This is a genomic window from Vibrio sp. 10N.222.55.C7, from assembly GCF_041473335.1.
Lineage (GTDB): Bacteria > Pseudomonadota > Gammaproteobacteria > Enterobacterales > Vibrionaceae > Vibrio > Vibrio crassostreae_C.
This window is the reverse complement of the sequence record NZ_JBFRSC010000028.1, coordinates 40,334-231,346: the sequence shown is the minus strand read 5'-3', so window position 1 is coordinate 231,346 and position 191,013 is coordinate 40,334. Positions and strand designations below refer to the sequence as shown.

185 protein-coding genes are annotated in these 191,013 nt (G+C 44.7%); 107 read left to right on the top strand and 78 right to left on the bottom strand.

Annotation, left to right across the window (positions count from 1 at the left end; all coding sequences use genetic code 11):
- Positions 1 to 48: 48 nt before the first annotated feature.
- Positions 49 to 1,047 (bottom strand): substrate-binding domain-containing protein, encoded by a 999-nt coding sequence (locus AB4482_RS11215; protein WP_372128840.1) that lies wholly within the window; start codon positions 1,045 to 1,047, stop codon positions 49 to 51.
- Positions 1,048 to 1,244: 197 nt separating this feature from the next.
- On the opposite strand from AB4482_RS11215, the gene AB4482_RS11210 reads away from it, so the two are divergent.
- Positions 1,245 to 1,577, top strand: coding sequence for a tRNA-binding protein (locus AB4482_RS11210; RefSeq protein WP_017060796.1), 333 nt, complete (start codon positions 1,245 to 1,247; stop codon positions 1,575 to 1,577).
- Positions 1,578 to 1,623: 46 nt separating this feature from the next.
- On the opposite strand, the gene AB4482_RS11205 is transcribed toward AB4482_RS11210, so the two are convergent.
- The gene (locus AB4482_RS11205; protein WP_372180935.1) at positions 1,624 to 2,178 is read right to left on the bottom strand and encodes a gamma-glutamylcyclotransferase family protein; all 555 of its coding nucleotides are present in this window, start codon (positions 2,176 to 2,178) and stop codon (positions 1,624 to 1,626) included.
- A 287-nt stretch (positions 2,179 to 2,465) separates the two neighbouring features.
- Here AB4482_RS11205 and AB4482_RS11200 point away from each other — a divergent pair, with 287 nt between their 5' ends.
- Positions 2,466 to 3,650: an NnrS family protein gene (locus AB4482_RS11200; protein WP_372180933.1), complete on the top strand. Its 1,185-nt coding sequence runs from the start codon at positions 2,466 to 2,468 to the stop codon at positions 3,648 to 3,650.
- A gap of 67 nt (positions 3,651 to 3,717) precedes the next feature.
- Here AB4482_RS11200 and AB4482_RS11195 read toward each other — a convergent pair whose 3' ends face one another.
- A complete protein-coding gene (locus AB4482_RS11195) occupies positions 3,718 to 4,725 on the bottom strand; it encodes an adenosine deaminase (RefSeq protein WP_017069510.1) in 1,008 nt (335 codons plus the stop codon).
- A gap of 354 nt (positions 4,726 to 5,079) precedes the next feature.
- Here AB4482_RS11195 and AB4482_RS11190 point away from each other — a divergent pair, with 354 nt between their 5' ends.
- Positions 5,080 to 5,397 (top strand): DUF3622 domain-containing protein, encoded by a 318-nt coding sequence (locus AB4482_RS11190; protein ID WP_017069509.1) that lies wholly within the window; start codon positions 5,080 to 5,082, stop codon positions 5,395 to 5,397.
- A gap of 202 nt (positions 5,398 to 5,599) precedes the next feature.
- Here AB4482_RS11190 and AB4482_RS11185 read toward each other — a convergent pair whose 3' ends face one another.
- On the bottom strand, positions 5,600 to 6,646 hold the full coding sequence (locus tag AB4482_RS11185; protein ID WP_017060792.1) for a succinylglutamate desuccinylase/aspartoacylase family protein: 1,047 nt from the start codon (positions 6,644 to 6,646) through the stop codon (positions 5,600 to 5,602).
- Between the two features lie 271 nt (positions 6,647 to 6,917).
- Here AB4482_RS11185 and AB4482_RS11180 point away from each other — a divergent pair, with 271 nt between their 5' ends.
- Positions 6,918 to 7,457 (top strand): DUF3332 family protein, encoded by a 540-nt coding sequence (locus AB4482_RS11180; RefSeq protein ID WP_017069508.1) that lies wholly within the window; start codon positions 6,918 to 6,920, stop codon positions 7,455 to 7,457.
- 138 nt (positions 7,458 to 7,595) lie between these two features.
- Here AB4482_RS11180 and AB4482_RS11175 read toward each other — a convergent pair whose 3' ends face one another.
- Positions 7,596 to 9,068: an aminoacyl-histidine dipeptidase gene (locus AB4482_RS11175; protein WP_372180931.1), complete on the bottom strand. Its 1,473-nt coding sequence runs from the start codon at positions 9,066 to 9,068 to the stop codon at positions 7,596 to 7,598.
- Positions 9,069 to 10,131: 1,063 nt separating this feature from the next.
- Between AB4482_RS11175 and AB4482_RS11170 the strand changes: the two genes are divergently transcribed.
- From AB4482_RS11170 to pgpA, 14 genes are all read left to right on the top strand, one after another.
- Entirely contained in the window at positions 10,132 to 11,421 is a 1,290-nt protein-coding gene (locus tag AB4482_RS11170; RefSeq protein ID WP_017060789.1) for an NCS2 family permease, read from the top strand.
- Positions 11,422 to 11,505: 84 nt separating this feature from the next.
- On the top strand, positions 11,506 to 11,970 hold the full coding sequence (tet(34), locus tag AB4482_RS11165) for an oxytetracycline resistance phosphoribosyltransferase domain-containing protein Tet(34) (protein WP_009847475.1): 465 nt from the start codon (positions 11,506 to 11,508) through the stop codon (positions 11,968 to 11,970).
- 89 nt (positions 11,971 to 12,059) lie between these two features.
- Complete coding sequence (gene frsA / locus AB4482_RS11160; RefSeq protein WP_017060788.1) at positions 12,060 to 13,313, top strand: esterase FrsA; 1,254 nt, start codon at positions 12,060 to 12,062, stop codon at positions 13,311 to 13,313.
- 144 nt (positions 13,314 to 13,457) lie between these two features.
- Positions 13,458 to 13,847: a sigma factor-binding protein Crl gene (gene crl, locus AB4482_RS11155; protein ID WP_017060787.1), complete on the top strand. Its 390-nt coding sequence runs from the start codon at positions 13,458 to 13,460 to the stop codon at positions 13,845 to 13,847.
- 76 nt (positions 13,848 to 13,923) lie between these two features.
- Positions 13,924 to 15,108 carry a glutamate 5-kinase gene (proB, locus tag AB4482_RS11150; RefSeq protein WP_012604650.1) on the top strand — a complete coding sequence of 395 codons (1,185 nt, stop codon included), beginning with the start codon at positions 13,924 to 13,926 and terminating at the stop codon, positions 15,106 to 15,108.
- A 66-nt stretch (positions 15,109 to 15,174) separates the two neighbouring features.
- Entirely contained in the window at positions 15,175 to 16,425 is a 1,251-nt protein-coding gene (locus tag AB4482_RS11145) for a glutamate-5-semialdehyde dehydrogenase (protein ID WP_017060786.1), read from the top strand.
- Positions 16,426 to 16,581: 156 nt separating this feature from the next.
- Positions 16,582 to 17,031, top strand: a complete 450-nt coding sequence (gene nrdR, locus AB4482_RS11140; protein ID WP_004734394.1) for a transcriptional regulator NrdR — start codon at positions 16,582 to 16,584, stop codon at positions 17,029 to 17,031.
- 40 nt (positions 17,032 to 17,071) lie between these two features.
- The gene (ribD, locus tag AB4482_RS11135; RefSeq protein WP_017060785.1) at positions 17,072 to 18,151 is read left to right on the top strand and encodes a bifunctional diaminohydroxyphosphoribosylaminopyrimidine deaminase/5-amino-6-(5-phosphoribosylamino)uracil reductase RibD; all 1,080 of its coding nucleotides are present in this window, start codon (positions 17,072 to 17,074) and stop codon (positions 18,149 to 18,151) included.
- A gap of 69 nt (positions 18,152 to 18,220) precedes the next feature.
- Complete coding sequence (locus AB4482_RS11130; RefSeq protein ID WP_010436361.1) at positions 18,221 to 18,877, top strand: riboflavin synthase; 657 nt, start codon at positions 18,221 to 18,223, stop codon at positions 18,875 to 18,877.
- Positions 18,878 to 18,985: 108 nt separating this feature from the next.
- Positions 18,986 to 20,095: a bifunctional 3,4-dihydroxy-2-butanone-4-phosphate synthase/GTP cyclohydrolase II gene (gene ribBA / locus AB4482_RS11125; protein ID WP_017060784.1), complete on the top strand. Its 1,110-nt coding sequence runs from the start codon at positions 18,986 to 18,988 to the stop codon at positions 20,093 to 20,095.
- A 295-nt stretch (positions 20,096 to 20,390) separates the two neighbouring features.
- Positions 20,391 to 20,861 (top strand): 6,7-dimethyl-8-ribityllumazine synthase, encoded by a 471-nt coding sequence (gene ribE / locus AB4482_RS11120; RefSeq protein ID WP_004741508.1) that lies wholly within the window; start codon positions 20,391 to 20,393, stop codon positions 20,859 to 20,861.
- Positions 20,861 to 21,328: a transcription antitermination factor NusB gene (gene nusB, locus AB4482_RS11115; protein WP_004734399.1), complete on the top strand. Its 468-nt coding sequence runs from the start codon at positions 20,861 to 20,863 to the stop codon at positions 21,326 to 21,328. The genes ribE and nusB overlap by 1 nt, the downstream gene beginning before the upstream one ends.
- A 114-nt stretch (positions 21,329 to 21,442) precedes the next feature.
- Positions 21,443 to 22,417, top strand: a complete 975-nt coding sequence (thiL, locus tag AB4482_RS11110; RefSeq protein WP_017066823.1) for a thiamine-phosphate kinase — start codon at positions 21,443 to 21,445, stop codon at positions 22,415 to 22,417.
- Positions 22,417 to 22,923, top strand: a complete 507-nt coding sequence (gene pgpA, locus AB4482_RS11105) for a phosphatidylglycerophosphatase A (RefSeq protein ID WP_017060782.1) — start codon at positions 22,417 to 22,419, stop codon at positions 22,921 to 22,923. Before thiL ends, pgpA begins: the two co-directional genes overlap by 1 nt.
- Before the next feature lie 119 nt (positions 22,924 to 23,042).
- Here the strand turns inward: pgpA and dxs are convergent, their stop codons facing one another.
- Genes dxs through xseB form a run of 3 tightly spaced genes read right to left on the bottom strand, consistent with a single transcriptional unit; the run spans position 23,043 to position 26,095 of the window.
- On the bottom strand, positions 23,043 to 24,926 hold the full coding sequence (dxs, locus tag AB4482_RS11100; protein ID WP_017060781.1) for a 1-deoxy-D-xylulose-5-phosphate synthase: 1,884 nt from the start codon (positions 24,924 to 24,926) through the stop codon (positions 23,043 to 23,045).
- 21 nt (positions 24,927 to 24,947) lie between these two features.
- On the bottom strand, positions 24,948 to 25,832 hold the full coding sequence (ispA, locus tag AB4482_RS11095) for a (2E,6E)-farnesyl diphosphate synthase (protein ID WP_372180929.1): 885 nt from the start codon (positions 25,830 to 25,832) through the stop codon (positions 24,948 to 24,950).
- A gap of 20 nt (positions 25,833 to 25,852) precedes the next feature.
- On the bottom strand, positions 25,853 to 26,095 hold the full coding sequence (gene xseB, locus AB4482_RS11090) for an exodeoxyribonuclease VII small subunit (RefSeq protein ID WP_004734405.1): 243 nt from the start codon (positions 26,093 to 26,095) through the stop codon (positions 25,853 to 25,855).
- A gap of 298 nt (positions 26,096 to 26,393) precedes the next feature.
- Here xseB and pomA point away from each other — a divergent pair, with 298 nt between their 5' ends.
- From pomA to rlmM, 7 genes are all read left to right on the top strand, one after another.
- A complete protein-coding gene (gene pomA / locus AB4482_RS11085) occupies positions 26,394 to 27,158 on the top strand; it encodes a flagellar motor protein PomA (RefSeq protein WP_017060778.1) in 765 nt (254 codons plus the stop codon).
- Positions 27,159 to 27,170: 12 nt separating this feature from the next.
- Entirely contained in the window at positions 27,171 to 28,118 is a 948-nt protein-coding gene (locus AB4482_RS11080; protein ID WP_017060777.1) for a flagellar motor protein MotB, read from the top strand.
- A 318-nt stretch (positions 28,119 to 28,436) separates the two neighbouring features.
- The gene (thiI, locus tag AB4482_RS11075) at positions 28,437 to 29,885 is read left to right on the top strand and encodes a tRNA uracil 4-sulfurtransferase ThiI (protein ID WP_372083587.1); all 1,449 of its coding nucleotides are present in this window, start codon (positions 28,437 to 28,439) and stop codon (positions 29,883 to 29,885) included.
- Positions 29,886 to 30,556: 671 nt separating this feature from the next.
- A complete protein-coding gene (locus AB4482_RS11070) occupies positions 30,557 to 31,465 on the top strand; it encodes a transcriptional regulator GcvA (RefSeq protein ID WP_012604639.1) in 909 nt (302 codons plus the stop codon).
- Positions 31,458 to 32,081 (top strand): alpha/beta fold hydrolase, encoded by a 624-nt coding sequence (locus AB4482_RS11065; RefSeq protein WP_372180926.1) that lies wholly within the window; start codon positions 31,458 to 31,460, stop codon positions 32,079 to 32,081. Before AB4482_RS11070 ends, AB4482_RS11065 begins: the two co-directional genes overlap by 8 nt.
- The gene (locus AB4482_RS11060) at positions 32,071 to 32,469 is read left to right on the top strand and encodes a DUF423 domain-containing protein (protein WP_017069500.1); all 399 of its coding nucleotides are present in this window, start codon (positions 32,071 to 32,073) and stop codon (positions 32,467 to 32,469) included. Before AB4482_RS11065 ends, AB4482_RS11060 begins: the two co-directional genes overlap by 11 nt.
- Entirely contained in the window at positions 32,466 to 33,557 is a 1,092-nt protein-coding gene (gene rlmM, locus AB4482_RS11055) for a 23S rRNA (cytidine(2498)-2'-O)-methyltransferase RlmM (protein ID WP_136981665.1), read from the top strand. The genes AB4482_RS11060 and rlmM overlap by 4 nt, the downstream gene beginning before the upstream one ends.
- Positions 33,558 to 33,634: 77 nt before the next feature.
- On the opposite strand, the gene xni is transcribed toward rlmM, so the two are convergent.
- The 5 genes from xni to queF all read right to left on the bottom strand — a co-directional run bounded on the left by xni (position 33,635) and on the right by queF (position 40,956).
- A complete protein-coding gene (gene xni, locus AB4482_RS11050) occupies positions 33,635 to 34,408 on the bottom strand; it encodes a flap endonuclease Xni (RefSeq protein ID WP_017063342.1) in 774 nt (257 codons plus the stop codon).
- A gap of 93 nt (positions 34,409 to 34,501) precedes the next feature.
- Positions 34,502 to 35,866, bottom strand: coding sequence for a nucleotide 5'-monophosphate nucleosidase PpnN (ppnN, locus tag AB4482_RS11045; protein ID WP_017060771.1), 1,365 nt, complete (start codon positions 35,864 to 35,866; stop codon positions 34,502 to 34,504).
- Positions 35,867 to 36,109: 243 nt separating this feature from the next.
- Entirely contained in the window at positions 36,110 to 37,675 is a 1,566-nt protein-coding gene (locus tag AB4482_RS11040) for a GGDEF domain-containing protein (protein ID WP_017069497.1), read from the bottom strand.
- A gap of 118 nt (positions 37,676 to 37,793) precedes the next feature.
- Entirely contained in the window at positions 37,794 to 40,052 is a 2,259-nt protein-coding gene (locus tag AB4482_RS11035) for a tetratricopeptide repeat protein (RefSeq protein ID WP_017071997.1), read from the bottom strand.
- A gap of 58 nt (positions 40,053 to 40,110) precedes the next feature.
- Positions 40,111 to 40,956 (bottom strand): NADPH-dependent 7-cyano-7-deazaguanine reductase QueF, encoded by an 846-nt coding sequence (gene queF, locus AB4482_RS11030; protein ID WP_017060768.1) that lies wholly within the window; start codon positions 40,954 to 40,956, stop codon positions 40,111 to 40,113.
- A 131-nt stretch (positions 40,957 to 41,087) separates the two neighbouring features.
- Between queF and syd the strand changes: the two genes are divergently transcribed.
- Together syd and AB4482_RS11020 are read left to right on the top strand one after the other, a co-directional pair.
- Entirely contained in the window at positions 41,088 to 41,633 is a 546-nt protein-coding gene (gene syd / locus AB4482_RS11025) for a SecY-interacting protein (protein WP_372180925.1), read from the top strand.
- A gap of 4 nt (positions 41,634 to 41,637) precedes the next feature.
- On the top strand, positions 41,638 to 42,414 hold the full coding sequence (locus tag AB4482_RS11020) for a Zn-ribbon-containing protein (protein WP_017060766.1): 777 nt from the start codon (positions 41,638 to 41,640) through the stop codon (positions 42,412 to 42,414).
- 120 nt (positions 42,415 to 42,534) lie between these two features.
- Here the strand turns inward: AB4482_RS11020 and AB4482_RS11015 are convergent, their stop codons facing one another.
- The 3 genes from AB4482_RS11015 to metN all read right to left on the bottom strand — a co-directional run bounded on the left by AB4482_RS11015 (position 42,535) and on the right by metN (position 45,118).
- On the bottom strand, positions 42,535 to 43,344 hold the full coding sequence (locus AB4482_RS11015) for a MetQ/NlpA family lipoprotein (RefSeq protein WP_017060765.1): 810 nt from the start codon (positions 43,342 to 43,344) through the stop codon (positions 42,535 to 42,537).
- A 66-nt stretch (positions 43,345 to 43,410) separates the two neighbouring features.
- On the bottom strand, positions 43,411 to 44,094 hold the full coding sequence (locus tag AB4482_RS11010) for a methionine ABC transporter permease (RefSeq protein WP_017060764.1): 684 nt from the start codon (positions 44,092 to 44,094) through the stop codon (positions 43,411 to 43,413).
- A complete protein-coding gene (metN, locus tag AB4482_RS11005; protein ID WP_017060763.1) occupies positions 44,084 to 45,118 on the bottom strand; it encodes a methionine ABC transporter ATP-binding protein MetN in 1,035 nt (344 codons plus the stop codon). Before metN ends, AB4482_RS11010 begins: the two co-directional genes overlap by 11 nt.
- Before the next feature lie 207 nt (positions 45,119 to 45,325).
- Here metN and gmhB point away from each other — a divergent pair, with 207 nt between their 5' ends.
- The 5 genes from gmhB (at position 45,326) to treC (ending at position 50,856) form a co-directional block, all read left to right on the top strand.
- A complete protein-coding gene (gmhB, locus tag AB4482_RS11000) occupies positions 45,326 to 45,910 on the top strand; it encodes a D-glycero-beta-D-manno-heptose 1,7-bisphosphate 7-phosphatase (protein WP_017060762.1) in 585 nt (194 codons plus the stop codon).
- Between the two features lie 112 nt (positions 45,911 to 46,022).
- Entirely contained in the window at positions 46,023 to 46,364 is a 342-nt protein-coding gene (locus AB4482_RS10995) for an MliC family protein (RefSeq protein ID WP_017060761.1), read from the top strand.
- A 91-nt stretch (positions 46,365 to 46,455) separates the two neighbouring features.
- Positions 46,456 to 47,400 carry a trehalose operon repressor TreR gene (gene treR / locus AB4482_RS10990; RefSeq protein WP_017060760.1) on the top strand — a complete coding sequence of 315 codons (945 nt, stop codon included), beginning with the start codon at positions 46,456 to 46,458 and terminating at the stop codon, positions 47,398 to 47,400.
- A 204-nt stretch (positions 47,401 to 47,604) separates the two neighbouring features.
- Positions 47,605 to 49,029, top strand: a complete 1,425-nt coding sequence (gene treB, locus AB4482_RS10985; RefSeq protein WP_206208212.1) for a PTS trehalose transporter subunit IIBC — start codon at positions 47,605 to 47,607, stop codon at positions 49,027 to 49,029.
- A gap of 141 nt (positions 49,030 to 49,170) precedes the next feature.
- Positions 49,171 to 50,856 carry an alpha,alpha-phosphotrehalase gene (gene treC, locus AB4482_RS10980; protein ID WP_372180923.1) on the top strand — a complete coding sequence of 562 codons (1,686 nt, stop codon included), beginning with the start codon at positions 49,171 to 49,173 and terminating at the stop codon, positions 50,854 to 50,856.
- A gap of 181 nt (positions 50,857 to 51,037) precedes the next feature.
- Here the strand turns inward: treC and AB4482_RS10975 are convergent, their stop codons facing one another.
- Positions 51,038 to 51,640 (bottom strand): YitT family protein, encoded by a 603-nt coding sequence (locus tag AB4482_RS10975; RefSeq protein WP_017060757.1) that lies wholly within the window; start codon positions 51,638 to 51,640, stop codon positions 51,038 to 51,040.
- Positions 51,641 to 51,987: 347 nt separating this feature from the next.
- Between AB4482_RS10975 and glyA the strand changes: the two genes are divergently transcribed.
- Positions 51,988 to 53,238 carry a serine hydroxymethyltransferase gene (gene glyA, locus AB4482_RS10970; protein WP_017066387.1) on the top strand — a complete coding sequence of 417 codons (1,251 nt, stop codon included), beginning with the start codon at positions 51,988 to 51,990 and terminating at the stop codon, positions 53,236 to 53,238.
- Positions 53,239 to 53,737: 499 nt separating this feature from the next.
- Here the strand turns inward: glyA and AB4482_RS10965 are convergent, their stop codons facing one another.
- The 6 genes from AB4482_RS10965 to tsaA form a co-directional block, all read right to left on the bottom strand.
- Positions 53,738 to 54,064 (bottom strand): hypothetical protein, encoded by a 327-nt coding sequence (locus AB4482_RS10965; protein ID WP_102320137.1) that lies wholly within the window; start codon positions 54,062 to 54,064, stop codon positions 53,738 to 53,740.
- A gap of 230 nt (positions 54,065 to 54,294) precedes the next feature.
- Positions 54,295 to 54,486, bottom strand: a complete 192-nt coding sequence (locus tag AB4482_RS10960) for a DUF4250 domain-containing protein (RefSeq protein WP_004738555.1) — start codon at positions 54,484 to 54,486, stop codon at positions 54,295 to 54,297.
- A 1-nt stretch (position 54,487) separates the two neighbouring features.
- On the bottom strand, positions 54,488 to 54,691 hold the full coding sequence (locus AB4482_RS10955) for a YaeP family protein (protein ID WP_008222923.1): 204 nt from the start codon (positions 54,689 to 54,691) through the stop codon (positions 54,488 to 54,490).
- A 164-nt stretch (positions 54,692 to 54,855) separates the two neighbouring features.
- Positions 54,856 to 55,545: a tellurite resistance TerB family protein gene (locus tag AB4482_RS10950; protein WP_372180922.1), complete on the bottom strand. Its 690-nt coding sequence runs from the start codon at positions 55,543 to 55,545 to the stop codon at positions 54,856 to 54,858.
- A 190-nt stretch (positions 55,546 to 55,735) separates the two neighbouring features.
- A complete protein-coding gene (locus AB4482_RS10945) occupies positions 55,736 to 57,451 on the bottom strand; it encodes a proline--tRNA ligase (protein ID WP_010436451.1) in 1,716 nt (571 codons plus the stop codon).
- 101 nt (positions 57,452 to 57,552) lie between these two features.
- Positions 57,553 to 58,248, bottom strand: a complete 696-nt coding sequence (tsaA, locus tag AB4482_RS10940) for a tRNA (N6-threonylcarbamoyladenosine(37)-N6)-methyltransferase TrmO (protein WP_017063354.1) — start codon at positions 58,246 to 58,248, stop codon at positions 57,553 to 57,555.
- 124 nt (positions 58,249 to 58,372) lie between these two features.
- Here tsaA and AB4482_RS10935 point away from each other — a divergent pair, with 124 nt between their 5' ends.
- From AB4482_RS10935 to AB4482_RS10925, 3 genes are all read left to right on the top strand, one after another.
- The gene (locus AB4482_RS10935) at positions 58,373 to 58,633 is read left to right on the top strand and encodes a type B 50S ribosomal protein L31 (RefSeq protein ID WP_136982694.1); all 261 of its coding nucleotides are present in this window, start codon (positions 58,373 to 58,375) and stop codon (positions 58,631 to 58,633) included.
- Positions 58,633 to 58,758: a type B 50S ribosomal protein L36 gene (gene ykgO, locus AB4482_RS10930; RefSeq protein WP_010436457.1), complete on the top strand. Its 126-nt coding sequence runs from the start codon at positions 58,633 to 58,635 to the stop codon at positions 58,756 to 58,758. Before AB4482_RS10935 ends, ykgO begins: the two co-directional genes overlap by 1 nt.
- A 388-nt stretch (positions 58,759 to 59,146) precedes the next feature.
- Positions 59,147 to 60,733, top strand: a complete 1,587-nt coding sequence (locus AB4482_RS10925) for an AbgT family transporter (RefSeq protein ID WP_010436458.1) — start codon at positions 59,147 to 59,149, stop codon at positions 60,731 to 60,733.
- A gap of 112 nt (positions 60,734 to 60,845) precedes the next feature.
- Here AB4482_RS10925 and AB4482_RS10920 read toward each other — a convergent pair whose 3' ends face one another.
- Positions 60,846 to 61,289: a YaiI/YqxD family protein gene (locus AB4482_RS10920; RefSeq protein ID WP_017063355.1), complete on the bottom strand. Its 444-nt coding sequence runs from the start codon at positions 61,287 to 61,289 to the stop codon at positions 60,846 to 60,848.
- Positions 61,290 to 61,343: 54 nt separating this feature from the next.
- Positions 61,344 to 61,631 carry a hypothetical protein gene (locus AB4482_RS10915; protein ID WP_017069390.1) on the bottom strand — a complete coding sequence of 96 codons (288 nt, stop codon included), beginning with the start codon at positions 61,629 to 61,631 and terminating at the stop codon, positions 61,344 to 61,346.
- 768 nt (positions 61,632 to 62,399) lie between these two features.
- Between AB4482_RS10915 and AB4482_RS10910 the strand changes: the two genes are divergently transcribed.
- A complete protein-coding gene (locus tag AB4482_RS10910) occupies positions 62,400 to 62,918 on the top strand; it encodes a GNAT family N-acetyltransferase (protein WP_017060749.1) in 519 nt (172 codons plus the stop codon).
- Here AB4482_RS10910 and AB4482_RS10905 read toward each other — a convergent pair.
- Positions 62,884 to 63,192 (bottom strand): DUF3301 domain-containing protein, encoded by a 309-nt coding sequence (locus tag AB4482_RS10905; RefSeq protein ID WP_017060748.1) that lies wholly within the window; start codon positions 63,190 to 63,192, stop codon positions 62,884 to 62,886. The genes AB4482_RS10910 and AB4482_RS10905 overlap by 35 nt on opposite strands.
- An 84-nt stretch (positions 63,193 to 63,276) precedes the next feature.
- A complete protein-coding gene (locus AB4482_RS10900; RefSeq protein ID WP_017060747.1) occupies positions 63,277 to 64,317 on the bottom strand; it encodes a DUF3549 family protein in 1,041 nt (346 codons plus the stop codon).
- Positions 64,318 to 64,404: 87 nt separating this feature from the next.
- Here AB4482_RS10900 and AB4482_RS10895 point away from each other — a divergent pair, with 87 nt between their 5' ends.
- Positions 64,405 to 64,719, top strand: coding sequence for a YqcC family protein (locus AB4482_RS10895; protein WP_372131161.1), 315 nt, complete (start codon positions 64,405 to 64,407; stop codon positions 64,717 to 64,719).
- A complete protein-coding gene (truC, locus tag AB4482_RS10890; protein WP_017060745.1) occupies positions 64,719 to 65,468 on the top strand; it encodes a tRNA pseudouridine(65) synthase TruC in 750 nt (249 codons plus the stop codon). The genes AB4482_RS10895 and truC overlap by 1 nt, the downstream gene beginning before the upstream one ends.
- A gap of 154 nt (positions 65,469 to 65,622) precedes the next feature.
- On the opposite strand, the gene AB4482_RS10885 is transcribed toward truC, so the two are convergent.
- The 3 genes from AB4482_RS10885 to map form a co-directional block, all read right to left on the bottom strand.
- On the bottom strand, positions 65,623 to 66,006 hold the full coding sequence (locus AB4482_RS10885) for a DUF3461 family protein (protein ID WP_004734354.1): 384 nt from the start codon (positions 66,004 to 66,006) through the stop codon (positions 65,623 to 65,625).
- 181 nt (positions 66,007 to 66,187) lie between these two features.
- On the bottom strand, positions 66,188 to 68,809 hold the full coding sequence (glnD, locus tag AB4482_RS10880) for a bifunctional uridylyltransferase/uridylyl-removing protein GlnD (protein WP_017060744.1): 2,622 nt from the start codon (positions 68,807 to 68,809) through the stop codon (positions 66,188 to 66,190).
- Positions 68,810 to 68,947: 138 nt separating this feature from the next.
- Positions 68,948 to 69,826, bottom strand: a complete 879-nt coding sequence (map, locus tag AB4482_RS10875) for a type I methionyl aminopeptidase (protein ID WP_017060743.1) — start codon at positions 69,824 to 69,826, stop codon at positions 68,948 to 68,950.
- Between the two features lie 464 nt (positions 69,827 to 70,290).
- Here map and rpsB point away from each other — a divergent pair, with 464 nt between their 5' ends.
- The 21 genes from rpsB (at position 70,291) to AB4482_RS10770 (ending at position 93,023) form a co-directional block, all read left to right on the top strand.
- On the top strand, positions 70,291 to 71,022 hold the full coding sequence (gene rpsB / locus AB4482_RS10870) for a 30S ribosomal protein S2 (protein ID WP_032546326.1): 732 nt from the start codon (positions 70,291 to 70,293) through the stop codon (positions 71,020 to 71,022).
- Positions 71,023 to 71,163: 141 nt separating this feature from the next.
- Complete coding sequence (tsf, locus tag AB4482_RS10865; RefSeq protein ID WP_017063361.1) at positions 71,164 to 72,009, top strand: translation elongation factor Ts; 846 nt, start codon at positions 71,164 to 71,166, stop codon at positions 72,007 to 72,009.
- Between the two features lie 161 nt (positions 72,010 to 72,170).
- Positions 72,171 to 72,902, top strand: coding sequence for a UMP kinase (gene pyrH, locus AB4482_RS10860; RefSeq protein ID WP_017060742.1), 732 nt, complete (start codon positions 72,171 to 72,173; stop codon positions 72,900 to 72,902).
- Between the two features lie 98 nt (positions 72,903 to 73,000).
- A complete protein-coding gene (frr, locus tag AB4482_RS10855; protein WP_017060741.1) occupies positions 73,001 to 73,558 on the top strand; it encodes a ribosome recycling factor in 558 nt (185 codons plus the stop codon).
- Positions 73,559 to 73,656: 98 nt separating this feature from the next.
- Positions 73,657 to 74,409: an isoprenyl transferase gene (locus tag AB4482_RS10850; RefSeq protein WP_017063364.1), complete on the top strand. Its 753-nt coding sequence runs from the start codon at positions 73,657 to 73,659 to the stop codon at positions 74,407 to 74,409.
- Positions 74,410 to 74,424: 15 nt separating this feature from the next.
- Entirely contained in the window at positions 74,425 to 75,267 is an 843-nt protein-coding gene (locus AB4482_RS10845; RefSeq protein ID WP_017063365.1) for a phosphatidate cytidylyltransferase, read from the top strand.
- A gap of 51 nt (positions 75,268 to 75,318) precedes the next feature.
- Positions 75,319 to 76,527 (top strand): 1-deoxy-D-xylulose-5-phosphate reductoisomerase, encoded by a 1,209-nt coding sequence (gene ispC, locus AB4482_RS10840; RefSeq protein ID WP_017060737.1) that lies wholly within the window; start codon positions 75,319 to 75,321, stop codon positions 76,525 to 76,527.
- A complete protein-coding gene (rseP, locus tag AB4482_RS10835; RefSeq protein ID WP_372180920.1) occupies positions 76,524 to 77,882 on the top strand; it encodes a sigma E protease regulator RseP in 1,359 nt (452 codons plus the stop codon). The genes ispC and rseP overlap by 4 nt, the downstream gene beginning before the upstream one ends.
- A gap of 48 nt (positions 77,883 to 77,930) precedes the next feature.
- A complete protein-coding gene (gene bamA / locus AB4482_RS10830; protein WP_372180919.1) occupies positions 77,931 to 80,336 on the top strand; it encodes an outer membrane protein assembly factor BamA in 2,406 nt (801 codons plus the stop codon).
- A 27-nt stretch (positions 80,337 to 80,363) separates the two neighbouring features.
- The gene (locus tag AB4482_RS10825; RefSeq protein ID WP_017063367.1) at positions 80,364 to 80,864 is read left to right on the top strand and encodes an OmpH family outer membrane protein; all 501 of its coding nucleotides are present in this window, start codon (positions 80,364 to 80,366) and stop codon (positions 80,862 to 80,864) included.
- 5 nt (positions 80,865 to 80,869) lie between these two features.
- Positions 80,870 to 81,901, top strand: coding sequence for a UDP-3-O-(3-hydroxymyristoyl)glucosamine N-acyltransferase (lpxD, locus tag AB4482_RS10820; protein WP_017066404.1), 1,032 nt, complete (start codon positions 80,870 to 80,872; stop codon positions 81,899 to 81,901).
- 93 nt (positions 81,902 to 81,994) lie between these two features.
- Complete coding sequence (gene fabZ / locus AB4482_RS10815) at positions 81,995 to 82,447, top strand: 3-hydroxyacyl-ACP dehydratase FabZ (protein ID WP_009847408.1); 453 nt, start codon at positions 81,995 to 81,997, stop codon at positions 82,445 to 82,447.
- A 1-nt stretch (position 82,448) separates the two neighbouring features.
- A complete protein-coding gene (gene lpxA, locus AB4482_RS10810) occupies positions 82,449 to 83,237 on the top strand; it encodes an acyl-ACP--UDP-N-acetylglucosamine O-acyltransferase (RefSeq protein ID WP_017069381.1) in 789 nt (262 codons plus the stop codon).
- A 129-nt stretch (positions 83,238 to 83,366) separates the two neighbouring features.
- Positions 83,367 to 84,563, top strand: coding sequence for a lipid-A-disaccharide synthase (gene lpxB, locus AB4482_RS10805; protein ID WP_017069380.1), 1,197 nt, complete (start codon positions 83,367 to 83,369; stop codon positions 84,561 to 84,563).
- Between the two features lie 33 nt (positions 84,564 to 84,596).
- Positions 84,597 to 85,217, top strand: a complete 621-nt coding sequence (rnhB, locus tag AB4482_RS10800) for a ribonuclease HII (protein ID WP_017063371.1) — start codon at positions 84,597 to 84,599, stop codon at positions 85,215 to 85,217.
- 113 nt (positions 85,218 to 85,330) lie between these two features.
- A complete protein-coding gene (gene dnaE, locus AB4482_RS10795; RefSeq protein ID WP_372180918.1) occupies positions 85,331 to 88,810 on the top strand; it encodes a DNA polymerase III subunit alpha in 3,480 nt (1,159 codons plus the stop codon).
- 45 nt (positions 88,811 to 88,855) lie between these two features.
- Positions 88,856 to 89,815: an acetyl-CoA carboxylase carboxyl transferase subunit alpha gene (gene accA, locus AB4482_RS10790; RefSeq protein WP_017060731.1), complete on the top strand. Its 960-nt coding sequence runs from the start codon at positions 88,856 to 88,858 to the stop codon at positions 89,813 to 89,815.
- 124 nt (positions 89,816 to 89,939) lie between these two features.
- Positions 89,940 to 91,280, top strand: a complete 1,341-nt coding sequence (gene tilS, locus AB4482_RS10785; RefSeq protein WP_372180916.1) for a tRNA lysidine(34) synthetase TilS — start codon at positions 89,940 to 89,942, stop codon at positions 91,278 to 91,280.
- 46 nt (positions 91,281 to 91,326) lie between these two features.
- Positions 91,327 to 91,650: a cytochrome c gene (locus AB4482_RS10780; protein ID WP_170791809.1), complete on the top strand. Its 324-nt coding sequence runs from the start codon at positions 91,327 to 91,329 to the stop codon at positions 91,648 to 91,650.
- Positions 91,651 to 91,780: 130 nt separating this feature from the next.
- On the top strand, positions 91,781 to 92,119 hold the full coding sequence (gene glnB, locus AB4482_RS10775; RefSeq protein ID WP_017063373.1) for a nitrogen regulatory protein P-II: 339 nt from the start codon (positions 91,781 to 91,783) through the stop codon (positions 92,117 to 92,119).
- Positions 92,120 to 92,180: 61 nt separating this feature from the next.
- The gene (locus tag AB4482_RS10770; protein WP_372180915.1) at positions 92,181 to 93,023 is read left to right on the top strand and encodes an endonuclease/exonuclease/phosphatase family protein; all 843 of its coding nucleotides are present in this window, start codon (positions 92,181 to 92,183) and stop codon (positions 93,021 to 93,023) included.
- A gap of 106 nt (positions 93,024 to 93,129) precedes the next feature.
- Here the strand turns inward: AB4482_RS10770 and AB4482_RS10765 are convergent, their stop codons facing one another.
- The 3 genes from AB4482_RS10765 to gloB all read right to left on the bottom strand — a co-directional run bounded on the left by AB4482_RS10765 (position 93,130) and on the right by gloB (position 96,213).
- Complete coding sequence (locus AB4482_RS10765; RefSeq protein ID WP_017060727.1) at positions 93,130 to 93,816, bottom strand: YIP1 family protein; 687 nt, start codon at positions 93,814 to 93,816, stop codon at positions 93,130 to 93,132.
- Positions 93,813 to 95,384, bottom strand: coding sequence for a LysM peptidoglycan-binding domain-containing protein (locus tag AB4482_RS10760; RefSeq protein WP_372051870.1), 1,572 nt, complete (start codon positions 95,382 to 95,384; stop codon positions 93,813 to 93,815). The genes AB4482_RS10765 and AB4482_RS10760 overlap by 4 nt, the downstream gene beginning before the upstream one ends.
- A gap of 70 nt (positions 95,385 to 95,454) precedes the next feature.
- Positions 95,455 to 96,213: a hydroxyacylglutathione hydrolase gene (gene gloB, locus AB4482_RS10755; RefSeq protein WP_372180914.1), complete on the bottom strand. Its 759-nt coding sequence runs from the start codon at positions 96,211 to 96,213 to the stop codon at positions 95,455 to 95,457.
- Between the two features lie 53 nt (positions 96,214 to 96,266).
- On the opposite strand from gloB, the gene AB4482_RS10750 reads away from it, so the two are divergent.
- Positions 96,267 to 97,049 carry a class I SAM-dependent methyltransferase gene (locus AB4482_RS10750; protein ID WP_017060724.1) on the top strand — a complete coding sequence of 261 codons (783 nt, stop codon included), beginning with the start codon at positions 96,267 to 96,269 and terminating at the stop codon, positions 97,047 to 97,049.
- Positions 97,050 to 97,147: 98 nt separating this feature from the next.
- Here AB4482_RS10750 and rnhA read toward each other — a convergent pair whose 3' ends face one another.
- Positions 97,148 to 97,612 (bottom strand): ribonuclease HI, encoded by a 465-nt coding sequence (gene rnhA / locus AB4482_RS10745; RefSeq protein WP_017063376.1) that lies wholly within the window; start codon positions 97,610 to 97,612, stop codon positions 97,148 to 97,150.
- Positions 97,613 to 97,668: 56 nt separating this feature from the next.
- On the opposite strand from rnhA, the gene dnaQ reads away from it, so the two are divergent.
- Entirely contained in the window at positions 97,669 to 98,436 is a 768-nt protein-coding gene (dnaQ, locus tag AB4482_RS10740) for a DNA polymerase III subunit epsilon (protein ID WP_017060722.1), read from the top strand.
- 9 nt (positions 98,437 to 98,445) lie between these two features.
- Complete coding sequence (locus AB4482_RS10735) at positions 98,446 to 99,693, top strand: TIGR03503 family protein (protein ID WP_017069371.1); 1,248 nt, start codon at positions 98,446 to 98,448, stop codon at positions 99,691 to 99,693.
- A 128-nt stretch (positions 99,694 to 99,821) separates the two neighbouring features.
- Here AB4482_RS10735 and fadE read toward each other — a convergent pair whose 3' ends face one another.
- Positions 99,822 to 102,287 carry an acyl-CoA dehydrogenase FadE gene (gene fadE / locus AB4482_RS10730; RefSeq protein ID WP_029235127.1) on the bottom strand — a complete coding sequence of 822 codons (2,466 nt, stop codon included), beginning with the start codon at positions 102,285 to 102,287 and terminating at the stop codon, positions 99,822 to 99,824.
- Between the two features lie 329 nt (positions 102,288 to 102,616).
- On the opposite strand from fadE, the gene lpcA reads away from it, so the two are divergent.
- Both lpcA and AB4482_RS10720 read left to right on the top strand, forming a co-directional pair.
- Entirely contained in the window at positions 102,617 to 103,192 is a 576-nt protein-coding gene (gene lpcA, locus AB4482_RS10725; RefSeq protein WP_017063379.1) for a D-sedoheptulose 7-phosphate isomerase, read from the top strand.
- Between the two features lie 67 nt (positions 103,193 to 103,259).
- Positions 103,260 to 104,105, top strand: coding sequence for a class II glutamine amidotransferase (locus AB4482_RS10720; RefSeq protein WP_017063380.1), 846 nt, complete (start codon positions 103,260 to 103,262; stop codon positions 104,103 to 104,105).
- Positions 104,106 to 104,221: 116 nt separating this feature from the next.
- Here the strand turns inward: AB4482_RS10720 and purN are convergent, their stop codons facing one another.
- Both purN and purM read right to left on the bottom strand, forming a co-directional pair.
- Entirely contained in the window at positions 104,222 to 104,896 is a 675-nt protein-coding gene (gene purN / locus AB4482_RS10715) for a phosphoribosylglycinamide formyltransferase (RefSeq protein WP_372180912.1), read from the bottom strand.
- 132 nt (positions 104,897 to 105,028) lie between these two features.
- Positions 105,029 to 106,069, bottom strand: a complete 1,041-nt coding sequence (gene purM / locus AB4482_RS10710) for a phosphoribosylformylglycinamidine cyclo-ligase (RefSeq protein WP_008222945.1) — start codon at positions 106,067 to 106,069, stop codon at positions 105,029 to 105,031.
- 169 nt (positions 106,070 to 106,238) lie between these two features.
- On the opposite strand from purM, the gene upp reads away from it, so the two are divergent.
- Positions 106,239 to 106,865 carry a uracil phosphoribosyltransferase gene (gene upp, locus AB4482_RS10705; protein ID WP_017060716.1) on the top strand — a complete coding sequence of 209 codons (627 nt, stop codon included), beginning with the start codon at positions 106,239 to 106,241 and terminating at the stop codon, positions 106,863 to 106,865.
- 141 nt (positions 106,866 to 107,006) lie between these two features.
- On the opposite strand, the gene AB4482_RS10700 is transcribed toward upp, so the two are convergent.
- On the bottom strand, positions 107,007 to 108,245 hold the full coding sequence (locus tag AB4482_RS10700; RefSeq protein WP_137001215.1) for a uracil-xanthine permease family protein: 1,239 nt from the start codon (positions 108,243 to 108,245) through the stop codon (positions 107,007 to 107,009).
- A 277-nt stretch (positions 108,246 to 108,522) separates the two neighbouring features.
- Here AB4482_RS10700 and AB4482_RS10695 point away from each other — a divergent pair, with 277 nt between their 5' ends.
- Positions 108,523 to 109,782 carry a DUF2066 domain-containing protein gene (locus AB4482_RS10695; protein WP_017060714.1) on the top strand — a complete coding sequence of 420 codons (1,260 nt, stop codon included), beginning with the start codon at positions 108,523 to 108,525 and terminating at the stop codon, positions 109,780 to 109,782.
- A 110-nt stretch (positions 109,783 to 109,892) separates the two neighbouring features.
- Here the strand turns inward: AB4482_RS10695 and AB4482_RS10690 are convergent, their stop codons facing one another.
- From AB4482_RS10690 to AB4482_RS10675, 4 genes are all read right to left on the bottom strand, one after another.
- Entirely contained in the window at positions 109,893 to 110,330 is a 438-nt protein-coding gene (locus AB4482_RS10690) for a DUF2069 domain-containing protein (protein WP_017060713.1), read from the bottom strand.
- Positions 110,327 to 110,920, bottom strand: coding sequence for an NAD(P)H:quinone oxidoreductase (gene wrbA / locus AB4482_RS10685; RefSeq protein WP_017066556.1), 594 nt, complete (start codon positions 110,918 to 110,920; stop codon positions 110,327 to 110,329). The genes AB4482_RS10690 and wrbA overlap by 4 nt, the downstream gene beginning before the upstream one ends.
- A 6-nt stretch (positions 110,921 to 110,926) precedes the next feature.
- Positions 110,927 to 111,277, bottom strand: a complete 351-nt coding sequence (gene arsC, locus AB4482_RS10680; protein WP_017060711.1) for an arsenate reductase (glutaredoxin) — start codon at positions 111,275 to 111,277, stop codon at positions 110,927 to 110,929.
- A gap of 122 nt (positions 111,278 to 111,399) precedes the next feature.
- Positions 111,400 to 112,854 (bottom strand): M48 family metalloprotease, encoded by a 1,455-nt coding sequence (locus tag AB4482_RS10675; protein ID WP_372180911.1) that lies wholly within the window; start codon positions 112,852 to 112,854, stop codon positions 111,400 to 111,402.
- A 178-nt stretch (positions 112,855 to 113,032) separates the two neighbouring features.
- On the opposite strand from AB4482_RS10675, the gene AB4482_RS10670 reads away from it, so the two are divergent.
- Positions 113,033 to 113,272 (top strand): sulfurtransferase TusA family protein, encoded by a 240-nt coding sequence (locus AB4482_RS10670; protein WP_004738640.1) that lies wholly within the window; start codon positions 113,033 to 113,035, stop codon positions 113,270 to 113,272.
- Positions 113,265 to 114,341, top strand: a complete 1,077-nt coding sequence (locus AB4482_RS10665; RefSeq protein WP_061032628.1) for an AI-2E family transporter — start codon at positions 113,265 to 113,267, stop codon at positions 114,339 to 114,341. Before AB4482_RS10670 ends, AB4482_RS10665 begins: the two co-directional genes overlap by 8 nt.
- Positions 114,342 to 114,438: 97 nt before the next feature.
- Here the strand turns inward: AB4482_RS10665 and bcp are convergent, their stop codons facing one another.
- Together bcp and AB4482_RS10655 are read right to left on the bottom strand one after the other, a co-directional pair.
- Positions 114,439 to 114,909, bottom strand: a complete 471-nt coding sequence (bcp, locus tag AB4482_RS10660) for a thioredoxin-dependent thiol peroxidase (protein WP_372180909.1) — start codon at positions 114,907 to 114,909, stop codon at positions 114,439 to 114,441.
- A 12-nt stretch (positions 114,910 to 114,921) separates the two neighbouring features.
- Positions 114,922 to 115,464 (bottom strand): glycine cleavage system protein R, encoded by a 543-nt coding sequence (locus AB4482_RS10655; RefSeq protein ID WP_017060705.1) that lies wholly within the window; start codon positions 115,462 to 115,464, stop codon positions 114,922 to 114,924.
- A gap of 374 nt (positions 115,465 to 115,838) precedes the next feature.
- Between AB4482_RS10655 and dapA the strand changes: the two genes are divergently transcribed.
- Positions 115,839 to 116,717, top strand: a complete 879-nt coding sequence (gene dapA / locus AB4482_RS10650; RefSeq protein WP_017060704.1) for a 4-hydroxy-tetrahydrodipicolinate synthase — start codon at positions 115,839 to 115,841, stop codon at positions 116,715 to 116,717.
- A 48-nt stretch (positions 116,718 to 116,765) separates the two neighbouring features.
- Positions 116,766 to 117,812 (top strand): outer membrane protein assembly factor BamC, encoded by a 1,047-nt coding sequence (gene bamC, locus AB4482_RS10645; RefSeq protein WP_372180907.1) that lies wholly within the window; start codon positions 116,766 to 116,768, stop codon positions 117,810 to 117,812.
- A gap of 161 nt (positions 117,813 to 117,973) precedes the next feature.
- On the opposite strand, the gene AB4482_RS10640 is transcribed toward bamC, so the two are convergent.
- From AB4482_RS10640 to AB4482_RS10625, 4 genes are all read right to left on the bottom strand, one after another.
- Positions 117,974 to 118,183, bottom strand: coding sequence for a DUF2897 family protein (locus AB4482_RS10640; RefSeq protein ID WP_017060702.1), 210 nt, complete (start codon positions 118,181 to 118,183; stop codon positions 117,974 to 117,976).
- 8 nt (positions 118,184 to 118,191) lie between these two features.
- Complete coding sequence (locus AB4482_RS10635; protein ID WP_017063385.1) at positions 118,192 to 118,866, bottom strand: M15 family metallopeptidase; 675 nt, start codon at positions 118,864 to 118,866, stop codon at positions 118,192 to 118,194.
- Positions 118,867 to 118,911: 45 nt separating this feature from the next.
- On the bottom strand, positions 118,912 to 120,048 hold the full coding sequence (gene dapE / locus AB4482_RS10630; protein ID WP_017060700.1) for a succinyl-diaminopimelate desuccinylase: 1,137 nt from the start codon (positions 120,046 to 120,048) through the stop codon (positions 118,912 to 118,914).
- 98 nt (positions 120,049 to 120,146) lie between these two features.
- Positions 120,147 to 120,494, bottom strand: coding sequence for an ArsC family reductase (locus AB4482_RS10625; protein WP_017060699.1), 348 nt, complete (start codon positions 120,492 to 120,494; stop codon positions 120,147 to 120,149).
- Between the two features lie 205 nt (positions 120,495 to 120,699).
- On the opposite strand from AB4482_RS10625, the gene AB4482_RS10620 reads away from it, so the two are divergent.
- Positions 120,700 to 120,987, top strand: coding sequence for a helix-turn-helix domain-containing protein (locus tag AB4482_RS10620; RefSeq protein WP_004734273.1), 288 nt, complete (start codon positions 120,700 to 120,702; stop codon positions 120,985 to 120,987).
- 68 nt (positions 120,988 to 121,055) lie between these two features.
- On the opposite strand, the gene AB4482_RS10615 is transcribed toward AB4482_RS10620, so the two are convergent.
- Together AB4482_RS10615 and AB4482_RS10610 are read right to left on the bottom strand one after the other, a co-directional pair.
- Positions 121,056 to 121,388 (bottom strand): DUF4156 domain-containing protein, encoded by a 333-nt coding sequence (locus tag AB4482_RS10615; protein ID WP_371722180.1) that lies wholly within the window; start codon positions 121,386 to 121,388, stop codon positions 121,056 to 121,058.
- A gap of 12 nt (positions 121,389 to 121,400) precedes the next feature.
- Positions 121,401 to 121,745 (bottom strand): DUF2956 domain-containing protein, encoded by a 345-nt coding sequence (locus AB4482_RS10610; protein WP_017060697.1) that lies wholly within the window; start codon positions 121,743 to 121,745, stop codon positions 121,401 to 121,403.
- Between the two features lie 109 nt (positions 121,746 to 121,854).
- On the opposite strand from AB4482_RS10610, the gene AB4482_RS10605 reads away from it, so the two are divergent.
- The 4 genes from AB4482_RS10605 to AB4482_RS10590 all read left to right on the top strand — a co-directional run bounded on the left by AB4482_RS10605 (position 121,855) and on the right by AB4482_RS10590 (position 125,991).
- Positions 121,855 to 122,316, top strand: coding sequence for a DUF2919 domain-containing protein (locus tag AB4482_RS10605; protein WP_372180905.1), 462 nt, complete (start codon positions 121,855 to 121,857; stop codon positions 122,314 to 122,316).
- Positions 122,317 to 122,381: 65 nt separating this feature from the next.
- Positions 122,382 to 123,305, top strand: a complete 924-nt coding sequence (locus AB4482_RS10600) for a Dyp-type peroxidase (RefSeq protein ID WP_102394434.1) — start codon at positions 122,382 to 122,384, stop codon at positions 123,303 to 123,305.
- Between the two features lie 121 nt (positions 123,306 to 123,426).
- A complete protein-coding gene (locus AB4482_RS10595) occupies positions 123,427 to 124,560 on the top strand; it encodes a flagellin (protein ID WP_017063389.1) in 1,134 nt (377 codons plus the stop codon).
- A gap of 297 nt (positions 124,561 to 124,857) precedes the next feature.
- The gene (locus tag AB4482_RS10590; RefSeq protein ID WP_102300543.1) at positions 124,858 to 125,991 is read left to right on the top strand and encodes a flagellin; all 1,134 of its coding nucleotides are present in this window, start codon (positions 124,858 to 124,860) and stop codon (positions 125,989 to 125,991) included.
- A 565-nt stretch (positions 125,992 to 126,556) separates the two neighbouring features.
- On the opposite strand, the gene crr is transcribed toward AB4482_RS10590, so the two are convergent.
- The 5 genes from crr to cysZ form a co-directional block, all read right to left on the bottom strand.
- The gene (gene crr, locus AB4482_RS10585; protein ID WP_004737851.1) at positions 126,557 to 127,066 is read right to left on the bottom strand and encodes a PTS glucose transporter subunit IIA; all 510 of its coding nucleotides are present in this window, start codon (positions 127,064 to 127,066) and stop codon (positions 126,557 to 126,559) included.
- A 106-nt stretch (positions 127,067 to 127,172) separates the two neighbouring features.
- Entirely contained in the window at positions 127,173 to 128,897 is a 1,725-nt protein-coding gene (gene ptsI, locus AB4482_RS10580; RefSeq protein WP_048660880.1) for a phosphoenolpyruvate-protein phosphotransferase PtsI, read from the bottom strand.
- Between the two features lie 136 nt (positions 128,898 to 129,033).
- Entirely contained in the window at positions 129,034 to 129,291 is a 258-nt protein-coding gene (locus AB4482_RS10575; protein ID WP_004734263.1) for an HPr family phosphocarrier protein, read from the bottom strand.
- Between the two features lie 302 nt (positions 129,292 to 129,593).
- Positions 129,594 to 130,562 carry a cysteine synthase A gene (cysK, locus tag AB4482_RS10570; RefSeq protein WP_017061934.1) on the bottom strand — a complete coding sequence of 323 codons (969 nt, stop codon included), beginning with the start codon at positions 130,560 to 130,562 and terminating at the stop codon, positions 129,594 to 129,596.
- A 237-nt stretch (positions 130,563 to 130,799) separates the two neighbouring features.
- Positions 130,800 to 131,558 (bottom strand): sulfate transporter CysZ, encoded by a 759-nt coding sequence (cysZ, locus tag AB4482_RS10565; RefSeq protein ID WP_029235129.1) that lies wholly within the window; start codon positions 131,556 to 131,558, stop codon positions 130,800 to 130,802.
- Between the two features lie 229 nt (positions 131,559 to 131,787).
- Between cysZ and zipA the strand changes: the two genes are divergently transcribed.
- From zipA to cueR, 6 genes are all read left to right on the top strand, one after another.
- Complete coding sequence (gene zipA, locus AB4482_RS10560) at positions 131,788 to 132,831, top strand: cell division protein ZipA (RefSeq protein ID WP_017061932.1); 1,044 nt, start codon at positions 131,788 to 131,790, stop codon at positions 132,829 to 132,831.
- Positions 132,832 to 132,923: 92 nt separating this feature from the next.
- Positions 132,924 to 134,936 (top strand): NAD-dependent DNA ligase LigA, encoded by a 2,013-nt coding sequence (gene ligA, locus AB4482_RS10555; protein ID WP_371721450.1) that lies wholly within the window; start codon positions 132,924 to 132,926, stop codon positions 134,934 to 134,936.
- Positions 134,937 to 135,325: 389 nt separating this feature from the next.
- Positions 135,326 to 135,481, top strand: coding sequence for a hypothetical protein (locus AB4482_RS10550; RefSeq protein WP_004734257.1), 156 nt, complete (start codon positions 135,326 to 135,328; stop codon positions 135,479 to 135,481).
- On the top strand, positions 135,462 to 136,607 hold the full coding sequence (locus AB4482_RS10545) for a porin (protein WP_136973710.1): 1,146 nt from the start codon (positions 135,462 to 135,464) through the stop codon (positions 136,605 to 136,607). The genes AB4482_RS10550 and AB4482_RS10545 overlap by 20 nt, the downstream gene beginning before the upstream one ends.
- A gap of 98 nt (positions 136,608 to 136,705) precedes the next feature.
- On the top strand, positions 136,706 to 137,512 hold the full coding sequence (locus AB4482_RS10540; protein ID WP_102320158.1) for a DUF2057 family protein: 807 nt from the start codon (positions 136,706 to 136,708) through the stop codon (positions 137,510 to 137,512).
- A gap of 93 nt (positions 137,513 to 137,605) precedes the next feature.
- Positions 137,606 to 137,998 (top strand): Cu(I)-responsive transcriptional regulator, encoded by a 393-nt coding sequence (cueR, locus tag AB4482_RS10535; RefSeq protein ID WP_017061928.1) that lies wholly within the window; start codon positions 137,606 to 137,608, stop codon positions 137,996 to 137,998.
- Between the two features lie 76 nt (positions 137,999 to 138,074).
- Here the strand turns inward: cueR and AB4482_RS10530 are convergent, their stop codons facing one another.
- From AB4482_RS10530 to AB4482_RS10505, 6 genes are all read right to left on the bottom strand, one after another.
- Positions 138,075 to 138,254 (bottom strand): hypothetical protein, encoded by a 180-nt coding sequence (locus tag AB4482_RS10530; protein ID WP_017061927.1) that lies wholly within the window; start codon positions 138,252 to 138,254, stop codon positions 138,075 to 138,077.
- Between the two features lie 319 nt (positions 138,255 to 138,573).
- On the bottom strand, positions 138,574 to 139,023 hold the full coding sequence (locus AB4482_RS10525) for an NfeD family protein (protein ID WP_017061926.1): 450 nt from the start codon (positions 139,021 to 139,023) through the stop codon (positions 138,574 to 138,576).
- A gap of 3 nt (positions 139,024 to 139,026) precedes the next feature.
- A complete protein-coding gene (locus tag AB4482_RS10520; protein WP_017063395.1) occupies positions 139,027 to 139,956 on the bottom strand; it encodes an SPFH domain-containing protein in 930 nt (309 codons plus the stop codon).
- A 197-nt stretch (positions 139,957 to 140,153) separates the two neighbouring features.
- Positions 140,154 to 141,008 carry a co-chaperone YbbN gene (locus tag AB4482_RS10515; protein ID WP_017061924.1) on the bottom strand — a complete coding sequence of 285 codons (855 nt, stop codon included), beginning with the start codon at positions 141,006 to 141,008 and terminating at the stop codon, positions 140,154 to 140,156.
- A gap of 396 nt (positions 141,009 to 141,404) precedes the next feature.
- On the bottom strand, positions 141,405 to 142,232 hold the full coding sequence (locus tag AB4482_RS10510; protein WP_372148813.1) for an SDR family oxidoreductase: 828 nt from the start codon (positions 142,230 to 142,232) through the stop codon (positions 141,405 to 141,407).
- Positions 142,233 to 142,275: 43 nt separating this feature from the next.
- A complete protein-coding gene (locus AB4482_RS10505; RefSeq protein ID WP_017061922.1) occupies positions 142,276 to 143,190 on the bottom strand; it encodes a TIGR01777 family oxidoreductase in 915 nt (304 codons plus the stop codon).
- A 289-nt stretch (positions 143,191 to 143,479) separates the two neighbouring features.
- On the opposite strand from AB4482_RS10505, the gene AB4482_RS10500 reads away from it, so the two are divergent.
- The 5 genes from AB4482_RS10500 to yfcE are packed head-to-tail and all read left to right on the top strand — an operon-like array spanning position 143,480 to position 146,342.
- Positions 143,480 to 144,214 (top strand): DUF1538 domain-containing protein, encoded by a 735-nt coding sequence (locus tag AB4482_RS10500; protein ID WP_017072437.1) that lies wholly within the window; start codon positions 143,480 to 143,482, stop codon positions 144,212 to 144,214.
- Positions 144,211 to 145,005, top strand: coding sequence for a DUF1538 domain-containing protein (locus tag AB4482_RS10495; RefSeq protein ID WP_017062208.1), 795 nt, complete (start codon positions 144,211 to 144,213; stop codon positions 145,003 to 145,005). Before AB4482_RS10500 ends, AB4482_RS10495 begins: the two co-directional genes overlap by 4 nt.
- The gene (locus tag AB4482_RS10490; RefSeq protein ID WP_017062207.1) at positions 144,995 to 145,345 is read left to right on the top strand and encodes a P-II family nitrogen regulator; all 351 of its coding nucleotides are present in this window, start codon (positions 144,995 to 144,997) and stop codon (positions 145,343 to 145,345) included. Before AB4482_RS10495 ends, AB4482_RS10490 begins: the two co-directional genes overlap by 11 nt.
- Positions 145,342 to 145,749 carry a CBS domain-containing protein gene (locus AB4482_RS10485; protein WP_017062206.1) on the top strand — a complete coding sequence of 136 codons (408 nt, stop codon included), beginning with the start codon at positions 145,342 to 145,344 and terminating at the stop codon, positions 145,747 to 145,749. The genes AB4482_RS10490 and AB4482_RS10485 overlap by 4 nt, the downstream gene beginning before the upstream one ends.
- A gap of 47 nt (positions 145,750 to 145,796) precedes the next feature.
- On the top strand, positions 145,797 to 146,342 hold the full coding sequence (gene yfcE, locus AB4482_RS10480) for a phosphodiesterase (protein WP_017068995.1): 546 nt from the start codon (positions 145,797 to 145,799) through the stop codon (positions 146,340 to 146,342).
- A 24-nt stretch (positions 146,343 to 146,366) separates the two neighbouring features.
- On the opposite strand, the gene AB4482_RS10475 is transcribed toward yfcE, so the two are convergent.
- The 3 genes from AB4482_RS10475 to AB4482_RS10465 all read right to left on the bottom strand — a co-directional run bounded on the left by AB4482_RS10475 (position 146,367) and on the right by AB4482_RS10465 (position 148,251).
- Complete coding sequence (locus AB4482_RS10475) at positions 146,367 to 146,687, bottom strand: SelT/SelW/SelH family protein (protein WP_017062204.1); 321 nt, start codon at positions 146,685 to 146,687, stop codon at positions 146,367 to 146,369.
- Between the two features lie 135 nt (positions 146,688 to 146,822).
- The gene (locus AB4482_RS10470) at positions 146,823 to 147,338 is read right to left on the bottom strand and encodes a regulatory protein ToxS (RefSeq protein ID WP_372074680.1); all 516 of its coding nucleotides are present in this window, start codon (positions 147,336 to 147,338) and stop codon (positions 146,823 to 146,825) included.
- A gap of 1 nt (position 147,339) precedes the next feature.
- Entirely contained in the window at positions 147,340 to 148,251 is a 912-nt protein-coding gene (locus AB4482_RS10465) for a transcriptional regulator (protein WP_017063403.1), read from the bottom strand.
- 271 nt (positions 148,252 to 148,522) lie between these two features.
- Between AB4482_RS10465 and htpG the strand changes: the two genes are divergently transcribed.
- The 3 genes from htpG to hemH all read left to right on the top strand — a co-directional run bounded on the left by htpG (position 148,523) and on the right by hemH (position 152,702).
- Entirely contained in the window at positions 148,523 to 150,427 is a 1,905-nt protein-coding gene (gene htpG / locus AB4482_RS10460; RefSeq protein ID WP_017062201.1) for a molecular chaperone HtpG, read from the top strand.
- A 388-nt stretch (positions 150,428 to 150,815) separates the two neighbouring features.
- Entirely contained in the window at positions 150,816 to 151,460 is a 645-nt protein-coding gene (gene adk / locus AB4482_RS10455) for an adenylate kinase (RefSeq protein ID WP_060982203.1), read from the top strand.
- A gap of 279 nt (positions 151,461 to 151,739) precedes the next feature.
- Positions 151,740 to 152,702, top strand: a complete 963-nt coding sequence (hemH, locus tag AB4482_RS10450; protein WP_372174644.1) for a ferrochelatase — start codon at positions 151,740 to 151,742, stop codon at positions 152,700 to 152,702.
- A gap of 90 nt (positions 152,703 to 152,792) precedes the next feature.
- Here the strand turns inward: hemH and AB4482_RS10445 are convergent, their stop codons facing one another.
- Positions 152,793 to 154,178: a peptide MFS transporter gene (locus AB4482_RS10445; protein ID WP_372154957.1), complete on the bottom strand. Its 1,386-nt coding sequence runs from the start codon at positions 154,176 to 154,178 to the stop codon at positions 152,793 to 152,795.
- 501 nt (positions 154,179 to 154,679) lie between these two features.
- Here AB4482_RS10445 and rfaH point away from each other — a divergent pair.
- On the top strand, positions 154,680 to 155,186 hold the full coding sequence (gene rfaH, locus AB4482_RS10440) for a transcription/translation regulatory transformer protein RfaH (protein ID WP_017062197.1): 507 nt from the start codon (positions 154,680 to 154,682) through the stop codon (positions 155,184 to 155,186).
- Positions 155,187 to 155,264: 78 nt separating this feature from the next.
- Here rfaH and asnB read toward each other — a convergent pair whose 3' ends face one another.
- From asnB to nagA, 4 genes are all read right to left on the bottom strand, one after another.
- Positions 155,265 to 156,935 (bottom strand): asparagine synthase B, encoded by a 1,671-nt coding sequence (asnB, locus tag AB4482_RS10435; protein ID WP_017062196.1) that lies wholly within the window; start codon positions 156,933 to 156,935, stop codon positions 155,265 to 155,267.
- 235 nt (positions 156,936 to 157,170) lie between these two features.
- On the bottom strand, positions 157,171 to 158,757 hold the full coding sequence (locus AB4482_RS10430) for a cation:proton antiporter family protein (protein ID WP_017062195.1): 1,587 nt from the start codon (positions 158,755 to 158,757) through the stop codon (positions 157,171 to 157,173).
- Positions 158,758 to 158,840: 83 nt separating this feature from the next.
- The gene (locus AB4482_RS10425; RefSeq protein WP_017062194.1) at positions 158,841 to 160,055 is read right to left on the bottom strand and encodes an ROK family protein; all 1,215 of its coding nucleotides are present in this window, start codon (positions 160,053 to 160,055) and stop codon (positions 158,841 to 158,843) included.
- 2 nt (positions 160,056 to 160,057) lie between these two features.
- Positions 160,058 to 161,194 carry an N-acetylglucosamine-6-phosphate deacetylase gene (gene nagA, locus AB4482_RS10420; protein WP_371724300.1) on the bottom strand — a complete coding sequence of 379 codons (1,137 nt, stop codon included), beginning with the start codon at positions 161,192 to 161,194 and terminating at the stop codon, positions 160,058 to 160,060.
- 475 nt (positions 161,195 to 161,669) lie between these two features.
- Here nagA and nagE point away from each other — a divergent pair, with 475 nt between their 5' ends.
- Both nagE and glnS read left to right on the top strand, forming a co-directional pair.
- A complete protein-coding gene (nagE, locus tag AB4482_RS10415) occupies positions 161,670 to 163,220 on the top strand; it encodes an N-acetylglucosamine-specific PTS transporter subunit IIBC (RefSeq protein WP_032546287.1) in 1,551 nt (516 codons plus the stop codon).
- A gap of 299 nt (positions 163,221 to 163,519) precedes the next feature.
- Entirely contained in the window at positions 163,520 to 165,187 is a 1,668-nt protein-coding gene (gene glnS / locus AB4482_RS10410; protein WP_017063407.1) for a glutamine--tRNA ligase, read from the top strand.
- A gap of 132 nt (positions 165,188 to 165,319) precedes the next feature.
- Here glnS and AB4482_RS10405 read toward each other — a convergent pair whose 3' ends face one another.
- Both AB4482_RS10405 and fcrX read right to left on the bottom strand, forming a co-directional pair.
- The gene (locus tag AB4482_RS10405) at positions 165,320 to 165,937 is read right to left on the bottom strand and encodes a prepilin-type N-terminal cleavage/methylation domain-containing protein (RefSeq protein WP_372180903.1); all 618 of its coding nucleotides are present in this window, start codon (positions 165,935 to 165,937) and stop codon (positions 165,320 to 165,322) included.
- A 57-nt stretch (positions 165,938 to 165,994) separates the two neighbouring features.
- Positions 165,995 to 166,441, bottom strand: a complete 447-nt coding sequence (gene fcrX, locus AB4482_RS10400) for a ferric iron uptake transcriptional regulator FcrX (RefSeq protein WP_017061956.1) — start codon at positions 166,439 to 166,441, stop codon at positions 165,995 to 165,997.
- Positions 166,442 to 166,648: 207 nt separating this feature from the next.
- Between fcrX and AB4482_RS10395 the strand changes: the two genes are divergently transcribed.
- Positions 166,649 to 167,155: a DUF4442 domain-containing protein gene (locus AB4482_RS10395; RefSeq protein ID WP_017061955.1), complete on the top strand. Its 507-nt coding sequence runs from the start codon at positions 166,649 to 166,651 to the stop codon at positions 167,153 to 167,155.
- A gap of 96 nt (positions 167,156 to 167,251) precedes the next feature.
- Here the strand turns inward: AB4482_RS10395 and fldA are convergent, their stop codons facing one another.
- From fldA to AB4482_RS10380, 3 genes are all read right to left on the bottom strand, one after another.
- Positions 167,252 to 167,785: a flavodoxin FldA gene (gene fldA, locus AB4482_RS10390; protein WP_010436745.1), complete on the bottom strand. Its 534-nt coding sequence runs from the start codon at positions 167,783 to 167,785 to the stop codon at positions 167,252 to 167,254.
- 58 nt (positions 167,786 to 167,843) lie between these two features.
- Entirely contained in the window at positions 167,844 to 168,062 is a 219-nt protein-coding gene (locus AB4482_RS10385) for a DUF2788 domain-containing protein (protein WP_004737900.1), read from the bottom strand.
- A gap of 108 nt (positions 168,063 to 168,170) precedes the next feature.
- Complete coding sequence (locus AB4482_RS10380) at positions 168,171 to 168,932, bottom strand: alpha/beta fold hydrolase (RefSeq protein ID WP_017061954.1); 762 nt, start codon at positions 168,930 to 168,932, stop codon at positions 168,171 to 168,173.
- 93 nt (positions 168,933 to 169,025) lie between these two features.
- Between AB4482_RS10380 and seqA the strand changes: the two genes are divergently transcribed.
- Both seqA and pgm read left to right on the top strand, forming a co-directional pair.
- On the top strand, positions 169,026 to 169,565 hold the full coding sequence (gene seqA / locus AB4482_RS10375) for a replication initiation negative regulator SeqA (protein WP_017061953.1): 540 nt from the start codon (positions 169,026 to 169,028) through the stop codon (positions 169,563 to 169,565).
- 92 nt (positions 169,566 to 169,657) lie between these two features.
- Complete coding sequence (gene pgm, locus AB4482_RS10370; protein WP_017061952.1) at positions 169,658 to 171,304, top strand: phosphoglucomutase (alpha-D-glucose-1,6-bisphosphate-dependent); 1,647 nt, start codon at positions 169,658 to 169,660, stop codon at positions 171,302 to 171,304.
- 122 nt (positions 171,305 to 171,426) lie between these two features.
- Here pgm and AB4482_RS10365 read toward each other — a convergent pair whose 3' ends face one another.
- The gene (locus AB4482_RS10365; RefSeq protein ID WP_372180936.1) at positions 171,427 to 172,185 is read right to left on the bottom strand and encodes a DUF1853 family protein; all 759 of its coding nucleotides are present in this window, start codon (positions 172,183 to 172,185) and stop codon (positions 171,427 to 171,429) included.
- A gap of 115 nt (positions 172,186 to 172,300) precedes the next feature.
- Here AB4482_RS10365 and AB4482_RS10360 point away from each other — a divergent pair, with 115 nt between their 5' ends.
- The gene (locus AB4482_RS10360) at positions 172,301 to 173,059 is read left to right on the top strand and encodes a Nif3-like dinuclear metal center hexameric protein (protein ID WP_137001202.1); all 759 of its coding nucleotides are present in this window, start codon (positions 172,301 to 172,303) and stop codon (positions 173,057 to 173,059) included.
- A gap of 248 nt (positions 173,060 to 173,307) precedes the next feature.
- Here AB4482_RS10360 and AB4482_RS10355 read toward each other — a convergent pair whose 3' ends face one another.
- Complete coding sequence (locus AB4482_RS10355) at positions 173,308 to 174,597, bottom strand: citrate synthase (RefSeq protein ID WP_017061949.1); 1,290 nt, start codon at positions 174,595 to 174,597, stop codon at positions 173,308 to 173,310.
- A gap of 417 nt (positions 174,598 to 175,014) precedes the next feature.
- Between AB4482_RS10355 and sdhC the strand changes: the two genes are divergently transcribed.
- The 8 genes from sdhC (at position 175,015) to sucD (ending at position 184,630) form a co-directional block, all read left to right on the top strand.
- On the top strand, positions 175,015 to 175,407 hold the full coding sequence (sdhC, locus tag AB4482_RS10350; protein WP_017061948.1) for a succinate dehydrogenase cytochrome b556 subunit: 393 nt from the start codon (positions 175,015 to 175,017) through the stop codon (positions 175,405 to 175,407).
- Positions 175,401 to 175,748 (top strand): succinate dehydrogenase, hydrophobic membrane anchor protein, encoded by a 348-nt coding sequence (sdhD, locus tag AB4482_RS10345; RefSeq protein ID WP_010436768.1) that lies wholly within the window; start codon positions 175,401 to 175,403, stop codon positions 175,746 to 175,748. The genes sdhC and sdhD overlap by 7 nt, the downstream gene beginning before the upstream one ends.
- Positions 175,749 to 177,515, top strand: coding sequence for a succinate dehydrogenase flavoprotein subunit (sdhA, locus tag AB4482_RS10340; protein ID WP_017061947.1), 1,767 nt, complete (start codon positions 175,749 to 175,751; stop codon positions 177,513 to 177,515). It abuts the gene before it with no gap.
- A gap of 12 nt (positions 177,516 to 177,527) precedes the next feature.
- Positions 177,528 to 178,241 (top strand): succinate dehydrogenase iron-sulfur subunit, encoded by a 714-nt coding sequence (locus AB4482_RS10335; RefSeq protein ID WP_010436773.1) that lies wholly within the window; start codon positions 177,528 to 177,530, stop codon positions 178,239 to 178,241.
- Between the two features lie 97 nt (positions 178,242 to 178,338).
- Positions 178,339 to 181,155 carry a 2-oxoglutarate dehydrogenase E1 component gene (gene sucA, locus AB4482_RS10330; RefSeq protein ID WP_017061946.1) on the top strand — a complete coding sequence of 939 codons (2,817 nt, stop codon included), beginning with the start codon at positions 178,339 to 178,341 and terminating at the stop codon, positions 181,153 to 181,155.
- Between the two features lie 21 nt (positions 181,156 to 181,176).
- Positions 181,177 to 182,385, top strand: a complete 1,209-nt coding sequence (odhB, locus tag AB4482_RS10325) for a 2-oxoglutarate dehydrogenase complex dihydrolipoyllysine-residue succinyltransferase (RefSeq protein ID WP_017056410.1) — start codon at positions 181,177 to 181,179, stop codon at positions 182,383 to 182,385.
- 206 nt (positions 182,386 to 182,591) lie between these two features.
- Positions 182,592 to 183,758, top strand: a complete 1,167-nt coding sequence (gene sucC / locus AB4482_RS10320; RefSeq protein ID WP_372180901.1) for an ADP-forming succinate--CoA ligase subunit beta — start codon at positions 182,592 to 182,594, stop codon at positions 183,756 to 183,758.
- Entirely contained in the window at positions 183,758 to 184,630 is an 873-nt protein-coding gene (sucD, locus tag AB4482_RS10315; protein ID WP_004734209.1) for a succinate--CoA ligase subunit alpha, read from the top strand. Before sucC ends, sucD begins: the two co-directional genes overlap by 1 nt.
- A gap of 114 nt (positions 184,631 to 184,744) precedes the next feature.
- Here the strand turns inward: sucD and znuB are convergent, their stop codons facing one another.
- Positions 184,745 to 185,530: a zinc ABC transporter permease subunit ZnuB gene (gene znuB / locus AB4482_RS10310; RefSeq protein WP_017061944.1), complete on the bottom strand. Its 786-nt coding sequence runs from the start codon at positions 185,528 to 185,530 to the stop codon at positions 184,745 to 184,747.
- Positions 185,530 to 186,309: a zinc ABC transporter ATP-binding protein ZnuC gene (gene znuC, locus AB4482_RS10305; RefSeq protein ID WP_017061943.1), complete on the bottom strand. Its 780-nt coding sequence runs from the start codon at positions 186,307 to 186,309 to the stop codon at positions 185,530 to 185,532. Before znuC ends, znuB begins: the two co-directional genes overlap by 1 nt.
- A gap of 83 nt (positions 186,310 to 186,392) precedes the next feature.
- Between znuC and znuA the strand changes: the two genes are divergently transcribed.
- Both znuA and AB4482_RS10295 read left to right on the top strand, forming a co-directional pair.
- Positions 186,393 to 187,283 (top strand): zinc ABC transporter substrate-binding protein ZnuA, encoded by an 891-nt coding sequence (gene znuA, locus AB4482_RS10300; protein WP_017067380.1) that lies wholly within the window; start codon positions 186,393 to 186,395, stop codon positions 187,281 to 187,283.
- 269 nt (positions 187,284 to 187,552) lie between these two features.
- Positions 187,553 to 190,915, top strand: a complete 3,363-nt coding sequence (locus AB4482_RS10295) for a helix-turn-helix domain-containing protein (RefSeq protein ID WP_017067379.1) — start codon at positions 187,553 to 187,555, stop codon at positions 190,913 to 190,915.
- Positions 190,916 to 191,013 lie beyond the last annotated feature (98 nt).

Below are 191,013 nucleotides of genomic sequence, written 5' to 3'. Positions count from 1 at the left end.
CCGCGATGAACCTTTTTTTTGATTATTGCTTGATGAGTCGACCAGAACTTAGACTTTCTCTACCGAATTACGGCGTACCAGAGTTGGAGAGAACATCATTGGTTCAGTAGAGGTGTTTTCACCTTTGGCTAAGTGCAGCGCGAGTCGTGTCGCTTTCTCTGCCATCATCTGAATCGGGTAGCGGATAGTGGTGAGCTTTGGATGAACATAGCGTGCAATCAAGCCATCATCGAAGCCGATGATCGACATTTTGTCCGGCGCTTGAATACCGTTTTCATCTAGGACAGACAAAGCTCCTGCCGCCATGTAATCGTTGTACGCAACAATGCCTGTGATCGGCAGAGACTTGGTTAATAGGTTAGTCATGGCGTATTCACCCCCTTCACTGGTCGGCGCTGAGTACTCAATATAGCTGTCAGATAACGCTATTTTGTAATCTGAGAGTGCCGCTAAGTAACCTTGGACACGCTCATCGGCATCTTCAATGCTATGCGATGAGGCGATACAGGCAATGTTCTTATGGCCATGGCGGATCAGATATTCCGTCGCAAGATACGCACCTTTTTTGTTGTCTAAGAAAATACAGTGGTTGGCAATCTCAGCAATATAACGGTTGATCAGTACTAAGCCTTTGACCTCTTTTGCATAGGCAATCAGTTCTTCGTCGGTGAGGCCTTTAGAGTGGATCACCAGGGCGTCACAACGGCTGTTAATCAGCAATTCAATCGCTTGTCTCTCTTCTTCACGATCGTGCGAGCCATTACCGACAAGGATATGTTTTCCGTTCTCACGAGCGACATTGTCGACAGCCTTAACCAGCGTGCCAAAAAAGGGATCGGAGATGTCACCGACCAATACACCAACAGTGTTCGTGCTTTGGCTTACCAGCGCTCGAGCATTGGCATTCGGTCGATAGCCAAGTTTAGACATCGCTTTAGTTACAGACTCTACCGAGCTTGCACTCGCCTTGGGAGACTTGTTGATCACTCGAGATACGGTTGCAACAGAAACACCAGCTTCCTTTGCTACATCTTTAATTGTTGCCATTTTTAACCTCTATACATTGCTTCATCTATTTAACACCGACAATGATAGTAAGGCAACGAAACTCTCATTTTACTTCCAGTAATGAGATCTTTACCGCTTGTAATTATTAGGCTTAATGCTAGTGTAAACATTTACATTTTACTTAATTTTAGTAAACGATTTAATGAGTGAAAATAAACCAATATAGGAAGTGAGAAATGGATACTGTCTCTTATGGTGACTTTGCTAAGTTAGAAATGCGTGTGGGTAAGATCATTGAGGTTGTGCGTCATGAAAACGCCGACAAGCTTTACATAGTGCAAGTGGATGTTGGTGACAAGACACTGCAAACGGTGACCAGCCTAGTCCCTTACTACACAGAAGAAGAGTTGATGGGTAAGCAGGTTGTTGTTTTGTGCAATCTAGCGAAGGCGAAGATGAGAGGCCACACTTCTGAGTGCATGTTGCTTTGTGCAGAAACGGAAGATGAATCTGAAAGTGTATTGCTAACACCTGAACGTGCGATGCCAGCAGGTATTCGTGTCGTTTAAGCTCATTTTAGGTTGGTGAGTCAATGTGTTCACCAACCTAAATCAACTAGCTGCGTACAGTTAGTATCAAGCCATCAATCACACTGTGATGGTGATCGGAAACCCCAGCAAGGTTGCCGTATTTAGGCTGGTGGCGATCATTTTCTAATGGTTGATGCCAACCTTGTGTGTGTTTAACGAAGTGCGCCGCAAAGCTTTCAGACACCTCTAAACATCCTGCTAATACCGTATCGACGTAGGTTTGAACGATAGGGCTGTTTTCGCAAGGTGCTTCAATCTCGTCTTTGATGTAAACCCAGATCGGTTGATCCTGTTTGAATTCATCTTGGCTTTCTATCTGAGAGGCCTTTAATTCGATACGGTGATAACCACGCTCACGGCGATCAAACTCAGCCAGTGCAATATCATCCACCTCAAGCAACACACCATTCACTTGTCCTTCGCCAAGATTGACGATCAAAGGTGATAACACATAGCTGTCATCGATCTTGCTCCAATGGCGAATTAAGCCATGAACAATCGCAGGGATCGCTTGCCCTGTCTGACCGGTAAGCTGGCGTGAAGATGAGTTGATTAAGCTGCCATAACCAAAAATATACATCGCATTCCTTGTCTGAGTTGTTCCATTTAAGTCTAGTCTTACTATATGTGGCGAGATACCAAAAGTCAGTAAGTTTCTATTTATACATCTATATGTCTTTATGACTCTTTTGGTTGTGTTTTTTTGACTTGTTATTGGTTGGTGAATCTCGTGAGTCGCTGTTTTTACTGGTTTTATCTAATTGGCGCGTTTCATGCAATATGATCTGCATATTGCATCGGATTTGATGCACACTAAATATGGTTTAGGTAATACCTTGGCCGCTTATCTGAGAATTAGGAGCGAGTTTGTTAAATATCACAGATAAAAGTGTAGAAGACGCGATTCCAGCCTACCTGCGTTTAGGCTTTCGACCTTTCTTCTTTTTAGGTAGTCTCTATGCCGTGATTGCGATTGTAGCTTGGGTCATCATGTTCCAAAACGGTCAGCCTGAAATGCTAAAAGTACCGGCGCTTTGGTGGCATGTACATGAGATGCTGTTTGGTTTCTCAATGGCGATAGTGGTCGGTTTTGTGTTAACGGCAGTACAAACGTGGACGGGTGTCAATGGCACCAAGCATTATCGATTAGCTGCGCTAGTCGGTTTGTGGCTCGCACCTCGTATTCTGTTTTGGACACCCGCACCGTTATGGCTGATCTCATCTGTTGAGGCGTTGTTCTTAATCTTCGCCGCTTACGAAATTGGTTTCCGAGTTGTTAAATCGAAAGGCTGGAAGAATCTATTCTTTGTGCCGCTGTTTATATTGGCTATCGTGGCGAACTTTGCTAGTTACGCAACCATTAAGGGGATGCCTCCATTCCCGTCGTCTGCGGTATGGCACGCAATGTTATGGTGGTTTACCTTGCTGCTATCAGTGATGGGTGGGCGAGTTATTCCATTCTTCACTGCGCGTCGCTTTGATTTTGAAAAAGCACAACCACTAGTTTGGTTAGAATGGTTAGCCAATCTACCTTGGGTTGGCTTATTTGTGTTGAGCTTCTTCCCATTGACCTTTGCTCAAGTCGGCAATGAGTTGATGGTATTTGCAGGTGTGACACAGTTGGTGCGCTTTATCCGCTGGAAGCCTTGGACAACACTATCAGAACCCTTGGTGTGGTCGCTGCATGCGGCTTACCTATGTATCCCTCTCAGCTTGCTGTTACGCGGTTTGCTAGATAACCCGTTCGCGAGCCATAACATGCTGCACCTGTTTGCGATTGGCGGTTTGAGTGGGTTAATTCTGGCGATGATCACGCGCGTGACAATGGGACATACTGGCCGTGCTATCTATAAAGGGCCAAGTATGGCTTTGGCGTTCTCGGCTATATTTATCGCGGCACTCGTTCGTAGTTTAGGTGTGACATTCTTCCCTGCGTATTTATTTGAGATGGTCAATATCAGCGCGGGTTTATGGACGTTAGCGTTCGGTCTATTTATCTGGAAATTTGGGATGATGCTGTTAACGCCAAGAGTGGATGGTCACCCGGGCTAAGCCAATTAGTTATCTATTGATATAGATAGGGAAGCTCAGAGCTTCCCTTTTTGATCTTGATAACTCATTAAGTACTCGCAGCAAGGTATTGGCGTACCTGTGTGATGAGATCTTCCTTGGCGTGAGGCGAGATAAAACTGGCTTCGATGGCATTAATACTGAACTGCGCCAATTCGTTTTTGGTCACTGGGTGAGCATTGGCGACGGCGAGGAAGTTATCATTCATATAGCCGCCGAAGTAAGCCGGATCATCGGAATTGATGGTGACGCACAGCCCTTTTCTCAGCAACTCGACGATGTTGTGCTCTTGCATGGTCTCAAACACCTTGAGCTTGGTATTCGACAGCGGGCAGACGGTCAGTGGTGTACGTTTTGCTATTAGCTGTTCCATCAACTCTTCATCTTCTACACAGCGAACGCCATGATCAATTCGGGTAATGCCTAGCAAGCTCAGTGCGTCGCTAATATTTTGTGCTGGGCCTTCTTCTCCGGCGTGCGCGACAGTCAGAAAGCCTTGGTTGATCGCTTCTTGGAATACATGTTTAAACTTCTCTGGTGGATTGCCCTGTTCTGATGAATCTAACCCAACGGCAATGATCTTATCTTTATAAGGAAGGGCTTGTTTGAGTGTTTCAAAAGCGCTGTCTTCATCGAGATGACGCAGAAAGCACATGATCAGTTGGCTGCTGATACCAAGCTCTTGCTCCACTTGATTCAAAGCTCGAGTAATCCCGCCAACGATGACTTCAAAGTCAATGCCGCGTTCAGTGTGAGTCTGAGGGTCGAAGAAGATCTCAGTATGAACCACATTATCTTGCTGACACTTCAACAGATAAGCCCACGTCAGGTCGTAGAAATCTTGTTCATGAATCAGTACGTTTGCACCTTGGTAATAGATATCGAGAAAGGATTGAAGATTGTGGAACTGGTACGCGTCTCGAACTTGGTCTGGGGTCTCAAAGGGAATCGACAGGTTATTACGCTTGGCGAGTTGGAACATCAGCTCTGGCTCTAATGTGCCTTCTATATGTAAGTGCAGCTCAACTTTGGGTAAATTTTTGATGAAGCTATCCATAGCAACTCCTTAGCTATTTTAATTATGAGCGGAGTAGGTGAGACAGTAGAGTCTATAAACCTGAGCAAGCAGGTATCTCTTTCATTTATCTCTGTTTGAGCATAGTTCATTTCATTGTTATCGATAAAATAGGATAGAAGTTGATGGTGAACCGAGAGTTATGAACCGATTGAAATTAGGCGCAAACGATTTGCAGCATTGGAGTGTGATCCGCTGCAAATATTTGCAGCAATATTCATTGATTTGTGCTCTAATACCGCGCTTACCAAGGGATGGTGTTAAAAGATGCTCACTTAGATGGAGTTATCAAAGTTGACCGATCCCTTAATGATCTCCCTTAGGAAAAAATAGAACATGTCTAAGAACAAAAAATTTGATATCCGCCTTACAGAAAAACGCAACGGTTGGTGTGCAGAGATTACTCGTCAAGTAACGTCTCGCAGCACTACAGTATCTAAGCGTGAGTCTGGTTTCGAAACTGAAGCTCTAGCACAAGAGTGGGCAGAGAAAGAGCTAGCATCTTTCATCGCTAACCAAGCTGAACGTAACGAGCGTAAATCAGAGCAACGTAAAGAGCGTGACGAACTACGTCACACTAAAGAGCTTAAAGCTGAGCAAGCACGTGAAGCGCGCGCTAAAGCTCGTGCAGAAGAGCAACAAGACGCTGAATAATTCAGTGCATGACTAATTTATAGATCCCTTAATTTTAAGATAAGGGATTTGTGAAAAAAAAGCCCCGATACAACTTTTTTCTTTCGAGTTAAAAGTGTTTTGGGGCTTTTTAGTTTGTGGAGTTCTGTTTTATTGTGTTTAAGAGCTCGGTTTGGCTTCTCGCTTTTAACGTCGAGCTCTTAAACTGTTAAGCATTGTCTGATCAGTTATTCAGTGCAGTTAGCCAATCGTCTTCTGCCACTTCTTCAATGTAGCTTTCTACTGATTGTCCTACTTCTTCATCGTCTTGCTTGAAGTAAGCGATGTGGAACACAGCATCACCTTCGTTGACCAAAGGCAGAGTTTGCTGACCAATCACGATACCGCCTTTGGTTGTGATCACTTGGCCTTCTTGGTGACCCAATGGAGAGCTGATGTAAGCAAGGGTTTGTCCTGCTTCAACCTGTTCGCCAAGTCTTACCATGTTACGCAAAATACCGTCTGATTCAGCGCGGATCCAGCTGGTGGATTTACTCAATACTGGCTCTGGTAACTTCTTACGGTTAGGGCGCAGCATGCCGATTTCTTTCATCACTTGATGCACGCCAAGGTAACCCGCACGAATCGCGAGGTGATCAAAACGCAGCGCTTCACCACCTTCGTAAGTTAATACAGGAATACCCAGTTTTTCCGCTTCGCTACGCAGTGAACCGTCGCGCAGTGGAGAATCAATAATCACGGGTGTTGCGAACGCTTTTGCGATGCGCAGTGTCTCAGGGTTCGATAGGTTTGCACGAATCTGTGGCAGATTGGTACGGTGAATCGCGCCCGTGTGTAGATCCAGAATGTAATCACAGTGCTTTGCCACGTTCTCAAAGAAGGTGTAAGCGATACGTGATGTTAACGATCCTTTCTCACTGCCAGGGAAGCAACGGTTTAGGTCACGACGGTCTGGTAGGTAACGAGATTTATGGATAAAGCCAAATACGTTAACGATAGGCACAACAATTAATGTCCCTTTCAGTTTCTTTGGATCAATCGCATTGGTCAGTTGTCGTGCAATCTCAACACCGTTTAGCTCATCGCCGTGGATAGCCGCATTTACCATCAGTGTTGGGCCTGCTTGGCGACCGTGAATAATTTCAATCGGGATCGAAAGTGGAGAATGCGTGTAAAGCTGAGCCGCTTGCAGTTCAATCTCCATTCGCTGTCCTGGCTGAACAGTATAACCAAGTAATTCGAATGGTTGATTAGGTTTTAGTCTTGCCATTTAGGTTGTTCTCAACATGGTGATAATTCGTTAACACGGAATGTAGCAATCGTTGATTTTTAGTACGAATCAATCGCTTTACGGTGACGACAAAAGTTTTTTATGAAGGGGCTTCTGAATTGGTTTCAGTTTTTTATCTGGCTAATTGAAGGGTGTTTAAAATTTTGAATTTTATGACAATACATTAACTTAGAGCTGATATTTGTCATTCAGTTCGTTGGTATTATCCACCGCCATTTTTTGGCGGCCAAATTCAAATATTGAGATCAAAATGAAAAAAACAATTTCAAAAGTTGTAGCACTAGCGGTGGTATCTGTTGCTTTATCTGGCTGTGTTGGTAGCAACGCAGTAACGGGTTACCTAATGAAGTTCAACATCAAGGCTGTTGATAACCGTTACGCTCGTGGTGGTTTGAACATTCTACTTGCACCTGCATACGGTCTAACAGTTGCTGCCGATTACATAGTATTCAACTCACTAGAGTTCTGGACTGGTAGCAACCCACTAACAGGTGCTCCGCACATCTTTGATACTAAGACTGATACTTACCTAGACATCAACCACCAACTTGATCCGTCTCTAACGGAAGCGCCAGTGGGTCCTATCACGAGTGCAGATGTGATCGAAAAAGGTCAAATGCAGCAGATTGATGAAAACACGATCCAAATGGACATTACTTACCAGTCTGGTGAGCGTGCGACGTTAATCGGTGTTCGTGATGGCGAGATGGTGACGTACTTCATCGATGGCGAAGTTGTGGCACAAACTTCAATTGATGAGCTAGAAAGCTACGCGGCTTCACGCGCTTAATTGTTTATTTAGTCACAAGTAGTAGCTACAAAGATTAGATACAAAAACAGGTACTCATTGAGTACCTGTTTTATTTTGTCTCAGATAAACGGTGTTTACTGTAAAACACCATTTACTGAACAAACATAGCTTATCGAATTAAGCTTTTTCTGGGATCGCTTCAAGCAATGCAACCATTTGGTTCCAGAATAGCTCAACGGTGTCGATCTTCACTTTCTCATCAGGAGAGTGCGGAAACTTGATGGTTGGGCCGAAAGAAACCATATCCATGTTCGGGTAAGGTTCTTTGAATAGACCACACTCAAGACCAGCATGGATAACCATGATGTTTGGCTTGTGACCGTAGATACCTTCGTACATGTCACGGAAGATATGCATGATTTCTGAATCTGCGTCTGGTTTCCAACCTGGGTAAGCACCAGAGAACGCGATGTTAGCGCCTGCTAGTTCAGCAACAGAGTGAAGCATGCTTTCTACTTGGCTACGACCTGAATCGATAAGAGAGCGGATCAGGCAAAGTACTGTGATTGAGTTCTCTTCTGTTGTGATAACACCTACGTTTAGAGACGTTTCCACAACACCTTCAATCTCGTCACTCATACGAATCACGCCGTTTGGACATGCGTTAAGTGCCGCGATAAAGCGAGCTTGGTCTGCTGACGCAAGTGCGCCCATTTCTACAGAAGCTTCTTCATTGAAAGTCACGATGCTGTCTTCTACTTTACCTAGCTCTGTTGAAAGCAGCTCAGTGTAGTAGTTGTATAGTGAAGCCAGTTTTTCTTGGTTTGCCGCAGGAACAGCAACCGTTACGAAACCTTCACGAGGGATCGCGTTACGAAGGCTACCACCTTTGAATTCGACGATGCGAAGGTCTAGCTCTTTTGCGTGACCCGCTAGGAAGCGAGCAAGCAGTTTGTTTGCGTTTGCACGACCTGTGTGGATGTCACAACCAGAGTGACCGCCTTTTAGGCCTTTTAGCGTTAGCTTACGTGTTACGAAGTCAGCTGGAATCGCATTACGAGCAATTTCAAATGTCATTGCGCCGTCGATACCGCCAGCACAACCCATGTACACTTCGCCTTCTTGCTCTGAATCGGTGTTAAGAAGGATATCGCCTTCTAACCAACCCGCTTCAAGACCGAAAGCACCAGTCATGCCTGCTTCTTCATCTACTGTTAGTAGAACTTCGATAGGGCCGTGCTGGATTTCGTTTGAAGCAAGAACCGCTAGGCAAGAAGCCATGCCCATGCCGTTATCAGCGCCAAGCGTTGTGCCTTTAGCTGTAACCCATTCGCCATCGATGTATGGCTGGATTGGATCTTTTGCAAAGTCGTGATCAGTGTCTTCGTTCTTTTGTGGAACCATATCGATGTGAGCTTGTAGCACGACACCTTTTTTGTTTTCCATACCCGGCGTTGCTGGCTTTTTGATGAATACGTTGCCCGTTGGGTCGCGACGTACATCTAGGCCTTGCTCTGTTGCCCACGCAATAATGTATTGAGCAAGCTCCTCTTCATGTTTCGAAGGGTGCGGGATTGAACAAATTTTATCGAAAAACTGCCAAATAGGGGCAGGGGACAATTTACTGATCTCAGAATGGAATTCAGACACGGATGACTCCTTTTTTATTTGATAACCATATATTTAGGATTTCTATAGGTAAAAACTTAGAATAAAAATCTAAAATATGGGTCTGTTTTGATGGCAACAGCATACCACTTGAGCGTTTTGACGAGTAGCGGTTCTAAACCTCAAATAGCTCAAATTTTGAAAGCGATCTTGTCCATCTGATCACAGCTAAGCGCCTTGATGCTTATAAATGGAGCAGGCAAACGTTTGTTTAATTCTATTTTGTAATTTTATTACAAAATAAGTTTGCAAAATAACCGCAAATGGCCAAAAATGTGACGTATAGCAAAAAATACTTGTAATCTTTTTTCTTTAGGGTATATTAATAACCAACTTCTGAGATGAAGAGTAAATGCTCAAAGGATGAGTCCGTTTTATCGCCTCCAAGGAACCGAGAAATCAAATTCGTTTTTTATTGATTTATTAAGGTGATAGTTATGAAAGGTTTACCATCTGCAATGTTCTGGATTAACAGCTCTGTTTACACTAGCAACTTTGCATACCCTACAAGCTTTGGTTACTAATACCGTAAGCATGTAACTCGAACAGTTTTGTTCACCCCTATATATTGGAATTCTTTTACAGCCCTTTTGGTTGACAGATTCTACCGCCACTCAGTTTTGAGTGGCGTTTTTTTTGCCTGCTACTTTTCCAAACCGCTTTCGCTTGTCACTTTCCTTGCTGTTCTGCGTGGTTGTTTTTTAAACGCCGAAATATCAATTTGCGCCTTATTACTGATCCTGTTGAAAAATACATAACTATTGTGAGTTTGAATTCAGAATTTACTGGCTAGATTATCAATGAAAATAACCGATGGTAGAAAAAACAACCAACTAGTTTTAGTGAGTCTATTGTTGTTAATTGTTTGTTTTTAATGGTTATTTATCGATGATATCTTCATTTTTAATCGCTTTGTTTCATACGGCATTCTGATAAATATCGATTAGAGCCTTAATTCTATCTGGAATTTGTTATTTGATAACTTTATAATCCACAGCCAATCGATTACGCAACCGTTTACTTTTTACCCTTATAGGATTCGATAATGTTCGAAAAGCTATTCAAACTCAGTGAAAATGGCACCAATGTGCGCACTGAAATCATCGCAGGTCTAACAACCTTCCTAACAATGGCTTACATCATTTTTGTAAACCCAATGATTCTAGCTGATGCTGGTATGGACCATGGCGCTGTATTTGTAGCAACCTGTTTAGCGGCTGCTATTGGCTGTTTCATCATGGGCTTTGTTGCTAACTACCCAATTGCTCAAGCTCCAGGCATGGGTTTGAACGCATTCTTTACCTACGCTGTTGTAATGGGTATGGGTTATACGTGGCAAGTTGCTCTGGCAGCGGTTTTCGTATCAGGCGTAATCTTCATCTTCTTAAGCATCTTTAAGATCCGTGAATGGATTATCAACTCGATCCCTATGTCTCTGCGTGTTGGTATCTCTGCAGGTATCGGTCTTTTCCTAGCGTTTATTGCGCTTAGCAATGCAGGCATCGTTGTTTCTAACCCAGCAACTAAAGTTTCACTGGGCGACATTACCGCGATTGCTCCTATCCTAGGCTCACTTGGTTTCTTCCTAACGATTGCTCTTGTTCACCGTGGCGTGAAAGGGGCAGTAATGATTGCGATTCTAGCTATCACAGCTCTTGGCATTGTTATTGGTGACGTTCAATACGGCGGCATCATGTCTACACCACCAAGCCTTGCTCCTACATTCATGCAGCTTGATTTCTCTGCTGTATTTGAAATCGGTATGATTTCAGTGGTATTCGCATTCTTGTTCGTCGATTTGTTCGATACAGCGGGTACTCTGGTTGGTGTTGCAACGAAAGCAAACCTAATCAAAGAAGACGGCAAACTACCTCGCTTGAACAAAGCACTGCTTGCTGACTCTACAGCAACATCTATTGGTGCACTGCTAGGTACATCAAATACTACTTCTTATGTTGAGAGTGTTGCGGGTGTTGCTGAAGGCGGCCGTACCGGTCTAACGGCTGTTGTTGTTGGTATCTTATTCCTACTGGCTCTTTTCTTCTCGCCACTTGCAGGTATGATTCCGGCTTACGCAACATCAGGTGCACTTTTCTATGTAGCAATTCTGATGATGTCTGGCCTAGTTGGCATTGATTGGCGTGATCTTACGGAAGCAGCACCAGTCGTGGTAACATGTCTGCTTATGCCGCTGACGTACTCTATCGCTGAGGGTATCTCACTAGGTTTCATCGCTTACGCTGCAATTAAGCTGCTAAGTGGTAAAGGTCGCGACGTTTCACCTGCTGTGTGGGTAATGTCGGCTATCTTTATTCTTAAATACATTTTCGCTTAATCGTCTAGATTTCTGCTTAATCGCTGAAGAGGCTATGTTTGAAATAGCCTCTAATAACATGACAAAATTATTAGGTTTTATACTATGAGCAACAAATTCGTTATCACTTGGGACAACATGCAGACTTACTGCCGTCAACTTGCTGAAAAGCAAATGCCAGCAGAGCAGTGGAAAGGCATCTGGGCAGTAAGCCGTGGTGGTTTGGTTCCTGGTGCAATCTTGGCTCGTGAGCTAGGTATTCGTCACGTAGATACGATTTGTATTTCTAGCTACGACCACGATCACCAACGTGATATGACAGTAGTTAAAGCACCTGAAGGTGACGGTGAAGGCTTCCTAATCGTTGAAGACTTGGTTGATAGTGGTGACACTGCACGTAAGCTTCGCGAAATGTACCCTAAAGCGAAACTGATCGCTGTATGTGCAAAACCATCTGGCGCTGATTTGCTAGACGAGTACATTGTTGATATCGCTCAAGACACATGGATTGAGCAACCTTGGGATACTAGCCTAAGCTACGTAGAGCCAGTAAATCGCAAGTCAAAATAAGCGTAAACTTAGTTTTTTGAGAAATGACCCTTTATAGGGTCATTTTTTTTTATATTATTAGTGACAACCATTTCTTATTAAGTATCCCAATGTCTGAACCAGAAGAAACGAGCTCGAACCTTTCGGAAACTTTGTTTGTAAAGCACAAGCAAGCGAAAGAGACCTCAATGTTGACACAATACATGCCAAGCTCTGAAGCGCTATTGGATGAGAAACGTGAACAGCAAAACTCATCATGGTATCGAAACCTAAGACGTCTTCAGTGGGTATGGCAAGGCGTTAATCCAATAGAGCAGGAAGCGGTATTGGCTCGCATCGCGTCATCAGATAACTCTCGTACAACCGATGAGTGGCTTGATACGGTCATGGGTTACCGAAGTGGTAACTGGGCATACGAATGGACCAAGCTGGGTATGCAGCATCAAAATCGTTCTAATGAGAAGAATGGTGAAGAGATGGCTGAAGAGCTATTTTCCGCATCGTTGTGCTTCAGTATTGCGGGTTACCCACACCTCAAGAACGACAACTTGGCAGCTCAGGCTCAAGTGTTGGCCAACGCAGCGTATTCTGAAGCGATCAAGCACACTAAGTTGATCGTCAAGCAGATTGATATTCCATACCAAAACAAGAAGATCAAAGCGAACTTGCATCTAACCAAGACAGATAAACCACAACCGGTTGTGATTGTCAGCGCGGGTCTAGATAGCTTGCAAACCGATATGTGGCGCCTGTTTAGGGATTATTTAGCACCTAAGAACATTGCTATGTTAACGGTAGACATGCCATCAATAGGGCACAGTGCACATTGGCCGTTAACAGAAGACTCATCTTGTCTTCACCAAGCAGTGCTGAATGAATTGCCTAACATCCCATGGGTCGATCACCACAAAGTCGGCTTGTTTGGTTTCCGCTTCGGTGGCAATGCGATGGTGAGATTATCTTTCCTCGAGCAACATAAGATTAAAGCGTGTATTTCTTTAGGCGCGCCAATTCACGATATCTTTGTTCATGCAGACAAACTTAAGCAGATGCCTAAAATGCATCTAGATGTGTTGGCTTCGCGCCTTGGTAAAGGGGCGGTCGATATCAATAGCCTTTCTGGGCAGTTGATGGCGTGGTCACTCAAGGTACAAGGTTTGCTGTCAAACAGTAAAACCAGTGTTCCTATCTTGGCATTGGCTCTGGAAGGCGACCCGGTTTCACCGCCAATGGATAATCAACTGGTTGCTATTTACAGTGATTACGGAAAAGCGAAGAAAATCAAAGCTAAGTCAATTACACAAGGTTATGAGCAATCCCTCGAATTGGCGATAAAGTGGCTTGAGGATGAATTATTTAGATGACATTTCTCCTAAATTAGTTAAGCATGAAAAATGTACAAACTAAGTACCTGATACTCAGAGGTCATTTATAAAATCCAAATGCGTAGTTTCTACGTATAACAGTCTGAGTAACGTCATTCTTAACATTGAAAATGGAGATTCAATATGTCAGAAGTGACACAACAACCTACGCATTACCGCTTGTTGAATGTTTTAAAGGCGATCGGGCCTTACTTAAGGGAACCGCAATCAGAAGAAGGCCACTATATCTTTGATTGCTTGTCTGTATGTGTGAACGATAAAAAATCACCAGAAGAACGCGAGTTCTGGGGCTGGTGGCTGGAATTGGATAAGTCGGAAGAGGGATATTCGGCGAAGTACAATATCGGCAAGTACAACATCGATGGTAACTGGGATTCTTTGCCGTTACCTAAAAAGGCGGTCGCTGAGGTCTCTCGAACTCAAGAAGCCTTCCACAAGAAACTGGTTGATGAACTTCAAAGTAAGTTTGAAATCAGTATCCAATTAGACGAAGAGTCTGTCGAATTCGTCTAATTTTAAAGGTTACTCTTCTATATAAAGCAAAAAGGTGCGATTTCGCACCTTTTCTGCTTGTGAATTCCCCTTTTGATTGCTAAAACATCACCTCTTATTTGTTTTATCCATAAAAGACTTCATGACAACAAATCATCAAAGCGGGACAACAACACAGCGTAAAACTGTCGTTGTTAAACTGGGTACCAGTGTCTTAACTGGTGGAACATTGGCATTAGACCGCGCTCATATGGTTGAGCTGGTTCGTCAATGTGCTGAATTAAAAAAACAAGGCCACTCTGTGGTTATGGTTTCGTCTGGTGCAATTGCAGCAGGACGTGAGCACCTTGGTTACCCCGCACTTCCCAACTCAATGGCGAGCAAACAGTTGCTTGCGGCAGTTGGGCAAAGTCAGTTGATTCAAGTTTGGGAGTCTTTGTTTGCTATCTATGGCCTTAAGATTGGCCAGATGCTACTGACTCGTGCTGATCTCGATGATCGCGAGCGTTTTCTTAATGCACGTGACACGATCAACGCACTGGTTGAGCACGATATTATTCCGGTAGTAAACGAAAACGACGCAGTAGCAACCAACGAAATTAAAGTGGGCGACAATGATAACTTGTCGGCCTTAGTGGGTATTTTGTGCGGTGCTGATAAGCTTTTGCTACTAACAGACCAAAAAGGCCTGTTTACGGCTGACCCTCGTAAAGATCCAAATGCTGAGCTCATCAAAGAAGTGAAAACCATTGATGACACGCTGCGTAAGATCGCAGGTGGCAGCGGTACTACGTTGGGTACTGGCGGCATGGCGACAAAACTGCAGGCGGCTGACATTGCTCGTCGCGCAGGCATCGAAGTGATTATTGCTGCGGGCAGTGCTGAAAATGTGGTGTTTGATTCACTGAGTGATAACCCACAAGGCACACGTTTCTTGCCTTTAGCGGAAGCGCTTGAAAACCGTAAACGCTGGATTTTAGCGGGCCCTGCTTCAGCAGGTGACATCGTGGTTGACGACGGCGCAGTAAACGCAGTCAACACCAAAGGCAGCAGCTTGTTGGCGAAAGGGGTTGTTCGAGTTAAAGGCGAATTCTCTCGTGGTGAAGTTACCCAAGTCACAGACAGCAAAGGCAAAGTAATTGCGCGTGGTATCGCCAGTTATTCAAGCCAAGACCTAGCAAAAATTGCAGGCAAGCACAGTAAAGATATTGGCGACATCCTTGGATACGATTATGGGTCAGAAGTCATTCACCGTGACGACCTAGTTGTAATCCAAGAGTAGCTCGTGATGATAAGGTGAATCACCTTTTTGCATCCAAAGACAGACAGAATTTAGGGAGAGTTAAACGTGGATTTAACTAACATGGGTATCGCAGCAAAAGACGCTGCTTTCCACCTAGCGACCGCATCTACGGCGCAAAAGAATAAAGCATTGGCGATTATCGCTGATGAGCTAGAAGCAAACGCAACAACGATTTTAGAAGCGAACGCGAAAGACATCGAACTGGGTCGTGAAGCGGGTTTAACTGACGCACTGCTCGATCGTCTACTTCTTAACGAAGAGCGCTTAACCGGTATCGCTAACGATGTTCGTAACGTGATTAGCCTGAATGACCCAGTTGGCAGCGAAATTGACAGCAAAGTACTAGAAAACGGTATGTCACTGTCTCGCCGCCGCGTGCCACTTGGTGTGGTGGGTGTTATCTATGAAGCGCGTCCGAACGTAACCATCGATATTGCAGCTCTGTGTCTGAAGACAGGTAACGCAAGCATTCTACGTGGTGGTAAAGAGACGTTTTTCTCGAACATGGAACTGGTTAAGGTTATCCAGTCTGCATTAGAGAAAGCGGAGCTACCAGCCGCTTCTGTTCAGTACATCGAGAAGCCTGATCGTGAACTCGTTTCTCAACTGCTTAAACTGGACGACTACGTGGATATGATCATTCCTCGTGGCGGCGCTGGTCTGCACAAGATGTGTAAAGAGAACAGCACCATCCCAGTAATCATCGGCGGCTTTGGTATCAGCCATATCTTCGTTGATGAAAGCGCTGATCTTGAGAAATCTGTCGATGTGGTCGAAAACTCAAAAGTTCAACGTCCATCGGCGTGTAACTCGTTAGATACACTGCTAGTGCATGAAGCGGTTGCTGAAGCTTTCCTAACTAAGCTGAAACAGCGTTTAGCCGGCAAGGTAACCTTAGTTGCTGATACCAGTGCAAAATCGCTGCTAGCGGGTTTTGAAGACCAACGTGATGCGGTTGAAGGCGACTTTGACACTGAATGGCTAAGCTACACGCTAGGCGTGAAAGTGGTAGCGGATGTGGCAGAAGCGATTGACCACATGCGTGTACACAACGCGAGTCATTCAGATGCGATCATGACCAATAGCTTAGAGAGCTCAGAGCGTTTCATTAACTCTGTTGGTTCTGCAGCGGTTTATGTGAATGCATCAACACGTTTCACTGATGGAGCACAGTTTGGTTTAGGTGCTGAAGTTGCCGTGTCTACTCAGAAATTGCATGCTCGCGGCCCAATGGGCTTAGAAGAGCTGACAAGCTACAAATGGGTAGGTAAAGCGAACTATTTAGTCCGCGGTTAACGCTGGTCGTTAATTTTACTCCTCAGCTCATTTTTGAAATGGCGGTCGAGTAGCAATAATCAATGAATCACCACACAAAAGGGCCTTAATTGGCCCTTTTTCTTTCCTAACGTTTGGCAATTCCGTTACACTGATATTCAATTATTTGGAGGTGATATGCATTGTCCTTTTTGTTCAGAGAACGACACTAAAGTAATCGATTCAAGACTGGTAGCCGATGGCCATCAGGTTCGTCGTCGCCGTCAATGCCTTGCATGTAGTGAACGTTTTACTACGTTCGAATCGGCAGAACTTGTGATGCCTAAAGTCATAAAGTCGAATGGAAACCGCGAACCATTTAATGAAGATAAAATGGTGGGTGGTGTACAGCGCGCCCTAGAAAAACGCCCAGTGAGTGCTGACGCGATTGAACTTGCGATCAGTACGATTAAGTCACAACTCCGTGCAACTGGTGAGCGTGAAGTACCAAGCGAGATGATTGGTAATCTTGTGATGGGCCAATTGAAAGAATTGGATAAAGTGGCGTACATTCGTTTTGCCTCTGTTTACCGCAGCTTTGAAGACATCCGAGAGTTTGGCGAAGAAATCGCTAAATTAGAGGATTAACTCCTCAATCATGTCAAACTTTACTCCCCTAGATTTTCAAATGATGTCGCGTGCTATTCAGTTAGCAAAACGCGGCATTTACACTACTGCGCCAAACCCTAATGTGGGTTGTGTCATTGTACAAACCGACGGTCAGATCGTTGGTGAAGGTTTTCATGCCAAAGCTGGCGAACCTCATGCTGAAGTACATGCCATGCGAATGGCAGGCGACAAAGCAAAAGGTGCGACGGCTTATGTCACGCTAGAGCCTTGTTCTCATTACGGTCGAACGCCGCCTTGTGCTGAAGGTTTGATTAAGGCTCAAGTAGCCAAAGTGATTTGTGCCATGCAGGACCCAAACCCAAAAGTCGCAGGTCGTGGTATCAAAATGCTACGCGATGCGGGTATTGAGGTTGAAATCGGTTTGCTAGAGCAAGACGCTCTCGACTTGAACCCTGCATTTATCAAGCGTATGCAAACTGGCATGCCATTCGTTCAGTTAAAGATGGCCGCTAGCCTTGATGGGCAAACGGCATTGGAAAATGGCCAAAGCCAGTGGATCACATCGCCAGAAGCACGTCGTGATGTTCAGAACTACCGAGCAAAATCAGGCGCTGTGTTGTCAACTAGCCAGACGGTGATTGAAGACAACGCGTCGTTGAATGTTCGTTGGGCAGAGTTGCCAAGCAGTATCAAAGGTCATTACGCTGAAGACGAGCTGCGTCAGCCGATTCGCGTGATTCTTGATCGTCAAAACCAACTGCGTCCTGAACTCAAGTTATTCCAGACTCCAACATCGGTGTTGAGAGTTGCCGAAGCATCTGCTGATATTGAAGTCGCAACCACAGATGCAGGTCAGCTCGATTTGCACGATCTGATGCGTCAATTACCTGCCAATCATATCGACCATATTTGGGTCGAAGCGGGCGCAACATTGGCAAAAAGCTTGATTGAAGAGCAGCTGGTGGATGAGCTAATCCTTTATTTAGCACCTAAACTTATGGGCAGTGACGGACGAGGTTTGATGGGTGCATTAGGGCTCACTTCAATGTCTGACGTTATTGACCTAGAAATTAAAGATGTTCGACAGGTTGGTGTGGATATTCGCATCGTTGCGAAACCCGTATTTCGAAACAGATAGTAACGAAACCACAGTGGAAATAGTTACTCCAACTGCATACGTGTCGTTGACAACAAAAAGAGTTTTAAAATGTTTACAGGAATTGTAGAAGCCGTAGGTACATTGAGTGCAATCACTCCCCGCGGAGAAGACATCACCGTAACGGTTAATGTTGGTAAGCTTGATATGGCTGACGTTAAGTTAGGCGACAGTATCGCTACCAATGGTGTGTGTTTGACAGTTGTTGAATATAACGACCACAGCTACAGTGCAGATCTTTCGCTTGAGACCCTGAAAAAAACGGGTTTTGTCGATTACCAAGCGGGCGATAAAGTTAACCTTGAGAAAGCAATGTTACCAACCACGCGTTTCGGTGGACATATAGTGTCTGGTCACGTTGATGGCGTGGGTGAGATTGTTGAACGTAACCAAGTTGGCCGTGCGATTGAATTCTGGGTAGAAATGCCAGCAGAAATCTCAAAATACGTGGCTCAAAAAGGCTCAGTAACAGTTGATGGCATTAGCCTGACTGTGAACGATTTACGTAAGAACGCATTCAAGCTGACTATCGTTCCTCATACTTCTTCAGAAACCACCATCGACCAATTCAATGTCGGTCGTAAAGTGAATCTAGAAGTTGATGTATTAGCACGTTACATGGAGCGTTTACTGCAAGGTCAGCAACAAGAATCTGAGCCTGAATCTCGATTAACGATGGAATTCTTACAGCAGAATGGTTTTGCCTAACCGTTGATACAAAGTGCGTTAAGCGAGACTTTGTAAAGCGAAGCAATATCATCAGGTTTAAATAGTGTCGGTTCTAGGAAGCAGAACCATTTCAAAGGATATAGAACAATGCCAATTAGTACTCCTCAAGAAATTATTGAAGACATTCGCCTAGGAAAAATGGTTATCCTGATGGATGATGAAGATCGCGAAAATGAAGGCGATCTGATCATGGCAGCAGAACATGTGACGCCAGAAGCGATTAACTTCATGGCGATGTACGGCCGTGGTTTAATTTGTCTGACGCTAACCAAAGAGCGTTCAAACCGCATGGGTCTAGCGCCTATGGTTCAAGATAACAACGCACAGTACACCACTAACTTTACTGTTTCGATTGAAGCGGCAGAGGGCGTAACAACGGGTATCTCTGCATCAGACCGTGCAGTGACGGTTCAAGCGGCAGTGGCGAAAGATGCGAAAGCGGCTGATCTTGTTCAACCTGGTCATATTTTCCCACTGACAGCGCAAGATGGCGGTGTTCTGACTCGCGCAGGACACACAGAAGCAGGTTGTGATTTAGCACGTCTTGCAGGCTGCGAGCCAGCATCGGTTATCGTTGAGATCCTAAACGACGACGGCACCATGGCTCGTCGTCCAGATCTTGAAGTGTTCGCAGAAAAGCATGACATCAAACTAGGCACAATTGCTGACTTGATCGAATACCGCAACAACACAGAAACAACGATTGAGCGCGTTGCCCAATGTCATTTGCCAACTGAGTTTGGTGATTTCGAGCTTGTGACTTACCGCGATACAATTGATAACCAGATCCACTACGCGATGCAAAAAGGTGACCTATCTGAAGGTGCTCCTTTGGTACGTGTTCATCTGCATGACACGTTCACCGATCTGCTTCATTCAGACCGTGGTACGGAGCGTAGCTGGTCGCTAGATAAAGCGATGAAGCGCATTGGCGACGAAGGCGGTGTGTTGGTTATTCTTGGCAACGAAGAGTCGTCTGATTCTTTGATTCACAAAGTGAAGACATTCGAAGCGCAAGACAAGAACGAGCAGCCAACTATGGCGAAGAAGCAGGGTACCTCGCGTCGTGTTGGTGTCGGTTCTCAGATTCTTCAAGATCTAGGTGTGCACGATATGCGTCTGCTTTCTTCAAGCACTAAGCGTTACCACGCATTGGGTGGTTTTGGCCTTAACGTTGTTGAGTACGTTTGCGAATAAACCATGCGTTAGCAAGCAGACGTTTCTCCGTTTGTAGCAACATAATTTACCGATGATTTCAGTGGCTCTTTTGGTGATAAATCTTGCCAAAAGAGCAAAGTAGCCAAGTCCGACTCAAAACGTGTTCAACACACAAACTTGGTTACTCGCTGTTCCTATATGCTTGGGATCAGCGCTGCATTATCATCTTTACATTGCCGGTGTCTGTTCTTCTAAATTACCATTAGATATTGCTCACAGTTTTGTGCTAGAATCCGGCGATTCTCACTTGATGAAAATAGTTAAAGGAAGGCTTATGAAAGTGATCGAGGGTGGCTTCCCAGCGCCAAATGCAAAAATTGCTATCGTTATTGCTCGTTTCAACAGTTTTATTAACGAAAGTTTACTTTCTGGTGCAATCGATACTTTAAAGCGTCATGGACAAGTAAGCGAAGACAACATCACTGTTGTTCGTTGCCCTGGTGCAGTAGAACTTCCACTTGTAGCGCAGCGCGTTGCAAAAACAGGTAAGTTCGATGCGATTGTATCTCTTGGTACAGTAATTCGTGGCGGTACACCTCACTTTGACTATGTTTGTAGTGAATGTAATAAAGGTTTGGCACAAGTGTCTCTGGAATATTCTCTTCCAGTAGCGTTTGGTGTTCTTACTGTTGATACGATCGATCAAGCTATTGAACGCGCAGGAACCAAGGCTGGTAATAAGGGTGCAGAAGCAGCACTTAGCGCACTTGAGATGATCAACGTTCTTTCTGAAATCGATTCCTAATGGGGGCCAGTGTGAAACCAGCCGCACGTCGTAACGCACGTCAATTTGCTCTACAAGCAATTTATTCTTGGCAAATTACTAAAGAAAATATTGCTACCGTTGAAGAACAGTTCTTATCTGGTGGTAAGTATGATGAAGAAGAGCATCATGCTGCAGAGCCTGCTCTTGCTATGCCAGAAACAGACGTTGCATACTTCCGCGACCTACTAACTGGTGTTGCTCTTAGCCACATGGAACTTGATAGCAAGCTTCGTCCATTCGTATCTCGCCCTATGCAAGATCTGGATCTGATGGAACTAGCGCTTCTACGTTTAGCTATGTACGAGATGACTCGTCGCGAAGATGTACCATACAAAGTGGTTATCAACGAAGCTATCGAGCTTGCAAAAGTATTTGCAGCAGAAGATAGCCATAAGTTTGTTAACGGTGTGCTTGATAAAGCTGCACCGCACGTTCGTAAGAAATAAGACGTTCGTATATTGAATCTAAAGGTCAGCTTTTATGCTGGCCTTTTTTGTAACTAAATTTCTGTAATATCCATGATTACGGCGATTTTTATGAGACTAAAGATAGGGCATGTGATGTCTGGCGAATTTAACCTGATTGAAAAATATTTTGTAAATCGACAACCACAACGTAAAGACGTTCTTCTAGCTGCTGGCGATGATTGTGCTTTGGTCAAAGCGCCGGGCAATGTTGAGATAGCGATCAGCACGGACACCTTAGTGGCTGGTACCCATTTCTTAGCTGAGGCGAATCCGGCTTGGGTGGCACACAAAGCGTTGGCTTCCAATATCAGTGACCTTGCTGCAATGGGCGCGACGCCTGCTTGGGTGTCTTTTGCTTTAACCATGCCTGAAATCGATGAAGCATGGCTTGCTCCCTTCTGTGACTCCTTTTTTAAACTCGCAGACTACTTTGGTATTCAGTTAATTGGTGGCGACACAACCAAAGGTCCACTAAGCCTGACACTGACGGTACAGGGCTTTGTTCCTGAAGGACGAGCGCTGCGCAGAGATGGCGCGAAAGTGGGCGACTGGATTTACGTAACAGGTAATCTAGGTGACAGCAAAGCTGGCTTAGAAGTGTTACTTAACCCTGAGCAGAACAGAGCGAAGCCCTATGCTGCTGAGCTTGAAGAGAGACATTATGTGAGCGCCCCACGAGTGTTAGCGGGTCAGGCTCTAGTGAACCTTGCTTCATCTGCGATTGATATCTCTGATGGCGTTATTGCTGATTTAAAACATATCCTTAAGCGTTCTCAAGTTGGCGCGAGTATTGATGTAAGCACGCTGCCTATCTCTCCAGAGTTACGTCAGTTCGCTCCTGATATCACTTCAGCTCAGCAGTATGCGCTAACGAGTGGTGAAGAGTACGAACTGTGCTTTACTGTACCAGAAGAGAATAAAGGGTCGCTGGAAAGTGCTTTGTCACACACAGGTACAAAAGTCACCTGCATTGGCCAGATAAGACCTGTAGAATATTTTGAATTACACAATAATGGTGAACCACTAAGCTGGAACTTAACTGGTTACGATCACTTTAAGGTTAATTGATGACAAACCCACTTTCTCTTATTTCTCTTAAAAACCCTTGGCATTTCTTAGCAACGGGTTTTGGCAGTGGCTTATCGCCTATTATTCCCGGCACAATGGGCACGCTTGCGTCAATTCCGTTGTACCTATTGTTGGTTCAGTTACCGTTTCCTGCTTACGTTGCCGTGGTGGTGGTAAGCTGCATTATTGGTATTAAGATCTGCCAAGTAACGTCTGACGATATGGGCGTGCATGACCACGGTTCTATCGTTTGGGATGAGTTCGCGGGCTTTTGGATCACCATGAGCTTAGTGCCTATGTTGAATATCCCTGCTGATGACTGGAAGTGGCTGCTGACTGGTTTTGTGCTTTTCCGCTTCTTTGACATGGTGAAACCATGGCCGATTGGTTGGTTAGATGCACGAATTCACGGCGGTTTAGGTATCATGATTGACGATATTGTAGCGGGTATTATGGCGGCTATTTCGTTGTATGCCGTGGCACATTTCGCAGGTTGGTTAGTGTGAGTTAACTGAAGGGCTAAGGTTTAGTTGGCGATACACCAAACTAATTAGCAGATACAAAAAAGGTTGACCCTAGGGCCAACCTTTTTTGTTTGCGGAGCTTACGAGCTTACGTATTAAAGCTACTTGGCAAGATAGTCAGTGATAGACTTCTCAATGCCTTTCGCGTCCAAACCAAGCTCTTCATGCAGTTCGCCTTGCGTACCTTGAGCAATGAACTTGTCTGGTAGGCCAAGGTTCAATACTGGCATCAGCAGTTTCTCTTGCATCAAGAACTCAATCACACCTGCGCCCGCACCACCTGCAATCGCATTCTCTTCGATAGTTACCAGTACATCGTGGTCAGCAGCAAGTTGTTTGATCAGAGCTTCATCGAGTGGTTTCACAAAGCGCATATCTGCAACTGTCGCATCGATGACGTCAGCGGCTTGAAGTGCACTCTCAAGGAAAGTACCAAAGCTTAAGATAGCGACTTTCGAGCCATCTTTTGTTTTTTCGCTTTCGCGAACGATACGACCTTTACCAATCTCAAGCGCGGTAAATTTATTTTGTATCTCAGTACCCATACCATTACCGCGAGGGTAACGAACGGCACTTGGACCTGTATGCTGGTGGCCAGTGTAAAGCATTTGGCGACATTCGTTTTCGTCGCTTGGCGCCATGATCACCATGTTTGGAATACAACGCATAAAGCTTAAGTCGAACGCACCTTGGTGTGTTTGACCATCAGCACCGACAAGACCTGCACGGTCAATAGCGAACATGACCGGTAAGTCCATGATAGCCACATCGTGGATCAGTTGATCGTAGCCACGTTGTAGGAACGTCGAGTAGATAGCGACAATCGGCTTATCACCCGCAATCGCCATACCGGTTGCTAGGGTCACAGCATGCTGCTCAGCAATTGCTACGTCGAAGTATTGTTCTGGGTACTCTTTCGAGAAACGCACCATGCCAGAACCTTCACGCATTGCAGGCGTGATCGCCATTAGCTTAGGATCTTGCGCCGCCATATCACACAGGAAGTCACCAAAAATCTTAGAGAAAGTTGGTTTAGAGCTGGTGCTCTTAGGCAGACTTGAGTGTGCTGGATCGAATTTCGGTACGCCGTGGTAACCGATTGGATCTTTCTCAGCTGGCTCGTAGCCTTTGCCTTTCTTAGTCATGATATGCAGGAACTGAGGGCCTTTAAGGTCTCTCATGTTCTTAAGCGTTTTAATCAGCTCATTGACATCGTGACCATCAATTGGGCCAATGTAGTTAAAGCCTAACTCTTCGAACATGGTGCCAGGGACAACCATGCCTTTTAGATGTTCTTCTGTACGACGAACCAGCTCTTTAATCGGCGGAACGCCTGATAGCACTTTCTTGCCGCCCTCACGAATTGACGTGTAAAGACTGCCAGAAAGAACTTGAGCTAGGTGGTTGTTTAGCGCACCTACGTTTTCAGAGATCGACATCTCGTTATCGTTCAGGATAACCAGCATGTCATTGTGAATATCGCCCGCGTGGTTCATGGCTTCAAATGCCATACCCGCAGTAATCGCGCCATCACCAATCACACTCACGACTTTACGGTTCTTGCCTTCTTTCTTCGAACTGATAGCCATACCAAGTGCAGCACTGATCGATGTTGAAGAGTGACCAACAGAAAGGGTGTCGTATTCGCTCTCTTGACGCCATGGGAATGGGTGCAGTCCATCTTTTTGACGGATAGTCGACAAGCGGTCGCGACGACCTGTAAGAATTTTGTGCGGGTATGCTTGGTGACCAACATCCCAAACCAACTGGTCAAAAGGCGTGTTGTACACATAGTGCAGAGCAACTGTCAGCTCTACTGTACCTAAGCCTGACGCTAAGTGACCACTTGACTGGCTCACTGAGTTAAGAAGATAGGTACGTAATTCATCACAAAGCTGTGTCAGCGTCTCTTTTGGAAGTAGACGCAAATCCTCTGGCTTATCAGCCAAAGCAAGAGTTGGGTACTTTGATATATCAAGAGTCATAGGTAATGCGCGCTTATTGTCTTAGTTCTTGCGCTCGATGACGTATCGGGCGAACTCTTCGAGTAACTGGGTATTGTATGGGATTGCAGCCAAAGCTTGAAGCGCTTCCTGTAGCAGAGTTTGCGCTTTTTCTTGAGCGCCCTCTAAACCTAGCAAAGAAGGGTAGGTGCTTTTGTTCAATTCTTGGTCAGAACCCTGTGGCTTACCCAAAGTTTCAGTATCGCCAGTGATATCTAAAATATCATCTTGAACCTGGAATGCTAATCCAATGGCGTCGGCGTACTTGTCTAATTGAGGCATCACTTCAAACGCTTTTTCACCAGCAGCGAGAGCACCTAAACGAATCGCACATTTCATTAGCGCGCCCGTTTTATTGCGGTGAACTTCTTCTAACTCTTCTAGCGTGACAGAGCGGTTTTCAGCTTCAATATCAAGTGCTTGTCCAATGCACATACCTTGTGCACCAGAGGCTTCGGCTAGGCGTTGAATCATTCGAACGCGATTGCTTTCACCCTCAGCACTTAATGTACCTTCCGCAAGTATAGTAAACGCGAGAGTTTGTAGTGCATCGCCAGTTAAAATTGCCGTTGCTTCATCGTATTTGATGTGACAAGTCTGATGGCCACGACGCAGTTCATCGTCGTCCATTGCTGGAAGGTCGTCGTGAATCAGAGAATAGGCATGAATACATTCGATTGCAGATGCTGGAGTGTCGAGTTCTTCAGCGGTGCAGCCGAGCATTTCCCCTGTAATGTAGACAAGAAATGGACGTGCGCGTTTACCGCCTAAAAGTAACCCATAACGCATCGCGTTGATCAGGTTCTGATCTTGGTGTGGTAGGCGATCAAGCCAAAGGTTCAGTTGCTCGTTATTACGTGCTTGATAAGACAATAAAGTCTCAATCATAGGGGATCTCATACAATTCGTTATTCTGGTTGTGGGTTAAAGTCACTAAGTTCTGCGTTTTCATCATTTTGCAGTAGGATGCTAACACGCTGTTCAGCATCGTTTAGTTTGCTTTGACCGGCACGAGCGAGGGAGATGCCTCGTTCGAACTTTTTCAGCGCATCATCTAAAGCTAGATCACCATTTTCTAGTTGATCAACCAAGCCATCAAGCTCTTCGATTGCTGCTTCAAAGCTCATATTTTCAGGTTTCTTAGTAGCCATAATAAATCTGCGTTTGGAAAGATGAACGAACGTTACCCTAGGCCGCTGAGATGGTCAAATGTAACCAAGAAATTTTGCTAGAAAGTTCGTTTTTAAGGGGCTTGAACGCACTTTGCTTGAATAACCTTAGCTTTATCGAGTTTATGCGCTACGTATAAGAGCAAAGTAAGCCAATAGTTGGGATTCAAAAACGAAAAGTGTGATACTTAGGCCAAGAATTTACTAAAAGATCTTATAGTCTTGCCGATACAAAGATTATCGTCGACATAGAGCTACAAAAAAGCATGAGGAGTGCTCAGTGGATTTAGCAACCCTAATAGGTTTGATTGGTGGATTTGCCTTTGTAATTATGGCAATGATCCTAGGTGGAAGCCTCGGGATGTTCTATGACACGACATCCATTTTGATCGTAGTTGGGGGCTCAACCTTTGTTGTTCTAATGAAGTTCACCATGGGACAGTTCTTTGGTGCGACTAAAATCGCAGGCAAAGCTTTTATGTTTAAAGCGGATGAGCCTGAAGATCTTATTGCGAAAGTTGTAGAGATGGCTGATGCGGCTCGTAAAGGTGGTTTTTTAGCACTGGAAGAGATGGAAATTAACAACAGTTTCATGCAAAAGGGCATCGATCTTTTGGTGGATGGCCATGATGGAGATGTAGTTCGTGCTGCACTGCAAAAAGACATCGCATTAACCACAGAGCGTCATGAGCAGGGCGCGAAGGTGTTCTCCGCATTTGGTGATGTAGCACCCGCGATGGGTATGATTGGTACCTTGGTTGGCTTGGTTGCCATGCTTTCTAACATGGATGATCCAAAAGCGATCGGCCCTGCGATGGCGGTGGCACTTTTAACCACCCTATATGGTGCGATTCTTTCGAACATGGTGTTCTTCCCAATTGCCGACAAGCTTGCGCTGCGTCGTGACCAAGAGACACTCAACCGTCGTTTGGTTATGGATGGCGTACTCGCGATTCAAGATGGTCAGAACCCACGAGTAATCGATGGTTACCTGAAGAGCTACCTAAACGAAGGTAAGCGTACGATTGATGGTGAACCTGCGTAAGAGGAGTTGAAGATGGATGAAGAAAATCCATGTAAATGTCCTCCTCCGGGATTGCCTCAATGGATGGGGACATTTGCTGACTTGATGTCACTGCTGATGTGTTTCTTCGTACTGCTGCTCTCATTCTCTGAGATGGATGTACTGAAGTTTAAGCAGATCGCTGGCTCGATGAAGTTCGCATTTGGTGTGCAGAACCGCCTAGAAGTCAAAGACATCCCGAAAGGGACCAGCATCATTGCACAAGAGTTTCGACCTGGTCGTCCAGAGCCGACACCGATTGATGTGATCATGCAGCAGACGATTGATATTACGCAGCAAACGCTTGAGTTTCATGAAGGTGAATCTGAGCGTGCTGGCGGTACCATGCGTGATCAAGGCAAGATGACCGGAGGCAAGTCGCCAGAGGTTTCGACTCACGACAATCAAAACTCTGAGTCAGACCAACAGCAACAACAAGCTGAAGCTCAATCGCAAGAGATGGAAACCTTGATGGAAAGCATCAAGAAGGCGTTGGAGCGAGAGATAGACCAAGGCGCGATTGAAGTTGAAAACCTTGGCCAGCAGATTGTGATTCGAATTCGTGAGAAGGGTGCATTCCCATCGGGTTCTGCTTTCCTACAGCCTAAGTTCCGACCTTTGGTGAGACAGGTTGCTGAGTTGGTGAAAGATGTTCCGGGTATCGTTCGAATCTCAGGGCACACCGATAATCAACGTCTTGATTCCGAGCTTTATCGATCTAATTGGGACTTGTCATCACAGCGAGCAGTGTCTGTTGCTCAAGAGATGGAAAAGGTGCGTGGTTTCTCTCATCAACGCTTGAGAGTACGCGGCATGGCGGATACCGAGCCAGTCGAGCCGAACGATACTGAATGGCAACGTAGCCTCAACCGCCGCGTTGAAATCAGCATCATGCAGGGCGAGCCGCTTTACAGTGACGAAGTGCCTGTTATTAATGAATAGCCGATACGTGTACACACGGTAGCATGCAGATAGCATCGAAAGCCCAACCTTATAATGAGGTTGGGCTTTTTGTTTGCTGGTCTTCAATGGTTCTCTCTGCGGCATTTATGTCGTTTCGAAACCTGCTACTGTTAATAACAAGCGGTTTAATGATGGTGTTACAGCAAGCACTCTTTTCCTTGCTTCACTTTCTCATGTATAATTCGCGCCCTTAGATTTAGATATGATCTATTCTTGCTTCAAGTGCTGTGTAAATTCTCTAATTTACTTGGCGATGAGCGTTTTCAAAATTTTGAACATTAATGTTGTGAAAGTACTATGAAATTTATTGTTAAGCCCCATCCGGAAATTTTTGTAAAAAGTGAATCGGTGCGTAAGCGCTTCACAAGGATTCTAGAGTGCAACATTCGTAACGTTATTCAACGTCGCTGTGAAAGTGTTGCGGTATTCAACCGTCGCGATCATATTGAAGTGACGTCTGAGAGTGACCAGTACTACGCAGAAGTGTTAGAGGCTCTGACTCACACTCCAGGTATTCACCACTCTCTTGAAGTTCAACAGTCTGAATTCAAAGACTTGCACGATATTTACGAGCAAGTACTAGAACGCAGCCGTGCTGACATTGAAGGCAAGACTTTCTCTGTACGTGCTAAGCGTCGTGGTAAGCATGACTTTACCTCTATTGAACTTGAGCGCTACGTAGGCGGCGGTCTAAACCAAGCAGTTGAGTCAGCGAAAGTTCGACTTAAGAACCCTGATGTAACCGTTAAGGTTGAAGTGGTTAACGACAAGCTAAACCAAGTTCTAGCTCGTCACAAAGGCCTCGGTGGCTTCCCTCTTGGTACTCAAGAAGATCTACTGAGCTTGATCTCTGGCGGCTTTGATTCTGGTGTTTCAAGCTACCTGCACATCAAACGCGGCTCTAAGGTTCACTACTGTTTCTTCAACCTTGGTGGCCCAGCGCACGAGATTGGTGTTAAACAAGTGGCTCACTACCTATGGAATAAATACGGCTCATCTGCAAAGGTGAAGTTCATTTCTGTAGACTTTGAACCTGTGGTTGCTGAAATCCTTGAGAACGTTGAAGATGGCCAAATGGGCGTTGTTCTTAAGCGTATGTTCATGCGTGCTGGTGGTATGGTTGCAGAGCGTTTCGGTATCGAAGCACTAGTAACGGGTGAAGCTCTTGGTCAGGTTTCTAGCCAAACGCTAACTAACCTGCGTCATATCGACAACGTGACGGACACTTTGATCCTTCGTCCACTGATCAACTGGGATAAAGAAGACATCATCGACCTTTCTCGTATCATCGGTACTGAAGACTTCGCTAAGGTAATGCCTGAGTACTGTGGTGTTATTTCTAAGAAGCCAACAGTGAAAGCGAAGAAAGGCAAACTGGAAGCAGAAGAAGCTAAGTTTAACTTTGAAGTGCTGGATCAAGTGATCGAGAACGCTCGTGTTATGGATATCCGTGACATCGAGAAAGAGAGCCAAGAGCAAGCGCCTGAAGTTGAACAAGTTCAAGCTGTTGCTGAGCACGCTATCGTTCTTGATATCCGTAGCCCAGAAGAAGAAGACGAAAGCCCATTAGAGATCGAGGGTGTTGAAATTAAACACATCCCATTCTTCAAGCTTTCGACTCAGTTTGGCGACCTAGACCAAGCGAAAGAGTACTTGCTGTACTGTGACCGTGGTGTAATGAGCCGTCTACAGGCACTTTACCTACAAGAGCAGGGCTTCCATAACGTTAAGGTTTACCGCCCATAGTGGTGTGTTGACCAAGCGTTAATCATTTTGCAAAGCCGTTTACTGAAAAGTAAGCGGCTTTTTTATTTTCTATTGTGAATGATTTACAGTAGTCAGACAGAGGCGTGAGTTTGGGCGTGCTATCGTCATGCTCAGCTTTGAAATTTTTGATTGATAGAAAGAGTGTGTTCTAAACGGGTTTATAAGTACCGAAGAAGTGTGAGTATCTTGAAGTATTCTGTTACTTTTTAGTGCAACTCAATGGTGCTATTTGTATGTGTTCAGTTGATTATTTGAGTGGGTGTCTGATTCTGTGATTGGCGATGAAAAATAATAAAGATTAATTAGCACAGCTATTGATAAACTTGTTGTTACATTTCTTTGCACATAAAAAAACACCGCCCATAAGGCGGTGTAAACAAATTTGACAGACAGGTCAAAATAAATACAGGAAGTACATGCCTCGTTTCAGTATAAACTGCAACAAAACATTTGGTAGAACTCTACCCAACTCGAAAAGAACGAGTTTGCAAACACAACATCGCAGGAGCTAAGCCAATTGATTCTAGAGAGAATCAAGCCGTTCAGGCTAGCTGCTGCGGGATGAAATATAGAATTTCTCTGGCTGCTAGGCAATGGACAAATTATAATGTTTCAGATAAAAAAAACTAATGCTTATTTAGAGAGTAACTATGTCTCGTCGATTACCCCCATTAAACTCGCTAAGAGTGTTTGAAGCTGCAGCTCGACACTTGAGTTTTACGCGTGCTGCAGAAGAGTTGTTTGTTACTCAAGCGGCAGTCAGTCATCAGATCAAAGCGCTTGAAGAATTCTTATCTTTGAAGCTGTTTCGCCGAAGAAACCGCTCTTTGCTGCTAACTGAAGAAGGTCAAAGCTACTTCTTAGATATCAAAGATATTTTCACATCACTAGCAGAAGCGACAGACAAAGTGCTGGAGCGAAGTGAGAAGGGCGCATTGACCATCAGTTTACCGCCGAGTTTTGCTATTCAATGGTTGGTACCAAGGCTCGCTGACTTTAATCAGCAAGAGCCTGATATTGATGTAAGAATCAAAGCCGTTGATATGGATGAAGGCTCGCTAACCGATGATGTAGACGTCGCTATCTATTATGGCCGAGGTAATTGGTCGGGGCTTAGAGCCGATAAGCTTTACCAAGAATACTTGATCCCTCTTTGCTCACCTTCCGTGCTGCTAGGAGTAAAACCATTAGAATCTCTCAGTGATTTAGCATGTCATACGCTATTGCATGATACTTCTCGAAAGGATTGGAAACAGTTCGCTAAGCAAAATGGCATCGATGGGGTAAACGTTAATCACGGCCCTATCTTCAGTCACTCAACCATGGTGCTGCAGGCAGCGGCTCACGGCCAGGGCATTGCTCTGGGTAACAACGTGTTGGCGCAGCCTGAAATCGAAGCGGGTCGTTTGATTGCGCCTTTTGATGAAGTGTTGGTGAGTAAGAACGCCTTCTATGTGGTTTGTCATGAGAAACAAGCCGACATGGGTCGTATTGCTACCTTCCGCGACTGGATGCTAGCGAAAGCGCAAAGTGAACAAGAGGACTTACTCGATGAATAACGTCATCATTGATGGTGAAGACAATCCCATCACCTTTATCTTTGCCCATGGTGCTGGCGCAGGCATGGAGCATGAGTTCATGCAGTCGGTAGCCAAAGGGTTAGCCTTTAAAGGGATACGAGTGATTCGTTTCAACTTCCCTTACATGATTAAACGTGCTGAAGATGGTAAGCGTCGTCCACCTGACAGAGCGCCTAAGCTACTTGAAGCCTATCAAGAGATTATTGAGCAGGTTGATGCCGATAAGCTTGTGATTGGTGGTAAGTCGATGGGAGGGCGTATGGCGAGCCATTTGTCTGAAGTTGATAAGGTGGCCGCCATGGCGTGTTTAGGCTTTCCTTTTCATCCTCCTGGTAAACCAGATAAGTATAAAGGTGAACACTTAGCTGAGTTGCAAAAGCCGTGTCTGATTTTACAGGGTGAGCGCGACACTTTTGGTAAGCGTGAAGAGTTTGCTGACTTTGATCTGTCGGATTCTATTCGTGTTGAATTTATTCCCGATGGCGACCACAGCTTTAAGCCTCGTAAGAGCTCCGGTTACACAGAGCAGCAGAATATTGCGTTAACCGTTGAGAAGTTGTCGGCGTTTATCAAAGAGGTGCTCAATGAGAAGTAAGTATTTACTCACTTTTGCAGGTATCTCTGGCGCAATAGCCGTAATGCTAGGTGCCTTCGCCGCTCACGGGTTAAAAGCTGTCTTGCCAGAGTATCTGCTAGGCGTGTTTGAGACAGGTGTTCAGTACCAGTTTATCCATACACTAGCAATATTGGCGTGTGGTGCTCTGCTACAGATGAAACTTGGTGCTAAATCACAAAAATATTTTTTCATTGCGGCAATTTGCTTTATCATCGGCATCCTTTGTTTTAGTGGCAGCCTTTATGGCTTAGCACTGACAGGAATAAAATGGTTTGGCCCTATAACACCGTTTGGTGGTCTACTATTTATCATTGGTTGGGGAGTCTTCTCCTTCGCTGCTTTGAATATAAAAGAGGTAACTCAGTGAAACACGTACTACTTTATTGTCGCTCTGGTTTTGAAAAAGAATGTGCTGGCGAAATTCAAGACAAGGCAACACAACTGGAAGTGTTTGGTTTTCCTCGCCTAAAGAACAATACAGGTTTTGTATTGTTTGAATGTTACCAAGCAGGTGAAGCGGACAAGTTGATCAAAGAGATCGATTTCCAATCACTGATCTTTGCTCGTCAAATGTTGGCAGTGGCTGTTGAAATTAAAGACCTGCCAACCGATGACCGTATTTCTCCAATTCTTGAGGCGCTTTCTGAGAAAGAAGGTTTCCCACGTTGTGGCGATATCCGTATTGAAACACCAGACACTAATGAAGCAAAAGAGCTTTTGAAGTTCTGCCGTAAGTTTACTGTGCCGATGCGTCAAGCGATGCGTGGCAAAGGCCTGATGACAGCGAAAGATAATGCTAAGAAGCCTGTGCTTCATTTATGCTTCATCGCTCCGGGTCACTGCTTTGTGGGTTACTCTTACCCATCGAACAACTCACAGTTCTTTATGGGTATCCCTCGTCTGAAATTCCCATCAGATGCACCAAGCCGTTCTACATTGAAGCTAGAAGAAGCATTCCACGTATTCATCCCTCGTGATGAGTGGGACGAGCGTCTGGCTCCAGGTATGTGGGGTGTTGACTTAGGTGCGTGTCCAGGTGGTTGGACTTACCAATTGGTTAAGCGTTCGATGTTCGTTCACTGTGTTGATAACGGCATGATGGCAGACAGCCTAATGGAAACGGGTCAAATTAAGCACCACATGGTAGATGGCTTTAAGTTTGAACCAGATCGTAAGAACGTAACTTGGATTATCTGTGACATGGTTGAGAAACCAGCTCGTGTTGCACACCTTATGGGTGAGTGGATCATCAAAGGTTGGGCGAAAGAAGCACTGTTCAACCTTAAACTGCCAATGAAAGGCCGTTACGATGAAGTACTGCAAGATATCGAGAACCTAAAAGTGTTCCTTATTGAGAACAAAGTGAAGTTTAAGATGCAGGCTAAGCACCTTTATCATGATCGCGAAGAGATCACGGTTCACATTCAGGCGCTTTCAAACATCTCACCGCACTAATACGCGGTTAATGAACATAAAAAAACGCTCCTTGTTAGGAGCGTTTTTTTGTATCAATATTATCGAGTCACAGCGACTTAAGAGCTTGCTTCGTAACGAATATCTTGCAGGTTGAACCCTAAATCAATATCGGTTTTGAGTGCCGATACTTGCTTACATACACGAGCGGATTCGATGTGTTCGTCGAACTTCTTACGATATTTTTTCGGCAGATCTTCTGCTTGATAGGCCGCTTCGATATCTGGGTAAGTGGTCAATATCTCTTTGGCTGCTTTTGGCCCGATACCTGGGATGCCCGGTACTTGGCTTGAGCTTACGCCCGTTAATCCCCAGTAATCCGCCAGTTGTTCAGGTTTAACGCCAAACTCAGCTTCGATAAAGGGTTTATCTAACCAGCGGTGCTGGAAGTAATCTCGGATCTGAAGCGTTGGTGACAACAGTTGGCAGTAGCCCTTATCCGTCGAGACGATGGTGACGGTTTCTCCGTGGTCAGCCACTTTCTTTGCCAGTGTTGCGACGAGATCATCCGCTTCATCGCCATCAGACAGCAGTGAATCAATGCCTAACTCCCACCAAGCTTGTTGAATAGCATCAAGGCCTTTCATCAATGGTTCTGGCATCGGTTTACGATTCTGCTTATAAGCAGGAAGCACATCTGCGCGCCAGCCACGGTCTTGTAAATGGTGATCAAATACCGCGATGATGTGGGTGGGCTTTGATTCATTCAGAATCTTATTGAGAGTGCGAATTGTGGTGGTAATGGTTCTTGCTATATCGGTTGGATCCGGCTGAACAGAGTGCACGCGTCGGATGAGGTTTAAGGCATCGATAATAACAAGATGGATAGACATAAGTTTCCACTAAATAGGCAATAAAAAAGGGGCTGCTAGCCCCTTATAGTAACGTATCACTTGGTGAGTTGAAACGTTGGTAACGTAAACGCCTTAATCACGTGAGGCGATTTTATAGCAAGGCACGTAGTCGGTCCCTCCCGGTAACTTCATTCGATGTTGCTCAACAAAGTCATTCAGCAGTTGGTCCATCTTGGTCATTAGCTCTTTGTCGCCATCAATTAGGAATGGGCCGTGCTTCTCGATCTCCAGAATACCCTCTGCTTTGACGTTACCAGCCACAATGCCTGAGAACGCTTTACGTAAATTAGCGGCTAGGCTTTCTGTTTTTTGGTCCATATGAAGATCAAGCGCCGCCATAGATTCGTGTGTTGGGTCGAATGGCAGTTGGAACTCAGGCTCAATATGCAGTGACCAGTTGTAGCTGTAGGCATCACCGGTCTCTTTACGGTGAGAACGCACATCTGGCATCGCTTGTTTCATGATTTTCGCAGCGCGTGCTGGGTCATCAATCACGATCTCGTAATGTTTCTGAGCATCAGGCCCTAGAGTTTCCCCAATGAACTTATCGATTGAGCGGAAGTAAGCCTCACTCTCTTTCGAGCCCGTTAACACAATCGGCATTGGCTGTTCGGCGTTATTCGGGTGCATCATGATCCCTAAGATGTACAGCAGCTCTTCGGCCGTGCCGGGGCCGCCTGGGAAAATGATGATGCCATGTGCCATACGAACAAACGCCTCAAGACGCTTCTCAATATCTGGCATGATCACCAGTTCGTTGACGATTGGGTTTGGTGGCTCAGCCGCAATGATCGAAGGCTCGGTTAGCCCAAGATAACGATGATCGGTGTAACGCTGCTTCGCGTGACCAATGGCAGCCCCTTTCATTGGGCCTTCCATTGCACCCGGTCCACAACCGGTACAGATATTCAGTTCACGGAGGCCGAGCTCATTACCGACTTCACGAGTGTATTGGTATTCGCTGGCATTAATAGAGTGACCACCCCAACATACAATCAGGTTAGGCTCGATGCCTGGCGTCAACGCACCTGCATTTCTCAAGATACCAAACACAAGGTTAGTAATGTGAGTGGCATTAGTCAGGTTGAGCCTTTGGTTATCGGCTAAGTGCATGTTGACGTAAACAATGTCACGCAGCACTGAAAATAGGTGCTCTTGAATACCCTTGATGATTTCACCATCGACAAAGGCATGCTCTGGTGGGTTGCTTAGTTCGAGCTTAATACCACGCTCACGGCGAACGACTTCGACATCGAACGACAGATATTTGTCGAGCAACTCTTTGGAGTTGTCGGTATGGCTACCCGAGTTCAGGACCGCTAACGTACAGTTGCGATACAGTTGGTACAGATCACTAGACGCGGTTTTCTTAAGACGCTCAACCTCAAGTTGAGAGAGTAAATCCATGCTACCGGCAGGGCTGATATGAGTGATCATAGTGCCTCCTTGTTGAAAAGAGCAGGGGACGTTGAAGTGACCCTCTGGCTCGAGAGTGAGAAGCAAACGTTGAAAGTGTTTGGTTAAAGGTAGGAGAGAGTTAACCAGACGAAACGGATACGACAGCGTTGCTTGCCATGAATGCTTGTTAAGCGAATGTTAATCATTAGCTTAGCAAACATTGAGGGAAATGGTATGTGATAAGTATTTGAAAAAATGAAATAAATTAAATCTAGGGCTGGCCTAGTGCCAAACAAGTTGGTTGGTACCGCGTTGTTTTGCTTTATTTAGAGTCTTATTGAGTCGCTCTAGCACTTCTTCAGGTGTATCTGACTCTTTAAACTGAGTACTTGCCGCGCATAAAGTGATCGTGATTTGCTGGTCACGGAATTTAAAGGGCAGGCGGCTTACTTGAGTTTGAATGTTCTGAATCACCTGATGGCAATATTCATCGGTTTGCTCTGGCAGCAATAACACAAACTCTTCACCTGAAAAACGTGCCACAGTATCGGTGGTGCCTGCTTCTTTGGTAATAGTTCTTGCGATGATCTTGAGTGCTTTGTCGCCCGCGGTGTAACCAAAGCTATCGTTAATTGCTTTGAAGTTGTCGATGTCGAGCAGTACTACGCGTAGCGAGTGTTGCGCGCGGATCCAGCGGCGATACTCAAGCTCTAAGCGATCAGTAAAGGCAGTGCGATTGTAAACCTTGGTTAGAGGATCAAGCAGCATACGCTGAGCCTGATCTTCCAAGCGCTTACGGTAATCTTGCGTCACTTCATAGAGTGAATCTAACTGAGTCTTTCCGTAACTCATTCTCTCTATCAGAGCTTGTTCTTTTTGCTCTGCGTGGTTCAGCCTTTCCGAAAGAGAGGCGATTTCACTGAGTAGCGGATTAATCGACAGCTTTAAACTATCAATATCTTTCGCTTTATCTACCGAGCTTTGGCTTCTAGTGACTAGTTCATTTAACTCAGAGTTTAGACCTTGTCGGTGCTCAAAGTAGCTCTGGCTCTGGTCGGCATTTTGGTCTGCCGTTTTGATGCTGGACGCTAAAGAAGAATTAAGCTGATCGATGAATTGTTCAGACTTCTTACGTTCTAGGTTGGTGCCTTCAATAACCAGTTTGAGGATCTGAAGTGTTAGCTCAAGTAGGTTTTGTGTGGAAACACCAAGCAGCAGCTTCGCTCGAATATCGGTAAGCAGATCACCCGATTCACCCTCGAAGTCGAGTTCAGTGATCAGATGTTGTAGTTCGTTTGATAGGTCGGAAAGGAGCTCTTGTTCCGGAGAGTGCGCAGCGTCAGCAAAATGGGTGCGTGAGTTATTCGCCATAATCTTTATGGCACGCTCATAAATACCGAGAAGTTTCATGGCGTGGTCGACTTTCTGACTGCCATTGCATTCGGAGAAGCTAAGTAAGTTTCGTAGGTCGCGTTTGAGCTGTGCTGGAAGGCCAGTTATGCGCTGCAGCGTTTCCCCACTGTGCTTAATGCTATCGTCCAGATACCCGTTCTGTTTATCCATAGCCAACGTTTTCTGCTTAAGCATCCTTTCTAGTACTGCCAGTTTTGGGATCATTGAGCTAATGTCTTTTTGCTTTTCTAGCTCTTCCCTAAGGGCAATGAGGTTTTCATCTAAATGGCTGTTACTACCAACACATGCATCACTTAAAGACGTGACGATACGCTTTAGAACTTTCTGTTCTCTAATAAACTTGAACGAGGTGTCTCTTTGCGTCAAACGGACCTGCTCCAACTGAGATTTCAGCTGGTGGAGTTGCGCCTGAATGTCTTTTTCAAGAATGCCCATAGATGTATTTATTAGCGCCGCGTAGACCGATCTCGATCATTTTGATGAAATTCCGTTACATCGATAATAACAAAACTAAAAATAAGGTCACGACTTGCTGCTCTTAACCGCTCGCAAATCAGTCATCTTTTAGCATTTTTTTGATGTTGTCCTCATTCTGGTACGAGGATTGTATTTTTATTAACCCTTGATTAATCGCATGTTTACACGCTTCTCTTATGTTACCAGTTGCAAGGCTCGCTGCTGGTGCATTATCGATAGCTTTTAGATAGACCCATTGGCTACTGCGCTCTTTGAGACTGATCTCACGGGCGAGATTGGTCGACATCAACAATACGTCGAGCAGCTCTTGATCGTTAATTGCGGTGTAAGCGCGTGGCAAGAATGGGTAGTCAGCGATGCCCATACGGACCGTTCGGTTGATGTTTCGCTCTGTTTCGAAGTCATTCACCCAAGACTGAATCTTTCTGAACATGTCCTCAGGCGACAAATCACGGTCCGCGTTTGGCTCGATATAAAGCAGGTTCGCATCCGAGAAGTGGTAGACACGAGCTGGGCCTTCAAGCTTAGATTTTAGGAATTCACCGAAAGCGTCTTCCAGTTCTAGACCGGCTTTGTAACCGTTCTGCGTGTACATATTGCGTAAGAACGGTAAATCAATCATCACGAAGCGTAAGCGGTCGTTGAGTGGCTCATGAATCAATTCGCCAAGTTGCCACTGTTCGAAGGTCTGGCTGGTTTGTTCCAGCGAGTTAGAGAGCTTCGCATTGAGCATTCTTAAGTTCGGAAGCTTTGAACGTGAGTGCGTAAATAGGTCGGTGCGCAGTGAGTCCACTTCTTTGGCTAAGGTTTGAATGAGATAGCCACGGCGCAGAACAAAGAAGAACAAGACAATGCTGAACAGGAATAGGGCGAACGATATTTTTTGGAACTTACGATGCTCCAGTTTGTATTGCTCTAGCTCTTGCGCTTGGCCTGCGTAGTGCAGGGTTTGTTCGGCAAATTCTTTCTGTTGACGGAACGCGTCTTCGCCAACACGGTTGAGTTTTTGCTGCTCTAGAGAGACAAGGCTGTTGTATTGCTTGAGGTTTGCCAATGCTTGCTGTGGACGACCTGCCTGTTCATAACCCAAAGAAAGTAAGTAGTACGAGCGTTGTGAAAGGCGCATGTTCTCTATCTGGCGTGAGATCTCAAGTGCACGTGTCGCATGCTTTATCACGTCTTCGCTTTCTTGTAGGTGATACGCTAACCCTGCAGATAACAGTGCAGCACGGCCTTCCAGCTTTGGAATGTCGGTATATTCCAGCAGCTCAAGGGCACGGGTTAGGTACTGTTCTGCTAGAGGGTAGTTATAAAGGCGTAAGTAGGTCGCCGATAGACTTAGTCGGATATCAATGACTTGGTGGATATCTCGGTCAGTGCTTTCGTGATCAAGAACGTTGAAGAAGTGTACCAAGGCAAGGTTATATTTCCCTTGATAGAAGTACACATCCCCCATTTTCTTAAGCACTTGTGCTAAGACAGGCGAGTTTTCAAAGTTGTCATAGAAATCAGCGGCTTGAGATAGGTGTTCTAACGCTTTATCCAACACTTGGCGCTCAAAGAAAAGCTGCGCAAGTAGGCGGTTGACCTTGGCCAAACGTGAACTTAGATTGCCCTCTACTGATTTCCAGTAGCCATACAACAACTCGGATAACGCGTGGTTGTACTCTTTGTGAGTCAGATAAAACTCGCCGACGGAGATATGGTAGTCGATGGTGACTTTTTCAGAGTAACGTTGATCGAGATAGGTTTTGGCTTCTTGATAGAACTTTTCGGCTTCATCGATCTTGTTGTCGTAAGAGGCGATGTCGGCTTTCAACATGATCAAGCGATAGGTAATGCCTTCCGTTAAGCGTAAGGTTTTATTCACCGACTCTAGATTTGTTTCAATGTTAGTGAGCTCTGATTTTGCTTTGGCTGATTTTCTATCACTCAGCCAAAGTAAGCGAACTTTTAGGATCTGAAGATCTATTTTTAGGTAATCAAGCTTATAGGTTTGCGCTAGCTCGGAGGCTTTGTCGATGTGCTGAATCGCAATACGCATATTGCCAAGGTTGTATTCCGCTTTGGCTAAGATCTTATACGCATCGATACTGCTGTTTGGTGTTCGAATCGAGGAGTCTGTCTCTTCGCGAGAAATAGCTGAAGGGCTTTTCTCGCGTTGATCAGAAAGGACACGCAGCGTTAGGTAGCTGTTGGCCATTTGTTTTGCTTGGCTCGGCTCGATCTCAACCAAATTATTGGCTTCATTGAGTAGCGCCGACGAATAAACCGACGCATTGACCGATGTGCTTAAGCTTAAAATAAATAGACTAACAACGTATAACCAACGCATTTCAATGTCCCTTTAAAGATTTGGTAGGTTCAAATAAGTGTGGGTGGTTCTCGCCTGATTATTGGCGAGCCATACGCTTATTGTGGCTTGGTCTATCTTGCTCTGTTGAACGGTATGGGTTGATATCCAGACCACCACGACGTGTGTAACGTGCGAACACAGTTAGCTTCGAAGGTGCACAGTATTTCATGATGTCAGTGAAGATACGCTCAACACATTGTTCGTGGAATTCATTGTGCTCACGGAAAGAAACTAAATAGCGTAGCAGAGCTTCACGGTCAATTTGCTTACCAGAATATGCGATCTCAACGCTGCCCCAATCCGGTTGATTGGTGATCAAACAGTTCGACTTCAATAGGTGGCTGTGCAGTGTTTCTTCAACGTCTTGTTCGCCAGCAGCGCCTTCAAGCAGCGACGCTTCAAAGTCGTAGCTAGTGATTTGGATGTCTTGGTTGTCGATACAGTCACCTTCCATCGTCACGATAGGTTGGTTAGTGTAGTCGGTTACTGAGTTTACATTCACAATCACCGTTTCGCCTGCACATGCCGACAAATCTTGGGTCAGGCGCTCGGTTACTTGATCCCAGTTTTCAAATTGAGTCTGGTTGTAGCTGTTCAGGTACAGCTTGAAAGATTTTGATTCAATTAAATTTGGGCTGGTTGCTGGGATGAAAACTTCACCGACAGCCACTTGTGGTAGACCATTGGTGTTTAGCCACGAAAGCTCGTACATCGTCCAAATATCATGACCAACAAAAGGCAGCTCGCCGTTTAGCGCAAGATCATCGCGATTAAGGCTACGAGGCACTGGTTGCAATAAACTTGCATCGTATTGGTTAGAGTACTCAGTTTTTTGGCCAAGGGTTAAACCCGCTAGCTCTTTTGCGTCAGAATATTTGCTCATACTTTCGTTTCAAATTCGATTAGAATGGGGTCGATTTTACTGAATCCCCCTTACCCTGTCATTAAGTCATCGCTTAATCGGCGCGGAAAGGGCTCGGATTCTATTTATTATTTTGTGTTTAGGAGATTTTCATGACTCAACGTGCTCAAGACGCACTACTTTCTTTTAGTCAGCGATACGTTGACGCGTGGAAGCAGAAACACCAAAGCTTACCTCGTAATGAGGAGTTGGTGGACATCGTATCGCCATGCGTAGAAGAAAAGAGTGGCGATGCCGTGTTGTGGAAGCACTATCCACGTGAGCAATTCGCGGATTTCACCAACGTTGAAACCGGTATTGAGTTGACTCTGCACGAAGACATCAAAACCTTCTACGGTGCGCAATACAGCGCAGACATGAACGCGACCTTCGACGGCAATGAACTGACTCTATTACAGATTTGGAGTGATGAAGACTTCGAATGCCTACAAGAAAACATTTTGGGTCACCTAGTAACTCAGCGTCGCTTGAAGCTAAAACCAACGGTTTTCATTGCCGCGACCGATGCTGAGCTGGATGTTATCTCTATCTGTAACCTAACGGGTAACGTGATTTTGGAGCGCTTAGGTACCAAAAATCGTGATGTGCTCGCCAAGACATTGGCAGAATTTTTAGAAAAGCTACAACCAGCGGTATAAATAGATGTACGTACTAGAACTTCAATTTGAGTGTTTTGATAACACAACGGTAAGCGCTGTCGACAAGGCGGTTAATGGCTTAATGGATGCACTTCGTTATAACGGACAAGTGTTAGGTCGTGAGTTCCCAATCGTGATGGGCGATGGGGAATTCTATGTTCGCGTTGTGTGCCCGGAGCAAGATAGCTTGCACCCGCGGAATCACTCAGACTTTGTGAAAGTGTGTTTTGATCGCTTGTCTAACGCGAGCCTACTAGCGCCTAAAATGCGTTTGCTCGGTCGAGATCTGAACTCAGAAGAAGTGGCAGAAGATGAAACACCAAGCTGGCAGGTGTTATACACGACATTCGTGCACACCTGTTCACCGCTGCGTAGTGGCGATAGCTTGCTACCAATCCCTTTGTATCGCAATCCACCTACCTTCAATGGCGACCATAAAGCCGTGTTGAAATGGCAGACCGAATGGCAAGCCTGTGATGAAGTACAAATGGGTGGTGGTTGTCGCGCGGAACATGCAACGCTAACCGAGATCAGTGACACGAAGAGTGTGCTGTTTAAACGCGGTTGGGGTCTAAGAGGGCGCATTGAGTATCTGACTAAGGTTCCAACCTACTACTACTTATACCGTGTCGGTGGGATCAGCCTGAAAGATGAAAAAGAGCGCAAATGCCCGCAATGTGGTGGTGAATGGCTGCTAGATGCGCCTATCCACGATATTTTCTATTTCAAGTGTGATGACTGCCGATTGGTGTCAAACATCTCTTGGGATCACCTGAAGTAATCGACTTTGTTTCGCTTAAATCTGAGATGCTTTACTTTCTAGCAAATCTTTATCATTAAAAAAGGGGCTGACGTTATGTCAGCCCCTTCGGATATCTATACAGTGCTGTCGTTTAGTTGATTACCAACCTTTAACGACGCCACCTTGGAAGATGTCAGAAGCTGCGTTGTACACTTCTTCAGTTTGGTAAGCTTTAACGAAGTTTTGTACGTTTTCAGCGTTTAGGTTGTCTTCACGAGAAACGATTAGGTTTACGTAAGGAGAATCTTTGTCTTCAACGAATACGCCATCTTTTTGTGGAGTCAGGTTGATAGAGCTCGCGTAAGTTGTGTTGATGATAGATAGAGCAACATCATCAAGAGAACGTGGCAGTTGAGCTGCGTCTAGTTCAACAATCGTTAGGTTCTTAGGGTTACCCACGATGTCACGAACGGTTGCTAGAAGACCTGCGCCTTCACGAAGTTCAAGAAGACCTTGTTGCTCAAGAAGAAGTAGAGAGCGACCTAGGTTTGTAGGGTCGTTTGGTACAGCAATACGAGCACCGTCTTGGATTTCGTCTACTGATTTCACTTCTTTAGAGTAACCCGCAATTGGGTAAACAAACGTGTTACCAGCGATAGTTAGCTTGTAGCCACGGTCAGCCACCTGCTGATCTAGGTACGGTGCGTGTTGGAATGCGTTGATGTCGATAGAACCATCATCTAGAGCTGCGTTTGGTGTTACGTAATCCGTGAAAGTAACCAGTTCAACGTCTAGGCCGTATTTCTCTTTCGCTACTTTAGCTGCCACTTCAGCAACTTGCGCTTCTGCACCTGCCATTACGCCAACTTTTACTTTAGAAGTATCCACTTCTTTATCACCACAACCTGCTAGAACTAGCGCTGAAGCTGCTGCTGCGATAGTTAGTAAACCTTTAAGGTTAAATTTCATAATAATCTCCTTTTAATAAATCTATTTAATTAGGTTCAGACGACTCTAATCTTTATGTGTGAGTCTTTATCTGTGGTCAACGCGGCGAACTAATGAATCACCGATTGATTGAATAATTTGTACCAGCACAATCAACATCACTACTGTCACAGCCATGATGGTCACATCGTAGCGGTGGAATCCGTAACGAATCGCGACATCACCTAGGCCACCACCGCCTACAGTACCGGCCATTGCTGAGTAGCTCACCAGAGTCACTAGCGTAATCGTTACTGAGTTGATGATAGTCGGTAGTGCTTCTGGAAGCAGAACCTTATTGATGATTTGTGTTGGTGTTGCGCCCATTGATTGGGCCGCTTCCACTAGACCTGTTGGTACTTCAAGTAGTGCACTTTCGATAAGTCGAGCCACGAATGGGATAGCGCCAATCGTCAGTGGAACAATCGCTGCTGTTGTACCGATGAAGGTACCAATCAGCATCTTAGTCAGTGGAATAATCGCAACCATCAAAACTAAGAAAGGTACTGAACGACCCACGTTCACAATCGCACCTAGAATCTTGTTTACTTTGGTGTTCTCTAACAGGCCACCTTTTTTAGTCGTATGCAGAATCACGCCTAGTGGAATACCGACCGCGAAGCCAACAATGCCTGCAACAGCAACCATGTAAAGCGTTTCGCCTGTTGCGCCTAATAGAAGGTTACCGTTAAGGCTGATCCAGTCAGCAATCTCGTTGAAACTAAAGGACATAACCAAGCACCTCTACTTTTACATTGTTGTCGCGTAGGAATTGGATAGCAGCATTATCATCTGCTTCATTACCGAACAGTTCAGCGACCATCATGCCGAACTTCACGCCACCGGCGTAATCAAGGTCAGAACTTAAGATGCTGACATCGATATTGAATTTACGTGCGATTTGCGTCATTAGCGGAGCATCAACCGTTGCACCAGTAAACTCAAGGCGTACCAGCGGGTAGCTGCTGTTTACGCGAGTCTCTTGCAAACGTGCTTGGTAATCTTCAGGGATCGTCAGATCCAACGTTGAGCGAATAAACTGATGCGCTAGCTCTGTCTTCGGATGAGCAAAGATGTCACCGACTGTACCTTTCTCTACCAATTCACCGCCGCCAATGATCGCAACCTCGTGACAAATGCTTTTAACCACATCCATCTCGTGTGTAATAAGCAGGATAGTGATGTTCAGCTTGCGGTTGATTTCACGCAGCAGCTCAAGGATAGATTGAGTTGTTGCTGGATCCAATGCGCTGGTGGCTTCATCACATAGCAGTACTTTCGGGTCAGAGGCCAGTGCGCGAGCAATCGCCACACGCTGCTTTTGACCACCACTTAGGTTTGCCGGGTAGGTGTCACGCTTATCAGCAAGGCCAACCAGTTCAAGTAACTCGCTGACTTTCGCTTCAATAATCGCTTTATCTTTACCAGCAAGTTCTAGAGGCAGTGCTACATTGTTAAATACAGTACGAGAAGACAGCAGGTTGAAGTGCTGGAATATCATGCCGATGTTACGGCGCGCTTCGCTAAGCTCTGATTTGCTGAGTTTTGTTAGGTCGATACCGTCAACAATCACTTCACCAGAGGTCGGAGCTTCCAACATATTTACACAACGGATCAGGGTACTTTTGCCTGCACCAGAAGAGCCGATGACTCCAAAGATTTGACCTTGAGGAATGTGGAGGTTGATATCAATTAAGGCATTGATTTCTTTAGTGCCTTGATAAAAAACCTTGTTGACTTGATTCACTTTAATCATAGAGAAACCCGTGCAGGTAGAACAGAATAATATGTCGATAGCTCGCTCGATTTACAGAAGATGCTATGGTGTTCTATGATCTAAGTCAATAGATATTTTTACGTCTAGACGGCTAAACGTCGATTGTATGGCTAAGCTAGAAACAAATCGTTAACGAACGCAAAACTAAATAGATAGTGATGAAGCAAATAAAGCGTGTAATAATTAATGATTAATAGAGAGTTGATAGAGAACAAAATTTTGTCTAAACCTGCTGTTTTTTTAGATCGTGATGGAGTGATTAACGTTGATCACGGCTACGTACATGATGAGCATGACTTTGAATACATCGATGGTGTGTTTGAAGCGGCGAAAGCGTTTAAAGATATGGGTTATTTATTGGTGCTAGTGACCAACCAATCTGGTATTGCTCGCGGCATGTTTAGTGAAGACCGTTTTCTTTCTTTAACGCAGTGGATGGATTGGAACTTTGTTGATAATGGTGTCGAGCTCGATGGCATTTATTACTGTCCTCACCACGCTGAGCACGGTATTGGTGACTACAAGCAAGATTGTGAATGTCGTAAGCCAAAGCCAGGCATGTTCATTTCTGCTCGTGACTTTCTGAAGATTGATATGGCTAACTCGGTCATGATCGGCGATAAAGCGGAAGACATGATGGCTGCAGAAGCAGCAGGTGTTGGTACTAAAGTCTTGGTAAGAACGGGTAAACCCATCACTGAAAAAGGTGAAGCGTTGGCTAGCGTGGTACTTGATAGCATTAAAGACGTACCCGCTTTCTTAAAAGGCTAAACGTTTTATTTATCACTAAGGTATGGACCTATCATTAGGCACTTACATTAGGTTTGTTCGAACCTGTGAATAGGCTAAGTGTCGTTGACTATATAAAGATGAGGAACGAAGTATGAAAGCTATGTTGGTAGCATCTCTATGTACAGTAGCATTGGTTGGGTGCTCTAAATCAGCAGCCCCTGAGACTGATAGCGCAACATCGAATGATCAATTCGCGACTTATCAATGTGAGTCTGACGTCTCGTTTGATGTGTCTTACCTTGATAATGAAAAAGCGGTACTACGCTTGCCTGATAATGAATACCGCCTGACTCAAGTTCCAGCGGGCTCAGGAACCAAATACATCTTAGATGATGGCACTTCAGAGATGATTAACAGCATCACTTTGCGCACGAAAGGTGACAATGCGCGTCTAGAACTTGGTCGCGTAGTCTATCGAAATTGCCAAAAGTAAGTCATAGTAAGAACTGCTAGTATTTACAAACAGTTAAGTGAGGGAATCTACCCTCACTTTTTCTTCTCTTCCCTTTAACGTTAGACTTTTTATGAGCAAAAAACTCACTATTCTTGATATTGCAAAGCTGTCCGGTGTTGGTAAGTCAACCGTATCACGCGTTCTGACCAATGATCCAAAAGTGAAACCTGAAACCCGTGAAAGGGTGGAAAGAGTAATTCAAGAATCTGGGTACACGCCTTCAAAATCTGCGCAATCGATGCGCGGTGGCAGCCAAAAAGTCATCGGCGTGATTATCTCTCGTTTGGACTCTCCCTCTGAAAACAAAGCCGTTAGCACGATGCTGGCCGAGTTGTATCGAGCGGATTACGATGTCGTGATCATGGAAAGCCAACTTGATAGAGATAAAGCCAATGAGCACCTGCAAGTTCTAAAGCGTCGTAACGTTGATGGCATTATTGTATTTGGTTTTACTGACTGCGATATTCCGGCAATCGAAGCTTGGGAACACAAAGCGGTGGTGATTGCTCTGGATACCGAGAACGTGACGTCGATTAACTATGATAACCAACAGGTGATCAATAGTGCGTTGGTGCATTTATCGGATCAAGGGATCTCTGACGTTGGCTTTATCGGGGTTGATCCTAGTGATAAATCAACCGGTGAACTGCGTCTTAAGGCTTATCTCGATTGGTGTGAAAACACAGGTTCAGTGGCAAACTATCGTACTGGTCAACTTCATCACGAAAGTGCTTATCAGCTGGTGGATGAGGTGTTAACTCCCGCGACTCAAGCGATCGTTTGTGCCAGTGATACGCTGGCTCTTGGTGTAATCAAGCGTCTGCAAGAACTACAACGTGAAGATGTGGTCGTCACCGGCGTTGGTGGCAATGATCTTCTCTCTTTCTTATTCCCACGAGTATTTAGCATTGATCCTGGTTACCAATCTGCAGGTAAGCTGGCTGCTAATCTATTGATCTCTCAGCTTTTAGGCAATTCAGAGATCTCTCATCACACTCAATCTCCGATTCTATAATCCACTCAATTAAGCGAAATTGAACCGCTTAGATTAAAATTAGAGTGTGATCTCTTTCAATTAATGGGACTGTTCCCATTTTAATTTATCATTCATGCGGGCATTATAACAACCGTGATTGGGAATGTTCCCATAAATCTGAATCTGAGTGGTTATAGCTGCATGGTTTAGATGAGTAATTGAATGAAACCAGGGTGGGGTAGTATGAGTAAGATAGCGAAGCAAGACGTTGCGCGTCTTATCGAGTTAGTCGGTGGTAAAGAAAACATTGCGAGTGTCAGTCATTGTCTGACTCGACTGCGTTTTGTATTGAACGATACAGAGCAGGCCAATAAAGTTGAACTCGAAAAACTGAAGCTAGTAAAAGGCTGTTTTACTAACGCAGGCCAATTCCAAGTTGTGATTGGCACTGAAGTTGATGAAGTGTACGCACTTCTGATTGAACAGACAGGTAAAGAGGCATCATCAAAAGATGAGGCGAAGCTGGCTGCTCGTCAAAATATGAACTTCCTTGAGCGTGGTATCTCCCATTTAGCCGAAATTTTTGTACCACTGCTGCCTGCCATCATTACTGGTGGTTTGATTCTTGGTTTCCGTAATGTGATTGGCGACATTCGCATGTTCGACGGCAAAACCTTAGTTGAAATCAGTCAATTTTGGGCAACTGTTCACTCTTTCTTATGGTTGATCGGCGAAGCTATTTTCTTCTTCCTACCGGTTGGTGTGTGTTGGGCAACGGTTAAGAAACTCGGCGGAACCCCTATTTTGGGTATCACGCTCGGTGTGACCTTGGTTTCACCACAACTCATGAACGCATACATGATAGGTAAATCGGTACCTGAGGTATGGGATTTTGGACTGTTTGTGATTGAGAAGGTCGGTTATCAGGCTCAGGTGATCCCTGCAATGTTAGCGGGTGTGGCTTTGGCGTTCATTGAAACCAATCTTAAGCGCATCGTCCCAGCTTACTTGTACCTAGTGGTTGTGCCATTTGTATCGATTATTTTGTCTGTGATTCTAGCGCACGCTTTCATTGGCCCATTCGGTCGTATGTTAGGCGATGGTGTGGCATTCGCGGCTAAAGCGGCAATGACAGGTGATTTTGCGATTCTTGGTTCAGTGGTATTTGGCTTTCTTTACGCACCTTTGGTTATCACGGGTATTCACCACACAACCAACGCCGTGGATCTGCAATTGATGCAAGACTTAGGCGGCACACCAATCTGGCCTTTGATTGCACTATCAAATATTGCACAAGCATCGGCAGTAGTGGGCATCATTATCTTGAGTAAGCGTGAAGGTGAACGAGATATCTCGGTTCCTGCGGCAATCTCAGCCTACTTAGGTGTAACAGAGCCTGCGATGTACGGTATTAACCTTAAATACAAATTCCCAATGCTGAGCGCAATGATTGGTAGTGCTGTTGCAGCCGCAATCTGTGGTAGCGCGGGTGTGATGGCGAATGGTATCGGTGTCGGCGGCTTGCCGGGCATCCTATCGATTCAACCTCAATATTGGTCGATTTACCTAGTCGCGATGCTGGTGGCGATAGTACTGCCTATCACGCTAACCCTGTTTTTCTACAAGCGAGCCCAATCCAAGGGTGAGTTAGAAACCGCGAACGCGTAATGCATTGAATAAGCGATGACTCCAAAATGAGTTATCGCTTTTTCTCTTAGTTATAGCTTTTTCTTTTAGTTATAACGGCTATTCGACCATGATTCACATGGTGATTTTTATTTTATATTTTCTGGTAAGTGAGTGTTAGAGATGGCGATGACTGAACATGATGAAAGCTGGTGGAAAACCGCAACCATCTATCAAATCTACCCAAAGAGCTTCTGCGACAGTGGCAGTAAAGGTACTGGCGACATCAAAGGGATCATTTCGAAACTGGATTACCTCAAACATTTGAGTGTCGATGCGATTTGGCTAACCCCGGTTTACGCATCTCCTATGATCGATAATGGTTACGATATCTCAGACTACTACGCGATTAATCCTCAATTCGGCACCATGGAAGACTTCGACTTATTGCTGTCTGAAGCGCACCAACGTGGTATCCGTATCGTGATGGATATCGTGGTAAACCACACCTCGACAGAGCATGCATGGTTTCAATCTGCTTTGGGCGACAAAAACAGCTCTTACCGCGATTACTATATTTGGAAAGATCCCGTAGATGGTCAAGCACCAACTAACTGGCAGTCTAAGTTCGGTGGTAATGCGTGGGAACTAGATGAGGCGACTGGGCAATACTTCCTACACTTATTCGCCAAAGAACAGGCTGACCTCAACTGGGAGAACCCGGTTGTACGTGAAGAAGTGAAAGACGTTATCAGCTTTTGGGCAGAAAAGGGCGTTGATGGTTTCCGCTTGGATGTGATCAACCTGATTTCGAAGCAGCAAGACTTTCCTAATGATGATATCGGTGATGGCCGTCGTTTCTATACCGATGGTCCACGTGTACACGAATACCTGAAAGAGATCAGCGAAGCCGTATTTCAGAAGTACGGCAGCGTGACCGTAGGCGAGATGTCTTCAACCACGTTGGAACACTGCCAGCAATACTCAAACGTTGATAACAGTGAGCTATCGATGGTGTTTAACTTCCACCACCTTAAGGTCGATTACACCAATGGTGAGAAGTGGACCAATGCGCCGTTTGATTTCTTACAGCTCAAATCGATCTTTAACCACTGGCAAACGGGATTGAATGGCAAAGGGTGGGGCGCACTATTCTGGTGTAACCACGACCAACCAAGAGTGGTGAGTCGCTTAGGTAACGATCAGCAATATCGCGTTGAATCAGCCAAGATGCTCGCCGCTTCTGTCCACATGATGCAGGGCACACCTTATATCTATCAAGGTGAAGAGATTGGCATGACTAACCCTAGCTATACTGAAATTAGCCAGTATCGTGATGTTGAGAGTACCAATATGTACGACATCATGGTGAACCGTGATGGTGTGGCTCATGAAGATATGATGGCGATTTTGGCGCAGAAGTCTCGTGATAACTCTCGTACACCAATGCAATGGAACAGTGAGCCTTACGCAGGGTTCTCACAAGCTCAGCCATGGCTTGATGTAGCGAATAATTACCCTGGGATTAACGCTGAGCAAGCACTGGAAGACAAAGACTCTGTTTTCTATTTCTATAAGAGTTTGATTGAGTTACGTAAACAAGTGCCAGTGATTACAGATGGCAGCTATCAAGAACTATTACCTGATCACTCATCCATTTTTGCATATGCACGTGAGAACGAAGGGCAAACCTTGCTGTGTATTAACAACTATTATGGTGAAGAGGCGGAGTGCGTTTTACCGGAACGTTTTGATATGACTAAGGCGAAGAGTCTGTTGTCTAACTATCAACAAGCGAACACTTCAGTTGCATTACATCATCAAGTCTTACGTCCTTACGAGACTCGTATTCTCTTGATTGAAGGTTAACCTTGTTTCATTTTAAGAAGCTTGATTCTTATTCCCCTCAAAGGATTGGGCTTCTACAAAGGCTTTGGAGTGCTCCCCAAAGCCTTTTTTGTTTTAGTGATGGCTGGAATATCGTGCCTCGAGTCTACTTGCGAGAAGTTTGAGCATCGAGTGCCAGCAACGACAGAGCAGGTAATGAACTCTAAGACGCGTAATTCACCGAGTAGCGAGTTGGTTTGTGGTTCATTGCCAATACGATGTTCAATACTGCGGTGCCTAATACAGAAACGGCAATCACCCAAGGTGACACGAAGAAGAACGATGCAAACAGAATACATGCATCAATACCCATTTGTGTTTTACCTACCGAGATACCGTAGCGGTCTTGGATAAACAAGCACAGTACGTTGAAGCCACCCAGACTTGAGCGGTGACGGAATAGGATTAGCATACCTAAGCCCATTAATAAGCCGCCGGCAACAGCACAATAGATCTCGTTATGAACTTCTAGCGAGATAACTAAGTATAAATGATCGGCAAACACAGATACTAAAGCACCAGAAATCGCACTGCTAATAGCAAAGCTACGGCCGAATCGTTTCCATGCTAATAAATAGAATGGACAATTGGCAACAAAGTACAAAATACCAAAGGTTACAGGCAAGAATTGACTCAAAAGCAGAGCCAAGCCAGTAGTGCCCCCGGTAAGCAGGTTCGCTGACTGTAAAAAGAAGACGCCTAACGCCACTAAAAACGTGCCAGTGAGAATCGCTACCCAATCTTCTTTACGTGAGTGTTTTTCCATCGTTTTTATAATTACCTAACCAATAAAGGCGTGCATAGTAGAGAAAAACCTTAGCTTTCGGTAGCTTGAGGGGAAAAATTAAGGTAAACCTATGTAATCTGCGTTTTACAGGGTGTAAAGCGTAAAATTGACAGTAAGCGCCATCTTTGGTTGGATAAGCCAAATAACCATGATGAATCTTATTTGTGATTATGAAAAAACTGCATGATAAAATTGCAATTAGCTCTTTATGACCTAGATCAAATTATGTAGAATGCGTCACATCAAAACGGTGACGGAAACGTTTGCTTTCGGTCGTTGTGTGGTTTTTTTGAAACTTTCAGTACAATCTGAGTCAGGAGATACAGATGCTTAAGCGTGACATGAACATTGCTGATTACGATGCGGATCTATTCGCAGCTATCCAAGAAGAAACTCTTCGTCAGGAAGAGCATATCGAACTTATCGCTTCAGAAAACTACACAAGCCCACGTGTAATGGAAGCTCAAGGTTCTCAGCTAACAAACAAATACGCTGAAGGCTACCCAGGCAAGCGTTACTACGGTGGTTGTGAGTACGTAGACAAAGTTGAAACTCTAGCAATTGAACGTGCATGTGAACTATTTGGTGCAGAGTACGCAAACGTACAGCCTCACTCAGGTTCTCAAGCAAATAACGCTGTATACATGGCACTACTAAATGCAGGCGATACGGTTCTAGGTATGAGCCTAGCACACGGTGGTCACCTAACTCACGGTTCTCCAGTAAACTTCTCTGGTAAGCTTTACAACATCATCCCTTACGGTATCGATGAAGCGGGTCAAATCGATTACGAAGAGATGGAAAAGCTGGCTATCGAGAACAAGCCTAAGATGATCATCGGTGGTTTCTCTGCTTACTCTCAAATCTGTGATTGGAAGCGCATGCGTGAAATCGCTGACAAAGTAGGTGCTTACCTGTTCGTAGATATGGCTCACGTAGCAGGTCTAATCGCTGCAGGCGTTTACCCGAACCCAGTGCCACACGCTCACGTAGTAACTACAACGACGCACAAAACGCTTGCGGGTCCTCGTGGTGGTCTAATCCTTTCTAACGAAGGCGAAGATCTTTACAAGAAGCTGAACTCAGCAGTATTCCCAGGCGGCCAAGGTGGTCCTCTAATGCACGTTATCGCTGGTAAAGCAGTAGCGTTCAAAGAAGCTCTAGAGCCAGAGTTCAAAGAATACCAAGCACGCGTTGTTGCTAACGCAAAAGCAATGGTTGCTGAATTCCTAGCTCGTGGTTACAACATCGTTTCAGGTTCTACAGAGAACCACCTGTTCCTAGTTGACCTAATCAACAAAGACATCACAGGTAAAGAAGCAGATGCAGCACTAGGTGCAGCAAACATCACTGTAAACAAGAACTCAGTACCAAACGACCCACGTAGCCCATTCGTTACTTCAGGTATCCGTATCGGTTCTCCTTCTATCACTCGTCGCGGTTTCTCAGAAGCAGACGCGAAAGAGCTAGCAGGTTGGATCTGTGACATCCTAGATAACATGGGCGATGAGTCTGTTATCGAAGCAACGAAAGCAAAAGTATTAGAGATCTGTAAGCGTCTACCGGTTTACGCTTAATTTTTCTGGCTCAAATAGCTTAATTTCTGTGTCAAAGGTGCTCATTTACATTCGTAAACTCCGCGCCTTTTCCTTGAACTAAAGCTATTTGATTGAAAAATACGATTTGAAAGGCTCCTGTTGGGAGCTTTTTTTGTTTTTTTGGGTATTACGTTGTCGAGCATGCTCACTTACATTCGTAAGCTCCGCGTGCTCTCCTAGAATTTCAAACAACTACTTTGAAAAATATTGATACTAGAGGCTCCTTAATAGGGGCCTTTTTTGTACTTGGAAGTTTTAAAATTGTTGTCGAGCATGCTCACTTACACCCGTAATCTCTGCGTGCTCTCTTAGAATTTCAAACAACTACTTTGAAAAGCAATGATACTAGAGGCTTCTTTAAAGGAGCTATTTTTTGTATCTGGTGGCTGGTGGATTTGGGATTAAGAGTAAAGAAAAGCGGGTATTAAAAAGGGTTAATGCTTTCACATTAACCCTTTGGTATTTGGTAGTGTCGATTCTACTTTTTGATGCTAAGTAGGGTGCCTGACTTACACTTGAATGAGTAATAGTGGCGGCTCTCGTTGAATTTGCCTAAGCCTTCGCCATCGCAGTAGTCGATGTTGATATCACGCATTACTTCTAGTGTATCTTCGCTGTTCAAAGCGAATTTAGAGCCATCAGAGCAGACGATGCGAACTCGTTCATCATGGCTTACAGAGTAAATATCGACTTCAGTATTACACAGCTCAAAAGAGGCTTCGCGAAAGTTGTCTTGCTGAGTATTTGAAGCGCAACCTGCGGTGAGTGCGGCTGCGATAACGGCTAAAAGTCCGAGTCTTTTCATTGTTAATCCTTCACTATCATCAAGTTGGGTGATGAGTTTTATATGCTAGTTTGGGTAGCCTATACAACAATACGCTTTGGTTCAAGGCGCGTTCGTTGACTCTAAGATATAAAAGTATAGGTGCAGACAGATAATTTATAACGGGTTTGCTGCATGTTTGCTTGTTACGTATCACCAAAAAAAAGACCAACACAGAGGTTGGCCTTTAAATAGGAAGATTTTTTTAACGACTATCGAAACTGTTTAGCTTCTGGAAGATACTCAAAACCAGCAGACGCGAGCTTTGCGATCAATGCTGCTTTGTCGATCTCGTAGAAGTTGACCACTCGATCCAAATCACCACCGAAGTCGTCACGTAGCTTCATGTTGACGATACTCATCAACATTACAGGATCCATTTTTTCAAAATTAGCGAGGTTCATATTAGTCCTCGAAATCTGAGATCAGCAGGTTTGCAGCGGCAAAGGCTGCACGCTCACGCGCTTCTTTAGGAAGAGATTCATCTGCAGCAAGGTCATTCAATGTTTTTACCGCGCAGGTGATCGCTTTAGGGATATAGCCTTGGTCGCCACTGCCAATTTGAGAATACAGTTCACGCACCAAATCACAACAATCGTATACTTTCATTTTTATACCTAACCAAATGATAACTGATCTCAATATACACATAGAGATAAGCAAAAACAAAGTGGATCTGATTAAGTTCAGAGTTAGTTTGTCCTTGCTCAATATCTCACTTGGTTAGCTCGCTGCTTAGGCCGTTCTTTACGGCTTCGTTTGGTACTTGCCGATTAGCCAGAGACTTGTTGTTCAAGTTGATAGGTGACTTCATCAGCAAGGTTGAGCTGTTTCGCGAGCTCTTTCAGGTACGCCTTTTCCATGAAATTCTGTTCGTCGGCCACAATCAAAGAGGCTAAGTAGATCTCACTCGCCTGTTGAGGTGACGTTGCCAGTTGAGCGATTTCGCTTGGGTCGAGTGGCTTATGCAGTTCTTCAGAGACCAATTTAGTCAGTTGATAATCAGCGCCCATATTCTCGACGGCTTGCTCTATCTTAGCCATCTCTTCTTCATCAACATGGCCATCAGCTTTAGACGCGGCAATCATCGATCGTAGAATCAGCACGCTGTGGTTTGCATCATTTTCATCAAACTGAGCCTGTTCGGCGTTAGGTGTCTGGCCTTGTTTGGACTGGTAGTCGTTGTAGACTTTATAAGCCAAAGCGCTCAGTGCTGCTGCGCCGCCAATCCCAGCGGCTTTCTTACCCATTTTCTTGGTTTTCTTAGAGCCCATTAACGCACCTAACAGTCCGCCGCCAACTGCGCCTGCACCGAAGGCTCCGAGTGTACTTTTACTGTTACTCTTGCCATTGCTGCCTTGAGAAAGGCCACTTAAACTTGAAGACCCTTGTGAAAGTTTCTGGGTGCCTTGTTTAACGAGATCTGATTTAAGTGCTTGGTTCAGTAAGCTTTTGATATCCATCGATACCTCCAATGGTGAGCATGTCCAAAAAGTTGATGACACCAATATACGGATTTAAAGATGAACAGGGGATTAACTTACGTTATTTACTCTACTGATAAATAGAAGGGAGTTTGAAGCGAAATGACAGGCACAAAAAAGGCCACCTAACGGCAGCCTTTCAATGTTTATCTAGTCAGTAATCGGATTACTAAGCTAGTTGAGCCTTAAGGTGCTCGATAACCGTGTCCATTGCGATAGCTTCTTTATCACCAGTACGACGGTTTTTGTATTCGAAGTTACCTTCGTCCATGCTGCGATCGCCGATAACGATAGTGTGAGGGATACCCACAAGCTCGATATCTTTAAACATAACACCAGGGCGCTCTTTACGGTCATCGAATAAAACTTCGATACCCATAGCTGTTAATTCAGCGTATAGCTTCTCAGCTGCTTCTTTAACGCGCTCAGATTTGTGCATGTTCATTGGTACGATAGCAACTTGGAACGGCGCTAGTGCGTCTGGCCAAGTGATACCGAATTTATCGTGGTTTTGCTCGATAGCAGATGCAACAACACGTGAAACACCGATACCGTAACAACCCATTTCTAGGATTACGCTCTTACCATCAGGGCCAAGCACGTTACAGTTCATTGCTTTAGAGTAAGTATTACCTAGTTGGAAGATGTGACCAACTTCAATACCACGCTTAAGCTGGATAGTACCTTGACCACATGGGCTTAGGTCGCCTTCAACAACGTTACGTAGGTCTTCAACTTGAGCCAGCTCAACGTCACGACCCCAGTTGATGCCGAAGTAGTGCTTACCATCTACGTTTGCACCAGCGCCAAAGTCGCTCATTACAGCAACAGAGCGGTCAACGATGAATGGTAGCTCTAGGCCAACAGGTCCAAGTGAACCAGGACCTGCACCAACAAGTGCGCGGATTTCTTCTTCAGAAGCCATCTCTAGCGGAGAAGCAACCTGTGGAAGGTTTTCTGCTTTCACTTCGTTAAGCTCGTGGTCACCACGGATGATTAGAGCAATAATATCTGCTTCTACTTCATCAGATGCTTTAACGAATAGAGTCTTAACTGTCTTCTCGATTGCTAGACCGTGCTGCTCTACAAGTTCTGCGATTGTTTTTGCGTTTGGCGTATCAACCAATTCCATCTCTTGAGTAGGCGCTGCAACTTCTTCAGTAGGAGCTAGTGCTTCTGCTTTCTCGATGTTCGCTGCGTAATCAGATTCAGAAGAGAATGCGATTAGGTCTTCGCCGCTTTCAGCAAGAACGTGGAACTCTTGAGAGCCGCTGCCGCCGATTGCGCCAGAGTCTGCTAATACCGGGCGGTATTCAAGGCCCATGCGGTCGAATGCTTTACAGTAAGCATCGTGCATCGCTTGGTAAGACTTTTCTAAGCCTTCTTTGTCGATATCAAAGCTGTACGCATCCATCATAGAGAATTCACGTGCACGCATTACGCCAAAACGAGGGCGGCGCTCATCACGGAATTTAGTCTGGATTTGGTACAGATTTAGAGGTAGCTGTTTGTAAGAGCTGATCTCGTTACGTACTAGACTCGTTACCACTTCTTCAGCTGTTGGGCTAAGAACAAATGGACGAGAGTGACGGTCTGTGAAACGAAGTAGCTCAGGCCCCATCTTTTCAGAACGGCCAGTCTCTTCCCAAAGCTCAAACGGTTGAACTACGGGCATCAAGATTTCAACGGCACCTGCATTATCGATCTCTTGGCGAACGATATTTTCGACTTTACGCAGTACACGTAGACCAGTAGGTAGCCAAGTATATAAACCTGAAGCTAGCTTACGGATCATACCTGCACGTAGCATCAGCTGGTGGCTGATAACTTCTGCGTCGTTTGGAGTCTCTTTCAGAGTAGAAAGAAGGTAGTTACTGGTACGCATTCTATGGTATCCGTTTCATCATTGATAAAAGAAAACTTGCTGTCGTTCGTAACCACAGCAAATCTGATATAGCCGCATATAATATCAGCCTATTTGGGATCTCAAAAGCGTTCAATGTCAGTTACATTGATGAAAAGCGTTTCAACCACGAATTTCACGTTAAGATTGAACAAATTTACCGCATATTCCTTGTTGTCAGGCTTGCCTTTTTTATAGGCAGGTCGCGGATCTTGGCCTAATACTTCTTTGATCACCTGAATGATATGGCGCGCTTGTGGATGGCTTGCGAGCTTACTTTGCGCTTGCTGCGAAAAGTTAACGTCGAGCACTTCTGGTTCATCGGCGGCAAACCCTCCCAATGCATCCGGAATCGAATCTGAATAGGGGATATAAGGCTTGATGTCGATGATCGGTGTACCGTCTACTAAGTCGACGCTGCCGAGATCCAACCAAGTCTGTCCTTTCTCTTGAGACACACCTTTTAGTTCAACCGCAGACATGCCAATTCCATTTGGTCTGAATGTGGCACGTGACGCGAATACACCAATACGTTCATTCCCGCCAAGGCGAGGTGGCCTCACAGTTGGTTTCCAGCCTGCTTCAAGGTTCTTGTCGAACAGAAATAGTAACCAAACATGGCTAAATTGCTCTATATCACGAACAGACTCAAGGCAGTTTGCTGCATCAACCAATCTGACTCTTGAGGTGGATGTGGGTACCAACCTGGGCTGCCTTGGCACAGCGAACTTCTCTTTATAAGGAGACTCAATAAAGCCAACAGGTTCAATTGTGTACATAGTTGGGTGTTCTCTGATTACGATTAAGACGGAAAAATATCATAAAATCGCTTGTTTTTCTTTTGATAACAATTGTCACTTGTAGTGTTATAACATATCAAGTTGGTTATTTAAGGGGAATACAATGAAACCGAATATCCATCCAGATTACCGTCCCGTGGTTTTTCATGACACCAGTGTCGATGAGTACTTCTTAATCGGCTCAACGCTAAAAACAGACCGTACTATCGAATGGGAAGTCGGCAATACTTGCCCTTACTTCACGATTGAGGTGTCGCCAAAGTCGCATCCTTTCTATACGGGCAAACAACGAGTGCTACATAAAGAGGGACGCGTTGCGAACTTCACTCGTCGTTTTGGTCAATTAGGTAAGGGAGCTAAATAATGAAAGTTGTTAAATCACTTAAAAGTGCGAAAAGCCGTCACCCTGATTGCCAGATAGTTAAGCGTAGAGGGCGTCACTATGTGATCTGTAAATCCAATCCAAGATTTAAAGCGGTTCAAAAATAACCGTCAATATGATGTGACATGTGTGTAAAAACGAGGGGAAAGTCAAACTTCATTCATTTGTCTGTTTTTCTTTTCCTTCGAGAGGAACTTAACCGGATATCGAGTGTGCATTTAACGTACGATGTATTTTATTTTCAAGTGAATCAATGGGTTATATTGTGAGTTATATTTCTAGTGAATGCGTTGTTGTAAATTATAAATCTAGTTTTTGTGTTTAATATAGATTTATTTGCTAATTAATTGTTCAAATAGAGTTAAAAGTCGTCGTTTGTTACACACTTTGTAACATTTTGAATTTCTAATTGATATTTTTGTCGCGTACCCTTCGCTGGCAATTTGAACATCTTTGTCACAATTGCACAGGAATAACTACACAAGGAGGGAACAGATGAGTTCATCTGCTTCAATAAAAAACAACGCACCAAAAAAACCTATTTTCACACGCTTCTTAGACAGCGTTGAATATTTGGGGAACCTTTTACCCCACCCAATCACTCTTTTTGCTATCTTCTGTGTCGCAATCCTAGTTTCTTCAGGTATTGCTGGTTACTTTGAAGTGTCTGTCATGGACCCTCGCCCTGAAGGTGCTAGTGGTCGTGCTGCTGATGGTATGATCCACGTTGTAAGCTTACTTAATGCTGAAGGCTTACAACTCATCGTAACGAATCTAGTTTCGAACTTTGTTGGCTTTGCGCCACTTGGTACTGTACTTGTTGCAATGCTAGGTGTTGCGATTGCTGAGCACTCAGGTCTATTATCTGCGGCAATGCGCGGCATGGTAATGGGCGCATCTCAGCGCATGGTTACTGTAACCGTGGTATTTGCCGGTATTATCTCTAACACGGCTTCAGAGCTGGGTTACGTAGTACTTATCCCTCTTGCAGCAATGCTTTTCCACTCATTGGGTCGTCACCCATTAGCAGGTCTAGCGGCAGCATTTGCTGGTGTATCTGGTGGTTATTCTGCAAATCTACTTATCGGTACGGTTGATCCACTGCTTTCTGGTATCACAGAAACAGCAGCACAAATGCTTGATCCATCTTACTCTGTTGGCCCTGAATCAAACTGGTACTTCATGTTTATTTCGACCTTCTTTATCTCGATTGCCGGCGCATTGGTAACAGAGAAGATTGTTGAACCTAAACTGGGTAAATACAATGTCGAAGACGCGTCTGAAGATCTTTCAAATGACTCAATGGGTAAGCTTACTGCTATTGAGAAGAAAGGCCTTAGATTGGCGGGTGTCGCTGTATTAATCGTGAGTGCGCTTTTAGCTTGGACTGTTGTTCCTGCTGACGGTGTTCTACGTTCAGAGGCGGGCACGATTTCAGGCTCTCCATTCCTGAAAAGTATCGTCGCGTTTATCTTTGTATTCTTTGCTATTCCTGGTTTTGTTTACGGCAAAATTACCGGTTCAATGAAGAATGACCGTGATGTGATTAATGCAATGGCAACGTCGATGTCTTCAATGGGCATGTACATCGTTCTTGTATTCTTTGCTGCACAGTTTGTTGCTTTCTTTAAGTGGACGAACTTTGGTCAAGTGGTTGCTGTAGGCGGCGCAACATTCCTTCAGGATATCGGCCTAACGGGTCCAATGTTGTTCTTCGCATTCATCCTAATGTGTGGTTTCATTAACCTGATGATCGGTTCAGCTTCTGCACAGTGGGCAGTAACAGCGCCAATCTTCGTTCCAATGCTAATGCTAGTAGGCTACGCACCTGAAACGATTCAAGCGGCTTACCGTATCGGTGATTCAACAACCAACATCATTACACCAATGATGAGCTACTTCGGTCTTATCCTTGCCGTAGCAACTCGCTACATGAAGAACCTAGGTATCGGTACACTGATCGCGACAATGTTGCCTTACTCAATGGTATTCATGTTTGGTTGGAGCATCTTGTTCTACCTATGGGTATTCGTATTCGGTCTACCAGTAGGTCCAGGCGCTGCAACGTACTACACGCCTTAGTTGTAGAGTAGGGGAAACCTTCTTCTAATTGATATTAAAAAAACCTGCATTGTTTGCAGGTTTTTTGATTTTTTATGGAGAGATAGAACTAGGCTAAGCTCGGATGAGCCAGCTAGCGTTTGGCTAGAATTCTATCTAAGTGGTTGGCAAACTCACGACGGTCGGTTTGAGAAAGGGCACTTGGTCCACCCGTTTGGATGCCACTTGAGCGCATGGTATCCATAAAGTCACGAATGTTCAGACGCGCTTTAATGGTCTCTTTGGTGTAAAGCTCACCACGAGAGCTGAGTGCTTGCCCACCTTTAGTGATCACTTCGTCAGCCAGAGGGATATCGGATGTAATCACAAGATCGCCGGGTTCAGTGCGCTTTACGATTTCATCATCAGCAATATCAAACCCGCTTGGCACTTGAATTGAGTGAATGTTATTGCGTTTAGGAACGGGAACCAGATGGTTTGCCACAAAGGTACATTCAACCCCTGTGCGCTCAGCTGCGCGTACGATTGTTTCTCGGATAACCTTTGGACAAGCGTCCGCATCAACCCATATCTTCATAGTGTTCTATTTCTCTGTTAGCTTATTTATCGGTCAACTTATTGCTCAGTTGCCTTATTGATCAGTTAGTTTAGCTTCAAGCATGGCAACGCGAGCAGTGAGTTCAAGGATTTGCTTTTCCAGTTGGCTAACACGATCAAGTGCTGGCTCTTCTTGTGTCGCGACTTCAACTTTAGGAACACGATTTGCGCTTTTCCAGCTCTTGATGGTCGTGATTAAAGCGGGCATCGGAACGGATGTGCTCATACGAGCCTTAACTAAAGCAACTGTCGGCTCTTTCCCTTGCGCTTGCAGTCCTTCAAGCACTGATTTCAACTCTTCAGAAACATCTTTTGTCAGCATGTTGATCTCCATTTTTAGTCTTTAGTCATTTTACTCGCTCTGGTGAATGATAGCGAATCATAAAACCGCCCATGGCTTGTGAGAGATCTCTTACAAAGGTTGTGAGATAACACGAATACATCGCTAGAGAGATTGATGTGCACATGGTTAAGGTGTTGAATTTTAATTGTTTTATATAATTAACAACTTTCTTGAATTCAAAATGTGATGCAAATCTATTGTCCGAAATCCTAAATCGCGTAAATTAAACCTTGTCGGAAGGATTCTGACACGGAACAGGAAAGCACCAAGGATTTGGTTATCTTCAGGATGAAGATTTGGTTACTTAGGATTGAGTGATCAAGCATGGAGCGTAAGGACATTGTAGGGATACAGTCAGTTAACAGGAAGTTAGCTGCAACGGAATGACAATGGACACCTTTAGGATTAAAGGGTTGGATTAGCATCAGGACGATGTAAAGGACACCGCTCACGGAACAAGTGATGTGCGCTAACTAGGATTGTTAGCTTTCAGGATGATTGGACACCGCTAGGACGGCGAAGTAAAGGAAAGAGCTGAAGGATTACAGCCACTATTATGGATGATGCATGGAGCATTAATTAGTAGCCGGACTGCTGCGAGTAAGACCCTAGCCCTGACACTTCGGTGTCGGGGCTTTTCTTTTCCTAAGGCTTTTTCTCTATCTAGGGGCTCTCTTTAATTCAGGAGCTTTTATCTAAGCACGCGACATCTGCTTTTCTGCTAATGGTCAACACAAGGAGTGTTTTATGACGATAGCAACCTCAAGAACGCTGTTGGTACCTTATACCGAGCAGTTAGAACATGACTTTATCAAGTTGAATTGCTGCCCCATCAATCGTGCTGAAATGAACGGGCCGCATTCTATTGCCTCTGCAAAACACCTATTTCAAGAAATACTGAACGACAACGTTGGTTTTTGCCGAGCCATTATCCACAACCAAACCCGCGAATACCTCGGGCATTTGTTTGTTTCGTCTGAAGAAGGGAAGCATGAACTGGGATTTATTCTGGACAAGGAGTTTTGGAATCAAGGCCTTGCTAGTGAAGTGCTAAAACCTTTCTTTAGTTTGGTTTGTTTTGAAGAACACCTAACGAATGTTGTCGCGACCGTTAATGTTGGTCATAACCCATCAATTAAGTTACTTGAAAAGTTAGGCTTTGCATTTAAAGAGACCAAACAAGATCAGTTTGGCCCTTATCATGAATATAGTTATACCGCGTATTGCGACGTTACATTCTATGAGGCTGTAGCTCAAACCGCATAGAACGGAAGCCCACCATGGTCAGTTTCCCTTGGTACAGGTCATCACCTAACGCTGAAAACTCAAATTGATACACGGTGTGCCAGCGCCAAATGGTGGTGAGCTCATGGCGCATCTTAAGTTTATGACCACTAAAGGCAACACTTAATAGCTGTAAGTCGAGCTCTTTACATTTTCTCGCAATGGCAGCTTTCGCAAGCTCGGATTGCCTGCGCTGTTGCCAAAACAGAAAGCAAAAGAAGCACAGCATCAAAATAGCCAATAAGTTATCTATCATTTAATCCATACTTCCTTTTATCTCTCTATTCCGTTCGTGATTTGAGCTTTTTGTTATGAGCTACTGAGCTGTTCTGTCTGGTATCTATTGCGACTTAGCCGCTTGTTGTAATTCTACAAGTGCATTGGCGAGTTCTGGTGATGGGTTCGAGTTCAATAATGGTAAAAATACCATTCTCAGTGTCGGAATCATCACTAAATCTGCAAATAACTGATTGAACAAGTTTTGGTTGCCCGTTTGTGCGAGACGCAGCAAGAACTGCTCAGCAATCGCAGGATCTTGCAGTGCGTGCCAGCTGCGACCAGCCAAACCAATCAATACTTCTTGGTGGCTTAAGCGCGGGCTAGCCAGAACTTGGTTAATTACGGCGTTGGTTGTGCTTTGCTCTGCGCCAGAAAGGGCACGTACCAGTGCTGACAGTAAGAACAGATCTGGCTCTTGACTGTTAATCTCATTCTCTGCCATTTCTTGTAAGCGTTGAGCGAGCTTGTCATTGATTTGCGTATGCTCAAGCGCCCCGAGAGTCGCGTATAGAGGTTCTGAAGGCAGCTTATTCAATGCTTTGCGAATCGCGACACCATTTTGTTGGCTGCCTAAACGAGCACACATATCAGTGATGCCTTGTAGGCCAACGGTTTTCCAGTTGTCCCAGCCTAGATCGCCTGTGAAGTAGTGTTGAGCGTGTTCGTAGTATTGGCTCGTTGCAAGGTCTAAACCTGCTCTTACTTGGCTATGGAACACGGCCATTTTGTCTTCTGAAGGCTTGAAGGTATATGGGTTGTTTGACAGCTTTTGTTGTTGCTCTTCGCTGATCTCACCGTTCAAACGTGTGCCCATCGCTTCGATAACAAACTTAAGGAAATTGCCGACATCACCTTGATGTAATAGGCCTCTTTCGTCCAGTTTGAATTTTAGGAACCAGATCCAAGGTTGCTTGTGTTCGTTCCAGTAACTAATCGCTAAGTGAGCTTGTTTCTGAAGTGGAAATGGGTACGGCTGTTTCCCTTGCTCAACATCAGAGAATAAGGTGTTGTCGATCTTCTGAATACGGCGACCTAGGTCGTAGATATCGTACTGGCAACCGCTATTCTTTAGTAACTGAGTGAGCGTGTGAATCGTTTCCATAGTAATAAAGCTCCTAACTTTCTTTCCTAAATAGATGGTACTCTATGCCCCAATTTCAAGGTCACTAGATAAATAACTTGGTGAAAAATGACAGCAGCCACAAAGTTACCTCTTTTACTTCAACAATTAGAACAACAAATGCGCCAATGTTCGCTATGGAGCACGCTTCCGCCTTCGGATGAAGCTCTGGCGAGCGTTGAACCTTTCGGGATTGATTCGTTACAACCGGAAGAGTGGTTGCAGTGGATCTTTATCGTTAAGATCAACGCAATGATGGATGCCCAAATGAGCCTACCGAAAGGCTTTGCTATCCATCCTTATTTTGGTGAAGTGTGGAAAAATGAGGCAGACAAAGTCGAACTGCTAGTGACAATTCAGAGCATTGATGAGGTATGTGCGTAATGTTAGAGATCATTTATCAAGATGAGTACTTTGTCGCGGTGAATAAGCCCGCTGGCATGCTAGTGCATCGTTCATGGTTGGATAAACACGAAACGCAATTTGTTATGCAGACATTGCGCGATCAAATTGGTCAGCATGTATTTCCATTACACCGCTTAGACAGACCGACATCGGGTGTGTTGGTGTTTGCGTTGTCGAGTGAGGTTGCTTCACAGGTGATGCCAATGTTCGCTAATCATGAGATGCAAAAAACCTATCATGCGATTGTCCGTGGTTGGATAGAAGAGGGCGATACGCTCGATTATGCACTTAAGGTTGAGCTGGATAAGATCGCAGATAAGTTCGCGAAAGAAGACAAAGAAGCGCAAGAGGCAGTGACAGTCTATGAACCGCTAGCAAAAGTAGAAGTGCCCTATTCAACAGGACGCTTTCCTACGAGCCGCTACTGCTTGGTTGAGATGATGCCAAAGACAGGTCGCAAACATCAGCTGCGTCGTCACATGGCTCATCTAAGACATCCGATTGTCGGTGATACTTCACATGGTGATGGTAAGCACAATCGACTGTTCCGTGATGATTTAGATTCGCATCGTTTGTTGTTGCACGCTTCTGAGCTTCGCTTTATCCATCCTTTCACAAAAGAAGAGTTGGTGATGAAGGCCAACCTTGATGAAACTTGGCTAAGGTTGTTTGAAACCTTTGAGTGGGATACTAACTTAATCGATGCTCAAACTTGCTTGTCTAAGTAAGTCTCGCGTGTTTAGGCAATCTCCAGTCTAAGTGAATAGAGAAAATAGAATAAAAAAACAAAGGGCTGATAGTGATATCAGCCCTTTTTGTATCTGTATAACCTTAACGGCATAACTAATGTTGGTTAGTTAACAGTAATAGTTAGTCGCGGGATCATTTTAGCTTTTCTAGATCAGCTTCGATCTCAGCGATCTTGCTTGATACCACTTTCTCTAGATGGCGTAAGTCGGTAAGGATCTTCTGCTTCACATCCACCTCAGCCGTTGGCGTCGGTTTGGTGATTTTGTTGAGTTCATCAATCACAAGAGTGAGGTTGCGGTTAATCTCTGTCACTTCTTTGTATTGATTATTGCCACCGCTAACAAGCACACTTTTTACTTGTCGTGGGTACTTAAATTTAACGCTTTTCGCGAACAGTTCCCCTTTCTGCTTACGAAAGTAAATCTTCAGGATATCTTTGTGCGCTTCTTGGCGAAGGGAGTAACGTTCAATCTGTTTAGGTTCGTGGATACCTAAGCCAGTGAGGTTTGGATACATAAGCGACCTCTAGGTTATGAATGTAATACTTTTATGTATTTGACTTGATCAATGTAGCAGCCTAACGACGAGCTAGATAGTTGATATCTGTGAATTGATTGTAAGTTGTGGGCAAGATCGCTCTCTATCTTTGCCCACACTTATTTGGTTATTAAACCTGTTTTTAGACTGAATTCGCTTTCTAAGGTGCGAGTTCAGAAACGTGCTCGGTTAATCGTTCTCTTAGTGCCTGTTCTTGTTCTTCAGACAGCCTTCCTCCCGCTTCACTGGTCAGAATAAACAGATCCTCTGCTCGCTCACCTATGGTGGTGATTTTGGCACCGTGCAAGTTGATGTCTAGCTCCGCAAAGGTTGCACCGACTTGAGCCAATAACCCCGGCGTATCAAGAGCTCTTAACTCCATCAAGGTACGTTTCTTGCTCTTGGTTGGTAGGAACTCAACTAAGGTTTTGACCTTAAAGTGTTGCAAGTTACGTGGCGTGCGACGCGTCTTAATCTTAGTCGGGCGGCCATCAGTCAATACATGAGTCAGATGTTTAGCAACGGCTTTGTGTCTTGCTTCATCAATCGCTTCGCCGTGCTGGTCTAGTACGATAAAGGTATCCAAAACATGACCATCTTTGCTAACCATGACCTGCGCGTCATGAACGTTAAAGTTACGTCTGTCGAGTTCGGCAACCACGGTCGCAAACAGTGCTGCTTGGTCTTTACAATAAACGAACACTTCTGTGCCACCGCGCGTCGCTTTCTTACTGATCAGCACTAACGGTTGGCTTGGGTCTTCTAGGCGAAGTAAGTGCTCACAGTGCCAAGCGATTTGTTTATGTGTGTGACGCAAGAAATAATCGGCCTTAAAGCGTTGCCACAACACTTCAATCTCACGAGCGGTGAAGCCTTCTTTACGCAGCAGTGCTGATGCCATTTGTTGGTTGTGACGAATACGGTCTCTGACATCGACAGGGTTTTCCAAGCCGCGGCGCAGTGCTCGCTGCGTTGAGTGGAACAGCTCAGCTAACAGGGTTCGTTTCCAACTGTTCCATAGCTCAGGGTTAGTCGCACAGATATCGGCAACGGTTAAACAAACCAGTAGCTCGAGTGATTCTTCATCACGCACTTTTTTGGCGAATTCGGTGATCACATCTGGGTCGTAGATATCACGACGTTGAGCCGTTACTGACATCAATAGGTGATTTTGTACCAACCACGCGACTTGTTTGGCTTCAGGCTTCGATAGCCCGTGTTCAATACAGAAAGAGTAAGCCTCAACCGCACCTATCTCAGAGTGGTCTCCGCCGCGGCCTTTGCCGATGTCATGGAAGATAGCGGCAAGGATCAGCAACTCTTTCTTCTGTACTCGAGGATAGACTTCACAGCAGATAGGGTGCTTATCGTGGTTTTCGATTTGACCAAAGCGGTTGATGTGCTTGAGCAGGCGGATACTGTGCTCATCCACGGTGTAAACATGGAATAGGTCAAACTGCATCTGACCAACGATCTGGCTCCACTGCGGTAAGTACGCAGAGAGCACGCCCAATTTGTGCATTAAGCTAAAGGCTTTGTGCAGGGCATTAGGGTGGCGAACTAGATCCATGAACTTGTCACGAGCTTCAGGAATGGTATGCAGGAATCGGTTCAATCGACGGCGTGCCGTACGCAGTTGTCGCAATGTTGGTGGACTTACCCCTTCGATAGTCGAGTCATTGGCGATATGGATGAACATATCGAGAATGGTTTCTGGTCTTGCTTGGAATAGGGCAGGCTTGCGCGCTTCGATCAACGAACCTCGACGTTGGAAATCACTATCGAGAATTTCAGCGTCTTGGGTTTGACCGCCATTGATGATCGCTTGATCGAACAGCTTAAGCAGCATCTTATTCAGTTCAGCAACACGACGAAGGGTTCGGTAGAACTCTTTCATCATCATCTCAACACCACGGTTTCCTTCACCCGTATAACCCAGATGTTCAGCGACTTGAGCTTGATGCGCGAACGTTAAACGGTTGTCGTAACGGCGCAGTTCAATATGCAATGCAAAGCGAACACGCCATAAAAAATCTTGGCACTCAACGAGCTCACGATATTCAGCATCGGTCAGAAAGCCGTATTTGCTCATCTCTAACAAAGAGGTCGCGCCGAAGTGGCGACGCGCAACCCAGCTCAGGGTATGGATGTCTCTGAGCCCTCCCGGAGTCGATTTGATGTCCGGTTCTAAATTATAGGTGGTGTCGTGGTAGCGAGCATGACGCTCTCTCTGTTCTTGAATCTTGGCTTTGTAAAACGTCTCACTTGGCCAAAATGAATCGGAATGAATCTTCAGTTTTAGTTCTTGGAAAGTGTCTTCACTACCACATAACAATCGCGACTCTTGTAGGTTGGTCGCGACGGTTAAATCATCGGTGCCGATATCGAGACACTCAGTAATAGTTCGCACAGCATGGCCAACTTCGAGCTTTAAATCCCAAAGTAGAGTAATGAATTGACTGACCTTTTCACCAAGAGCTGGTGGTAGTGTTTTTTGCGAGACAATGAGAATATCAATGTCAGACAAAGGATGCAGTTCGCCACGACCATAACCACCCACTGCGACAAGTGAAATATGAGGCAGTTTGTTGAATCCGAAATTTTCCCACAAACGATTGAGAAGTAAATCCATGTATTCGGAGCGCAGTAGAACCAAATCGGTGACGGGATGGTGGTTCAGAAATTCATTTTTTTGATACTGCGTGAAGATCTCGAGCTGATTTTTTAATTCGCAGATTTCAATTTGTTCGTCATTGAACGTAAGAGGGCATTGATAAGGCATAGTCTGCTATCCGTGCAAGCAAATGAGAATAGTAAACAATTTAACAGAAGCTGATGGAAAATCGAAATTGAGTGGATAAAAAATATCCTCGACAATGCGAGGATATTTTTAAAAGGCTGATGCGCTCAGTTCGGTGAACTAAGCGTTCTTCATGATACGTGGGATTGTATCATCGCTGCGCAGTGTTAGTACTTCACAACCAGTATCAGTTACAACCAGAGTGTGCTCCCATTGAGCCGAGTTCTTGCTGTCTGCTGTGTATACTGTCCAGCTATCTTCGTCATCAAGACGACAGCCAAACTTACCCGCGTTGATCATTGGCTCGATAGTGAAGCACATGCCTGCTTTTAGCACGGTGCGATCGCTGTTCTTGTAGTGAACTACTTGTGGATCTTCGTGGAATTCAGAACCAATGCCGTGACCACAGTAATCTTTAACAATAGAGAACTTAGCGCGTGGGTTGTTCTTGTTGTTTGTTTTGATGTACTTCTCGATAGCAGTACCGATTTGACCAAGTTGAACACCTGGCTTAACTTGGCGCATGCCTTCGTAAAGTGCTTCTTGAGCAACCATGCACAGACGCTTGTTTGCAGGTGAAACCTCACCCACTAGGAACATCTTAGAGGTGTCACCGTGGTAGCCTTGAGGGCGAGTACTAAGATCGGCATTTGCGTCATCAGGGATGATAACTGTGATATCAACGTTCAGAATGTCGCCATCTTTGAGTACCGCAGGTTTGAATTGACCTGTGCTACCCGTCTCGTCTTGTGACGCGGGAATGCCGTGACACACAATATGATTGATAGACGTACAGATAGACTTAGGGAAACCGTGGTAATCGAGTGGCGCAGAGTATGCACCTCTTTCTAGAGCGTACTCATGACAAAGCGTATTGAGCTCTTCCGTCGTGGTACCCACTTGGATGTGAGGTTCGATCATCTCAATAATGTCAGCGGCCAGCTTGCCGGCGACGCGCATTTTTTCAATTTCTTCAGCAGTTTTAATTTTTACAGCCATTGCATATCTCTTAATTTGGTAGCACCTAAGTGTGCATATTGGGGCTATTCTATCAGTGCAGCAATTTAGCGCAACATTACCATGTCCGTACAATACTGGAGGATACTGTTAACGTGATTAAATAATGTTCGGTTAACAGATGCAGAACCTGCTTGATATAGACACTATTTTATAGAGAAAATTTACCTTTAGAGATCAGTATAGCAGTCGCCATTTTTAGAATTTTTTCTAGCCATAGATAGACAAAATATGGTATAAAGCGCGCCGGACATCAGGACTGTTTTCTCCAATTGGCGAAACAAGCTTTATGTCCACTAACTTATTTCTTTAAATCACACACATTCCGACACATGTTCCGGGGTGCCTCAACAACACAGATAACGGCTGAAAAGTGGTTAGTGGTTAGTTGTTAGGGGTCGGATTCATGGGGGATGTGGAGGCCTAACCCCATAGAGGATTTTAAAATGGCAACTGTATCAATGCGCGATATGCTTAAAGCTGGTGTTCACTTCGGTCACCAAACTCGTTACTGGAACCCAAAAATGAAGCCATTCATCTTTGGTGCTCGTAACAAAGTACATATCATCAACCTAGAAAAAACTGTACCGATGTTCAACGAAGCTCTAGCAGAAATCGCTAAAGTTGGTGAGAAGAAAGGTAAAGTTCTTTTCGTTGGTACTAAGCGCGCTGCATCTGAAGCTGTTAAAGAAGCTGCTGTAAACAGCAACCAGTTCTACGTTAACAACCGCTGGTTAGGCGGTATGCTAACGAACTACAAAACTGTTCGTCAGTCTATCAAGCGTCTGAAAGAACTTGAAGCGCAAGCTCAAGACGGTACTTTCGACAAGCTAACTAAGAAAGAAGCTCTAATGCGCACTCGTGAAATGGAGAAGCTAGAGAAGTCTCTTGGTGGTATCAAGAACATGGGCGGCCTACCAGACGCTCTATTCGTAATCGATGCTGATCACGAACACATCGCAGTTAAAGAAGCAAACAACCTAGGTATCCCAGTTTACGCTGTAGTTGATACTAACTCTAACCCAGACGGCGTTGACTTCGTTATCCCAGGTAACGACGATGCAATCCGTGCAGTACAGCTTTACCTAAACGCTGCTGCAGACGCGGTTAAAGAAGGTCGTAACAAAGACGTTGCTGCTGTAGCTGCTGAAAAAGATGGTTTTGTAGAAGCTGAATAATAGCGGCTCTGAATCACGCTTGGCTTAGCTAATATAGATTTTGAAATCTTTATTAAATGTAAGCTAAGTTATAGTTAGATCGGGGGCCTCATTTTGGCCCCTGATTTTTACCTTATTTTCGAATCAACCGAGGAATAGAGAATGGCAACTGTAACTGCTGCTCTAGTTAAAGAACTTCGCGAGCGCACTGGCGCTGGCATGATGGAATGTAAGAAAGCGCTTGTAGAAGCAAACGCTGACATCGAACTAGCAATTGAAAACATGCGTAAATCTGGCGCAGCGAAAGCAGCTAAGAAAGCTGGTAACGTTGCTGCTGAAGGCGCAATCATCATCAAAGAAGAGAACGGTGTAGCTGTTCTTCTTGAAGTTAACTGCCAAACTGACTTCGTAGCAAAAGATGCTAGCTTCACTGCGTTTGCAGAAGAAGTTGCAGCTGCAGCAGTAGCTTCTAAAGCTTCTGTAGAAGAGCTACAAGCACAGTTCGAAGAAACTCGCGTTGCTCTAGTTGCTAAAATCGGCGAAAACATCAACATCCGTCGCGTAGCTTACGTTGAAGGTGCTGCACTAGCTTCTTACCGTCACGGTGAGAAAATCGGTGTTGTTGTAGCTGGTGAAGGCGAAGCTGAAACTCTTAAGCACGTTGCTATGCACGTTGCTGCTTCTCGTCCTGAGTTTGTTAACCCAGAAGACGTACCAGCAGACGTAGTTGCTAAAGAGAAAGAAGTTCAAGTTGAAATCGCTATGAACGAAGGCAAGCCTCAAGAGATCGCTGAGAAAATGGTTATCGGCCGTATGAAGAAATTCACGGGCGAAATCTCTCTAACTGGTCAAGCTTTCATCATGGAACCTAAGAAAACTGTTGGCGAAATCCTTAAAGAAAAAGGCGCTGCAGTATCTAACTTCGTACGTCTAGAAGTTGGTGAAGGTATCGAGAAAGCTGCTGAAATGAGCTTCGCTGACGAAGTTGCAGCGGTACAAAAAGGTTAATCCTTAGCGTATTGTTTGAAAAAAGACCGTGGCAAATGCTGCGGTCTTTTTATGAATAGTGAACTATTTTTGAAGGCAACGTTAGTGGTTATGAATGCAAACTGACTTACTCAGTTTTTATCCATGACTGTTAATCATCAACTCTTTGGAAGGTAAACTCCATGACTACGAACCCTAAACCAGTGTATCAACGTATTCTGTTAAAACTTAGCGGTGAAGCGCTACAAGGCGAAGAAGGTTTTGGTATTGACCCAACGATCCTTGATCGTATGGCTCAAGAAGTAAAAGAATTGGTTGAACTAGGCGTTCAAGTTGGTGTTGTTATCGGTGGCGGTAACTTGTTCCGTGGTGCTGGTCTTGCTGAAGCTGGCATGAACCGCGTTGTTGGTGACCACATGGGTATGCTTGCAACGGTAATGAACGGCCTTGCAATGCGTGACGCTCTTCACCGTGCTTACGTAAACGCACGTGTAATGTCTGCAATCCCTCTTAAAGGTGTGTGTGACGACTACAACTGGGCAGATGCAATCAGCCAACTACGTCAAGGTCGCGTTGTGATCTTCTCTGCTGGTACGGGTAACCCATTCTTCACTACGGATTCTGCTGCATGTCTACGTGGTATCGAAATCGAAGCTGACGTAGTTCTAAAAGCGACAAAAGTAGATGGTGTATTTACTTCTGACCCTGTAGCAAACCCAGACGCAGAGTTGTATGATACGTTGTCTTACAACACGGTTCTTGATAAAGAACTTAAAGTAATGGACTTGGCTGCATTTACGCTAGCACGTGATCACAAAATGCCAATCCGTGTATTTAACATGAATAAACCAGGCGCACTACGTCGCGTGGTTATGGGTGAAACTGAAGGTACATTAATCAGCGACGCTGACTAATTTTTCGGGCTTACTGAGGTGTTGTACCTTGGCAAGCTTATCCTTATCACTCCAAATAAAAAGCTTTCTTGAAGAAAGAACATAATCAAGGTGAAATTGTGATTAACGAAATCAAAAAAGACGCTCAAGAGCGCATGGTAAAAAGTGTTGATGCACTAAAAAACAGCCTGCAAAAGATTCGTACAGGCCGTGCGCACCCGAGCCTACTTTCTGGTCTTACTGTTGAGTACTACGGTGCTCCAACGCCTTTGACTCAAGTAGCTAACGTTATCGCTGAAGATGCACGTACACTAGCTATTACAGTGTTTGATAAAACGCTGACTCCTCTAGTTGAAAAAGCAATCCTGACATCTGACCTAGGCCTAAACCCTATGTCTGCGGGTACAGTTATCCGTGTTCCACTTCCACCGCTAACGGAAGAGCGTCGTAAAGACCTAGTTAAAATCGTTCGTGGCGAAGCTGAAGGTGGCCGTGTTGCTATCCGTAACATCCGTCGTGACGCGAATGGCGATCTAAAAGCACTTCTTAAAGATAAAGAAATCTCTGAAGATGAAGATCGTAAAGCACAAGACGAAATTCAAAAGCTAACTGACGCTGCGGTTAAGAACGTAGACGAAGTTCTAGCTGTTAAAGAAAAAGAGTTGATGGAAGTTTAATTTTCCATATTCTTTTCTTTCCGGAAAAACGCTGTACTCACGGTGCAGCGTTTTTTTATGCTACTCTGTTCGACTATTAGAATTTGATTCACTCTTTTATGCATAATTCTCAAGCGTTCACAGACTCTCTTCCTAAACACATTGCTATCATTATGGATGGTAATGGTCGCTGGGCAAAAGCTCAGGGCAAGCCTCGCGTCTTTGGCCATAAAAACGGTGTTCAAGCCGTTCGTAAAACTATCTCTTCTGCAGCCAGACTTGGCATTAAAGCCGTTACTCTTTTTGCATTTAGTAGCGAAAACTGGCGTCGTCCTGAAGAAGAAGTCGGTATCTTGATGGAACTGTTTATTTCAGTGCTGTCGAGTGAAGTTAAAAAGCTTCATAAAAATAATCTACAACTTCGTGTTATTGGTGATAAAAGTCGTTTCAATGATCGACTACAAAAGAAGATAGAAGAAGCGGAAGCTTTGACTAGCACCAATACGGGTATGGTTATTAATATTGCAGCTAACTACGGCGGTAAGTGGGATATTCAGCAAGCAATGACCTCTATTGCTCAACAGGTAAAGTCTGGTGATATTAATGTAGATGACATTGATGAAGCTATGATTACACAGCACCTGACAATGGCAGATATTCCTGAAGTCGATCTACTTATCCGTACCAGTGGCGAATGCCGCATTAGTAATTTTATGCTTTGGCAGTTGGCTTACGCCGAAATGTATTTCACTGAACAATTCTGGCCAGACTTTAATGAAGACAGCTTAGTAGAAGCTGTGACTTGGTTTGTTAACCGTGAGCGTCGTTTTGGATGCACCGGTGAGCAAATTAAAGCTCTGATGGACAGTTAATAAGGATTTTTTGGTTTGAAACAACGAATTATTACGGCGTTGATTTTAGCTCCCCTAGTTATTCTAGGTATTTTCGAGTTATCACTTCCTACATTTATTCTTTCACTAGCGGTAATCTCGCTATTGGGTTTTTGGGAGTGGACTCAGTTTGTTGAAAGCAAATCACGTTATGTAGCGTTGATTCCAACGGTTGTGGTAAGTGCTGCAAGTTTTGCTTTTATCCCTTTTGATGCATTTAGCCTTAATAACTTGTCTACTGCTCACTACGCCATTCTAACGATTGGCTCGATTTGGTGGGTAATCGCGAGTGGCATGGCGGTGACTTATCCTAAGTCTATGCCTGCATGGAAAGACTCTTCTCTTCTTCGTCACGCCTTTGGTGTGCTGACTCTGCTGCCATTCTTCTGGAGTGTGGTTATCCTGCGTGCTAACGGTATCGATGCTGATCCTTACCACGGTGCTAAACTGGTGATGTTTGTTTGCTTGCTTGTTTGGGCTGCAGATAGCGGCGCATACTTTTCAGGAAAGAGTTTTGGTAAGCGTAAAATGGCACCAGCGGTAAGCCCTAATAAGACGATTGAAGGTCTTATCGGTGGCATTATTACTGCGGTGATCGTGGCTTGGATCTTTGCTGACTTGTTTGACATCCAATTCACAAGCCCACTTCACATGATTGTTATTACCCTTGTGACCGTTGTTATTTCTGTTCTAGGTGACCTTGTTGAAAGCATGTTTAAGCGTGTTTCTGGGGTGAAAGACAGCAGTAATCTGATTCCTGGTCATGGTGGTATACTAGATAGAATAGATAGCTTAACGGCTGCATTCCCTGTCTTTGCTCTGCTTTATTTAGCATTCTAATAAAAAAGGGCAGTGATTCTGCCCTTTATTACATTTCTACGGTCATATGTGATGCGAAATCTAACTATCCTTGGCGCTACCGGCTCAATTGGTGCAAGTACACTAAAAGTCGTTGAGCAAAACCCAGATCTCTATTCAGTGGTTGCACTGGCTGCAGGCTCGAATGTTGAAAAGATGCTGGCGTTAGTTGAAAAGTGGCAACCAAGCTATGTTGCTATGGCTTGCTCTGATGCAGCGTCTCAACTGACTGAAGTGTTGTCCGTGAGTTACCCTAACGTAAAAGTACTTTCAGGCACTGAAGGCATGTGTCAGGTTGCTTCTCTAGAGGAAGTGGACACGGTAATGGCCGCGATTGTTGGTGCCGCTGGTTTACTTCCTACTATGTCTGCGGTTAAAGCGGGCAAGCGTATCTTGCTTGCAAACAAAGAAGCTTTGGTGATGTCTGGGCAGTTGTTTATCGACGCCGTGGAAAAATACGGTGCAGAGCTGCTTCCTGTCGATAGCGAGCATAATGCTATTTTCCAATGCCTTCCGCAGAACGTACAAACTAACCTAGGCCGCTGTAACCTTGAAGAAAACGGCATTAACCATATTCTTCTGACTGGTTCTGGTGGTCCTTTCCGTTATACCGATGTGGCTGAACTCGAATCAGTGACTCCTGAACGCGCAATTGCACACCCTAACTGGTCTATGGGGCCTAAGATCTCTGTCGATTCTGCGACTATGATGAATAAAGGGCTAGAGTACATTGAAGCGAAATGGCTATTTAATGCTTCTCAGGAGCAGTTAAAGGTCATCATTCACCCGCAGTCTGTGATTCACTCGATGGTTCAGTACAAGGATGGCTCTGTGCTTGCTCAAATGGGCGAACCAGATATGGCAACGCCAATCGCTTTGACGATGTCTTACCCTAATCGTACCGAGGCGGGTGTTAAGCCTTTAGACTTTACTAAAGTGGGTGAGCTTACCTTCTTAGAACCAGATTTCAGTCGTTACCCGTGTTTGAGGTTAGCGATTGAAGCGTGCTACTTAGGTCAGCATGCGACAACAGCCATTAATGCAGCTAACGAGATCGCGGTCGATGCTTTCTTGAACAATCAGGTGAAGTTTACCGATATTGCTGTCATTAACGAACACGTTATGAGCAAAGTATGTGAACAACATAACTCTGAGGGTTTAGATAGCTTGGAAAGCCTTCTCGAGCTCGATAATATGTCTCGTCAAATAGCCATTCAATTTATTAAAGAGCAGCTAGCATGAGTGGAATTCTGTGGAACTTCGCATCTTTTATCGTAGCGCTTGGCATTCTGGTTGCTGTTCATGAGTTTGGACACTTCTGGGTCGCTCGTCGTTGTGGTGTGAAAGTTGAAAAATTCTCGATTGGTTTTGGTAAATCAATCTGGAGTAAAGTGGGCCGTGATGGTACTGAATACAGCTTGTCAGTGATTCCACTGGGCGGCTACGTTAAGATGCTCGATGGTCGTGTTGACGATCTTTCTGAAGATCAACAGCAATACGCTTTCGACAAGAAGCCGCTTTGGAAACGAACGGCGATTGTGGGTGCAGGCCCTGCATTCAACTTTATCTTTGCGGTGTTCGCGTATTGGTTAGTATTTTTGATTGGCGTACCCGCGGTTAAGCCCGTGATTGGTGAAGTCACTCCACAATCTATTGCTGCACAAGCCGGAATTGAAACTGGAATGGAACTTAAATCTATTTCAGGAATCAAAACCGCAGATTGGGAATCAGTCAATATGGGGTTGATATCGCACATTGGTGATCAATCCATGACAGTGACGGTTGCTTCTCAAGACGACATCGGCTTTGAGCAACAAATGACATTGGATATTTCAGACTGGTCGTTCAACCCAGAAACTGAATCTGCAATGACAACGCTGGGCTTTAGACCGTATTCTCCAGAGATATCGACCGTACTGGCTCAAATCATTGATGATGGCGCTGCATACGATGCAGGTCTTGAAGCTGGCGATAAAATTGTTGAGATTAACGGGCAACCTATTGAACAGTGGCAGTCGGTTGTTGAGTTAATTCGTGCTAATCCAATGACATCATTGGACTTGGTCGTATTGCGAAATGGTGCCGAGCAGTCATTGGTTATGACACCAAAAAGTCGAGAGCTTTCTGATGGTTCGACAATCGGCTATGCAGGTATTGCTCCGGTAGTCGCAGAATGGCCAGAAGATTATCGCTTTGAGTTACAATTTGGTGTAATTGAGTCTGTAGGAAAAGCATTTGATAAAACAGGTCAAATCATTGGATTGACACTGACAATGCTTAAGAAGCTCATCGTTGGTGATGTTGGCTTAAACAACTTGAGTGGCCCTATTTCAATCGCTAAAGGTGCAGGTACAACCGCCGATTATGGTCTGGTTTACTTCTTGGGCTTTTTGGCTCTGATTAGTGTTAACTTAGGGATTATTAATTTGGTTCCGCTGCCTATGCTTGATGGCGGACATTTGCTGTTTTTCGCTATTGAGGCCGTTACTCGTAAACCGGTACCTGAGAAAGTTCAGGAAATGGGATACAGAGTGGGAGGGGCAATCCTCTTCTCATTGATGGCTCTGGCAATATTTAACGATTTTACTCGTCTGTGAATGGTTTCTCACAGGCATTGGTAGTAGCAAGGAATAATTAGAATAAGTATGGCGATTAAGCAAATTCTGTTCGCAAGTCTATTGGCCACTAGTGTGGCTGCGAACGGAGCACAAAACTTTGTAGTTCAAGATATCAAGATCGAAGGTTTACAGCGTGTTGCACTTGGTGCAGCTCTACTGAAAATGCCAGTACGTATTGGCGATGAAGTGGATGAAAGCGATGTGTCTGAGATCATTCGTGCATTGTATGCTTCGGGCAACTTTGAGGACGTTAAAGTACTTCGTGATGAAGGTGTATTGATTGTTCAAGTTCAAGAACGACCGACCATCGCAAGCATCTCATTCTCTGGTAATAAAGCGATTAAAGAAGAACAGCTTCAGCAGAACCTAGATGCGTCTGGTGTTCGTGAAGGTGAAGCCCTTGACCGTACTACGCTGAGTAACATTGAAAAAGGCCTTGAAGATTTTTACTACAGTGTTGGTAAGTACAACGCGACAGTAAAAGCGGTTGTGACACCTCTGCCACGTAACCGTTCTGACCTTAAGTTTGTGTTTACTGAGGGCGTATCCGCTAAGATTCAGCAAATCAACTTTATCGGTAATGAAGTCTTCTCTGACTCTGAACTGCTTAGTCGTTTCAATCTGAATGTTGATGTTGCATGGTGGAATTTCCTTGCGGATGAAAAATACCAAAAGCAAGTATTAGCCGGTGATATCGAAGCGCTGAAATCTTACTACCTTGACCGTGGTTACCTTAAGTTTAAGGTTGACTCTACGCAGGTGGCGATCTCTCCAGACAAAAAAGGTGTTTACATCACGCTTGGCCTCGATGAAGGCGAAGCCTACACCGTTAAAGATGTCTCTTTCCGTGGTGAATTAATCGGTCGTGAGGCTGACTTCGAAGCGTTAGTGCCATTCGAAGACGGCGATACGTACAACGGTTCTTCGGTAACGTCTTTGGAAGAGAACGTAAAACGAATTCTTGGTGAATCTGGCTACGCGTACCCACAAGTTCGCACGATTCCTGAATTTGACGATGAGACCAAAGAAGTGTCGTTGGTTATCAATGTAGAAGCGGGCAGCCGTATCTATGTTCGTGATATTCGATTCACGGGTAACAACTCAACGAAAGACGAAGTACTGCGTCGTGAAATGCGTCAAATGGAAGGCAGCTGGCTTAACTCTAAGTCCATTGATACCGGTAAGAGCCGTCTTAACCGTTTAGGTTTCTTTGAAACGGTTGATGTACAAACAGTGCGTGTTCCTGGCAGTGAAGACCAAGTTGATTTGGTTTACAACGTTAAGGAAGCGAACTCAGGCAGTATCAACTTTGGTGTCGGCTACGGTACTGAATCAGGTGTTAGTTTCCAAGTTGGTTTGCAACAAGATAACTTTGCAGGTTCAGGTAACCGTGTTGGCGTAAGTGCCATGATGAACGATTACCAAAAGAACGTGAGCTTAGACTACCGTGACCCATACTGGAACCTTGATGGTGTGAGCTTAGGCGGTAAGATCTTCTACAACGAATTTGAAGCCTCTGAAGCGGGCATCGTCGACTATACCAACCAAAGTTACGGTACCAGCCTAACATGGGGTTTCCCTATGGATGAGCTGAACCGTATCGAGTTTGGTGTGGGCTATACGCACAACAAGATCGGTAACGTACCGACTTATATCCAAGTTGAACAGTTCGCGAGAAGTATCGACCAATACGGTGACGAGCACATCTTAACCGATGACTTCGATATCAATATTTCATGGACGCGTAACAATTTGAACCGTGGTTTCTTCCCAACTGAGGGTAACCACCAACGTGCTTTCGCTAAAATGACGGTACCAGGCTCTGATGCTCAGTACTTCAAAATGCAGTACGATGTAAAACATTACATCCCGCTGACCAAAAAGCATGAGTTCACACTATTGATGCGCGGCCGATTAGGCTATGGTAATGGTTATGGTCAAACAGATGGTAACGATAACTTGTTCCCATTCTACGAGAACTACTACGCAGGTGGTTTTACAACCCTACGTGGTTTTGGCTCTAACTCAGCTGGCCCGAAAGCCGTTTACGGCAGCAGCACAGGTAATAACCCTACATACAGCTCTGCAACCGATGATTCAGTTGGTGGTAACGCGGTTGCTTTGGCCAGTTTAGAGTTAATTGTCCCAACGCCGTTTGCTTCTGATGAAGCGCGCAGCCAGATTCGAACCAGTGTCTTCTTCGACATGGCAAGTGTATGGGATACAGAGTTCGTAGACCGTGGCGCACCTAACAGTGGCAGTCAGTACTACTACGATTACTCTGATCCAACAAATTACCGTTCATCTTATGGTGCAGCCCTTCAATGGATGTCACCGATGGGCCCACTGGTTTTCTCTCTAGCGAAACCAATTAAAGTTTACGAAGGTGATGATGAGGAATTCTTCACATTCACCATTGGTAGAACTTTCTAATATTTAAAGGACAATATTTTGAAAAATATGATTAAAGCAGCAGGTTTAGGCCTTGTAGTTCTTAGCTCTTCTTTCTTTGCAACAGCTGCTGAAGCTGCGCAAAAAGTGGGTTATGTAAACACTGCACAAGTATTCCAGGCTCTACCTCAGCGTGAAGTTGTTCTTCAAAAAATGCAGGAAGAGTTCAAAGATAAAGCGGCTGAGCTACAGAGCATTCAAGCTGAAGCGAAAACCAAGATTGAAAAGCTTAAGCGTGATGGCGAGCTACTAGGTCCTGAAGAAGTTGAGAAGCTTCGTATCGAAGTTGGCCAACTAGACAGCAAGTACAAAATCAAAGCTCAAGCATTAGAAAAAGCAAGTCAACGTCGTGAAGCACAAGAGAAGCAGAAGCTGTTCAAAGTGATTCAAGATGCTGTAACTAAAGTTGCAGAGAAAGAAGGCTACGACATGATCGTTGATATTCAAGCTCTACAATACGGTAAGCCTGAATACAACATCTCTGAGCAAGTAATTAAATCACTGAAATAAGTTTTATGAAGAACCTGACTTTAGCCGAATTGGCAACGATTACTGGGGGAGAGCTACACGGAGACGGTACGATTACCGTCTCAGCAGTCGCTCCTATGGATAAAGCGCAAGAAGGTAACATTACGTTCCTTTCTAACGTGAAGTACAGCAAGCACCTAGGTGACTGTAAAGCGTCCGCTATTATGGTTAAAGAGAGTGAGCGCGAATTGTGTAAGACCAACGTTATTGTGGTTAGTGACCCTTACGTTGCTTTTGCTAAGGTTGCTCAAGCGCTTGATACTACTCCTGCACCCGCAGCGGCTATTGCTGATTCTGCTTCAATCTCTAGCGATGCAACTATTGGACAAAATGTGTCTATTGGTGCGAACGCTGTGATTGAGTCTGGTGTAGTACTTAGTGATGATGTGATCATCGGTGCTGGTTGCTTTATTGGTAAAAATGCAAAAATTGGCGCAGGCACTAAGCTGTGGGCTAACGTAAGTGTTTACCATGAAGTTGTGATTGGTGAAGCATGTCTGATCCAATCAAGTACTGTTATTGGCTCTGATGGCTTTGGTTATGCGAACGAGAAAGGCGAATGGGTTAAGATCCCGCAAGTCGGCTCTGTTCGCATTGGTAACCGCGTAGAAATTGGCGCGTGTACTACCATCGACCGCGGCGCATTAGATGACACAATCATCGAAGACAACGTTATCCTAGATAACCAACTCCAGATTGCTCACAATGTTCACATCGGATATGGTTCAGCTCTTGCTGGTGGTACTATCATTGCAGGCAGCACGACGATAGGTAAGTACTGTATTATTGGTGGTGGTTGTGTGATTAATGGTCACATTGAAATCGTTGACGGCGTTACAATCACCGGTATGGGGATGGTAATGCGCAGCATCACTGAGAAAGGCATGTACTCTTCGGGTATTCCTTTACAGCCAAATAAAGACTGGCGTAAAACAGCGACGCGAGTTCATCGTATTGATGAAATGAACAAGCGTTTGAAAACCGTTGAAAAACTTATTGAGAAGAGCGCGGAATCATAATTCCAGCATTTCTAATAAAAGGCTCGCGTACAGCGAGTCTTTTTCGTTTATAATCCTTCTAATTAAATAAAGAATATATATAGGAATACGACTTTGACTACTGAACAGACAACGATGAACATTACTGAAATTCAGGAACTATTACCTCATCGCTACCCATTCTTAATGGTTGATCGTGTGACTAGCTTTGAAAAAGAAAAAACACTGACTGCGATTAAGAATGTCTCTGTTAACGAACCTCAGTTCACAGGCCACTTCCCACAACTTCCTGTATTCCCAGGCGTGTTGATCTTAGAAGCAATGGCACAAGCAACAGGCCTTCTAGCATTTAAATCTTTTGGTGCGCCTTCTGGCAACGAGCTTTACTACTTTGCAAGTGTTGATAAAGCAAAATTCCGTAAGCCAGTAGTACCTGGTGACCAACTGGTTATCGAAGTTGAATTCTTAAAAGAACGTCGTGGCATCGCATCGTTTAATGGTGTTGCTAAGGTTGACGGCGTAGTTGTATGTTCAGCTGAACTTAAATGTGCTCGTAGAGAGTTTTAATATGATTCATGAAACAGCGAAAATTCACCCGGCAGCAGTAATCGAAGGTGATGTAACTATCGGTGCTAACGTGACGGTTGGGCCTTTCACTTACATTGCTGGTAACGTGACCATTGGAGACGACACTGAAGTGATGTCGCACGTTGTGATCAAAGGTCACACAACCATTGGTAAAGAAAACCGTATCTTCCCACACGCTGTTATCGGTGAAGAAAACCAAGATAAGAAATACGGCGGCGAAGACACAACAGTTGTGATCGGTGATCGCAACGTAATTCGTGAAGCGGTTCAAATCCATCGTGGTACGGTTCAAGACAAAGCAACCACAGTGATTGGTGATGACAACTTACTTTGTGTTAATGCTCACGTAGCGCACGATGTTATTGTTGGTAACCACACTCACATTGGTAACAACGCTATTCTTGGCGGTCATGTAACGGTTGGCGACTACGCTGGTGTTATGGCACTTTCTGCGATTCACCCATTCTGCTCAATTGGTGCTTACGCATACATTGGTGGCTGTTCTGCAGTTGTTCAAGATGTACTGCCGTACGTGCTTGCACAGGGTAACCACGCGGCTCCATTCGGCCTTAACCTAGTAGGCTTGAAGCGTAACGGATTTGAGAAACCTGAAATTCGTGCACTACAGAAAGCGTACAAAGAGCTATACCGTTCAGGTAAAACACTTGAAGAAGCGAAAGCGGCTTTAGTGGAAATGGCAAAAGAGTTTACTTCGGTAGTTCCTATGCTTGAAATGCTAGAGAACTCTGAGCGCGGTATTATTCGTTAATACTCGATGTGGTTATGTACCAATCCGCGTAAGTATGACAATAATTACTTAATCAGATTGGTATAACAAAAAGATCGCTAATCATTAGGCGATCTTTTTTGTTTTAGGCAAGAAGGGAATTGGAAAACTATGGCACAGCAAGAAACAGCAACCAACAGCACGGACTTTGTTTCGAATGAACCACTGCGCGTAGGTATCGTTGTCGGAGAACTCTCTGGTGACACGCTTGGCGAAGGTTTTATCAAAGCAATCAAATCGCAGTACCCGAACGCTGAATTCGTGGGTATTGGCGGACCAAAAATGAAGGCGCTTGGTTGTGAGTCTCTTTTCGAGATGGAAGAGCTGGCTGTCATGGGCTTAGTTGAAGTACTTGGCCGTTTACCTCGCTTATTAAAAGTGAAAGCAGAGCTGGTAAAGTATTTCACTCAAAACCCGCCAGATGTGTTTGTGGGTATCGATGCGCCTGACTTCAACCTAAGACTTGAACTCGATCTTAAGAACGCCGGCATTAAAACGGTTCATTACGTGAGCCCTTCCGTGTGGGCTTGGCGTCCTAAACGTATCTTTAAAATCGACAAAGCAACCGACTTGGTTTTGGCCTTCCTGCCATTTGAGAAAGCGTTTTATGATAAATACAACGTTGCCTGTGAATTTGTTGGTCACACGTTAGCTGATGCTATTCCTTTAGAACCAAGCAAACAAGATGCACGTGAGCTGTTAGGCTTAGATCAAGACAAGCAATGGTTAGCTGTATTGCCGGGTAGTCGTGGTGGTGAGATGGGTTTGATTGCTCAACCATTTATCGAAACTTGCCAACGTATCAAGCAGAAGTATCCGGATATCAATTTTGTTGTTGCGCTCGTTAACGAACAGCGTAAAAAGCAGTTTACTGAAATCTGGCAATCGACCGCACCTGAGCTTGAATTCACGTTAGTCGAAGATACGGCAACCAACGTGATTACCGCCGCTGATTCTGTGCTCTTGGCTTCAGGTACCGTGGCTCTTGAATGTATGTTGCTTAAACGCCCTATGGTGGTTGGTTACAAAGTAAATAAGCTGACGGGTTACATTGTTAAGAAATTGGCGATCACTGAGTTTGTGTCACTGCCGAATATTTTGGCTGGTGAAGAGATCGTGAAAGAGCATATTCTTGAAGAGTGCCACCCAGACTTTTTGTTCCCGTCTGTCGATAAAATGCTATCAGCCGATAACAGTGCCTTGATCGAACGCTTTACCGAGATGCATCACTGGATCCGTAAAGATGCAGACAAACAAGCCGCTAACGCAGTATTGAAATTGATTGACCGACCTTTTGTTGAAGCATAAAGCGCTTATTTACAGAACATTAAGAGATTAGTTATGGCAGTAAAAGAAAAAAAAGAGCTTCCTCCATTTGAATACCCGCAAGGTTACCAGCTGTTTGCTGGCGTGGATGAAGTAGGGCGTGGCCCTTTGGTTGGCGACGTGGTGACCGCTGCGGTTATCCTTGATCCAAACAACCCAATCGAAGGCTTGAACGACTCAAAGAAATTGTCTGAGAAAAAGCGTCTTGCGTTACTTCCTGAAATCAAAGAGAAAGCTTTGGCGTGGTCTGTCGGTCGTTGTTCTCCACAAGAAATTGATGAGTTGAATATTCTGCAAGCGACGATGGTTGCTATGCAGCGAGCTATCGCGGGGTTGAGCGTTCAACCTGATATGGCGTTGATAGATGGAAACCGAGTCCCAGAACTGCCGATGGATGGTCTTGCGATTGTGAAGGGGGACTTGCGAGTGGCTGAAATCAGTGCGGCGTCTATTATCGCAAAAGTCGTTCGTGACCAAGAGATGGAAGATCTTGATAAACTTCATCCAGAGTTTGGTTTTGCTAAGCATAAAGGTTACCCGACCAAAGCGCATTTCGAAGCGATTGAAAAACATGGTGTAACCGAGCATTACCGCAAGAGCTTTAAGCCAGTAAAACGTATTCTTGGTATAGATTAGAGCTTTACGTTAACTAGAGCTTAGCATCGAATAAAGTTGCTAACTTGTATTAGAAAAAAATAGAATACACACAGTTGTAATCCTAGGCTCAAACCTAGAACTCAGGAAAAATAATGTCAGATCCAAAATTTGTTCACCTACGCGTACACAGTGACTTTTCGATGGTGGATGGCCTATCCAAGGTGCCACCATTAGTTAAAAAAGTCGCTGAAATGGGTATGCCTGCTCTAGCATTGACCGACTTTACCAACCTGTGTGGTTTAGTGAAGTTTTACGGTACTGCCCATGGGTGTGGGGTTAAGCCAATTATTGGTGCTGACTTCTTGATGCAGTCTCCGGATTTTGGCGATGAATTAACCAAGCTCACTGTTATTGCAACGAATAATAAAGGTTATAACAACCTAACATTATTGATTTCAAAAGCTTACCTTCGTGGTCATGTTCAACATCAGCCTGTTATTGATAAAGAGTGGCTGATTGAACATGCCGAAGGCCTGATTCTTCTATCGGGAGCAAAAGAGGGTGAGATTGGTAAGGCGCTGCTGAAAGGCAATCGAGAGTTGGTTGCAAGCAGCGTTGAGTTTTACAAAACACATTTCGCAGACCGTTTTTATTTGGAGCTCATTCGTACTGGGCGCCCGGATGAAGAGTCTTATCTGCACTTTGCGCTAGAGCTTGCTGAACAAGAAGACCTGCCTGTTGTCGCGACCAACGAAGTGGTTTTCATTTCTGAAGACTTGTTTGATGCCCATGAAATTCGCGTGGCAATTCATGATGGTTTCACTATGGTCGATCCTCGTCGTCCTAAAAATTACAGCGCGCAACAGTATCTTCGTAGTGAAGAAGAGATGTGTGAGCTGTTCTCAGACATTCCTGAAGCACTTGAGAACAGTGTTGAGATTGCTAAGCGTTGTAATGTAACGGTTCGTCTGGGCGAGTACTTCCTGCCTAACTTCCCAACGGAAGGTTTGGCGATTGAAGACTTCTTGATCAAGAAATCTGAAGAAGGCCTTGAGCGACGTCTAGCGTTCCTATTCCCAGATGAAAAAGTGCGTGCTGAGCGCAGACCGGAATACGATGAGCGACTCAAGATTGAGCTCGAAGTTGTTAACAACATGGGTTTCCCAGGTTACTTCTTGATCGTAATGGAGTTCATCCAGTGGTCAAAAGACAACGATGTGCCAGTAGGTCCTGGCCGTGGTTCTGGTGCCGGCTCTCTAGTCGCTTACGCCTTGGATATCACCGATCTCGATCCACTTGAATACGATCTACTTTTCGAACGTTTCTTGAACCCAGAACGTGTATCCATGCCCGATTTCGATATCGACTTCTGTATGGATAAGCGTGACCAAGTTATTGATCACGTGGCTGAAATGTACGGTCGTGATGCCGTTTCTCAGATCATCACCTTTGGTACCATGGCGGCAAAAGCGGTAATCCGCGATGTAGGCCGTGTATTGGGCCACCCGTTTGGTTTCGTCGATCGAATTTCAAAGCTTGTACCGCCAGACCCGGGTATGACGCTAGAGAAAGCATTCCTTGCTGAACCTGCATTGCCAGAGCTTTACGATGGCGATGAAGAAGTTCGTGAGCTGATTGATAAGTGTCGCATCCTTGAAGGTTGTACGCGAAATGCCGGTAAGCACGCAGGTGGTGTTGTTATCTCACCCACCACGATCACCGATTTTGCGCCAATCTATGCCGACGCAGAAGGTAACTTCCCAGTAACGCAGTTCGATAAGAATGACGTTGAAACGGCTGGCTTGGTTAAGTTCGACTTCTTGGGGCTGCGTACCCTGACCATCATCGACTGGGCGTTAGGCCTAGTGAATCCACGTTTGAAGAAAGAGGGGAAAGAACCGGTTCGTATCGAGTCGATTCCTCTTGATGACCAAGCGTCATTTAACCTATTACAAAATTCTGAAACCACCGCGGTATTCCAGCTGGAATCGCGTGGTATGAAAGACCTTATCAAACGTCTACAGCCCGACTGTTTTGAAGATATTATCGCATTGGTAGCCCTGTTCCGTCCGGGTCCTCTGCAATCAGGCATGGTAGATAACTTTATCGACCGTAAACACGGCCGTGAAGCGGTTTCTTACCCTGATGAAACGTGGCAACACGAATCGCTGAAAGAGACGCTAGAACCTACGTACGGCATCATCCTGTATCAAGAGCAGGTAATGCAAATCGCACAGATCCTCGCTGGTTATACGCTTGGCGGAGCGGATATGTTGCGTCGTGCGATGGGTAAGAAAAAGCCAGAAGAGATGGCAAAGCAGCGTGGTACCTTTAAAGAGGGCGCTGAAGCCAATGGTGTTGATGGCGAACTGGCCATGAAGATCTTTGACTTGGTAGAGAAATTTGCGGGCTACGGCTTTAACAAATCTCACTCGGCCGCATACGCACTGGTTTCTTATCAAACGCTATGGCTGAAAACGCACTACCCAGCGGAATTTATGGCTGCGGTAATGACAGCGGATATGGATAACACCGAGAAGGTTATCGGCCTTGTTGATGAATGTTTCCGTATGAAGCTCAAGCTTTTACCACCAGATATCAACTCAGGTTTATACCGTTTCAATGTGGATGAAGATGGCGCGATTGTTTATGGCATCGGTGCGATCAAAGGGGTCGGTGAAGGCCCTATTGAAGCGATCATTGAAGCGCGAAATAAAGGCGGTTACTTTAAAGACTTATTCGACTTCTGTGCACGCCTTGATCTGAAGAAGGTCAACAAACGTGTTATCGAAAAGTTGATTCTATCCGGAGCCTTAGATAGATTAGGTCCTCACCGAGCGGCAATGATGGCATCTTTGAAAGATGCGGTGAAGGCGGCGAGTCAACATCATCATGCCGAGTCTTTTGGTCAATCTGATATGTTTGGCGTGTTGACCGACGCTCCGGAAGAGGTTGAACACAAGTATACCCAAGTGCCTAAATGGCCTGAGAAGGTTTGGCTTGAAGGTGAACGTGAAACGCTTGGTTTGTATTTAACGGGTCACCCGGTTAACGCTTACATCAAAGAGTTAGCGAAATACACTAGCTGTCGTTTGAAAGATGCCACGCCAACGCGTCGTGACCAATCACTAACAATTGCAGGCTTGGTGATTGCTGCGAGAGTGATGACGACGAAGCGCGGCACGCGAATTGGTTTGATGACACTTGATGACCGTTCGGGCCGAATGGAAGTGATGTTGTTCTCGGATGCGCTCGATCGCTACGCAGAATTGCTCGAAAAAGACAAAATTGTGGTCGTTTCCGGACAGGTCAGCTTTGATGATTTCAATGGCGGGCTTAAAATGTCCGCGCGCGAGGTCATGGACTTAGGAAGCGCCCGTGAGAAATATGCTCGTGGGGTGTCGATATCTATCGACCAATCCCAAATTAACGGTCAATTTTTTGAACGCTTTAGTCAAATCTTAGAACCTTATAGAGCCGGAACGGTCCCAGTCAATGTATACTACCAGCGTGCCGACGCTAGAGCGCGGTTAACATTGGGCACAGAATGGCGCGTGACGCCAAGTGATACATTACTAGACGAATTAAAACAGCTGCTTGGAAATAGCCAAGTAGAACTCGAATTTAACTAAAATTTAGCTTCGCGAATGCGGAGCTGAATCAACAAGGATTCATAGATGAGCCTGAACTTTCTAGAATTTGAAAAGCCTATCGCTGAACTTGAAGCAAAAATCGAAGCGCTACGTGACGTTTCGCGTCACGGTGGTGACACAGCGGTAGATCTAGACAAAGAAATCGAACAACTAGAGAAAAAAAGCTTAGAGCTTAAACAGAAAATCTTTAGTGACTTAGGTGCATGGCAGGTAGCTCAACTTGCTCGTCACCCTCAACGTCCTTACACCAAAGATTACCTGGAGCATGCATTCACAGAGTTTGAAGAGATGGCGGGCGATCGCGCTTACGCTGACGACAAAGCTATTGTGGGTGGTATGGCTCGTCTAAATGGCCGTCCTGTTATGGTTATTGGTCACCAGAAAGGTCGTGAGACTAAAGAGAAAGTGATCCGTAACTTTGGTATGCCAAAGCCAGAAGGTTACCGTAAGGCGCTACGTCTAATGGAAACTGCTGAGCGTTTCAACATGCCTATTATTACTTTCATCGACACAGCGGGCGCATACCCAGGTGTTGGTGCTGAAGAGCGTGGTCAATCTGAAGCTATCGCTAAAAACCTAAAAGTGATGGCTGGCCTTTCAGTTCCTGTTATCTGTAACGTTGTGGGTGAAGGCGGTTCTGGTGGCGCACTAGCGATTGGTGTTGGTGACTACGTGAACATGCTTCAGTACTCTACGTACTCAGTAATCTCTCCAGAAGGTTGTGCTTCAATCTTATGGCGCGATTCAGATAAAGCACCACAAGCAGCTGAAGCGATGGGCCTGATTGCTCCTCGTCTTAAAGAGCTTGAGCTTATCGACGAAATCATTCCTGAGCCTCTAGGTGGCGCGCACCGCGACCCTGCACAAACAGCTCAGAACATGAAAGACATGTTAGTTAAACAGCTAGAAGAGCTAGAGCAGTTTGATAACGAAACGCTGCTTGAGCGTCGTTACCAGCGTCTAATGAGCTACGGCTACTGCTGATAACTTGCCTTAGCGATAAGGCTAGCTATACGAACAAATGATGAAAGGGTTGGACTCAGTGCCAACCCTTTTTTATTATTAAAACATTATCCCTTCACACACGATCTCTTGGTTTATTAGCCTCATGACACACTTAATTGATACCTTCACATCTGTACTTGATCAAAGCGCGCTTAAGCCTTGTCGGTTGATCGTCGCTTTCAGTGGTGGTGTCGATTCACGAGTTTTGTTGGAGTTGGCTGCGCAATACGCTAAGTCCCATCACATTGAGTGCTGCGCGGTACATGTTCATCATGGCTTAAGCAACAATGCTGATTACTGGGCAGAGCAATGCCAAACATGGTGTGATGCTTTGTCGGTATCCTTGTTCATTGAACGAGTTTCGCTAGATATTAGCCGTGGAGAGAGCGTAGAAAAGCTGGCTCGAGACGCGCGATACCAAGCCTTTAAAAAGCATATTAGACAAGGCGATGTATTAGTCACAGGCCAGCACATCGATGACCAAGTAGAGACTTTCTTGTTGGCGTTGAAGCGTGGCAGTGGTCCGAAAGGGCTCTCTTCAATGGCGAAAATGATGCCGTTTGCTAATGCTCATATCGTTCGCCCACTGCTGTCGGTGACGAGAACGGATATTGAAGGGGCGGCGCGCGATATGGCTTTAACTTGGGTAGAAGACGAGAGTAATCAAGACGTTCGCTTTGACCGCAATTTTATTCGTCATCAAGTCACTCCGACACTGACCGAGCGTTGGCCTAGTTTCCGAGAGTCGGTCAGTCGCAGCGCTCAGCTATGTGCAGAGCAAGAGTTACTGTTGGATGAGTTGCTTGAGTCTCACTTACAACAAGCTTTAACTGAGAAGCACAGCTTAAGTATTGAGGTATTATCTCAGCACTCTGATTTACTGCGTGCACGCCTATTAAGAATGTGGCTGAGCCACTGTAATCAACCGATGCCGAGCCAAAAGCAGCTCAAACTTATATGGGATGAGGTGGCATGTGCTCAGGCGGACGCCAATCCTAAGTTAGTGTTGAATGAGGTTGAGGTTAGACGTTTTAATCATCAGCTCTATGTCGTCAAAGAGACCAAAGACTTGTCGAACTGGCAAAGCGATATCTCGATGGAAGAGAGCTTAGTTCTGCCTGATGGTTTAGGGGAGCTAAACTTAACTTCAGCGGCGAGTGATGGTGTGTCTAACCACCGTGATGTGCAACGTTTACGTTTTAGTCTCAACACAGCGAGCAGAACATTGCGAGTGATCTTTAACCCTGAGGGATTGTCAGCACACCCTGTTGGGCGCGGTCATAGCAGGAAGCTGAAGAAGTTGTTTCAAGAGTACCAAGTACCCAGTTGGTTAAGACGCAGAACGCCGATATTAATGGATGGCGATCGAGTGATCGCTGTTTTAGGTTTATTCGTAGATAAAAACTACGAAGGTCAAGATTGTGAAGCGCTTTGGAGCAAGTAGAAAAAGTTTGTGTCACAATTCGACGTCACTTTAATAAAAATAATTAATGGAATATGCAATGAAGAAAATTACACTAGGATTAGTTCTTGGATTTGGACTATTGAGTGGTAACGCTCTTGCGGCTGATGTTGCTGCGGGTCAAGCTAAAGCAGCAATCTGTGCGGCATGTCATGGTGCAGACGGCATCGCAGTGATCCCTGGCTATCCAAACCTTAAAGGTCAAAACGAGCAATACATCGCTTCATCGATTAAGGCTTACAAGAACGGCCAGCGCACCGGCGGTTTGGCCGCTGTAATGCAGGCTCAAGCTTCAATGCTGAGTGATGAAGACATCGCGAATCTAGCCGCTTACTACGCAAGCCTTAAGTAAAACCTTCTCAAAGCGCTGATTAAACAAGATGATAAATTTCGAGCCAGAGCTTTAAAGCTCTGGCTTTTTTCATTGAATGTTTACTATAGCTAACCGATAATGAGCCATTCGCACAGTTTAAGGGATGAACATGAAAAAGATTGAAGCCATTATCAAGCCATTCAAACTTGATGATGTACGTGAAGCACTTGCAGAAGTGGGTATTACGGGTATGACAGTATCTGAAGTTAAAGGCTTTGGACGTCAAAAAGGTCATACTGAGCTATACCGCGGCGCAGAGTACATGGTCGACTTTTTACCTAAAGTGAAACTAGAAATCGTTGTGACCGACGAAGTGGCTGACCAATGTGTTGATACCATCATCGAGACAGCTCAAACAGGTAAAATTGGTGACGGTAAGATCTTCATTACTGAAGTTGAACGTGTGGTACGTATTCGTACTGGCGAAGAAGACGAAGACGCCGTATAAAAAAACTATTACCCTAAAAGGAGCGTTTATCGCTCCTTTTTCATTTCTGGTAGGGTGTTGTATGTTTAAGAAAACCATCATTGTTATCACGTTATTGATAACGCTTGCTGTCGTTAGTTTTCATTTTATCTTCGTGATCCCGAATAAACCCAATCTAATCACTTCCTCTCAAAGTACCAGTAACGACATCTACAGTTGCTACCAAAACTCTGCACCGAAAGCGATTGATGTGTCTGATGGCTTAGACATTACGGTGTGGAATATCTACAAGCAAAACCGAAATAATTGGCAGAGTGAGTTAAATAAGCTGTCGGCAGGTAGCGATTTAGTCTTGCTGCAAGAAGCGAGTATGACAGAAGGACTTCGCCAATGGGTAACGAGCGGCCAGTGGGGAAGCACACGTGTTAATGCGTTTGAGGCCTTTGAGCAAAGTGCTGGGGTACTCAACCTAGCAACTCATTTGCCGATTGAAGCGTGTGCTTATACTCATGAAGAACCTTGGCTTCAACTACCTAAATCTGCGCTTTGGTCGCGTTACCAACTAAGCAATGGCGAAGAGCTGGCTGTGATTAATATCCACGCTGTGAACTTTACCTTTGGTACGGAAGATTACGAGGCTCAGCTCAAGAGCTTAACTGACAATCTGCAAAAGTATCGTGGGCCGGTTATTTTTGCTGGGGACTTTAATAGCTGGAGTGAAGCTCGCTTTGCTGTATTGAAAGATGCGTTGGAGAAGGTTGGTTTGACGGAAGTTGCCTTTGAGCCAGATAACAGAACTCAGTTCATTACAGGACTGGTGCTCGACCACGTGTTTTATCGAGGGCTATTGGTAGAAAAAGCAAAAGCGCCCATTACGGACGCTTCTGATCATAACCCTATGCGAGTGACCTTTAAGGCTAAATAGTGATTAGCTATTAGTCATTGGAACTTAACCATTCGCACGGTGGTTACCTTGGGAAATCTAACGGAACATTAGGCTAGAGAGTTTTCGCTAGCCTTATCTCTTCAACTTAAAAGATTAAAATGTAGAGCGCCCAGATTAGGTAGTAGCCAACCCATGGTAAGCCTGAAATCACAAGCGCTTGCCCGCGTTCAAACTCAGTCCACGTTAATACCGCAGCATAACCTAGCACGATGTACCATGGCAGAAGCAGTGGTAATGAGCTAGCAAACTGCGACCAATCATTGGTTAACGGTAACTTGATCAAGCCATTTAAGCTGTTCAAGTCGGCAGCGTAGTTCATCACATGTCCATGCTTGAGTATCAGGCTTGCGTAGCTTGCTACATCACCTAAAACAGCTGGGAATATAACAACCGATGCCGCTGCAAACCATCGCCAAAAGCTGTGCTGATGTTGGCTTGGCTTGGTTGCTAGGTTAAACCAGAATGCCAATAGAACGATGGTTAATGTTCGGCCAAATACGTCGCTGATGATTTCACTTGCGAGTAAGGTATTGCTGTCAAGTAACGCCAATTGGTCAGGGTTCGTTTGAGCCAGTTGCTGCGAGAGCTCTGCACTTAACCATGCAAAATCTACATTCGAAAAATAAGCACCCCAAAACAAAAATGGGCTGAGCATTAATACGACGTAGGGTTGCCATCCCCAAGCACTTCGTTGATAAAGCGCTAAGAAACAAGCTGTTGGCGAACGGAATATATCCAACAGCATGACGAGTGGGTTACTTGACGGGTTCATACACTTACCTTAGTTACATCAACATACAGCTTCAGTTTTTGTCCTGGCTGTAGGTATTTTTTGTTCTGCAAAGTGTTCCATTTTACAACATCTGTACTTTTTACTTTGAACTTTGATGCAATACCGCTGACTGTGTCACCTGATCTTACGTTATAAAAGATCGTACGGATGATGGCGCCGTCTGAGCCGTTCTTCCAAATGACCAGTTCTTGACCAACTCTAAGCGTGTCGCGTGGTCCCATGCCATTCCACTTAGCCAGTGATTGATGAGAGACCTTATTTGCGCGTGCAATCGTCCATAGGCTGTCACCACTTCTTACAGTATGGCTGAGCTTATATTGACCACGACTCTTCGACTGTGTGCTTGCTAGGCGGTTTGAGGCGCTTAGGGCGTATGTCTTGTCGTCTTTGGTGGATGTTGGGATAAGTAAGTGCTGGCCAATACGAATATTGTTGTTGCTCAAACCGTTTGCAGAGCGGATCACTTTGCTGGTGGTGTTATATTTGCTTGCCAGTACGCTAATGCTGTCACCAGATTGAACCTTGTAACGCACCAACTTCATGCCTTTGCCTTTATTGGCAGCGACTTCTTTGTTGAATTTCTCAACTGAATCTAAAGGAAGTAATAGTTGTTGGTGTTTCTCTGGTGCCGTTGCCCATTGGTTGTAAGCCGGGTTGTAACCTTGAAGTTCTTTGACAGGAATGCCTGCGTAGTTCGCAGCAATGGCTAAATCAAGCTGTTCTTCAGGGTTAACCAGAGTCAGCACTGGCTTATTCGGGATCGCCGGAATATCGATGCCATACTTTTCTTGGTTGGCAATGACATCTGCTAGAGCAAGCAGTTTAGGTACATAGCTGCTGGTCTCTTTTGGTAAGTCCAAAGAGAAAAAGTCGATTGGCTTGCCCAGCTTCTTGTTCTTGCGAATTGCGCTGTTTACTCGACCACCACCACTGTTATAGGCGGCGATCGCATGGTTCCAGTCGCCATCGAAACGTCTGTTAAGGTCTGAGAGGAAGTCCAATGCGGCGTCGGTAGAAGCGGCAACATCGCGGCGACCGTCATACCAAAAGTTTTGCTCAAGCCCGTAGTCTTTGCCCGTACCTGAAATGAATTGCCATAGGCCTGCTGCGCTGCCATGAGAGTAGGCAAACGCATCGAACGAGCTTTCTACGACGGGCAATAGTGCCAATTCTAGTGGCAAGCCTTTTTCTTCAATCTTAGTGGTGATCAAATAAAGGAAAGGTTCAGCACGCTTGGAGACGGTTTTTAGGTGACTCGGGTGTTTGAGATACCAGGTTCGGTAGTAGTCGACTTTCTTTTGGTCTGGCACTTCCATTTCAAGTTGCATCGCAATGCGTTTCCAAACATCTTCTTGTGTTTGTGGAGTAACGACTGGAGCTTCAACTTTTGGTTCTTCTTTGGTCGCTTCTGATGAAACGTTCGCTTGAGAAACTTCTTTAGTAGGAGATGTGTTGGTTTGCTCGGAAGCTTGGTCTGGATTCTCTGACTGAGTTAATTGGCAACCAGAAAGTAGTAATACCAAAGCCCAGCTGTACTTAACTCGCATGTTACAGCCTTTTTAATAAACGGCCGATGATAATACTTGCCACCCCCTATGAGTGACAAGTCTGTATTTGTTAAAATTCGTTCTTCCACGCACGTAAAGCGGTGAATACTGATAGAGGATCGGTCTGCTCTGTACGATTAGACACTGATTTCACTACACTTGGTTCGGTGTAACGCAAGAAAGGGTTCACAAACTTCTCTTGTCTCAAATTTGTGGGGATGGTCGACTTATTTTGAGCTCGTAGTCGGTTCACTTGGTCGCGATATTGCTGCAAATGTTGGTTATCAGGCTCAACCGCTAATGCAAAAGCGATATTGGCTGCAGTGTACTCATGTGCACAATACACTTCGGTTTCTTGAGGAAGCGCCGTGATCTTATTCAGCGCATCGAACATCTGTTGTGGTGTGCCTTCCATGATTCGTCCACAGCCTGCTGAGAACAATACATCACCACAAAATAGTTTGGCATCACCCACATAACCAATATGGCCAGCTGTGTGTCCACTGAGTCCTAACACGAGGAACACTTCACCAAACAGCTCTAACTGGTCACCATCATCAACTGGATGCGTTAATGTTGGGATAGGTTCATTTCTAGGGCCAACAACATCGACGCCGGGAAATTGTCTTACCAGCTCTGGAACGCCGCCAATGTGATCGTGGTGGTGGTGTGTAATCAAGATTGCATCTAAAGTTAGCTCATGGTTCGCTAAGTACTCTAATACTGGAGCCGCATCACCAGGGTCGACGACAGCACAACGGCGATCGCTATTTTGAATCAGCCAGATGTAATTGTCGTTAAATGCAGGTATGCTTTTGATATGTAACATTATTGGTTCTCCAGTCACTTTTAGTGCGACAGAATAAGTGAGACAGATTATTGATGAAGCCAGCACGTAGCAGAAAGAAGTTTGAACGTCCTTACACTTGGGCGCAATTGCACAATGGGGACTGGTTGAGAGAATCTATTCAAACTCGACTCGATGAGTGGTGCCCAAAGCTATTTGGTTACCATATGCTCAAGCTCGGTGGCCTCAGTAGTGAGATTTCTAGCTGCACATGCAACATTCAACATCAAGTAAACCTAGATATCCAGAACCCATTACATAATGTGATAGCGGATGGCTATAATTTACCCTTTTTGGAGAAAAGCTTTGATGTTGTAGTGTTGAGTCATCAGTTAGATTATAGCAATGACCCGCATCGATTATTGAGAGAAGTCGATCGAGTGATGATGGACGATGGCTATATCATTATCACCGGCTTCAACCCAATCAGTGTCACTGGGCTTGCCAGTTTGATGCCTTGGCGAAAGAACAGCTTACCCTGGAGTGGGCGTATGTACACGCCAAGTCGAATTAAAGACTGGTTAGGTGTACTTAACTATGAAGTAATTCATTGTGACACCTACGCGCTGTTTCCGATGAGTAAGTATCAAGCGATGTGGACGTGGTTGGAGAACAGCTTAGGTGGTTGTGCATCCTTCGCCGGAAGCCAATACTTTATTGTTGCTCGTAAGCGTACTTACCCGCTAAAACCCATCAAACCACATTGGCACCTTAAGCGACGTTTCTCGCCTGTTGGGGCAAGTTTTAGAACCAATACGCGCCGTACAATGGATTCAGCCAAAGCGTCATATCCGCTAAAAACAGAAAAAGCCGATTAGTTGTCGGCTTTTCATCTATCAATTCGATTGAGAAATTGTCAATTAGTTTAAGAAATTATAAATCGCTTTCTGAAATGTGCGTCTAATTAAAAAGATGATTAGCTTGGTTGATAGCCCGTATCTTCTAGAGTCGGATTCTCCGCTGCATTTCGCGCTAAATCATCACACATTTCGTTTTCTCTGTGTCCCGCGTGTCCTTTTACCCAGCGCCAATCAACGTTATGGCGAGCGGTTTCTTTATCGAGCCTTTGCCACAGATCGGCATTTTTAACCGGTTTCTTGTCGGCTGTTTTCCAGTCACGCTTTTTCCAGTTATGAATCCACTGTGTGATGCCTTGACGCACGTATTGGCTATCTGTGGTCAGAATCACAGAGCAAGGTTCTTTGAGGGTTTGCAGAGCCACGACAGCGGCGAGCATTTCCATACGGTTATTGGTTGTTAGCGTGAAACCTTCTGCTAGCGTCTTCTCGACTTTTTTGTAGCGAAGTACGATGCCATAGCCGCCGGGACCAGGGTTGCCTAAACAAGAACCATCAGTGAAAATTTCAACTTGTTTCGTCATGATTTGATACTATTACCTCAAGCACATTATCGGCATAGTCTGACACAGTTATCCTTATGAATACCAGTAGCACTCCAGAACAAAGCACGAACGAAAAAAACAGTTCGAACGAAAATAAGCGCATTGTTGTACTCGATACCGAAACCACCGGTATGAATACAGAAGGTGGCCCTCACTATATGGGTCACCGCATCGTTGAAATTGGTGCAGTAGAGATCATCAACCGTAGGCTGACCGGGCGTCATTTCCACGTCTACATCAAGCCCGATCGTGCGATTCAAGAAGAGGCGATTGGCGTTCACGGTATTACCGATGAATTCTTGATTGATAAGCCTGAATACCAAGACATTCATAAAGAGTTTCTCGACTTTATCAAAGGTGCGGAGCTGGTGGCTCATAACGCGCCCTTCGATACGGGCTTCATGGACTATGAGTTTGAGAAGCTCAACCCAGCGATAGGTAAAACGGATGACTACTGTAAAGTTACCGATACCTTGGCAATGGCGAAGAAGATATTCCCAGGTAAAAGAAACAACCTAGATATCTTATGTGACCGTTACGGTATCGATAACTCGCACCGCACTCTCCACGGCGCATTGCTCGATGCGGAGATCCTAGCCGACGTCTACTTATTGATGACGGGTGGTCAAACTTCGCTGCAATTTAACGCTGGTCAACAGGAAGGTGAAGCCGAAAGCATACGAAGAGTAGAAAGTGGTCGAAAATCCCTAAAGGTTTTACGAGCTACGGCCGATGAAGTAGAAGCGCATCAAAGTCGTTTAGATCTCGTCGAGAAAAGCGGAAGCTGCCTCTGGCGTCAGTAGGGAGAAAGTATGTTAAGGGTATTGGCTACCGGTTGCTTATTGCTGTTAAGTTTTGGCTTACATGCAGCAACAGAATCCGTTATGAGTTTATTGGACAACCGTTTTAGAGTTGATCCCAGTATTGAACAAGTCACCTTTGTGATTTATCGAGCCGATAACTCTAAACCTGTCGTTTTGGTTCGCCCTGATGGCAAGAAATACTACTCTTGGCGCAATGCTGATAATGTCCGTTGGTACGAAGAATCGTCCATGGACATTATCTCTATCGACAATCCGATGCCCGGCCCTTGGCAAGCGATAGGTAAAGTTTCCCCTAAGAACAATATCAAGCTGCTGTCTCATCTTGTTTTGGATGCTAATGAGTTCCCAGATAAGTTGTATCAAACAGAGCGCATCAAATTTACCGCTCGACTGACTTCTGATGGCAAGCCGCTGGTGCTGCGCGATTTTCTCGATCGCGTGAAGCTTAAGGTTACCTTTACTAAGTTTGTTGAAAACGAAGAGTCTTTGGTGAGAGAAGCGCGCCCGGTGCCGGTTGTGATGGGCGAGTTTGCCGATGATGGCGCTGATCTTGATGAAAAGGCCGGAGATGGTGTGTTCACTGTCTCTTTGCCAATTGATATCGAGCCCGGTAAATACCGAGCGCGTATTACCTCTGGTAATGGCGTGTTCCTGCGAGCGCAAGAGCAAGAAGTCTTGGTTTACCCAACACCGATCACTAGCACCTTCATTCAATCACGAAAAGAGGGTTTACCTCATACTATTGTGGTGTCTGGTGAACAGGGGATGATCGCACCGAGCTCGTTAGCGGTTCATGTTGAGCACAAGGCTCCTGATGAATATGTGATGTACAAGCAGGGGCAAGCTGAAGTCGACGCAATGAAAGTCGCTTTAGAGGTGCCTTATAATGGCGATTTAGGAATTTATAATTGGTCAGGGATGGTTTATGCCACTGATGCTTCAAGTCAGCGCCCGCTGATTTTTCCAATTACCGAGCAGTCGTACAGCGTTGTTGAAGATATCGACTTAGCAGAGTCACGACGTCTTCAAGAAGAAGCTCTTGCTGAACAGAAGCGTATCGCAACAGAGTTGATGATCCTTCAAAAACGTGAAGATGACAGACAGCGCAGTATGATCATTATTGCGGTGGGTAATGTGGTCGCTATTCTATTGGGCTTATTGATTTGGTTTGTGGTTCGTAAGGTCAAGGCGAAGAAAAAAGCGTTACCTGAGATGCAGCTCAAGGCGCCCAAGTAACTCGCTTAGATGATTAGATTGTCTAGAGAGAATAAGCTGCTAGATAAAGCATTGGAATTTGTGGCAACGAAATCATGAACAAAAAAACGGGACTCATAGTAGTCCCGTTTTTGTTTCTTTTTCTGGCCTTAAGCGACGTTATCAATCGATTGGTCTGGGTACTGAGACTTTGCTGCAAGCTCCTCTGGTGAGAAGTCATCCACGTTAATCGTGTACAGTCTATGTTCCTCAGCGCTAATCAGAAGATTTGCTTCGTCTTGCGTTAAGATACCTTTCTCAAGTCCCAACTGAGCAACAAGATCAAGTCGTAAGAAGGCACGTTTTTGATGTGTCTCTTTGCAGACTTTGTCGAACAGAGGTTCAGCTTGAAGAATCACTTCTAGCGCTTTTTCAATCTTACCTACTGGGTTGTATTCCGTCGCTTCTAAGTATTGGCCGCGACCTATACGAGAGCGTGTTTCGCTTGGTGTTTGTAGAATGTGCGCAACTTTGCTATCGAGCTTGTCGTTTGGAGCACGACGGATACGACCAAATGGCATTAGCACAACACGAAGCAGACGACCAATCACAGGGTTAGGGAAGTTCGCTAAGAATTCATCAATCGCCACTTCAGTCTGACGTAAGCTATCTTGCATCCCCCAATGTACTAACGGTAGATCTTCAGCGTGGCTGCCTTCGCTTTCAAAGCGTTTCAGCGTTGCTGAGCCGAGGTAAAGTTGACTTAAGATATCACCCAGTCTTGCTGATAAACGTTCTCTACGCTTCAGTGATCCGCCTAGAACTGCCATTGAAATATCAGACAGTAGCGCTAGGTTTGCACTGTAGCGGTTTAGCTGTTGGTAGTAACGCTGTGTCTGTTTATCTGTTTTATTTGAAGGTGTTGGCGCATCAGAACCACGACCATCGGTTAAACCAAACCACAAGCTGCGGACTAGGTTGCTCATCGTAAAGCTAACGTGCCCTGCTAACGCTGAATCAAACTTATCAAGCGCATCGCTGCTTTCAGAATAAGCCGCTTCCATTTCGTTCAGTACGTAAGGGTGACAGCGAATCGCACCTTGACCATAGATGATCATTGAACGAGTCAGGATGTTTGCGCCTTCAACCGTAATCGCGATAGGCGAGCCTTGGTAGCCACGAGCTAGGAAGTTCGATGGGCCTAAACAAATGCCTTTACCACCGACGATATCCATCGCATCAATGATGCTGCGCTGGCCACGGTGAGTACAGTGGTACTTAACGATTGCAGAGATAACCGAAGGCTTTTCACCAAGGTCGATGCCCGCAACGGTTAGGTTACTTGCAGCGTCCATTACATAAGCGTTACCTGCAAGGCGTGCAAGTGGCTCTTCAACCCCTTCCATGCGGCCAATAGGCTGTTTGAACTGACGGCGGATACGAGCGTAAGCGCCAGTTGCAAGCGCGGCAGACTTGATGCCACCAGTTGAATTTGAAGGCAGTGTGATACCACGACCAACCGACAGGCACTCAACCAGCATACGCCAGCCTTGACCGGCCATTTTCTGACCGCCAATGATGAAATCGATAGGCACGAAGATATCGTCGCCTTGCGTCGGGCCATTTTGGAAAGGTACGTTTAGTGGGAAGTGGCGGTTGCCAATCTCTACGCCTTTTAAATCCGTTGGGATAAGCGCACAAGTGATACCAAGATCTTTTTGATCACCAAGCAGGCCATCCGGGTCACGAAGTTTAAAAGCTAAGCCTAATACCGTCGCGACAGGCGCGAGAGTGATGTAACGCTTGTTCCAAGTTAGGCGCATGCCGAGTACTTCTTCGCCTTGCCAGTCGCCTTTACAAACCACACCGTAATCTGGAATAGAGCCAGCATCAGAGCCTGCCTCTGGGCTAGTTAGTGCGAAACAAGGGATCTCTTTACCTTCCGCTAGGCGAGGCAGGTAGTGGTTTCTTTGTTCTTCTGTACCGTAGTGTTGTAAAAGCTCACCAGGGCCTAATGAGTTAGGTACGCCAACCGTCGATGACAATACACTAGAAACGCCTGTTAGCTTCTGTAGAACCAAAGATTGAGCGTAAGCTGAGAACTCTAAGCCGCCGTATTTTTTCTTGATGATCATGGCGAAGAATTTATGGTCTTTCAGGTATTGCCATACTTCTGGTGGCAAATCAGCAAGCTCATGAGTGACTTGGTAATCATTGACCATTTCACACACGATATTTACTGGACCATCTAAAAACGCTTGCTCAGCTTCAGAGAGTTTCGGGTCAGCAATGTTCTGAAGTTTCTTCCATTCAGGTTTGCCTTTGAACAGCTCTGCTTCCCACCATACTGTGCCGGCTTCTAGTGCTTCTTTTTCTGTCTGAGACATCGCCGGTAGAACTTTCTTAAATAAAGAGAGTGCTTTTTGGCTGATCAGTGTCTGACGAATGGTCGGTACAGCAAAGATCGCAACGGCTAATAGATAGCAAAGCCAGCCGGTAACAGCCACGCCGCCAAGCAGTGTTAATGCTACCATTGCGCCGGTTAATACAACTAATGCACGTACCAGACTAACTCTATGGTAAAGACAGACGCCTAAGATGGCGGTCATGCCGAGTAGGGAGAGCAATATGTTCATGATCGATTTCCTTTTCAGAGATCACTTATTGTTATTAAGTTTTAGGTAAGAGGTCTAACCAGTCAAGTGTAAACAAAATATTAAATATTTGTAAAACTCCAAGGTGAGTAAAAAGTGATCTCAATAGAGTTAAAGTTCTAATTGTGAGAGGTTGGTGGCGAATATTTGGACGGATTTACAACGACAAGTTAATTAAGGTGGCAATCTTTGTGCTTAAGTGTCGACACTATTTCATGTTTGTGGGTAAACTCAGCTATAAAGAGGGGAAAACCCTCAGTTCTCATTTCACGCACTTTAAGCTGCGTCAAAAAAAATAAGAGATAAGTCTTATGTACCAAGACCTAATCAAAAGTGAATTAAACGAAGCTGCTGACGTTCTGAATAAGTTCCTGAGTGATGACCATAACATCGCTCAAATTGAAGCGGCGGCAAAACTGATTGCTGACTCATTCAAGCAAGAGGGCAAAGTGCTTTCTTGTGGCAACGGTGGTTCACACTGTGATGCAATGCACTTCGCGGAAGAGCTTACAGGCCGATACCGTGAAAACCGTCCAGGTTACGCTGGCATTGCGATTTCAGATCCAAGCCACCTGTCTTGCGTGAGTAATGATTTTGGCTACGACCACGTATTTTCTCGTTATGTAGAAGCGGTAGGTCGTAAAGGTGATGTGTTGTTCGGTCTGTCGACTTCAGGTAACTCTGCCAATATTCTAAAAGCGATTGAAGCTGCTCAAGCTAAAGGCATGAAGACGATTGCATTGACGGGTAAAGATGGCGGCAAAATGGCGGGTTGTGCTGATATCGAAATCCGAGTACCACACTTTGGTTACGCAGATCGTATCCAAGAGATTCACATTAAGATCATTCATATTGTGATTCAGCTTGTTGAAAAAGAGATGGAATAATAGTTTTACAGACATTTGGAACCCATGTTTGTGGCTCCATTGGTTTTAATAGGGAGTAGATTAAACCATGTGTGAATTGCTCGGTATGAGCGCGAATGTGCCAACTGATATTTGTTTTAGCTTTACTGGTCTTATGCAGCGTGGAGGCAACACTGGCCCGCATCGTGATGGCTGGGGTATTACCTTTTATGAGGGAAAGGGTTTTCGTACCTTCAAAGATCCGAATCCGAGCTGTGAATCTAAGATCGCTGAGTTGGTTCAAAACTACCCAATTAAAAGCCAAGCTGTTGTCAGTCATATCCGTCAAGCCAACCGTGGTGGCGTTAATCTAGAAAATACACACCCTTTTACTCGTGAGCTTTGGGGGCGATATTGGACCTTTGCTCACAATGGTCAATTATCAGATTACGATGATCTGGTGAGTGGGCGTTTTAGACCTGTCGGCGAAACGGACAGTGAGCTCTCTTTTTGTTGGCTACTGAAACAACTAGAAGAACGTTTTCCTGAACCACCTCAAGACATGGAAGGCATGTTTCGTTTCGTGGCTGAGTGTTGTGACAAGCTACGCGAGAAAGGCGTATTTAACATGTTATTGAGTGATGGTGAGTATGTGATGACTTACTGTACTAACCATTTGTACTGGATAACCAGACGCGCACCTTTTGGTAATGCGAGCCTGATTGATGAAGATGTTGAGATAAACTTCCAAGAAGAGACTACGCCAAATGATGTGGTGACGGTGGTAGCAACTCAACCTCTTACGGACAATGAACAGTGGTTTAGAATGAAGCCGGGCGAATACGCACTGTTTCATTTTGGTGAGCTGATTGGCAACAACCATCAAGCGTTAGAAGATGTTGCTTATGCGCCGAAAAAGGTAGCGAGCCAAGCACCGACAGAGCCATTAAGCTAATGCTGTAGATCGTATTGCTTGAACCCGAACAAACGAAGGCCGCTTACTGCACTAACCAGTCAGTAAGCGGCCTTTTTGTTTTTCAGCAATTTGTTGTCTGAGAGTCGTTTGACGAATTACTCTTCTGCGTAACCGTGTTTACCTAATGCTTTACCGTCTAACACAGCCTGTCCATTGACCATTGATAAACGGTCTTCCGCGAACCACTTGCAGACCATAGGGTAAATGCAGTGTTCTTGAGTCAGCACTCGGCTTGCCAACATATCAGCATCATCATCTTCAAATACCGGCACCTTAGCTTGCAAGATCACAGGGCCGCCATCGAGCTCCTCGGTAACAAAGTGGACGCTAGTACCGTGTTCTTTGTCTTGCGCATCAATGGCACGCTGGTGGGTGTGTAGGCCTGGGTATTTCGGCAACAGAGAAGGGTGGATGTTGACCATTTTCCCTGCATAGTGACGAACAAACTCTGAACTCAGGATTCGCATGTAGCCAGCGAGTACGATTAAATCTGGCTGGTAAGCATCGATCTGAACCATCAATTCATGGTCAAACTCTTCACGTGAACCAAAGTCTTTTGGATTCACTGAATGAGCGTCAACACCTGCGGTTTTCGCTCGTTCTAATCCAAAAGCCTCTGCTTTGTTTGAGAAGACAGCTTTAACCGATGCATCAATCATATCGCTATCGCAGGCATCTAAAATAGCCTGTAAGTTACTTCCGCTTCCTGAAACTAACACAACGATGTTTTTATTAGAGTGACTGGTTTTATTTGAGTGATTGTTTTTCATAGAGTGGGTCATACGATTGATTAACTGAACTGTTTACAATGTACCTACATAAACTAGGGTTTTCTGCGGGCTAAATAGCAAAATGAGGACCATTAGGTCCTCATTGATTAACTAAGTAAGTGAACGTATCACTTATTTAATTTCAACTTGCTCTTCGCCAGCTTCAGCGTTTGCGATCTCACCGATAACCCAAGCGTTTTCGCCTTCAGCTTTCAGTAGTTCAACAGCAGCGTCTGCTTGATCTTTAGGTAGAGCAACAACTAGGCCTACACCACAGTTGAAAGTGCGGTACATTTCAAATGTTTCCACGTTACCTTTCTCTTGTAGCCAGTTGAAGATAGCAGGCCATTCCCAGCTCTTGCCATCAATGACTGCTTTAGTACCTTCAGGAAGTACGCGTGGGATATTTTCCCAGAAACCACCACCTGTGATGTGCGAGATAGCATGAATGTCATGCTCAGCAATCATCTTAAGTGCCGATTTGATGTAAATCTTAGTAGGTTCTAGTAGGTGCTCACCGATAGTGCGACCTTCTAGTTCTTCACTCTTATCAGCACCAGAAACTTCTAGAACTTTACGAATTAAAGAGTAACCGTTTGAGTGTGGACCACTTGAACCAACAGCGATAAGTGCATCGCCTGCTGCTACTTTAGTGCCGTCAATGATGTCCGCTTTTTCTACAACACCAACACAGAAACCAGCTACGTCGTAGTCGTCGCCTTCGTACATGCCTGGCATTTCAGCCGTTTCACCACCGATTAGTGCACAACCAGCTTGAACACAACCTTCAGCGATACCAGAAACAACGTCTGCTGCTGTATCTACATCTAGCTTACCTGTTGCGTAGTAGTCTAGGAAGAATAGCGGCTCACCACCTTGAACGATTAGGTCGTTCACACACATTGCCACTAGGTCGATACCAATGGTGTCGTGTTTTTTCAGATCCAAAGCAAGGCGAAGTTTAGTACCAACACCATCAGTACCTGAAACAAGTACCGGCTCTTTGTATTTCGTTGGAAGTTCACATAGGGCGCCAAAGCCACCAATACCGCCCATTACTTCAGGGCGACGAGTGCGTTTAACAGCACCTTTAATACGGTCTACTAGTGCATTACCTGCGTCGATATCAACACCAGCGTCTTTGTAGCTTAGAGAAGAAGTATTACCACTCACGGGATAGTCCTCGAACTTAAGTTGGATGTGAAAACGGCGCTATTCTAACAGGGCTTGATTACCAAGAGCAAACGTTTGCGCGGTTTTTTTTATTAGAATAAAGATTCTGAAATAACCTTAGAGTTCGTGTATAATCTACAGGTTTGTTTAAATATTGCCGGAGTTGGAAATGAAAGTTGTTGAAGTGAAACACCCGCTAGTAAAACATAAAATTGGCCTGATGCGTGAAGGTGAGATTAGCACTAAGCGTTTTCGTGAGCTAGCGACAGAAGTGGGTAGCCTTCTAACATACGAAGCGACATCAGACTTTGAAACTGAGCGTGTGACGATTAACGGTTGGAACGGTCCAGTAGAAGTTGACCAAATTAAAGGTAAAAAAGTAACGGTAGTGCCAATCCTACGTGCTGGTCTAGGCATGATGGACGGCGTTCTTGAGCACATCCCAAGTGCACGTATCAGCGTTGTTGGTATCTACCGTGACGAAGAAACGCTTGAGCCAGTTCCATATTTCAACAAGCTTGCATCTAACATCGATGAGCGTATCGCTCTAGTGGTAGACCCAATGCTTGCAACGGGTGGTTCTATGATCGCGACTATCGACTTAATGAAAGAGAAAGGTTGTAAGCACTTCAAGATTCTTGTTCTTGTAGCGGCTCCTGAAGGTATTGCGGCTCTAGAAAAAGCGCACCCAGATGTTGAACTTTACACTGCTGCAATCGATGAAAAGCTAAACGACAAGGGCTACATTGTTCCTGGTCTTGGCGATGCTGGCGATAAGATCTTCGGTACTAAGTAATTCGGTTTCAGCTTAAGTGACTCTAAACAGTTCCTTAACTCGCTGAATTAACCGTATTAATAAAAAGGGAGAGCATTCGATGCTCTCCCTTTTTTGATCTTGTTAGGTTGTGATTCTTTGGAATCTAGCCTTACCGACTCATTAATCGATTTGAGCTTTATCTACCACAGTGTTGTCACCTAGCTCTTCTGGAAGTACTAGGTTAAGTAGAATCGCAACGATACCGCACAAGCTTACGCCCTGTAGGCTAAAGTCACCGATACCAAAGGCCATGCCGCCAATACCAAAGACTAAAGTAATGCCCACAATCACAAGGTTACGTGATTTGTGTAGGTCAACATTGTTTTTGATTAGCGTGTTAAGACCCACTGTTGCGATAGAGCCAAACAGTAGAATCATGATTCCGCCCATTACAGGAACCGGAATCGTTTGAAGTAGTGCGCCTAGCTTGCCAACCAATGCAAGAACGATGGCTGTGACTGCAGCCCAAGTCATGATCACAGGGTTGAATGCTTTGGTAAGCATTACTGCGCCTGTTACTTCACTGTACGTAGTGTTTGGCGGCGCGCCCAGCATTGAAGCGGCAATTGTTGCCACACCGTCGCCAGTAATAGTGCGGTGTAAACCTGGTTTTTTAAGGTAGTCTTTACCGGTCACGTTAGATATCGCAAGCATATCACCTACGTGTTCAACGGCAGGTGCAATCGCGACAAATACCATAAAAAAGATAGCGTTGATGTTGAACTCTGGCGTTGTGAAGTTTGGCAGTGCTAACCAAGATGCTTGCGCTACTGGAGTGAAGTCTACCGCGCCGTATACCAAGCTGGTGATGTAACCCGCAACAATACCACCGAAGATTGGCAGTAGCTTAAGGAAGCCTTTTGAAAACACACTGATGACAATCGTCACTAACAGTGAAATTGAAGAGATCCACAGGGCAGCGTCTGCATCAACAAGCTGAACCGCACCATCACCGGTTTTGCCTAACGCCATGTTTACTGCAACGGGTGCAAGACCTAAGCCGATCACCATGATTACAGGGCCAACCACGACTGGTGGAAGCAGTTTATGGATGAAAGCAACACCTCGAACTTTAATCAATGCGCCCATTAAGACATACACAACACCTGCCGCCATTAGGCCGCCCATGGTTGCACCGACACCCCAAGTTTGAATACCAAACATGATAGGCGCGATGAATGCAAAAGAAGATGCTAAGAAGATTGGTACTGAACGGCGTGTAATAAGTTGGAATAAAAGGGTACCGATACCTGCGCCAAAGAGTGCAACGTTGGGGTCAAGTCCTGTTAGTAGCGGCACGAGTACAAGCGCACCAAATGCTACAAACAGCATTTGCGCACCTTGCAGAGCATTTTTCATGTTATGTCCTTAAAATGGTCGTTATATGAAAAGCGAAAAATAAAATTCGCGGGATTCTATCACTTAGCAATCGATTGCCACACCAAATAAATCAAATTTATTTATCTTAATGATGTTTTATATCCATCTAAGCCCTAGAAATTCAGTTTATAAGTGAGCGATTTATCATGGCCAGGTGATATTTTGTGGTTATTAAACACAGTGGGCGCTATCGACCTTGCCCCTCAATCCATAGTTGCTTATCATCTAGGCACAAGATTTGAATATTAGGATCAGTATGCGCTACATAGCATTGTTGTTGATGGGACTATTAGCCTCTCCGAGTTATGCCTTAACTCAAGTAGATATTTTTAGTGCTGAAGTTGCGATTAACGCTGAAGACAAACAGCCAGAACAAGTGGCAAGAAATACAGGTATGGAGCAGGTATTGATACGTGCGACTGGCCAAACTGATGTCGCTTCGAATGAGACGATTCAAAAGGCGATGCGCAAGAGTTCGCAGTACATGTCTCAAATGAGTTTTGGCGAAAGCAATGACCAATCAACATTGCGTATGCGTTTTAACGGTGCTCAAATCCGTTCTCTGTTGACTCAAGCACAGTTACCTTACTGGCCTGACACGCGTTCAAACATCCTTGTTTGGCTTGTGGAAGAGGACAACTACGACAAGAACATCGTATGGGAACACTCTAACTCACAGTTAGCAGCTAGCTTACAAGCGAACGCAAAAGAGCGTGGCTTGCCTCTAACGCTGCCTGTGGGTGACTTTGACGATATTACGGGTATTGCGACTTCTGATTTGTGGGGTAGCTTTGTTACGCCAATCAGTAAAGCGAGTCAGCGTTATCCTGTTGATGCTGTGTTGGTGATAAAGGCTCAATCTTCAGGCCTACGTTGGGCTCTATACGATCAAAAGCCAAGTCAATTGACGAGTGCACCAACATCGCCTGTAAGTGGTTCACTATCGGGTAACAGCGACACGACTTCTAAGAAGTTAGTTGACCAAATCAGTAACTACTACGCAGGCAAAAGTGCTGTGACGGTAGCGAGTGAGTCATCAGAATCGATTTTAACGCAGTTTATTAGCCTGAATAATGCTCAAGACTTCTTCCAGTTAGAGAACGCACTTAAGCGTCTAAACTCGGTGGCAAGCCTAGATATTCTGAAGATTCAGAACAACGAAGTCACTTTCCGAATTCACTTATTGTCGACTCAACAAGAGTTTGAGCAAGAAGTAGCAAGTATTCGCCAAGTTGCGAAGGTTGAAGAATCTTACATTGAGCCTGAAGTGAGCCCTGAATTTGAAACTCAAGACAACACAATGTCTGTAGGTGATGATTCAACAGACGCTGCTGAAGTCGTTGGTGACGAAACTGACTCAGGCGTACAAGTGATTAAGGGCAACGAGGTATCTGAGGATGCTGAGCTAACGAATACGCCTGACGCAACGTTAGAGGATTCTAGTACAGAAGATCTAACCATCACTGCGCCAGTACATGCTAAGCCAAGCTTGGTATACGAGTGGGTTCGCTCATAATTGTCAGCTGACATGACTGATTGAAATGAAAACTTGAAAAAAGCCCTGCAAGAGCAATCTCGCAGGGCTTTTTGTTTGTAAGCGGTCAGTTTAAAAGCATGGGCTCAATATTATTGCTCGAACTTAGCTTTTTCTCTCTTTTCTACTTCAGAAAGACGCTTCAACTTGATGCCTAACTCTTTGGCTCTAAAGCGAGTAAATAATATATTGCCCGCGAAACCTAGAGTCGTCAGAAGCAGTTCTACAGCCGCTAATAAACGTTCACCATCGTCTACATACAAGATAGTTAATGCGTGTAGGAAATAGAGCATCAAGACGAAATTTGCCCATGCGTGCGTATAAGGTTTTCCTGCTAAAATGCCCGGTAATGGCAATAACAGCGGGATAGCCCAAGCAATCGCCAGTGTGACATTACTGAGATGAGGGTGCGGTGAAAGCGTCATCTGCCAAGCCACCACCCAGAATAAAAGCGACAAGTTGCCCGCTAAAGCAAGGTAGCGAAATAGCTTGGTTTTGGGAGACATAGCCTTCTCTGGCATATACATCATTGAGAAATTCCCTTCTGATTTATTGCGATGCGCGCTAGGCGTTTACCTAGGTTTTGCGCCAACTCAATCTCTTCTTTGCTAAGTGAAGCGCTCTCTCCAGTACTGCTTGCACCATAAGGCGTACCACCAGTTTGAGTGGTGTGCAGCGCCGGTTCTGAGTAGGGGATGCCCACGACTAACATGCCGTGATGAAGCAGGGGCAACATCATGCTTTGTTGTGTTGTCTCTTGACCACCATGCAATGATGAAGAAGAGGTAAATACGCAAGCTGGCTTATCGATGAGATCACCATTGATCCACATTGATGTCGTGCTATCCCAAAAGTGCTTCATTGGCCCGGCCATGTTACCAAACCAAACCGGACTGCCTAGCGCCAAACCATCACAAGATCGAAGTTCTTGTAACGAGGCAATAGGATCGGTTGGTTGATAACGCGAATCAGGCTGCTCTTCTACTGTGTACACGTCGTTCACCGTCCTTAGCATAGCTTCGCAGTTCGGGATGGATTCAACCCCTCGTGCAATCTGCCTTGCTAGAGCTTGTGTGTTGCCGTGGCGACTGTAATAAAGAACAAGAATGTTAATGCTCATATTGGATTACAGAATCTCTAGCACTTGCTCTGGTGGACGACCAATTTTTGCTTTGTTGTTCGCGACAACGACTGGGCGCTCAAACAGTTTTGGATTGGTTGCCATCGCGGCGAAAAGATCTTCATCAGTAACTGAAGCATCGCCAAGGTTTGCTTCTTTGTAGTCCGCTTCTTTGGTGCGCATCATGTCGCGAACACTGTCAAAACCAAGCTGAGTGAACAGTACTTTCAGCTGTTCAACTGTTAACGGAGTCTCCAGGTATTTGATGACCTCTGGCTGTACGCCGTTTTCCTGAAGCACTTCTAGAGTTTGACGGCTCTTTGAGCAGCGTGGGTTATGATAAATCACGACAGACATGGTTCTTCCTCATTATTATTTTTGATTTAGTTGTTTAGCTGAAGCCACCAGGGGTGACTTCTTTTTTGTGTAACGTTGAGCTTTCTTTTTATTCTGGTAACGAGCTGTTACCAGTAAACACTCTATTGTAGCGACAAGAAGCGCTCTCGTTGAATCATTAGCTGATCAATTCGAGCGTCGTAGCGTGCTTGTTTTAGGCTTCCTAATTCTGCGATTTGGCTTGCTTGCGTGTAGTACTGAATCGCTTTGTTCCAGTTGGCTTGCAGTGCCAAAATTTCTGCACGAGCAGCCAGTTCTTCGTCGCTATTACCAAGGCTCGTATTTACTTTTGAAAGTAAGTGCCAGCCATTGGTGTCATTCGGGTTATCGTGCGTGTAACGCTGCAATACGCGAACCGCTTCTTGAAGATCTTCATTTTCAATCAGTGCGTTGGCGTAGTTAATGGTCAGAACCGGGTTGTTTGGTTGACGAACCAGTGCCGATTTAAGTTCTTTAATCGCAATCTCAGGCTGCTTCTTCTCGATGTGCAGATCCGAAATAGCATCTAGATAAAACAGGTTGGTTGGATCGCTGTTAATCAGCTTGTTCAGGATGGGCTCTGCTTTGTCTAATTTTTTAGAGTCTAGGTAAACCAGTGCTTGGCCATATTCTAATGACGGAACCAAAGCTTTAGGGGCTTTCTTTAGCTGACGCTCAAACCAATCAAGAGCAGCATCATTATTAATGCCAGCATAGCGCGCAACAATGCGGGCTCTTGCTAGGTGGTAGTCCAGAGAGGGAGCCAGTTTCAGTGGCGGGTAACTACGAGCACGAGCACGTGAATCGGTAATTCGGTCTTCTGGCAACGGGTGAGTCAGCAACATTGGTGGTGGTGTGCTGGCATAGCGGTATTCATCAGCCAGGCGACCGAAGAAGCGTGGCATCGCATTCACGTCAAATCCAGCTTTCGCTAGCGTGTTGATACCAAAGCGGTCGGCTTCTTTCTCATTACTACGAGTGTAGTTAATTTGGCTTTGCATGTTACCCGCGGTGGTTGCAGTTAAGGCTGCAATACCGGCTTCAGGAGCCGCAATTGCCAACAACACAGACGCGGCAAGCGCTGCAATAGTCGCAGGGGAACGGCGAGCTTGATCTTCCATACTACGCGCTAAGTGGCGCTGAGTAACGTGTGCGATTTCGTGCGCTAATACAGACGCAAGTTCACTTTCTGACTGTGCATGCAGGAATAGACCTGAGTGCAAAGCAACATAACCACCAAAGAAAGCAAAAGCGTTGATGTTGCGGTCACGGATCATAAAGAACTGAAAAGGTGTCTTTACGTCATTGGCATTCGCGACAAGGCGATGGCCTAGAGTGTCGATATAAAGGTTGAGAACCGGATCGTTGATGACAGGTTGGCTGCTTCTGATGATGCGCATGTAGGCATCACCATAGATCAGTTCTTGATCGATAGTGAGCGTGCCGCCAGCCGCTGTGCCGATGTCCGGTAAATCCAAGCTGTTGGTGTTAGCCAACGTTGGGGTGCTTAATGTGGCTGCGATGCATAAGCAAGCAATTGAACGAGCGCGTTTAAACATATTAGTCAGTAATACTCCGTTTCTTCTGACAGTAAGACAAGGGCAATGCAAATTGGTTCTTTATCTGGTTTAACCTTTGTTAAGTGCGTGCGCTATCCTGAAGGAAGATGAATCAATGATGGCACGTTTTCAAAAACAGATTACAATATGCCCCTTATAATAAGCATCGAGCCCAAGAATGACACCTAATATTCTAGATTTACGCCAAGAGCGCTGCCCAATGGCGTTATTATTAGCCAAGCGTCACAGTGTAAAGTTAGAAGTAGGGCAATCTTTGTCAATTTATGTATCAGATAACAGTTCGATGAAAGATATTGTTACTTTTTTGTCTAAGCAGGCTTATGTTGTCATGACAGAGGTTTGTTCTAATTACCACCATCTCCTCGTCACTAAAAAGGAATCGCAGTCAGATGCTTGAAATGGTCAGTCGTTGGTATAAACGACGTTTCTCTGATCCACACGCTGTCAGTTTGGTTGCCATCATTCTATTCGGCTTTATTACTATCTACTTCTTTGGTCATCTGATCGCACCGCTGTTGGTGGCGATTGTGTTGGCTTATTTGCTTGAGTGGCCAGTGACTCAACTTCAACGACTCGGTGTTCCAAGAACGCCATCGGTGATGTTGGTGATCTTGATGTTCTTTAGCCTAATGCTACTAGCGATATTTGGATTAGTGCCAACCATTTGGGAGCAAGTGGGCAACCTGATCAATGATATTCCTAGCATGTACGGTAGCTTGCAGAAGTTCATTGCAACGATTCCAGAGCGTTACCCAGAGCTTGCTAACTTACAGATCGTTGAGTCTGTAATGTCTAACGCGAAGAACAAAGCGTTAGGTATGGGTGAGAGTGTGGTGAAAGGCTCATTGGCGTCTTTGGTTAGCTTAGCGACGCTAGGTGTTTATCTTATCTTAGTACCATTGCTTATTTTCTTCTTACTGAAAGACAAAGAAGAGATGATCAGAATGGCAAGTGGTGTGCTTCCTCGAAACCGTCGCTTGGCGACCAAAGTATGGGAAGAGATGAACGAACAAATCTCGAACTACATCCGCGGTAAGGTGCTAGAAATTTTAATCGTAGGTGGCGTCAGCTACGTAACTTTCGCGATTTTAGACCTTCGCTACTCAGTGCTATTAGCGGTTGCTGTAGGCTTCTCGGTATTGATTCCATACATTGGTGCAGCGGCGGTAACCGTGCCGGTTGCTATTGTTGGTTTGTTCCAGTGGGGGCTTGAGCCTCAATTCTACTGGCTATTATTGGCTTACGGCATCATTCAAGCCCTAGATGGTAACGTGTTAGTACCTGTACTGTTTTCTGAAGCAGTGAATCTGCACCCTGTTGCGATTATTGTGGCGGTATTAGTGTTTGGTGGACTTTGGGGGTTCTGGGGCGTGTTCTTCGCGATTCCACTAGCGACCTTAGTGAAGGCAGTTTGGAATGCCTTACCGAGCCATGCATTAGATGATGACCCGGTGCATCATCAGTAATGAAAAATGAACGATAAAAAAGGCGGCTATCGATGATAGTCGCCTTTTTAATTTGTCTTGATTAGTAGTGAGTCTAGTTAGCTCACCTCAACAGGCATTAAGCTTCTTGGTTGAAGTACTCTAGAACCACTTCATGGTGAGTCTTTGTTTTGAATTTATTGAAGACGTGTTCAATCTGACCTTCTTCATCAATTAGGAAGCTAATACGGTGCAGACCGTCGTAGATTTTACCCATGAATTTTTTCTCGCCCCAAACGCCAAACTGTTCAGCAACGCTATGGTCTTCATCAGATAGCAGTGTGAAGTTTAGAGATTTCTTTTCAACGAAGTTTGGTAGGCGTTTTACTGGGTCAACACTCACACCTAGAACAACCACGTTTAGGTCATCAAGCTGTGTTTTGATATCACGCAGGCCTTCCGCTTGCACAATACAACCTGGAGTCATTGCTTTAGGGTAAAAATAGAAAAGTACTTTTTTACCTTTGAAGTCACCAAGAGATACGATATTGCCATCTTGATCTGGAAGAGAAAAAGCAGGTGCTGGAACACCAGCCGTTAGCGTATTCATGACATTTCCTTTTTAAAGACTGTTTTTGATAAAGTTGAGCGAGCCTTGGACTGATAGGCTCTGACACAGCGAATCGAATTCTTCTTGTAGCTGCATCAAGTTACATTCTGATTGCACAGAAGCGGTAATAGAGATATGGAATTGGTCGTTGTCGAGTTGAACCTTAGATTTATTGATGGTTCGTGCACTTAACGAATCGAGGCCGATGTTTCGGTCTGCGAAGAACTGGGTAAACTGCTCAGTAAGTCCGATTTTATCGTCTGACTCAACGAACACCTCTACTGTGTAAGAGTTCTCAATAACATCATGAGTTGAGGTTCGCTTCATAATCGTAATCAAGTCGTGCTCTTGTCCAAGCAAGGGCAAGGTGGTTTCAACGCGGGTAATGTTGTTTGCCTTTCCAGACAGCAGCATGATAAGCGTAAATTCTTCGCCAAACAGGGCGATACGGCTATCAATAATGTTACAGCCTGATTGGGTGACTAAATGAACCACTTGGTTGCATACACCTGGGCGATCAGTGCCCACAGCTGTGATTACTAGATGTTGAGTCATAAAATCACGTCTCTTTATATTCCATTGATTCATGCATGTTAGCACAGTTAGCTCGTGGAATAAGCGTGCGTGCGGGGCTTTTTATGTGCGACCTTGCTTCGAACATGCAACCAATGATAAGAATATCGAGCGCGTTAAAAAATGAGATAGAGCGATGAGAGCACAGCTTACTTGTTACTGACATCCAGTGATGTGCTATCCGCTAGATTGAGTGCAGGTTACCCAAATTCTAGGTAGAACGCCGTTAGAAGTCGTTTTACCTCAAACATACGACAATATTTAATGCAGATGTTGCCGGTAAGCCACTTTAATGTCTTGTGTTTATTGATTGGCTTACAGTAACATGCAAAAAGAATAAATTAAGGGAGATAGACATGTTTTCAGGAAGTATCGTTGCGCTAGTTACGCCATTTAATACAGATGGTGAAGTGGATTTCGACAGCCTTAAAAAGTTAGTTGAGCACCATATTGCTGCAGGTAGTGATGGTCTGGTTGCGGTTGGCACAACAGGTGAGTCTTCAACACTCACTATTGAAGAGCATGTCAAAGTCGTCAACAAGATCGTTGAATTTGCTGATGGTCGTATTCCCGTTATCGCTGGTACAGGTGCAAATGCAACTCATGAATCTGTTCTATTCAGCCGTTTGTTGAATGGTTCTGGTATTGCTGGTTGCCTGAGCGTAACGCCTTACTACAACAAACCGACTCAAGAAGGTTTGTACCAACACTACAAAGCGATTGCTGAAGTCAGTGACGTTCCACAAATTCTATACAATGTTCCAGGTCGTACTGCGGTAGACTTGTTGCCAGAAACGGTTGCTCGTCTTGCTGAGATCGAAAACATCGTTGCACTGAAAGATGCGACGGGTGATCTCGACAGAATTGCAATTCACCGTGAACTTTGTGGCGAAGACTTTATCTTACTAAGTGGTGATGACTTAACAGGCCTAGAATTTGTTAAGCGTGGTGGCGATGGCGTGATCTCTGTAACGAACAATGTTGCAGCCGCTGATATGGCAACCATGTTCAAGCTAGCAAAAGAAGGTAAGTTTGAAGAAGCGGAAGCGATCAATGAGCGTTTGATGCCTCTACATAAGAATTTGTTCGTTGAGTCTAACCCTATTCCCGTAAAATGGGCGGTTCATAAAATGGGTCTGATTGCTGAAGGTGGCTTACGTCTACCGCTGACTGAACTGTCAGAGCCAGCTCAACCTGTTGTTGCTCAAGCAATGACTGAAGCGTGCATTTACTAAAACGTATGAAGTGATGCCGAAGCGAACCTTCGGCATTTAGGAGTATAAATGAAGTATTCTCACCAGCTAGTGATTGGGTCACTGGCTGTTTTCGTTCTTACAGCATGTTCTGGCAACCCGACTCAACGTCGCCAAGCCAAAGATGATTTCGAATACTTAGAAACACCTGAGTTTTCACAATGGCAATTGCCTGTAGATGCTCAGCCTCAGTTCTACCCAAATTTTGACATCCCAAGCGGTGAATTCAGTGGTGGTACTGGTCGTGAAGTGGATATTCGTCCACCGCAACAGGTTCTTGAACTGATCCCGGGTGCTCGTGCTGAGCGTCAAAACGGTGAAGTGACACTATGGCTTCTTCGCGCAGAAGAGGCAGACCGCGTGTGGCAAACGGCTGTAGATATGCTGGCTCAACGTGGTATTGGTATTCGTGATCAATCAGAGAATGAGATTGAGACCGATTGGGTAACTTGGGTTTCTGAAGATGAAGACGTAGAGATTGGTAGTCGTTACTCTATCTCTCGCTTCCAAGCAAACAACCGTCATGGCTTCAAGATTAATCTGATTGATTGGCGTGAAGGTACTGAAGAGAAAACAGTAACGGCAACCAATAAAGAGCGTTACAACGCGTTCCTGACCAACCTAGTTATGGCTAAGTACGATGAAAACCTTCGTGCTGAAGCGGCGCTGAAAGCGCAAGAGTTGGTGAAGCGTATTCCAATTTCAATGGGTGCTGACCGTAGTGGTTTCCCTGTGATTATTGCTCGTACGCCATACAATGTATTCTGGCAGCGTCTGCCTAACTTGTTGCCTGAAATGGGCTTTGAGCTTGAAGAACGCAATCAATCTCAGGGTACGGTGAAGGCGAAGTACGCAGCACCAGATGATGAGTTCTGGGAAGAAATTGGCCTACAGCCTATCGACTTAGCGCCAGGCACTTACAACTTCCTATTTGGTGACCTTGGCAACCGTACGTCAATCAACGTAACGGATGCATCAGGTAAGCCAGTAGAAGAAGAGCTGCTTAAGTCTATGGTTCCGGTATTAGCGCATATTGCTGACCAAACCAAAGATGACAAAGAAGCGAAAGCTGAGTAGTCATTCAAGCCGTCACAAGCTGAGTTAAATCAGCCTTGTGATTAGCAAAAGCAAATAAAAAAGAGGACACACTGTGTCCTCTTTTTTATTGTATTCGTTGTCATCAGGCTACATTGGTCAATCAAAATTGGTCAATCAAGCTGATTAGCCAAAGCAAAAGGCTATGCGTCTTTATTGTCTTTGGATTCTTCTTTTTCAGCTTTCTCTTGGTTAAGTTTATCCGAGCGATTGAGCTTATCTAAATCTCGCTCAGTTTTACCACGCCCCGTCAGATCCATATTGGCTGTCTGTTTGAGCGCTGCGATGTTACCCACAACAACGCTAACTACGATGATGATGATAACCCAAGGGTTTGTAAGCCACTCCAACATAAGCGCTCCTAATGACTGATATTCGCTACGAAGCGTGCATAGATCTCGTCTAGCTGCTCCATAATAATCTCATACCCTAATACTGGCTTAGATTGGAGTTGCTTGCCAAGTAAAGTCGGAGATAACTGTGATAAACACGACTCCGATACTTTGCGATGGCTGATATGCCATGGTTCGATCGCCACACCACCCAAATCTTGGCTGTAAGGAAAGAAGAAACCAAATTGTGCAGCATGAACTGATAGCCATTGGTAAAACGATTGCTGGTGGCCAGTAAGGTATTCCCATGGTTCTAATTGCAGATGTATGCCTTCAGGTAAGTGGTTACGAGCAAAGACATCGAAGTCACAACCCCAATGATGACGACTCGCGCCGGGAAGCGCAGACCATCTCAGGATAGCCGATAGCTTTTGTTGTTCGGTCAGTTTTGAAGCATCAAGAGGTTGGCTTTCTGAATCTAATATCGGAGCTTCGCCAGAAAACTTACGGTTCCAAATCAGAGATTGCCTTTCATAGTCGCGAAAGCCACTGGCAATCTCCATTTTAAAACCAGCGAGCTGAGCAGCTTCAATCAAATTATTCAGGTCATTCTTAACCTCACTGTGGACCAAGAAGGTCTTGGTGCCGATCAGGCTAGGCTCTAGATGAGAATCTGATTGTCCGGTAAGCTGCTCTGGTGTCATAACGAGTCTCTCAATAATTGGATGCTATGAATCGCTGATGAAAGACTATTTAGCGAATAGGTTCACTAATGTTCTTTCGTACATGTCAGTTAGCTTTTCTAAATCGGCTACCTTCACGCATTCGTTAACCTTGTGAATCGTTGCATTCACAGGGCCTAGTTCAACCACTTGTCCGCCCATACGTGCAATAAAGCGACCATCAGATGTACCGCCAGTCGTTAGCAGTGCTGGTTTCACATCATTGACGTGACCCACTGCATCAACAATAGCATCAAGCAGTGAACCTGCGTCTGTTAAGAACGGGTCGCCATTGAATGTCCATCTTAGGTCGTATTCGAAATCATACTTGTCGAGTGTCGTTGTGATGCGCTCAACGATGATGTCGTTGCTTAACTCTGTACTAAAGCGTAGGTTAAACTGAACATTAAACTCACCAGGGATCACGTTTGAAGCACCAGTACCCGCACTCACATTTGGAATTTGGAAACTGGTTGGCGGGAAGTAATCATTACCTTTATCCCACTCAGTTGTTGCTAGCTCATTAATAGCAAGCAGAGAGCTGTGTACTGGGTTGTTTGCTAGGTGAGGGTAGGCAACATGACCTTGTGTGCCTTTAATCGTTAGGTCGCCAGTGATAGAGCCACGACGGCCGTTCTTCACGACATCACCCACGAACTCAGTGCTCGATGGTTCACCAACGATACACATATCGATGTTTTCACCGCGCGCCATTAATGCTTCAACAACACGTACAGTACCGTTGATGAAAGGACCTTCCTCATCTGAAGTGATCAGGAAACCAATTGAGCCTGTGTGGTCTGGGTGTTTGGCAATGAACTGCTCGACGGCAACAATCATTGAAGCCAGAGAGCCTTTCATATCAGCAGCGCCACGGCCATGTAGGAAACCGTCTACGATAGTCGGTTCGAATGGCTTAGTGTTCCACTGTTCGATTGGGCCTGCAGGTACCACATCAGTGTGACCAGCAAAAGCAAACAGAGGCGCTTCAGTACCACGACGAGCCCAGAAGTTGGTCGTATCTTCAAATACCATCACTTCGATTTCAAAACCGAGTGCTTTTAAGCGTTCAATCATCAGGTCTTGGCAGCCTGCATCTTCTGGTGTTACCGATTGACGGCTGATTAGGTCTTTTGCCAGAGCCAAAGTTGGGCTATCTGTCATCCTTGAATTCCTTGTTTAAATAAAACGTCTAGTCATTAATTTTTAGGCGCTGATTCACTGATCAACGTCCTGTTGTCTGTCTATGTAAATACAACGATCTAAGCAAAAATAGCCGCGTATTGGTCGGCTTTAAATCCGATGTGAAGCTTACCCTCAACTTTTAAGATTGGGCGCTTGATCATTGCAGGTTGTTCAACAAGCAAAGTCACCGCTTTTTCTTCTGTTAGGGTGTCTTTCTGTTCTTGAGAAAGTTGGCGATAAGTCGTACCACGTTTGTTTAGCACAAGCTCCCAACCTAGCTCAGAGCAGAAGCTTGTTACTAGCTCTTCTGTGATGCCTTGTTTGCGATAATCGTGAAATTCGAACTCGATACCTTCAGCTTCGAGCCATTTCTTTGCTTTTTTAATGGTGTCGCAATTTGGGATACCAAACATGGTGATAGTCATTATTCTTCCTTTGAGTGATTTTATTTCATTGTTATGAGTTGAATCCTATCAGGAAGCAGCAACTCAGACAAAATAGAGTGATGAATATTTCATAGAGTGAAAAAAAAGCGTAAGAAAATGTCACTATTGGAGACTTATTGATCAGCCTCAACATGTTGTCAGCGAAAAAAGAAATAATTGAGCTGCACATATATAGGAGGTGTCAATGGAGTTGAGTCCTGTTTTTGCAAGGCGGCTATATTTAGCATTGTTAGTGGAAAGCCTTGATAGGCCAAATGTGCCTAAACTCATCGAAAAAACGGGGTGGCCTCGTCGTACTATTCAAGATGTACTCAAGGCGTTACCGGGGATCGGTATCGAACTTATGTTTGTTCAAGATGGGCGACGTCATAATGATGGCTATTACCAGTTATCCGACTGGGGGCCATTTGACAGTCAATGGGTTATCCAGCGTAAAGGCGATATAGCAACAAGCCTTGGATTTAGTGCATAAGCCAGCGAAAGCTGGCTTTCTTTTGGGTGTCATAAAATCAAAGCATATCGATATGCCGCTTTAGTTGCTTACTCGCACAGGTAGGCGGTACCAAGCATAGTCACGGAAGTGCTGAAATCTTGGGGTAGGGTAAAGATGACGGTGTCTGCGCCTAGCTCAATGGCATGCGATTTAAGCTCATTCATCGCACCTTGAATCAGGGTGTCATTGGGAAAGAACAAGTAGCTGTACCAATGACCTTCGCTGCCAGTGATTTCCCCTTTATACTCACACTGCTCGATGTTAATCAGGCCGTGGTAATCCATTTGTACCTTGTCCGCTTTACTATGAGGCGTTGATGTGGGTTTGGTACACCCGAGTAACATGCCACTCATAGCCAAAGCGACTAATTCCTTTTTCATACGTTTACCCTGCTATTGCATCAAATAAATCGCGAAGCCTACCCAGCTTGCGAACAGTAGTAACCACGGCAGTTTAGTGGCGTGATTTGATGGTGTTTCAACACTTGTTTCGATCGTGTCTTCTTGGTGTTGATTAGCTTGTTGAGTCTGTTTTTCTTTCTGTACGCGCTTCTTCGCTTTATCGGCTTGGCGGCTGCGTTCTTTTTGCTGTTTCTTGTACAGTGCGATGCCTTTCTCGATACCCTGAGCAATCAGTTTAGTTTGTTCTTTGGTTTGAGCTGGCTTTTGAGTCGCTTTGGCTATCTTCAGTGCTTCCTGTTGAGATTCAACAGAGGGCGTATTAGTTTTGTTTTTCATACTGAGTTCGACAATTAAAACGGATTGGCTACTAAGATAACGCAAAGCTAGTTAAGTATGAATGATTTGCGTTAAAGTGTTGGTTTGAAAATAAGTGAAAGTGAGATTTGTGCGGTACTCCATAGAACAATACGACAAGCACGGCTTTTTGAAAGCTCCAATCTTGCTCTGGCTAGGTTGGTTGTTTCTTGCGAAAGCCTTGGTCGTTTTCATTGTTGCAGGCGCAAGCCGAGAATCGGGAACCGATATTCTTGAGATAATCTACCCAGACCATCAGATGTTTTATGTCGGGATCGCGTTGAGTGTGCCTAGTTTGCTGCTGATGTGGTTATTTGGGCTAAGATCGCCAGATAGAAAGCGCCTTAACAAAGTCGTGTCATGGGGACGTTGGGTTACCATGATGGCTATCTTGGCACAGGGCTCCCATTCGATTTATTTAATCTATTTGGATAACGGATGGTTCCGTTGGTCAAATGGCATCACCCTATTGTTGCTGCTGTGGTTAGCGCTTTATCTAACCAATAGCCATGCTGCAAGGGATTGCTTTAAAGTGGTTGAGCTCGAAGACTGATTCTCATCAAAACATTTGTCCCATTCACAATTATACTTAGAAGCTAAAACTGGAAGGAATAATCTATGCTTAATGTTTCAAATGAGCAGCCTAACGTTCAAAGTGCTATTTTGCCTGAAGCTGGGCCTTTCGCGCTTTACGTTCAACTTAAAGTGAACGCTAATACTGCTAATGTACTAGCAGAAATTCAAAAGCTTCCGACTCTAATCGACGAACTAAACCAAACTCAGCCTGATGCGAACTTAACGGCATCGGTTGCGTTCTCAAAAGCTTTTTGGGATAGGTTCGAGCAAGCAGCGCCCGCTGATTTGATCGACTTCCCTGTGCTGGGTGAAGGTGATATCACAGCACCGAGCACACTGTCTGACGTTCTGATTCACTGTCATTCAAACCGACATGATCTGCACTTCTTTATCTTGCGTAAATTGCTATCTGAAGTAGCAGCTGATGTTGAAGTGGTTGATGAAACTTATGGTTATCGCTTCCTAGACTCTCGTGACATGACAGACTTTGTTGATGGCACTGAAAACCCGAAAGACGCACAACGTGCTGAAGTCGCTATTGTGCCTGAGGGTGAATTCGCTGGTGGTAGTTATGTAATGGTGCAGCGTTTTGTGCATAACCTGCCAGCTTGGAATCGTTTGAATGTATCGGCACAAGAGAAAGTGATTGGCCGAACTAAACCTGATTCAATTGAGTTAGATGATGTTCCTGCGGCGTCTCACGTTGGCCGTGTGGATATCAAAGAAGAAGGCAAGGGGCTTAAGATTGTTCGCCACAGTCTACCTTACGGTACTGCTACGGGCGACCACGGCTTATTGTTCATTGCTTACTGTAACGTTCGTCATAACTTCGATGCGATGTTAGAGAGCATGTACGGCGCAACAGATGGCAAAACAGACCAACTGCTTCGCTTTACCAAAGCAGTGACTGGCGCTTACTACTTTGCACCTTCAACTGACATGTTGAGTGTATTAACGATTAAGTAAATCACCTCATCTGCAGCAAAGAAAGGGAGCCTCAGGGCTCCTTTTTTATTAAAGCTTTATATGAACTGGTCGATATAAGAGCAATCGTGAGTTTTATTCATCTTTTTGTAAGCGAAGGTCTATGGCTATAACTGTCAATACGAATGTCTCGGCGTTAGTAGCTCAGAGAAACCTCTCTAACGCTAATAACATGCTGAACCAATCTTTGGAGCGCTTAGCTTCAGGGAGCCGTATTAATAGTGCAAAAGACGATGCGGCTGGCTTACAGATCTCAAATCGATTAGAAGCACAGATGAGTGGCATTGATGTTGCTGTTCGAAATGCTAACGACGGTATCTCCATTATGCAGACTGCAGAAGGAGCTATGAATGAAACCACTAATATCATGCAGCGCATGCGAGACTTATCCCTACAAGCGAGTAACGGCTCGAATAGTTCATCGGAACGAATCGCTATTCAAGAAGAAGTCACCGCGTTAAATGACGAGCTGAATCGAATTGCCGAAACCACTTCATTCGGTGGTAAAAAACTCCTTAACGGCAGTTTTGGGCACACCTCGTTTCAAATCGGCGGCAGTTCGGGCGAAGCTGTGCAGATTGGTTTGAAAAGCATGCGTACTGATGACATCAACATGGGCGGCTTTAGCTACGTTGCTAATGGCATGGCCAGTGATTCATGGGAAGTGAAATCAAACCAGAATGATATGACGATGTCGTTTACCGATCGTTTTGGTCAGCCACAAGAGATCACCATCAACGCGAAAGCGGGCGATGATATCGAAGAGTTGGCGACTTACATTAATGGTCAAACGGATCTCTTATCGGCTTCTGTTAATGATGACGGACAACTTCAGATTTATATGTCAGGTGAAGATACCGCGGGTACCATCTCTTTTTCAGGTTCATTAGCCAGTGAGCTTTCGATGTCAGCGGGCTATTACGAGTCAGTTAATGACATCAATGTAACGGATGTGGGTGGTGCTCAGCGCGCCGTCTCTATTTTGGATACGGCGATGAAGTATGTCGATAGCCATCGGTCTGAATTAGGGGCAATGCAAAACCGCTTTGATCATGCCATTAACAATCTTGAAAACGTTCATGAGAATTTGGCGACATCAAACAGTCGAATCAAAGATACCGACTACGCTAAAGAAACCACTCAAATGCTCAAGCAACAAATACTGCAGCAAGTGAGCACAACGATACTCGCTCAAGCCAAGCAAGCGCCGAATCTAGCTTTAACGTTATTAGGTTAATGAATTACCTACAATCTTATAAAAGCATTTCAGCTTGGTCGGTGCTTTTTGGCGAATAAAAATACAATTTCTCACTCGACTGACTTCCCGGCAACTTTAGCGATTTTCTCATCTTTTTTCGATAATTTTACGACCAGTCACGCTTTCTTCTGTTTTACCGCTATTTCTTTAAATTTGTTGTTTTTTTCCTAAAGGTTTCGCCAATCACGCCGTTATTAAAAGTAACTTTGAGAGAACTACTTGGTTTTCCGAGACGTCGGAAACCGCAATACCGGAAAATCAATTGGAGAAATCACCATGGCAGTGAATGTAAATACAAACGTTTCAGCGATGACTGCGCAACGTTACCTAAACAACGCAAACAGCGCACAACAAACATCAATGGAGCGTCTAGCTTCTGGCTCTAAAATCAACAGCGCAAAAGATGACGCTGCGGGCCTACAAATCTCGAACCGTTTGAACGTTCAAAGTCGTGGCCTTGATGTTGCTGTACGTAACGCGAACGACGGTATCTCAATTGCACAAACTGCTGAAGGTGCAATGAACGAGACGACTAACATCCTGCAACGTATGCGTGATTTGTCTCTACAATCTTCAAACGGCTCAAACTCAAAATCTGAGCGTGTAGCGATTCAAGAAGAAGTAACAGCACTGAACGACGAGCTAAACCGTATCGCGGAAACGACGTCTTTTGGTGGTAACAAGCTACTTAACGGTACTCACGGTACTAAATCATTCCAAATCGGTGCGGATAACGGTGAAGCGGTAATGCTTCAACTGAAAGACATGCGCTCTGATAACGCTCAGATGGGTGGTAAGAGCTACCAAACTGAGAACGCTAAAGACAAAGACTGGAACGTACAAGCGGGCTCTAACGACCTAAAATTGTCGTTCACTGACAACTTTGGTCAAGCACAAGAAATCGACATCAGCGCAAAAGCGGGTGACGACATCGAAGAGCTAGCGACTTACATCAACGGTCAGCAAGATTCTGTTAAAGCGTCTGTGACTGAAGACGGCAAGCTACAAATGTTCACAGGCAACAACAAAGTGAGCGGCGATGTGTCTTTCTCTGGCGGTCTTGCGGGCGAGCTAGGTATTCAAGCAGCTAAAGACGTAACGGTTGATACTATCGACGTAACATCTGTTGGCGGCGCACAAGAGTCTGTAGCAGTAATCGATGCGGCCCTTAAGTATGTAGACAGTCACCGTGCTGAGCTAGGTGCTTTCCAAAACCGTTTCGACCACGCTATCAGCAACTTAGACAACATTAACGAGAACGTTAACGCATCTAAGAGCCGTATTAAAGATACCGACTTCGCGAAAGAAACGACTCAGATGACTAAGTCTCAGATCCTTTCTCAAGCTTCAAGCTCGATTCTTGCTCAAGCGAAGCAAGCACCGAACTCGGCACTTAGCCTACTAGGTTAATCGATTAAAAAGCCACGTTGACTATAAGTGTTGTTGAGACAAAGCGTTAACGTAAGGCTTCCACAAATTAGCTCGTGGTGAGAGATGAGCGCTAAACAAACCCAGCTTCGGCTGGGTTTTTTATTGCCTGAAATTTGGTGAAGGTGTATTTGGAAAAGTGTAGTGCGGGTAAACAGAAGCAAAAGCGAGATTCCCTATCACGTTCGTTCCTCACTGTAGGGAATGACGGGTTAATCATAAGTTGACAAGTGTAGATGCCGTCATTCCAGAACCGAGTAGAACGAGGTATCAGGAATCTGCTTTATGAGATATCAAAGTCCGGGTGCTTGTCGAAATTAACACTGCGTGGTCATCGTGTGGAAACTTCGCTTAGGATCTCGCTTAACGTGGTTTAATAACAATGTAGGGTTATGTTGGTAATTAAGAGTTGGGTATCACTGTGGGTTATTGAGGGGTTGTTTTCAGCAAGGTGAGGAGTAGTAATCAAGGAAATTGAGCTATTTAACAGGCACAAAAAACGCCACCCTTAGGTAGCGTTTTAATTAAAGCAGATAAGTAATCGAGATTACTTAGTTACTTTAAGAACTGGAGTTTCGCCAACAGTTACAGAACCAGAAAGCTTGTTCAGCTCTTTGATTTCGTCCATGTTAGAGATAACAACTGGAGTAAGCGTAGATTTTGCTTTCTCTTCTAGAAGCGCTAGGTCGAAAGTGATGATAGTGTCACCAGCTTTAACAGATTGACCTTCTTCAGCTACACGAGTGAAGCCTTCGCCTTTAAGTTCAACAGTATCGATACCGAAGTGAACGAAAAGCTCAACACCGTCGTCAGACTCGATAGAGAATGCGTGGTTAGTTTCGAAGATCTTACCGATAGTACCGTTAACTGGAGCTACCATTTTGTCGCCAGCTGGTTTGATCGCGATGCCGTCACCAACGATTTTTTCAGCGAAAACTACATCTGGCACATCTTCGATGTTTACGATTTCACCAGAAAGAGGTGCGATGATTTCGATTGCACCAGCATCAGCGCTGTCATCAGATACAAGCTTTTTCAGTTTGTCAAACAGACCCATTGTGTCATGCTCCTAACGTTTAGTTTTATTCTGTAGAATATACTATACCAATCTAACAAATTAGACGACTATTTTTAGCCGTCTAACGTTATTAAGCGATTGGCGATTACTGAGTTTTCTCAGCGATGAACTTTTCTACGCAAGCTTCAATTTCAGCAGCTGTTGGTAGAGATAGTGCTTCGTCAGCCATAGCTTTAACTTCAGCGAAGTTAGAGTTACGGATTACTTTCTTAACTTTAGGGATAGAGATACCGCTCATAGAGAACTCATCTAGACCCATACCAAGAAGAAGTAGCGTTGCACGCTCATCACCAGCAAGCTCACCACACATACCAGTCCACTTACCTTCAGCGTGTGATGCGTCGATCACTTGCTTGATTACTGTAAGAACAGCAGGAGATAGTGGGTTGTATAGGTGAGAAATCATTTCGTTACCACGGTCTACCGCAAGAGTGTATTGCGTTAGGTCGTTAGTACCGATAGAGAAGAAAGATACTTCTTTCGCTAGGTGGTGTGCGATTGCAGCAGCTGCTGGAGTCTCAACCATTACGCCGATTTCGATTTCTTCATCGAAAGCTAGGCCTTCAGCGCGAAGTTCAACTTTGTACTCTTCGATTGCTTTTTTCAGTTCACGGATCTCTTCAACAGAAATGATCATTGGGAACATGATACGTAGTTTACCGTGTGCAGATGCACGTAAGATGCCACGTAGTTGGTCACGTAGGATTTCACGACGATCCAAGCTGATACGTACTGCACGCCAGCCTAGGAACGGGTTCATCTCTTGTGGAAGGTCCATGTATGGTAGGTCTTTGTCGCCACCGATATCCATAGTACGGATAATCACTGACTCGCCTTCCATTGCTTCTGCTACTTCTTTGTAAGCAACGTATTGCTCTTCTTCAGTAGGAAGCGCGTCACGGTCCATAAATAGGAATTCAGTACGGTACAGACCAACGCCTTCACCGCCGTTACGCAGGATACCGTCACAGTCTTTTACTGTACCGATGTTGCCACAAACTTCTACACGGTGACCGTCTAGAGTTTCAGCGTGTAAATCTTTTAGTTTTGCTAGTTCAGCCGCTTCTGCTTCGAAATCTGCTTTGATTTTCTTAGCTTCTGCTAGTTCAGCTTCAGAAGGGTTGATGATGATCTTGTTGTTCATCGCGTCTAGCACAAGCATGTCGCCGTTCTTAACTTGCTTAGTGATATCGTTAGTACCAACGATAGCTGGAAGCTCAAGAGAACGTGCCATGATTGAAGTATGAGATGTACGACCGCCGATGTCACAAGCGAAACCAAGAACGTAGTCTAGGTTGATTTGTGCAGTTTCAGATGGCGTTAGGTCGTAAGCTACTAGGATAACTTCTTCATTGATATCTGCTAGAGATACAATGTTGATGCCTAGAGCATTTTTAACGAAACGAGTACCGATATCACGGATATCAGTTGCACGTTCTTTTAGGTACTCATCATCAAGAGACTCTAGTGCAACAGCTTGCTCTTCGATCACAGTGTGGATCGCGTTGTCTGCGTGCATCTTGTCTTTCTTGATGAGTGCTAAAATCTCTTCTTCTAGCTCTTCATCTTCAAGCAGCATGATGTGGCCTTCAAAGATTGCTTCTTTTTCTTCGCCAAAAGTTTCAAGTGCTTTTTGCTTAACAACTTCAAGTTGTTGAGAAGATTTGTTACGAGCGTCAAAGAAACGCTGTACTTCTGCTTCAACTTGGTCGTCAGAGATAGATTGAGTGTTTAGGACAATTTCATCTTCTTGAAGTAGTAGTGCTTTACCGAAAGCAATACCAGGAGATGCTAGGATGCCTGAAATCATAGCCTTACCTTAGTTGTTCAACTGTAAACGGGAGAGTGTGTGACTTTAAGTCGTCGACTAATGTCGCGCTTATTCCTATCTATTTCGAACAAAGCCACTTTGCTATGCAAAATGGCTTTGAAAGAAGGAGACCGTATTAGTGTAGTTGATCCATAAGAGCAACTAGGTGGTCTACTGCTTGCTGAGCTTGAGGACCTTCAGCTGAAATAGTAACGTTAGTACCTTTTACTAGGCCTAAAGTTTGTAGTTTGAACAGGCTTTTCGCGCTAGCGCTTTTGCCGTTAGAAGTCACTGTGATGTCAGCGTCGAAAGATTTTGCTTCTTTAACGAACTGTGCAGCTGGACGAGTGTGAAGACCGTTTTCTGCTGTGATTTCTACTTGCTTCTCGTACATTTTATATACCCCAATTAATTTATTTTTTGTAAGTTTGTAACCAGATTAGCTTAACTGCTTTAGCCCAAATGCGCTAGAGGCTAGTACGCCATGTTCGTGTTAGAACTTAGACTGGTTATAAATTTTTATCCAGCCATGGTCGTCTTTTGCTGAGTACTCATGACTTTCAGAATTTGTTTATTGCTTCTTTTATTTTGAAGCGAAAAATAAAACAGACCTGATATTACCAAAGGTGGGGCAGGGATCAACAAAAAAGCCCCTAAACGGGGCTTTTTTGGACGAAAAATTGATTTGACCACATATTATTGTTGGTTCTCTTTTTCCGTAAAGATGCCAGCAAATAGGGCTGTGCTTAGGTAACGCTCACCAGAGCTTGGTAGTACAGTAACGATAGTTTTTCCTGCAAATTCAGGTAGTTCGGCGATTCTGTTTGCTGCTACAACTGCCGCGCCAGATGAGATGCCTGCAAGAATACCTTCTTCTTTCATTAGGCGTTGAGCCATCTCAATCGCTTCTTCAGAAGTTACCGATTCAACACGGTCAATAATCTCTAAATCTAGGTTTCCAGGGATGAAACCTGCACCGATACCTTGAATTTTGTGTGGAGCTGGTTTGATTTCTTCACCTGCAAGTGCCTGTGCAATCACTGGAGACTCTGCTGGTTCAACCGCTACTGAAGTGATCGCTTTGCCTTTTTCACCTTTAATGTAACGACTTGTACCTGTGATAGTACCGCCCGTACCAACACCCGCTACAAACACGTCGATTTCGCCGTCTGTTGCTTCCCAAATTTCAGGACCAGTCGTTTGCTCGTGAATTTGTGGGTTGGCTGGGTTGTTGAACTGTTGAAGTAGTAGGTACTTGTCTGGGTCTGAAGCAACAATCTCTTCTGCTTTAGCAATCGCACCGTTCATACCTTTTGGTGCTTCAGTCAGCACTAGGTTTGCGCCAAGCGCTTTAAGCAGCTTACGACGTTCTAGGCTCATTGATTCAGGCATAGTTAGCGTTAGTTTGTAACCGCGTGCTGCTGCTACGAATGCAAGTGCAACACCTGTGTTACCACTGGTAGGTTCAACAAGCTCGATACCTGGCTTAAGCGTACCCGCTTTTTCTGCTTCCCAGATCATGTTTGAACCGATACGACATTTAACACTGAAGCTTGGGTTACGAGCTTCGATCTTAGCTAGGACGTTACCTTTGCTTACTTTGTTAAGGCGGACTAGAGGTGTGTTACCAATCGTTAGGGTGTTGTCTTCGTAGATCTTGCTCATGCGATATTCCTTCATTTAATGACAGAACTAAACGTAGTATATCAATCACTTTACCGTCTAGTGTCTTACGATGTTTATTCAGCTTGAATTTAGATTAAACAAGTTGAAAAAAAGGTAAAAGGATTAAAAAGTTATATCATATAGATATGTAGCAGAATTCACGCCTATCTTTATTGAAATCAGAACTTCAAAAAGATAGGCGAAACTAGGAAGTATAGGCGGGATAATAGACGAGAATTATAGACGAGAACGCAGAGCTTGGTCTTTAAACTCAGCAACCCACATTGCCGTCGCGCCGCAAACGGCAACGGGCATTACGATCAGGTTTAGAATTGGAATTGTGGTGAACACAGAAACAAGCGCGCCAAAGCTGTAGCTCTTGCCTTGTTTTTGTTTCAAATTGTTTCTCATGTCATCAAATTTGATTTTATGGTTATCGAACGGGTAGTCGGCGTATTGAATCGCTAACATCCATGCTGTGAAAATGAACCATAAAAACGGAGCAACGGTTTGCCCTAGTGCTGGAATTAACAAAAGTAGGAATAAACCGATCGCTTTTGGCAGAATGTAGACAAGCTTGCGCCATTCTCTCGCTAATATACGTGGGGTATCTTTGAGGACATCAAGTAAACCATCGTCATTAACTTTTTTACCGCTCAACAACTCTTCAACTTTTTCCGCGAGTAAACCGTTGAACGGTGCGGCAATGAAGTTAGCGAGCGTGCTAAAGAAATACGAGAATGTGGCCAAGACGGTTAACACAAGTAATGGCCATAAAATGTATGACAACCACGACAAGAAACTTGGCAATGCACCAATCCAACCTTCAATCCAAGTGTTTAGGTTGGAGAAGATATAAAACAAGGCACCACCAACGAGTAACACGTTCGCGATAAGTGGCATTAGTACAAACTTACGAATGCTCGGTGATAAAGCGATTTTTATTCCGAAAATAAAATAGCCAAAGCCGGAGCGGGGAACAGATTCAATAGTCATATTTAAATTAGGTCACATGTGAATTTGGTTAAATAGCAAACATGTCTAGTGTACTCGACCGAAATTAAGAAAAAAAGCGTGGTGAAAATCACACCATGTAAGGAACTAATTGTATTAAGTTGTTCTAAAACAGTGGCTACTTTTGATAGAGTAGTGAGATTAGCCAAATTAACCCAACTTAGTGACAGCGTGTTTATAGCTAGTTGACTAAGAAAGCTGAGAGCGAAAAATGCAGGAATTGCGATTTGTACTCATTATTGTTGGCGCATTAGCTATCGCCGCATTATTGTTCCATGGTCTATGGACGAGTAAAAAAGAAGGGAAAGCAAAGTTTGGAGATAAGCCGCTCGGTAAGCTTGATAACGACAGCTTAGATGAAGCAGAAACTATTCCAAACCGTTCATTCGCCCCAGAAGATGATTTTGAGATAATCCGAAAAGAACGTAAAGAGCCGGATTTTGCTGTTTCACCCTCTGATACTGATCCGCTGATCGACTCAGATCCGCTAACAGCGCCACAAGCGAAAGAAGCTTACGAAGATGATATCGAATTAAATGATCTTCCTTCTTTCAGCGTAGAAGACCCAATTAAGGTTGAAAGTGAACCTGAAGTGATTGAGGAAGAGAAGGACGTTGAGCCTGAAGTTCCAAGCTTTGAGTTGACTGACGAGCAAAAAGAAAACCATGCCGGCTTTAAAGTGCAGTACGGTTCGTTTGAAGAGCCTTCTGAAACAGTTGATGAGCCAGTCGTTCCAAACGAAACGCTTACTCAAAGAGAGCCCGTTGTTGCGAAAGAAGTCGTGACTCCGCAAAGTGCGACTGTTGAAGAAGCAAAACCAGATGAAGAACTTGGTTTAGAAGTGATCGTTCTTAATGTTCACTGTGCTGGAGAGATCCCATTCGTTGGGACTGAACTTTTCCGCAGCATGGAGAACAACGGTTTAACTTATGGTGAGATGTCTATTTACCACTGCTTTGCACAATCTACAGATGCACCAAAGGTTATTTTCAGCGTTGCAAACATGATGCAGCCAGGAACGCTAGAACATGATGATCCTGCTGACTTCACGACTAAAGGTATTTCGTTCTTTATGACGTTGCCTTGTTATGGTCAAGCTGATCAAAACTTCAATGTGATGCTGAGTGCGGCGCAGAAAATTGCTGACGATATGGGCGGAAACGTGTTGGATGAGTCACGCAACTTAATGACACCAAACCGTTTATCTGACTACCGCAAGCAAATCAGAGACTTTATGACGGCATCGAATGCCTAGCCGTATTGTTTAGCCTTGTAAATAATCTATATTTATAGAAAAGGGCTCCTAAGGGAGCCCTTTTTGATATTTCAATCACGATAGAGAATGATATGAAAGAATCGATTCAAGTTACCTTAGAGCAGTTAAGAGAAACTCTGCATTATCACGCCGTTCGTTATTACGTAGAAGATAGCCCTGAGATCCCTGATGTCGAGTACGATCGATTAATGCAGCAATTGCTAAAGATCGAAGAAGAGAACCCGGAACTAGTGACGGTAGATTCTCCGAGCCAACGTGTTGGTGGTCAGCCTCTCGATGGTTTCACTCAAGTGACTCATGAGATCCCAATGCTTTCTCTGGACAATGCTTTCTCTGATGAAGATTTGGATGCGTTCAATAAGCGAATGTCTGATAGAGCGCCAACCGCTAACCTCAAGACTTTCTGTTGTGAACCTAAGCTTGATGGCCTTGCAGTTAGCCTACTCTATGTGAATGGTATTTTAGTTCAGGCTGCGACTCGTGGTGACGGTGCGACGGGTGAAAACATCACTGAAAACGTGCGTACGATCAGCTCTATCCCACTTAAGTTACAAGGTGAAGGCTGGCCGCAGCGTATTGAAGTTCGTGGCGAAGTGTTTATGCCAAAAGCGGGTTTCGATAAGTTGAATGAGATGGCGTTGAAGAAAGGCGAGAAAGTATTTGTTAACCCACGTAATGCCGCCGCAGGTAGCCTGCGTCAGCTTGATTCCCGTATTACTGCGAAACGTCCGCTAGCTTTCTACGCATACAGTGTCGGTGTTGTACAAGGCGCTGAGCTATCAAATAGTCACTACCAACGCTTTTTACAGCTTAAAGGTTGGGGCTTACCTATGTGCCCCGAGACTAAGCAACTGAGCTCTCTCGAAGACGTGAAAGCCTATTACCAAGATATTATGACTCGTCGTGATGCTCTGGCTTACGAGATTGATGGCGTTGTTATCAAAGTCGACGATATCGCGGCTCAAGAAGTGCTTGGTTTTGTTGCTAGAGCGCCACGTTGGGCAATTGCTTATAAGTTTCCAGCTCAAGAAGAGATTACACTGCTCAATGACGTTGAATTTCAGGTGGGCCGTACTGGTGCTATTACGCCGGTTGCTAAACTTGAACCTATCTTCGTTGGTGGCGTGACAGTCAGCAATGCCACTTTACACAATGCCGATGAGATTGCGCGTTTAGGCGTGAAGGTAGGCGACAGCGTTATTATTCGCCGTGCAGGTGATGTTATTCCGCAAATTGTGGCTGTTGTACTAGATCGTCGCCCTGAAACGGCTAGAGACATTGTTTTCCCTGATGCTTGCCCTGTATGTAGCTCTACGGTTGAGCGTGTCGAGGGGGAAGCTGTAGCGCGTTGTACTGGCGGTCTAGTGTGTCAGGCACAGCGTAAAGAAGCGCTTAAGCACTTTGTGTCGAGAAAGGCGTTGGATGTCGATGGCCTTGGCGTAAAAGTGATAGAGCAGCTTGTGGACCGTGAAATGGTAGAAACGCCCGCTGACTTGTTCAAGCTTAGCGCGGGCGTAATTACAGTTCTTGATCGTATGGGGCCTAAATCGGCGCAAAATGTGGTGAGTGCGCTGAATAAAGCCAAAGACACAACGTTAGCACGTTTCCTCTATTCACTCGGTATTCGTGAAGTCGGTGAAGCGACGGCTATGAACTTAGCTCAACACTTCAAGACGTTGGAGTTGGTTCAAGCAGCAACCCATGAACAGTTAGTTGAAGTGTCAGATATTGGTGACATCGTAGCAAGTCACCTCACGAGCTTCTTCTCGCAGGAGAAAAACAGAGCTGTAGTCGAGCAGTTGCTAGAGCTTGGTGTTAACTGGCCTGCAATCGAAGCTGTTGCGGATGACCAAGAGCTACCATTAGAAGGTAAAGTCGTTGTGTTAACAGGCTCATTGTCGCAATTAGGTCGAAGTGAAGCTAAAGCTGCGTTACAAGCATTAGGTGCGAAAGTGACGGGTAGCGTATCGAAGAAAACGGACATCTTGTTTGCCGGTGAAGCTGCGGGTTCTAAATTAACTAAAGCACAAGATTTAGGTATCGAAATAAGAACAGAAGAAGATCTAATTGCACTTATTTCGTAAGTAAACCAAGGTAAAAAAAGCTCAAAAGCACTCCTTTAAAGGGAGTGCTTTTTTTGTGTCTGCTGCAAATTAGATGCCTTTTTAATTGTTGAGAATTTTGTACCTATACGAACTCTCAAAAAGGGACAGTGATGCCGCTCAACATTAATGAAATACCATTCTAGTTGTATCATAATTGCGAGTCATATCTATTTTTACAAAGTGATAATTACCTCAAGCTGTTGAATTTATTGGTATTGATTTTGTTTTGGTGAGGATTTTTCTATTTATCGATCTGGATCACTAAGTACCTATTAAATTTGCACCAACTCATATTTTTTTAGATGAGAATTAAGTTCTCATTGATCTTTTTGAGGGCGAAGTTAGTCTTAATGCCATGGATGCACATGATGTGTATAACCAGAAAGGAAATAGAGAATTCAGAGTTTAGGGTTCTCAAACAAGAAAAGGTATTTCTCTCTACGGCGGCCAACTTTAGGCGGGGAATATTCAAACAGCTATATCCATTTTTAGGAGTTTTATTCCATGGAAAACAAATTTTTTAAACGTACTCTACTAGGTGCAACGGTTGCACTTTTATCGACAGGCGTAATGGCGAAAGAAGTTGGTATCAACTCTGATTTCAACGTTGACGTATACGGTGTTGCAGCTATCTCTCTAGTTAACTACAACACAACAGATCAAGATGATGCGAGCAGTGGCTACGCTGTAGAGAATGAATCTCGTATCGGCTTCCGTGCTCATAAAGATATGTTTGATGACGTATTAATTACAATGCAGATTGAATCTGGCTACGTAGATAGCACAGACTGGGGTCATGGCGGCGTTTCAGGTGGTGTGCTTGGTTTCCGTGATACTTTCGTTGGCGCTTCTGGCTCTTGGGGTAATCTACGTGTGGGTCGTGTTCTTACGCCATTATACGAAATCGTCGATTGGCCATTCTCTAACCCTGGTCTAGGTTCTGTATTCGATTGGGGCGGTATCAACGGTCATTACGATCGTCAATCTAACCAAGTTCGTTACGATTCGCCAAAATTCGGTGGTTTCTCTTTTGCAGCTTCTGTTGGTCGTGATGATAACGACAATGGTGGTGGCGCGGCGACTCGTGATTCAGAATTCTTTGGCGCGAGCGCTAAGTACAGCTTTGAAAAAGTAACATTTATGGGTGGTGTTGAGTCTGGTACTCGTGTTGTTGGAGATACAGCAAAGTCTTGTGTATTTGACCCTGATGCACCAGGTACACCTGATTGTACAGCTGCAGTAGATGGTTATAAAGACGATACATTCGCTTATATTGTAGGCTTTGAAGCAAGCCTACCAGCAGGCTTTGGTATTGCAGCAGCATACAAAGGCGAAGAAATTGATAACGGTTCTCGCAAATATACTCAAGACTCATACTCTATTATTGGCCAATACTGGAATGGTCCATGGGGCTTTAAACTAGGCTACGCAGCGAATGATGATGCAGAGTTATCTGGAACAACTGCTTCAAATTCTTCTCTAAAAGCGAGCGCAACAGATAAGAGTGATACTATCTCTGGTCAACTTATGTACGTGGATAATGGCTTTGTACCTTATCTACGTGTAGCAAGCCGTAGCTTTACTGACAATGACCGCGGTGAGGTTTCATCAGATATCGTAACTCGCATTGGTCTTGAGTACGGTTTCTAAGTTAAAGTTATCTGCTTAAAACAGTTAAATTAAAATCAAAACGCTGGTAAATCTTTTTGCCAGCGTTTTTCCATAGTGAACATAAGGAATTAGTCATAATGAATAAAGTTAGTGTAGTTGTATTATCATTATTTTTGGGAGCTTGTAGTTCACTTGATTCACAAAGCAATTTTGCAGATTCAGTTGCGGATGTACAGCCCAAAGGTGGTTACATTAAAGTAACCGGTCAATCTTACGTAGCAGAAAATAGAGCAAATGTAGGCGCAGACATTCTCAAGTCGTCGCTTTACTTTACATACAATAAAGAAGTAACACCAAATACTGCCCCAGAATCTTCAATTACTATGGACGTGAGTTACTTCCAAAGTTACAAAGAGTACGAAACGGTTAGTTTTTTTGGTAAAACGATAGAATTAGAAGATAGACAAGTACCAAGAGAAAGCTGCAGCGAGCACTGTACTAAGACTCAATATATTAAGTTTCCATTAAGTGACGCTGATATTCAGCAAGCAAGACAAAAGAATTTAGAATTTACGCTTGAAGGCCAAAACTCAGTCATGAGCACGACTTTTATCGTACCAAAGGCGTATATCGACACAATTTATAACGGTGCAAATAATCATACAGCTATCGCGGTTGCTCCAGTCGCGGCTGTTCCAGTAGCAGCAGTAGTTGCTGAAGAGCCAAAAGCATCACAAGCACAAGAGATGGTGAATTACTGGTATGGTGAAGCAACCAAAGAAGAGCAATCTGCAGTAACAGATTGGGCATTCAAGAACCGTAAGAACGCTAACCCAGCATTACTAGAAGGCTCAAAAGAGATCGAAATGGTTTCATACTGGTTCAATAAGCTAGACAGTGAAGAAAAATCTCAAACTATGATTTGGTTGTTAGAACAAGAGTAAGTTTCTAACGTTACACCCTAGCTATGTTTTTCAGCCGCAGTATTGTATAACAGCAGTACTGCGGTTTTTCATTTTAGGCTTACAGGTAAGATTGTGAATATTGGTGAAGTAGCGAAGCGTGTTGGTACAACAGCGAAATCCATTCGTTTTTACGAAAGTAAAGGCATGATGAGCCCACCGCACCGATCAGAAAATGGTTACAGGCAATATGGCGAGATTCATATCGAACAGTTAGAGTTCGTTTTGAGAGCTAAAATGGTTGGTTTCACTCTCGATGAGTGTAAGTCACTGGTTGAGTTGGCAATGAATCCCAACAGACAAAGCTACGAAGTAAAGAAGAAGGCTACTCAGAAGTTAGATGAAATAGAGTTGAAGCTTGCGGAGTTAAACAAGATGAAGGTGCAGCTACAATCTTGGGTACATGACTGCCCTGGAGATACTTCAACGGAATGTCCTATCTTGAATAATCTATCTGGCCGCAGTTAGGTTATTCCAGTTCTAAATAATCGTCAGGCAGCAATTTCATTACTAGCCTGACTTTAATCACCTATCACAGCACCTATCACAGCACCTTTCCGCCGTAATGTTTACAGATCAACAGTGGTACATGAGTGACTGCGTTACCATCTGAACACTTAACGATAGGCCCCATGTTTCCGTTACCAGGAGACTGACTGCTCGCTAGAGCGCTTCCAAATGACAAGCTGAAAATAGCCGTTAGAATTATTAAAAAATGTCTCATACAAACTCCATTAGGTTTATCTCTAATTGAGATAATTGAAAGTATGGACAAGGAAAAGAAAATTTCAAAAATTGGACGGACTTAACATTTTTAATAATTATAAATAAGCGAGAGTAAGGTTAACTATTCATATATATATTGGGTAAGAAATTTGGCTTTCTTATACCTTTTTAGCTCAATCAAACTTTTTAGCTTTACGAAATAAGAACTTATTTTTTTTTCAATTCAATCTATCGCAATGATAATTCGAATATTATTAAGGTTCAAAAATAGAAAAAGCCTGCATTTATTGAAAATGCAGGCTTCATATAGCTCTTGTTTATAAAGGTTCTATTATTAGAACGATTCCGTCTAAAGCGACAATCTTAATTTCGGTTCCAGATGGAATATCTTGACTGGCCTTTGCTGACCAAGAAGAGTCACCGAACTTAATTCGACAGCTACCTTTCTTTACGTCTTCACTTAAAATAACGGTTTGACCTACCAATTGCTTTTCTCTTTGGTTTAACTCTCGCCCTGCATCCGATTGCTTGTCATTCGAGAGTTGTCTTCTCCACCACAACCAAGTGGTAATAAGAGAGAAGCTAGCAAAGGACAGCCATTGCATCTGCCAACCAATTGGTAATGCTCCTAATAGGGCACCGACCAGCATGGCAGATATGCCTATCCATAAAAAGTAACCAGCGGTTCCAATTAGCTCAAGCGCTAACAATGCTAGACCAAACGCTAACCAATGCCAGTGGTTTACTTGTTCTAGTAATTCGACCATAAGTTAGTCCTTACTACCTTTGTCATTCTTATGTGCAAACATCTCCGCGATACCCGCTACAGAACCCATAAGGCCAGTTGCTTCGAGTGGTAGCATGATGATCTTGCCGTTTTCAGCTTGGCCTATAGATTTCAATGCGTCGGTGTAACCTTGTGCAATGAAGTAATTGACCGCTTGCATGTCACCTTGAGCAATTGCCGTTGATACCATTTCTGTCGCTTTAGCTTCTGCTTCTGCGGCACGCTCACGGGCTTCTGCTTGCAATATTGCCGCTTGCTTCTCACCTTCTGCTTTCAGGATCTCTGATTGCTTGTGGCCTTCTGCTTTCAAGATCTCAGCTTGTCGTACACCTTCTGCTTCTAAGATATCAGCACGTTTATTACGCTCGGCTTTCATCTGGGCATTCATCGCAGCAGTAAGGTCTGCTGGTGGCTGTACGTCTTTAATTTCGATACGGGTGACTTTTACGCCCCAAGGGTTTGTCGCTTCATCAACGATGTTCAGTAGCTTGGTATTGATCATGTCACGCTGACTCAGCATCTCATCCAGTTCCATCGAGCCAAGCACAGTACGGATATTGGTGAGGGTTAAGTTACGGATCGCATGTTCAAGGTCATTCACTTCATAAGCTGCCTTAGGCGCGTCGATAACTTGAACAAAACAAACCGCATCGATAACCACATTTGCATTATCTTTGGAGATGACTTCTTGTGCTGGGATGTCGAGAACACGCTCCATCATGCTGATGCGCTGTCCAACTTTATCAATAAATGGAATGATTAAGTTAAGACCCGGTTTAAGGGTGTGTGTGTATCGCCCGAAGCGTTCAACGGTCCAGTTGTTGCCTTGTGGAACGGTTTTTACGCCAGCGAAGATAAATAACAGTGCGACGGCAGTAAAGACGCCGATAGTAATCAAGGTATCAATAGGCATACAAAATCCTTTGCAAGTTTGAGTTTTTGATAGTTCAGTATTGATACTGGCTCATATTTAAATTCTGAGCAAATTTATAAACGAGAAATGGGCCATAAATCATTGATTTCATGGCCAATTTTACATTCTATTATGCGATAAACTAATTGATTGAATTGTCAATTTTCGATGTTTAATCTACGGCTTTTTAGGTTTAACTAGTAAAGCAGAGAGTACAGTTGTCGACGGTACTTACTGGCAACTGGGTTACCTTGTCCAAGCGCACTCAAGATGTCCATGAACTCTTTCTTCATGTCACCATCGAGAGCATTAAGATCTTTGGCTAGGAAAGACCATAATAGATCCATAGCTTCTTCACTGCGGTTCACTTGGTGATATTGCAATGCTAATTCAGATGCTGTTTTAGCGTCGCTCGGATTTTGCTGAAGAGCTGCTTCTAATGCTTGTATTTCAGGGCTGTCTGCTGCTTGTTTATGAAGTTCAAGCTTTGCAACTAAGCCTTTGTAGTAGTTGTCTTGGTACTCAAGAGGGATAGTTGCTAGCTGAGTTTCAGCAAGGTCAAATTGTTGCGTTTCTAACAAACACTCTGCGATCGCCAGTTTTACTTCACCTTTATTCGTCAGCTCTGCTGGAAGTTGCTGCATTGCTGCTAGTGCCTGTGTATGCTCGCCAGCTTGCATTTGCTCAAGAGCCTGACGCAAAGCAAGTTCATCTTGGCTAGGAAGGTGTTTGCTGAGCATATCGACAATAGCTTCTATGCTTTGAGGGCCACCGAGCCCATCGACTGGCTGACCATTAACAAACAGTGCAATAGTGGGCAGTGCTTGAACACCAAACTGGCTAGCAATAGCTTGCTCTTGTTCGCAATTGAGCAGGGCTAAGGTGAAGGCACCGTTGTATTGCTGAGTTAAAGTTTGCAGTTCAGGAATGACTTGGGCGCTCTCTTGGCTCATTGGTGCCCAAAAATGGATGAGTACAGGGGTCTGCATCGAACCTTCTAATACTTGACGAAAGTTCTGCTCATTAAGTTCAACAATATGCGGAGATTGCATTTACGTTCCTTGAGGTTTGTTTTGTGGATACGTTGCAAATATGGGGGGATTAGTCGGTAACTTCAAGATCTAACTCGGTTATCTCGGATAAAAAGAACCAAAAATAGAAAAACGCTATGCTTCGATGTTGATATAATTGTTATCTCAACATGGAAGGCATAGCGTTATCATCGAGGTAGTCAGTGAGGCGTTGCGTGAGATACTCAAAACAGAATAAACAACGTAATCGCCAGACCCACACCTACCCAATTAAGGCGGTTTAAAGTCATGAGATTTCCAGAGTAGAACCATCAATTGGGAATAACTGATGGGATAGGATAATCATGACATCTTATTGTTACGGAAAAATTACATCGTTACATTAAAGTTTGCGACTCTGCATTCAAAGTTAGTAATTTATGCAGCTTTTCTCAAAATAGGGTCTAGCAAGCGACTCGGTAGAATCCTTTTCAATACCGCGAACACTTTAGTCGGGGTCGTAACTCGGTATCTTAGCTTGGGTTTGTCGGCGGTGAGAGCATGGAATACCGGCTCAATACAACTTTCTGGAGGCAGGACAAAAGCGTTATTCGATGATTCTTTTTCGAGTCGATCTTTTTGTTGTTGGTAAGCGTCTTGGTGGGCGCTGCCAGAAATGTTGATCCATTTATTGAACGCTTTCAAGGCATTGGTTCTAAATTGAGTCTCAATTGGCCCTGGTTGCAGTAATGAGATCTGTATACCGCTGCCATGCAGTTCTAATCGTAAGGTATCTGTCCAACCCTCAATCGCGAATTTAGAAGCATTATAAGCACCACGATACTTCATGGCTGCAAAACCTAATACGGAACTGTTTTGTACGATTCGACCTTCGCCACGCTCGCGCATGTGCGGAAGGATCTGACAGACGAGATGATGCCAACCAAAGAAGTTGGTTTCGAATTGTTCTCTGAGTCCTTGGGTCGGTAAGTCTTCTAGTGCCCCTGCTTGACCGTAAGCACCGTTATTGAATAATCCATACAATCCAATAGGTGCGAGATCAATAGCAAGCTTGGCGCCATGCTCAATACTTTCTTGGTTGGAAAGATCTAATTGAATACAGGTGAGGCCTTCATCTTGAAGGCGTTGAACATCTTGTGGATCACGACAAGATGCAATGACATGAAAACCACGCTTTTGAAGTGCATGAGCACATGTATAGCCAATACCTGTTGAGCAACCGGTAATCAGAATCGACTTGTTCACACTTAATCCTTTATTAGAGTCTCTATCGCTCTAGGGTAAAGAATTAGTCTTGATGTTGTAACAAGTTTTTTAGTGCTGGCTCGATTCTTGAGTAACTAAAGATGAATCCCATCTCAGTGAGTTTCTTCGGCTTGGAGCGAATGCTGTCAAATAGCAAACAAGATGATTCCCCCATGAGAATCGACATTGCCCATTTCGGCGTGAATAAGAAATGCGGTCGGCCTAATTGTTTCGCTAACGTGCTGCTGAACAGTTTGTTGGTCACAGGGTGAGGGGCACACATATTGAATTCCCCTTGAGCGTGAGGGATAGACAACAAGTGATTGATGGCTCTCACCATATCGAGAATGTGAATCCATGGCATGTACTGGTCACCTGAACCTAGTGGACCACCGACGCCGAGTTTATAAGGCAATAGCATCTTCTTGAGTGCGCCGCCATTCTCGCCAAGTACAACCCCTGTTCGCAGTAGTATCACGCGTGTGCTTTCTGATTGTGCTCGCTTGGCTATCTCTTCCCAGTGGGCACAGACTTTATGAGGAAAGCTTTCATCTTCTACTTGCAGTGACTCGTCAAATGGGTGCTGCTGTTGATCGCCATAGTAGCCGACGGCTGAACCGCTAATAAAAGCGTGTGGCGGGTTGTTACTGGCATGAATTAATTCGACCAGCTTTTCAGTGATGTGCCAGCGACTGTTACAGATCCTCTCTTTTTGCTCTGTACTCCAACGCTTATCGGCAATCGGTTCACCCGCGAGGTTGACCACCACATCAAAGTCATTGAGATCACTGAGCTCATCAAGGGATTGAATGTAATGAAGGTTGTTCTGGTTGAGGTGATTTAGGTTTTGCTTCGCATTTTCAGGACTCCGCGTCAGCAATGTCACGTCGTCAGTGTTCCAACTCTTGACCAATTCAGAGCCAATAAATCCAGTACCACCCGTTAACAATATCTTCATACCAATCTCCCTATTAAACATAATTATAGACATGGCTTGTTTTTAGTCGCCAATCAATACGAAAAAATCACTATAACGATCATAAGGTTTCAATCGTGTGATGCCCAAATTACGCCTTTTCCAATTTACAAAGGAGTGAAATTAAATTCATCAAGTCAGGATGTGTACCGTCATCACACTTATGCACTTTACTCGGATATGTTACCAACTGCGTAATATTTGTCACATAAGCAATGATAAGGATTTGCCATGATTATTATTAATTCATAATCAGCGACAAGGAATTGCGATGACGGCGGTGCTTGCTTTGTTTCGATCCATGTTAGGTAGCCTGAGGGATCTATTGCCAATCGTGGCGGTAATCGCTTTCTTCCAGCTTGCTGTCTTACAAGAGCCACTTCCTCATCTTTTATCTATTCTGACTGGCTTAGTGCTCGTCGTTTTTGGACTCACTTTCTTTATCTTTGGCCTTGAAATGGGGTTGTTTCCAATTGGCGAATCGATGGCTCAAGCATTTGCCAGAAAGGGGAGTGTGTTCTGGTTATTGATCTTCGCTTTTTGTTTGGGTTTTGGTACCACCATAGCCGAGCCAGCGTTAACCGCAGTCGCTGCCGAAGCCGCAGAAGTGGCAGCTGAGGGAGGTGTAATCCCCAATACGTTAGATGAAATGGAGCAGTATGCCAATGGCCTGCGCTTTACTGTGGCACTGTCAGTCGGTATCGCTATTTTACTCGGTGTGCTGAGAATCTTAAAAGGTTGGCCAATCCAGTACATGATCATCGGTGGATATATTGGAGTGGTCGTGCTCACTGCATTTGCTCCGGAAAACATCATTGGAATTGCGTATGACTCTGGTGGAGTAACGACATCGACGATCACCGTCCCATTAGTAACTGCGTTAGGGGTGGGTTTAGCCTCGGCAATTAAAGGGCGTAATCCGATGATAGATGGTTTTGGGTTGATCGCGTTTGCTTCGTTGCTGCCGATGATGTTTGTCATGGTGTACGGGATGGTGGTGACATGATCAGTGTTCAACAATTTATCGACACCTTTCTCGGCACTGTGATGGATGTGATCCCGATTGCGATCATCATCTTCGGTTTTCAGTTGGCGGTATTACGAAAGCCAGTCAATAACCTAGCCAAAGTGCTGATCGGTTTCTTCTACGTCATTCTTGGCTTATCACTCTTTTTGATGGGATTGGAACTCGCGTTATTCCCTCTAGGGGAGACGATGGCAATGCAACTCACCGAGCCAAGTTTTTTGACTGAGTTTAAGATCAGTTCTGGTCTTGCTTTGGCTTGGTTTGATTATTACTGGGTCTATCTTTTCGCGTTTTGTATTGGTTTCAGCACCACGATAGCCGAGCCCTCTTTGATTGCTGTAGCGATTAAGGCGAACCAAGTTTCCGGTGGCAGTATCAGCGTCAATGGGCTGAGGATCGCCGTGGCATTGGGCGTTGCTATCGGTATCTCACTGGGCAGCTACCGTATCGTTGCGGGTGACCCGATCCACTACTACATCATTTTTGGTTATGTCGTCGTGGTCATTCAAACCTTTTACGCCCCAAAACTCATTATTCCATTGGCCTACGATTCGGGTGGCGTCACTACATCAACGGTGACAGTCCCTTTAGTGACGGCGCTCGGGCTTGGACTCGCTTCAACCGTACCAGGAAGAAACCCTGTTATTGATGGCTTTGGGTTGATCGCCTTTGCCAGCTTATTTCCCATCATTTCAGTGATGGGCTATGCCCAAATAACACAATGGTTAAACCGTTTACACACCTCTAAGGAGAGCAAAGATGCGCTTTAAACTTATCTTAGCGTTTGTAGAAGAGAGCAAGACCGACACTGTGCTCGATGCCGCGCGTGATGCGGGCGCGACTGGAGCAACGGTGATTAACAACGCCAGAGGGCAAGGCTTAAACCAAAAAACCACCTTCTTTGGCCTAACGCTAGAGGTACAAAAAGATGTGTTGCTGTTTGTGGTTGAGGAACACTTAGCGAGGCATATTCTTGAAACTATTGGCGAAGTCGGTGAGTTTGACCAGGAGTCAGGACAAGGTATAGCGGTGCAGATCGATATCGAAGACGCAGTCGGGGTTGCGCATCAAGTCGAGACGTTAACAAAGGTTGTGGAGGATGAGCTATGAGTACCAGTGAAAAGATCCGAGTAGGCGATGTCATGGCCAATACGTATGTGATTATCGATGGGCTAACCACGGTGTTAGAAGCGATAGAGATGGCTAAAAAGCACAAAGTGAAGGCAATCATTGTCGATAAACGCCACGAAGATGACGAATACGGCATCGTATTGATGAATGACATTGCCAAGAAAGTACTGGCTAAGAACCGATCTCCAAAGCGAACCAATGTTTATGAGATCATGACCAAGCCAGCGCTAAGCGTGTCTGCTGAGATGAACGTAAAGTATTGCGCTCGCCTGTTTGAACGCTTTGGTATCAGTCGTGCGCCAGTAGTTCGTGATAACAAGATAGTCGGTATGGTTAGTTACAATAATATCGTGATCAATGGTATGGCGAGAGATGACGTGTAGCATTTAGATACGTACAATAGGCTCATAAATTTTATGGAGAAGTACGTGTGAAATTATTTTTTGCTTCAGACCTACACGGTTCGCTGCCAGCAACAGAAAAGGTATTAGAACTCTACCAAGCATCTGGTGCGCAATATTTAGTTCTATTGGGTGACATTCTGAATCATGGACCAAGAAATCCGATTCCAGAAGGATACAACCCGCCGGCGGTTGCAGATAAGTTGAATGCGTTTTCTCAAGAGATCATTGCCGTTCGTGGTAACTGCGATAGCGAAGTGGATCAGATGTTGTTGTCTTTTCCAATGATGATGGATTACTCGTGGGTGCTATTAGAATCAGGCCAGCGTATCTTCCTAACGCATGGCCATTTGTACAACACCAATAAACGCCCTGCGTTGAAGGCGGGCGATATCATTGCACACGGTCATACCCATATTCCTGTCGCCGAATACCAAGATGACATCTTTATCTTTAACCCTAGCTCGGTGACATTCCCACGAGAGGGACACGCGGCAAGCTATGGCATCTATGAAAACAATACCTTCAAAGTCATTAGCCTTGAAGGTGATGTTCTCGTGAGTGGTCAGCTTTAAATCATTGGATCGGCTGTGAAAGGCTTATTTTGAGTCCACGTGGCCGAGATCTCTGTCTGGAGCAATGATGTTTCGTACTCTTTGCTTCAGAACTTTCGCCTCTGGAAAACCGTCATCTGCTTTTCTTTCCCAAATCTGCACACCATTACAAAAGATTTCGAACCTGCCTCCTGTGTCTGGGTGTAAGCTCACTTGTTCAATTTCTTCGCTGAAGGTATGCAGTAGCTCTTGGCATAACCAACTAGAGCGAAGCATCCAATTGCATTGACGGCAATAGTGTATCGCGATTGTGGCTTTTGTTGCTGTCTCTTTCGCTGGCGCCAGATTAGGTTGTTCCGTTTTCATGGTTAATCCTTAAAATGCTACATCCGTAATTTGATACCAACGGCTAACAAAAAAGGGGCTTCATGCCCCTTTTTTCTATTGGTTTACCGTTTCATGGTATTCAGCTATTCATAAACAGTAAATAGCGATCCAATCTTAGTTTGAAAACAATACGGTAGAACCATGATTTAAGCTAGTCAGTAGCAGTGCCTTCGGGTTAACAATATCTATGCGGCGGCTTTGCTCTGCGTCCATCTTAATGACTTGAGTGATCAGCTCTAGCTGTTCTTCTGAAAAGTCTTGGCGCTGAGCCGAGGTCACATCTTTAAACTCCGTTGGCGAAATCAGTAAGTAGTTATCGTTAATATCCCACTGACCCGTTTCAGAGATGTTGATGACATTCGCAGGCTCAGTTTGATTACCGTAAAGTCTAACCACTGACATTCTTAAATATGTACCATTTGGTAGGTATTTCGCATTCGATGATAGTTCAACTCTACGAAGTGGGCCTATTGAGTCAGCTTGCTTGTTATCGCTAATCAGCGTCACCATTCTCGACTGCCATTCATGCTGAGTGAGTAAGCGCTCTACTTTTGCATCGCTGCTCCAATATAACCAACCGCTCAAAAATGCCGATAGAACCAGTAAGATAATCGATACTTTTAATTTCATGTTACTTACCACCGTTACAAATGTCGTTTACATCCGACTGGTTTGCGTAAATTCTTAGGGTTACATTTTCGCTCGAGTAATCTTGCGGGTGAATGTAGTTGAGGGCAAGGTTATTGGTTTGTCCTCCTGTAGCGATCACTTCAGCCGGCTTTAACACACCAGTGTGACTCGTGTTGTAACTTAATACACACTTTTCTATTGCTGGCAGCCAACTGCTGAGGTCTGGGTGGTTAACCGGTGATTGAACCTTTACACCATCCACTTCAGTCAAAACCGTGAACTCGGACTCCACCGGGGTAGTAAACGTTAAAACGAGAATCGGCATGATGAAAGCGGCAAGCAGTAACCAAAATGTTAACCATTTATTGGTGCTTTTAGCCGGAGCTACAACAGGAGCGGTTGCTGGTTCTACTGCCACTTTAGTTTGTTGAACTTTTGTAATTGGCTCAGGTTCAAATGTGTCAGTGATTGCTTGTTCAGTCGCTGCAGGCGTTGCAAACGTTAGGATAGGTTCAACGTCATTTTCTGCAATTTCAGCGGCTACTGGCTGATCATTTGATGACAGTGGCGCAGAGCGCTCAACGGTCGCAATAAATTGGTAACCGCGCTTCGGTACTGTCTTTACGAATTCAGGAGATTTAGTCGAGTCTTTGAGCATCTTTCTCAGAGTCGATACGGCTTGCGTTAAGCTTGAGTCATCCACCTCAAAGCCTTGGTCTCGCCAAACATACTCATGCAATTCATTACGAGTGATAACTTCATTAGGCCTTTCTGACAGCATCAAGAGAATGCGGCTTTCATTGCTACCAAGACGTACGACTTCACCGTCGCTCATTTGATCGACAAGTGAATTGCTGTTTGGGTCGAATACGAACCGTTGTGCGAGAATAAACTTTGTGCCGATATTACTCATTGAATTCTTCTATTTTGGATTGTTTTGGGGGGCGAAATAGACAAATCTCAGGTGAAGTTCCGTTAATTCTTCACCAAATCATGGCTTATTTTATGTTCTTTTATATTTATCAGGCTCAAGGATAATAAAAACAGATAAAAAAAACAGTGTTTTTATGATTTTTGACCTTGAATTTACATTTGTCATCCTCATGTTAATGAACAGAAGAGTGGCATCAAGTGTTACGCCCCTATGATTATTCAACATAAAGTATAGATGTTTTGGAGTAAAAATGAGCGAAACGGCAACGCAAAATAAAGAGACTCGTGGCTTTCAATCTGAAGTAAAACAACTACTTCATCTAATGATTCACTCACTGTATTCAAATAAAGAAATCTTTCTACGTGAGCTGATCTCTAACGCATCTGACGCGGCTGATAAGCTTCGTTTTCAAGCTCTATCGAACGGTGACCTTTACCAAGGTGATGCAGATCTAGGTGTAAAACTTTCTTTCAACGCGGAAGCAAACACGTTAACCATTTCTGATAACGGTATCGGTATGAGCCGCGACAACGTTATTGAGCATTTAGGTACGATTGCTAAGTCAGGCACTGCAGACTTTTTCTCAAAGCTGTCTGAAGACCAAAGCAAAGACTCTCAACTGATTGGTCAATTTGGTGTGGGTTTCTATTCTGCATTCATCGTCGCAGACGCGGTAACGGTTCGCACACGTGCAGCTGGCCTGCCGAACAATGAAGCTGTTCAGTGGCACTCTGCAGGTGAAGGCGATTACACAATCGAAGATATCACTAAAGAGTCTCGTGGTACTGACATCGTTCTGCACATGCGTGAAGACGGTAAAGAGTTCTTAAATGAGTGGCGTCTGCGTGAAGTGATTGGTAAATATTCTGACCACATCGGTATTCCTGTTTCTATCTTCACAGCAGTGAAAGATGACGAAGGTAAAGACACCGAAGAGAAACATTGGGAACAGATCAATAAGGCACAAGCGCTTTGGACTCGCAACAAATCTGATATCGAGAAAGAAGAGTACCAAGAGTTTTACAAGCACGTATCTCACGACTTTGCTGATCCACTAACCTGGAGCCACAACAAGGTTGAAGGTAAGAACGATTACACAAGCCTGCTTTACATCCCAGCGAAAGCACCTTGGGACATGATGAACCGTGACCACAAGAGTGGCTTGAAACTCTACGTGCAGCGTGTATTCATCATGGATGACGCAGAGCAGTTCATGCCATCTTACATGCGTTTCGTTCGTGGCTTGATTGACTCAAACGATCTGCCATTGAACGTGTCTCGTGAAATCCTGCAAGACAACAAGGTAACTCAGTCTCTTCGTGGCGCATGTACCAAGCGTGTACTGACTATGCTTGAGCGCATGGCGAAGAATGACAATGATAAGTACCTAGAGTTTTGGAAAGAGTTCGGCCTAGTATTGAAAGAAGGCCCGGCTGAAGATATGGCGAACAAAGAGAAGATCGCTGGTCTACTTCGTTTCTCGTCAACGGAAGTGGATTCTGCTGAACAAACCATCAGCCTAGAATCTTACGTTGAGCGCATGAAAGAAGGCCAAGATAAGATTTACTACCTGACAGCAGATAGCTACGCTGCCGCTAAGAACAGCCCACACTTGGAGCAGTTCAAAGCTAAAGGTATTGAAGTGGTTCTGATGTACGATCGTATTGATGAGTACGTAATGAACTACCTGACTGACTTCGACGGTAAACAGTTCCAATCGATCACTAAAGCAGGCTTAGACCTAAGCAAGTTTGAAGGTGAAGAAGAGAAAGAGAAGCAAAAAGAGACAGAAGAAGAGTTCAAATCTGTTGTTGAGCGTACTCAATCTTACCTAGGTGGTCGTGTTAAAGAAGTTCGTACGACCTTCAAGCTAGCAACGACACCTGCGGTTGTTGTGACTGACGACTTCGAAATGGGCACGCAAATGGCGAAGCTTCTTGAAGCTGCGGGTCAAGCGGCACCGGAAGTGAAGTACATCTTCGAGATTAACCCTGAGCACGCACTGGTTAAACAGATGGCTGACGAAGCAGACGAGCAAGCGTTTGGTCGTTGGGTTGAGTTGCTACTTGGTCAAGCGATGCTGGCTGAAAAGGGCTCAATGGAAGATCCGTCACAATTCTTGGGTGCAATCAACGAGCTACTAACAAAGCGTTAGTCTTTCGACTTTAGGTTAAGCCAAAAATTGTAATAAAAAGCTCGCAAATGCGGGCTTTTTTTATGAACGTCGCTGAAAATCTATTAAACGTGGTCAACGTCACCGTTATCGTCACAACAAATGTTGCCGATACATTCTTTAGTCGTAAATTCAGCCAAATTGAATATTAATGTGATAGAATGCTCGACCTAATCAGCTGGAGCTAGGAACCAATTCCTTCCAGTTGTATGATTTTTAAACGTTATACCGAAACTTACCGTTTTGCTTCTGTTTACAGTTTTGCTTAACCTCAGCTGTTACCTAACTTTTCCTGTTTATCTTAAATATGAACGAGGAAGGTGGGATAGTGAGCTTCGGTATAAATCATAATTTTATAAGAGGATTAAACATGCGCATCATTCTTCTAGGTGCTCCTGGCGCGGGTAAAGGTACTCAAGCTAACTTCATCATGAACAAATTTGGTATCCCTCAAATTTCAACTGGTGACATGCTACGTGCTGCTATCAAAGCGGGTACTGAGCTTGGTAAGCAAGCAAAATCAGTAATCGACGCTGGTCAGCTAGTTTCTGATGAAATTATCCTTGGTCTTATCAAAGAGCGTATCGCTCAAGATGACTGTGAGAAAGGTTTCCTACTAGACGGTTTCCCACGCACAATCCCACAAGCTGATGGCCTAAAAGAAATGGGCATCGCTGTTGATTACGTTGTTGAATTCGACGTAGCTGACGATGTGATTGTTGAGCGTATGGCTGGTCGTCGTGCTCACCTTCCTTCTGGTCGTACATACCACAATGTGTACAACCCACCTAAAGAAGAAGGTAAAGATGACGTAACTGGTGAAGAGCTAGTTGTACGTGATGACGACAAAGAAGAAACAGTTCGTGCACGTCTAGGTGTATACCACGATCAAACAGCTCCGCTAATCTCTTACTACGGTAAAGAAGCTGAAGCAGGTAACACTCAGTACCTTAAGTTTGACGGTACTAAGCAAGTTGCTGAAGTTAGTGCAGAACTTGAGAAAGCACTAGCATAATTGGCTAACAGCCAGTTTTAGAATTTGATATATTGGAAGCGACCTTAAGGGTCGCTTTTTTTGTTTCAATTTTTAGTACGATACCAATCTAGATAATTCGATTACACATCGTTCAAGACGAAACCGTTTTTGATGAAGGTGGCTCACAATCGAAAGTAGATGTTGTGATATCCCGTTTAAAGAATGATTATTCAGACATTTAGTGGGAAGCAATGATCTTAAACTTATGCAGATTAGTATATTACTTTCCAGAAAATCACATATTGGTCTCAGGTATCTATGGAAAATAATAAAAAGCAGGGCGTTTTACTGGTGAACTTAGGTACGCCAGATTCTGCGACCCCAGCTGGCGTTCGTCGATTTTTGAGTGAGTTCTTGCACGACAAGCGAGTAGTGAACCTAACTCGTTGGCTTTGGTGCCCAATCTTGCACGGGGTGATTTTACCGATTCGAGCACCCAAAGTAGCCAAGTTGTATCAATCTGTCTGGATGGATGAAGGCTCACCACTGCTTGTGTATTCTCAAAGACAAGCTGAAAAGCTCCAGAAGAAACTAGAGATGCCGGTTGCACTGGGTATGACCTACGGCAACCCAAGCATTAAGAAGGGCGTCGAGCAACTGATGGAGCAGGGCGTTGAAGACATCATCGTATTGCCTTTATATCCTCAGTACTCTGGCACAACCACAGCGGCAGTTTCTGATGGTTTAACCAAAGCCTTTAAACAGATGCCAGTTATCCCAAGCTATCGCTTTATTCGTGACTACTACTCACACCCTAGCTATGCCAAAGCATTGGCTGAAAGCGTTCGTAGCCATTGGGAACAAAATGGCAGAGCCGATCACTTGGTTTGTTCGTTCCACGGTATTCCGAAGCGCTTAGCTGATGAAGGCGATATCTACCCACAGCATTGTGAAGCAACGACAAAGCTGCTTGCTGCTGAGCTAGGTTTATCTGAAGAAGACATCACCATGACCTACCAATCGCGATTTGGTCGAGAGGAGTGGTTGAAGCCATACACTGACGAGACACTTGAGTCACTGCCGAGTAAAGGCATCAAGAAGATCGACATCATGGCACCTGCCTTTTCGGTTGACTGTTTGGAAACGTTGGAAGAGATTTCAGACCAGTGTAAAGAGACGTTCATTGACGCTGGTGGTTCGGACTTTAGCTACATTATGTGTCTGAACGACAGAGACTCACACATCGACATGATGGCTGAACTAGTGGCGCTTCATCGCTAACTGATATGGCGATTGAATAGATAACAAAAGGGCTGCTCATTGAGCAGCCCTTTTTGATCTTGATGTTTCTTCTTGAAATCGATCTAGCTATTAAGCGACCGAAGTTTCTGCTTTTGGTTCTGCTTCAAGCGTCATGTTGGTTTCTACACCATGCATCCATGATACAAGCTTACCAGCACAAAGCAGCAGTAATATGGCACTCACCGTTGCTGTGATAGCAATACCACTGAAGATTGACATAGCACCAAGCTCACCAACGTGAGAACCGACCAGGCCTGCCACGTAGTTTGCCACCGCATTGAAGCCAAACCATGCACCCATCATCAATGATGCTAGGCGAAGCGGAGCTAACTTAGTGACCAACGACAGGCCAATAGGCGATAGACAAAGCTCACCAAGGGTATGGAAGAAGAAAGCACCGACTAGCCATAGCATTGATGTTTTCACGGTTAGGTCACCGCCTTGCTCCATTACCGCGCCCATCATGCACACAAAGCCCAGTGCTAAGAAGAACAATGCCATTGCAAACTTAACAGGAGAGTTGGGTTCACGCTTACCCAGTTTCACCCAGAACGCAGCAATGATTGGAGCAAGTGTAATGATGAAGAATGGGTTCAAAGATTGGAACCACGCAGCAGGAACTTCAAAGCCACCAATCATACGGTCAGTATATTGTTGAGTGTAGATGTTCATTAGGCCGCCAGCTTGTTCAAAGCCCGCCCAGAAAACAATCACGAACAGACCCATGATAAGAATCACTTTTAGTCTGTCGAACTCTTCTTTGGTCAGTGGCGCTTTTTCTTTAGATTTGTTTAGTGCTTTCGCTCTTGCAGCAGCAGGTACAGAACCGATGTTGCCCAACCAAGACTGAGCCATTGTCACTTGCATGATCAAGCTAATAACCATACCAATACCAGCGGCTAGGAAACCTGCTTTCCAACCGAATGAATCGACAGCAGCACCTGAAATTAAGCCACCAAGCAGCGCACCTAAGTTGATGCCCATGTAGAAAATGGTGAAAGCACCGTCACGGCGGTTATCGCCTTCTTGGTACAGATCGCCAACCATGGTTGAGATGTTCGGCTTAAACATACCGTTACCACTGATTAGCAGAGCTAAGCCAAGGTACAGCGCGTTCACTTGGTCTAAACCGATGAAGCCGTTAGGTAGAGCCAGTGTAAATTGGCCAAGTGCCATCAATACACCGCCAATCATAATTGATTTACGCTGACCTAGGTAGTTATCGGCAATCCAGCCACCAATTAATGGTGTGATGTAGACTAAGCCGGTGTAAATACCGTAGAGATCGATTGCGTCTTTCGTTGACCAACCCAGTCCACCGTTGAGGGTAGTGTCAGTCAAAAATAAGACAAGGATGGCACGCATCGCATAGTAAGAGAAACGTTCCCATAGCTCTGTGCTAAAAAGTAGAAATAGGCCTCTAGGGTGGCCAAAGATGTTGTGGTTGCTTGGCATAAGTTTTACTAATTTTAGGTATTAAAAGATTTTATAGTCATTCATGTATACACAGTGGGATAAAAGTCTGCAATAGACTTATTTTATGGTCACGACAACTTGGTTTAACTAAGATGTTGATATTAAATATCTTTATTTTTAATGTTGCCCATTTTAGATGTGCTGCAAACTAATTTTCCAGATTTGAGTTGGTTGGTTAATAACCTTCATTAAAGTTGTGTTGAATTAAAATCTTTAGATATATTGCTCTGGTGTATCATTTTGAGTTTGAAGGGAGTGGCATGCGCATTAGGTGGGGCATACATATGCTTACAACAATGAGTCTTTTGATCTCTAAATGATCTCTGTACAATGCTTAACCACTCCGACACCTATAACTTTTTGTTGATAAATTGGTCTGCTACGCATTATTTTTCGTTAGCAACGATTCATTTTATTAATGGCGATTCAACCGTTTTAGGCATGTGGTAAAATATCTAAAAATATAAAATGGCTAGTTAAATGAAACGTTGGTATTTGCTTTACTGTAAGCGTGGTGATCAAAAACGCGCTCAGCAGCACTTAGAGAATCAGGGGGTAGAGTGCTTTTACCCTCAAATAGAAGTCAAAAAGGTGGTGAGAGGGAAAGAAAAGCAGGTCAAAGAACCGCTGTTTCCGTCTTACATCTTTGTTCGCTTCGATTATGAGCAAGGTCCTAGCTTCACGACCGTTCGTTCAACACGTGGCGTTGTGGACTTTATTAAGTTCGGTTCACTGCCGCACGAGGTCCAAGGAGACTTGGTGTTTGAACTTAAAGAGTTTGAGAAGTGCTGCAGTAACGAAGTGGAAGATTGTTGTGTTGAGTTTGAATCTGGACAGGTAGTTAAGATTCAGAGTGGCCAATTTGCTGGGGTTGAAGCTATTTTCGATCAGAAAGACGGTGAGGCTCGATCGATTATGCTGGTGAAAATGATCAGCCAAGTCGTTCCAATCAGTATTGAGAACGAAGCACTACAAGCTCGCGCGTAACTGCAGTAATAAAAATAGGCTTAAAACAAAAGGCGCATAACGCGCCTTTTTTAGTCTTTAGGATTTGTTCAAAACGCTCTAAGCGTTGTAAGCATCGTTGTGAACGGCTTGTACTGCACGTCCAGATGGGTCGACACAGTTTTTGAATGACTCATCCCACTCAATCGCTTTCGCTGATGAGCAAGCAACTGAAGGACCACCAGGCACACATTCTGCCGCTGATTCTAGAGGGAATAGCTCCTCAAAGATTTCACGGTAAGCATAACCTTCTTTTGTTGTTGGCGTGTTGTAAGGGAAACGGAACTTAGCAGCTTCCATTTGTTGATCCGTTACTTTTGCTTCAGCCGTTGCTTTCAATGTATCAATCCAATCGTAGCCAACACCATCAGAGAACTGCTCTTTTTGACGCCATGCGATTGAATCTGGTAGGTAGTCTTCAAAACACTCACGCAGGATGTGCTTCTCCATCTTACCGTTACCACACATCTTATCTTCAGGGTTCAGACGCATTGCGACATCGATGAACTCTTTATCCAAGAATGGTACACGGCCTTCAACCCCCCATGCCGCTAGCGATTTGTTTGCACGAGCACAGTCGAACATGCTTAGAGCAAGCAGCTTACGTACTGTCTCTTCGTGGAACTCTTTCGCGTTTGGCGCTTTATGGAAGTAAAGGTAGCCACCAAAGATTTCATCAGCACCTTCACCAGACAGTACCATTTTGATGCCCATTGCTTTGATCTTACGAGCAAGCAAGTACATTGGCGTTGATGCACGAATCGTCGTTACATCGTAAGTCTCGATGTGGTAGATAACATCACGGATGGCATCTAAGCCTTCCTGAATAGTGTAAGTCATCTCGTGGTGAACAGTACCGATCTTGTCCGCAACTTCACGAGCAGCGATAAGATCTGGCGCGCCTTCAAGGCCAACAGCGAATGAGTGCAGTTGTGGCCACCAAGCTTCAGATTGCTCATCATCTTCGATACGCATCGCAGCAAAGCGTTTAGCAACGGCAGAAGTAATTGATGAATCAAGGCCACCAGATAGAAGTACACCGTAAGGAACGTCAGTCATTAGTTGACGTTTAACAGCTGCTTCTAGCGCTTCAGTCAGTTCTTCTTTGCTTGTGCTGTTGCCTTGTACCGCAGCGTACTCGTTCCAATCGCGGATGTAGTAGCGTTGAGGTTCAGCATCTTTCGAAGAGTAGAAGCTACCTGGAGGGAATTCACTGATCGTCTTACATACTTCAACCAATGCTTTCATCTCTGAAGCCACGTAGTAGTTGCCGTGCTCATCGTAACCTTGGTAAAGCGGGATGATACCAATATGGTCGCGGCCCACTAGGTACTCGTCTTTCTCTTCGTCGTATAAAACGAATGCGAAAATACCGTTAAGCTCTTCTAGAAGGTCTGCACCCATCTCTTGGTATAGCGCTAGGATAACTTCACAGTCAGAATCAGTCTGGAACTGGTACTTATCTTCATAGCGTGCACGAAGTTCTTTGTGGTTATAAATTTCACCGTTTACTGCAAGAATGTGCTTTTTGTCTTGACTGTATAGTGGTTGAGCACCACTGTTCAAGCCAACAATAGCAAGACGTTCATGAGCAAGGATTGCTTTTTCACCAGCATAGATACCAGACCAGTCTGGACCACGGTGACGAAGCTTCTTAGACATTTCTAAAGCAATAGGGCGAAGTGCTGCGGCATCACTTTTAATGTCGAGAATGCCAAATACTGAACACATAGAACTTCCTTTTAAATAATTTCCAAATCAACTGCATTCAATTTGCCATTCTGGCTAAAAAAAGCAACCGGATGTGAGCAAAAAAATAATATAAAGGGTGTTCTGTTAGAAATTATCTAATTTTTATGTGCTTTTGGTGTGTGATGTTTAATTGCGGTTGGTTTTTTAAACAAAAACCTCTCAAAAGTGCGAAAAATAGGCAGTTTTGAGAGGTTTAGTTGAACACTGTCTAATACTAGATTTTATTGATATTTGGATTTAACTGTTCGCAAACGTGGCGAGCAAAACCACTACCAGCCTCGCTGTAAATGTTAAATGCCGCATCAACGCCATTCTCTTTCAGTGTTTCGAGTTGATCGGGATATTCAGCAATAGCCGCAATTTGGCCTTTAAAGTTACGTGACTTTAATTGTTCTAAAGCGGTTTGATTACCTTGGTGGTGAGGCATTGCCAAAATCACCAGCTTTACGTTTGCTGTATCTAGAATTCGCTCCCAGAAATCTGGGTCAGTCGCGTCGCCAGAAATCACGTTTCTGCCTTGGCTTCTGTGGTTGTGCGCGGCTTCTTCACGCACTTCTACACCTAGGCTGACCTTGCCATAGCGAGTACGTAATTCGTCATAAGCACCGGTACCAATTCGGCCCATACCTAGAATAAGCACTTGGGCACGACCAGGGTCAATTCGCTTATCACGTCGGTGAAGCTTTTCTGACGCATGCTCTTTTAGCCATTTACCTGACTGCTGATAAAGCTTATGACCAGCTCGGTTTAAAGGAGCAGCGATTAGAAAAGACAGTGAAACTGCAATGGCAACGGCAACTAAGATATCACCCGACATCCAACCCATCTTGAAGGCGAGACCACCAACGATGAGGCCAAACTCGCTATAGTTAAACAGTGATAGCGAGGCAAGTAGAGACGTTCGAACACGGAACTTGAAGCGGTTGAGTACCAAGAAGTAGAGAACACCTTTCACAGGCAGCATCAGCAAGAACAAGATTGCGAGCATAAAGCCTTGAATGGTTGGTTGCTCTGACAGACCAATATTCAAGAAGAAACAGACAAGGAAAAGTTCTTTAAGGTTAAACAGCGACTTTGATAATTCTGAGGCTTTTGGGTGACCAGCAAGTAACATACCTAGAACAAGAGCCCCCAAATCTGGTTTCACACCAACCAAATGGAATAAACCAGCACCGACGACTAATGCGAAGAAGATGCCGGAAAGAACCAGCATCTCACCGTGACCAACCCAATCGAGCACTTTGTAGAACAGTGGGCGTAATAAGGGTAGGGCAAACAGAGCAATTGCATACCACTCAGGTATTTTGCCCGTAGAAGCCGTTAAGAATACTACGGCGAAGATATCCTGCATGACCAAGATACCAATCGCTAACGTTCCGTAGGTCGCATTCATTTCGCCTTTCTCTTGCAGAGTCTTAACCGCAAATACAGTACTAGAGAATGAAAGAGCAAAACCGAGCAGAACGATCTGTTCTACCGACATGGCAGCTAGCGATGAAATACCTAAGAACTTAAAGCCAAACAGGGCGACGGCGAAAAACAGAGTGGACAAAAGGTTGTGGATTGTCGCGCCAGCCCAGATCTCTTTAGAGAGTAGGGTTTTGATATCGAGCTTTAAGCCGATAGTAAATAGAAGCAGCGTGACACCAAGGTCAGCTAAAGTAATGATGGTGTCATTGGTTTCAAAGCCAAAGGCAAAAAGCCCAAAGCCTGCAACCAAAAAACCAACTAATGGGGGAAGGTGACACTTTAAAGCAATAAATCCTGCGATAAACGCAGTGGATATTAATATAAGTTCCATAACTTGTTGTTGTAGTTCCCTAGCTTAAAAAAACGGGCCGTGTTTATACAAACACGGCCCGCGGAAAATCAGAATTGTTTTCTCTAGTCTTCGAGAAGCTTCTGCAGTAACACGCCGTTAAGCATGGCGCGCTTAATCATAGCAAAAGCTCCCATCGTAGGATGTTTATCGATCTGTGATGCTACAATAGGCAGGCCGCTATGGAAAGTCGTTAACGACTGATTCTCTACATTGCGCTTAATTGCAGGAAAAACAATCTCTTGTGCCTTGGTAATATCACCAGCAATGATAACTTTTTGAGGGTTAAATAAGTTAATCGTCATCGCGATAGCCTTACCTAACTGGTTTCCTACTCGAACTAAGCTTTGCTTGGCTAGCTCATCACCATTAATCGCGTGGTCACAAACGTCTTGAATCGTAATATGCTCAAGCTCTGTTAAAGAAGACTCATAGCCTTGTTTAATCAGCTTCTGCACGCGTTCAACGATAGCTGGGTTTGCCGCTACTGTTTCAAGACAGCCGAAGTTACCACATTGGCATTGCTCGCCTAGCGGATCAATTTGGATATGACCAATTTCACCCACATTACGGTTATGACCTAGGAAAACCTGACCATTAACGATAATACCTGCACCTGTACCACGGTGAACACTGACCAAAATAGAATCTTGGCTATCTTTACTTGCACCGAAGTAGTGCTCAGCAAGCGCCATTCCACGAACATCGTTACCAACAAAACAAGCAACATGGAATGTATCGCGAATAATGTCGCTTAATGCGAGGTTATCGATGTCGGTATTCGGCATGTACTCAACAACACCGGTCGTTGGGTTAACCAAGCCTGGAAGCGTGACACCAATAGCAATCAGTTGATCGATCTTTGGTTGATGCTCAGCAATGAAAGCTTTGAGGTTATTGACCAAGCCTTGGGTAAGGTCTGATTGGTCTGAATAATTCAGGTCTTGCTGTTGGAAAGCCAATTCACGACCACCAAGGTCATGCAGGCTTATTTGAATGTAGTCTCGACCCAAACGCACAGCAACAGAATGAAAAGGCTCTACTTCTGTGGTTAGGGAGATAGCGCGTCTACCGCCAGTAGACGCTTGCTGCGCAACCTCTTTAATTAGGCCGCGCTCTAAAAGTTGGCGGGTAATTTTTGTAACACTTGCCGGTGCGAGTTGGCTTACATCAGCCACTTGTATACGACTGATAGGCCCCTGTTGGTCTATAAGTCGGTATACCGCCGCACTGTTTAGTTGTTTAACTAAGTCTACGTTACCTATTTGTCCGCCATTCATACTTAATTGTGCTCGTATTGTCCGTTAACAACAGTCGCTTTAACGTTAAAGTCTCGGTCAAATACAGCTAGGTTTGCAACCATGCCTTTTTTGATTCGACCTAGCTTGCTTTCTACACCGATAGCCGTAGCTGGGTATAGCGTAGCCATGCGAAGAGCTTCGTCTAAAGCGATACCAGCGTGCTCAACTGTATTCTGAACTGCTTCAATCATAGTCAGAGCTGAGCCGCCCAGTGTGCCGTTTTCATCAACACACTTACCATCACGGTAATATACTTTCTTACCGACAAAAATAAAGTATTCCATGTCAGCACCTGCAGGAGCTGTGGCATCCGTCACTAATACCAACTTTTCTCCCTTGATTTTATGCGCAATTCTGATGTTTGCGTAATCAACGTGGAAGCCATCGGCAATAATGCCAGCGTAAACCTCAGGAGTATCGTAAATCGCGCCAACAACGCCAGGCTCACGACCAACCATCGGCGTCATTGCATTGAACAGGTGAGTGGCGAACGTGATACCAGATTCGAAACCTTGACGCGCTTCTGCGTAAGTTGCGTTGGTGTGGCCGATAGAAACGACAACGCCAGCTTTGTGCAGGCGTTCGATGTGTTCAGGGTCGTTATGCTCTGGAGCCAATGTTACTTTTGCAACAAGGTCACGGTTCTCACAGATAAGCTCAATCATTTCGTTGTCAGATTTACGAATGTGATCGACGCTATGGATGCCTTTTTTCGCAACGTTTAGGTAAGGGCCTTCAAGGTGCAGACCTAAAGATTGGTTTTGGTACTGGTTATGGTATTCACGAGCTGCCGTAATAACCGCACGCATATCTTCGTCTGAAGAGGTGATAAGCGTTGGTAGGAAGCTAGTACAGCCAGATTTCAGGTTTGCTTTGTGCATGATCTGCATGGTTTCTGCAGTGATCTCATCGTTAAGCATTACACCGCCACAACCATTCAGTTGTAGGTCAATGAAACCTGGGCTTAGGTTTGCTCCGTCTAGGTCGCGAAGCTCGATTCCTTCTGGCAATTCAGAGATAGGACAGACTTTTTTGATCAGTTCGTTTTCGATTACAACAGCATGATCGGTTAGAACATCACTACCAGTGTAAATTTTACAGTTACTTAGCGCGTACATAGTCAGCTAATCCTTATTTCGTGAGATCTTTTAAATTCGTTCGTTACCTAAATGCGGACTTAGTTTGCGAGCATCATTTACGTAACGATTTATCTTTTATGGGCAAACGGCTTCAAAATGAGAAGCGATTTAAGTTGTTGAAAAAAATATGAACAATTGATTTTTATTATACATTTAGGTCCATCAACAATGATTATTCACGGTGCTCTATAAGCCCGGAGTTACCATCTTTTTGCCTAATGATTAGATTTGGATTTTATCCATAAATGTTCATTTTTTTGAATGATAAAATAAGTTTTATGATCTCGCTAGCAAAAACCTCTGGATTTGGTGAAAACTGGTGATTAGGATCACAAATGGTAAGGTTTTAATTTGCGGAGCAAAATTAATTGAATACACTGAATAGGACTAAATTGAGCGACTAAAATAAGTTTCTCAAACGAATTCTAAAAAATCCTATAGGGGGAAACAACTGGTGAATATTCTAGGATATGCGCAGAAGCTTGGTAAGGCGTTAATGCTACCAATCGCAACGCTTCCGATTGCGGCATTGCTGCTACGTCTGGGTCAACCAGACTTACTCGATATCGCATTCATGGCATCTGCTGGTAACGCAATCTTCAGTCAACTACCATTATTGTTTGGTTTGGGTATAGCTATTGGTCTTTCTAAAGACGGTAACGGCGCAGCAGGTCTTGCTGGTGCAGTTGCTTACTTTGTTCTGACAGCAACCGCAACAAACATCGATGCTAGTGTAAATATGTCATTCTTCGGCGGTATCTTTGCAGGTATCATCGCAGGTCACTCTTACAATGCATTCCACGCGACTCGTCTTCCAGAGTGGCTAGCATTCTTCTCTGGCAAACGTCTAGTTCCTATTATGGCTGGTCTATTTGCTCTAGTTGCTGGCGCAATCTTTGGTGTTGTATGGCCTGCTGTTCAATCTGGTCTAGATGCACTTGCTCACGCAGTTTCAACGTCTGGCGCTATCGGTCAATTTGTTTACGGTACTCTTAACCGTGCACTTATCCCAGTAGGTCTACACCATGTACTGAACTCGTACTTCTGGTTCGGTATGGGCTCTTGTCAAGAGATCGTAGTTGCTGCAGAAGGCTTCTCTCAACTTTGTGTTGACCCTGCACTAGCTAAAACTTTAGTTGTTGGTCAAGAGTACACATTTGAATTTGCTAACTCAGTTAACCCAGAAATTGTTGCAACTGTTAAAGAAGTAACTGAAACAGTTAAATCTGGCGACCTACACCGTTTCTTCGGCGGCGATAAAGGCGCTGGCGTATTCATGAACGGTTTCTTCCCAGTAATGATGTTCGGTCTACCAGGTGCTGCACTTGCAATGTACCTAGCTGCTCCTGCTGAAAAACGTAGCCAAGTTGGTGGCGCACTATTCTCAGTTGCATTCTGTTCATTCCTAACAGGTATCACAGAGCCGCTAGAATTCATGTTCGTATTCCTAGCTCCTGCTCTATACGCAATGCACGCTGTATTTACAGGTTTGTCTCTAGTAGTTGCTAACATGTTTGGTACTCTGCACGGTTTCGGTTTCTCTGCTGGTCTTATCGACTTCGTATTGAACTGGGGTCTAGCAACTAAACCATTCGTACTACTACTAATCGGTCTTGGCTTCGGTGCTCTATACTTCTTCACTTTCTCTTTCGCAATCCGCGCTTTCAACTTGAAATCGCCAGGTCGTGAAGATGATGACGAAGCTGTTGCAGCTCCTGCTGGCGACGCACCAAAGGGCGACCTTGCACGTCAATACCTGAAAGCTCTAGGTGGTCACGACAACCTAACTTCAATCGACGCTTGTATCACTCGTCTACGTCTAACTCTTAAAGACCGCTCTGTTGCAGATGAAGTTGTTCTTAAGAAACTTGGTGCTAAAGGTGTGGTTAAACTAGGTGAAAACAACCTACAGGTTATCCTAGGCCCACTAGCTGAAATCGTAGCTGGCGAAATGAAAGCTATTGGTGCAGGCGAAGACCTATCTGATGTAAAACTTCCACAGTAAGGGAAGTACTTAGTTAAGACGTAAAGTTACTCTTAAGTAAGTGTCAAATTGAAAGCCTCCCACATGGGAGGCTTTTTTGTGCCTGCAGTTTAAGACCAGCGAACACGGTTCGTTCTATTCTTCATCGAATAGCAGAAATAATCGCAATTAACGGACGGTTCTTATTGTGCAAAGGCTAAGAATTGTGGATGATTAGCAACAATGATCTTTCTATCTTTGACTGGCGCTATAAGCGACCGTTTTCTTGGGGACGAAAGATAACTTTCTCTGACAATACTAAATACATAGAGGTGCTATAGATGAGTGAAGCTGAGGCTCGTCCATCGAATTTCATTCGCCAAATTATTGATAAAGATTTAGCGGATGGTACACACAGTAGCGTGCATACTCGTTTCCCGCCGGAGCCAAATGGCTACCTGCACATTGGTCACGCTAAATCTATTTGCTTGAACTTTGGTATTGCTCAGGACTACCAGGGACAATGTAATCTTCGTTTCGATGATACAAACCCTGAAAAAGAAGACGTTGAATACGTTGAGTCAATTAAGAATGATGTAAGCTGGTTAGGCTTCGAATGGTCTGGTGATATTTGTTACTCATCAAACTACTTCGATACGCTTTACGCTTATGCTGTGGAATTAATTAATAAAGGCTTAGCGTATGTTGACGAGCTAAGTCCTGATCAAATCCGTGAGTACCGTGGCACGCTAAAAGAGCCTGGTAAAGCGAGCCCATACCGTGACCGCAGCCCTGAAGAGAACCTAGCGTTGTTTGAAAAAATGCGTGACGGTGGCTTTGAAGAAGGTAAAGCGTGTCTACGTGCTAAGATCGACATGAGCTCTTCGTTCATGGTTATGCGCGATCCTGTTATCTACCGTGTTCGTTTTGCTCACCACCATCAAACGGCTGACAAGTGGTGCATTTACCCAATGTACGACTTTACTCACTGTATCTCTGATGCGCTGGAAGGTATTACGCACTCTATCTGTACGCTTGAATTCCAAGATAACCGTCGTTTGTACGATTGGGTTCTAGATAACATCACGATTGACTGCCAACCTCGTCAGTACGAGTTTAGCCGCCTGAATCTTGAATATACAGTGATGTCTAAGCGTAAGCTGAACCAACTTGTGGTTGAAAACCTAGTTCAAGGTTGGGATGACCCACGCATGCCTACTATTTCTGGCCTACGTCGTCGTGGTTTTACTTCAAGCTCGATTCGTGAATTCTGTAAGCGTATTGGTGTAACTAAGCAAGAGAACATGATTGAGTTCGGTTCACTTGAATCTTGCATCCGTGATGATCTGAACGAAAATGCACCTCGTGCAATGGCTGTTCTGGATCCAGTTAAGATCGTTATCGAAAACTACGAAGCAGATACAGTAGAAACGCTAACGGTTGCAAACCACCCGAACAAGCCAGAAATGGGTACTCGTGAAGTTCCATTTACACGCGAAGTTTGGATCGAACGTGACGACTTCCGTGAAGAAGCAAACAAAAAGTACAAGCGTTTGGTTCTAGGTAAAGAAGTTCGCCTGCGTGGTGCTTACGTGATCAAAGCTGAACGTATCGAAAAAGATGCAGAAGGCAACATTACGACTATCTTCTGTTCTTACGACAATGAAACATTGGGTAAGAACCCTGCAGATGGCCGCAAAGTGAAAGGCGTTATCCACTGGGTATCTGCTGATAAAGCACTGCCTGCTGAGATTCGTTTGTACGATCGTCTATTCACAGTGCCAAACCCAGCCGCTGCTGATGACTTCGCTGCAACGCTAAACCCTGAATCTCTTGTTACGCTAAATGGTTTTGTTGAACCTAGCTTAGCAGAAGGTGTGGCAGAGCAAGCGTACCAGTTTGAACGTACAGGTTACTTCTGTGTGGATTCGAAAGACTCTAAAGCAGATGCACTAGTCTTCAACCGCACGGTTGGTCTACGTGACACATGGGGTAAAACTGAAGCTTAATGCTTGAGTATTTAGTTTGTTAAAAACGACCCAATAAAAAACCGGCTTAGAGCCGGTTTTTTTGTGTCTTAAATTTGATTACCAAGGTGTTTCTAGTGACCAACTAGCGTTTTAAGCACTAGAGCCAGAGTTTTAGGGATTATTAGGGTCTTGTTGGGTTACTTCACCCGTGCGTGAGTTGTACCAGAAAACATAACCTGCATTACCAGGATCGCTGTCGAAATCGACTCCAGTGTAGATGAAGTAGCAAAGCGCGAGTTTGTTTTGAGGAGTACCGTCTTTGGCAACAAAACTATGGTTTTGACGGCGGGTAATAAAATCAAAATTGTTGGACTGGTTCGGGTCTGTAGTAGCGGTCAGGTCGGTTGTCATAATGGCATTCCATATTGACACACACCCTTGGTCACCTTGACCTATGTTGTAAGGCTGCCCCATAGGGTTGCCTTTATCGACGCCGAGTGGGTAGCCGACGTCATTTATGTCCAATTGAGCATTGCCGTCTCCGTCTTCCCCAAAACCTGGCATGTCATTCATTTCAGCGTTGCCGCCGCCGCTGACCAGCCATTTACTGTGAGCAAACGTGATCGCAGTTTGAAATTGAGATTGAGCAGCGTCAAACAGAGCGATACGGCCATCGGTTTGAATGTTAAGAAAACGGGGAAGGGCAACAATAGCAAGCACTGCAATAATCACCACAACAACCAACATCTCAATTAAAGTAAAAGCCTTAACTAGCGGGATTTTTTTCATGGATACTTTATGATGCCCTATATAAAAAACGCCGGCCTAAGCCAGCGTTCTGTATTACTACTTCGCTTTATGCGCGTCTGGATTGCCTTTGCAATCTCCGTTAATGCTTTTGCCGTACAAGTACAAACTGTGGTTTGTTAGTTGCACGTTGTAACGCTGAGCAATCTCTTTCTGTCTTTCTTCGATGATGTCATCAGAGAATTCGATCACTTCGCCACAATCTAAACATACAAGGTGGTCGTGGTGGTGCTGTGTAGAAAGTTCAAATACAGACTTGCCGCCTTCGAAGTGGTGACGAGTTACAATGCCAGCGTCATCGAATTGGTTAAGTACTCGATAAACGGTTGCAAGACCGATTTCTTCACCTAGGTCGATCAGCTTCTTATATAAATCTTCAGCACTAATATGTTGGCAGTCTGGCTGTTGTAATACTTCTAAAATTTTGAGCCGTGGAAGGGTCACTTTAAGACCTGCATCTTTTAGCGCTTGATTATTGTCTGACATATACTTTCCTGTTGATGATCTGCAGCAATTAACAGAATTCAATATTAATACCATTATAGTTTAGTCAGGCATAACAATAAACCACGAACTTCAAAGGGTTACTTACTGACATCACAATCTGTTTTGTAAATTGGAAGTATCTCACTTATAGTGGAGGTACGACCAGTCAAGGTGACGGTGTTTCTGATATGAACATGGAATGTTGTTATGAATAAGCAACTCGCAAAAATATATAAACCCAACATTGTAAAATTTGCTCTTAATATTTGGCCTCCCTTTTGGGGAGCGGGTATTCGAATAGCCCACATTAGCACTGACTTTAGGGTTGTTAAGACAGTACTTAAGCTACGCTGGTGGAATAAGAACGCCAATCGTACTCAATATGGCGGCAGTATCTTTTCTCTTACCGATCCCGTTTACTCATTGATGTTAATGGGAATTTTAGGTGAACGATATTATGTTTGGGATAAAGAAGCGAGCATTAACTTCATCAAGCCGGGGCAATCGGACTTGTATGCAGATTTTGAGATAAGGCAAGGGCAGCTTGACGATATCTATCGTCAGACGCAACTCGGTGAAAAGTGTTTCCCCGAATTTATTATTCACGTGAAAGATAAGCAGGGTAATGTGGTTTCAGAAATTCAACGCACCCTCTATGTAAGAAAGAAGCCGCAATTTAGAGATGATGATGAAGCATTAGAGGCTGAGTGCTAATTAATAGATTTTAAATAGCAAAAAACCTCCTATAAGGAGGTTTTTTCATATCTACATAATGGTTATTAACTGTAACAATTAACAACCACTAGAGAATTAGTCTTCTAGCTCTGCTAGGCACATCTCTTCGTGGATTTGTTTAACCCAGTTAGATACGCGCTCATCAGTTAGCTCAGGTTGACGGTCTTCATCGATACATAGACCAACGAATTGGCTGTCATCGCCTTCAACTAAACCTTTCGATGCTTCGAATTCGTAGCCTTCAGTTGATGTGTGACCTAGGATAGTACCGCCTTTCGCTTCAACGATGTCACGGATAGTACCCATAGCATCACAGAAGTATTCTGCGTAATCTTCTTGGTCGCCACAACCAAAGATAGCAACAAGCTTAGTTGAGAAATCAATAGCTTCTAGCTCTGGGAAAAAGTCATCCCAATCACATTGTGCTTCGCCGTAGTACCACGTAGGGATACCAAGCAGCAGTAGATCGAAGTTATCGATATCTTCTTTGCTGCTTTTTGCAATGTCTTGAACGTGAACGAGCTGTTTGCTCAATTGCTTTTGAATCATCTTAGCAACAGCTTCAGTGTTACCTGTATCGCTACCAAAGAAGAGACCTACACTTGCCATAGAATCATTACCTTTCATTTTGTCTGTTGTCGGTGTAATAAAGTTCGGAAGAGAATCGTTAGATCCCAGTTCCTTCCCAGCTTAGTTGGATTATCCCTTTGGCGATAAAACCCGCACAGCCAAGGAAAAGTACTAACCATACGATGCGACGACCAAATGGAGGAACATTTCCCTGCTTGAGAACGTCCTTAATTGCCATACCGATTAAAAAGAAAATCGCGGCAAACAGGAGATCTAAACCAACAGATTCGATGATGTTCATGTAGTCGTAAAGCATGGGAACCTTATATACCAATTTTGCTTGGGCGCACTATATCACTGTTGTGAGATAAAGTTAATCTGCAGTAATTACACAGCTCTCATTTATCTGCACGAAAAAGCGCAGTTAAGCGATGAATTTTCTAATTGCTCTAAGTACTTCTGCTGGTTTTTCAGCATGCAGCCAGTGACCTGTGTTGGCAATGACATGCGCTTTTGCGTTAGAAAATTGCTGCTGAACGGCTGCTTGATGTTCTGCGGTGAGGTAATCTGAATCCCCACCTTTAATGAGCAAGGTTTTGACCGAGGTTTTCTCGATCGGTTCCCAACCAATAATATGTGGGTAGTTGCTCAATAACGAAGCAACATTGAAGCGCCATTCCATGATGCCTTGCTCTGTTTTGAACAAAGATTTGGTTAAAAACTGGCGAACGCCATCGATCTCGATATGTTTTGCGAGAACCTTGAGTGCATCTGAGCGTGAAGTCGGCTCTTCTTCTATCACGGCTTGCAGGCCTGCGAATACGTTGTCGTGGCGACTCTGAGTGTACGCGACCGGAGCCATATCCAAGACAATCAATTTATGCAGCGCAAGATGTTGTGTCAGTGCCATCGCTACTTTGCCACCCATCGAGTGACCAATCACAGTGACGTCTTCTGACTTAAGATCATGCAGCAGTTGAGCCACGTCTTGTGCCATCGCTTGATAGTTATGAGTGTCACTATGGAAGGATTGACCGTGGTTGCGGAGATCGATACTAAGTACCTGATGATCGGCTTTTAGATCCCTAGCGAGCAAGCCAAGGTTGTCCAGATTACCGAATAATCCATGGATCAAAACAATGGTGTGACCCTCACCTTCAATTTTATAGTTGAGCTGTACTGACATTTTTATCTTATTCATGGTGGGTTTGACGTAGAGTATCCGCGCGGATCTCGCTATAATCCCCCAGAGTTTAAACATTGAGATTGTGAAAAGCGAATGAAAACAATTGAGGTTGATGAGGACCTATACCGTTTTATTGCGGGTCAGACAGAACGTATTGGCGAAAGCGCTTCAGATATTCTGCGCCGCTTGTTACAGGTTGATAGCCAAGGCATGGCTCCGATCGAAGAGATCGTTGAGCCAAAAGGTATCGTTGTTAGCAAAGAGGTAGGCTTTACTCCAGAGAAGTTCGATGGCGTTAAAGAAATGCGCTCACTACTAATATCAGATGAGTTTGCATCACTAAAGAAAGCCATTGATCGTTTCATGCTTGTGTTATCAACACTGCATAAAATCGACCCTTTAAGCTTTTCAGAAGCAACTCAAGTAAAAGGCCGTAAGCGCGTTTACTTTGCAGATAACGAAGCGACCTTGCTAGCAAACGGCAACACGACTAAGCCTAAAGCTATTCCACAAAGTCCTTTTTGGGTTATTACTAATAACAATACAAGCCGAAAAAGACAGATGGTTGAGCAGCTTATGAGCCGCATGAATTTCCAAGCAGAATTGATAGAAAAAGTAACAGGTTCAATTTAACGAAATCTGATTTAAACCTCATAATATCCATGGATAAGAAGATATTATGAGGTTTTTTTGTTTTAAAATTTTATATATAAGGATGTCGAAAAATGGCTATGCACCCTCGTGCTGGGCAGAAAGCTCAGCAGGAAGATCTTCATAATATCCCGGCTTTAGTTGCTAACTATTTCTTACAGCAACCGGATGCTACGAACCCAGATCATAAAGTACTTTTCGGTACTTCAGGTCACCGCGGTACAGCAGACAAATCAACATTTAACGAAAACCACATTCTAGCAATTGCACAAGCGGTTGCTGAAGTTCGTGCCGAGCAAGGTACAACTGGCCCTCTTTTCTTAGGTAAAGATACTCACGCTCTATCTGAGCCTGCGTTCTCTACGGTTATCGAAGTGCTTGTAGCGAACGGTGTTGAAGTTATTATTCAAGAAAACAACGGCTTTACTCCAACACCTGGTATCTCGCACGCGATTCTTACGCACAACCTAGTGAATGACAAAAAAGCCGACGGCATTGTTATCACGCCTTCACATAACCCACCTCAAGACGGCGGTATTAAATACAACCCGACACACGGTGGCCCAGCTGAAGCTGAACTGACTCAAGCGATTGAAGACCGTGCGAACGTGATCATTGCTGAGCAAATGCAAGGTGTTAAGCGTACGCCTATCGCACAGGCTAAACAGTCTGAGCTAGTAAAAGAAGTTGACCTAGTCGCGCCATACGTCGCTGATTTGGTTAACGTCGTGGATATGGAAGCGATCCAGAAAGCAAACATCAAGATTGGTGTTGATCCACTGGGTGGCAGCGGTATTGATTACTGGCGTCAAATTGGTAAAGCGTACAATCTAGATCTTACTCTGGTAAGTGAAGCGGTTGACCCTTCATTCCAATTCATGTCTCTAGATAAAGATGGCGTAGTTCGTATGGACTGTTCTTCTCCATACGCAATGGCAGGCTTACTGGCGCTTAAAGACGAGTACGCTCTAGCATTTGGTAACGACCCAGATTACGATCGCCACGGTATCGTGACACCTAAAGGTTTGATGAATCCAAACCACTTCTTAGCGGTTTGTATTGATTACCTATACCGTAACCGTGAAGGTTGGGGTAAAGACGTTGCTGTTGGTAAGACACTAGTATCAAGTGCATTAATCGATCGCGTAGTTTCTGACTTAGGTCGCGAACTTTGTGAAGTGCCAGTTGGTTTTAAATGGTTCGTTGATGGCTTATACAACGGCCAGTTTGGTTTTGGTGGCGAAGAGAGCGCAGGTGCTTCTTTCCTACGTAAAGACGGTACGCCTTGGTCAACAGATAAAGACGGCCTGATTCTTTGCTTGCTTGCGGCTGAGATCACAGCAGTGACAGGTAAGAACCCACAAGAATACTACGAAGAACTTGCCGCTAAACACGGTGAATCTAAGTACAACCGTATTCAAGCGGTAGCAAATGGTGCACAGAAAGACGTGCTGAAGAAACTATCTCCAGAGATGGTTTCTGCTGAGACGTTGGCTGGTGATGCAATTACTGCACGCTTAACACACGCTCCAGGTAACGGTGCTGCGATTGGTGGCTTGAAAGTGACAACTGAGAACGGCTGGTTTGCTGCGCGTCCATCAGGCACTGAAGACATCTACAAGATCTACTGTGAAAGCTTTAAGGGTGAAGAGCACCTGAAAGCAATCGAAGCAGAAGCTCAAGAGATTGTTAACCAAGTATTTGCAGCCGCTGGCCTATAATCGAATCTCGATTACTAGAGTTGCTAAGTAAATAGAAGAAGGGTTGATGTGAAAGCATCAACCCTTTTTGTTTGTGTTAGTTACGTATAAGCGGGAAAAGGTAACTGAGTTAGCTCAGACGACTAACCGTGTGGCCAACTTTGTGGCATCACAAACCAGAATTGCCCCGACTTTGTTTGCCCATGGACGAAGCGATCACCGAACTCGGTGATCGGCTGACTGCTGAAATCATCCGTCCCTGCTGCCCATTGCTCTTTGGTGAGTGGATACAGTGGTTCACTGATTAAATGAGCCTGATCTTGATAGCACCAAAAGCCGTTTACTTGGCTTGGGTTAATGTCATAGCCCAAGCATTTTGTCGGTATGTTTTGCTCTAAGAAAGGGTTGGTATATAGACGACCTTGCATCAGTAAGTGTTTTGAGTCGACATCGATTTCTGGATATTGCTCAACAAAGGCGGCAGAAGAGGACATTTCGAGTTGGTGGCTGAGCATCCTGTCGAGTTTCTTATCCAATTGGTCGTGAGAGTTGGGTCCAAACCATGTTTGTTCGTGGAGCAGATAAAACTTAATCGCCACTTCCCAATGTTCCAGCTTTTGGCTGCTCTCTTCTTTAAGAATAAAGTCGATTGCACCGAGAGTTCTGCCTTCCACATTGATCTGAATCTCGTCGTGCTTTATCGAGTAATTCGGTGAGGAAGCGATCACTTGCTCGCATAGATATTGGTAGAGGAAACCTAATCTAGGATTACCCTCATAAGTATGTGATGAGTCGATGGCATGGTTGCTAGAGAATGCACTGAGATCCGAAACCGGTGGCTTGATTTCTAGTAGCGGTGGTGAGCTAATCACCCATTGATAAAAGCGTTGCAGTTCAGTCATCGGTTCCTCGTAAACTTCAGGCATCTGTTCTCTAGAAACAGAGTGGAAGGGCTTTCGACATTCTACCCGTAAATTGATATAACGACGTTATTATAAAGGTAAGCTGGAAATAAAAATGAATAACTTACAATTAGAAAAGCTACTTAACGAAAAACTGCAGCCACAGCAGATTAAAGATTACTGTCCGAATGGCCTTCAAGTCGAAGGTGCTTCTGAAGTCAAGCGTATTGTTACTGGTATTACGGCTTCGCAAGCTTTGATTAATAAAGCGGTTGAGCTAGAGGCTGACGCTTTGTTGGTTCATCACGGTTTCTTTTGGAAAGGTGAGTCAGAGGCAATTCGTGGCATGAAGGGCAAACGCATTCGCACTCTGATAAAGAATGACATTAACCTTTTGGGTTATCACTTACCTCTCGATATCCATCCTGAACTTGGTAACAACGCCAAACTCGCTGAACTGCTTGATATTGAAGTAGAAGGTGGCTTGGAAGGGCACCCACAATCGGTTGCTATGTTTGGTAGATTAAAGACACCGATGACCGGTGCTGAGTTTGCGGCAAAAATTGATCAAGTACTGAATCGTAAGCCGCTACATATTGCTCCTGAAAACGCAGATAAAATGATTGAAACGGTAGGTTGGTGTACTGGCGGCGGTCAAGATTACATTGAACTTGCAGCCTCTCAAGGTATCGACGCATTTATCTCTGGTGAAATTTCTGAGCGCACAACTTACTCGGCCCGCGAGCAAGACATCCATTATTTTGCTGCAGGTCATCATGCGACAGAACGCTACGGCGTGAAGGCACTAGGTGAGTGGTTAGCAAAAGAGCACTGCTTGGATGTTGAGTTTATCGATATCGATAACCCAGTTTAAGAGCAGATGCGAGATAAGGGGTACGAGTCGAGTGTATGCGTCGTTCTCTAGAATTGAGCAGGTAACCTGTATAGTTTATCTGCTCGCTTAAGGAGATCCCCAACTCATTCGTCCCTCGTTCTTGGGGATGACGATATTATTTTATTCGTTCACTTCGCATTCTTGAGGATGACGGGGTTGAGAGCGTACAAAAGAAAAGGGGTTGATGTTCTCACATCAACCCCTTTTAACATTATGATTTATAGCAACTATTCACGTTCGTGAAGTGCTTTAAAGTCACGTTGTTCTTCACCAGTATATAGCTGACGAGGACGACCGATACGGTTCGTCGGATCGCTGTGCATTTCGTTCCAGTGAGCAATCCAACCGATGGTACGAGACATCGCGAAGATTACTGTAAACATAGATACTGGAATACCGATTGCTTTCAGAATGATACCTGAGTAGAAATCTACGTTCGGGTATAGCTTCTTAGAAACAAAGTACTCATCAGAAAGAGCGATACGCTCAAGTTCCATCGCTACGTCTAGTAGTGGATCTTGGATGTTTAGCTCTTTAAGCACTTCGTGACACGCTTCGCGCATTACTGTTGCACGTGGGTCGTAGTTCTTGTAAACACGGTGACCGAAGCCCATCAAACGGAATGGGTCATCTTTGTCTTTTGCTTTCGCAACGTATTCTTCAATGTTATCTACGCTACCGATCTCTTCAAGCATGCGCAGACAAGCTTCGTTTGCACCGCCGTGAGCTGGGCCCCAAAGTGATGCGATACCTGCTGCGATACACGCAAACGGGTTAGCACCAGATGAACCAGCAAGACGCACTGTAGACGTAGAAGCGTTCTGTTCGTGGTCAGCATGTAGAGTGAAAATCTTATCCATTGCACGAGCAACGATAGGGTTCACTTCATACTCTTCACATGGGTTTGCAAACATCATGTGTAAGAAGTTTTCTGCGTAGCCTAGGTCGTTACGTGGGTAGATAAACGGCTGACCGATTGAATATTTGTAACACATTGCAGCCAGTGTTGGCATTTTTGAAATCAGGCGGTATGCCGCAATTTCACGGTGTGTATCGTTGTTGACATCAAGTGAGTCGTGGTAGAACGCCGCTAGAGCGCCTACAACACCACACATTACAGCCATAGGGTGAGCGTCACGACGGAAGCCGTGGAAGAAACTAGCGATTTGCTCGTGCACCATAGTGTGACGTGTCACGGTAGTCTTGAACTTTTCGTACTCAGCTCGAGATGGGGCTTCACCGTAAAGAAGTATGTAACATACTTCTAAGTAATCAGCGTTATTGGCAAGTTGGTCGATTGGATAACCACGATGTAAAAGAATGCCTTTTCCACCGTCAATAAAAGTGATTTGAGACTCACAGGATGCAGTGGCAAGAAAACCAGGGTCAAAAGTGAAAAAACCATTAGAACCTAGTGTACGAACATCGATCACTGGAGTACCAAGTACACCTTCTGTAATCGGCAGCTCGATTGGCGCTTGACCTTCAATGTGAAGGGTAGCTTTCTTATCCGCCATAACAATCTCCTTTGTTTATTATTTAATCCGTCCAGGATGTTTATGTGCCATTTTTTTACTGGTCTTACGTGGGAAAGTCAATTTTTCTGAAGCTTTGTGTGCACTTGTTAGTGTTTTTTACATTAAATTCGTTAAAAATCTGGTCTGTGTAGCATTATTTGTTACATCAATTGTATTAGAATGTTGCCAGTCGTATAGTGACGCTGAAAAGTTTGGTTAAAACCTTATAAATGCAAGGCTAAGAAGAAATGTGAGGTGTCTTTCTTAATCGAGCAGTTAACAATTATTTTACAATTATCTAAGGCTCAACTTCAGTTATTTGTTAAGTTAATGTTAAATTTTGAAGGTTTACAATCAAATTTTGTCCATAACAATATCATAAGGTTATTTAATGACCATAATGCTCAATGGAGCTGAGTGAGCAAGCCCGTGAAAGAAAGAAAGACAAGACCTGTTAATTTAGATTTACAGACCATCCACTTTCCAATCACAGCAATAGCTTCCATCCTACACCGTGTGTCTGGGGTGATAACTTTTGTCGCGATTGGAATTTTGCTTTGGTTACTATCCATTTCCCTCTCATCCCCAGTAGGCTTTGCCGAAGCTAGCGACATTGTCGATGGTTTCTTCGTGAAGTTTATTCTGTGGGGCATTTTAACCGCTTTGGCTTACCACATTGCTGGTGGTATTCGTCACCTTCTTATGGACCTTGGTCACTTTGAAGAGCTGGAATCTGGCGCGAAGAGCGCTAAGGTTGCATTCGCAGCAACAGCGGTATTGTCTCTACTAGCGGGGATCTTAGTATGGTAAACAACGTTTCTACTTTTGGTCGTAATGGTGTCCACGATTATCTATTGATTCGTGCTACTGCCATCATTATGACGCTTTACACTATCTACCTAGTTAGCTTTTGTGCTTTCTCTGGTGATATCTCTTACGCATCTTGGACGCAATTCTTTGGTGGAACCTTCACTAAAGTCTTCACCATGTTAGCGCTTACTTCTGTTTTGGTTCACGCGTGGATCGGCCTATGGCAAGTACTAACTGACTACATCAAATGCGCAAAACTGCGTGTTGGTCTTCAAGTCGGTGTTGTTGCAGTTCTTCTTGGATATTTCTTCTCTGGTCTGTTTATTTTGTGGGGTGCGTAAGTGACTATTCCTGTTCGTGAGTTTGATGCCGTAGTGATCGGCGCTGGTGGTGCAGGTATGCGTGCCGCACTGCAAATTTCTGAGCAAGGCCTTTCTTGTGCATTGCTTTCTAAAGTTTTCCCTACTCGTTCTCATACGGTTTCAGCGCAAGGCGGCATCACTGTTGCTCTTGGTAACGCGCATGAAGACCATTGGGAACAACATATGTATGACACAGTAAAAGGTTCTGATTACATCGGTGACCAAGACGCTATCGAATACATGTGTAAAAACGGTCCTGAGTCGGTAATCGAACTCGAAAAAATGGGCCTGCCTTTCTCTCGTTTTGAGAACGGTACTATTTACCAGCGTCCTTTCGGTGGTCAATCTAAAAACTTTGGTGGTGAGCAAGCGGCTCGTACCGCAGCTGCAGCCGACCGTACTGGTCACGCACTGCTTCATACGCTTTACCAACAAAACATTAAACACAAAACGACGGTTTTCTCTGAGTGGTATGCACTGGATCTTGTTAAAAACGAAGATGGTGCAATTTTAGGTACTACCGCGCTTTGTATGGAAACGGGCGAGGTTTGCTACTTCAAAGCGAAGGCAACAATCCTTGCGACTGGTGGTGCTGGTCGTATCTACGCATCAACAACCAATGCACACATTAACACTGGTGACGGTGTTGGTATGGCGATTCGTGCTGGCGTTCCTATGCAAGACATCGAAATGTGGCAGTTCCACCCGACGGGTATCGCTGGTGCAGGTGTATTGGTAACGGAAGGTTGTCGTGGTGAAGGTGGTTACCTTCTCAATAAAGACGGCGAACGCTTCATGGAACGTTACGCACCAAACGCTAAAGACTTAGCGGGTCGTGATGTTGTTGCTCGTTCAATGATGGTTGAAATTCGTGAAGGTCGCGGTTGCGATGGCCCTTGGGGTCCACACATTAAGCTTAAGCTTGATCATCTAGGTAAAGAGACACTTGAATCTCGTCTTCCTGGTGTATGTGAACTTTCTCGTACCTTTGCTCACGTTGATCCAGTGAAAGAGCCAATCCCAGTAATCCCTACATGTCACTACATGATGGGTGGTGTTCCAACACAAGTTTCTGGTCAAGCTATTAAGCAAACCGAAGACGGCAACGATGTTGAAATCCAAGGTCTCTTTGCTTGTGGTGAAATCGCATCAGTATCAGTACATGGTGCCAACCGTCTAGGTGGTAACTCACTGCTTGATTTAGTGGTATTTGGTCGTGCGACAGGTCTACACCTAGGTGAGACACTGAAGAAGCAAGACGAAGCGAAACCTGCAACTGAAGCTGACATTGAGCGTTCACTAGAGCGTTACAACCGTTGGGAAAACAGCACAGACGGCGAAGATCCAGCGCAAATCCGTAAAGATCTTCAGCAATGTATGCAGAACAACTTCTCAGTATTCCGTGAAGGCAAAGCAATGGCTGAAGGCCTAGAAGAGCTAAAAGCGATTCGCGAGCGTCTGAAAAATGCACACCTATCTGATAAGTCTACAGAGTTCAACACTCAACGTATCGAGTGTCTAGAGCTTGAAAACTTGATGGAAACGGCATTCGCAACGGCTGTTGCTGCAAATTTCCGTACAGAGAGCCGTGGCGCACACGCTCGATTCGATTTCCCTGACCGTGATGATGAGCAATGGCTATGCCACTCACTTTACAACCCAGAGTCAGAGAGCATGACTAAGCGTGGTGTAAACATGGAACCTATCCATCGTGAAGCGTTCCCACCAAAAGCACGTACGTACTAAGGAGATATGACCATGAAACTGAATTTCTCTTTATATCGTTACAATCCAGATGTCGACCAGAAACCTTATATGAAGGAATACACTCTAGAAGTGGATGAAGGTTCAGACATGATGCTTTTGGATGCGCTTATTCTGTTGAAAGAGCAAGATCCAACAATCTCATTCCGTCGCTCATGCCGTGAAGGTGTATGTGGCTCGGATGGTTTGAACATGAACGGTAAAAATGGCCTAGCGTGTATCACGCCATTGTCTGCGCTTTCGGGCCAAGACAAGATTGTGATTCGCCCACTGCCTGGCTTACCCGTTGTTCGTGACCTGATTGTAGACATGACTCAGTTCTACGATAACTACGAAAAAGTGAAGCCATTCTTAGTGTCTGATGGCAATGTGCCACCGGCTCGTGAAAACTTACAAAGCCCTGATGAGCGTGCTCATTTAGATGGATTGTACGAATGTATCATGTGTGCATGTTGTACAACGTCATGCCCATCATTCTGGTGGAACCCTGACAAATTCATCGGACCAGCAGGCCTGCTTGCAGCGTACCGTTGGCTAATTGATAGCCGAGATACAGCGACAGACGAACGTTTGTCCGATCTTGATGATGCATTTAGCGTTTTTCGTTGCCATGGCATCATGAATTGTGTAAGTGTTTGTCCTAAGGGATTAAATCCGACGAAAGCTATTGGTCACATCAAGACCATGCTAGTGAATCGTTCGGTTTAAGTTATATAAAAATTGCCGCCCTAGAAGTTTTGGGGCGGCCTTTTAATAGCTCGGCATAGACCGCAGCAAACGTGAAAACTACTGGTTAAGGGAAAATATGCACAACGGCGTGATGAAGGCATGGCTCGAGTCTTCACACTTGGCTGGCGCCAATGCAACGTACGTAGAAGAACTCTATGAACTGTATCTAAGTGACCCAGATTCGGTAAGTGACGAATGGAGAAGTGTTTTTGAAGAACTGCCTGTGCAAGCTTCAGAGACAGTGGAACAACCACACTCTCGTGTTCGTGAATACTTCCGTCGACTCGCTCAAGAAACAAAGCATTACAGTGTCCAAGTTAGTGATCCAGATGTCGATGCGAAACAAGTAAAGGTTCTGCAACTTATTAATGCCTATCGATTCCGAGGGCATCAAGCAGCAAATCTAGACCCCCTAGGTTTATGGAAAAGAGCGACAGTTGATGAACTGGACCCTTCTTTCCACACTCTTACCGAAGATGACCTCAATGAGACGTTCAACGTCGGCTCTTACGCCATTGGCCAAGAGACGATGGTGCTTAAAGATCTCTACAAATCTCTAAAGCAAACGTATTGTGGCTCTATTGGTGCTGAATACATGCACATGACAAATACAGAGCAAAAGCGTTGGATCCAACAACGTTTAGAGTCTGTATCTGGTCAACCCTCTTTCAACAAAGAAGAAAAGCAAGCTTTCCTAGAAGAGCTAACTGCTGCTGAAGGTCTTGAGCGCTATCTTGGTGCGAAATTCCCAGGCGCAAAACGCTTCTCGTTGGAAGGTGGTGATGCTCTTATCCCAATGACGAAAGAAATTATTCGTCATGCTGGCGGACAAGGCATGCGTGAAGTTGTTGTTGGTATGGCTCACCGTGGTCGTCTAAACATGTTGGTCAACGTGCTTGGTAAAAAGCCACAAGACCTGTTTGACGAGTTTGCGGGCAAGCACGATGACACGTGGGGTACTGGTGATGTGAAATACCACCAAGGCTTCTCTGCGGACTTCGCAACGCCAGGCGGCAACGTTCACTTAGCACTAGCATTTAACCCATCTCACTTAGAAATCGTAAACCCGGTAGTTATCGGTTCAGTACGTGCACGTCAAGATCGCCTTGGTGATAATGATGGTAGCCGTGTACTTCCAATTACTATCCACGGTGACTCAGCTATCGCTGGTCAGGGTGTAGTACAAGAGACGTTTAACATGTCTCAAGCTCGTGGTTTCTGTGTAGGTGGTACGGTTCGTATCGTTGTAAACAACCAAGTTGGTTTTACAACGTCTAACCCTCGCGATACACGCTCTACGATGTACTGTACCGATATCGCGAAGATGGTTCAGGCTCCGATTTTCCACGTTAACTCTGATGATCCAGAAGCGGTTGCGTTTGTTGCGCGTCTTGCATTGGATTACCGTAATACGTTTAAGCGTGATGTTGTTATTGATTTGGTTTGTTACCGTCGCCACGGTCACAATGAAGCCGATGAGCCGAATGCAACACAGCCTTTGATGTACCAAAAAATCAAGAAGCACCCAACACCACGTAAGCTTTACGCTGACGTGCTAATGGAGCGCGGTGAGTTTGGTATTGATACAGCAACTCAGCTAGTTAACGAATATCGTGATGCACTTGATCACGGTGAAGTTGTGGTTAAAGAGTGGCGTCCAATGGCACTTCACTCAGTAGACTGGTCTCCTTACCTAGGTCACGACTGGAACATCGAGTGGGATAACAAGATTGATATCGAGCGCCTGAAAGAGCTTGGTACCAAACTTTGTCAATACCCGGACAGCCACAAGCTGCAAAGCCGAGTAAATAAACTGTACAACGATCGTACTGCCATGGTGAATGGTGAGAAACAAGTCGATTGGGGTATGGCTGAAACTCTGGCATACGCAACACTTGTTGACGACGGTAAGCGTATTCGTATCTCAGGCCAAGATTCAGGTCGTGGTACGTTCTTCCACCGTCACTCAGTACTGCACAATCAATCAGATGCAAGCACGTATGTTCCTCTTGCGAACATTCATGATAAACAAGGGCCATTCCAAGTGTTTGACTCTGTGTTATCTGAAGAAGCGGTACTCGCATTTGAGTATGGTTACGCGACAGCAGAGCCAAGCGGTCTAACCCTTTGGGAAGCTCAATTTGGTGACTTCGCAAACGGTGCACAAGTTGTTATCGACCAATTCATTTCATCAGGTGAGCAAAAGTGGGCACGTCTATGTGGTCTAACTATGCTGCTTCCTCACGGTTATGAAGGCCAAGGCCCAGAGCACTCTTCTGCACGTCTTGAGCGTTACCTTCAGTTATGTGCTGAACAAAACATGCAGGTTGTTGTTCCTTCAACACCAGCTCAGGTTTACCACATGATTCGCCGTCAGGTTGTTCGACCAATGCGTCGTCCACTGATTGTAATGTCACCTAAGTCATTGCTTCGTCACCCTCTGTGTACTTCTTCTCTTGAAGATTTGGCAGAAGGTACGTTCCAACCAGCTATCGCAGAAATTGATGATCTGGCTCCTGAGAACGTAAAACGCGTCGTGTTCTGTTCAGGTAAGGTTTACTTTGACCTGCTTGACCAAAGACGTAAGAACGAGCAAGACGATGTCGCTATTGTACGTATTGAGCAACTTTACCCGTTCCCTTATGAGGACGTGAGAGCTGCCATCGCACAGTACACAAATGTAGTCGATTACGTTTGGTGTCAAGAAGAGCCACAAAACCAAGGTGCTTGGTACAGTAGCCAACATAATTTCCGAGCTGCTATCCCAGTAGGTGCTGATATTCAATACGCAGGTCGTCCTGCATCAGCATCACCAGCTGTTGGCTATATGTCAGTACACTTGAAACAACAAAAAGCGTTAGTTGACGACGCTTTGACCCTACTTAAGAACTAGAAGTAAAAGGAAAATACGCACATGACAATTGAAATTCTGGTTCCAGATTTACCTGAATCTGTGGCTGATGCAACAGTTGCTACTTGGCACAAAAAACCGGGCGAAGCGGTTGCACGTGATGAAGTCATTGTAGATATCGAAACAGATAAAGTAGTTCTAGAAGTACCGGCTCCTGAAGCGGGTGTTCTGGAAGCTATCATCGAAGAAGAGGGTGCTACGGTACTTTCTAAGCAGCTTCTGGCTAAAATCAAGCCGGGTGCTGTCGCTGGTGAACCAACGAAAGACACCACTGAAGATACAGAAGCATCTCCTGATAAGCGCCATAAAGCTGCGCTAACAGAAGAGAACAACGACGCGCTAAGCCCAGCTGTTCGTCGCCTGCTTGCTGAGCACAACCTACAACCAGCTGACGTTAAAGGCACTGGTGTTGGTGGTCGTATTACTCGTGAAGACATCGACGCACACCTAGCAGCAGCGAAAGCGGCTCCGGCAGCAGCATCTGCACCAGCAGTTGAAGCGCCAGCAGCGGCTCGCAGCCAAAAACGCGTGCCTATGACTCGCCTGCGTAAGACAGTTGCAAACCGTCTTCTAGAAGCGAAAAACAGCACAGCAATGCTGACTACTTTCAACGAAGTGAACATGAAGCCAATCATGGACCTTCGTAAGCAGTACAAAGACCAATTCGAGAAACGTCACGATACGCGTCTTGGCTTCATGTCTTTCTACGTGAAAGCAGTAACAGAAGCACTGAAGCGTTTCCCAGAAGTGAACGCTTCTATTGATGGTACAGATATCGTTTACCACAACTACTTCGACATCAGCATGGCGGTATCTACGCCACGTGGTCTAGTGACTCCAGTACTCAAAGACTGTGACACACTAGGTTTCGCTGATATCGAAAAAGGCATCAAAGAGCTAGCAATCAAAGGTCGTGACGGCAAGCTAACGGTTGATGAACTGATGGGCGGCAACTTCACTATCACAAACGGTGGTGTATTTGGTTCTCTAATGTCTACGCCAATCATCAACCCGCCTCAAGCGGCAATTTTGGGTATGCACAAAATCCAAGACCGTCCAATGGCTGTTGATGGCAAGGTAGAGATTCTACCAATGATGTACCTAGCGCTTTCTTACGACCACCGTCTAATCGATGGCCGTGAATCAGTTGGCTTCCTAGTGACCATCAAAGAGCTTCTAGAAGATCCTGCACGTCTGCTATTAGACGTTTAGTATCGCTAAAACGTCTAGTTAACCCCGTTAGCTAGACGTAAAAAGTTTCAAAGGCTAGGCTGCTCAACGTCTGGCCTTCAATTGAACTGTAAAGCCATTAGAAAATGGACAGCAGTTGTTTTGAGAAGACCCTACAGACGTAACACAGGAAACTGTGTCGTTATGGAAATAATAATCCCTTAAGGGAAAATAAACGGAATATCAAAATGAATTTGCATGAATACCAAGCCAAACAGCTGTTTGCAGAATTCGGTTTGCCTGTACCAGAAGGTTTCGCATGTGATACTGCACAAGAAGCTTTCGAAGCTGCAGGTCGTATCAGTACAGCCAAGAAAGTCGTTAAGTGTCAAGTACACGCTGGTGGCCGCGGTAAAGCGGGCGGCGTAGAGCTACATGACACCAAAGAAAGCGTTAAAGAGTTTGCACAAAAGTGGCTAGGTAAAAACCTAGTGACTTACCAAACAGACGCTAATGGTCAGCCTGTAACTAAGATCCTAGTTGAAGAAGCATCAAACATTGCTAACGAACTTTACCTAGGTGCTGTTGTTGACCGCGCAACGCGTAAAATTGTATTCATGGCGTCAACTGAAGGCGGTGTGGACATTGAGAAAATCGCTGAAGAAACTCCAGAGTTGATTCACCAATCAGCGATCGATCCTCTAGTAGGCCCTCAAGCTTACCAAGGCCGTGAACTTGCGTTCAAACTTGGTCTAGTTGGCGATCAAATCAAACAGTTCGTTAAGATCTTCATGGGTCTTGGCAAAATGTTCTCTCAGTACGACCTAGCTCTACTAGAAATCAACCCGCTTGTCATTACTGGCGAAGGCAACCTGCTTTGTCTAGACGGTAAGATCAACATCGACTCAAACGCGATGTACCGTCAGCCAAAACTTCGTGAAATGCACGATCCATCTCAAGAAGATGAGCGCGAAGCACACGCAGCACAGTGGGAACTGAACTACGTAGCACTAGATGGCAACGTTGGCTGTATGGTTAACGGTGCAGGCCTTGCGATGGGTACGATGGATATCGTAAACCTACACGGCGGCAAGCCAGCAAACTTCCTTGATGTAGGCGGCGGCGCGACTAAAGAGCGTGTAGCTGAAGCATTCAAGATCATCCTTTCTGATGACAATGTTAAAGCAGTACTCGTAAACATTTTCGGTGGCATCGTTCGTTGTGACATGATCGCTGAAGGTATTATCGGTGCAGTTAAAGAAGTCGGCGTAACAGTTCCTGTAGTTGTTCGTCTAGAAGGTACAAACGCAGACCTAGGTCGCGAAGTACTTGCTAATTCTGATGTTGATATCATTGCAGCTGAATCTCTAACAGATGCTGCTCAGAAAGTTGTTGCTGCTGCGGAGGCTAAATAATGTCTGTATTAATTAACAAAGACACTAAAGTAATCTGTCAGGGTTTCACTGGCGGTCAAGGTACATTCCACTCAGACCAAGCTATCGCATACGGTACGCAAATGGTTGGTGGTGTTTCACCTGGTAAAGGTGGTCAAACTCACCTAGGCCTTCCAGTATTCAACACAGTACGTGAAGCGGTAGAAGTAACTGGCGCAACAGCAACAGTTATCTACGTACCAGCTCCTTTCTGTAAAGATGCAATCCTAGAAGCGATTGATGCAGGTATCGAACTGATCGTAACGATCACTGAAGGTATCCCTACAACAGATATGATCGACGTTAAAGTGAAGCTAGAAGAAACTGGCGTTCGCATGATCGGTCCTAACTGTCCAGGTCTTATCACTCCAGACGAGTGTAAGATTGGTATCATGCCTGGTCACATCCACAAGAAGGGTAAAGTAGGCATCGTATCTCGCAGCGGTACTCTGACGTACGAAGCAGTTAAGCAAACAACAGATGAAGGCTTTGGTCAGTCTACATGTGTTGGTATCGGTGGTGACCCTATCCCAGGTTCAAACTTCATTGATATCCTAAAACTTTTCCAAGAAGACCCAGAAACTGAAGCAATCGTAATGATTGGTGAAATCGGTGGTACTGCGGAAGAAGAAGCGGCTGAGTTCATCAAAGCAAACGTAACTAAGCCAGTTGTATCTTACATCGCTGGTGTTACTGCTCCTCCGGGCAAGCGTATGGGCCACGCAGGCGCAATCATCTCTGGCGGTAAAGGTACTGCTGAAGATAAATTCGCAGCACTAGAAGCAGCAGGCGTTAAGACTGTTAAGTCTCTTGCTGACATCGGTAAAGGCCTACGTGAAATCACGGGTTGGTAATCAGCTGGCTTTTATCGATTGAGATAGAAGTTAATTGAAACGATATTAAAAAGGCTTGGTCACTGACCAAGCCTTTTTTTATGTTTTCGAGATACGAGATCGTACTGCTAAGTGCTAAGCTCGACTTCTAACCATTTGAGATAGCATAAACATTGCTGCCGCACTGATAACCACAGACGGGCCAGCAGGCGTATCATAGAACCAAGACAAGCTTAATCCACCGAATACAGCGATAGAGCCAATAATTGATGCAAGGAAGGCCATCTGCTCAGGTGTGCTCGAGAACTTCCTTGCCGTTGCTGCAGGAATAATCAGTAGCGATGTCATGATTAACGCACCAACAAACTTCATACCGACAGCAATCACGATACCGACCAATAGCATCAGAATCAGACGCATTAAATCAATGTTGATGCCATCAACCGCCGCGAGATCTTCGTTAACCGTCGTTGATAGTAGTGGTCGCCAAAAGATAGCAAGTACTAATCCAATCACAGCAGCACCCGCATAGATGAACACTAAATCCGTTGGAGATACTGCCAGCAAGTCACCAAATAGGTAGCTCATTAGGTCAACACGAACGTTATCTAAGAAACTGACAGCAACCAAACCAAGTGATAGCGCACTGTGCGCCAAAATACCGAGTAGGGTATCGGTCGCGACCAGCTTTTGTTTTTGTAAAGTCACTAGCAACACGGCCAGCATCAAACAACAAATCAGCAGCGCGAAATACAAGTTAATGTTGAACAGAAAGCCAAGTGCTAAGCCCATCAAAGAAGCGTGAGCAAGCGTGTCACCAAAGTAAGCCATCTTACGCCACACCACGAATGAACCTAGTGGGCCTGCAATTAGTGCAATACCCAAACCCGCCAAAATAGAGGGAAGAAGAAACTCAAGCATTAGTGGTGTCCGTGTTTATGGTTTGAACATTCATGCACGTCGCCTTCGACAGGCTGGCCTGCGAGATCATGATGGTGATGTTCGTGTTGGTGATGATAAAACGCTAGCGTCTCTTGGGTCGCGGTGCCAAAGAGCGCAATATACGAAGGATGGTGTTTGATGTCTGCAGGTGCGCCTGAGCAACAGATGTGGTGGTGTAAACAGATAACATCGTCTGTTTTTGCCATCACTAAATGCAGATCGTGTGAAACCATAAATACGGCACAACCAAAGCGGTGGCGAATGGTGTCAATCAAGTCATACAGGTCTATTTGCCCTTGAACGTCGACGCCTTGAGCCGGTTCATCGAGAACCAGTAGATCTGGTCTTCTTAGCAATGAACGAGCAATGAGCACACGTTGGTTTTCTCCGCCAGATAGCTGGTGCATGTTACTCTTCTGCAGATGTTCAGCACCAACAAGCTTCAATGCTTCAAGGATCTCTTGCTGACTGAAATTGCCAGTGAGTTTTAGAAAACGCTCTACGTTGAGCGGTAGGGAATCATTGAGCTTTAATTTTTGTGGTACATAGCCAATTTTCAGTTTTTTAGCTTTTGTTATTGTGCCTGAAAATTTGGTCTGTAAACCCAGTACCACTTTTACTAATGTCGACTTTCCTGCACCGTTTGGCCCAATCAGGGTGGTGATTCTGCCGCGCTCTAAATTTAGAGAGATGTTGTCTAGAACTTTTCGACCGTCAAATTCGACGCTCACAGAATCTAGTTGGATTAAGTTATCCATGAATAGAACTCATTTGCAATTCGCTAATGTTATAATGTAACATTTACCTCAAGCCTAAGCTACTTTTCTATTATCGAGGGATTATGTCACGTTCATCTTTTATACTTGCTACTTTGCTTTTAGCGCCAAGTGTCGCAAGTGCCAATACTATTCTAACAAGCTTTAAACCAATTCAAATGATTGTGACAGAATTAACGCAAGGCGTTAGTGAGCCGGATGTGTTGATGAACAGCAATGCTTCGCCGCATGATTATGCGCTTAAGCCATCGGATGTCAAAAAAGTTCATAGTGCCGATATGGTCATCTGGTTCGGCCCTGACCTAGAAGCCTTTCTGACTAAGGTGATTGGTTCAAAAGAAAATGTTATCAAGATCAGTGATATTCCCGGAATCAACTTGCGAGAGTTCGGACACGAAGAGCATGACCACGATGCACATGAAGGGCACCACCACGGTAGCCATGACCCGCATTTTTGGTTAGGTATCGAGCAAGTTGAAGTAGCTGCAAAATACATCTCAGCTAAGTTGATTGAATCTGATCCAGACAACGCAATGGCGTACCAAGAGAATCTCGATTCATTCCTGATTGCATTGAAAGAGAAGCAACAGTCTATTCGAGAGCAACTTGCACCCGTGAAAGACAAAGGTTACTACGTTTTTCATGACGCGTATGGTTACTTTGAGCAAGAGTTTGAGCTAAATAACTTAGGTCACTTTACGGTGAGCCCAGAGCGTAAGCCGGGTGCAAAAAGCCTGATCGCTATTAAGAAAACGATAGTACGTGAAAACGTTCAATGTGTGTTTTCTGAGCCTCAATTCACTCCTGCTGTGATTGAATCAGTGACGCGCGGAAGTAACGCAAAACAAGGTCAGCTTGACCCTATCGGTTCAACAGTTGAAGTGAAGAGTGGAAGCTATTTCGATTTTCTTCAGCAACTTACAGATAGCTATACAAGTTGCTTAGACGAGAAGTAAGTCATAAACGAGTATTCTTTACTCTACTTTGCTCTCGTTAATTTATGAATCATGCCGCTTTTTGCGGCATTTTCGTGACCGCTAAGATAAAACCTCCTAACAAATAACAAACCTCCTTTCTCCTTTTCTAATTTCCGCTAAAATGGAAAGATAATAATAAGCACAAAAAAACTCAGTTTTTGGTTTAGCAACGATAAGACGTTGTGGTACCCAAAATTTCATGTGTTGTTGCTGTTCAGGATTAAGAGTTGTATCGAATTATCTTCAAAATGTTCATGTTAATGAGCATTTCATTTAGCGTTCTAGCGGTAAATACCTCGCCCTCCGTTTTCTATCCTTTGCCCGCTCAAGCGCAAGGGAATTTCCTTGCGGCTAAAAACTTGTATTTAGGTGCCGGAGGTGGGCTCTGGGTTCATGATGTGCATGGAAAAGTACTCTTTTACGATGGTCGAACTCTATTCCCTCGCAAGGGAAGCTTACTGCAATTTTCTTCGGAAAGAGTCGCCTTTCTGAACGATGAGTTTTGGACATTTTTCGACAATGAGGTCTATCGACATAACCCTGGAATTGGCAACGAATTGGCGTTTAGCCTAAGTCCCGGCGCTGAAATAGCGAATATCGGTGCATCAGGCGATTATATTTGGGTTACTGACGGCAGTAATTTCTATACCTACAACACTCAATCTTTAGAATTCAACACCTACTCTCTACTTAAACTGTACCGATACAATAACAGCAGTGACATTGCGATTAACGACGCTGAGTGGGTACTATCAAAGTGGGTGCTAGCGACCAGTTCTGGCGTTTACCTTTCAGAGAATCAAGAGTTTACCCATGTCACCGCATCAGACAAAAACCATATTGAGACGGTTTATTTTTCGAATGCTCGACGTGAGTTAGTGATCGGTACTTTAAATGGTGCTGTGATTGTTGATCTCGCGAACCCAGACAAAGAGACCATCGTTAAAGGGTCGCATGTTCTCTCGTTGGCCGAAACTTCGGACCAGTATTGGATTGGTACAGAGCACGGCCTTATTAGCTACAACTTTATTACGGGACAAATTACTCGATTCGAACAAGCCGCTAGTCAAGACTTCTCGTTACCGGGTGAGAAAATATATTCGTTGATAAACGATCATGCTGGTGGCATGTGGGTTGCGACAAACAACGGTATCCGATACTTCTCACTGTTCAGCAAAACCTTCTCGAGAACACCCCTAACTGGAATGGGCATGCATTCGAGTAGTGTGGTGATCAACAAAGTACTGCCTGTCAGTGACCAGTTATCTTGGGTCGCGTCTTCAATGGGGCTCTACTTGGTTGATTCTGAAAGTGAAGAGAACCCAATTCGTGTTTACTCTAACCCTGTTAATGATTTTGAGATCTTTGGCTCTTCCATTTGGTTGGCGACCGAACAAGGTATCATCAGTCTAAATACGGAAACACTACAACCCGAAGCCCTTGATTTACCAAGGCCAATTGAGGGAGTGCGTGTTGAAAACCTTGCGCTTCAAGCCGATAACGTTCTTTGGATGACCTCTGGGCAAAACCTCTATTCGTTATCTATCGAAACCATGAAACTGACGAGTTATGGCACTGACTGGTTAGTCGACAAGTTCTTGCCTGCGAAGATCACCGCTCTCAATGTAGGCTTGCTAGGTCGCATCTATATAGGAACGGATCATGGCTTCTACTCGTTCATTGATAAACGAATTAGCTTTAGTCGTTCCAGCGAACGGTTTGGCAAAGTCGTCGATATTGAAAAAGCGAAGGATGGAGCGCAGTGGTTTGCGAGCAGTTATGGCGTGTATCGAATCCCGGATGACAGCTCTATTATTCAAGAAATCACTCTTGTTGAAGACAATATTAGCCCCAACTGCCTGATAAGCGATGACAATGGTGTTTGGTTAGGCTCTTCGAAAGGCATCAGTTATTACGGATTGGATGGGCAACTGCATAAACACATAGGTTCGCCATTTGGTTTGATCACCAATGAACTGGCGGCAGGAGCGTGTGCTCTTTTTTACAGTCAAGATAGCCAACCTTCGAGGCTTGTTTTCGGCTCAAAGTATGGTGTAGTCAGCGCGTTATCTAACGAGTTACTGGTATCAACTACACCTCATAGCCGTGCCTTGTTGAGTAAGATAAGTGTCGACCAACAAACGGTATCACTTGGCGGGAAAACGGCAGAGCTGGATGAGATTCCTTATGGTTCATCGATGGGGTTTAAGCTAGGTATCTTACCAGCAACGTTCGCACCTGCGATGGAATACCGACTGAGCGACGATGAACCTTGGAGTGAGTTTGAAGGGGGCTTGTTAACGCTCGATCATCTTCTTCCAGGGGATTACACACTTGAAGTGAAGCCGGTTAAAGGCTCCCATTATCGCTTTGTGTCAACCAATCAAAGCTTCTCGATTGCGGAGCCTTGGTATCTGACCAATTGGGCTGCAGCAAGCTCTCTGATATTACTGATTGGCGTTGTGACTATCTTAGTCTTTTGGCGTTCGCGTTATGTCACTTTTGCCAACCGGCACTTAAAAGCGCAAGTTGCACTGAAGACAGACCAATTGAGGCACCAAAGCCGGATATTACTCGCCACTAATCAACAGCTTAAAAAGCAGCTATCCGTGAAGAATGCGCTTGTGTCTCACACTGCCAATGAACTCTCTTCTGAAGTGAATCATATTGCTGCGATGCTCCCGAATTGGAATGACGAGCTCGGGAAGTCGCCGATTCTAACCTTGAAAAATGGCTTAGCTCAATTGAGTAATACGCCTCAAGGAGAAGGGCAAGTTTGTTACGATATAATTTTAATCTTAGAGGTGGTACTCAAAGCTTGGCAGGATGACTTAACCAAAGCCGGTATTGAACTGGATATTAAAGTCGAAACAAAACAACGATATGTCTCGTTGCTGTATTTTAATCTCGATATTATCTTCAATAGCTTGGTTGCGAGCATCATCAAGAGAAACTTTAAGTCGCAGAGTATGGTGGTTCTGGTTGAAGAGGTTAAGGAGCATCTTGTTGTGACCATTCGAGATCATGGGATGCCTTTCCCTAAACTGGCATCAAGCATGGGTGACAATACCGGAAAGTCGACCGACCTTAACATCGAAAAGCTGCCGCTATTGATGAATCAGAGCGGTGGTGAGCTTAATGCCTTTGTTTCGGAGTCTCAAAATAAGGTTCAGCTTTCGTGGCCAATTGAGTATCAAGTACTCGACAATCTTGAAGCCAGCACAATTGAACAGATTGAAACCATTAAGCTTGCCGCCTCAACACCAGAGCAACAAAAACTGACAGCGGAACAAGAGTGGAAGAACAGAGTGTCGCAGCTTGTGAGTGAAAACTACGCTGATGCCGAGTTCAGTACTGCAACTGCCGCTAAGTATTTGTTTATGTCTGAGAGAAGCTTACAGAGACGCTTTAAATCGGCTTACAACAAGACCTTCAAAGAGCACTTGAATGAAGTACGTCTAGAGCATGCGTGTGAGCGCTTACTCGCTGGAGAGAAGATCTCTGATGTGGCGTTTGATTCGGGGTTCAATGACCCTTCCTATTTCAGTCAAAGGTTTAAGCACCACTTTGGCATGTCACCATCTAAGTTTGCTGAAAACAACGAAGAGTAGCACGCAGCGGATACTCAGCTAGAACATAAATAAAGATACTTTAGCCTCGACATTCGTGTTGGGGCTTTCTTATGCTTCTACGAGATACGAGATACGAG

Coding starts and splice junctions, on each gene's coding strand:
- nusB (WP_004734399.1), top strand. CDS start 20,861: ATGGGGGCCAGTGTGAAACCAGCCGCACGTCGTAACGCACGTCAATTT.
- glnS (WP_017063407.1), top strand. CDS start 163,520: ATGAGTGAAGCTGAGGCTCGTCCATCGAATTTCATTCGCCAAATTATT.
- AB4482_RS10545 (WP_136973710.1), top strand. CDS start 135,462: ATGGAAAACAAATTTTTTAAACGTACTCTACTAGGTGCAACGGTTGCA.
- tilS (WP_372180916.1), top strand. CDS start 89,940: ATGACACACTTAATTGATACCTTCACATCTGTACTTGATCAAAGCGCG.
- AB4482_RS11070 (WP_012604639.1), top strand. CDS start 30,557: ATGTCTCGTCGATTACCCCCATTAAACTCGCTAAGAGTGTTTGAAGCT.
- tsaA (WP_017063354.1), bottom strand. CDS start 58,248: ATGTACACAATTGAACCTGTTGGCTTTATTGAGTCTCCTTATAAAGAG.
- rfaH (WP_017062197.1), top strand. CDS start 154,680: ATGAAACGTTGGTATTTGCTTTACTGTAAGCGTGGTGATCAAAAACGC.
- AB4482_RS10750 (WP_017060724.1), top strand. CDS start 96,267: ATGAAGCCAGCACGTAGCAGAAAGAAGTTTGAACGTCCTTACACTTGG.
- znuB (WP_017061944.1), bottom strand. CDS start 185,530: ATGCTTGAGTTTCTTCTTCCCTCTATTTTGGCGGGTTTGGGTATTGCA.
- rnhB (WP_017063371.1), top strand. CDS start 84,597: ATGGCAGTAAAAGAAAAAAAAGAGCTTCCTCCATTTGAATACCCGCAA.
- sucC (WP_372180901.1), top strand. CDS start 182,592: ATGAATTTGCATGAATACCAAGCCAAACAGCTGTTTGCAGAATTCGGT.
- dnaQ (WP_017060722.1), top strand. CDS start 97,669: ATGAATACCAGTAGCACTCCAGAACAAAGCACGAACGAAAAAAACAGT.
- AB4482_RS10695 (WP_017060714.1), top strand. CDS start 108,523: ATGCGCTACATAGCATTGTTGTTGATGGGACTATTAGCCTCTCCGAGT.
- xseB (WP_004734405.1), bottom strand. CDS start 26,095: ATGGCTACTAAGAAACCTGAAAATATGAGCTTTGAAGCAGCAATCGAA.
- rnhA (WP_017063376.1), bottom strand. CDS start 97,612: ATGACGAAACAAGTTGAAATTTTCACTGATGGTTCTTGTTTAGGCAAC.
- asnB (WP_017062196.1), bottom strand. CDS start 156,935: ATGTGTTCAGTATTTGGCATTCTCGACATTAAAAGTGATGCCGCAGCA.
- lpxD (WP_017066404.1), top strand. CDS start 80,870: ATGAAGAACCTGACTTTAGCCGAATTGGCAACGATTACTGGGGGAGAG.
- AB4482_RS10960 (WP_004738555.1), bottom strand. CDS start 54,486: ATGAACCTCGCTAATTTTGAAAAAATGGATCCTGTAATGTTGATGAGT.
- glnB (WP_017063373.1), top strand. CDS start 91,781: ATGAAAAAGATTGAAGCCATTATCAAGCCATTCAAACTTGATGATGTA.
- pgm (WP_017061952.1), top strand. CDS start 169,658: ATGGCTATGCACCCTCGTGCTGGGCAGAAAGCTCAGCAGGAAGATCTT.
- AB4482_RS10540 (WP_102320158.1), top strand. CDS start 136,706: ATGAATAAAGTTAGTGTAGTTGTATTATCATTATTTTTGGGAGCTTGT.
- AB4482_RS10405 (WP_372180903.1), bottom strand. CDS start 165,937: ATGAAAAAAATCCCGCTAGTTAAGGCTTTTACTTTAATTGAGATGTTG.
- AB4482_RS10935 (WP_136982694.1), top strand. CDS start 58,373: ATGAAACCGAATATCCATCCAGATTACCGTCCCGTGGTTTTTCATGAC.
- AB4482_RS10355 (WP_017061949.1), bottom strand. CDS start 174,597: ATGGCGGATAAGAAAGCTACCCTTCACATTGAAGGTCAAGCGCCAATC.
- AB4482_RS10760 (WP_372051870.1), bottom strand. CDS start 95,384: ATGCGAGTTAAGTACAGCTGGGCTTTGGTATTACTACTTTCTGGTTGC.
- ribD (WP_017060785.1), top strand. CDS start 17,072: ATGATGTCGCGTGCTATTCAGTTAGCAAAACGCGGCATTTACACTACT.
- lpcA (WP_017063379.1), top strand. CDS start 102,617: ATGTACCAAGACCTAATCAAAAGTGAATTAAACGAAGCTGCTGACGTT.
- xni (WP_017063342.1), bottom strand. CDS start 34,408: ATGTCTATCCATCTTGTTATTATCGATGCCTTAAACCTCATCCGACGC.
- map (WP_017060743.1), bottom strand. CDS start 69,826: ATGGCTGTAAAAATTAAAACTGCTGAAGAAATTGAAAAAATGCGCGTC.
- AB4482_RS10395 (WP_017061955.1), top strand. CDS start 166,649: ATGAATAAGCAACTCGCAAAAATATATAAACCCAACATTGTAAAATTT.
- upp (WP_017060716.1), top strand. CDS start 106,239: ATGAAAGTTGTTGAAGTGAAACACCCGCTAGTAAAACATAAAATTGGC.
- AB4482_RS10380 (WP_017061954.1), bottom strand. CDS start 168,932: ATGTCAGTACAGCTCAACTATAAAATTGAAGGTGAGGGTCACACCATT.
- dnaE (WP_372180918.1), top strand. CDS start 85,331: ATGTCAGATCCAAAATTTGTTCACCTACGCGTACACAGTGACTTTTCG.
- AB4482_RS11185 (WP_017060792.1), bottom strand. CDS start 6,646: ATGGCAAGACTAAAACCTAATCAACCATTCGAATTACTTGGTTATACT.
- znuC (WP_017061943.1), bottom strand. CDS start 186,309: ATGGATAACTTAATCCAACTAGATTCTGTGAGCGTCGAATTTGACGGT.
- queF (WP_017060768.1), bottom strand. CDS start 40,956: ATGAGCAAATATTCTGACGCAAAAGAGCTAGCGGGTTTAACCCTTGGC.
- AB4482_RS11035 (WP_017071997.1), bottom strand. CDS start 40,052: ATGCGTTGGTTATACGTTGTTAGTCTATTTATTTTAAGCTTAAGCACA.
- AB4482_RS10635 (WP_017063385.1), bottom strand. CDS start 118,866: ATGACACCAGAGCAGCTTACCGGACAATCAGATTCTCATCTAGAGCCT.
- AB4482_RS10485 (WP_017062206.1), top strand. CDS start 145,342: ATGAGTACCAGTGAAAAGATCCGAGTAGGCGATGTCATGGCCAATACG.
- AB4482_RS10530 (WP_017061927.1), bottom strand. CDS start 138,254: ATGAGACATTTTTTAATAATTCTAACGGCTATTTTCAGCTTGTCATTT.
- AB4482_RS11195 (WP_017069510.1), bottom strand. CDS start 4,725: ATGGATAGCTTCATCAAAAATTTACCCAAAGTTGAGCTGCACTTACAT.
- AB4482_RS10915 (WP_017069390.1), bottom strand. CDS start 61,631: ATGCTGACAAAAGATGTTTCTGAAGAGTTGAAATCAGTGCTTGAAGGA.
- AB4482_RS10910 (WP_017060749.1), top strand. CDS start 62,400: ATGACGATAGCAACCTCAAGAACGCTGTTGGTACCTTATACCGAGCAG.
- AB4482_RS10945 (WP_010436451.1), bottom strand. CDS start 57,451: ATGCGTACCAGTAACTACCTTCTTTCTACTCTGAAAGAGACTCCAAAC.
- AB4482_RS11205 (WP_372180935.1), bottom strand. CDS start 2,178: ATGTATATTTTTGGTTATGGCAGCTTAATCAACTCATCTTCACGCCAG.
- AB4482_RS10690 (WP_017060713.1), bottom strand. CDS start 110,330: ATGATGTATATGCCAGAGAAGGCTATGTCTCCCAAAACCAAGCTATTT.
- glyA (WP_017066387.1), top strand. CDS start 51,988: ATGCTTAAGCGTGACATGAACATTGCTGATTACGATGCGGATCTATTC.
- AB4482_RS10610 (WP_017060697.1), bottom strand. CDS start 121,745: ATGAAAAACAAAACTAATACGCCCTCTGTTGAATCTCAACAGGAAGCA.
- AB4482_RS11180 (WP_017069508.1), top strand. CDS start 6,918: ATGAAAAAAACAATTTCAAAAGTTGTAGCACTAGCGGTGGTATCTGTT.
- pyrH (WP_017060742.1), top strand. CDS start 72,171: ATGACTACGAACCCTAAACCAGTGTATCAACGTATTCTGTTAAAACTT.
- AB4482_RS11060 (WP_017069500.1), top strand. CDS start 32,071: ATGAGAAGTAAGTATTTACTCACTTTTGCAGGTATCTCTGGCGCAATA.
- AB4482_RS10995 (WP_017060761.1), top strand. CDS start 46,023: ATGAAAGCTATGTTGGTAGCATCTCTATGTACAGTAGCATTGGTTGGG.
- ykgO (WP_010436457.1), top strand. CDS start 58,633: ATGAAAGTTGTTAAATCACTTAAAAGTGCGAAAAGCCGTCACCCTGAT.
- ribBA (WP_017060784.1), top strand. CDS start 18,986: ATGCCAATTAGTACTCCTCAAGAAATTATTGAAGACATTCGCCTAGGA.
- AB4482_RS10620 (WP_004734273.1), top strand. CDS start 120,700: ATGGAGTTGAGTCCTGTTTTTGCAAGGCGGCTATATTTAGCATTGTTA.
- AB4482_RS10465 (WP_017063403.1), bottom strand. CDS start 148,251: ATGAGTAATATCGGCACAAAGTTTATTCTCGCACAACGGTTCGTATTC.
- ppnN (WP_017060771.1), bottom strand. CDS start 35,866: ATGATCACTCATATCAGCCCTGCCGGTAGCATGGATTTACTCTCTCAA.
- arsC (WP_017060711.1), bottom strand. CDS start 111,277: ATGTCTGTCGTGATTTATCATAACCCACGCTGCTCAAAGAGCCGTCAA.
- truC (WP_017060745.1), top strand. CDS start 64,719: ATGTTAGAGATCATTTATCAAGATGAGTACTTTGTCGCGGTGAATAAG.
- AB4482_RS10360 (WP_137001202.1), top strand. CDS start 172,301: ATGAATAACTTACAATTAGAAAAGCTACTTAACGAAAAACTGCAGCCA.
- AB4482_RS10600 (WP_102394434.1), top strand. CDS start 122,382: ATGCTTAATGTTTCAAATGAGCAGCCTAACGTTCAAAGTGCTATTTTG.
- AB4482_RS10700 (WP_137001215.1), bottom strand. CDS start 108,245: ATGAAAAATGCTCTGCAAGGTGCGCAAATGCTGTTTGTAGCATTTGGT.
- frsA (WP_017060788.1), top strand. CDS start 12,060: ATGTCTGAACCAGAAGAAACGAGCTCGAACCTTTCGGAAACTTTGTTT.
- AB4482_RS10500 (WP_017072437.1), top strand. CDS start 143,480: ATGACGGCGGTGCTTGCTTTGTTTCGATCCATGTTAGGTAGCCTGAGG.
- AB4482_RS11170 (WP_017060789.1), top strand. CDS start 10,132: ATGTTCGAAAAGCTATTCAAACTCAGTGAAAATGGCACCAATGTGCGC.
- purN (WP_372180912.1), bottom strand. CDS start 104,896: ATGAAAAACAATCACTCAAATAAAACCAGTCACTCTAATAAAAACATC.
- AB4482_RS11190 (WP_017069509.1), top strand. CDS start 5,080: ATGTCTAAGAACAAAAAATTTGATATCCGCCTTACAGAAAAACGCAAC.
- treB (WP_206208212.1), top strand. CDS start 47,605: ATGAGTAAGATAGCGAAGCAAGACGTTGCGCGTCTTATCGAGTTAGTC.
- AB4482_RS11215 (WP_372128840.1), bottom strand. CDS start 1,047: ATGGCAACAATTAAAGATGTAGCAAAGGAAGCTGGTGTTTCTGTTGCA.
- seqA (WP_017061953.1), top strand. CDS start 169,026: ATGAAAACAATTGAGGTTGATGAGGACCTATACCGTTTTATTGCGGGT.
- AB4482_RS10550 (WP_004734257.1), top strand. CDS start 135,326: ATGTGTATAACCAGAAAGGAAATAGAGAATTCAGAGTTTAGGGTTCTC.
- odhB (WP_017056410.1), top strand. CDS start 181,177: ATGACAATTGAAATTCTGGTTCCAGATTTACCTGAATCTGTGGCTGAT.
- cysK (WP_017061934.1), bottom strand. CDS start 130,562: ATGAGCAAGATCTACGAAGACAACACCCTAACGATTGGTAACACACCT.
- AB4482_RS10335 (WP_010436773.1), top strand. CDS start 177,528: ATGAAACTGAATTTCTCTTTATATCGTTACAATCCAGATGTCGACCAG.
- wrbA (WP_017066556.1), bottom strand. CDS start 110,920: ATGAGCATTAACATTCTTGTTCTTTATTACAGTCGCCACGGCAACACA.
- crl (WP_017060787.1), top strand. CDS start 13,458: ATGTCAGAAGTGACACAACAACCTACGCATTACCGCTTGTTGAATGTT.
- pgpA (WP_017060782.1), top strand. CDS start 22,417: ATGACAAACCCACTTTCTCTTATTTCTCTTAAAAACCCTTGGCATTTC.
- AB4482_RS10905 (WP_017060748.1), bottom strand. CDS start 63,192: ATGATAGATAACTTATTGGCTATTTTGATGCTGTGCTTCTTTTGCTTT.
- nrdR (WP_004734394.1), top strand. CDS start 16,582: ATGCATTGTCCTTTTTGTTCAGAGAACGACACTAAAGTAATCGATTCA.
- accA (WP_017060731.1), top strand. CDS start 88,856: ATGAGCCTGAACTTTCTAGAATTTGAAAAGCCTATCGCTGAACTTGAA.
- znuA (WP_017067380.1), top strand. CDS start 186,393: ATGTCACGTTCATCTTTTATACTTGCTACTTTGCTTTTAGCGCCAAGT.
- treC (WP_372180923.1), top strand. CDS start 49,171: ATGGCGATGACTGAACATGATGAAAGCTGGTGGAAAACCGCAACCATC.
- AB4482_RS10665 (WP_061032628.1), top strand. CDS start 113,265: ATGCTTGAAATGGTCAGTCGTTGGTATAAACGACGTTTCTCTGATCCA.
- AB4482_RS10655 (WP_017060705.1), bottom strand. CDS start 115,464: ATGACTCAACATCTAGTAATCACAGCTGTGGGCACTGATCGCCCAGGT.
- AB4482_RS10365 (WP_372180936.1), bottom strand. CDS start 172,185: ATGACTGAACTGCAACGCTTTTATCAATGGGTGATTAGCTCACCACCG.
- gmhB (WP_017060762.1), top strand. CDS start 45,326: ATGATTAATAGAGAGTTGATAGAGAACAAAATTTTGTCTAAACCTGCT.
- AB4482_RS10520 (WP_017063395.1), bottom strand. CDS start 139,956: ATGCCTATTGATACCTTGATTACTATCGGCGTCTTTACTGCCGTCGCA.
- syd (WP_372180925.1), top strand. CDS start 41,088: ATGACTCAACGTGCTCAAGACGCACTACTTTCTTTTAGTCAGCGATAC.
- AB4482_RS10625 (WP_017060699.1), bottom strand. CDS start 120,494: ATGACTATCACCATGTTTGGTATCCCAAATTGCGACACCATTAAAAAA.
- AB4482_RS10770 (WP_372180915.1), top strand. CDS start 92,181: ATGTTTAAGAAAACCATCATTGTTATCACGTTATTGATAACGCTTGCT.
- sucA (WP_017061946.1), top strand. CDS start 178,339: ATGCACAACGGCGTGATGAAGGCATGGCTCGAGTCTTCACACTTGGCT.
- bamA (WP_372180919.1), top strand. CDS start 77,931: ATGGCGATTAAGCAAATTCTGTTCGCAAGTCTATTGGCCACTAGTGTG.
- AB4482_RS10895 (WP_372131161.1), top strand. CDS start 64,405: ATGACAGCAGCCACAAAGTTACCTCTTTTACTTCAACAATTAGAACAA.
- ligA (WP_371721450.1), top strand. CDS start 132,924: ATGAAAGAATCGATTCAAGTTACCTTAGAGCAGTTAAGAGAAACTCTG.
- AB4482_RS10575 (WP_004734263.1), bottom strand. CDS start 129,291: ATGTACGAGAAGCAAGTAGAAATCACAGCAGAAAACGGTCTTCACACT.
- AB4482_RS10925 (WP_010436458.1), top strand. CDS start 59,147: ATGAGTTCATCTGCTTCAATAAAAAACAACGCACCAAAAAAACCTATT.
- bcp (WP_372180909.1), bottom strand. CDS start 114,909: ATGAATACGCTAACGGCTGGTGTTCCAGCACCTGCTTTTTCTCTTCCA.
- hemH (WP_372174644.1), top strand. CDS start 151,740: ATGGAAAATAATAAAAAGCAGGGCGTTTTACTGGTGAACTTAGGTACG.
- AB4482_RS10595 (WP_017063389.1), top strand. CDS start 123,427: ATGGCTATAACTGTCAATACGAATGTCTCGGCGTTAGTAGCTCAGAGA.
- AB4482_RS10780 (WP_170791809.1), top strand. CDS start 91,327: ATGGAATATGCAATGAAGAAAATTACACTAGGATTAGTTCTTGGATTT.
- AB4482_RS10445 (WP_372154957.1), bottom strand. CDS start 154,178: ATGCCAAGCAACCACAACATCTTTGGCCACCCTAGAGGCCTATTTCTA.
- ribE (WP_004741508.1), top strand. CDS start 20,391: ATGAAAGTGATCGAGGGTGGCTTCCCAGCGCCAAATGCAAAAATTGCT.
- AB4482_RS10975 (WP_017060757.1), bottom strand. CDS start 51,640: ATGGAAAAACACTCACGTAAAGAAGATTGGGTAGCGATTCTCACTGGC.
- adk (WP_060982203.1), top strand. CDS start 150,816: ATGCGCATCATTCTTCTAGGTGCTCCTGGCGCGGGTAAAGGTACTCAA.
- AB4482_RS11040 (WP_017069497.1), bottom strand. CDS start 37,675: ATGGGCATTCTTGAAAAAGACATTCAGGCGCAACTCCACCAGCTGAAA.
- ispC (WP_017060737.1), top strand. CDS start 75,319: ATGCGAAATCTAACTATCCTTGGCGCTACCGGCTCAATTGGTGCAAGT.
- AB4482_RS11080 (WP_017060777.1), top strand. CDS start 27,171: ATGGATGAAGAAAATCCATGTAAATGTCCTCCTCCGGGATTGCCTCAA.
- htpG (WP_017062201.1), top strand. CDS start 148,523: ATGAGCGAAACGGCAACGCAAAATAAAGAGACTCGTGGCTTTCAATCT.
- AB4482_RS10920 (WP_017063355.1), bottom strand. CDS start 61,289: ATGAAGATATGGGTTGATGCGGACGCTTGTCCAAAGGTTATCCGAGAA.
- dapA (WP_017060704.1), top strand. CDS start 115,839: ATGTTTTCAGGAAGTATCGTTGCGCTAGTTACGCCATTTAATACAGAT.
- AB4482_RS10670 (WP_004738640.1), top strand. CDS start 113,033: ATGACACCTAATATTCTAGATTTACGCCAAGAGCGCTGCCCAATGGCG.
- AB4482_RS10675 (WP_372180911.1), bottom strand. CDS start 112,854: ATGTTTAAACGCGCTCGTTCAATTGCTTGCTTATGCATCGCAGCCACA.
- AB4482_RS10295 (WP_017067379.1), top strand. CDS start 187,553: ATGTTCATGTTAATGAGCATTTCATTTAGCGTTCTAGCGGTAAATACC.
- AB4482_RS10525 (WP_017061926.1), bottom strand. CDS start 139,023: ATGGTCGAATTACTAGAACAAGTAAACCACTGGCATTGGTTAGCGTTT.
- rseP (WP_372180920.1), top strand. CDS start 76,524: ATGAGTGGAATTCTGTGGAACTTCGCATCTTTTATCGTAGCGCTTGGC.
- thiI (WP_372083587.1), top strand. CDS start 28,437: ATGAAATTTATTGTTAAGCCCCATCCGGAAATTTTTGTAAAAAGTGAA.
- AB4482_RS10430 (WP_017062195.1), bottom strand. CDS start 158,757: ATGGAACTTATATTAATATCCACTGCGTTTATCGCAGGATTTATTGCT.
- crr (WP_004737851.1), bottom strand. CDS start 127,066: ATGGGTCTGTTTGACAAACTGAAAAAGCTTGTATCTGATGACAGCGCT.
- AB4482_RS10765 (WP_017060727.1), bottom strand. CDS start 93,816: ATGAACCCGTCAAGTAACCCACTCGTCATGCTGTTGGATATATTCCGT.
- AB4482_RS10515 (WP_017061924.1), bottom strand. CDS start 141,008: ATGCAATCTCCGCATATTGTTGAACTTAATGAGCAGAACTTTCGTCAA.
- ptsI (WP_048660880.1), bottom strand. CDS start 128,897: ATGATTTCAGGCATCCTAGCATCTCCTGGTATTGCTTTCGGTAAAGCA.
- metN (WP_017060763.1), bottom strand. CDS start 45,118: ATGATTAAAGTGAATCAAGTCAACAAGGTTTTTTATCAAGGCACTAAA.
- AB4482_RS10385 (WP_004737900.1), bottom strand. CDS start 168,062: ATGCTTTACGACTACATGAACATCATCGAATCTGTTGGTTTAGATCTC.
- nagA (WP_371724300.1), bottom strand. CDS start 161,194: ATGTACGCGCTAAGTAACTGTAAAATTTACACTGGTAGTGATGTTCTA.
- AB4482_RS10900 (WP_017060747.1), bottom strand. CDS start 64,317: ATGGAAACGATTCACACGCTCACTCAGTTACTAAAGAATAGCGGTTGC.
- fcrX (WP_017061956.1), bottom strand. CDS start 166,441: ATGTCAGACAATAATCAAGCGCTAAAAGATGCAGGTCTTAAAGTGACC.
- gloB (WP_372180914.1), bottom strand. CDS start 96,213: ATGTTACATATCAAAAGCATACCTGCATTTAACGACAATTACATCTGG.
- treR (WP_017060760.1), top strand. CDS start 46,456: ATGAGCAAAAAACTCACTATTCTTGATATTGCAAAGCTGTCCGGTGTT.
- AB4482_RS10735 (WP_017069371.1), top strand. CDS start 98,446: ATGTTAAGGGTATTGGCTACCGGTTGCTTATTGCTGTTAAGTTTTGGC.
- sdhD (WP_010436768.1), top strand. CDS start 175,401: ATGGTAAACAACGTTTCTACTTTTGGTCGTAATGGTGTCCACGATTAT.
- AB4482_RS11010 (WP_017060764.1), bottom strand. CDS start 44,094: ATGTCCTTTAGTTTCAACGAGATTGCTGACTGGATCAGCCTTAACGGT.
- AB4482_RS10825 (WP_017063367.1), top strand. CDS start 80,364: ATGATTAAAGCAGCAGGTTTAGGCCTTGTAGTTCTTAGCTCTTCTTTC.
- AB4482_RS10955 (WP_008222923.1), bottom strand. CDS start 54,691: ATGAAAGTATACGATTGTTGTGATTTGGTGCGTGAACTGTATTCTCAA.
- AB4482_RS10850 (WP_017063364.1), top strand. CDS start 73,657: ATGCATAATTCTCAAGCGTTCACAGACTCTCTTCCTAAACACATTGCT.
- AB4482_RS11015 (WP_017060765.1), bottom strand. CDS start 43,344: ATGAAATTTAACCTTAAAGGTTTACTAACTATCGCAGCAGCAGCTTCA.
- bamC (WP_372180907.1), top strand. CDS start 116,766: ATGAAGTATTCTCACCAGCTAGTGATTGGGTCACTGGCTGTTTTCGTT.
- sucD (WP_004734209.1), top strand. CDS start 183,758: ATGTCTGTATTAATTAACAAAGACACTAAAGTAATCTGTCAGGGTTTC.
- lpxA (WP_017069381.1), top strand. CDS start 82,449: ATGATTCATGAAACAGCGAAAATTCACCCGGCAGCAGTAATCGAAGGT.
- AB4482_RS10950 (WP_372180922.1), bottom strand. CDS start 55,545: ATGGATATCAAAAGCTTACTGAACCAAGCACTTAAATCAGATCTCGTT.
- AB4482_RS10475 (WP_017062204.1), bottom strand. CDS start 146,687: ATGAAAACGGAACAACCTAATCTGGCGCCAGCGAAAGAGACAGCAACA.
- cysZ (WP_029235129.1), bottom strand. CDS start 131,558: ATGACTATTGAATCTGTTCCCCGCTCCGGCTTTGGCTATTTTATTTTC.
- AB4482_RS10640 (WP_017060702.1), bottom strand. CDS start 118,183: ATGTTGGAGTGGCTTACAAACCCTTGGGTTATCATCATCATCGTAGTT.
- AB4482_RS10425 (WP_017062194.1), bottom strand. CDS start 160,055: ATGAATGGCGGACAAATAGGTAACGTAGACTTAGTTAAACAACTAAAC.
- AB4482_RS10505 (WP_017061922.1), bottom strand. CDS start 143,190: ATGAAGATATTGTTAACGGGTGGTACTGGATTTATTGGCTCTGAATTG.
- dapE (WP_017060700.1), bottom strand. CDS start 120,048: ATGACAGATAGCCCAACTTTGGCTCTGGCAAAAGACCTAATCAGCCGT.
- dxs (WP_017060781.1), bottom strand. CDS start 24,926: ATGACTCTTGATATATCAAAGTACCCAACTCTTGCTTTGGCTGATAAG.
- AB4482_RS10470 (WP_372074680.1), bottom strand. CDS start 147,338: ATGAAATTAAAAGTATCGATTATCTTACTGGTTCTATCGGCATTTTTG.
- AB4482_RS10590 (WP_102300543.1), top strand. CDS start 124,858: ATGGCAGTGAATGTAAATACAAACGTTTCAGCGATGACTGCGCAACGT.
- AB4482_RS10490 (WP_017062207.1), top strand. CDS start 144,995: ATGCGCTTTAAACTTATCTTAGCGTTTGTAGAAGAGAGCAAGACCGAC.
- AB4482_RS11020 (WP_017060766.1), top strand. CDS start 41,638: ATGTACGTACTAGAACTTCAATTTGAGTGTTTTGATAACACAACGGTA.
- ispA (WP_372180929.1), bottom strand. CDS start 25,832: ATGATTGAGACTTTATTGTCTTATCAAGCACGTAATAACGAGCAACTG.
- AB4482_RS10965 (WP_102320137.1), bottom strand. CDS start 54,064: ATGAAAAGACTCGGACTTTTAGCCGTTATCGCAGCCGCACTCACCGCA.
- thiL (WP_017066823.1), top strand. CDS start 21,443: ATGTCTGGCGAATTTAACCTGATTGAAAAATATTTTGTAAATCGACAA.
- AB4482_RS10885 (WP_004734354.1), bottom strand. CDS start 66,006: ATGTATCCAAACCTCACTGGCTTAGGTATCCACGAACCTAAACAGATT.
- glnD (WP_017060744.1), bottom strand. CDS start 68,809: ATGCCTTATCAATGCCCTCTTACGTTCAATGACGAACAAATTGAAATC.
- AB4482_RS11210 (WP_017060796.1), top strand. CDS start 1,245: ATGGATACTGTCTCTTATGGTGACTTTGCTAAGTTAGAAATGCGTGTG.
- AB4482_RS10495 (WP_017062208.1), top strand. CDS start 144,211: ATGATCAGTGTTCAACAATTTATCGACACCTTTCTCGGCACTGTGATG.
- AB4482_RS11065 (WP_372180926.1), top strand. CDS start 31,458: ATGAATAACGTCATCATTGATGGTGAAGACAATCCCATCACCTTTATC.
- lpxB (WP_017069380.1), top strand. CDS start 83,367: ATGGCACAGCAAGAAACAGCAACCAACAGCACGGACTTTGTTTCGAAT.
- fldA (WP_010436745.1), bottom strand. CDS start 167,785: ATGGCAAGTGTAGGTCTCTTCTTTGGTAGCGATACAGGTAACACTGAA.
- AB4482_RS11130 (WP_010436361.1), top strand. CDS start 18,221: ATGTTTACAGGAATTGTAGAAGCCGTAGGTACATTGAGTGCAATCACT.
- fadE (WP_029235127.1), bottom strand. CDS start 102,287: ATGAACATATTGCTCTCCCTACTCGGCATGACCGCCATCTTAGGCGTC.
- tsf (WP_017063361.1), top strand. CDS start 71,164: ATGGCAACTGTAACTGCTGCTCTAGTTAAAGAACTTCGCGAGCGCACT.
- AB4482_RS10720 (WP_017063380.1), top strand. CDS start 103,260: ATGTGTGAATTGCTCGGTATGAGCGCGAATGTGCCAACTGATATTTGT.
- rpsB (WP_032546326.1), top strand. CDS start 70,291: ATGGCAACTGTATCAATGCGCGATATGCTTAAAGCTGGTGTTCACTTC.
- AB4482_RS10615 (WP_371722180.1), bottom strand. CDS start 121,388: ATGAAAAAGGAATTAGTCGCTTTGGCTATGAGTGGCATGTTACTCGGG.
- zipA (WP_017061932.1), top strand. CDS start 131,788: ATGCAGGAATTGCGATTTGTACTCATTATTGTTGGCGCATTAGCTATC.